General features: G+C 60.1%; 227 protein-coding genes, 5 tRNA genes, 1 pseudogene and 2 riboswitches (2 of these 235 only partly in view). Of the genes and pseudogenes, 118 read left to right on the top strand and 115 right to left on the bottom strand.

Annotation, left to right across the window (positions count from 1 at the left end; all coding sequences use genetic code 11):
* The 4 genes from ABD653_RS05840 to ABD653_RS05855 all read right to left on the bottom strand — a co-directional run.
* Window positions 1-2,032, bottom strand: partial view of a xanthine dehydrogenase family protein molybdopterin-binding subunit gene (locus ABD653_RS05840; RefSeq protein WP_160777818.1) — the 5' portion only. The gene continues 230 nt to the left of window position 1, outside the view; only the first 2,032 of its 2,262 coding nucleotides appear in the window; the start codon lies at window positions 2,030-2,032; its stop codon lies off the left edge, out of view.
* Entirely contained in the window at window positions 2,029-2,514 is a 486-nt protein-coding gene (locus ABD653_RS05845; protein WP_160777819.1) for a (2Fe-2S)-binding protein, read from the bottom strand. The genes ABD653_RS05840 and ABD653_RS05845 overlap by 4 nt, the downstream gene beginning before the upstream one ends.
* A gap of 96 nt (window positions 2,515-2,610) precedes the next feature.
* The gene (locus ABD653_RS05850; RefSeq protein ID WP_325065344.1) at window positions 2,611-3,747 is read right to left on the bottom strand and encodes an acyl-CoA dehydrogenase family protein; all 1,137 of its coding nucleotides are present in this window, start codon (window positions 3,745-3,747) and stop codon (window positions 2,611-2,613) included.
* Between the two features lie 25 nt (window positions 3,748-3,772).
* The gene (locus tag ABD653_RS05855; RefSeq protein ID WP_160777820.1) at window positions 3,773-4,969 is read right to left on the bottom strand and encodes an acyl-CoA dehydrogenase family protein; all 1,197 of its coding nucleotides are present in this window, start codon (window positions 4,967-4,969) and stop codon (window positions 3,773-3,775) included.
* 421 nt (window positions 4,970-5,390) lie between these two features.
* Here ABD653_RS05855 and ABD653_RS05860 point away from each other — a divergent pair, with 421 nt between their 5' ends.
* The gene (locus ABD653_RS05860) at window positions 5,391-6,695 is read left to right on the top strand and encodes a long-chain-fatty-acid--protein ligase (protein WP_160777821.1); all 1,305 of its coding nucleotides are present in this window, start codon (window positions 5,391-5,393) and stop codon (window positions 6,693-6,695) included.
* A gap of 63 nt (window positions 6,696-6,758) precedes the next feature.
* On the opposite strand, the gene ABD653_RS05865 is transcribed toward ABD653_RS05860, so the two are convergent.
* The 3 genes from ABD653_RS05865 to ABD653_RS05875 form a co-directional block, all read right to left on the bottom strand.
* Window positions 6,759-7,118 (bottom strand): hypothetical protein, encoded by a 360-nt coding sequence (locus tag ABD653_RS05865; RefSeq protein ID WP_160777822.1) that lies wholly within the window; start codon window positions 7,116-7,118, stop codon window positions 6,759-6,761.
* A complete protein-coding gene (locus ABD653_RS05870) occupies window positions 7,111-17,289 on the bottom strand; it encodes a LysM peptidoglycan-binding domain-containing protein (protein WP_160777823.1) in 10,179 nt (3,392 codons plus the stop codon). The genes ABD653_RS05865 and ABD653_RS05870 overlap by 8 nt, the downstream gene beginning before the upstream one ends.
* Window positions 17,290-17,592: 303 nt before the next feature.
* Window positions 17,593-17,682, bottom strand: a tRNA-Ser gene (locus ABD653_RS05875).
* Between the two features lie 114 nt (window positions 17,683-17,796).
* Here ABD653_RS05875 and ABD653_RS05880 point away from each other — a divergent pair.
* From ABD653_RS05880 to ABD653_RS05895, 4 genes are read left to right on the top strand one after another with little or no spacing between them, the layout of a single operon-like run.
* Complete coding sequence (locus tag ABD653_RS05880) at window positions 17,797-18,201, top strand: metallopeptidase family protein (RefSeq protein WP_160777824.1); 405 nt, start codon at window positions 17,797-17,799, stop codon at window positions 18,199-18,201.
* A 43-nt stretch (window positions 18,202-18,244) separates the two neighbouring features.
* Window positions 18,245-18,436, top strand: coding sequence for a hypothetical protein (locus ABD653_RS05885; RefSeq protein WP_160777825.1), 192 nt, complete (start codon window positions 18,245-18,247; stop codon window positions 18,434-18,436).
* A gap of 47 nt (window positions 18,437-18,483) precedes the next feature.
* On the top strand, window positions 18,484-19,518 hold the full coding sequence (locus ABD653_RS05890) for a peptidylprolyl isomerase (protein WP_160777826.1): 1,035 nt from the start codon (window positions 18,484-18,486) through the stop codon (window positions 19,516-19,518).
* Window positions 19,515-19,832 carry a DUF1905 domain-containing protein gene (locus tag ABD653_RS05895; protein WP_160777827.1) on the top strand — a complete coding sequence of 106 codons (318 nt, stop codon included), beginning with the start codon at window positions 19,515-19,517 and terminating at the stop codon, window positions 19,830-19,832. Before ABD653_RS05890 ends, ABD653_RS05895 begins: the two co-directional genes overlap by 4 nt.
* Here ABD653_RS05895 and ABD653_RS05900 read toward each other — a convergent pair.
* Together ABD653_RS05900 and ABD653_RS05905 are read right to left on the bottom strand one after the other, a co-directional pair.
* Window positions 19,829-20,188: a VOC family protein gene (locus ABD653_RS05900; protein ID WP_160777828.1), complete on the bottom strand. Its 360-nt coding sequence runs from the start codon at window positions 20,186-20,188 to the stop codon at window positions 19,829-19,831. The two genes, ABD653_RS05895 and ABD653_RS05900, sit on opposite strands and share 4 nt — an antisense overlap.
* Entirely contained in the window at window positions 20,188-22,281 is a 2,094-nt protein-coding gene (locus ABD653_RS05905) for a RelA/SpoT family protein (protein ID WP_160777829.1), read from the bottom strand. Before ABD653_RS05905 ends, ABD653_RS05900 begins: the two co-directional genes overlap by 1 nt.
* 125 nt (window positions 22,282-22,406) lie before the next feature.
* On the opposite strand from ABD653_RS05905, the gene ABD653_RS05910 reads away from it, so the two are divergent.
* Entirely contained in the window at window positions 22,407-23,762 is a 1,356-nt protein-coding gene (locus ABD653_RS05910; RefSeq protein WP_160777830.1) for a patatin-like phospholipase family protein, read from the top strand.
* A 6-nt stretch (window positions 23,763-23,768) separates the two neighbouring features.
* Here the strand turns inward: ABD653_RS05910 and ABD653_RS05915 are convergent, their stop codons facing one another.
* Window positions 23,769-24,644, bottom strand: a complete 876-nt coding sequence (locus ABD653_RS05915) for a Rieske (2Fe-2S) protein (RefSeq protein ID WP_199801057.1) — start codon at window positions 24,642-24,644, stop codon at window positions 23,769-23,771.
* A gap of 4 nt (window positions 24,645-24,648) precedes the next feature.
* Window positions 24,649-25,506: an oxygen-dependent coproporphyrinogen oxidase gene (gene hemF / locus ABD653_RS05920; protein WP_160777831.1), complete on the bottom strand. Its 858-nt coding sequence runs from the start codon at window positions 25,504-25,506 to the stop codon at window positions 24,649-24,651.
* 44 nt (window positions 25,507-25,550) lie between these two features.
* On the opposite strand from hemF, the gene pdeM reads away from it, so the two are divergent.
* The 7 genes from pdeM to ABD653_RS05955 all read left to right on the top strand — a co-directional run bounded on the left by pdeM (window position 25,551) and on the right by ABD653_RS05955 (window position 32,883).
* Window positions 25,551-26,252: a ligase-associated DNA damage response endonuclease PdeM gene (pdeM, locus tag ABD653_RS05925; protein WP_160780252.1), complete on the top strand. Its 702-nt coding sequence runs from the start codon at window positions 25,551-25,553 to the stop codon at window positions 26,250-26,252.
* 113 nt (window positions 26,253-26,365) lie between these two features.
* Window positions 26,366-26,884 (top strand): translation initiation factor IF-3, encoded by a 519-nt coding sequence (infC, locus tag ABD653_RS05930; RefSeq protein ID WP_160777832.1) that lies wholly within the window; start codon window positions 26,366-26,368, stop codon window positions 26,882-26,884.
* Between the two features lie 130 nt (window positions 26,885-27,014).
* Window positions 27,015-28,424: an SLC13 family permease gene (locus ABD653_RS05935; protein WP_160777833.1), complete on the top strand. Its 1,410-nt coding sequence runs from the start codon at window positions 27,015-27,017 to the stop codon at window positions 28,422-28,424.
* 169 nt (window positions 28,425-28,593) lie between these two features.
* Entirely contained in the window at window positions 28,594-29,913 is a 1,320-nt protein-coding gene (locus ABD653_RS05940) for a cystathionine gamma-synthase family protein (protein ID WP_160777834.1), read from the top strand.
* A gap of 4 nt (window positions 29,914-29,917) precedes the next feature.
* On the top strand, window positions 29,918-31,078 hold the full coding sequence (purT, locus tag ABD653_RS05945) for a formate-dependent phosphoribosylglycinamide formyltransferase (RefSeq protein ID WP_160777835.1): 1,161 nt from the start codon (window positions 29,918-29,920) through the stop codon (window positions 31,076-31,078).
* A 3-nt stretch (window positions 31,079-31,081) separates the two neighbouring features.
* A complete protein-coding gene (locus ABD653_RS05950) occupies window positions 31,082-31,894 on the top strand; it encodes an SDR family NAD(P)-dependent oxidoreductase (RefSeq protein ID WP_160777836.1) in 813 nt (270 codons plus the stop codon).
* A 77-nt stretch (window positions 31,895-31,971) separates the two neighbouring features.
* The gene (locus ABD653_RS05955) at window positions 31,972-32,883 is read left to right on the top strand and encodes an alpha/beta hydrolase (protein WP_160777837.1); all 912 of its coding nucleotides are present in this window, start codon (window positions 31,972-31,974) and stop codon (window positions 32,881-32,883) included.
* A gap of 77 nt (window positions 32,884-32,960) precedes the next feature.
* Here ABD653_RS05955 and ABD653_RS05960 read toward each other — a convergent pair whose 3' ends face one another.
* Window positions 32,961-33,494: a J domain-containing protein gene (locus tag ABD653_RS05960; RefSeq protein ID WP_160777838.1), complete on the bottom strand. Its 534-nt coding sequence runs from the start codon at window positions 33,492-33,494 to the stop codon at window positions 32,961-32,963.
* Window positions 33,495-33,673: 179 nt separating this feature from the next.
* On the opposite strand from ABD653_RS05960, the gene ABD653_RS05965 reads away from it, so the two are divergent.
* On the top strand, window positions 33,674-33,814 hold the full coding sequence (locus tag ABD653_RS05965) for a hypothetical protein (RefSeq protein ID WP_160777839.1): 141 nt from the start codon (window positions 33,674-33,676) through the stop codon (window positions 33,812-33,814).
* Window positions 33,815-33,873: 59 nt separating this feature from the next.
* On the opposite strand, the gene pal is transcribed toward ABD653_RS05965, so the two are convergent.
* The 14 genes from pal to hisB all read right to left on the bottom strand — a co-directional run bounded on the left by pal (window position 33,874) and on the right by hisB (window position 42,265).
* Entirely contained in the window at window positions 33,874-34,389 is a 516-nt protein-coding gene (pal, locus tag ABD653_RS05970; protein WP_199801058.1) for a peptidoglycan-associated lipoprotein Pal, read from the bottom strand.
* Between the two features lie 62 nt (window positions 34,390-34,451).
* Entirely contained in the window at window positions 34,452-35,870 is a 1,419-nt protein-coding gene (gene tolB, locus ABD653_RS05975; protein ID WP_160777840.1) for a Tol-Pal system beta propeller repeat protein TolB, read from the bottom strand.
* Window positions 35,867-36,682 (bottom strand): energy transducer TonB, encoded by an 816-nt coding sequence (locus ABD653_RS05980; protein WP_160777841.1) that lies wholly within the window; start codon window positions 36,680-36,682, stop codon window positions 35,867-35,869. Before ABD653_RS05980 ends, tolB begins: the two co-directional genes overlap by 4 nt.
* A 9-nt stretch (window positions 36,683-36,691) precedes the next feature.
* Window positions 36,692-37,135 (bottom strand): ExbD/TolR family protein, encoded by a 444-nt coding sequence (locus ABD653_RS05985; RefSeq protein ID WP_160777842.1) that lies wholly within the window; start codon window positions 37,133-37,135, stop codon window positions 36,692-36,694.
* Between the two features lies 1 nt (window position 37,136).
* Window positions 37,137-37,835 carry a protein TolQ gene (tolQ, locus tag ABD653_RS05990; protein ID WP_160777843.1) on the bottom strand — a complete coding sequence of 233 codons (699 nt, stop codon included), beginning with the start codon at window positions 37,833-37,835 and terminating at the stop codon, window positions 37,137-37,139.
* Window positions 37,832-38,305: a YbgC/FadM family acyl-CoA thioesterase gene (locus ABD653_RS05995; RefSeq protein ID WP_160777844.1), complete on the bottom strand. Its 474-nt coding sequence runs from the start codon at window positions 38,303-38,305 to the stop codon at window positions 37,832-37,834. The genes tolQ and ABD653_RS05995 overlap by 4 nt, the downstream gene beginning before the upstream one ends.
* Before the next feature lie 95 nt (window positions 38,306-38,400).
* Window positions 38,401-38,778 carry a histidine triad nucleotide-binding protein gene (locus ABD653_RS06000; protein ID WP_160777845.1) on the bottom strand — a complete coding sequence of 126 codons (378 nt, stop codon included), beginning with the start codon at window positions 38,776-38,778 and terminating at the stop codon, window positions 38,401-38,403.
* Complete coding sequence (locus ABD653_RS06005) at window positions 38,778-39,092, bottom strand: phosphoribosyl-ATP diphosphatase (protein WP_160777846.1); 315 nt, start codon at window positions 39,090-39,092, stop codon at window positions 38,778-38,780. Before ABD653_RS06005 ends, ABD653_RS06000 begins: the two co-directional genes overlap by 1 nt.
* 57 nt (window positions 39,093-39,149) lie before the next feature.
* Window positions 39,150-39,317, bottom strand: coding sequence for a PEP-CTERM sorting domain-containing protein (locus tag ABD653_RS06010; protein ID WP_160777847.1), 168 nt, complete (start codon window positions 39,315-39,317; stop codon window positions 39,150-39,152).
* A 118-nt stretch (window positions 39,318-39,435) separates the two neighbouring features.
* Window positions 39,436-40,197 carry an imidazole glycerol phosphate synthase subunit HisF gene (gene hisF / locus ABD653_RS06015; protein ID WP_160777848.1) on the bottom strand — a complete coding sequence of 254 codons (762 nt, stop codon included), beginning with the start codon at window positions 40,195-40,197 and terminating at the stop codon, window positions 39,436-39,438.
* The gene (gene hisA, locus ABD653_RS06020) at window positions 40,197-40,922 is read right to left on the bottom strand and encodes a 1-(5-phosphoribosyl)-5-[(5-phosphoribosylamino)methylideneamino]imidazole-4-carboxamide isomerase (RefSeq protein ID WP_160777849.1); all 726 of its coding nucleotides are present in this window, start codon (window positions 40,920-40,922) and stop codon (window positions 40,197-40,199) included. Before hisA ends, hisF begins: the two co-directional genes overlap by 1 nt.
* The gene (gene hisH / locus ABD653_RS06025; protein ID WP_160777850.1) at window positions 40,922-41,551 is read right to left on the bottom strand and encodes an imidazole glycerol phosphate synthase subunit HisH; all 630 of its coding nucleotides are present in this window, start codon (window positions 41,549-41,551) and stop codon (window positions 40,922-40,924) included. Before hisH ends, hisA begins: the two co-directional genes overlap by 1 nt.
* Before the next feature lie 2 nt (window positions 41,552-41,553).
* Entirely contained in the window at window positions 41,554-41,679 is a 126-nt protein-coding gene (locus ABD653_RS06030; RefSeq protein WP_267904668.1) for a hypothetical protein, read from the bottom strand.
* Entirely contained in the window at window positions 41,672-42,265 is a 594-nt protein-coding gene (gene hisB / locus ABD653_RS06035) for an imidazoleglycerol-phosphate dehydratase HisB (RefSeq protein WP_160777851.1), read from the bottom strand. The genes ABD653_RS06030 and hisB overlap by 8 nt, the downstream gene beginning before the upstream one ends.
* Before the next feature lie 81 nt (window positions 42,266-42,346).
* On the opposite strand from hisB, the gene ABD653_RS06040 reads away from it, so the two are divergent.
* From ABD653_RS06040 to ABD653_RS06060, 5 genes are all read left to right on the top strand, one after another.
* On the top strand, window positions 42,347-42,844 hold the full coding sequence (locus tag ABD653_RS06040; RefSeq protein WP_160777852.1) for an SspB family protein: 498 nt from the start codon (window positions 42,347-42,349) through the stop codon (window positions 42,842-42,844).
* A 44-nt stretch (window positions 42,845-42,888) separates the two neighbouring features.
* The gene (locus tag ABD653_RS06045) at window positions 42,889-43,293 is read left to right on the top strand and encodes a hypothetical protein (RefSeq protein ID WP_160777853.1); all 405 of its coding nucleotides are present in this window, start codon (window positions 42,889-42,891) and stop codon (window positions 43,291-43,293) included.
* 48 nt (window positions 43,294-43,341) lie between these two features.
* On the top strand, window positions 43,342-43,983 hold the full coding sequence (gene gmk, locus ABD653_RS06050) for a guanylate kinase (RefSeq protein WP_160777854.1): 642 nt from the start codon (window positions 43,342-43,344) through the stop codon (window positions 43,981-43,983).
* 111 nt (window positions 43,984-44,094) lie between these two features.
* Window positions 44,095-45,150 (top strand): fatty acid desaturase, encoded by a 1,056-nt coding sequence (locus ABD653_RS06055; RefSeq protein ID WP_160777855.1) that lies wholly within the window; start codon window positions 44,095-44,097, stop codon window positions 45,148-45,150.
* A gap of 416 nt (window positions 45,151-45,566) precedes the next feature.
* Complete coding sequence (locus ABD653_RS06060; protein WP_160777856.1) at window positions 45,567-46,100, top strand: SET domain-containing protein-lysine N-methyltransferase; 534 nt, start codon at window positions 45,567-45,569, stop codon at window positions 46,098-46,100.
* A 194-nt stretch (window positions 46,101-46,294) separates the two neighbouring features.
* On the opposite strand, the gene ABD653_RS06065 is transcribed toward ABD653_RS06060, so the two are convergent.
* From ABD653_RS06065 to ABD653_RS06080, 4 genes are all read right to left on the bottom strand, one after another.
* On the bottom strand, window positions 46,295-46,549 hold the full coding sequence (locus ABD653_RS06065) for a hypothetical protein (RefSeq protein WP_344705312.1): 255 nt from the start codon (window positions 46,547-46,549) through the stop codon (window positions 46,295-46,297).
* A 743-nt stretch (window positions 46,550-47,292) separates the two neighbouring features.
* Window positions 47,293-48,099, bottom strand: a complete 807-nt coding sequence (locus ABD653_RS06070) for an SDR family NAD(P)-dependent oxidoreductase (RefSeq protein ID WP_160780254.1) — start codon at window positions 48,097-48,099, stop codon at window positions 47,293-47,295.
* An 18-nt stretch (window positions 48,100-48,117) separates the two neighbouring features.
* On the bottom strand, window positions 48,118-49,257 hold the full coding sequence (locus ABD653_RS06075) for an acyl-CoA dehydrogenase family protein (protein WP_160777858.1): 1,140 nt from the start codon (window positions 49,255-49,257) through the stop codon (window positions 48,118-48,120).
* Between the two features lie 110 nt (window positions 49,258-49,367).
* Complete coding sequence (locus tag ABD653_RS06080) at window positions 49,368-50,546, bottom strand: acyl-CoA dehydrogenase family protein (RefSeq protein ID WP_160777859.1); 1,179 nt, start codon at window positions 50,544-50,546, stop codon at window positions 49,368-49,370.
* A 191-nt stretch (window positions 50,547-50,737) separates the two neighbouring features.
* Here ABD653_RS06080 and ABD653_RS06085 point away from each other — a divergent pair, with 191 nt between their 5' ends.
* From ABD653_RS06085 to ABD653_RS06105, 5 genes are all read left to right on the top strand, one after another.
* Window positions 50,738-51,592, top strand: a complete 855-nt coding sequence (locus tag ABD653_RS06085; protein WP_160777860.1) for an SDR family NAD(P)-dependent oxidoreductase — start codon at window positions 50,738-50,740, stop codon at window positions 51,590-51,592.
* Entirely contained in the window at window positions 51,593-53,065 is a 1,473-nt protein-coding gene (locus tag ABD653_RS06090; protein ID WP_160777861.1) for an MFS transporter, read from the top strand.
* A gap of 89 nt (window positions 53,066-53,154) precedes the next feature.
* Window positions 53,155-54,489, top strand: coding sequence for an acyl-CoA dehydrogenase family protein (locus ABD653_RS06095; protein WP_160777862.1), 1,335 nt, complete (start codon window positions 53,155-53,157; stop codon window positions 54,487-54,489).
* Between the two features lie 12 nt (window positions 54,490-54,501).
* Entirely contained in the window at window positions 54,502-55,590 is a 1,089-nt protein-coding gene (locus ABD653_RS06100) for a Zn-dependent alcohol dehydrogenase (RefSeq protein ID WP_160777863.1), read from the top strand.
* Window positions 55,590-56,678 (top strand): phosphotransferase family protein, encoded by a 1,089-nt coding sequence (locus tag ABD653_RS06105; protein ID WP_160777864.1) that lies wholly within the window; start codon window positions 55,590-55,592, stop codon window positions 56,676-56,678. The genes ABD653_RS06100 and ABD653_RS06105 overlap by 1 nt, the downstream gene beginning before the upstream one ends.
* On the opposite strand, the gene ABD653_RS06110 is transcribed toward ABD653_RS06105, so the two are convergent.
* The gene (locus ABD653_RS06110) at window positions 56,675-58,795 is read right to left on the bottom strand and encodes a S8 family peptidase (protein ID WP_325065345.1); all 2,121 of its coding nucleotides are present in this window, start codon (window positions 58,793-58,795) and stop codon (window positions 56,675-56,677) included. The two genes, ABD653_RS06105 and ABD653_RS06110, sit on opposite strands and share 4 nt — an antisense overlap.
* A 457-nt stretch (window positions 58,796-59,252) precedes the next feature.
* Here ABD653_RS06110 and dapD point away from each other — a divergent pair, with 457 nt between their 5' ends.
* The 4 genes from dapD to ABD653_RS06130 all read left to right on the top strand — a co-directional run bounded on the left by dapD (window position 59,253) and on the right by ABD653_RS06130 (window position 60,885).
* Window positions 59,253-60,074, top strand: a complete 822-nt coding sequence (dapD, locus tag ABD653_RS06115; protein ID WP_160777866.1) for a 2,3,4,5-tetrahydropyridine-2,6-dicarboxylate N-succinyltransferase — start codon at window positions 59,253-59,255, stop codon at window positions 60,072-60,074.
* Window positions 60,075-60,135: 61 nt separating this feature from the next.
* On the top strand, window positions 60,136-60,390 hold the full coding sequence (locus tag ABD653_RS06120; RefSeq protein WP_199801059.1) for a hypothetical protein: 255 nt from the start codon (window positions 60,136-60,138) through the stop codon (window positions 60,388-60,390).
* Window positions 60,391-60,463: 73 nt separating this feature from the next.
* Entirely contained in the window at window positions 60,464-60,694 is a 231-nt protein-coding gene (locus tag ABD653_RS06125; protein WP_160777867.1) for a hypervirulence associated TUDOR domain-containing protein, read from the top strand.
* Window positions 60,694-60,885 (top strand): DUF3008 family protein, encoded by a 192-nt coding sequence (locus ABD653_RS06130; protein WP_160777868.1) that lies wholly within the window; start codon window positions 60,694-60,696, stop codon window positions 60,883-60,885. The genes ABD653_RS06125 and ABD653_RS06130 overlap by 1 nt, the downstream gene beginning before the upstream one ends.
* On the opposite strand, the gene ABD653_RS06135 is transcribed toward ABD653_RS06130, so the two are convergent.
* A complete protein-coding gene (locus ABD653_RS06135) occupies window positions 60,882-62,141 on the bottom strand; it encodes a dipeptidase (RefSeq protein ID WP_160777869.1) in 1,260 nt (419 codons plus the stop codon). The two genes, ABD653_RS06130 and ABD653_RS06135, sit on opposite strands and share 4 nt — an antisense overlap.
* Window positions 62,142-62,343: 202 nt before the next feature.
* Here ABD653_RS06135 and ABD653_RS06140 point away from each other — a divergent pair, with 202 nt between their 5' ends.
* Entirely contained in the window at window positions 62,344-62,748 is a 405-nt protein-coding gene (locus ABD653_RS06140; RefSeq protein ID WP_160777870.1) for a DoxX family protein, read from the top strand.
* A gap of 1 nt (window position 62,749) precedes the next feature.
* Here the strand turns inward: ABD653_RS06140 and ABD653_RS06145 are convergent, their stop codons facing one another.
* Both ABD653_RS06145 and ABD653_RS06150 read right to left on the bottom strand, forming a co-directional pair.
* Window positions 62,750-62,998 carry an SWIB/MDM2 domain-containing protein gene (locus ABD653_RS06145; RefSeq protein WP_160777871.1) on the bottom strand — a complete coding sequence of 83 codons (249 nt, stop codon included), beginning with the start codon at window positions 62,996-62,998 and terminating at the stop codon, window positions 62,750-62,752.
* A 20-nt stretch (window positions 62,999-63,018) separates the two neighbouring features.
* Window positions 63,019-63,603, bottom strand: coding sequence for a YbhB/YbcL family Raf kinase inhibitor-like protein (locus ABD653_RS06150; protein WP_160777872.1), 585 nt, complete (start codon window positions 63,601-63,603; stop codon window positions 63,019-63,021).
* Between the two features lie 209 nt (window positions 63,604-63,812).
* Between ABD653_RS06150 and ABD653_RS06155 the strand changes: the two genes are divergently transcribed.
* A complete protein-coding gene (locus ABD653_RS06155) occupies window positions 63,813-65,246 on the top strand; it encodes a S41 family peptidase (RefSeq protein WP_160777873.1) in 1,434 nt (477 codons plus the stop codon).
* A gap of 18 nt (window positions 65,247-65,264) precedes the next feature.
* Here ABD653_RS06155 and ABD653_RS06160 read toward each other — a convergent pair whose 3' ends face one another.
* Together ABD653_RS06160 and ABD653_RS06165 are read right to left on the bottom strand one after the other, a co-directional pair.
* Entirely contained in the window at window positions 65,265-65,678 is a 414-nt protein-coding gene (locus tag ABD653_RS06160) for a response regulator (RefSeq protein ID WP_199801060.1), read from the bottom strand.
* Entirely contained in the window at window positions 65,624-66,697 is a 1,074-nt protein-coding gene (locus ABD653_RS06165) for a PAS domain-containing protein (protein ID WP_160777874.1), read from the bottom strand. The genes ABD653_RS06160 and ABD653_RS06165 overlap by 55 nt, the downstream gene beginning before the upstream one ends.
* Before the next feature lie 179 nt (window positions 66,698-66,876).
* Between ABD653_RS06165 and ABD653_RS06170 the strand changes: the two genes are divergently transcribed.
* The gene (locus tag ABD653_RS06170) at window positions 66,877-67,221 is read left to right on the top strand and encodes an Mpo1-like protein (protein ID WP_160777875.1); all 345 of its coding nucleotides are present in this window, start codon (window positions 66,877-66,879) and stop codon (window positions 67,219-67,221) included.
* Between the two features lie 53 nt (window positions 67,222-67,274).
* On the opposite strand, the gene ABD653_RS06175 is transcribed toward ABD653_RS06170, so the two are convergent.
* The 8 genes from ABD653_RS06175 to ABD653_RS06210 all read right to left on the bottom strand — a co-directional run bounded on the left by ABD653_RS06175 (window position 67,275) and on the right by ABD653_RS06210 (window position 71,377).
* Window positions 67,275-67,859, bottom strand: a complete 585-nt coding sequence (locus ABD653_RS06175; protein WP_160777876.1) for a fasciclin domain-containing protein — start codon at window positions 67,857-67,859, stop codon at window positions 67,275-67,277.
* Between the two features lie 146 nt (window positions 67,860-68,005).
* Window positions 68,006-68,587, bottom strand: coding sequence for a DUF427 domain-containing protein (locus ABD653_RS06180; protein WP_160777877.1), 582 nt, complete (start codon window positions 68,585-68,587; stop codon window positions 68,006-68,008).
* Window positions 68,584-69,015, bottom strand: coding sequence for a COG3650 family protein (locus ABD653_RS06185; protein WP_160777878.1), 432 nt, complete (start codon window positions 69,013-69,015; stop codon window positions 68,584-68,586). The genes ABD653_RS06180 and ABD653_RS06185 overlap by 4 nt, the downstream gene beginning before the upstream one ends.
* Window positions 69,012-69,419 (bottom strand): GFA family protein, encoded by a 408-nt coding sequence (locus ABD653_RS06190; protein ID WP_160777879.1) that lies wholly within the window; start codon window positions 69,417-69,419, stop codon window positions 69,012-69,014. Before ABD653_RS06190 ends, ABD653_RS06185 begins: the two co-directional genes overlap by 4 nt.
* Before the next feature lie 40 nt (window positions 69,420-69,459).
* Entirely contained in the window at window positions 69,460-70,377 is a 918-nt protein-coding gene (locus ABD653_RS06195; protein ID WP_160777880.1) for an alpha/beta hydrolase, read from the bottom strand.
* 11 nt (window positions 70,378-70,388) lie between these two features.
* A complete protein-coding gene (locus tag ABD653_RS06200) occupies window positions 70,389-70,808 on the bottom strand; it encodes a GFA family protein (RefSeq protein ID WP_160777881.1) in 420 nt (139 codons plus the stop codon).
* A gap of 35 nt (window positions 70,809-70,843) precedes the next feature.
* A complete protein-coding gene (locus ABD653_RS06205; RefSeq protein WP_160777882.1) occupies window positions 70,844-71,080 on the bottom strand; it encodes a hypothetical protein in 237 nt (78 codons plus the stop codon).
* 84 nt (window positions 71,081-71,164) lie between these two features.
* On the bottom strand, window positions 71,165-71,377 hold the full coding sequence (locus tag ABD653_RS06210) for a cold-shock protein (RefSeq protein ID WP_160777883.1): 213 nt from the start codon (window positions 71,375-71,377) through the stop codon (window positions 71,165-71,167).
* Between the two features lie 249 nt (window positions 71,378-71,626).
* Here ABD653_RS06210 and ABD653_RS06215 point away from each other — a divergent pair, with 249 nt between their 5' ends.
* The 3 genes from ABD653_RS06215 to ABD653_RS06225 all read left to right on the top strand — a co-directional run bounded on the left by ABD653_RS06215 (window position 71,627) and on the right by ABD653_RS06225 (window position 73,209).
* Window positions 71,627-72,076, top strand: coding sequence for a GFA family protein (locus tag ABD653_RS06215; protein ID WP_160777884.1), 450 nt, complete (start codon window positions 71,627-71,629; stop codon window positions 72,074-72,076).
* 78 nt (window positions 72,077-72,154) lie between these two features.
* Window positions 72,155-72,736, top strand: coding sequence for a lipocalin family protein (locus ABD653_RS06220; protein WP_160777885.1), 582 nt, complete (start codon window positions 72,155-72,157; stop codon window positions 72,734-72,736).
* An 11-nt stretch (window positions 72,737-72,747) separates the two neighbouring features.
* Window positions 72,748-73,209 carry a YaiI/YqxD family protein gene (locus ABD653_RS06225; protein WP_160777886.1) on the top strand — a complete coding sequence of 154 codons (462 nt, stop codon included), beginning with the start codon at window positions 72,748-72,750 and terminating at the stop codon, window positions 73,207-73,209.
* A 3-nt stretch (window positions 73,210-73,212) separates the two neighbouring features.
* Here ABD653_RS06225 and ABD653_RS06230 read toward each other — a convergent pair whose 3' ends face one another.
* The gene (locus ABD653_RS06230) at window positions 73,213-73,470 is read right to left on the bottom strand and encodes a DUF2442 domain-containing protein (protein ID WP_160777887.1); all 258 of its coding nucleotides are present in this window, start codon (window positions 73,468-73,470) and stop codon (window positions 73,213-73,215) included.
* A gap of 58 nt (window positions 73,471-73,528) precedes the next feature.
* Window positions 73,529-73,741, bottom strand: a pseudogene (locus ABD653_RS14170) (DUF4160 domain-containing protein); the annotation flags it as partial.
* A 256-nt stretch (window positions 73,742-73,997) separates the two neighbouring features.
* Here ABD653_RS14170 and ABD653_RS06240 point away from each other — a divergent pair.
* Entirely contained in the window at window positions 73,998-74,714 is a 717-nt protein-coding gene (locus ABD653_RS06240) for an NlpC/P60 family protein (RefSeq protein ID WP_160777888.1), read from the top strand.
* A gap of 9 nt (window positions 74,715-74,723) precedes the next feature.
* Here ABD653_RS06240 and ABD653_RS06245 read toward each other — a convergent pair whose 3' ends face one another.
* Complete coding sequence (locus ABD653_RS06245; RefSeq protein WP_160777889.1) at window positions 74,724-75,161, bottom strand: hotdog family protein; 438 nt, start codon at window positions 75,159-75,161, stop codon at window positions 74,724-74,726.
* 17 nt (window positions 75,162-75,178) lie between these two features.
* Window positions 75,179-75,658 carry a nuclear transport factor 2 family protein gene (locus ABD653_RS06250; protein WP_160777890.1) on the bottom strand — a complete coding sequence of 160 codons (480 nt, stop codon included), beginning with the start codon at window positions 75,656-75,658 and terminating at the stop codon, window positions 75,179-75,181.
* 188 nt (window positions 75,659-75,846) lie between these two features.
* On the opposite strand from ABD653_RS06250, the gene ABD653_RS06255 reads away from it, so the two are divergent.
* Window positions 75,847-76,197: a hypothetical protein gene (locus ABD653_RS06255; RefSeq protein ID WP_160777891.1), complete on the top strand. Its 351-nt coding sequence runs from the start codon at window positions 75,847-75,849 to the stop codon at window positions 76,195-76,197.
* A 254-nt stretch (window positions 76,198-76,451) separates the two neighbouring features.
* Here the strand turns inward: ABD653_RS06255 and ABD653_RS06260 are convergent, their stop codons facing one another.
* Window positions 76,452-76,715 (bottom strand): hypothetical protein, encoded by a 264-nt coding sequence (locus tag ABD653_RS06260; RefSeq protein WP_160777892.1) that lies wholly within the window; start codon window positions 76,713-76,715, stop codon window positions 76,452-76,454.
* Between the two features lie 741 nt (window positions 76,716-77,456).
* On the opposite strand from ABD653_RS06260, the gene ABD653_RS06265 reads away from it, so the two are divergent.
* Window positions 77,457-77,999, top strand: coding sequence for a helix-turn-helix domain-containing protein (locus tag ABD653_RS06265; protein WP_160777893.1), 543 nt, complete (start codon window positions 77,457-77,459; stop codon window positions 77,997-77,999).
* Between the two features lie 143 nt (window positions 78,000-78,142).
* Here the strand turns inward: ABD653_RS06265 and ABD653_RS06270 are convergent, their stop codons facing one another.
* The 3 genes from ABD653_RS06270 to ABD653_RS06280 form a co-directional block, all read right to left on the bottom strand.
* Window positions 78,143-78,376 (bottom strand): DUF2442 domain-containing protein, encoded by a 234-nt coding sequence (locus tag ABD653_RS06270; RefSeq protein WP_160777894.1) that lies wholly within the window; start codon window positions 78,374-78,376, stop codon window positions 78,143-78,145.
* 380 nt (window positions 78,377-78,756) lie between these two features.
* Window positions 78,757-80,667, bottom strand: a complete 1,911-nt coding sequence (gene thiC, locus ABD653_RS06275; protein WP_160777895.1) for a phosphomethylpyrimidine synthase ThiC — start codon at window positions 80,665-80,667, stop codon at window positions 78,757-78,759.
* Between the two features lie 32 nt (window positions 80,668-80,699).
* Window positions 80,700-81,107, bottom strand: coding sequence for a hypothetical protein (locus ABD653_RS06280; RefSeq protein WP_160777896.1), 408 nt, complete (start codon window positions 81,105-81,107; stop codon window positions 80,700-80,702).
* A gap of 42 nt (window positions 81,108-81,149) precedes the next feature.
* Window positions 81,150-81,258, bottom strand: a riboswitch (TPP riboswitch).
* A gap of 109 nt (window positions 81,259-81,367) precedes the next feature.
* Here ABD653_RS06280 and ABD653_RS06285 point away from each other — a divergent pair.
* Together ABD653_RS06285 and ABD653_RS06290 are read left to right on the top strand one after the other, a co-directional pair.
* Entirely contained in the window at window positions 81,368-82,051 is a 684-nt protein-coding gene (locus ABD653_RS06285; protein ID WP_234032223.1) for a DUF6445 family protein, read from the top strand.
* Window positions 82,052-82,147: 96 nt separating this feature from the next.
* Window positions 82,148-83,794, top strand: a complete 1,647-nt coding sequence (locus ABD653_RS06290; RefSeq protein ID WP_160777898.1) for a hypothetical protein — start codon at window positions 82,148-82,150, stop codon at window positions 83,792-83,794.
* 35 nt (window positions 83,795-83,829) lie between these two features.
* Here ABD653_RS06290 and ABD653_RS06295 read toward each other — a convergent pair whose 3' ends face one another.
* The gene (locus ABD653_RS06295; protein WP_160777899.1) at window positions 83,830-85,635 is read right to left on the bottom strand and encodes a flavin-containing monooxygenase; all 1,806 of its coding nucleotides are present in this window, start codon (window positions 85,633-85,635) and stop codon (window positions 83,830-83,832) included.
* Between the two features lie 214 nt (window positions 85,636-85,849).
* Between ABD653_RS06295 and ABD653_RS06300 the strand changes: the two genes are divergently transcribed.
* Window positions 85,850-87,505, top strand: a complete 1,656-nt coding sequence (locus tag ABD653_RS06300) for a hypothetical protein (RefSeq protein ID WP_199801061.1) — start codon at window positions 85,850-85,852, stop codon at window positions 87,503-87,505.
* A 77-nt stretch (window positions 87,506-87,582) separates the two neighbouring features.
* The gene (locus tag ABD653_RS06305) at window positions 87,583-88,821 is read left to right on the top strand and encodes a cytochrome P450 (protein ID WP_160777900.1); all 1,239 of its coding nucleotides are present in this window, start codon (window positions 87,583-87,585) and stop codon (window positions 88,819-88,821) included.
* Window positions 88,822-88,829: 8 nt separating this feature from the next.
* On the opposite strand, the gene ABD653_RS06310 is transcribed toward ABD653_RS06305, so the two are convergent.
* The 4 genes from ABD653_RS06310 to ABD653_RS06325 all read right to left on the bottom strand — a co-directional run bounded on the left by ABD653_RS06310 (window position 88,830) and on the right by ABD653_RS06325 (window position 91,505).
* Window positions 88,830-89,690: a metal-dependent hydrolase gene (locus tag ABD653_RS06310; RefSeq protein WP_160777901.1), complete on the bottom strand. Its 861-nt coding sequence runs from the start codon at window positions 89,688-89,690 to the stop codon at window positions 88,830-88,832.
* The gene (locus ABD653_RS06315) at window positions 89,687-90,184 is read right to left on the bottom strand and encodes a styrene oxide isomerase (protein WP_160777902.1); all 498 of its coding nucleotides are present in this window, start codon (window positions 90,182-90,184) and stop codon (window positions 89,687-89,689) included. Before ABD653_RS06315 ends, ABD653_RS06310 begins: the two co-directional genes overlap by 4 nt.
* Window positions 90,184-90,765: a PadR family transcriptional regulator gene (locus tag ABD653_RS06320; RefSeq protein WP_160777903.1), complete on the bottom strand. Its 582-nt coding sequence runs from the start codon at window positions 90,763-90,765 to the stop codon at window positions 90,184-90,186. The genes ABD653_RS06315 and ABD653_RS06320 overlap by 1 nt, the downstream gene beginning before the upstream one ends.
* Before the next feature lie 83 nt (window positions 90,766-90,848).
* The gene (locus ABD653_RS06325; RefSeq protein ID WP_160777904.1) at window positions 90,849-91,505 is read right to left on the bottom strand and encodes a hypothetical protein; all 657 of its coding nucleotides are present in this window, start codon (window positions 91,503-91,505) and stop codon (window positions 90,849-90,851) included.
* 186 nt (window positions 91,506-91,691) lie between these two features.
* On the opposite strand from ABD653_RS06325, the gene ABD653_RS06330 reads away from it, so the two are divergent.
* The 3 genes from ABD653_RS06330 to ABD653_RS06340 all read left to right on the top strand — a co-directional run bounded on the left by ABD653_RS06330 (window position 91,692) and on the right by ABD653_RS06340 (window position 95,391).
* Complete coding sequence (locus ABD653_RS06330) at window positions 91,692-92,810, top strand: NAD(P)H-dependent flavin oxidoreductase (protein ID WP_160777905.1); 1,119 nt, start codon at window positions 91,692-91,694, stop codon at window positions 92,808-92,810.
* Between the two features lie 113 nt (window positions 92,811-92,923).
* A complete protein-coding gene (locus ABD653_RS06335) occupies window positions 92,924-93,913 on the top strand; it encodes a CsgG/HfaB family protein (protein ID WP_160777906.1) in 990 nt (329 codons plus the stop codon).
* Between the two features lie 107 nt (window positions 93,914-94,020).
* Window positions 94,021-95,391 (top strand): flavin-containing monooxygenase, encoded by a 1,371-nt coding sequence (locus ABD653_RS06340; RefSeq protein WP_160777907.1) that lies wholly within the window; start codon window positions 94,021-94,023, stop codon window positions 95,389-95,391.
* Window positions 95,392-95,394: 3 nt separating this feature from the next.
* On the opposite strand, the gene ABD653_RS06345 is transcribed toward ABD653_RS06340, so the two are convergent.
* Window positions 95,395-95,946: a hotdog fold thioesterase gene (locus tag ABD653_RS06345; RefSeq protein WP_234032101.1), complete on the bottom strand. Its 552-nt coding sequence runs from the start codon at window positions 95,944-95,946 to the stop codon at window positions 95,395-95,397.
* Window positions 95,947-96,020: 74 nt separating this feature from the next.
* On the opposite strand from ABD653_RS06345, the gene ABD653_RS06350 reads away from it, so the two are divergent.
* A complete protein-coding gene (locus tag ABD653_RS06350; protein ID WP_160777908.1) occupies window positions 96,021-97,886 on the top strand; it encodes a CshA/CshB family fibrillar adhesin-related protein in 1,866 nt (621 codons plus the stop codon).
* 3 nt (window positions 97,887-97,889) lie between these two features.
* Here ABD653_RS06350 and ABD653_RS06355 read toward each other — a convergent pair whose 3' ends face one another.
* From ABD653_RS06355 to ABD653_RS06385, 7 genes are all read right to left on the bottom strand, one after another.
* Complete coding sequence (locus tag ABD653_RS06355) at window positions 97,890-98,300, bottom strand: hypothetical protein (RefSeq protein WP_160777909.1); 411 nt, start codon at window positions 98,298-98,300, stop codon at window positions 97,890-97,892.
* Entirely contained in the window at window positions 98,297-99,826 is a 1,530-nt protein-coding gene (locus ABD653_RS06360; RefSeq protein ID WP_160777910.1) for a flavin-containing monooxygenase, read from the bottom strand. The genes ABD653_RS06355 and ABD653_RS06360 overlap by 4 nt, the downstream gene beginning before the upstream one ends.
* 140 nt (window positions 99,827-99,966) lie before the next feature.
* The gene (locus ABD653_RS06365) at window positions 99,967-101,790 is read right to left on the bottom strand and encodes a DUF885 domain-containing protein (protein WP_160777911.1); all 1,824 of its coding nucleotides are present in this window, start codon (window positions 101,788-101,790) and stop codon (window positions 99,967-99,969) included.
* 146 nt (window positions 101,791-101,936) lie between these two features.
* Window positions 101,937-102,878 (bottom strand): MBL fold metallo-hydrolase, encoded by a 942-nt coding sequence (locus tag ABD653_RS06370; protein ID WP_199801062.1) that lies wholly within the window; start codon window positions 102,876-102,878, stop codon window positions 101,937-101,939.
* Window positions 102,875-103,432 (bottom strand): pyridoxamine 5'-phosphate oxidase family protein, encoded by a 558-nt coding sequence (locus tag ABD653_RS06375; protein WP_160777912.1) that lies wholly within the window; start codon window positions 103,430-103,432, stop codon window positions 102,875-102,877. The genes ABD653_RS06370 and ABD653_RS06375 overlap by 4 nt, the downstream gene beginning before the upstream one ends.
* A 22-nt stretch (window positions 103,433-103,454) precedes the next feature.
* The gene (locus ABD653_RS06380) at window positions 103,455-104,753 is read right to left on the bottom strand and encodes a S41 family peptidase (RefSeq protein WP_344705313.1); all 1,299 of its coding nucleotides are present in this window, start codon (window positions 104,751-104,753) and stop codon (window positions 103,455-103,457) included.
* Between the two features lies 1 nt (window position 104,754).
* Entirely contained in the window at window positions 104,755-106,041 is a 1,287-nt protein-coding gene (locus tag ABD653_RS06385; protein WP_160777914.1) for a metal-dependent hydrolase family protein, read from the bottom strand.
* Between the two features lie 95 nt (window positions 106,042-106,136).
* Between ABD653_RS06385 and ABD653_RS06390 the strand changes: the two genes are divergently transcribed.
* Window positions 106,137-108,176: a S9 family peptidase gene (locus ABD653_RS06390; protein ID WP_160777915.1), complete on the top strand. Its 2,040-nt coding sequence runs from the start codon at window positions 106,137-106,139 to the stop codon at window positions 108,174-108,176.
* Window positions 108,177-108,248: 72 nt separating this feature from the next.
* Here the strand turns inward: ABD653_RS06390 and ABD653_RS06395 are convergent, their stop codons facing one another.
* Window positions 108,249-109,124 carry a MipA/OmpV family protein gene (locus ABD653_RS06395; RefSeq protein ID WP_160777916.1) on the bottom strand — a complete coding sequence of 292 codons (876 nt, stop codon included), beginning with the start codon at window positions 109,122-109,124 and terminating at the stop codon, window positions 108,249-108,251.
* A gap of 115 nt (window positions 109,125-109,239) precedes the next feature.
* Between ABD653_RS06395 and crtY the strand changes: the two genes are divergently transcribed.
* The 8 genes from crtY (at window position 109,240) to ABD653_RS06435 (ending at window position 118,014) form a co-directional block, all read left to right on the top strand.
* Window positions 109,240-110,421, top strand: coding sequence for a lycopene beta-cyclase CrtY (gene crtY / locus ABD653_RS06400; protein WP_160777917.1), 1,182 nt, complete (start codon window positions 109,240-109,242; stop codon window positions 110,419-110,421).
* Window positions 110,422-110,439: 18 nt separating this feature from the next.
* Entirely contained in the window at window positions 110,440-111,942 is a 1,503-nt protein-coding gene (locus ABD653_RS06405) for a phytoene desaturase (RefSeq protein ID WP_160777918.1), read from the top strand.
* Window positions 111,942-112,358, top strand: a complete 417-nt coding sequence (locus ABD653_RS06410) for a hypothetical protein (protein ID WP_160777919.1) — start codon at window positions 111,942-111,944, stop codon at window positions 112,356-112,358. The genes ABD653_RS06405 and ABD653_RS06410 overlap by 1 nt, the downstream gene beginning before the upstream one ends.
* Complete coding sequence (locus tag ABD653_RS06415; protein WP_160777920.1) at window positions 112,355-112,936, top strand: LOG family protein; 582 nt, start codon at window positions 112,355-112,357, stop codon at window positions 112,934-112,936. The genes ABD653_RS06410 and ABD653_RS06415 overlap by 4 nt, the downstream gene beginning before the upstream one ends.
* Window positions 112,933-113,946: a phytoene/squalene synthase family protein gene (locus ABD653_RS06420; RefSeq protein ID WP_160777921.1), complete on the top strand. Its 1,014-nt coding sequence runs from the start codon at window positions 112,933-112,935 to the stop codon at window positions 113,944-113,946. Before ABD653_RS06415 ends, ABD653_RS06420 begins: the two co-directional genes overlap by 4 nt.
* A gap of 9 nt (window positions 113,947-113,955) precedes the next feature.
* On the top strand, window positions 113,956-114,474 hold the full coding sequence (locus ABD653_RS06425; protein ID WP_160777922.1) for a hypothetical protein: 519 nt from the start codon (window positions 113,956-113,958) through the stop codon (window positions 114,472-114,474).
* Window positions 114,471-116,336 (top strand): acetyl/propionyl/methylcrotonyl-CoA carboxylase subunit alpha, encoded by a 1,866-nt coding sequence (locus ABD653_RS06430; RefSeq protein WP_160777923.1) that lies wholly within the window; start codon window positions 114,471-114,473, stop codon window positions 116,334-116,336. Before ABD653_RS06425 ends, ABD653_RS06430 begins: the two co-directional genes overlap by 4 nt.
* A 127-nt stretch (window positions 116,337-116,463) precedes the next feature.
* Complete coding sequence (locus ABD653_RS06435) at window positions 116,464-118,014, top strand: acyl-CoA carboxylase subunit beta (RefSeq protein ID WP_160777924.1); 1,551 nt, start codon at window positions 116,464-116,466, stop codon at window positions 118,012-118,014.
* Here ABD653_RS06435 and ABD653_RS06440 read toward each other — a convergent pair.
* Window positions 118,011-119,249 (bottom strand): multidrug effflux MFS transporter, encoded by a 1,239-nt coding sequence (locus ABD653_RS06440; protein ID WP_160777925.1) that lies wholly within the window; start codon window positions 119,247-119,249, stop codon window positions 118,011-118,013. The genes ABD653_RS06435 and ABD653_RS06440 overlap by 4 nt on opposite strands.
* 115 nt (window positions 119,250-119,364) lie before the next feature.
* Here ABD653_RS06440 and dinB point away from each other — a divergent pair, with 115 nt between their 5' ends.
* Window positions 119,365-120,507, top strand: coding sequence for a DNA polymerase IV (gene dinB / locus ABD653_RS06445; RefSeq protein ID WP_160780260.1), 1,143 nt, complete (start codon window positions 119,365-119,367; stop codon window positions 120,505-120,507).
* Here dinB and ABD653_RS06450 read toward each other — a convergent pair.
* The 5 genes from ABD653_RS06450 to ABD653_RS06470 form a co-directional block, all read right to left on the bottom strand.
* Window positions 120,504-120,968 carry an NUDIX hydrolase gene (locus tag ABD653_RS06450; protein WP_160777926.1) on the bottom strand — a complete coding sequence of 155 codons (465 nt, stop codon included), beginning with the start codon at window positions 120,966-120,968 and terminating at the stop codon, window positions 120,504-120,506. The two genes, dinB and ABD653_RS06450, sit on opposite strands and share 4 nt — an antisense overlap.
* Entirely contained in the window at window positions 120,956-121,579 is a 624-nt protein-coding gene (locus ABD653_RS06455) for a 6-phosphogluconolactonase (protein ID WP_160777927.1), read from the bottom strand. Before ABD653_RS06455 ends, ABD653_RS06450 begins: the two co-directional genes overlap by 13 nt.
* A gap of 77 nt (window positions 121,580-121,656) precedes the next feature.
* Window positions 121,657-122,118 carry a Dps family protein gene (locus ABD653_RS06460; protein ID WP_160777928.1) on the bottom strand — a complete coding sequence of 154 codons (462 nt, stop codon included), beginning with the start codon at window positions 122,116-122,118 and terminating at the stop codon, window positions 121,657-121,659.
* A 108-nt stretch (window positions 122,119-122,226) separates the two neighbouring features.
* Window positions 122,227-122,781, bottom strand: a complete 555-nt coding sequence (locus tag ABD653_RS06465; RefSeq protein ID WP_160777929.1) for a TMEM165/GDT1 family protein — start codon at window positions 122,779-122,781, stop codon at window positions 122,227-122,229.
* Between the two features lie 18 nt (window positions 122,782-122,799).
* Window positions 122,800-124,125 (bottom strand): alkaline phosphatase PhoX, encoded by a 1,326-nt coding sequence (locus ABD653_RS06470; protein WP_234032102.1) that lies wholly within the window; start codon window positions 124,123-124,125, stop codon window positions 122,800-122,802.
* A gap of 77 nt (window positions 124,126-124,202) precedes the next feature.
* Here ABD653_RS06470 and ABD653_RS06475 point away from each other — a divergent pair, with 77 nt between their 5' ends.
* Window positions 124,203-124,997, top strand: a complete 795-nt coding sequence (locus ABD653_RS06475; RefSeq protein WP_160777930.1) for an SDR family oxidoreductase — start codon at window positions 124,203-124,205, stop codon at window positions 124,995-124,997.
* A 52-nt stretch (window positions 124,998-125,049) separates the two neighbouring features.
* Window positions 125,050-126,117 carry an NAD(P)-dependent alcohol dehydrogenase gene (locus ABD653_RS06480; protein WP_160777931.1) on the top strand — a complete coding sequence of 356 codons (1,068 nt, stop codon included), beginning with the start codon at window positions 125,050-125,052 and terminating at the stop codon, window positions 126,115-126,117.
* A 9-nt stretch (window positions 126,118-126,126) separates the two neighbouring features.
* Here ABD653_RS06480 and ABD653_RS06485 read toward each other — a convergent pair whose 3' ends face one another.
* The 6 genes from ABD653_RS06485 to ABD653_RS06510 all read right to left on the bottom strand — a co-directional run bounded on the left by ABD653_RS06485 (window position 126,127) and on the right by ABD653_RS06510 (window position 130,672).
* Window positions 126,127-126,375: a DUF6356 family protein gene (locus ABD653_RS06485; RefSeq protein WP_160777932.1), complete on the bottom strand. Its 249-nt coding sequence runs from the start codon at window positions 126,373-126,375 to the stop codon at window positions 126,127-126,129.
* 22 nt (window positions 126,376-126,397) lie between these two features.
* Window positions 126,398-127,471, bottom strand: a complete 1,074-nt coding sequence (locus ABD653_RS06490) for a YeiH family protein (protein WP_160777933.1) — start codon at window positions 127,469-127,471, stop codon at window positions 126,398-126,400.
* A gap of 66 nt (window positions 127,472-127,537) precedes the next feature.
* Window positions 127,538-128,251, bottom strand: coding sequence for an FkbM family methyltransferase (locus tag ABD653_RS06495; RefSeq protein WP_344705314.1), 714 nt, complete (start codon window positions 128,249-128,251; stop codon window positions 127,538-127,540).
* Window positions 128,248-129,777, bottom strand: coding sequence for a GMC oxidoreductase (locus ABD653_RS06500; protein WP_160777935.1), 1,530 nt, complete (start codon window positions 129,775-129,777; stop codon window positions 128,248-128,250). The genes ABD653_RS06495 and ABD653_RS06500 overlap by 4 nt, the downstream gene beginning before the upstream one ends.
* On the bottom strand, window positions 129,774-130,580 hold the full coding sequence (locus tag ABD653_RS06505) for an aldo/keto reductase family protein (protein WP_160777936.1): 807 nt from the start codon (window positions 130,578-130,580) through the stop codon (window positions 129,774-129,776). Before ABD653_RS06505 ends, ABD653_RS06500 begins: the two co-directional genes overlap by 4 nt.
* Window positions 130,581-130,598: 18 nt before the next feature.
* Window positions 130,599-130,672, bottom strand: a tRNA-Gly gene (locus ABD653_RS06510).
* Between the two features lie 249 nt (window positions 130,673-130,921).
* On the opposite strand from ABD653_RS06510, the gene ABD653_RS06515 reads away from it, so the two are divergent.
* From ABD653_RS06515 to mmsB, 8 genes are all read left to right on the top strand, one after another.
* Complete coding sequence (locus ABD653_RS06515; RefSeq protein WP_160777937.1) at window positions 130,922-132,418, top strand: CoA-acylating methylmalonate-semialdehyde dehydrogenase; 1,497 nt, start codon at window positions 130,922-130,924, stop codon at window positions 132,416-132,418.
* Between the two features lie 105 nt (window positions 132,419-132,523).
* On the top strand, window positions 132,524-132,946 hold the full coding sequence (locus ABD653_RS06520) for a hypothetical protein (protein WP_160777938.1): 423 nt from the start codon (window positions 132,524-132,526) through the stop codon (window positions 132,944-132,946).
* A 99-nt stretch (window positions 132,947-133,045) separates the two neighbouring features.
* A complete protein-coding gene (locus tag ABD653_RS06525; protein ID WP_160777939.1) occupies window positions 133,046-134,191 on the top strand; it encodes an acyl-CoA dehydrogenase family protein in 1,146 nt (381 codons plus the stop codon).
* Window positions 134,188-134,595, top strand: a complete 408-nt coding sequence (locus tag ABD653_RS06530; RefSeq protein WP_160777940.1) for a VOC family protein — start codon at window positions 134,188-134,190, stop codon at window positions 134,593-134,595. Before ABD653_RS06525 ends, ABD653_RS06530 begins: the two co-directional genes overlap by 4 nt.
* Window positions 134,592-135,647 (top strand): enoyl-CoA hydratase/isomerase family protein, encoded by a 1,056-nt coding sequence (locus ABD653_RS06535; RefSeq protein WP_160777941.1) that lies wholly within the window; start codon window positions 134,592-134,594, stop codon window positions 135,645-135,647. The genes ABD653_RS06530 and ABD653_RS06535 overlap by 4 nt, the downstream gene beginning before the upstream one ends.
* A gap of 90 nt (window positions 135,648-135,737) precedes the next feature.
* On the top strand, window positions 135,738-136,520 hold the full coding sequence (locus ABD653_RS06540; RefSeq protein WP_160777942.1) for an enoyl-CoA hydratase-related protein: 783 nt from the start codon (window positions 135,738-135,740) through the stop codon (window positions 136,518-136,520).
* A 2-nt stretch (window positions 136,521-136,522) separates the two neighbouring features.
* Window positions 136,523-136,867, top strand: coding sequence for a hypothetical protein (locus ABD653_RS06545; RefSeq protein WP_325065347.1), 345 nt, complete (start codon window positions 136,523-136,525; stop codon window positions 136,865-136,867).
* Window position 136,868: 1 nt separating this feature from the next.
* Complete coding sequence (gene mmsB / locus ABD653_RS06550; RefSeq protein WP_160777943.1) at window positions 136,869-137,738, top strand: 3-hydroxyisobutyrate dehydrogenase; 870 nt, start codon at window positions 136,869-136,871, stop codon at window positions 137,736-137,738.
* Between the two features lie 141 nt (window positions 137,739-137,879).
* Here mmsB and ABD653_RS06555 read toward each other — a convergent pair whose 3' ends face one another.
* Window positions 137,880-138,611 carry an Nmad3 family putative nucleotide modification protein gene (locus tag ABD653_RS06555; protein WP_160777944.1) on the bottom strand — a complete coding sequence of 244 codons (732 nt, stop codon included), beginning with the start codon at window positions 138,609-138,611 and terminating at the stop codon, window positions 137,880-137,882.
* A gap of 74 nt (window positions 138,612-138,685) precedes the next feature.
* On the opposite strand from ABD653_RS06555, the gene ABD653_RS06560 reads away from it, so the two are divergent.
* Both ABD653_RS06560 and ABD653_RS06565 read left to right on the top strand, forming a co-directional pair.
* Entirely contained in the window at window positions 138,686-139,486 is an 801-nt protein-coding gene (locus ABD653_RS06560; RefSeq protein ID WP_160777945.1) for an NTP transferase domain-containing protein, read from the top strand.
* Window positions 139,487-139,498: 12 nt separating this feature from the next.
* Window positions 139,499-140,779 carry a lipopolysaccharide biosynthesis protein gene (locus ABD653_RS06565; RefSeq protein WP_160777946.1) on the top strand — a complete coding sequence of 427 codons (1,281 nt, stop codon included), beginning with the start codon at window positions 139,499-139,501 and terminating at the stop codon, window positions 140,777-140,779.
* A 16-nt stretch (window positions 140,780-140,795) separates the two neighbouring features.
* Here ABD653_RS06565 and gcvPB read toward each other — a convergent pair whose 3' ends face one another.
* The 10 genes from gcvPB to ABD653_RS06615 form a co-directional block, all read right to left on the bottom strand.
* Window positions 140,796-142,331, bottom strand: a complete 1,536-nt coding sequence (gene gcvPB / locus ABD653_RS06570) for an aminomethyl-transferring glycine dehydrogenase subunit GcvPB (protein WP_407672786.1) — start codon at window positions 142,329-142,331, stop codon at window positions 140,796-140,798.
* Window positions 142,332-142,363: 32 nt separating this feature from the next.
* Complete coding sequence (gene gcvPA, locus ABD653_RS06575; RefSeq protein WP_160777948.1) at window positions 142,364-143,725, bottom strand: aminomethyl-transferring glycine dehydrogenase subunit GcvPA; 1,362 nt, start codon at window positions 143,723-143,725, stop codon at window positions 142,364-142,366.
* Window positions 143,726-143,772: 47 nt separating this feature from the next.
* Window positions 143,773-144,144, bottom strand: coding sequence for a glycine cleavage system protein GcvH (gene gcvH, locus ABD653_RS06580; protein ID WP_160777949.1), 372 nt, complete (start codon window positions 144,142-144,144; stop codon window positions 143,773-143,775).
* Between the two features lie 5 nt (window positions 144,145-144,149).
* Window positions 144,150-145,268 (bottom strand): glycine cleavage system aminomethyltransferase GcvT, encoded by a 1,119-nt coding sequence (gene gcvT, locus ABD653_RS06585; protein ID WP_160777950.1) that lies wholly within the window; start codon window positions 145,266-145,268, stop codon window positions 144,150-144,152.
* A 151-nt stretch (window positions 145,269-145,419) separates the two neighbouring features.
* Window positions 145,420-145,515, bottom strand: a riboswitch (glycine riboswitch).
* Window positions 145,516-145,630: 115 nt separating this feature from the next.
* On the bottom strand, window positions 145,631-146,749 hold the full coding sequence (locus ABD653_RS06590; protein ID WP_160777951.1) for a serine hydrolase domain-containing protein: 1,119 nt from the start codon (window positions 146,747-146,749) through the stop codon (window positions 145,631-145,633).
* 109 nt (window positions 146,750-146,858) lie between these two features.
* Window positions 146,859-147,851 carry a phytanoyl-CoA dioxygenase family protein gene (locus ABD653_RS06595; protein ID WP_160777952.1) on the bottom strand — a complete coding sequence of 331 codons (993 nt, stop codon included), beginning with the start codon at window positions 147,849-147,851 and terminating at the stop codon, window positions 146,859-146,861.
* Entirely contained in the window at window positions 147,851-150,466 is a 2,616-nt protein-coding gene (gene metH, locus ABD653_RS06600; protein ID WP_160777953.1) for a methionine synthase, read from the bottom strand. Before metH ends, ABD653_RS06595 begins: the two co-directional genes overlap by 1 nt.
* Window positions 150,466-151,512: a homocysteine S-methyltransferase family protein gene (locus ABD653_RS06605; protein ID WP_160777954.1), complete on the bottom strand. Its 1,047-nt coding sequence runs from the start codon at window positions 151,510-151,512 to the stop codon at window positions 150,466-150,468. Before ABD653_RS06605 ends, metH begins: the two co-directional genes overlap by 1 nt.
* Window positions 151,509-152,438, bottom strand: a complete 930-nt coding sequence (metF, locus tag ABD653_RS06610) for a methylenetetrahydrofolate reductase [NAD(P)H] (RefSeq protein WP_160777955.1) — start codon at window positions 152,436-152,438, stop codon at window positions 151,509-151,511. The genes ABD653_RS06605 and metF overlap by 4 nt, the downstream gene beginning before the upstream one ends.
* A complete protein-coding gene (locus tag ABD653_RS06615) occupies window positions 152,438-153,424 on the bottom strand; it encodes an ArsR/SmtB family transcription factor (RefSeq protein WP_160777956.1) in 987 nt (328 codons plus the stop codon). Before ABD653_RS06615 ends, metF begins: the two co-directional genes overlap by 1 nt.
* A gap of 105 nt (window positions 153,425-153,529) precedes the next feature.
* Between ABD653_RS06615 and ABD653_RS06620 the strand changes: the two genes are divergently transcribed.
* Window positions 153,530-154,552 carry an aldo/keto reductase gene (locus ABD653_RS06620; RefSeq protein ID WP_160777957.1) on the top strand — a complete coding sequence of 341 codons (1,023 nt, stop codon included), beginning with the start codon at window positions 153,530-153,532 and terminating at the stop codon, window positions 154,550-154,552.
* A 27-nt stretch (window positions 154,553-154,579) separates the two neighbouring features.
* On the opposite strand, the gene ABD653_RS06625 is transcribed toward ABD653_RS06620, so the two are convergent.
* From ABD653_RS06625 to ABD653_RS06635, 3 genes are all read right to left on the bottom strand, one after another.
* Window positions 154,580-156,550, bottom strand: a complete 1,971-nt coding sequence (locus ABD653_RS06625) for a DEAD/DEAH box helicase (RefSeq protein WP_160777958.1) — start codon at window positions 156,548-156,550, stop codon at window positions 154,580-154,582.
* A gap of 168 nt (window positions 156,551-156,718) precedes the next feature.
* A tRNA-Thr gene (locus ABD653_RS06630) sits at window positions 156,719-156,794 on the bottom strand.
* A 58-nt stretch (window positions 156,795-156,852) separates the two neighbouring features.
* A tRNA-Cys gene (locus tag ABD653_RS06635) sits at window positions 156,853-156,926 on the bottom strand.
* Between the two features lie 143 nt (window positions 156,927-157,069).
* Between ABD653_RS06635 and ABD653_RS06640 the strand changes: the two genes are divergently transcribed.
* The gene (locus ABD653_RS06640; protein ID WP_160777959.1) at window positions 157,070-157,846 is read left to right on the top strand and encodes an acyl-CoA thioesterase; all 777 of its coding nucleotides are present in this window, start codon (window positions 157,070-157,072) and stop codon (window positions 157,844-157,846) included.
* Between the two features lie 18 nt (window positions 157,847-157,864).
* Here the strand turns inward: ABD653_RS06640 and ABD653_RS06645 are convergent, their stop codons facing one another.
* From ABD653_RS06645 to ABD653_RS06675, 7 genes are all read right to left on the bottom strand, one after another.
* Window positions 157,865-158,671 (bottom strand): crotonase/enoyl-CoA hydratase family protein, encoded by an 807-nt coding sequence (locus ABD653_RS06645; RefSeq protein ID WP_160777960.1) that lies wholly within the window; start codon window positions 158,669-158,671, stop codon window positions 157,865-157,867.
* Complete coding sequence (locus ABD653_RS06650; protein WP_325065348.1) at window positions 158,625-159,101, bottom strand: winged helix-turn-helix domain-containing protein; 477 nt, start codon at window positions 159,099-159,101, stop codon at window positions 158,625-158,627. The genes ABD653_RS06645 and ABD653_RS06650 overlap by 47 nt, the downstream gene beginning before the upstream one ends.
* Complete coding sequence (locus tag ABD653_RS06655) at window positions 159,098-159,541, bottom strand: JAB domain-containing protein (RefSeq protein WP_160777961.1); 444 nt, start codon at window positions 159,539-159,541, stop codon at window positions 159,098-159,100. The genes ABD653_RS06650 and ABD653_RS06655 overlap by 4 nt, the downstream gene beginning before the upstream one ends.
* Window positions 159,541-160,062 (bottom strand): hypothetical protein, encoded by a 522-nt coding sequence (locus ABD653_RS06660; RefSeq protein WP_160777962.1) that lies wholly within the window; start codon window positions 160,060-160,062, stop codon window positions 159,541-159,543. The genes ABD653_RS06655 and ABD653_RS06660 overlap by 1 nt, the downstream gene beginning before the upstream one ends.
* 1 nt (window position 160,063) lies before the next feature.
* A complete protein-coding gene (locus ABD653_RS06665) occupies window positions 160,064-160,402 on the bottom strand; it encodes a hypothetical protein (protein WP_160777963.1) in 339 nt (112 codons plus the stop codon).
* Window positions 160,403-160,418: 16 nt separating this feature from the next.
* Window positions 160,419-160,922 (bottom strand): hypothetical protein, encoded by a 504-nt coding sequence (locus ABD653_RS06670; RefSeq protein WP_234032103.1) that lies wholly within the window; start codon window positions 160,920-160,922, stop codon window positions 160,419-160,421.
* Window positions 160,923-161,096: 174 nt separating this feature from the next.
* Window positions 161,097-162,296, bottom strand: coding sequence for an LL-diaminopimelate aminotransferase (locus ABD653_RS06675; protein ID WP_160777965.1), 1,200 nt, complete (start codon window positions 162,294-162,296; stop codon window positions 161,097-161,099).
* A gap of 172 nt (window positions 162,297-162,468) precedes the next feature.
* Between ABD653_RS06675 and ABD653_RS06680 the strand changes: the two genes are divergently transcribed.
* The 6 genes from ABD653_RS06680 (at window position 162,469) to ABD653_RS06705 (ending at window position 168,900) form a co-directional block, all read left to right on the top strand.
* On the top strand, window positions 162,469-164,337 hold the full coding sequence (locus ABD653_RS06680) for a PHA/PHB synthase family protein (RefSeq protein ID WP_160777966.1): 1,869 nt from the start codon (window positions 162,469-162,471) through the stop codon (window positions 164,335-164,337).
* A gap of 166 nt (window positions 164,338-164,503) precedes the next feature.
* A complete protein-coding gene (locus ABD653_RS06685; RefSeq protein ID WP_160777967.1) occupies window positions 164,504-165,301 on the top strand; it encodes a phasin family protein in 798 nt (265 codons plus the stop codon).
* A gap of 226 nt (window positions 165,302-165,527) precedes the next feature.
* Entirely contained in the window at window positions 165,528-165,911 is a 384-nt protein-coding gene (gene clpS / locus ABD653_RS06690) for an ATP-dependent Clp protease adapter ClpS (protein ID WP_234032104.1), read from the top strand.
* 128 nt (window positions 165,912-166,039) lie between these two features.
* Window positions 166,040-167,278: an LPS export ABC transporter permease LptF gene (gene lptF / locus ABD653_RS06695; protein WP_160777968.1), complete on the top strand. Its 1,239-nt coding sequence runs from the start codon at window positions 166,040-166,042 to the stop codon at window positions 167,276-167,278.
* Window positions 167,279-167,287: 9 nt separating this feature from the next.
* A complete protein-coding gene (gene lptG / locus ABD653_RS06700; protein WP_160777969.1) occupies window positions 167,288-168,385 on the top strand; it encodes an LPS export ABC transporter permease LptG in 1,098 nt (365 codons plus the stop codon).
* A complete protein-coding gene (locus tag ABD653_RS06705; protein WP_160777970.1) occupies window positions 168,382-168,900 on the top strand; it encodes a GNAT family N-acetyltransferase in 519 nt (172 codons plus the stop codon). Before lptG ends, ABD653_RS06705 begins: the two co-directional genes overlap by 4 nt.
* A 6-nt stretch (window positions 168,901-168,906) precedes the next feature.
* On the opposite strand, the gene ABD653_RS06710 is transcribed toward ABD653_RS06705, so the two are convergent.
* Entirely contained in the window at window positions 168,907-170,007 is a 1,101-nt protein-coding gene (locus ABD653_RS06710) for a fatty acid desaturase family protein (RefSeq protein WP_407672725.1), read from the bottom strand.
* A 142-nt stretch (window positions 170,008-170,149) separates the two neighbouring features.
* Between ABD653_RS06710 and ABD653_RS06715 the strand changes: the two genes are divergently transcribed.
* The 3 genes from ABD653_RS06715 (at window position 170,150) to ABD653_RS06725 (ending at window position 173,004) form a co-directional block, all read left to right on the top strand.
* Window positions 170,150-171,307, top strand: a complete 1,158-nt coding sequence (locus ABD653_RS06715; protein ID WP_160777971.1) for a GNAT family protein — start codon at window positions 170,150-170,152, stop codon at window positions 171,305-171,307.
* 81 nt (window positions 171,308-171,388) lie between these two features.
* A complete protein-coding gene (locus tag ABD653_RS06720; RefSeq protein WP_160777972.1) occupies window positions 171,389-171,802 on the top strand; it encodes a response regulator in 414 nt (137 codons plus the stop codon).
* 404 nt (window positions 171,803-172,206) lie between these two features.
* Window positions 172,207-173,004 (top strand): response regulator, encoded by a 798-nt coding sequence (locus ABD653_RS06725; RefSeq protein ID WP_160777973.1) that lies wholly within the window; start codon window positions 172,207-172,209, stop codon window positions 173,002-173,004.
* A 44-nt stretch (window positions 173,005-173,048) separates the two neighbouring features.
* On the opposite strand, the gene ABD653_RS06730 is transcribed toward ABD653_RS06725, so the two are convergent.
* The gene (locus tag ABD653_RS06730) at window positions 173,049-174,713 is read right to left on the bottom strand and encodes a CHASE domain-containing protein (RefSeq protein WP_234032105.1); all 1,665 of its coding nucleotides are present in this window, start codon (window positions 174,711-174,713) and stop codon (window positions 173,049-173,051) included.
* A 160-nt stretch (window positions 174,714-174,873) separates the two neighbouring features.
* On the opposite strand from ABD653_RS06730, the gene ABD653_RS06735 reads away from it, so the two are divergent.
* The 3 genes from ABD653_RS06735 to ABD653_RS06745 are packed head-to-tail and all read left to right on the top strand — an operon-like array spanning window position 174,874 to window position 176,952.
* Entirely contained in the window at window positions 174,874-175,080 is a 207-nt protein-coding gene (locus tag ABD653_RS06735) for a NepR family anti-sigma factor (RefSeq protein WP_160777974.1), read from the top strand.
* The gene (locus ABD653_RS06740; RefSeq protein WP_160777975.1) at window positions 175,077-175,691 is read left to right on the top strand and encodes a sigma-70 family RNA polymerase sigma factor; all 615 of its coding nucleotides are present in this window, start codon (window positions 175,077-175,079) and stop codon (window positions 175,689-175,691) included. Before ABD653_RS06735 ends, ABD653_RS06740 begins: the two co-directional genes overlap by 4 nt.
* 49 nt (window positions 175,692-175,740) lie before the next feature.
* Window positions 175,741-176,952 (top strand): AI-2E family transporter, encoded by a 1,212-nt coding sequence (locus ABD653_RS06745; protein WP_160777976.1) that lies wholly within the window; start codon window positions 175,741-175,743, stop codon window positions 176,950-176,952.
* Window positions 176,953-177,015: 63 nt separating this feature from the next.
* Here the strand turns inward: ABD653_RS06745 and ABD653_RS06750 are convergent, their stop codons facing one another.
* Window positions 177,016-177,630, bottom strand: coding sequence for a superoxide dismutase (locus ABD653_RS06750; protein ID WP_160777977.1), 615 nt, complete (start codon window positions 177,628-177,630; stop codon window positions 177,016-177,018).
* A 63-nt stretch (window positions 177,631-177,693) separates the two neighbouring features.
* Window positions 177,694-178,986: a dicarboxylate/amino acid:cation symporter gene (locus ABD653_RS06755; protein ID WP_160777978.1), complete on the bottom strand. Its 1,293-nt coding sequence runs from the start codon at window positions 178,984-178,986 to the stop codon at window positions 177,694-177,696.
* A 110-nt stretch (window positions 178,987-179,096) separates the two neighbouring features.
* Between ABD653_RS06755 and glmM the strand changes: the two genes are divergently transcribed.
* From glmM to thiD, 3 genes are read left to right on the top strand one after another with little or no spacing between them, the layout of a single operon-like run.
* Window positions 179,097-180,434: a phosphoglucosamine mutase gene (gene glmM / locus ABD653_RS06760; protein WP_160777979.1), complete on the top strand. Its 1,338-nt coding sequence runs from the start codon at window positions 179,097-179,099 to the stop codon at window positions 180,432-180,434.
* The gene (locus tag ABD653_RS06765) at window positions 180,434-180,661 is read left to right on the top strand and encodes a DUF1272 domain-containing protein (RefSeq protein ID WP_160777980.1); all 228 of its coding nucleotides are present in this window, start codon (window positions 180,434-180,436) and stop codon (window positions 180,659-180,661) included. Before glmM ends, ABD653_RS06765 begins: the two co-directional genes overlap by 1 nt.
* On the top strand, window positions 180,658-181,464 hold the full coding sequence (gene thiD, locus ABD653_RS06770) for a bifunctional hydroxymethylpyrimidine kinase/phosphomethylpyrimidine kinase (RefSeq protein ID WP_160777981.1): 807 nt from the start codon (window positions 180,658-180,660) through the stop codon (window positions 181,462-181,464). Before ABD653_RS06765 ends, thiD begins: the two co-directional genes overlap by 4 nt.
* Here the strand turns inward: thiD and ABD653_RS06775 are convergent.
* The 3 genes from ABD653_RS06775 to ABD653_RS06785 all read right to left on the bottom strand — a co-directional run bounded on the left by ABD653_RS06775 (window position 181,461) and on the right by ABD653_RS06785 (window position 183,160).
* On the bottom strand, window positions 181,461-182,354 hold the full coding sequence (locus tag ABD653_RS06775) for an LOG family protein (protein ID WP_160777982.1): 894 nt from the start codon (window positions 182,352-182,354) through the stop codon (window positions 181,461-181,463). The genes thiD and ABD653_RS06775 overlap by 4 nt on opposite strands.
* Before the next feature lie 39 nt (window positions 182,355-182,393).
* Window positions 182,394-182,948 carry a PepSY domain-containing protein gene (locus ABD653_RS06780; RefSeq protein WP_160777983.1) on the bottom strand — a complete coding sequence of 185 codons (555 nt, stop codon included), beginning with the start codon at window positions 182,946-182,948 and terminating at the stop codon, window positions 182,394-182,396.
* Between the two features lie 138 nt (window positions 182,949-183,086).
* Window positions 183,087-183,160, bottom strand: a tRNA-Gln gene (locus ABD653_RS06785).
* A 196-nt stretch (window positions 183,161-183,356) separates the two neighbouring features.
* On the opposite strand from ABD653_RS06785, the gene ABD653_RS06790 reads away from it, so the two are divergent.
* Both ABD653_RS06790 and ABD653_RS06795 read left to right on the top strand, forming a co-directional pair.
* Window positions 183,357-184,562, top strand: a complete 1,206-nt coding sequence (locus tag ABD653_RS06790) for a Ppx/GppA phosphatase family protein (protein WP_160777984.1) — start codon at window positions 183,357-183,359, stop codon at window positions 184,560-184,562.
* Window positions 184,559-185,224: an RlmE family RNA methyltransferase gene (locus ABD653_RS06795; protein ID WP_160777985.1), complete on the top strand. Its 666-nt coding sequence runs from the start codon at window positions 184,559-184,561 to the stop codon at window positions 185,222-185,224. Before ABD653_RS06790 ends, ABD653_RS06795 begins: the two co-directional genes overlap by 4 nt.
* 18 nt (window positions 185,225-185,242) lie before the next feature.
* Here ABD653_RS06795 and ABD653_RS06800 read toward each other — a convergent pair whose 3' ends face one another.
* Window positions 185,243-185,923, bottom strand: coding sequence for a c-type cytochrome (locus tag ABD653_RS06800; RefSeq protein ID WP_160777986.1), 681 nt, complete (start codon window positions 185,921-185,923; stop codon window positions 185,243-185,245).
* A 152-nt stretch (window positions 185,924-186,075) separates the two neighbouring features.
* Between ABD653_RS06800 and ABD653_RS06805 the strand changes: the two genes are divergently transcribed.
* The 9 genes from ABD653_RS06805 to ABD653_RS06845 all read left to right on the top strand — a co-directional run bounded on the left by ABD653_RS06805 (window position 186,076) and on the right by ABD653_RS06845 (window position 195,141).
* Window positions 186,076-186,969, top strand: coding sequence for a prephenate dehydratase (locus ABD653_RS06805; protein WP_160777987.1), 894 nt, complete (start codon window positions 186,076-186,078; stop codon window positions 186,967-186,969).
* Window positions 186,970-187,020: 51 nt separating this feature from the next.
* Window positions 187,021-187,701, top strand: coding sequence for a hypothetical protein (locus tag ABD653_RS06810; protein WP_199801063.1), 681 nt, complete (start codon window positions 187,021-187,023; stop codon window positions 187,699-187,701).
* Between the two features lies 1 nt (window position 187,702).
* Entirely contained in the window at window positions 187,703-189,022 is a 1,320-nt protein-coding gene (locus ABD653_RS06815) for a DUF4350 domain-containing protein (RefSeq protein WP_160777988.1), read from the top strand.
* Window positions 189,019-189,984 (top strand): AAA family ATPase, encoded by a 966-nt coding sequence (locus ABD653_RS06820; RefSeq protein WP_160777989.1) that lies wholly within the window; start codon window positions 189,019-189,021, stop codon window positions 189,982-189,984. Before ABD653_RS06815 ends, ABD653_RS06820 begins: the two co-directional genes overlap by 4 nt.
* Window positions 189,985-191,319 carry a DUF58 domain-containing protein gene (locus tag ABD653_RS06825; RefSeq protein WP_160777990.1) on the top strand — a complete coding sequence of 445 codons (1,335 nt, stop codon included), beginning with the start codon at window positions 189,985-189,987 and terminating at the stop codon, window positions 191,317-191,319. It abuts the gene before it with no gap.
* A complete protein-coding gene (locus ABD653_RS06830) occupies window positions 191,316-192,380 on the top strand; it encodes a stage II sporulation protein M (protein WP_160777991.1) in 1,065 nt (354 codons plus the stop codon). The genes ABD653_RS06825 and ABD653_RS06830 overlap by 4 nt, the downstream gene beginning before the upstream one ends.
* On the top strand, window positions 192,377-193,282 hold the full coding sequence (locus ABD653_RS06835) for an RDD family protein (protein WP_160777992.1): 906 nt from the start codon (window positions 192,377-192,379) through the stop codon (window positions 193,280-193,282). The genes ABD653_RS06830 and ABD653_RS06835 overlap by 4 nt, the downstream gene beginning before the upstream one ends.
* A gap of 63 nt (window positions 193,283-193,345) precedes the next feature.
* Window positions 193,346-194,260, top strand: a complete 915-nt coding sequence (locus ABD653_RS06840; protein WP_160777993.1) for a fatty acid desaturase family protein — start codon at window positions 193,346-193,348, stop codon at window positions 194,258-194,260.
* Window positions 194,257-195,141 carry a fatty acid desaturase gene (locus tag ABD653_RS06845; protein ID WP_160777994.1) on the top strand — a complete coding sequence of 295 codons (885 nt, stop codon included), beginning with the start codon at window positions 194,257-194,259 and terminating at the stop codon, window positions 195,139-195,141. Before ABD653_RS06840 ends, ABD653_RS06845 begins: the two co-directional genes overlap by 4 nt.
* Window positions 195,142-195,151: 10 nt before the next feature.
* On the opposite strand, the gene ABD653_RS06850 is transcribed toward ABD653_RS06845, so the two are convergent.
* A complete protein-coding gene (locus ABD653_RS06850) occupies window positions 195,152-196,261 on the bottom strand; it encodes an isoaspartyl peptidase/L-asparaginase family protein (RefSeq protein WP_160777995.1) in 1,110 nt (369 codons plus the stop codon).
* A 139-nt stretch (window positions 196,262-196,400) separates the two neighbouring features.
* On the opposite strand from ABD653_RS06850, the gene ABD653_RS06855 reads away from it, so the two are divergent.
* From ABD653_RS06855 to ABD653_RS06880, 6 genes are all read left to right on the top strand, one after another.
* Complete coding sequence (locus tag ABD653_RS06855; RefSeq protein ID WP_160777996.1) at window positions 196,401-197,564, top strand: mechanosensitive ion channel; 1,164 nt, start codon at window positions 196,401-196,403, stop codon at window positions 197,562-197,564.
* A 67-nt stretch (window positions 197,565-197,631) separates the two neighbouring features.
* A complete protein-coding gene (locus tag ABD653_RS06860) occupies window positions 197,632-198,153 on the top strand; it encodes a GNAT family N-acetyltransferase (RefSeq protein ID WP_160777997.1) in 522 nt (173 codons plus the stop codon).
* Window positions 198,154-198,194: 41 nt separating this feature from the next.
* On the top strand, window positions 198,195-199,151 hold the full coding sequence (locus ABD653_RS06865) for an SDR family NAD(P)-dependent oxidoreductase (RefSeq protein ID WP_160777998.1): 957 nt from the start codon (window positions 198,195-198,197) through the stop codon (window positions 199,149-199,151).
* An 83-nt stretch (window positions 199,152-199,234) separates the two neighbouring features.
* Window positions 199,235-199,765, top strand: a complete 531-nt coding sequence (locus ABD653_RS06870; protein WP_160777999.1) for a sigma-70 family RNA polymerase sigma factor — start codon at window positions 199,235-199,237, stop codon at window positions 199,763-199,765.
* A gap of 2 nt (window positions 199,766-199,767) precedes the next feature.
* On the top strand, window positions 199,768-200,409 hold the full coding sequence (locus ABD653_RS06875) for an NrsF family protein (RefSeq protein WP_199801064.1): 642 nt from the start codon (window positions 199,768-199,770) through the stop codon (window positions 200,407-200,409).
* A 48-nt stretch (window positions 200,410-200,457) separates the two neighbouring features.
* Complete coding sequence (locus ABD653_RS06880) at window positions 200,458-201,354, top strand: fatty acid desaturase (RefSeq protein WP_160778000.1); 897 nt, start codon at window positions 200,458-200,460, stop codon at window positions 201,352-201,354.
* Between the two features lie 118 nt (window positions 201,355-201,472).
* Here ABD653_RS06880 and ABD653_RS06885 read toward each other — a convergent pair whose 3' ends face one another.
* The gene (locus ABD653_RS06885; RefSeq protein ID WP_160778001.1) at window positions 201,473-202,150 is read right to left on the bottom strand and encodes an OmpW/AlkL family protein; all 678 of its coding nucleotides are present in this window, start codon (window positions 202,148-202,150) and stop codon (window positions 201,473-201,475) included.
* 293 nt (window positions 202,151-202,443) lie between these two features.
* Between ABD653_RS06885 and ispG the strand changes: the two genes are divergently transcribed.
* From ispG to ABD653_RS06915, 6 genes are all read left to right on the top strand, one after another.
* Complete coding sequence (gene ispG, locus ABD653_RS06890; RefSeq protein ID WP_160780269.1) at window positions 202,444-203,583, top strand: flavodoxin-dependent (E)-4-hydroxy-3-methylbut-2-enyl-diphosphate synthase; 1,140 nt, start codon at window positions 202,444-202,446, stop codon at window positions 203,581-203,583.
* A 4-nt stretch (window positions 203,584-203,587) separates the two neighbouring features.
* Window positions 203,588-203,842 (top strand): hypothetical protein, encoded by a 255-nt coding sequence (locus tag ABD653_RS06895; RefSeq protein ID WP_234032107.1) that lies wholly within the window; start codon window positions 203,588-203,590, stop codon window positions 203,840-203,842.
* Window positions 203,843-203,846: 4 nt separating this feature from the next.
* The gene (locus tag ABD653_RS06900) at window positions 203,847-204,365 is read left to right on the top strand and encodes a thioredoxin family protein (protein WP_160778002.1); all 519 of its coding nucleotides are present in this window, start codon (window positions 203,847-203,849) and stop codon (window positions 204,363-204,365) included.
* A gap of 119 nt (window positions 204,366-204,484) precedes the next feature.
* Window positions 204,485-204,961 carry a hypothetical protein gene (locus tag ABD653_RS06905; protein WP_160778003.1) on the top strand — a complete coding sequence of 159 codons (477 nt, stop codon included), beginning with the start codon at window positions 204,485-204,487 and terminating at the stop codon, window positions 204,959-204,961.
* 48 nt (window positions 204,962-205,009) lie between these two features.
* Window positions 205,010-205,900 (top strand): histone deacetylase family protein, encoded by an 891-nt coding sequence (locus tag ABD653_RS06910; RefSeq protein ID WP_160778004.1) that lies wholly within the window; start codon window positions 205,010-205,012, stop codon window positions 205,898-205,900.
* Window positions 205,901-205,923: 23 nt separating this feature from the next.
* On the top strand, window positions 205,924-206,457 hold the full coding sequence (locus tag ABD653_RS06915; protein WP_234032227.1) for a retropepsin-like aspartic protease family protein: 534 nt from the start codon (window positions 205,924-205,926) through the stop codon (window positions 206,455-206,457).
* A gap of 30 nt (window positions 206,458-206,487) precedes the next feature.
* Here ABD653_RS06915 and ABD653_RS06920 read toward each other — a convergent pair whose 3' ends face one another.
* Complete coding sequence (locus ABD653_RS06920) at window positions 206,488-207,096, bottom strand: hypothetical protein (protein ID WP_234032108.1); 609 nt, start codon at window positions 207,094-207,096, stop codon at window positions 206,488-206,490.
* A gap of 38 nt (window positions 207,097-207,134) precedes the next feature.
* Between ABD653_RS06920 and ABD653_RS06925 the strand changes: the two genes are divergently transcribed.
* Together ABD653_RS06925 and ABD653_RS06930 are read left to right on the top strand one after the other, a co-directional pair.
* On the top strand, window positions 207,135-208,547 hold the full coding sequence (locus ABD653_RS06925) for an NAD(P)-binding protein (protein WP_160778006.1): 1,413 nt from the start codon (window positions 207,135-207,137) through the stop codon (window positions 208,545-208,547).
* A gap of 62 nt (window positions 208,548-208,609) precedes the next feature.
* Entirely contained in the window at window positions 208,610-209,320 is a 711-nt protein-coding gene (locus ABD653_RS06930; RefSeq protein WP_160778007.1) for a murein L,D-transpeptidase catalytic domain-containing protein, read from the top strand.
* 9 nt (window positions 209,321-209,329) lie between these two features.
* On the opposite strand, the gene ABD653_RS06935 is transcribed toward ABD653_RS06930, so the two are convergent.
* Window positions 209,330-210,736 carry a L,D-transpeptidase family protein gene (locus ABD653_RS06935; RefSeq protein WP_160780272.1) on the bottom strand — a complete coding sequence of 469 codons (1,407 nt, stop codon included), beginning with the start codon at window positions 210,734-210,736 and terminating at the stop codon, window positions 209,330-209,332.
* A gap of 155 nt (window positions 210,737-210,891) precedes the next feature.
* Here ABD653_RS06935 and ABD653_RS06940 point away from each other — a divergent pair, with 155 nt between their 5' ends.
* The 3 genes from ABD653_RS06940 (at window position 210,892) to ABD653_RS06950 (ending at window position 215,227) form a co-directional block, all read left to right on the top strand.
* Entirely contained in the window at window positions 210,892-211,773 is an 882-nt protein-coding gene (locus ABD653_RS06940) for a DMT family transporter (protein ID WP_160778008.1), read from the top strand.
* Window positions 211,774-211,909: 136 nt separating this feature from the next.
* Window positions 211,910-214,582, top strand: coding sequence for an aconitate hydratase AcnA (gene acnA, locus ABD653_RS06945; RefSeq protein WP_160778009.1), 2,673 nt, complete (start codon window positions 211,910-211,912; stop codon window positions 214,580-214,582).
* Between the two features lie 114 nt (window positions 214,583-214,696).
* The gene (locus ABD653_RS06950) at window positions 214,697-215,227 is read left to right on the top strand and encodes a rhodanese-like domain-containing protein (protein ID WP_344705315.1); all 531 of its coding nucleotides are present in this window, start codon (window positions 214,697-214,699) and stop codon (window positions 215,225-215,227) included.
* 57 nt (window positions 215,228-215,284) lie between these two features.
* On the opposite strand, the gene ABD653_RS06955 is transcribed toward ABD653_RS06950, so the two are convergent.
* On the bottom strand, window positions 215,285-215,413 hold the full coding sequence (locus tag ABD653_RS06955; RefSeq protein ID WP_160778011.1) for a PEP-CTERM sorting domain-containing protein: 129 nt from the start codon (window positions 215,411-215,413) through the stop codon (window positions 215,285-215,287).
* Here ABD653_RS06955 and ABD653_RS06960 point away from each other — a divergent pair.
* The gene (locus ABD653_RS06960) at window positions 215,412-215,723 is read left to right on the top strand and encodes a hypothetical protein (RefSeq protein ID WP_160778012.1); all 312 of its coding nucleotides are present in this window, start codon (window positions 215,412-215,414) and stop codon (window positions 215,721-215,723) included. The genes ABD653_RS06955 and ABD653_RS06960 overlap by 2 nt on opposite strands.
* 3 nt (window positions 215,724-215,726) lie before the next feature.
* A complete protein-coding gene (locus ABD653_RS06965; protein ID WP_199801065.1) occupies window positions 215,727-216,659 on the top strand; it encodes a hypothetical protein in 933 nt (310 codons plus the stop codon).
* 779 nt (window positions 216,660-217,438) lie between these two features.
* Here ABD653_RS06965 and ruvB read toward each other — a convergent pair.
* The 3 genes from ruvB to ruvA are packed head-to-tail and all read right to left on the bottom strand — an operon-like array spanning window position 217,439 to window position 219,635.
* Window positions 217,439-218,482 (bottom strand): Holliday junction branch migration DNA helicase RuvB, encoded by a 1,044-nt coding sequence (gene ruvB / locus ABD653_RS06970; protein ID WP_160778013.1) that lies wholly within the window; start codon window positions 218,480-218,482, stop codon window positions 217,439-217,441.
* Window positions 218,479-219,027 (bottom strand): DsrE family protein, encoded by a 549-nt coding sequence (locus ABD653_RS06975; protein WP_325065350.1) that lies wholly within the window; start codon window positions 219,025-219,027, stop codon window positions 218,479-218,481. Before ABD653_RS06975 ends, ruvB begins: the two co-directional genes overlap by 4 nt.
* 5 nt (window positions 219,028-219,032) lie before the next feature.
* Window positions 219,033-219,635, bottom strand: a complete 603-nt coding sequence (ruvA, locus tag ABD653_RS06980; RefSeq protein ID WP_160778015.1) for a Holliday junction branch migration protein RuvA — start codon at window positions 219,633-219,635, stop codon at window positions 219,033-219,035.
* Between the two features lie 302 nt (window positions 219,636-219,937).
* Between ruvA and aroC the strand changes: the two genes are divergently transcribed.
* The 4 genes from aroC to ahpF all read left to right on the top strand — a co-directional run.
* Window positions 219,938-221,026, top strand: coding sequence for a chorismate synthase (aroC, locus tag ABD653_RS06985; protein ID WP_160778016.1), 1,089 nt, complete (start codon window positions 219,938-219,940; stop codon window positions 221,024-221,026).
* Between the two features lie 93 nt (window positions 221,027-221,119).
* Window positions 221,120-221,257, top strand: coding sequence for a hypothetical protein (locus ABD653_RS06990; RefSeq protein WP_344705316.1), 138 nt, complete (start codon window positions 221,120-221,122; stop codon window positions 221,255-221,257).
* A gap of 189 nt (window positions 221,258-221,446) precedes the next feature.
* Window positions 221,447-222,013 (top strand): alkyl hydroperoxide reductase subunit C, encoded by a 567-nt coding sequence (ahpC, locus tag ABD653_RS06995; protein WP_160778017.1) that lies wholly within the window; start codon window positions 221,447-221,449, stop codon window positions 222,011-222,013.
* Between the two features lie 140 nt (window positions 222,014-222,153).
* On the top strand, window positions 222,154-223,135 hold the 5' portion of the coding sequence (gene ahpF, locus ABD653_RS07000) for an alkyl hydroperoxide reductase subunit F (RefSeq protein WP_160778018.1). Its footprint extends 608 nt past the window's final position; the window shows 982 of its 1,590 coding nt (coding positions 1-982); it begins with the start codon at window positions 222,154-222,156; its stop codon lies off the right edge, out of view.

Genomic DNA, 223,135 nt, shown 5'->3' on the forward strand with positions numbered 1-223,135 from the left:
GCTCGCCATAAAGGGCTGCTGTCAGGGCAAACACGATGCCGCCTTCGATCTGGTTGCGGAAGCCATCCGGGTTCATTGCAAAGCCCGGATCGGTAACTGCCCACACCTTGGTCATCCGCGGCTTGCCGCTGTTCATATCCACTTCGATAACCTGCGCGGCGATGGTGCCGAAGGATTCGACAATGGCGACACCCTTTGCCGTGCCGTCCGCTCCGGCACTGTCCCAATCACTCAGCTCGGCGACTTTCTCCAGCACAGCTTTGTGACGCGGGGCATTGTCCAGCATCGCCAGGCGAAACGCGACCGGGTCCTTACCGGCCGCATGCGCTGCTTCGTCAATGAAGCTCTCGATGAAGAAGCCGTGCTGCGAGTGGTCGACCGAGCGCCAGGCTGAAAATGGCAGATGCAAATCCGCCTCTGCCACGCGCACAGATGTGTTGGCGATGTCGTAAAATGCGGGGACACAGGCCTCTGCCGGATCATGGCGCTGCGTGAACACATTGTTGTAGCTGACGAGGCGCCCGTCAGCGTCCAACCCGCCCTTGAAACGGCTGATATCGGCCGGCCGGTACATCGCCTTTTGCGTGTCCTCTTCGCGCGACCAGATCATCTTGACCGGATACCCAGTCGCCTTCGCGATACGCACGGCCATCGTGACATAGTCACTCTCCAGCCGGCGGCCGAATGCCCCGCCCAGGAAGGGGTGGTGCACGGTGATGTCACCGGCATCGAGGCCGATTGCACCGGCAGCTGCACTGCGCGCCATCAGTGGCACTTGTGTGCTGGTCCAGACATCGCATTTATCGCCTGAATCGGTCTCCCGCACCCAGGCCGTGCAGTTGACTGGCTCCATCGGTGCGTGGGCCAGAAACGGCACTTTGTATTCCGCTTCCAGCGTGGTTGTGGCTTTGCCGAAGGCAGCGACGGCATCGCCCTTGTTGGCAGCCTTGTCGCCCCCTTCATCGCCCGCGCCGTCCAGAGCAGCTGTGAAGGCGGCAAACTGGTCTGCGTTGGAGCGCACCGGGCTTTCAGGCTCGCTATACTCGGTCGTGATCGTGCCGAGCGCCTGCTGCGCCTGCCAATAGCTATCCGCCACCACGGCCACGAAATCGCCCATGTTGAGGATTTGCAGGACGCCTGGCATGCTCTTCGCTTGCCCCGCATCCATCGCCGTGATCATGGTTCCCGGCACCGGGCGACGCCGCACGGCGGCATAGGTCAGTTCGCCTTCAGGCAATTTGGCATCGATGCCGAAATTGGCGGTGCCGTTGACCTTGGGAGGAATATCCGTGCGGGCCTTGCTCTTGCCCATCAGGCGGAAGTCCTTGGGATCCTTCAACGCTGGCGTTTGCGGCATGGCCTGGTCCGCCGCTGCAGCTGCGAACTTGGCATAAGGTGCCCTTTTGCCGGAAGCAGTATGGATCAACATGCTGTCTTCGGTGGCAATCTCGCTCGGCGGAACGCCCCAGGAATCTGCTGCGGCGCCCACCAGCATTTCGCGTGCGGCAGCGCCGGCAACCCGCATCTGGTATTGACCGGTGGAGCGGATCGACGAACTGCCCCCGGTGATCATCACATCGGCGAAACGCGCAATCTGGGTGAACAGCCCGTCATAAGTCGGCTCGATCCAGTCCGCCGCGTTCATCGTGAACGGGGCGACGAACATGCGGGCCGTGTCGGTAACGACATAATTGCCGTCTGTCGGGGCCTGCATCACCTTGACCTTGTCCCAATCAGCATCAAGCTCGTCCGCCAGCATCTGGGCCAGCACTGAGTGCGCGCCCTGCCCCATTTCGCAATGCGGCACGATGGCGGTGATCGTGTTGTCGGTGTCGATCTTGACCCAGCTGTTGACCAGCTCTTCCCCGTCACCAGCGACAAGCGGCTTGAGCTTGCCGACCGGGTTGCCGGAACGCACGCCGACACCAATGAGCAGCGCGCCGCCCGCCAATACGCCAGCGCCAATAAAGCCGCGGCGAGTCCATTTCGCAGTCCGACTACGTTCTGGCTTGGTGGTTTCTGTCTCGCTCATGCCGAGGTCTCCTCGGTCCGGGCCGGTTGCATGCCGGCTGCCACTTTGATCGCGCGGCGGATGCGGGTGTAGGTCCCGCAGCGGCAGATATTGCCCGCCATCGCGGCGTCGATCTGGGCATCGGTCGGCTGCGGATTGTCACGCAGCAGGGCCGTCGCACTCATGATCTGGCCCGATTGGCAGTATCCGCATTGCGGGACTTGCTCGCTCACCCACGCCTGCTGGATCTTGGTCAGCTCACCCTCGGGCCCGGCAATCCCCTCGATTGTCGTGACAGAACGGCCCTCGGCCTCGACGATAGGGGTCGAGCAACTGCGCACCGGCTTGCCATCAAGATGCACTGTGCAGGCGCCGCATTGCGCGATGCCGCAGCCGAATTTGGTGCCAGTCATGCCGAGCTTTTCGCGCACGACCCACAAAATCGGCATCGCCGGATCGACATCCGCCGACACCTGCTCACCATTCAGAGTAAAATCGGCCATCGTCACCCTCTTGATCGTCACGCTCTCGGTTTCGAGATGCAACTTACCCCAATCGGGTGAGAGTTCAAATGGCCGATGTACCTAGCTCGCGCAGTTCTATCCGCTTGCAAGCGCCACGTGGCGCTTCATGTGATGATCGACATTGCCAAACTCGGCGTCGAAGACCGTCAGTCGTTTGAAATAGTGGCCGATGGCAAGTTCATCGGTCATGCCCATCCCGCCATGGATCTGGATCGCTTCCTGACCGATGTGATGCGCGGCCTGCCCGATGCGGACCTTGGCAGCCGAAACAGCCAGCTTGCGCTCGACTTCGCTCTCACCCAGCTTCAGCGTCGCGAGATAGGTCATCGAGACCGACTGCTCATACTCGGTGTACATATCGACCATGCGGTGCTGAAGCACCTGGAATGATCCGATCGGAACGCCAAACTGCTTGCGCTGGCGCGAATAATCGACCGTCATGGCGTGGGCGACCTTCATCGCGCCGCAAACCTCCGCACACTGCGCCGCGATGGCTTCATCCGTCACCACCTCAATCAGCGGCAGGGCCTTGCCTTCTTCGCCGATCAGCGCCTCTGCCGGCACCGCAACATTTTCGAAGTAAACTTCCGAAGCTCGGCGACCATCCACAGTGGGATAATCACGCGTCACAACGCCGGCGGAACTCTTGTCGACCACGAAGACGGAAATGCCATCGCTGTCGCGCTGCCCGCCCGAGGTGCGCGCCGTCACCACCAGATGCGTTGCCCACGGAGCGCCAATCACCACGGCCTTGTGCCCGTTTAGCACGTAGCCGCCGCCATCTTTCTTGGCTGTCGTTTCCAGGTCAGCGTAGTCAAAACGGCCACGCGGTTCGGCATAAGCGAAGGCGAAAATCCGGCTGCCATCGACGATGCCGCCGATATGCTCTTCTTTCTGTGCCGCGGTGCCGGCATGTTTCAGGAAGCCGCCGGCACAGACCACGGTGGGCACGAATGGCTCCACCACCAGGCCTTTGCCGAACTCTTCCATCACGATCATGGAATCGACCGCGCCGCCGCCAAAACCGCCATCTTCTTCGCTGAAGGGCATGCCCAGCAAGCCCAGCTCGGCCAATTGCGCCCAAACTTCGGGGCGCCAGCCGCTGTCGCTGCCAATGGCCGCGCGCCGTGTGTCGGTATCGTAATTCTCGCGCACCATGCGGGTCAGGCTGTCACGCACCATGGTTTGTTCGTCGGTGAAATTGAAATCCACTGTGTCTCTCCGCGAAAGCCCGGCCTTACAGGCCCAGGATCATCTTTGTGATGATATTGCGCTGGATCTCGTTCGATCCGCCGTAAATCGATGTTTTGCGCATGTTGAAATAGGTCGCTGCCGAATGCTGGGCATAGTCGGGGCCGATTGGATACTCGTTCGAACCCATATCGGACATCCCGGCATAATACGGCGTACCGTAATGGCCAACCGCCTCCAGCGTCAGCTCGGTCAGCCGCTGCTGGATCTCGGTCCCCTTGATCTTCAGGATCGAGCTTTCAGGGCCCGGGCCCTTGCCTGCCTGTTCCCCGGCCAGCGTGCGCAGTTCGGTGATTTCCAGGGCGGACAAATCGATTTCAAGCTGGCTGACTTTGCGGGCGAAATCGAAATCGCTCATCAATGGCTTGCCATCCAGCTGTTCGGACTTGGCGATGTCGCGCAGTTGCTCGACACCGCGCTTCGAACGGGCGACGCCGGCAATGCCGCTGCGTTCGTGGGCGAGCAGGAACTTGGCATAGGTCCAGCCCTTGTTCTCCTCGCCAACCAGATTTTCGACCGGCACCCGCACGTCGGTCAACCAGGTCTCGTTGACCTCGTAGCCGCCATCGATCAGCTTGATCGGCTTCACTTCGATACCTGGCGTGTTCATGTCGATCAGGATGAAGCTGATGCCTTCCTGCGGTTTGGCTGCGTCGGGATCGGTGCGGCACAGGAAGAAGCCCCAATCGGCATGCTGCGCCAGCGTGGTCCAAGTTTTCTGGCCGTTGATAACGTAGTGATCGCCATCGCGAACGGCCGTCGTGGTCAAAGACGCCAGATCAGACCCGGCGCCCGGCTCGCTATAGCCCTGGCACCACCATACATCGCCGCTGCGGATGCCCGGCAAGTGCTGCTGCTTCTGTTCTTCGCTGCCGAACGTATAAATCACTGGACCCACCATCGAAACCCCGAATGGCAGCGGCATGATAGCATTTACACGGGCGTTCTCTTCGGACCAGATATAGCGCTGCGTCGGCGTCCAGCCGGTGCCGCCATATTGCTCAGGCCAGGCCGGGGTCGACCAGCCCTTCTTGCCCAGGATCTTGTGCCAAGCGGTCAGTTCTTCGGGTGACATGTCATCACGCATGCCGCCGGAAGACAGGTCCTTCGGGTAATTCTCTGCGATAAAGCTGCGCACTTCGTCGCGGAATGCCAGCTCTTCGGGAGTGAACTCCAGATTCATCGAACGCTCTCCTGTGATGTGTTGCGGCCCTAAATACACGCCTGCCAGCAACAAAAAAGAGCGATCTTTGGCGGTATTGCGTGGATTCTGGCAGTCGGCACGGCCAACACGAGCATACCGTAGGGGAAATGGCGCGGTACGCTTTTGGCCGGGATTTGGGCCTGCATCCTGGATTGTGCATCGTCTGAACGCCGTATCGATTTTGGTGTGACGAAATTTTCGGCCTGCAATCCGGCTGGAAAAGCTGGTCCGGTATACCCCGTTCAGGCCACTTCCTTGCTTGCTTCGCCCCACTGGCGGAGAGTACAACTAAACCCGACAATTCAACCTGCGTGGTGACCTTCTATTGCTTGGCGAAGGCCACCGGTTGACCAGCGTTGCTTTTGTCGCGGCAGTACATGAGTACGACAGGTGCGCAGTTATGAAATTCGCAGATGATCCAACCGAGTATTTCAATTTCGATCTTGGCAAAGCGCACCATCTTTCGCGCCGCGAGTTCGAACCGATGCAGCTCGAAGCGGTCGGCGCCCGATTTGCACATTTGGCAGAGAAACTGCCTCCCCTGAGGGCGCTTGCCGACCAGCGCGGCATTGGCGAAATTGCAAACCTCGACCAGCTGCCTGCGACCTTCTTCCATCACTCGATTTACAAGAGCTATCCGGGCGATGCCCTGATCGCCGGTGATTTCGCCACGATGACCGCATGGCTGGAAAACTTCACCACCAATGACCTCTCGGCCCTGGACGGGCGCGAATTCTTCACCATCGATGCTTGGCTGGAAGCCGTCAATACGGATACCGCCATGCATGTGCTGCACAGCTCCGGCACAACCGGCAGCCTGTCTTTCATTCCTCGCGGCAAGCTGGAACAGCAATTTTCGATCCGCCACGCGCAAATGTGCATGGTCGAGATCGCCAAGCCGCATGCCTTCTACCCGAACAAGCCTGACTACAAGGTCATCTGGCCGTCTTACGCTGCTGGCTGGTCCGGCGTGCTGACCCTGGGCGAGATGTTTCGCGATGCCTATTGCGCGACACCGGAGGATTACCACCCGCTGGTACCCGATCGCCTGAGCGCGGATCACCAACTCTACCTGATGCAGATCGAGAACGCGCGCGCCGCCGGGCAGGAATTTGTCGGTGCCGCCAACGACTACATCCAGGCCTCAATTGACCGCTCCTTCGCGCTGCTCGGCAACGAGAAGGAGCGTAATGCCGAATTGCTGCGCTGCATCGCCGAAGACTGGCGCGAGCGCAAAGTGGTGTATGCTGGCGGCCCGGTGGTGTTGTACAATCTCGCCAAGGCAGGTTTGGCCCAAGGCCTCGAAAACGTGCTCGCCGAGGGTAGCCGCATTATCACCTTCGGCGGATTCAAAGGCGTCTCACCCGTGGGTGATGAGGAAGCGGTGATCAAACGCTTCAGCGGCGTGCCACGGATCCAGTTCCTCTATGGTATGACCGAGCTGCCAACCGGCTTCCTGATGTGCGAAAACGGGCGCTATCACATCCCGCCCTGGATCATCCCTTATGTGCTGGACCCGGAAGCCGGAGAACCCGCCCCCCGCCAAGACGCGCAGTGCGGCATCGCCGCGTTTATGGACCTGACCGCCCAGACCTACTGGGGCGGCCTGATCTCCGCCGATCATGTGGAGATGAGCTGGAACACCTGCAGTTGCGGACGAACCACGCCGCATATGGGGACGGAGATCGAGCGGGTTGAGGGGTGAATCGGTTAGCGCTGTTGCAGCCTAGTCCATTCGAGCAGCAAAACTGGTGCGCCCTTGGGGCAGTCAGTTATCAACATACCACCTGTCGTAATCGCCACCATAGCGGTTCTTAACGATCAAATCATTCGAAAATTCTACTTGGCTGCCATCCAGTCCGAGAGTGTCTTGATATTCCATGAGAGTGGGACTGGTCAGCTCGCCAATTGCCGATTTTCGGGTATCTGAATATGGCAGAACGCTTGAGAAAAAGATCAGAACGGCAAGCTTGTCGTCATATGTCGCCGAACAAAAAATCCGCTCAAATGGTATCTCGTGAGCTTCGAGAAGCTTGCCGATCTCAACACTCAGCCTGTTGAGCACCTCCTCGCGCGCACGCGCGCGGTCCAAAATGGCACGAGCCTCGCAAGAAAGACCGTCAATCACCCCGGAAAGCCTCCCAATAATTTCCGCTGCGCCTGAAGCTATAGCCTTCAGCTCTCAACATTCCAACTTCCATACCAAACATGCCTCGCGCATTCGTTGGATTCGACACTAGGGTAAACGACTTACGCTGGGCAATCTGATTGGCCATGAAAATCTGGTTGGCCTCTCGCATGCCATCGCGATCAAATTGATCCGTGAATGCGTCCCATTGCTCATCACTGGTGCCGAAGAACGTTGCCCCCCTGTTGCGCGCAACATCCTGGTAGGCATCATCCACCTTGCCCAAGACAACTTCACTTGCTCTCGGGTTGTTAGTGAGTGCATTCGCCAGCTCTGCCGTGTTGGTTGGTCCACGTCCTCGCCTGCCTCTCAGGTAGCGAGTAGCCAAGACTGCCAAACTGGTAAGCGAGATCCCCAAGAGCTCCTCGGCACCCCAAGCAACCGCAGATCTATCCCGTCGGACAACAGTCTCATGGGACGTATCAAGCAGTACTCCACCCCCGCGACCGCCGACAAAGTCCTCAGTTGCCTGGCCAGCCCGCGCAATCGGTTCAAGGATTGCTGGAGGCAGGTGCGGAATCGCCTGCTCGGCGCCCTTCTCGACCGCATAACCTAGGACCGGACCTGCTCCTCCCGTAATCGCGGTCTTGCCAACTACCCACGCACCTCGCGCGAGAGGACCCCAGTTTTCGACCTTCTCCTGAGTGTAAGCCAGTCCGTTGACAACAGTCCTGCCGAGGGAAGACTCGGGATTGACGTTCAGGTTTGGATCAATCTGGCCGACAACGACGATGACGTCCATGACACGACCTTGTTCGTCTACTTCGGCAACTTCATCTCCCCCGCTCAATTGAGAAGAAGAGTTGTCATCATCGAGGAAGCGGACAAACCTACTGCCCTCTGGAATGATGTCAGCCATGCGCATGTTGATGGCTCGCTCCATACCGTAGCGGTTCACGGCAAGCTCTTGATATCTGTTGGAAACACTTTGACTGCGTGCCGTGTACTGAACCTCAATTTCTGCATCCAAGCGATTTGCTGTTGCCTCATCCCCTTGGGCAAGTGCTTCCTCGCGGCGCTGCTCGAGATTGACGATCTTCTCTTCGAATTGGTTGTAGACGCTCCCGATTTCACGTTCGAATGTGCGAAGCGGAATAGGCCCCGTGCTCCTGGAAACGCCGTTGAAGATGAGATCGGTAACGGTTTGGGCAATCACGTCGGGGAGACCTGCTATTACGTTGTCTCCGAAGTTCGTGCCCGTTACGAGGCTCCGTGTTGCCGCACTTGAAATCAACCTTGCCGCACTAGTCCCGAAGTGAGCGGCGTAATTGCCAAATGAGTTGTTGGTCCCAATCGACGGCAAATCGCCGCCAACCAGGTGTCCGACGCCTGCACCAACACCGGCAGCGGCAACGCCAGCCCAATCAAACTTGTTCTGCAAGCCGGTCGCGACGCCAACACCTTGCGTGATGGCACTGCTTGCCGCCCCTCGACCGGCAGCCGCTAGCCAGCCACCTCCGCCGAAGGCTTCACCAATGCCGGCGGATACGAACGAACCCAGAGCAGCCATGCCGACTGCTTTCCAGCTGAATTTTTGCTGGATACCGGTTGCAACGCCGATCCCTTGGCTGACTATCGAGCCAGCCGCTGCAGCACCTGCGCCAATGGCAAGGCCGCCAGCCACCCCAAAGGTGCCGATCAACCCTCCAGATACCGTAGTTGAAACTGCGGCGGCGCCTACGCCAACGGTTGCGGTCGCCGTCCCACCAAGCGCAGCGGTAATCCCGCCGCCCAAGGAAAGCCCTGGTGTCGCGGCAGCGATGGCTGCGCCCGCTGTAACCACGGTTACCGCAATCGCCACCACGGCAAGGAGAACAAGGCCAAAGACACCGCACTTGTTACCCTTCTTGGGCGGTGCAGACGTCGTTGGCGTCAAATCGCCGATTGCCTCGGCAGGGTTGTAAGGTGTGATCGTGCCGGAGTTATGGCTTGAGCGGACCACGCCAGTTGGCAGGTTGATCCTTTGCCCCTCGATCAGCGGAACGCTGCCGCTGATCCCGTTAAGCTGGGCGATCTTGTACCACAGGTTCGCATCGCCATAGACGGACTGGGCGATGCTTTGCAGCGTATCGCCTTTGTTGACCGTGTAGCTGCCGCCGCCTGCGCCCTGGTTGTAGCTGTTGAGCGGATCATAGCTGCTGGCGAAATCGGCATAGCTGCTGCCGATGGTGGCGCCATTGCGGAACACACCTGGCGTAGTCGGCGGCGTGATCTGGCGTTCCTGGATCGATTTGGAAGTCGACACGTCGGAAGTGCCATTGTTGCCGGTGTAGCCAAGCTGGCGCCCGCCATAGCGGTACCAGACTTCGTGCGGCGCCCCGGTCGAGTTGCTGGTCGTCGTCTCGTCCCGGCGGATGATCTGGCCGTATTCGTCGTTGGTGAAGGTCACATTCTGCGAGTAATAATCACCCACATAGGCACGCGTCAGGCGGCCCATGCCATCATAGTAGAATGTGGTTGTGTACTGGGTCGATTGTGATGTGTTGGGCTTGTGCTTGATAGTCGCCTGCACTGCGCCATCACGCCAGTAGAACGTGTTGGTGGTCGAGCTGTTGGGCGCCTGGCTGCTGTTGTTGTTCTTGTAATTGATGCTGCTCTGGCTGACCACACTGCCCAGCGCATAGCTGGCACCTGCACCATAATTATAGGTGGTGGTTGAGCGGAAGATATCGCTGCCGCGCTTGGTATTGGTCGTATCGCTGGTGAGCTGGTTCTTGCTGTTATACGTCGCACTGCGGCTGAAGGCGATCGTGGTGCCGTTGGCTTCGTAATCGGTTTGTGCCGTCTGGCGGCCCATCAGGTCATAGGCAAAGACCGAACGACGTGTGCCATTGATGGGCGCTGCCGGAATGGTTCCAGCCGGCACGCCGCTGCCTGCTGCTGACTCGGCGACTGTAGTGCCGAACGAAACATTGATCTGTTTCAGGCGGCCACCAAGATCGTAGGTATAGCTCTCGCGGCTTTCACGGAAGGTTCCGGGCAGGAAGCCGGTATAGGTATTGAAAGTCCCCGGCGTGTAATCGGTGGTCAGGACAGCAATCCGCTCACCCGCCTTGTTGTAGAGAATATCCTTGCCAGCCTGGGCCCCGTATACGCTGTTACCACGGATGATTTGTCCGCCGGACAACGTGCCGCGATCGGTGACGAGGCGGTTCATGCTGTCGAAGCGGAACCAGTAATCTTTCGTCACATTGGTCGAGGACGCAGCGCCATTGGCATCAAGCGATTTGTAGGTCGCCGTGGTGCGACGGATATTGCCGCTCGCATCATATTTGTAAGCGGTTGTCGCCGCAGGTGACGTCGCCGATCCGGCTTCGGACCAGTTCGTGACCCGGCCCAGATTGTCGTACACCGCGGTCGCGTTCTTCACGACCTTGTTGGTGACATTGTAGGTCGCGGGAATGAAGTCCGGCTCGTACGGATTATACCAAATCGTCTGGCCCGGCGTGTAGACGGCTGTCTCGTGGCGCAGATGTTCGGTCAGGCGTTGGCCCAGCTTGTCATAGGTATAGCTGGCTGTCTCACGCGTCCAATTAGTGTTGGCGGTACCGGCATTGGCAGTACCAGTGACAACGCTGCTTTGCTGGCCGGTGTTGAAATAGTTGAAGGTGCTGGTGAGACCGCCAACAGAGCTGGTCCGGATCCGGCCTGCGACATCATAGACATAGGTTGTCGTATTGTTGCCCAGATCGTTCTTCGACAGCATCCGGCCAAACAGGTCGGAGTTCTCCGTCATCGTCTTGCCGTTGGCGTAGGTCGTGACTTCGGTCCAACCGCCAAAGGTGCCGATATTGGTCGTCGACAGTCCTGCATTCCAGGTGAAGCTGTGGGTGGTGACATCGCCGCCAAAGTCTTTTTGCGAGATGATCCGGCCCTGGGTGTCATAGTCAGTCGTCGCGACTTCCGGCGATCCGGCGCTGCTGGCCCCGGTGTACGGGTCGTAGAATGCTCCAACGACCAGCAAATTGTTCCATTTCTTGATCTGCTGGCCAAGGCCGTCATAGGCGAAATGTTCGACCAGCCCGGCGGCATGGTTGACCTGCGTTACCCGCCCCATCTTGTCGAAAGACTGCGTAGTGGTGCGATTGATCTGGTCGATCATGGTGCGGGCATCGCCGTGGATATCAAACTTGGTTTGCTTGATTCCGCCATCGGCGAAGGTCTCGCGCGTCACCAGCGCTTGCGAGCCGCCATAGCCGGTGCCGGCCAGCAAAGTCAGCTTGGTCAGATTACCGGTGTTGGCTGTCTTCGCGCCGCCATTGCTGGAAGATCCGTTCGCATAGGTGCCGTTGGCATCGCGCGATGCGACAAGGCGCCCGGAGGCATCGTAATAGTAATCTTCTGTCGGCTTGATCCACTGGGTCGACCCGTTTTCGTTGGTCACCTGAACCGTCGGGTTCACGCTCTTAATCAGGCGGCCCATATTGTTGTAAGTGTAGGCAATGACCGAGCCGTTGGCGTTAGTTTCCGTCAGCGTTTCGCCGAATGCGTTGTAAGTCCGGGAAGTATTGAGCGTCTGGGTTGATCCGCCGAGCTGGCGCCCCTCCTCGACAACTTTGATCGCCTGGTTGCGCTTGTCATATTGTGTGTAGGTGGCGTTGACATCGCTCCGGCTAATCCGGTCGTATGCGTATTGAAATGTCGTACCGCTGCCAAAAGCAAGTCCGGCACTCGTAATAGCGATGGTCTGGTTGCCATTCTTGTCGTAACCCAAGAACTTCCAGACACCGTCGCCACTCGTGGTCGCCCAGACCCGTCCCGCATCATCGAATTTGTTCTGCGTTTGCGTGCGGCCGCCGACGGCAACCGAGGCAGTTTCGCCAAAGGCATTGTAGGTAGTGACAGCCCTTGGTCCGGAATCAACCCAGGTCGATCCGTTATGCGTGCTTTGCCATTTCTGGGTCGCGCGGCCCAGTGCATCATAGCTCGTCAGGACACCATCGTAATTGGCCGCATAGGTGCCATCCGATTTGATGCGCTTGTAATAATCATGCGTTTGCCGACCGGCATTGTCGTAGAGGAAATAGCGTGTGAAGCCCTCGGCATCGGTCAGCGAACGCAGCTTGCCGCCATCATATCCGTAAGTGGTAACGCGGGCCGAAACGCCGCTTTGACCAGCAGCAACGGTGCGCGCAAGATCGCCGACGCCGTTGTAATAGTAGTCTACCTCTGGCGTGACCGTCCCGCTGTGGGAGGCAAAGGACGCCCGCTTCTCTTCGATCAGGCGACCGCCAGCATCATATTTGTAATTGGTCTGTTCAGCAGTGGCTTCAGTCTTGCGCGTAACCTGGCCCAGCCCGTTATAGAGATACGAAATCTGGGAATGTGTGTTGACGTGCGCCCCGCTGCCATTGTGCTTAAGGACGTTGAGCCGTTTTTCTGTCTCGCGGTTGCCGACTTTGTCGTAGGTGAAATCGGTAATCCGATCGAGGCTACCATTCGAACTTACGGAAGGTGGCGTTGTCACACTGTTCGGCGTCGCTGCGCGGTTTACGAACCGCCGCTCGCGAGTCACATTGCCTTCGCTGTCATAGGTCCAGTCTGTGCGATAGCGCTCGCCATCGACCTGCGACGTCTTGCGCCCGGCCTTGTCATAATAGCTCCACGTCGTCCGACCGTTGGGGTCGGTCATTTTCACGACGTTGCCATTGGCATCGTATTGATAGCTGCTCTGAATTGCAGAGGCGGTCGCGACCCAGCTTGATCCGTTGAAATATCCCGTCTGGACACCAGCAGCTATTGCGCTGGTGAGCATGCGGTTCAAATTGTCATACGTGTAGTTGGTTGTCCGAGATCCTCCAGACGGTGCTCCTGGAGCTTCCGAAAGCGATCCCCCACCCGAAGGCAGACTAACGGCATTGGCATAAACCCTGGTCTGGGTAACGTTACCATTCTTGTCGTAGGTATATTTGCTGTAAGTTCCGGCCGCATTGATTTCCACCACCTTGCGGTTGAGATCGTCATAGAAATAAATCGTGCGACCGCCACCGGCATCCTTGGTTTCGGTGATATTCCCGCGGGCATCGTAGTAGATGTATTCACGCGGAGTTTTGCCGATAAAGGTCTGGCCGATCGTCTCCTTCAGCCGGTTGGCCTTGTCATAGACATATTGGGTCGTGCGCTGCTCACTTAGCCCCTGCGCCTCGACCATCGTGATCCGGTTGCCCCGCGCATCATAGGCAAACGTGTTTGTCACCGTCGAAGCGGCGACAGCACCGGAAGCCGCATAGGACTTGACCGGCAGGGTCTCAGCCACAAGCAGTCCGCGCTTGTCATAGGCGTAGGTCGTCGTACCGCCCGCCACTTTGGAGGTCGTGGCAGATTTGGCCCGGGCCGTGATCCGGTTGCCATAGGCATCGTAGGTGTAAGTCTCGAAATGCCCCTCGGCATCAGTGCTGCGCGTCACCAGCCCACGCTTGTCGTATTGGAACGAGGTCGTGGCGTCCTTGCTATGCGCAGAAACGCTCGGCGGCGTCGTGGTGCTGACGGCACTCGTGGTGCGGTTGTGGCGGCGCGTCACGCTCGCCACCTCACTGAAGACTGTATAGTTCGTCTCGGTGACGTAGTTTTCGGCATCACGGGTCTTGGTCAGCCGGCCCAGATTGTCGTAATAGCTGTAGGTACTGTTGCCACGCGGATCGGTGGTCTTCACGACATCGCCGAAAGCATTGTATTCGAACCGGGTAATTCCGCCGGCAGCGTTGGTTGATGTTAGTACGCGGCCGGTCTCGTCATGAGTGAAGCTGGTCGTCTTCCCGTTCGGATCGCGGGTCGAGGTGAGATTGCCGAGCCCATCGTAGTAGTAATATGTGTCCGCTCTTTCGGGCGTGCCATATGCTTCATACTTGCGGATGAGCTGGCCAGCGCCGTCGTAGACGTGGTGCGTCCGGCTGCGGTCGGTGGTCGCGTTGTTCTTGTCAGTATAGCCTGTGTATTCGTCAGCCAGCAGTCCGGTACGGTGCCAGCCCCAGACCGTACGATTGCCCTCACCATCATACATGGAGTTACGGCGGCCGGCGGCGTCATAGGTGTAACGCACATCAGTCCAGGAGCCGGCGCCGTTGGCCAGGCTGTTGATTTGTGAAATCGTCGTAGAATCTGTGGCTGTGACCTTGTTCGACCAGGTCACCTCGCGGGTCAGCCGGTCTTCCTTGTCATAGTCATAGCGCCGGACGTAGCCCTCGGCATCAACCATGAAGCGCAAGCTGCCCTGGGCGGTATACCAGCTCCGCGTGGTGCGCGCCGTGCTGCCTGTTCCGACGACGGTCTTGGTGACCTGCCCGCGATTGTCATAGGTGAACGTGGTCCGCAGTCCGGACACATCTGTGCTGTAGGCGACTTGCCCGCGGGAATTGTAATTGATTGTGGCAGTACGATCATTGGTACCATTCGCGATCGCGGCAACTTTTGCCTTCACATTGTCATAGGTGAAGTCGCTGGTGCTGATCGTGGCGGCATGAACAACCGTCTTGGTCAGCTTGCCGGCAATATTGTAGCTCAGGCTGGATACTACCCCTTGCGCACTGACCGAATAGCGCAGCTGGCCCTGGCCATCATAGACATGATGCACGCGGCGGTTAGCCGCAGATGTCGGTGCCGCACTGGACCGCAACTGGCTGAAAGTGCCCGCAGCCCAATAGGAAGAGCTGGTCTTCTTGGCATAGGCGATTTCCTGCACCTTCTGCCCGGCGCGATCGTAAACGATCTCGCTCAGATAGCCTTCACCATCCAGATTGCCGATCAGTTGGCCGCTGCGGCTGTAGAAACTCCGGGCAATGCTGTCCTTGGAATTGGCCGACGGCAAGACCATCGCGGTGGGCGCAGCATTCTTGAACCCGCTCAATTGCGAGGAGCTCAGCTTGTTGAAGTAGTTGGTTGTTTTGACCAGGCGATCGGCCTTGTCGTATTCGAACTTCGATGTTCCTCCAGCCCCGTCGATCGTCTGGATGACCCGGCCCTTGGCATCGTAAACATGCCATTGCCAGACATCGTAAGAATGCCCGGCCGGCCTGATATTGGACATTTGCAGCGTGTTGTTGGGGTTCGCAAGCGTCGTCAGGTTGGCGGAACTGACCCCGTAAGCAAAGCTGACGCTGGCATTGACGCGCCCGGCCTTGTCATACCGGTATTCGGTGATGTGGCCGTAATGGTTGATATCGGCGACTTTGCGACCGAGCTTGTCGTAGAGATAATAGGTCTTGAATCCGGTCTCGTCGGTTTCCATCCGGACGCGACCCATCTTGTCATACTTGTAACTCGATGTGCCGGTGGTGTCGTAGCTTCCACTGTTGAGCTGGCTGATCAGTTCGCCAGCCTTGTTGAACGTGCTGGTCGAAACATGGCCCGACGCCGTTGTCACCACCGTTTTCGAATTGGCGTCCTGGAACACGATATTGGTCGTGCCCCCGGCCAGATCGGTCGAGGTCTTGAGCCGCCCCATGCCATCATAGACATAGGTTTGGGCGATCTGGCTGCCGTCATAGGTCGAGAGCAGCTTGCCGGCCTGGTCATAGGTGAAATAGGTCCGGCTATAGCCTTCAGCATTCGACGCGCCGCCGGTTGAGGTGGCATAGCCATAATTCCAGATCCGCGCCTTGTTCCCGCGCGCATCGTAGGTGTGGTAGGCAATCTTGGTCGAGGATTTGTCCCCCAACCCGTCACGCCAGCTGTTCATCTGGCTCTCGGACACAGTGCCCGAACCGACGGGATATCCGTGCTCGGGATACTCGATCTCGTATTGCAGCAGGCCATGCGTGGTATAGCGAAACTCGGTCACATCCCCGGTCGCGCTGATGCGATAGCGCAGGTGGTTTTCGCCATCATAGGCAAAGCGGGTGTAGTGGGTCGCGTTGCCACTCGTGTCGGACGACGACGCGAAACCTTCTTTCACGAGATTGTTGTTGGCATCGTACCAGCGATCGACCTGGTTGTTATTCGCGTCGATGATCCGCGTCGCATTGCCGCGATGGCCGGATCCCGTGACGCGGCTGGAATGGTATTGATAGGTGGTCACCTTGCCATTCTGGTCCGTAACCGTCGTCACGTTCCCCTTGGAATCATAGGTGAACTTCACAAAGGTGACAGGCTGGCCCGACGCCGCGCCGACATAGTTGATCTGGGTCAGCTGCTTCTTGCTGTCATAATACAGATTGTTGGTGGTGCCATCGGCATGCGTCACCGTGGTCACGCCCGATCCATAGGCCAGCTGGGTGACCCGCGTATCGCCGCTGGCAACGGTCTGCGTCAGCGATGTGATCCGGCCCGACCCGTCATACGACATGGCCAGGCTGGAGCCATCGGTCTGGCTGATCGTCGCAACCCGTTTGGTGTTGCCGTGATAGGTGTAATTGACGACATATTTGTCGCTGCCGAGCGAGTTGTTCTTCTCCGAAAGATCGGTCGAGACCGAGGTCAGCCGGTTCTGGCCGTCATAGCCGTAATAGGTCCGCGTAAGCGTGCTGCCATAGCTGGTAACGATCTTGGAGATGTTATTGCCGGACCAGTGATATTGCGTGAACTCGCCATTGGCCGTGGTCACCTTGCTCAGCTTGGCGCCCGAATAGGTGAAGCTCAGGCCATAGCCGTCGCTGTCCTTCTGGTTGACGATCCGCCAGCTGTTGCTGCCATAGGCGGAATAGGTTTCGCTGACCTGGGTTGCGCCATCGGTCCATACCCATTGGCTGCCGACTTTCTTGAGCTGGTCGTAGGCCCCCGCTCCGTCGCTGGAGACATAGGCTGCCAGCCCGCTGTCCCAGGTATAGGTGATAGAGGCGCCATCGCCGCCCTGGCGTTTGATCGTGCTGCCGGCACCATTCTGGCTGCCCGACAATCCGAACACGCGCCGCGTGGTGCTCTGCTGCCATTGGTCGCCATTGTCGCCATCGCTCAGTTCGGCGAGGCTGTTATAGGTCCGCGAAATTCCGATATCGAGCCCGCGCCCGGTCAGGAACTCGTCCTGCCGGTTGATGACCAGATTGCCCGTCGCCGCGTTGACCGAGACTTTCTCGCCAGCCCGCCCGAGCGACGCGCCGCCGATCTGGCCCGCAGCGCCAAGGACATTGGCCGAACTGCGCTCAAGTCCAGATCCCAAGCCGGTAAAGATCGCGGTCATTCATGCTCTCCGAAACAACACTTCGGGAGCTTCGAGAATTCCGCTCCCGACTATTGGTCCGAAGAATGCGCGAAGAGTTTAGGAGAATTTTGCAGGCGAGGATTGCTGGGTGTTTGCGGCAGGCGCGTTACTAGCTCTGGCATCTGGACCACGTGACGCATTGAACCCGAGACGGGCATCCTGCTCGCTTGCTTTCGGCTAGTCGACCGGCGCGACGCAACCCTTGCCGTCGCTCGCGCCCGTGCTCTGTTGCTGGACATCCACGGCATGCCGCCACTTACCCGTCAACCGGCAAGTGAAGGGTGGCGGAGACGGTGGGATTCGAACCCACGAAAGAGTTGCCCCTTTACACACTTTCCAGGCGTGCGCCTTCGACCACTCGGCCACGTCTCCGCATTCTTGACCGCGCCATCGCTTCGCTACCTGAGCGCAAGGAAGCCCTGCAAGAGCGGGCGCGTCTAGCCGCCCCGTCTTGCCGTTGCAAGCCGCTCTGACTACCTCGCAGACATGACCCGCATTTTTGGCACCCCGATCACTCTGGCGGAAATGGAGGCGCTGGGCCGCGCCGCGCTGGCGCGCCTGCCTGCCGCCTTCCGCGCACAGATGGGAGATGTGGTATTCCAAGTGCAGGATTTCGCCGACAGCGAGACGTTGCAATCGCTCGGGATGGAGAACCCGTTCCAGCTGACCGGATTGTATGAAGGCCATGCCCTGACTGAGCGCAGCATCGAGATGTCGGGCACCCTGCCCACCCGCATCCGCCTGTTCCGCCGCCCGATCCTAGACGAATGGGCCGAGCGGGGAAACGAGACGCTTGAACACCTGGTGGCCCATGTGGTGATCCACGAGGTCGGCCATCATTTCGGATTGAGCGATGCAGATATGCACGCCCTGGAGGATATGACCGAATAGGGAACGCTTTGCCGCAATCGGCCGTTGCCCCGGCATGGAACACATGCGCACCCCCGTTCACACACCCAGCCCGGACATTGCCGGAGACGAGCAATTCCACCGGAGCCCGCGCAATATGGCATCACGGGTCAAGGCCGGGCTGCGCTTCTTCACCCGCCGCGGCAAGCTCGACCTGACACGCGACAGCTCACAGCACCGTCGCTACGCCTTCCTTTACGAAGACATGATGAACTAACCCGCCCGGGGCTTGCCATTGCCCGCACGCATGGCAGTGTGTGCGGCATGAAGAGACTCCTAGCCGCGACGTGTGCACTCGCCCTTCCCCTGGCTCTTGGCGTGCCTTTGGCTGCGCAAGAGGCGAACGAGGGCGCGCCTTCCCCCAACCAGATCGTAGATAGCGCCCAGCAAGCGGAATGGATCAGAATCGCTGCGGAGGACCTGCTGGTGATGACGCTTGCGCCGGATGCTGAGGGCAATGCGCGCGGAGTCGTGATCCAGCTGATGCCCGCGCCGTTCAGCCAGGGCTGGGTCAGCAACATCCGCACCCTCGCCCGAGCCGGGTGGTATGACGGGATCAGCGTCAACCGGGTGCAGGACAATTACGTCGTCCAGTGGGGCGATCCCAATTATGACAATCCGGAGGCTAGCGGCGAGGCGAAGGCGTTGCCCGACGGGCTCAAGGTGATGAGGGAAAGCGACTACGTCCAATCAGAAATTGCATGGGACCTAGATGCGTTCGCGGAGCGTCTGGCAAAGGATTTGCCTAATCTTGCGGCCTCGACTTTTACATCCAATGTAAGACGTTCGACCCGCTCCGATCCATACGCGGAAGGTAACTTCCTCGATAAAGGCTGGCCGATCGCTGGCAATAGTAAAGAGGGGCAAAGCTGGCCCGTCCACTGCTACGGGATGGTCGGTGTCGGGCGGGGCTACTCACCGGATACCGGCTCAGGCGCAGAACTCTACACCGTGATTGGCCACGCGCCGCGGCATCTGGATCGCAATATCGCGCTGGTGGGGCGAATCATTGCCGGGATGGAGCACCTCTCTTCGCTGCCGCGCGGCAAGGGCGCGCTGGGCTTTTATGCCGAGGATGAGCTGGAGAAGCGCACGCCGATCCTTTCAATCCGCGTCGCCAGCGATTTGCCCGACGAGGATCAACCCGCGTTCGAATATCTCTCCACCGAGAGCGATACTCTCGCGAAATATACCGAAGCCCGTGCCAATCGCCGCGATCCGTTCTTCATCACCCCGGCTGGTGGCGCAGATATTTGCAACATTCCCGTGCCGATCCGCCCGGTTGCCGCCGCTGAATGAGTGACATCCTTACCCATGCCGGCCCGCTGTGGCGCTGGACGGCAACCAACGGGGTCAGCTGGCACTTCATCAGTATCGATGGCGATGCGGGCGAGGAAATGAGCGGGATCGAGGCGATGCGGCGGCTGGAACTGGGCCGCAAGCGCGGCTTTCGCTCGGTCAAGGTGAAGGCGCGGATCGGGGAAACAGAATGGTCCACTTCCTGCTTCCCGAGCGACGATGGCGGCTGGCTGCTGCCGATCAAGGCGCCGGTGCGCAAGGCTGAGAGCATTGCCGAGGGCGACGAAGTATCGGTGCGGTTGGAGCTGGTCTAGAGCTTCTGCATCAGCTCGATACGATTGCCGAACGGATCACTGGTGAAGAAACGGTCATAGCCCTCCACCGGCATATCATCATTCGTTGCGTACCCTGCGTCGTTTAGCCGTTTCCTCAGATCCGCGAGATCATCCACCAGCAGGGCTGGATGCGCCTTCGTTGCCGGGCGAAAGTCGGGATCGATACCGATATGCAAGTTGAGCGATCCGCTTTCAAACCAGCACCCCTTGGGCGAAAGGTTTGCCGGCTTGGCCACTTCCTGCATCCCCAACACACCCACGAAGAAGGCACGCGCCTCGTCTTCGCCACCCTTGGGAACGGAAAGCTGGACATGATCGAGACCGAGTACTGCCATTACATGCGCTCCGCCTGCGCAACCGCATCGCTCGCCCTCAGCGCGCTCAGCATACGGGTAAGATGTGCCAGATCCTGCACCTCCAGATCGATCTCGTAGCTGGTGAAGGGATGGTCGAGATGCGTTTGCAGCAGGCTTTTCACATTGACGTGGTTCTTGGCAAAAATGCCGGCCATTTCTGCCAGCGTTCCGGGCCGGTCATACAGGGTAACGCGCAGGCGACCGATCGCGCCATGACTGCGCTTGCCCCATTGCAAATCGATCCAGTCACTGTCGATCCCGCTTGCCAGCGTAAGGCAATCGATCGTGTGAACCTCGACCCCCTCCTTGGGCTTGCGGGTTCCGACGATCCTGTCGCCCGGTACGGGGTGGCAGCATTCGGCAAGCTGGAAGCCCACGCCTGGCGTCAGGCCACGGATAGAGATGGCGCGATCACGCTTGGACCAGTCAGGTTCCTCCAGCGCGAACTCCGCAGTGCAACCCGGCACCAGCGCTTCCATCACTTCGAGATCATCGAGGTCCGCTGACCCGATCGCATACATCAGCGCTTCTTCATCATCGAGGTCCAGCCGCTTCACCGCTTCGCGAACCGCTTTCTTGCCGATCTTGGCAGGCACCCTGTCGGCGATTTCTTCGAACAGCTTCTTGCCCAGCGCGGCCACTTCGCCGCGCTCCTTCTGGCGCACAGCCCGGCGGATAGAGGCCCTTGCCTTGCCCGTCACGACAAAGCCCAGCCAGCTCATCTGCGGCTCGGCCTCCTTGCCTTTGATAATTTCGACGACATCGCCATTGTCGAGCACGGTGCGCAGCGGAACATGACGATTGTTGACCTTCGCCCCGACTGTCTGTGCGCCCAGATCGGTATGCACTGCAAACGCGAAATCGACTGGCGTCGCGCCCTTGGGAAGCTGGAACAGTGCTCCTTTTGGAGTGAAGGCAAAGATGCGATCCTGGTACACCGCCATGCGGGTATGTTCGAGCAACTCTTCGGCATCATGGCTGGCATCGACGATTTCGATCAGATCGCGCAACCAACCGACCTGCCCGTCGGCATGATCGGCCTGCTTGTAAGCCCAATGCGCCGCGAGCCCGAATTCATTGCGGCGATGCATGTCCTGATCGCGGATTTGCACTTCGACCCGCATCGAGTTTTCGTAAATCAGCGATGTGTGCAGGCTGCGATAGCCGTTATTCTTGGGCGTGGAGACATAATCCTTGAAGCGCCCGGGCAGGAATTGCCACACGGTGTGCAGAACGCCCAGCGCGCGGTAACAATCCTCGACATTCTCGGTCAGCACGCGGAATGCGAAGATGTCTGTGATCTGTTCGAAATTGACGTGGCGCTCGGCCATCTTTTTCCAGATCGAATAGGGGTGTTTCTCGCGCCCGGTGACTTCGACCTGCAAGCCTGCTTCGGCCAGCGCCTGTTTGATCTTGAGAGCGATGGCATCGACTTGCTGGCCATCCTGTTTGCGGATCTGCTCGAGCCGCCCGGTAATGGTCGCGAAGGCATCCGGCTCGAGTTGTTCAAACGCCAGCGCCTGCATCTCGCGCATATATTCATACATGCCGACACGCTCTGCCAGCGGGGCATAGATGTCCATCGTCTCGCGCGCGATCCGCTGGCGCTTTTCGGGCTTCTTGATGTGATGCAGCGTGCGCATATTGTGCAGCCGGTCGCCCAGCTTGACCAGCAGCACGCGAATGTCCTCGCTCATTGCGAGCAAGAACTTGCGCAAATTCTCGGCCGCCCGTTCGTTCTCGGGCATCTGCTCGATCTTCGAAAGCTTGGTCACGCCATCAACCAGCCGCGCGACATCCTTGCCGAAATTGTGTTCGATATCCTCGATCGTAGCGAGCGTATCTTCGACCGTATCGTGGAGCAGCGCGGTGATGATCGAAGTCTGGTCCAGCCGCAAATCGGTCATCAAACCAGCGACTTCGACCGGGTGGCTGAAATACGGGTCACCGCTGGCCCGCTTCTGGCTGCCATGCTTTTGCACGGTATAAACATAGGCGCGATTCAGCAGCGCCTCGTCGACGTCTGGGTCGTATTCCTTGACCCGTTCGATAAGTTCATACTGTCGCAGCATCTTCCCACCAATGAATGTGGCTGGATTGACTGATATTGCAATGCAAAATGCGTTTTGGTCCTATCGCTTCGAATGCACAGCGCTATGGTTGCAACCAATCGCACGACGATTGACGGGGGGTTGCCATGGGTTCGATGTTGAAATTGCTGACGCTTGCAGTGGGTGGAGCATTGTTGGCCGGGTGCGGTCAGGTGGCGCAGATCACGCCGGAAAACCGGATGTGCAATTTCGTACAATACCCGCTCAAGGTCGATGCGCCGCCCGGGCATAGTGTCGATGACGGCGAGCTTTCACCCTTTGCCACAGCGATCGAACAAAGCCTGGCGGCACATGATGTGAAGTTTGGCCGCGGTGACCATCCCAAGGTGCTGTCATTTTCCGGCGGCAGCGAACACGGAGCCTTTGGCGCTGGCATCCTGAAGGGCTGGGGCGGCGACGGCGATGTGCCCGATCTTCAGGTCGTTACAGGCATCAGCACCGGCTCGATCCTCTCCACCTTTGCCTTTGTAGACCGGGCAGACCTGGCGGTTGACGGTTATACGATCGAGCGCGAGAGCCAGTTGATCAATGTCTATGCCAAGCCCACCGATGGGAAACCCGGCCCGGCCAACTTCCTCAGCCTGATCCGTAAGGGAGCGTTCGGCGATCTTGACCCTCTGCGGACCCGGATCGGCAGCTATCTGACCGAAGATATCATGCGCGAAGTCGTCTGGCGCCACGAAGAAGGTCGCCGACTGTTCGTGGGTGTCGTCGACGCTGACAGCGGACAAGGCGCCGCGTTCGATATGGGCGATATGGCCAAGCGCTATACCACCAACCACCAAGGCAAGGCCGAGCAATGGAAGGATTGCTATATCAGCGCGATCATTGCCTCGTCTTCGACCCCTATGGCCGCGCCGCCCGTATTCATCGACAATATCATGTATGTCGATGGCGGCGTGCGTTTCGGTTTATTTGGCGACGATGTGATCAAGGTTTTCAAGCGGCGCAATGCCGCACGCGAGGAAGATGCCAACGCGCCTGATGCGCCAGTCGTTTATGCTGTCGTCAACGGAACGCTGACCCTCCCGCCCCCGGCTTGCCCGAAAGAAGACCCCTCGCTGTGCACCGAGGACAGGCCACTTGGCCCGCCTGAAGGGCAGCACAAGAATTGGAACATCATGGAACTGGCGCTGCGATCCGAACGGATCCTGGTCAACCAGGTGTTCCGGTTCAGTGCGGACTCGGTGGAGGCAGAGGCCTGCGAAGGGTCAGGCTGTTTCAATTTCCTGCGCATCGATCCCGATGTCGAGGAATTCCGGATCGCCCTGCCCAACCCGCTCAATGGCGGTGATGTCGAGAATCTGACCTGTCCGCAATGGAAAGCCATCGATATCAAGGCCGACAATCCGATCGAATTCCACAAACGCTACATGCGTTGCCTGATTGCCTATGGGGACTCGAAAGTCGGCCAAAGCCGGTGGGGATTTCCAGACAGCTAGACCAAGTCAGGGCTGCGGCAGCGCAACCACCAGATTGCCGTTCGAGGTGATTGTGCAAGGATAGGTCGCCAAGGCGCCGCAACGCTTTGCCTGCTCTTGGCCCGTAGCAAGATCGAAGCGATAGCCATGCCATGGACAGGCTATGGTTCCGTCCTCTGCGGGTGAGGTTTCGTCCAGCGGGCCAAGCGCATGTGGGCACCGCGCGGCATGCGCCATCCAGCCGCCGTTCCAGTATCGCACCAGGACCTGCAGCTCACCCAGATGCCCGCGATGCAAGGCGCTCCGGTCGAGACCGGCTTCGGGGCCAAGCACCCATTCGGCGGTTGGCTCGGTCGGGCTTTCGCGCTGCGCCTTACGTTCATCAAGCGCTTCCTGCCGGCCCAGCATCAGCGCCTCATCCTCGTTGTAAAGAGTGGCGTATTGTGCCTGCAGATAGGCGAGGATCATACCGCCCTGTTGTTCGGTTTCTGGCGCTTGCGGTGCGTAGAAGCGTACATCGACGGTGATTCCGCCGTCTTCGCGTTCGGTCGCTTGCGTGTGGATCTGGGTGCCCTGCCCCGGCCCCTCGACAACTGTCGTCGCCCAATAATGGCGGGCGTTATCGACCAGCAATTCGATCAGTTGCCCACCGCCATTGTTCGGAAGCGATGTCTTGCAGCGCCAGCCCCACGTCCCTGCTTCCACCAGCTCGATCGCGGCAAAGGAGGAAGGATGCACAAACGGCAAATGCTCCCAATCATGCGCGTTTTCCATCATCCGCGTCAGGTTGGAAGGAATATCGCGGACATAGTTGCCGAGGTAGTGAAGCGTTTCGACGCAATCGTAGTTCACCGCATCGGAACGACCTGCGAACGCGGCCCGGTCGCTCTCCGCAACTCCCACCCGCCTAGCTCCACACCGCTTCGGGCGGCAGGCTCATCAGGATCGCGTCGATATTGCCGCCGGTCTTGAGGCCAAACAGAGTTCCACGGTCATAGACCAGGTTGAACTCGGCATAGCGGCCGCGCCATTCGAGCTGGGTCTGCTTTTCTTCCGGTGTGAAGTCTGCCCCCATCCGGCGGCGCACCAGTTGCGGGAAGACATCCAGAAAGGCCTCGCCCACATCACGGGTGAAGGCGAGATTGCGCTCGAACGCGGCTTCATCGTCGCATTCCAGGTGATCATAGAAAATCCCGCCGACGCCGCGATGGCACTGACGGTGGGGAATGTAGAAATACTCGTCCGCCCATTTCTTGAAACGGTCATAGTAGGTCGGGTTGTGCCCGGCACAGGCTGCACGGAAGCGGGCGTGGAAATCCTGCGTGTCTTGCTCGTAGGGGATTGGCGGATTGAGATCCGCCCCGCCGCCAAACCATGCCGCCTGCGTTGTCAGGAAACGGGTGTTCATATGCACTGCCGGCACATGCGGATTGGCCATATGTGCCACCAGGCTGATGCCGGTGGCGGTGAAGCCCGGATTTTCGGGGCTGGCCCCGTTGATCGTCGCGGCAAACTCCGGCGCGAAGCTGCCCCGAACGGTCGAGATATTGACGCCGACTTTCTCGAACACCTTGCCCTTCATCAGGCCCTGGACCCCTCCGCCAGGATCCGCATTGCCCTCTTCCTCGCGCTGCCACGGCGTGTATGCGAACGCAGCGTCGGAGCCTGCCTCGCGTTCGATCTCTTCAAAAGCGGCGCAAATCCGGTCGCGCAGGCTTTCGAACCAGGCGCGGGCTTCGTCGGTCTGAGTTGTCCAGTCGGTCATCCCTTCCTCTTGCCAAACCGCATGAGTCGCGGCAAGTGAAGCGCATGGTTCCCGTTTCGTTCGCAGGCCAGGAAATGTTCCTGACGCAATCCAACGCGCTTTACTGGCCCGCTGAACAAGCGCTGCTGGTGGCGGACCTGCATCTTGAGAAAGCCAGTTTTTATGCCCGGCACGGGCAGATGCTGCCCCCCTATGATAGCCGCGAGACGCTGGAGCGAGTGGCCGATGCGGTCAAGTTGACGGGCGCGCGGCGGGTCATCACGCTGGGTGACAATTTCCACGACGTCGAAGGGACCGCAAGCCTTGAGCCCCATGCCGCCGGAGTGCTCGAAGCGCTGACCCGCTCGCTCGACTGGATTTGGATCACTGGCAACCATGACGAGACCATGCACCGCACCTATGGTGGCGACATGGCCGAAGAGCTGGAAGTTAGCGGGATCGTGCTGCGCCACCAGGCCCGGCGCGGAGAGACACGACCCGAGCTGTCCGGCCATTACCACCCAAAGATGCGCGTCCGCGTGCGCCAACGGCATATCAGCAGGCCCTGTGCGGTGCGCGCAATCAGCGATGGCGCGGATCGCATGATCCTCCCTGCGTTCGGGACGCTGACCGGAGGAATGGACGCAGGCGATCCGGAAATTCTGAAAGTGCTGCAACCTGCACGTGCAATTGACGCTCTCGTGCCCGTTCGCACGCGCCTCTCCAGCTTCCCGCTCTGGCGCGCCGAAGACACACGCGTGGCCTAATTCGGAGAGAATTCCGCAAGCCCTTTGCGAATCCTTCACTCTCGCCCTACATAGCCCCCAGATTCACAGGCAATTCAGGAGAAAGCCCCATAGCCCGTCCACCACGTCGTTCCATGCAGCCGCCGGTCAAGAGCGGTCCGCGATACGACAATCTCATCCAGTCACCCAAGGTGCGCGTGATCGATCACGAAGGCGAAAACCTTGGCGTAATGTACACCCGCGAAGCAACCGAGCAGGCCAACGAGCTAGGCCTCAACCTGGTCGAAGTGTCTCCCAATGCAGACCCGCCCGTGTGCAAATTCCTTGATGTCGGCAAACACCGTTACGAGGCGCAGAAGAAGGCAAACCTCGCACGCAAGACGCAGAAAACGCAAGATATCAAGGAAGTGAAGATGCGTCCGAACATCGACACCCATGATTATGACGTGAAGATGCGGAACGTGAACAAGTTCATCGACAATGGTGACAAGGTGAAGGTGACGCTGCGCTTTCGCGGGCGTGAAATGGCGCACCAGAATCTGGGTATGGACCTGCTCAAGCGGGTTCAGGACGATATGGCAGAGACCGCCAAGGTCGAGGCGTTTCCGCGCCTCGAGGGGCGCCAGATGCTGATGGTGCTGGCCCCGAAATAGCGGCGCTAGGCATTTCCGAAATTTAAAGGGCGTCCGGAAACGGGCGCCCTTTTTGTACGATCAAGCGGCGGGCCGTTGCTAGGCCGAAGCCCGGTTGTTAGAGCCTCTCTATCGGGAGGGATTGCATCACATGACTGCACAACGGATCGGCCTGCTGACAGGCGCGATTGCCCTGCTCTTGGGCATTTTCGCTCCGACGCCCGATGGATTGAGCCGCGAAGGTCTGATCGTTGCGGGGCTGGTTGTGCTGATGGCCAGCTGGTGGATGACAGAGGCCCTGCCACTGACAGCCACGGCATTGATGCCATTTCTGGTGCTTCCTTTCGCAGGGATATCCAACGCCAGGGAGACCGCCTCGACGTACTACTCGCCGATCCTCTTCCTGTTGCTGGGCGGCGCATTTATCGCCCTCGCGATCGAGCGGACGGGCCTGCACAAACGGCTCAGCCTCGCGATCCTGCGAACGATCGGCACCAGCGGTGGCCAATCGCGGCTGCTGCTGGCCTTCATGATCAGCGCCGCGCTGCTTTCCATGATGATCTCCAACACCTCGACCAGCCTGATCATGATGCCGATGGCTCTGGCTGTGCTGGCGGGCGGCGGAATTGCGGCAGAAGATCGTGACGGGCTTGCGGGCGCTCTCCCTATGGGTATCGCCTTTGCCGCCAGCATCGGCGGGCTGGGCACGCTGGTCGGCTCACCTACCAATGCCATCGCTGTCGGCTTGCTGGACGAAACCATCGGGATGGAAATCACCTTCGCCGAATGGACACTCTATGGCCTGCCGGTGGTGATTGTTGGTGTGCCCTTGGCCGCGTGGATTATCTCGTATTTCCAGAAAGTCGATGATCACCCGTTTGACGTGGCCAGCGCCCGCAATGCGATCGAGGTCGGCACCGGGTGGTCGACTGCGGAACGCCGCCTTGTACCGGTGGTGGCGCTCACCTTCGTGTTGTGGATGACCTTGCCGATCGTGCGCGATTACCTGCCTGCGGGCTCGTGGACCAACGGCACAATCGCCATCGCGGCCAGCCTCGCCTTGTTCCTGCTGCCGGATGGCACAGGGCGACCACTGCTGGTATGGAAAGAAGCCGACCGTGCCCCGTGGGGGGTCATCATGATGTTTGGCGGCGGGTTGGCCCTCGCTGCCGGCATGACCAAAAGCGGGTTGGCCGAATGGCTGGGGCAAGCCTTGCTGCCGCTCTCTGCCGTGCCGCTGCTGGTTGTCGCGCTGGCGCTGGTGGCGATGGTCATCCTCATCACCGAATTCGCCAGCAATGTTGCAACCGCGACCGGTATCATTCCGATTATCGGCAGCCTGGTGGTTGCGCTGGGCGCAGACCCGATACTGCTCGCGATGCCTGCGGCGCTTGCTGCCAGCTGGGGATTCATGCTGCCTGCCGGCACCGGTCCGAATGCCATCGCCTGGTCCACCGGTCACATCAAAATCGGCAATATGGTCAAGGCCGGTTTTGTGCTCGACCTGATCGGGATTGGCTTGATCGTCGGCCTGGTCTGGGCTGTTGCCGCACTGGTCTGACACACGCCTCACTGTAGTTGAAAAGGCGCAGTGGAAGCGATAATCGCCGCACATCATATTCGCCATCCGGTGCAGATGCGTTCCTGCGGAGGTTAGGAACGGGCGGCCCGGTTGCAAACTCAGCTCCTGCCTTCCTGGGGGCGCCGTTACTAGGAAGGAGTCATCCCCGATGACCGACGCCGTTGATTCAACCGACACACCGACCCCGCGCCGCAATCCGAAACCGAAGGTTACCCAGATCAACGGTCGCGACATGAAGCCCAGCACACTGATGATGGGCCACGGCTTTGACCCGGCCCTCTCCGAAGGGTCGCTGAAATCGCCGATCTTCCTCACCAGCACTTTCGCCTTCGAAAACGCGGCCGCCGGTAAACGCCATTTCGAAGGCATCACGGGCCAGCGCCCCGGTGGTGCCGACGGGCTGGTCTATTCACGCTTCAATGCGCCCAACCAGGAAATCCTCGAAGATCGCCTCGCGATTTGGGACGGCGCAGAAGAAGCGCTGAGTTTCTCCAGCGGGATGACGGCCATTGCGATCCTGATGCTGGCCGCGTGCAAGGCCGGTGACGTGATCGTCCATTCCGGCCCGCTCTATGCTGCCAGCGAAGGCTTTGTTGCCAAGACCATGGCCAAGTATGGCGTCACCTATATCGATTTCCCGGCAGGCGCGAGCCGCGAAGAGCTTGATGCCGTGATGACAAAAGCCAAGACCCAAGCCGAAGCGCAGGGCGGCGAAGTGCCGCTGATTTATCTCGAAAGCCCGGCCAACCCGACAAATGCCCTGGTCGATATCGAAGCCGTCCGCGACGTACGCGATGCGCATTTCGATGCGGATCGCTGCCCGATTGCGATCGACAACACATTCCTTGGCCCCCTGTGGCAGCGTCCGCTGGAGCATGGCGCGGATTTGGTCGTGTACTCGCTGACCAAATATGTCGGCGGCCATTCGGACCTCGTGGCCGGGAGCGTTGCAGGGCCCAAGCGCTTCATCGATGCTATCCGTGCCCTGCGCAACACGATGGGCGGCATCGCCGATCCCAACACGGCCTGGATGCTGTGCCGCAGCCTCGAAACCGTGGAGCTGCGGATGCAGCGCGCGGGCGAGAATGCAGAGAAGGTATGCGCCTTCCTCAAGAGCCATCCCAAGGTCACCGGCCTGGGTTATCTCGGCATGATCGAAGATGCGCGCCAGCAGGACATTTATGATCGCCATTGCCTTGGTGCGGGGTCGACCTTCTCGGTCTTCATCAAGGGCGGCGAGGCGGAGTGTTTCCGGTTCCTCGACCATCTCAAGATTGCGAAGCTCGCCGTCAGCCTGGGCGGGACTGAAACGCTCGCCAGCCACCCGGCCAGCATGACGCACCTTTCCGTGCCCCCTGCCCGCAAGGAAGCCCTTGGCATTACCGATAGCCTGGTACGCATTTCCATCGGGATCGAGGATGCGGACGATCTGATCGCCGACTTCGAGCAAGCGCTGGAGCACGTCTGAGCCTATGGCGCATACCGCGAAGATCCTTCTCCTTGGCTCGGGTGAACTGGGCCGCGAATTCGTCATCTCGGCCAAGCGGCTGGGGGCGTATGTGGTGGCCTGCGATGCCTATGCCGATGCGCCTGCCATGCAGATGGCGGATGCGGCAGAGGTTTTCTCGATGCTCGACCCGGAGGCGCTGCGGGCCGCGATTGCCAAGCATGCGCCAGATTTCGTAGTGCCGGAAGTGGAAGCGATCCGGACTGAAGTGCTGGCCGAGATAGAAGCAGAGGGTACGCGTGTAGTTCCCTCTGCCCGCGCCACCCAGATGACCATGAACCGCGACGCGATCCGCGATCTCGCCGCGCAGGATCTGGGCGTCACAACCTCACGCTATCGCTATGCCAAGAACCTGGAAGAAGTGGTGGCAGCAGCAGAGTTCACCGGTTTTCCCTGTGTGATCAAGCCGGTCATGTCCTCAAGTGGCAAGGGTCAGAGCACGATACGCGATTCTGGCGAACTGGAGGAAGCATGGGACTATGCCGTCGCCAATATGCGTGGTGATCGCAAACGGGTGATCGTCGAACAGTTCATCGATTTCGACTACGAAATCACCTTGTTGACGGTGCGCCATAACAATGGCGTGACCTTCTGCCCGCCCATCGGCCACCGGCAGGAACGCGGCGATTACCGTGAGAGCTGGCAACCCACTCCCATGTCCGATGCCGCTATTGCCGCTGCGCAGGATATGGCCCGCAAAGTCGTCGATGATCTGGGCGGCTTCGGCTTGTTCGGAGTCGAGTTCTTTGTGAAGGGCGAAGAGGTGATCTTCTCTGAATTGTCCCCCCGCCCGCATGACACCGGGATGGTCACCTCCATCAGCCAGAACCTGTCCGAATTTGACCTGCATGCCCGCGCCATCCTGGGCCTTGCGATCCCGGAGATGATCCGCGCCCGCCCCTCCGCCAGTGCGGTAATCCTGGCCGATCAGGACAGCGAGGCTGTATCCTATTCCGGCCTTGCAGACGCGATGGCAGATGGCGCGGATGTCCGCATTTTTGGAAAACCCACGACACGTCCCTATCGCCGGATGGGCGTTGCCCTGGCCACTGGCTCGACAACGGACGAAGCGCGCGCAGCTGCCGTCGCTACCGCTAGCAAGGTGCATATTCACTACGGAGATTAAGCCATGGCAGATCGCAAACCCGTTTTTCTGGTCATTGGCGCTGGCGCCGGGATCGGTGGCCATGCGGCAAAGCGGTTTGCTGCCGGGGGCTATCATGCTGTCCTTGCGCGCCGTTCGGATGAAAAGGGGCTCCAGCGGCTTGTTGGACAAATCGAGGACGCGGGAGGGTCGGCGAGCGGCCTCCTGCTGAACGCCTCCGAAGATGGAGCGATCGAGGATCTGGTTGCGCAGGTGGAACAGGACATTGGCCCTATTGAAAGCGCGCTCTACAATTTGGGTGCCCAGATCGGAAACCGGAAACTGCACGACACGCCGCATCGCACCTTCGAACTGGGATGGCGGCTTGGGTGCTATGGCGTTTTCCGTCTCGCCCACGCAATGTTCCCCGCGATGGTCGAGCGCGCCAATAACGGGCGTAACGGCTCGCTCCTGGTCACGTCCGCGACATCCGCGGTGCGCGGCAATGCCGGGCAGCACAGCCATGCCGCGGCAATGGGAGGGCGCAGGATGCTATGCCAGACTCTCAACGCAGAATTCGGTCCGCAAGGCATTCACGTCGCCCATATCGTGGTCGACGGCGCGGTCGATGCTCCGGATACGCTGGGGAAACTGCTGGGCGACAAATTCGAGGCGTTCAAACAGTCCAAAGGCGAAGAAGGCGTTATCGATCCGGCAGCCCTGGCGGAAACCTATTGGCATCTGGCACAACAGCCCAAGAACTGCTGGACCCACGAAGTCGATGCCCGCCCCTGGACCGATGTTGCGTGGTGGAATGACAATCCGAATTCGGCGATTGATACGCAAGCCAAGCGGTAATTAAGGCCATTGCCCGCTCAGCGATGACACCAGTCTCTTTCTGCCTTAGGTTTATCGCCGAGAGGGAGAACAGAGGCATGATCGTTCATCGCCGCACAATTCTGGCATTTACTGCACTGGTCCTCGCATCTCCAGCGCTTGCGATCGGCGGCAAGGGTAGTGGACGTATCGAGACCCTAACTGCGTTCTCCGAGGCGCGTGATGTGGTTCCTCGCGTGAGGGTTTTCCTCCCGCCTGGCTACGGTTCGACAGAGCAATTGTATAAGACACTATACATGCTGGACGGTCAGTATGCTTTCGAGGGCGATAGCGACGGCGTGAGTTTCGAAGCCGATCGCCGCGTCACTCGATTGATGGCTGCCGGGACCATACAACCCACGATTGTCGTCGCAATCGACAATCTCGGAGAGGAACGCTTCCTCCAATACATGCCGGAAACCATCTACGATCGAGCCTCTCCGGAGGTTCGCAACACAGTCGAGCGAGAAATCAAACGAGTGGGAGCTACCTCGCTATCGTCGAAGTCTTTTGTCGCGTTTATCCAGGAACAACTAAAGCCGTTTATCGACACAAACTACCAAACATCTCCTGATCGCTTGGACACCGCAATCTTCGGTGCGAGCATGGCAGGCGTTATGTCCGGCGCGATTTTTGTCGAAGCGCAAGAGACGTTCGGCCTCGGTGCCTCAATGTCGCCGAATTGGGCAATATACGATGAGCGATTCATCGACCATCCATCACTGCCTTCGCTTTGGCAGGACTATTTCTTGTCCTTAGGCGCACCGGAAGGACGCAGGTTTTGGCTAGATCACGGGACACAGATGATGGACGCTGGCATGGTGCCCCATCAATTGGCGATCGCAGAAGGCATGACGAACCTCGGGTGGCAAAGAGGCTGTAATTTGCAAACTCGCGTTTACGATGCTGGCCATGCCTTTGCGCAAACCGCCACCCAGATGGATGAGGTGCTCGCGTGGCTGCTGGCATGATTCAGACGCCCGTTGTCTAGGCGAGACCTGCCTGGAACGAATGTTTCGAACTGGTTCGAGAGCCGACGTAGGTTCTCCTACCCCTTCCACTCGCGCCGTTCTTCGGCAGCTTTGAGCACTTCGTAGGAAACCTGCAGCTTCTGGAATTCCTCGGCCGCCTCGGCATCGCCCGGTTTCACATCCGGGTGCACCGCCTTGGCCTTGACCCGATACGCCTTCTTGATCGCGGCGAAGTCGGCGTCAGCTTCGAGTTCCAGCACATCGAGCGCGCGCATTTCATCCGCGCTGCGTGATCCGTCACCTGATCCGGCCCAGCCAAAATGAGACGCTTCCGCGTAACCAGCGTTTTCGGTCTGCTCGGATTTGGTGCGCGCGGCCTTCTCGGCCTTGTCCAGACCTTCGAAGTAGTCCCAGCCCTTATTGTATTCGGCGGCATGTTTTTGGCAAAACATCCAGCGATCCGGGCTGTTCGGAGCTTTGGGGGCCGGACAATCTCCGGGCTCCTCGCACAAATGCCGGTCACACAACCGCACGGTCGTGGTTTCACGCGAGCTGTCATAGCTGCGCCAGCGAGGAAAACCCCAATCATTGGAACGCCGCGCCTTAGGCATGGCCGCTCATCCGTGTTGTTGGTCGAGAAAACATTGTCGTCAATCTAGGCGATCTTGCGCCGTCTGAAAAGTTCGGGAACAAAGTTGCATTGTGAAATGTTGCATCGCAATACAAACTTCACAATCCGGCGCTATCAGGTGCCGGATCGACCCATTCGAGAACCGGCATGAACACGTCCATGAGCAAGCAACTTACCTTCTCCGCCACGATCTGCGCGCTTACCATGGCTGTGTTCGCGATCAGCATGGCGCCGGGGATGCCCGGTGGCGGCAAGTCGCATGACACGGTCGCTCTGACGATCGCTGCCATCCAGCGCTGATAGCGCAAAAAGATGCCCCCGCCGAAGCGGGGGCAATGTATCGCACTTGATAGTCCAGACTAGTTGATCACTACGGTAACCGCACGGCGGTTCTGTGCCCATGCCTGCGCGGTCGATGCCGTTGCAACCGGGCGTTCTTCACCATAGCTCACCGTCGCGATGCGGTTGGCCGGAACACCCAGGCTGACCAGATAGTTCTTGGCCGCATTAGCGCGGCGTTCACCCAGCGCCAGGTTGTAGTCACGCGTGCCGCGCTCGTCGGCATGCCCTTCGATTGTCACCGACACGTTCTGATACTGGCCCAGATATTGCGCCTGCGATTGCAGAGCTGCAGCGTCAGCGCTGTCGATATTGAACCGGTCGGTATCGAAATAGATCACGTTTTGCCCGTTCACAGCATTCACAAAGTGCTGCTGCGATCCGACAGCGGGGCCAGCCGGAGTCGTGGGACCGGTATCGATCGGTGGTGCGACCGGGCCCGGCTCAGGCGGCAGATCTTCGGGTGCCTTGGTCTGGCAGGCGGCAAGGCTGGCAGTCCCGGCCAGCAGCATCAAAGAAGCAAAACGTGTTTTCATGGCAATTTCCTCACCTAAATTGGCCCCCAATTCAGCGCGACTCGCTCTGTTGTCTAACCACCCTAGGGCAAAATCGGTCCCCATGCAGGGTCTGATGCATCAACCGGTGTCGGCAGGCGGCGCAGATTGTCTCCTGTAAGATCAACCTGATACAATGCGGTGCTACCAGTATTTCTCTCTGTGCGGAAGAACTGGATGATCCGGCCGTTAGGCGCCCAGGTCGGCGCCTCATCCTGCCAGCCGCTGCTCAATTTGCGGAAGTTGCGGCCATTGGGGCTCATCACCGCGACATTGAAGTCTCCCGGAATGTAGGTGAAAGCAATCTGGTCGCCACGCGGACTCCATTCCGGGGTCGCGGCACGCCCGCCAAAGAAGCTGATCCGGCGTTGGTCTGACCCGTCTGCATCCATGATGTAGACTTGCTGGCTGCCCGAGCGATCACTTTCGAACACAATCCGGCTTCCGTCGGGAGAGTAAGACCCGCCCACATCGATGCCTGGCTCGTTGGTCAGGCGCACGCTCGGACCGCCTTCCGCCGACACGCGATAGATATCGGTATTGCCGTTGACCGCCATCGAATAAAGGATCCAGTTTCCATCCGGGCTCCAGCGCGGTGCGAAGGTCGGATTGGTGCTCTGAGTGACAAGCTGTTGCCGCCCGGTGCCGATATCGTAGATGTAGATGCGCGGATTGCCATCGACATAGCTGAGATAGAGCAACCGGCGATAATCGGGTGAATAACGCGGCGTCAGTGCGGTCGCTCGCCCGGTCGTGATAAAGCGGTGATTGGCCCCGTCACTGTCCATGATCGCGAGCCGTTTCGTCCGGTTATCCTTAGGCCCGGTCTCGGCGATATAGGCGATCCGGCTATCGAAGAACGGGCTTTCCCCGGTCAGGCGCGCATAGACCATGTCGGAGCATTTATGCGCAGCACGGCGCCAGTCGGCCGGGGGCACAATCCAGCCGCCCCGGTCCAGCTCATCCCTCAGCGCCATGTCATAGAGATAGCAGCCAACAATCAGGTTGCCGTCGCCACGTTTGCGGACATAGCCATGGACCAGCATTTCGGCACCACGGTTTGACCAGGTCGGCCATTGCGGATCGGTGATCTGCGGGAATGTCGGCTTGGGCAAGGCATCGGGGCCGGTGGGCTCGAACAGGCCGTTATTCTTCAGATTGTTGGTGATGATCCGCGCAAGCTCTGCCCCCAGAGCAGCGGTACCACTGGCATTGGCAGGGGTGGGTGCATCGCGGTCGGCTGCAAAGGCAGGGATGGCAATGCCCAAATCATCGAGATTTCCTTCGAACGAGACCGAACCTGTGAGGCCACCCTCCCCTTCATCGTCCTGTACCGACGTATCGTCGACCGTCTCGACCGGGCCATCGGGTGGAGGCGGCGCGCCCAGATCCTGCGCCGCCAATGGAGCAGCGATCAGGGCAAAAGGTGCCAGGGCAAGGGGTACGGGGGCAAAAATCTTCATTGCGAGAGTTTCCAGTCGAAGCTGAAGGCCGACACATTCTTCCAAGCGTTGTAATATTCGGGCGGCAAGTCGAACGGGGCAGCCAGTTGCACAGCGCGGATGGCCTGTTCTGCATGGCGGCCGGCCTGGGCACGGTTCACATCATTGATACCGCGCTGGCGCACCACGCGCGGACGACCGGCGAGCGAGCCGTCTTCATTGAGACGGAACTGCAGCACGGTCACGATGTCTTCCACCTCCGGTCCACTCGGTGGCTGCCATTCCGGTTTGATCTTGCGGGCGATGGCCTGGACCAGCGAGGCCTTGGCACTCGCCCCGATCTGCGACGCCGGTATCCGTGTTTCTTGTGTGCGCGTGCTCGAACCCGCACCATCCAGGAAATTGTCGCCCAGATTGGAGGCCCGGGGCGGAGCAGGCGCGCGTGTTGGCCGGGGACGCGGCGCGCTGGTCTGGCGAGGTCGCGGCGCAGTGGTGGCGCGCGGGCGCGGTGTTGCGCGGGTGGTCGGGCGCGGGCGCGGCGCCGTGGTGGCGCGCGGTTGCGGGGGTTGCGGTGCGACCTGCGGCTCTGGCGGTGGAGGCGAAGGCTGGTCCGACAGTTCCGGCGCCGTAGCAGCACGGCTTTCCGGCACAATCTGGGGCGCCTGCGCTTTCAGGCCGACATCCTCGGCCAGATTGACCGTTACCCGCTCAGGCATTTCGACCGCTTCGCGCGATTCAGGTTGAAGCAGCAGGACCGCGACCAGCGCGACATGCAGCGCAACTGCCACCCCGAGACCGAGGCCTTCTTCGCGGCTGAGGGCGATGGCTGCCATAGTCAGGAGCTATGGCTGATCGGATGAACCGCTGGTGACCAGCGATATCGAGTTGAAACCGGCGCGATTGAGTTCGCCCATCACAGCCATCACGCGCCCGTAATCAAGCGTCCGGTCGGCACGCAGCGTAATATCGGGCCTGCCACCGTCAGCTTGCGCCGGCAGGGCAGCGAGCCCTTCTGCGAAACGACCCGGGATCTGCGGCTCGTCATTGATGTAGATCGTGCCGTCATTGCCCACCGAGACGGTTACCGTCTCGACCTCTTGCGGCAGCGCGTTGGCGCGGCTTTCCGGCAAATCGACCGGGACGCCTGAGTTCAATAGCGGCGCAGTGACCATGAAGATGATCAGCAACACCAGCATCACGTCCACAAATGGCGTGACGTTGATCTCCGCCATCGGTGCGCGCCGGGAATTGCGCCCGCGCTTCGACGAGAGGACTCCCATCGCCATGCTAGAGCCGCTCCAGCTCGCGGCTGAGATTGGCGTGAAACTTGTCGGCGAAGCGCTGCAGCTTGGCCTCGAACATGTTCACGCCATTGCTGAACCGGTTGTAGGCGATCACCGCCGGGATGGCCGCAAACAGGCCGATGGCGGTGGCAAAAAGTGCCTCCGAAATACCCGGTGCCACGACAGCGAGTGAGGAGCTTTCTTGCGCGCCGATCTGGAAGAAGCTGTTCATGATGCCCCAGACGGTGCCGAACAGGCCGACAAAGGGCGCGACAGAGCCAACCGTGGCCAGGAAATTGAGCCGCGCGGCCAGTTCGTCTGCCTCCTGCGCGATCTGCCCGGCCATGGCATTGGCGATCCGCCCACTTGCCGCTTCGCGATCTTTCAGCCCCTTTGCGGTCGAGCGTTTCCATTCATTCATGGCGCTGCCAGCGATCCTGACGGAGGGGACATCCTTCTTGCGATACAGCCCCATGACGGACTCGAAATCGTCGGCCTGCCAGAAATCGCTTTCGAACTTGGCGGAGCGCCGCTTCGCCCCGTTTAGCCGCAGGCCGAAACTGACGATAATCATCCAGCTCCAGATGGAGGCGAGGATCAGGCCCAGCATGACGGCCTGGACCACGATGTCGGCATCCAGAAACAGCTCCAGCGGATCGAGCCGGGTAGAGGCGCCACCAGTGGCAGCAGCGGGCAAGGTCATTGCGGGATTTCCTCGGATAGTACGGGTTTGAAAGCTTCGCGCCACGCGTCGGGTTGGCGTTTTGGGCGACCTTCGGGCGAGACAAAGCCGACCCGGAAGAGTGCTTCAGTCAGCAATTCGTCGCCGCGAAAGGCGCGCTGGTGCATCTTGACCGACGCCGACCGCAGATCGGTGCACAACGTCTTGATCACCACATCATCATCCAGCTTGGCCGGCCGCAAATATTTCATTGCCAGATCGACCACCGCATAGGCACCCTCGCCGGCTTCAATCGCTTCGCGCTGGTCAATATCGAGCAAACGCAAAATGTCGGACCGGGCGCGTTCGAACCAGCGTAAATAATTGGCGTGGTAAGTGATGCCGGAAAGATCGGTATCTTCGTAATAGACCCGCACAGCATAGAGATGGACAGGGCCATCGAATATGCCGCCCGGTGGATTGGGGCCAGAAGTGGTCGGAGAAACGCTCATAGGTTGGCGAGCACTTTAGCGGAGCCGCGAGTCGCCCGGCAAGCGCCATCGACGAAGCGACTCAAGCCTGCGACCAATCGCGCATTTCGCCCCAGCTAGTTGCAGATCATCCTACCGAGCGGCTGCCCGCCAAAGATATGGACATGCAAATGCGGGACTTCCTGCCCGCCATGCGCACCGATATTGGCGAGCAGACGATAGCCGGGTTCGACCAGCCCCTTGGCGCGCGCGACATGGCCGACGGCCCGCACGAAACCGCCGATCTCTGCGTCTGACGCGCGGGCGGAAAAATCATCCCAGCTGACATAGGCCCCCTTGGGAATAACCAGCGTGTGGATTTCCGCCTGCGGATTGATATCGTCGAATGCGTAAGCCCAATCGTCTTCGTAGACCTTGCTCGATGGAATCTCCCCGCGCAAAATCTTCGCAAAGATGTTCTCATCATCATAGGACTGGGTCGCATCGATCGGCATTATTCGCTCCTGCTCGCTTTTTCCTCGAGGCCCGACAGCCCTTCACGCCGATCCAGTTCTTCCATCACTTCGCGCAGCGGTATTCCTTTTGCGGCGAGCAAGACCATCAGGTGGAAAATCACATCGGCGGCCTCTCCGACCAGATCCTCTCGCGTGCCGGACAGGGCAGCCACTGCGGTTTCAACGGCTTCCTCGCCAACTTTGCGCGCCATCACGGGCACACCACGCGATGTGAGCTGCGCGACATAACTGCTGCCGGGATCTGCACTGCGGCGTTCGGCGATAGTGTGTTCGAGACGAGTGAGCGTATCCATGGACCACGCCATGAAGGTGCCCCCGTTGACCGTCAAGATGCCGGATGGCGCTCGCGGTCAGTCGTCGTCGCGGCGTCGCGAGCGAATGCCGAAGCGCCCGATCAGCACGCCCAGCACACCCAAGCCGAACAAGGCCCAATTGGACGGCTCAGGAATCGCGATGCCGCTCTGGGCGGATGCCGGTGCAGCCAGGACAAGCAAGGTAAGGGCAAGGATGCGATCCATTGGGATGGTTAAGCAATGTTCACGCCAAATATCGTGGAACCGCGTAGGCCCCCGATTACAATGGTTAACGCGCCCGTCCGGCAAAGGCCGAGTGTAAAGCAGGCCGACAGCTGGAGATTTATTGCCGCGCGGGCAGGCCTGCGGCTCTCAATGCAGCATGCGCCTCACCGATCGTATATGTTCCGAAGTGGAAAATTGATGCGGCCAGTACCGCGCTCGCATGCCCTTGGGTCACGCCTTCGACCAGATGCTCAAGCGTGCCGACGCCGCCGCTGGCGACAACCGGTACGGCCACACTGTCGGCAATGGTGCGCGTCAGCATCAAATCGTACCCCGCTTTGGTCCCGTCGCCATCCATGGAGGTTACCAGCAATTCACCTGCCCCCAGATCGGAAACGAGCTCTGCATATTCGATCGCATCAATCCCGGTCGGTTTGCGCCCGCCATGCGTGAAGATTTCCCACTTGCCCTCACCCACGCGCCGGGCATCGACCGAGGCCACCACGCATTGGCTGCCGAATTTCTCGGCGATTTCGCGCACCAGTTCGGGCCGCGCGACTGCAGCGCTGTTGATGGCAACCTTGTCCGCGCCTGCCAGCAGCAGCGCCCGCGCATCTTCGACCGAGCGGACCCCGCCACCGACGGTAAGGGGCATGAAGCACACTTCAGCCGTGCGCCGGACCACATCAAGCAATGTCCCGCGCCCTTCATGGCTGGCAGAGATATCGAGGAAGCACAGTTCGTCCGCACCTGCCGCGTCATAGGCTTTGGCCTGCTCGACCGGATCGCCCGCATCGACCAGGTCTACAAAATTGACGCCCTTGACCACGCGCCCATCGGCTACGTCGAGACAGGGAATAACGCGGACGCGGACTGTCATCAGCGCTTGGCCATCGCGAGTGCCGTGGCCAGATCGAGACGCCCATCATAGATCGCGCGACCTGTAATCACCCCTTCAATGCCCTGCTCTGCCTGCAGCGCCAGCATATGGATGTCATCCAGCCCTTTGACTCCGCCACTGGCTATCACCGGCAGATCGGTCTGCTGGGCGAGGTCAACCGTCGCCTCGATATTGCAGCCCTTCAGCATTCCGTCGCGCCCGATATCGGTGAACAACAGGCTGGCTACGCCTGCATCTTCAAATCGGTGGGCCATGTCGACAATGGAGACATCGGAAGTTTCAGCCCAACCGTCGGTCGCGACCATCCCCTCACGCGCATCAACCGCCACCACGATACCGCCCTCGTAAGCGCGCGCCATGTCCTTGACGAATTGCGGGTTCTTGAGGGCCGCCGTGCCGATCACGATCCGCGCGACGCCGGCGTCAAACCAACCCTCGACATCTTCCGGCGTACGGATCCCCCCGCCAAGTTGCACATATCCGGGAAACGCTTCTACAATAGCCTGCACCGCTTCGCGATTTTGCGCGCTGCCGGCGAACGAGCCATCGAGATCGACGACGTGGACGTGCTCCGCACCGGCTTCCGAAAAGACCATCGCCTGCGCGGCGGGATCGTCACCGTAGACAGTCGCGCGATCCATATCGCCTTCGGCAAGGCGGACAACTTCGCCATTCTTCAGATCGATAGCCGGAAAAACAATCATCAGGGCCTCCAGTCGAGGAAACGGGAAAGCAGGCCAAGACCATAGGCCTGGCTCTTTTCCGGGTGGAATTGCACGCCGGTAATATTGTCGCGCGATACTGCTGCGACCAGGCCACCGCCATGATCGGTCATGGCCAGGATACTGCGCCCGTCATCGGCATGAAAATGGTAGGAATGGAGGAAATAGGCCTCGCCTTCCTCGATCAGGGAATGCCCGCGCGCATGCGGCGTCAGCGCGACATCGTTCCAGCCCATATGGGGCACTTTGACGCTCGGATCGATCGGCGCGATCAGCCGCACTTCCCCCGGCACCCAGTCCAGGCCGGGCGTCTCGCAATGCTCCAGCCCGCGCGTCGCCAGCAGTTGCATGCCGACGCAAATGCCCAGAAACGGCACTCCGCCAAGCAGCACCCGCTCTTCCAGCGCATCGACCATACCCGGAATGGCACGCAGGCCATCGGCACAGGCTTTGTACGATCCGACACCGGGCAGAACGACCCGGTCGGCCCGGCGGACAAGATCGGGATTGTGCGTCACCTTCACGCCATGCGCACCCGCCGCCTTGAGCGCGTTGTGCACAGAGTGAAGATTGCCCGCGCCGTAATCGATGAGAGCGATGACCTCTGCCAAGGCTAAGCCAGTCGGGCGCGAAGCGACCGCAAGGGCGACTGCCCGTCCGCAGCGACGCGATCTTTGATCGCATGGGCGAGGAAATCGCGCGCCCGGATGGGTGTGCGGTAAAAAGAAACGTCAGCCACCTAACTGGCCCTTGGTGCTGGGGATGGCGCCGCCCTTGCGCGGGTCCAGCTCCACCGCCTGCCGCATGGCGCGGGCGAAACCCTTGTAAATCGCTTCGCAGATGTGGTGGTTGTTGGTTCCGTAGAGCAATTCGATATGCAGCGTGATCCCGGCGGCCTGCGCGACCGACTGGAACCAGTGCTCGATCAGTTCGGTATCCCACTCGCCCAGTTTTTCCTGGCTGAATCCGGCACGGAACACGGTGTGCGGACGGCCCGAAATATCAAGAGCGACCCGCGCCAGGGTTTCGTCCATCGGTGAATAAGCCTGGCCATACCGCCCGATCCCGGCCTTGTCGCCCAGCGCATCGGACAGCGCCTGGCCCAGCGCGATGGCGCTATCTTCGGTGGTGTGGTGCTGGTCGACATGCAGGTCACCATCGATCTTCATCGTCACATCGATCAACGAGTGCTTGGAGAACTGTTCCACCATATGGTCAAGGAAGCCGATCCCGGTCGAAACATCATAACTGCCGCTGCCATCGAGATTGACCTCGATAGCGATTTTGGTTTCCGCGGTGTTCCGCTCGATCTGGCCGGTACGCATGGCCGCGCGCTATACCCACAAGGCGCGGATAGGCAAGCTTTCCGGCTTGACCGGACGCCATCTCGGGGCCACCTAGTGCGCATGACCGAGGATACCCCCGACAGCCTCATCCCCTATGATGAGATCGTGCAGGAAGCGCTCCGCGCCGTAGTTGGCCGTGTGCTGGGCGAAATCCAGGAATCCGGCAGTGAATTGCCCGGTAATCACCATTTCTACATCACATTCAAAACCGCTGCACCGGGGGTCAATATCCCGCCGCATCTGAGCGAGCGGTTTCCGGACGAGATGACCATTGTGCTGCAGAACAAATTCTGGGGTCTCGAAGTGACCGAAGCGGGATTTTCGGTCGGCCTGAGCTTCAACCAGGTCCCGGCCGAGCTCGAGATCCCCTTCGCCGCGATCACGGCTTTCGTCGATCCGGCAGTCGATTTCGGTCTGCAATTCCAGGCTACCGTCGCAGACATGGCCCCTGAAGCGCATGATGACCCGGAAAATGACGAGGCAGGCGCTGGTCCTGCCATTGCCGAGGCCGATGACGGTTCGAATGTCGTAACCGTCGATTTCGGGCGCAAGAAATAGGGTGACCGGGCGACTGGGCGACCGGACATGGTAACGAGATAATTATGGCGCAGCGCCGCAAGAAAAACCAGGCAGATACTTCGCGGCACAAAGGTGGTGTGCCGGCCAAAGGCACAGTGCCGGGTGTCAGCCCCAATCCGGCAACCAATCTGATTATGGCAGATATCGCGATACGCGCCGGATCCTACCTGGTCCGCAATTCGGTCGAGAAAACAATGCTCCGCGGTCGATACGGGAAAGACGCGACGCGCAACATCCTGGAAAACCGTAGCATCAAACAGAATCTCGCTGCATTCGCTGCAGCCAAGATGGCGACCCGTTCCGTGCCCGGCGCGGTCGCAGTCGGAGGTGGCATCCTGCTGAAAACACTCTTCGACATGAGCCAGAAACGGCGCGCCCGACGCAAGGGCCGCGAGCAGCTTCGAGAGAGCGCCGAGAGCGAGGATTGATCCAGGCCGGGGGTTGATTTTCCGCCGGACCACGGTCCAAAGACGCCCATGGCTCACGACACTTCCGACGCGCTCCATCGCCGGGGCTTGCTGTTTATCCTGTCTTCCCCCTCCGGTGCAGGAAAAACCACCATCTCGCGCATGTTGCTGACCGCCGATGATGAAATCCGGCTGTCCGTCTCTGCCACCACCCGTCCGCGCCGGCCCGGCGAAGTCGAAGGGGTCGACTATCATTTCGTGAGCGACGAGGCTTTCGATGCGATGGTCGAGAAAGACGATTTCTACGAGTGGGCCGAAGTCTTCGGCAATCGGTACGGCACGCCCAAGGGGTATATCCGCAAACGCCTGAAAGAGGGCGATGATTTCCTGTTTGACATCGATTGGCAGGGCACCCAGCAACTTTACCAGAAGGACCAGCAAGACGTCGTCAGCGTCTTCATCCTTCCGCCTACCCTCGATGAATTGCGTCGCCGTTTGGAATCGCGCGCGACTGACAGCGAAGACGTGATCGACCGGCGGATGGATCGGGCGCGCGGCGAGATCAGCCATTGGGCCGAATATGACTACGTGGTCGTCAACGACGATGTCGATGAATGCTTCGTCAAAGTCCGCGAAATCCTCCATGCGGAGCGGATGAAACGCACCCGCCAGACCGGGCTGATCCCGTTTGTCCGGGGCCTGATGGACTAAACGCGAGTCCTGCCCAATCCCTATTCTCACATTGACCGTCGGCAGAAGGTGACAAGGCCGCAACGGCTCTCTAGCATCCAATCTGTGACAACCGAAAGTGACCCTGCCCGAATGCAAGACCCCCTCCCCGCCGCAGCTGTTCGTGACAGCGACGGAGCCCCGATGGCCGAGATCGATGCCAAGGAACTGGGCCGTGCACTCAAGGTGTTTCATGCCCCCAAGGCCGTGCGCAGCTGGTACGAGCTGGGCATCACACTGCTGCCTTTTGTAGCCCTTTTTGCGGCCATGCTCTTCGCGCTCGATGCTGGCTACTGGCTGGCATTGGCCCTCGCCCCGGCGGCCGGCCTGCTCCTGCTGCGACTGTTTATTATCCAGCACGATTGCGGGCATGGCGCGTTTCTAAAGAGCCGTTCGGGCAATGACTGGATCGGGCGCGCTCTCGGCGTACTAACGCTCACACCCTATGATTGCTGGCGCCGCAGCCACGCGCTGCATCACGCCGCAACGGGCAATCTGGATGCGCGCGGGTTTGGCGATGTCGACCTGATGACCGTGCGCGAATATCGTGAAAGCTCCCGCCTCCAACGGCTGGGTTATCGTGTCTATCGCCATCCTGCCGTTCTGCTCGGCCTGGGCCCGGCCTACCTTTTCCTGCTGCGCCACCGCCTGCCGATCGGCCTGATGAAGGAAGGCATGCGCTATTGGGTCAGCGCGATGGCAACCAATGTCGGGCTTATTGCCCTGCTCGCGGCGCTGGCCTGGGTCTTCGGCCTTGCTACCGTTGCGCTGGTGTTTTTTCCGGTTTTGCTGACTGCCGCCAGCATGGGCGTGTGGCTGTTCTACATCCAGCACCAGTTCGAAAACGCCCATTGGGACCGCAAGGAAGACTGGTCATTCCACGAGGCGGCACTGGCGGGCAGCTCCTACCTCAAACTGCCAGCCGTGCTGCAATGGTTCACGGGCAATATCGGCATCCACCACGTCCACCATCTGGCCAGCCGGATCCCGTTCTACCGCCTGCCCGAAGTGCTACGCGAATTCCCGGCACTGACGGAGGTCAATCGCTTCACAACAAGGCAGACAATCAAGCCCCTGGTCCTCGCATTGTGGGACGAAGAGCAGCGCCGGATGGTGACATTTCGCGAGGCGAAGAGTTCGCTGCGTTAGAGACTTTCCAAAGCAAGGACGGTTGGCCGGCATCGGCCGATATTGCGGTGGGAAGCCTTCATTCCCGAATGGGCCGACCCGAAACCGGTCGTAACGACCTTGTAACTGGCACCTGCCAGACCATGTTGTGTCTATCGAGGCGCCATCTAGATGCTCATCCTCGACTGAGAGACCATTGCGCTCCCGCATCCGGGAGATTGCTAATTGGACCTCAACAAACTTCTCTATGATCATCAAATTGCATTGATGGAAATTGCCTTTGCCAGACCTGCGATGGGCGCAAGTGGCGGTATCGGGCACTGTGAAAAGCTCATCCGGACGGCTCGGAAAAGGTTAGGCGTAGCGCAATATCCTTTGTTCGACATGTGGATCGGCGACGCTCGAACTTCACTTCAGACGTGCAAGAGGAATGTCTCATGACTGCGGTGATCGAACGTCGTTCGACACCTGGCCGGGGTGAAGGAATCTTTGCCCTCAAGCCATTCAAAAGAGGCGACATACTTTATACGGGTGTGCTCGAAAATGCTTCAGTCACGAACCATTCTCATGCCTCGCAAGTGAGCAAGACGAGGTTTGGTTTTCACATCGGACTGAGTTCGATATTCAATCATTCCTGTAGTCCGAATTGCGGCATCATGATCAATGAATCCGGTGCTCATAATATTGTCGCGATGGAGAGTATCCTGGCAGGGGACGAAGCGACGTATGATTATGCCATGCGCAATTATCGCATCGAGCATTTCCCTGGTTCGTGCTCTTGCGGCAAGACAAATTGTCGCAACACGATCACTGGATGGATCGGCTTACCACAGCAGCGCAAGGATGATTACGCTGGCTTCATAGCACCCTATTTGCTCGAAATTGATCTGAAGCAAGGCGCAGCTAGACATTCCGCGATGGCATCAAGTCGCGTCTTGTCAGATTTCAAGGCCGCCACGGACAACTTGTAGGAAACGGGGCAGCTTCCATTGCTGCCGTTTTCGTAACGGTGTGATATACAAGGATTTGCTATCCGATCAGCGCGCCTTCATCCCGCTATCCGCCATGTCATTTGGGCCTTGATTTGCGGTAACAAAAATACGCAATTGCCAGGCCGATGAACAGGATCGCAAGCAACGACGCCAAGCCAAGAATCACCAAGTCTCTAATGAGCATCTTTGGCCCTTCGAGCATTCGCCTCGTCAACGAATTCTCGGGCGATGTCGGCATCTTCCTTACTCAGAGGTATCGACACTTTGGCTTCACGCTCTTCGGCACGGTCGGCTTCTGCTTCCCAGGCTCTGGCTGCTGTCGCAGCAATATTGCGGCGATTGCGCAGCGGCTCCGTCAACGATAACATGCGCTGGCGCGCTTCTTCTGCACGACACAGCGCTACTGTTGGGCGCGACTGGACGGTCACTTCCCGCGTCCGCTCTTCATGTGTTCCAGCCCTGGAACGGTGCCAGCTTTTTGCGAGGGTTGGGAGGCGTTGGTCTTGACCTTTTCCGCTTTTGGTTTGCGGATTTCGCGCTTGGATTTTCTTTGTGATTTGGCCATCTCGGCATCCCTTCGGGCGTGCTTTCAGGAAGCCATATCAGGCAGTCCTGCGGGATCGCCCGTTTCGGTCTGTCGAACACCCGAACATTGCGATTGCTAATCCTGTCTCAGGAAAGCCAATCAAAAAAATTCTGATCTTGAAGAGACACCGTCAGACAGTGCTCCGGCCAACATACCGGAATGACGTACCATCAATATGGGGACGTGAGGCAGTGATTGTAAGGCCGGATCCGAATTGGCTCTGTCGTTCCTGTTCTTGATGGCCACGATTCGGGTCAAAAGCAGACATGTCAGATTTCCCTCAGCCGAGCGACGAACGCGGTTTTTCCTACAACCCTGCCCTACGCTATTGCGGGGCTTGCTCTTTGAAATCGTTGCGCAGGATTCCGACCGATCCCGGATGCATCATCCTCTTCGCCGAAAGTCACACCCTCGCGACGGGACCGGCCATCATAGCATTGCAATCAAACAATTTTTACGGAAGGTCACGGTCTTGCAACCTTCGTTTGGTGTTCCACAAGCGTCTCTGCTCCGGGCACAAGAAAGGGGCCGTCAGATTGCTCCAACGGCCCCTGCACTATCCGGATGTGGTTGGAGGGCTTGCCCCTATTCGCCCGACGGGTCGACGAAATTCCCCGCCCCGATATTGGCATTCACTACGCCGCCATCGATCGGGATCGTCGTGCCGACCACATAGTCTCCGGCACGGCTAAGCAGATAGATGGCACCTGCTGCCATGTCCTCGGTCACGCCGACCCGCTTGCTCGGGATGCCCTTGGCAACGAGCGCCTCGTTGTCGCGTGCGGCGCGGTTCATGGCGCTCGGGAAAGCGCCCGGGCCGATGCCGTTGACGATGATGTTGTCGCGCACCAGCTCTGCTGCCATGCGCCGGGTAAGGTGGATCAGACCGGCCTTCGATGCCTGATAGGGGTAGGTTTCCCACGGATTGGTCTTCATCCCGTCGATCGATGCGATCATCAGGACCTTGGCCGGACGTTCGACGGTGCCTGCCGCCTTGAGCAGCTTGTGTAGCTGCTGCGTCAGGAAAAACGGGCCCTTCACGTTCAAATCCATCGTGCGGTCCCAGCCCGCTTCGCTGAATTCGGCAAATGGTTCGCCCCATGCGGCGCCGGCATTGTTGACCAGCAGATCGAGCTTGTCCTCGCGGCTCGCGATCTCTCCGGCCAATTGCTTGATACCGTCCAACTGCGACAGGTCGGCAGTGAGGCCGATAACCTTGTCACCCAGTTCGGCGCAGGTGGCGTCGACCTGCTCCTGCTTGCGTGCCGCGATGTAGACTTTTGCACAGCCCGCTTCCAGCAAGCCTTCGACAATCATCTTGCCAATGCCCCGGCTCCCGCCGGTTACCAGTGCGATTTTGCCGTCGAGGCCGAACAAGTCTTTCAGGTTCATCATGTGTATCTCTCCCGATCAGTAACCGCTGAGCTCGGCCACGCGATTGGCGTGGAAATAGGCGTCGCCCAGGAATTCCTGCAGCGCACGATCGCGCTTCATATACAGGCCGATATCATATTCGTCTGTCATCCCGATGCCGCCATGCATCTGCACGCCCTCGCGCACTGCCAGACCGGCAGTCTTGGCAACTTTCGCTTTGGCGACCGACGCCATCAGGCTCGCTTTATCGCTGTCTCCATCAAGCAGTTGCTGCGCCTTGATCACAGCAGCGCGCGCAATCTCGACTTCAGAATAGAGATGCGCAGCCCGATGCTGCAGAGCCTGGAATTCACCGATCAATGTACCGAACTGCTTGCGCTGCTTGAGGTAGTCGACCGTCAGGTCCATCGCACCGCGCGCTACTCCGACACCTTCGGCGGCACTCCCAACGCGGCCGGCATCGAGCATTGCGTCGAGGATTGCGCGGCCATTGTCGACCTCGCCGATCACTGCATCGCCGTCCAGTTCCACAGCATCGAATGTGGTGTGCGTTGCCATCGAACTGTCGACCAGGCGGACAGCATCATGGCTCATATTCGTTGCGTCTTTGGGCACGGCAAACAACGTAATGCCGTTCTCGTCGCCATCCGATCCTGATGTTCGCGCCGCGACAACCAGCATGTCGGCACTGGCGCCCTGGATAACGAAATCCTTCTTACCTGAAAGCTTGAAACCGTTGCCCGATTTTTCAGCACGCGTAGCGATGCGCGATGGGTTGTGCTTGGCCCCTTCATCGACGGCGACAGCAAACACGCTGTCTCCTGCAACCAGCCCGGGCAGGTAGCGACCACGCATGTCGTCACTGCCGTGCTTGAGTGCAGTCGCGGCCAATACGGACGAGGTGAGGAAAGGTGATGGTGTGAGGTTTCGGCCTACTTCTTCCAGCACAATCCCGGCCTCGACATGGCCCATGCCAAGCCCGCCATTATCCTCGTCTACAAGGATGCCAGTGAAGCCCATCTCGCCAAATTGCTTCCACAAGTCGTGGCCGAAGCCGTCTTTGCAATCGCGATCGCGCCAATGGCGCAATTGTCTTGCGATGGCTCCCTCTTCGCCCATGAACTGGCCGGCGCTTTCGGCCAGCATCGCCTGATCGTCATTGTGATAAAGTGGCATAAGTCCTGTCCCTATTCCGTCACCCCGACGCAAAGCCGGGAGATGGTCGCTCTCGGCCCGACCTGGCCTTGCAACACCCCGGCCCTAGACCGGGAGTGGCATGTTGATGGTTAGCCGCCGGGTAGCTCGAGAATGCGCTTGGAAATCACGTTCAGCATGACTTCGCTAGTGCCGCCTTCGATCGAATTCGCTTTGGTCCGCAGCCAGTTGCGCGAAGGTTTGCCGCCTTCGGTTTCTTCGCTGTCCCATTCCAACGCGGTCGAACCGCCGGCGCTCATGATCAATTCGTGGCGGCGCTTGTTGAGCTCGGTACCGGCATATTTCATCATGTTCGGTTGCGCCGGATGCGCCTTGCCGACCTTGATCTCGTCGAGGAATTTCTCACCCATCGCGGCATAAGCCAGCGCATCGACATCGAACATGGCCAGTTCGGCACGCAGCAAAGGATCCATATCTACCGAGTTACGGCTGAGTGCGCCGCCAATCGTGCCGGTATTGCCGCCATCGGCACCCGAAATCATCTCTCGCTCGTGACCCAAGAGATATTTGGCGACGTCCCAACCGCGATTGATTTCGCCAACTTGCGCAGGAACATCTTCACCGTAGCTCTTCGGGACTTTGACATCATCGAAAAAGGTCTCGCAGAACGGGCTGTTGCCGCTGATCAGCAGGATAGGTTTCGTCGAGGCTCCTGCGGTTGCCATATCAAACAGCATGAATGTGATACCGCGATACTTGTCATTCTTGTCAGTGCGGACGAGACAGAAAATCCAGTCCGCCTTGTCAGCGTAAGAGGTCCATACCTTTTGGCCATTAACGACCCAGTGATCACCCTTGTCTTCACCATAGGTTTGAAGTGAAACGAGATCCGAACCGCTGCCAGGTTCCGAATAGCCCTGGCACCAGCGGATTTCGCCACGGGCGATTTCATTGAGGAAACGCTGCTTCTGGCCTTCGGTGCCGAAATGCAGAAGCGCCGGGCCCAGCATCCAGATACCAAAGCTGGAGAGCGGCGGGCGTGCGTTGATCGACGCCATTACCTCACGCAGGACCTTGGCCTCCGCCGGAGACAGGCCGGCGCCGCCATATTCTTTCGGCCAGGCAGGAACGGTGTAGCCTTTGTCGCGGCAAGCTTCGAACCAGGCCTTCTGTGCGTCGCTCTTGAAGGTTGCGTTGCGGCCACCCCAATAGACATCCCCGTCATCGCGTACCGGTTCGCGCATCTCGGCCGGGCAATTCGCCTCAAGCCACGCTCTTGTTTCGCTGCGGAAGGTTTCCAGATCAGACATGGCGTCAAGTTCCTCTCATGACTTTGTCAGCGGCTCTGGGCCGCTTGGATTGACGTTCACGTTAAGGGGATTCGCGCCAATCCTGCAAGGCGCACTTTTGGCGGTGGCCTTTCCGTAGCGTCCGCGAGAGTTCCGTTGACGCAGTCCTTCGTGCGCCTAAGCTAGTTTCAAAATGAAATGGGAGAGAGAGAATGCGATTCTCCGGCAAAACAGTTGTCATTACCGGTGCAGCTTCGGGAATAGGGCTTGAGAGTGCCAGACTGTTCGCCCGAGAGGGTGCGACGGTGTATGCCTCCGATATCAACGACGCAGCAGGGGCAGAGCTGGAGGCGTCCTCGGAAGGTGTAATCCGGTATCAGCATTGCGACGTTTCGAGCACAGACGATATCAAGGCGCTTATGGATCGGGCGGGGTCCGAAACCGGCGGGATAGACGTCGTATTCAACAATGCCGGTGCTGGTGGAGCACGTGAAAAGATCCACGAAATCGAGCCTGCCGATTGGGATCGCACGATGGATCTGTTGCTCCGCGCTGTCGCATTCGGGATCCGCTATGCGGTACCTCATATGAAGGGGCGCCCCGGCGCATCATTCGTCAATGTGTCCAGCGTTGCTGCTGTGGGTCCGGGATATTCGCCGACCGCTTATGCTGTCGCCAAGGCAGGCGTCTTGCACTTGACCAAGATGGCTGCCGCAGACCTGGCCCAATTCGGCATTCGCGTAAACGCGATCCAGCCCGGCTTCATCAACACCAATATCTTCACGTCATCGCTGGAGATTCCGGAAGAGCAAAAGGCAATGGCCAAGGGCGTCATCGCCCAGATGAGCTCCAACGCGCAGCCGGTCAAACGTGGCGGGCAACCAGCAGATATCGCAGAAGCCTGCGCCTATCTGGCCAGCGAGGCAGCTGGCTTCGTGACTGGCACCAGCCTGATTGTCGATGGCGGCATAACGATCGGCCCCCGCGAAAGCTGGGACGAGGACTCGCCACGTATGTTCGATGCCCTTGAAAAAATGGAAGAAGCGGCAAAGCAGGCCGATAGCTAGATGGGCTTCGTCCAGGGGAAGATTCCCCAGAAGCTGAAGTTCATTCACGGATCGGGTGCGATTGCATTCGGGGTGAAGGATCTGGGGTTCAGCTTCTTCTTGCTACCCTATTACAATCTGGTGTTGGGTGTAGAGGCGTGGCTGGTCGGGGCGGCCCTTGCAACTGCACTGATTGTCGATGCCTTCATCGATCCCCTGATCGGGCATCTGTCCGACCGGACTTACACCAGATGGGGTCGCCGCCTGCCGTGGCTCTACATCGCGCCAATCCCGCTGGCCTTCATGTGGACCATGCTATGGTCGCCGCCCTTCGTTGGCGTGCCGAGTTTTTGGGAGATCGTTGCACTGGCTGTGGGCGTCCGGTTGCTGCTGTCCGCTTGCGAAGTCCCATCGGTCAGCCTCGTGCCAGAAATCACGGATGACTATGACGAGCGTACAACGCTTTTCCGCTATCGGTTCCTATCGGGTTGGCTTGGAGGGATGCTGATGATGGTCCTGGCGTTCACCATCTTCCTGCCCACTCCCGAAGCGCAATTGGAAGCGGATGGTTACGCATTGATGGGCATGTTCGGTGCCGGCTTGATGGTTCTTTCCGTGCTTGGATCGGCAACCGGACAGCACAAGATCGTGGCCAAGCGTCCGCCGAGACGCCCCCCGCCCTTCTCCTTCGGCGGGGCATTCAGCGAAATCTTCGACGCATTCCGGGAGAAAGCATTCCTGATTTTCGCAGCGGGCGGTCTCGCCGCTTATGTCGGACAGGGAATGAACTTTTCCATCACCCAATACGTCAACAACTACGTCTGGAAATTCGATGAGCTGGCATTCCAGCTCTATCCGGGGATGTTGGCCATATCGGTCCTGATCATGTTCACCATTGTAGGTCCGCTGCACCGCAGGTTCGGGAAGCCTGCCTCAGCAGCTGCAGGCGCCTTAGTCGCTTTGATTTTCTATTTCACGCCCTACATGCTTTTACTGCTCGGCCTTTGGCCGGAACCGGGGTCAGCGGTTTCGACCTATTCGGTGCTGCTTCTACTGATCTTTGCAAACACCGGCTCGGTAGTCTCAATCATATCGGCCACGTCGATGGTGGCGGAAATCGTGGAGGCATTTGAGGAACGGACCGGCAAACGCGCTGAAGGCACGTTTTATTCTGGCAACTGGCTGGTGCAGAAATGTGCCACCGGTGTCGGCATCCTGACCACCAGCCTTATCATCCAGTCGCTCGGCATTGAGCAAGGTACTCCGCAGGATCAGGTTTCGCAGGATGTCATTACCCAATTGACTGTGTTTTACCTCGCCGCGGGAGCTGCGCTGGCGTTGATTGCTGCTTTCTGGCTCAGCCGGTTCCCCATCACGCGTGAGCAGCATGAGACCCGGATTGCCGCACGCGCAGCAAGCGGGAAAGCGACCCACGACGATCCAATCGAAGATGCGCTGCGCGCAGATCCGGATGCACATTCGATCACGCCCTGACATCATCAAAAACAACCCTTGGCGCGCCGTGCGCCCTCTGCCACGGTCACGCCAAATAGAATCACGATACCATAAAGAGAGGCACGATCATGGATTTCGAACCTACCGAACGACAGCAATATTGGCGCGACCGGGTCAAAGGCTTCATCGATAGCGACATTCGCCCGGCGGTGGACACTTACAAGGCGCAGGATGCCGAAGGTGATCGCTGGAAGGTGATCCAGGTCGTTGAGGATTTGAAGGCGAAGGCGAGAGGCCAAGGCATCTGGAACCTGTTCATGCCTCCGCGCAATGACGGGCATCATCATGTCGAGGAAAGCTTCGAATTCGAAGGCCCCGGCCTGACCAACCTCGAATATGCACTGTGCGCCGAGGAAATGGGCCGGATCGGCTTCGCTTCCGAAGTCTTTAACTGCTCCGCGCCGGACACTGGCAATATGGAAGTGTTCCACCGCTACGGTACCCTCGCTCAGAAGGAAGAGTGGCTAACCCCGCTGATGAACGGCGAGGTCCGTTCGGCCTTCCTGATGACAGAGCCGAACACTGCATCATCCGATGCGACCAACATCGAAACCAAGATGGTTCGTGATGGCGATCATTATGTAATCAACGGCCGCAAGTGGTGGTCGTCCGGCCTTGGCGATCCGCGCTGCAAGGTCGCGATCGTGATGGGCAAGACCAATACCGAAGCGCAGCGCCACGCGCAGCAATCGCAGGTTCTGGTGCCGATCGACACGCCCGGCGTGAATATCATCCGGCACCTTCCGGTGTTCGGTTATGACGATGCGCCGCACGGGCACATGGAAGTGGAACTGAAAGACGTCCGCGTACCGGTTGAGAACGTGCTCCTCGGTGAAGGGCGCGGGTTCGAGATTGCCCAGGGCCGCCTAGGCCCAGGCCGCATCCACCACTGCATGCGCACCATCGGCGTGGCAGAAGAAGCGCTCGAAAAAATGTGCAAGCGGCTTCAGGAACGCGAAGCCTTCGGCAAGCCGATCTACAAGCACTCGGTATGGGAAGAACGCATCGCTCGCGCCCGTATCGATATCGACATGACCCGCCTGCTCTGCCTCAAGGCGGCAGACATGATGGACAAGGTCGGCAACAAGAGCGCCAAGCAGGAAATCGCCATGATCAAAGTACAGGCGCCCAATATGGCCCTGCGCATTATCGACGATGCGATCCAAGCTCATGGCGGCGGCGGCGTGTCCGAAGACTACGGTCTCGCGTCAGCCTATGCCCATCAGCGTACGTTGCGCCTGGCGGACGGTCCGGATGAGGTACACGCGCGCTCCATTGCCCGCATGGAACTTGGCAAGCACCCGCCGCAGGCAGGTCCAACCGCCAACGCCCTGCGCGATGGTGCCGGCTCGGCGCCTGACACTTCGAGTATCAGCTCGGGCGATATGGCCGTAACGCGGTAAGAAAGGGCACCCATGGCAAAGGCAGCAATTCTCGAACAGCCCGGTCAAGGGCTGGTGATCGGCGATGTCGAAGTCGCCGATCCCGCCCCGCATGAAGTGTTGATCGACACCAAGGCTTGCGGCCTGTGTCATTCCGATCTGCACTTTATCGATGGGTCCTATCCGCATGCCTTGCCGGCCATTCCGGGCCATGAGGCAGCGGGTGTGGTCCGGGCTGTGGGAAGCGAAGTCCGCTCGGTCAAACCCGGCGATCACGTCGTGTCCTGCCTTAGTGCCTTTTGTGGCCAATGCGAATTCTGCGTCACGGGCCGGATGGCCTTGTGCATGGGTGCCAACACGCGTCGTGGGCCCGAGGGTGCACCGCGAATCACGCGCAATGGCGGCGAACTGGTGAACCAGATGCTCAATCTGTCTGCATTTAGCGAACAGATGCTGATCCATGAAAACGCCTGCGTCTCCATCGACAAGGACATGCCTCTCGATCGCGCGGCGGTGATTGGCTGTGCCGTGACGACAGGTGCCGGTACGATCTTCAATGCTGCCAATGTCACCCCGGGCGAAACTGTTCTTGTGGTTGGTTGCGGCGGTGTTGGCCTTGCGGCAATCAATGCGGCCAAGATCGCTGGAGCGGGGAAGGTGATCGCTGCCGATCCGCTTCAGGAAAAGCGCGATTTGGCGAAGGTTCTCGGGGCAACGCACACCGTTGATGCACTGGCCGATGATGCGACCAAGCAAATCCTGGAAATTTCGGGTGGCGGTGTACATTACGGGATCGAGGCAGTGGGTAGGCAGGCTTCGGCCGATCTCGCTGTGGCATCGCTGCGGCGCGGCGGAACCGCGATCATTCTCGGTATGATGCCGCTTGATTGTAAAGTCGGGCTTGGCGCGATGGACCTGCTCAGCGGCAAGAAACTGCAAGGCGCGATCATGGGGGAGAACCACTTCCCGGTCGATTTGCCGCGACTGGTCGACTTCTACATGCGCGGTTTGCTGGATCTCGACACCATCATCGCAGAACGGATTGCATTGGACGACATCAACAAGGGGTTCGACAAGATGCGTGACGGGCACTCCGCACGCAGCGTGATCGTTTTCGACTAATGGCAGACACGACAGAACAACCGATCGATTTCGACAAGGAAATGGTCGGCACGATTGATGTGCCGGAGCAGGACCAGCTCGATCTGGACAAGCTAACGGCTTGGTTCGAAGCCAATGTGGAAGGCTATTCAGGGCCGATCACCTACAGCAAGTTCAAGGGCGGCCAATCGAACCCGACCTATCGGGTCGACACCCCTGGCACTTCCTACGTCCTGAGGCGTCAGCCCTTTGGCAAGCTTCTACCAAGTGCCCATGCGGTCGATCGGGAATACAAGGCGATGACCGGCCTGTTCCCGACCGGCTTTCCCGTGCCGCGGACCTATGGCCTGTGCGAAGATCCTGAAGTGCTCGGTTCGAAATTCTTCGTAATGAGCATGGCCGATGGGCGATCTTTGTGGAACGGCTCCCTTCCCGGGGTCAGCGCGGCAGACCGGCGCGAGATCTACAATGACATGATCGACACCATGGCCGACATGCATACCAAGAAACCCGACGAGATCGGACTTGGGAATTTTGGCAAGCCGGTTGACTATTGTGCGCGCCAGATCAGTCGCTGGACCAAGCAATACAAGCTGTCGGAAACCGAACATCAGCCCAAAATGGAGCGGTTGATCGAATGGCTGCCCGAAACGATCCCGCCGCAGCATGAAAGCAGTGTCGTTCACGGTGACTATCGTCTCGACAACATGATCTTCCACAAGACCGAGAACCGCGTGATCGCTGTCCTCGACTGGGAATTGTCGACGCTGGGCGACCCGATTGCCGACTTCAGTTACCTGATGCTCAACTGGTTCCAGCCTGCCGACGGGCGTGCCGGATTGCTCGGCCTTGATTTGGCCGAACTGGGCATTCCGACAGTCCAGGAGGCTGTTGATCGTTACGTTGATCGAACGGGCTATCCCGTACCCCCGATGGATTGGTACTTTGCCTACAACCTGTTCAGGCTCGCCGGTATTATGCAGGGGATCAAGAAGCGGGTGATTGATGGCACGGCATCGTCAGCCCATGCAAAACAAATGAGTGACCGGGTAACCCCTCTGATCGAGCGCGCTTACGGGTTTGCGATCGATGCAGGAATGCCTGCCTAGAAACCACGGTTCCAGCGTAGCACCAGCCCTTTGTCGTCCGGCGATCCTGCGTAATGCCCCGGGTCCCGGCGATAAAACGCGCTGATCGCCAGATTGCCGCCGAATCCGTATCCCCGCCAGGCGATCTCAGCCAGAAGCTCGCGCCCCTCGGGCGATAGCGATATGCTGCGCGTGTCGAATACGGCCGCTTCGGTTGCGTAGTCGTAACTGACGGGCAAACTCAGATTGAGGCCTCCGCTTCCCACCCGCAATGGCTGCGATATTCGGAAGCCCAACGTGTCGCTCGTTTGGAAAGTGTTGCCTTTCACAAAATCGATCGACCAGGCACTGCTGCGGAATGTTGATCCAGTACCAACAAGGCCTGCCTGTCGCGCCCTGGTGATCCCTTGACGCACATTGGCCCCCACCCAAACGTCCGAAGCCAGATCGAAGCCGAGGGATGCATCAAGAAAGTAGCTGTCGGCACCATTCGCGCCGAACGCATCGTGGAGGAACGCTCCGAGGACTGTGCGATCCTCGCGCAGCCAGTCCGCTCCGATGCTCGCGTTCAGGCGTCCGAACTGGCGATCGAGAGCCACTCCGAATTGGGCAAGACCATAGCGTTCTCGCCCTCTTCCGGTGCTATCAACGCCATCACGTAATGCACCCAGCCAAGCCTCTCCGTTCGAAGCTTTCATCGTGACCCCGAACGGGCCGACCTGTTGACGGATAGCGAGGGCTGCATCCTCGCTGCGGGCGAACCCCGTATCGCCAGCTGCATCGCCGGCGATCAAGAAGGCCGGGCGCTTTTTGCCCTGCAAGTGTGCCGCAATGCCGTCAGCACTTTGAGAGAAGGCAAATCCCAATTTCGTCTTGCCCGAGACTTTGAGAGCAACCTGTCCTGCAAGAACCCGGGCCTGCTCTGCATCGACTGCGTTCAGTCGCAATGGATTGGCACCAGAGGCTGCTCCATCTCGGTCGACTGTGAATGCCAGCGCAACCTGATCGTTGCCCGCCACAACACGTTGTCCACGTCGCTCGACCGCCCCGCGCACACGCGGCAAGACTGACGCACCGCGCAAGCGCGAACCAAAATTGTAAGAGTAGGCACGGTCATACTTGTCGAGGATGACAATTTCTATCGGCACATTGACCAGGGCATCACCCATCGGCCCCGAGCCCGTGCCGGTGTCATCTGCCAACGCGAGAACGCTGCTGGTTCCTGCGACTCTGGTGGTTCCCTGCGGCTGAAGCGCACGGGCAATATCCAGGATACCACGGCCAAAGATCGAATCGACCCCCGCCGTGCCGACATCACTGGCGCTATCGAGGAGGATTTCGACAATTTCTGTTCCGGTAAGGTTGGGAAAGGCCTGAGCAAGCAGCGCCACCGCACCAGCGACCTGCGGGGCCGCAAAGCTGGTGCCGGAAAAAAGAGTCACGAACCTGTCGCCGTTAGCCTCAGTCGTGATCTGCAAAGTGCCGTCTTCATAGACGCAGCAGATTCGTTCGCCCCGGGCGCTCAGAAACGAACTGGCTCCGTTGCCTGCCCGATTGCTGAAATCGGAGATCTCGCGCGCATCATTGACCGAACCCACAATAATCACATTGCTTCCGCCAGCGGCAAGGATGCCGGATGCGAATGGATCGGGATTGTCGGGATCAATGCCTGCCTCGGTGCTATCACCGTCATTTCCAGCTGCCACCACGATCACAATGCCAGCCGCGGCAGCGCGCGCGATCGCATCGTTCAGGCGCTGGGTCGGAGCACTGCCCCCGAGGCTGAGATTGATAACGGTTGCCCCCGAAGCAACCGCTTGGTCGACGCCGCGCGCAATATCCCGGTCGAAAAACACGCACCCATCGAGGTCAGCGTCATCCTCGCTTGCGGTACAACTATCAGGTTCGTCCGCGCGTAACGCCAGGATGCTCGCATCGAAGGCGATCCCAACGACGCCGTTTCCGTCAAAAGCCGCCCCTGCCACCAACGCAACATTCGTTCCGTGATCATCCACTGCCTCAAAGGTGGAATTGCCCGCTACGTCAGTAGAATCCGGATGGATGCGGCCCGCAAATTCGGGGCTGTCAGAATCAATCCCGGTGTCGATGATCGCTATGGTTGATCCCGCACCAGTCACTCCGTCGGTCCAAGCCGAGATTGCGTTGTGGAATTCCGGCCCCTCCGAACGCCGTGTCTCAGGGGTATTGAAATTCGACGTTGGGGAAGGTGTGGGAGTTGGGGTCGGAGTCGGAGTAGGTGTCGGGGTGGGAGTAGGCGTCGGCGTTGGTGTGGGTGACGGGCTTGGCGCTGGGGTCGAAACTGGAGGTGGGGAACTGGAAACACCGCCGCCGCCGCCGCCGCAAGCGACAAGCGCGAGACATGCGCCCATTGCGGTTCCGCTGCGCAAGGCAGCCAACAAACTCGGATTGTTCATGCAGAGACCCTTTCCGTACGCCCAATCGCTGATCTAACTTAAAGATCACATGAACGACCACCCCTAGAGTACACTTTACACCTCTCCATTCTTGCCGAGCCACCATCGCCCAGCTAGCAGCCATCCCGAACAAAGAAGTTTGACCGGAACTGGAGCCAGCATGACCGCCGCATTGCAAACAACCATCGAGAAGGCATGGGACGAACGCGCCTCTGTGACGCCAGACAGCACCGATGTGAGCGAGGCAGTAGAGCAAGCCATTGCCATGCTCGATGATGGCAGCGCCCGCGTTGCCCAGCCGGACGGAAACGGTGGCTGGACCGTCAATCAATGGCTCAAGAAAGCCGTGCTCTTGTCGTTCCGCTTACGCGAAAACGCAGTAATCGAAGGCGCAGTGGGCGCCCCGGCTTTCGACAAGGTTCCAAGCAAGTTTGAGGGATGGGATGACGCCAAGTTCCGGCAGGCCGGATTCCGCGTAGTTCCAGGAGCCATCGCACGACGGGGCAGCTACATCGGGCGGGACACTGTATTGATGCCCAGCTTTACCAATATCGGGGCCTATGTTGGTGACGGCACCATGATCGACACATGGGCGAGCGTGGGCAGCTGTGCCCAGGTCGGTACCAATTGCCACATTTCTGCCGGCGCAGGAATTGGCGGCGTCTTGGAGCCTCTCCAGGCAAACCCGACAATTATCGGCGACAATTGTTTTATCGGCGCCAGATCGGAAATCGTCGAGGGGGTCATTGTCGGCGAAGGCAGTGTGGTCGCCATGGGCGTCTTCGTTACTCAATCAACCAAGATCGTGCATCGCACTACCGGCGAAGTCATCCGTGGCCATATTCCACCCTATTCTGTGGTCGTTCCGGGCACGCTTCCCGATCCGGATGGCGGCCCCTCTCTGGCTTGTGCGGTTATCGTCAAGACAGTTGATGCCCAGACACGCGAGAAAACCGGAATTAACGAGTTGCTGCGCGATTGAGGAACATGTTGTCCCGCAATCCGTAGAGTCTGGCATCAGACATTACGGATCGGAGGAAATCATGGAAAACCGAAACGGCGAGATTCACGTCGACGAAACAGAAGCAAGTGGCGGCACCAAGACGGGCGCGATGCGCTGGGTCCTCGGAATCGGAACGCTGCTGGCAATCATTTTGCTGTCGATCATCTGGATCAGCGGTGCGTTGTCGCAAGGCGATGTCGAAGAAGAAATGACGGCGACCGGCATCATCCAGTCGCAAGCGGAAGAGGGCGATGACACTGACGGCATCGTGAGTGAGGACGCCGACGAGTTCTAGTTCCTCCAGAAATCGCCAGCGCGAAATTTTCGGTGCCAACACCTCACCCACAATCAAGCGTAAGGGAACTTTTATGAGCAATTCCAACAGCTTTCAAACTAATCAGTATGTGAAATGGAACTGGGGCAATGGCGAAGGGAAAGGCCAGATCCAGGAACGTTTCGAGCGTGAAGTCACGCGGACGCTTCAGGGCTCCGAAGTGACGAAGGATGGTGATGCCGACAATCCTGCTTACCTTATCAAGCAGGAAGACGGTGACGAAGTGCTGAAACGCGGTTCGGAGCTGGAGGCACAAGACACCTGATGCCCGATGCGAAGTCCAAGGCGCAGCAACAAGCAGCAGGAGCGGCTCTTTCGGCCAAACGCGGCGAGACTGACAAAGCGGATCTCCGCGGCGCGTCCGAGCGAATGTTTGAGAGCATGTCCGAGGAAGAGCTTGAGGAGATGGCGTCGACCGATCCCAGCGAGCTTCCGGACACCGCCGACGATAGCTAGCGCGCCTCGCCAGCAGGGTATTCGTAGGGAGGCAGCTGTGCCAATTCTGCCTTGGCGGCTTCGGCTGCGCGCATGACCCGCATCATATTACGGAAGCTGATCTTCTCCAGATCGCTCTGTGTATACCCGCGCCGCGCAAGTTCGGTGAACAGAGCCGGGTAGCCGGAAACGTCTTCCAATCCAGGTGGCGCAAACGGAATGCCATCAAAGTCGCCACCAATGCCGATGGCATCTATGCCCGCAATCTTGCGAACATGGTCGATATGGTCAGCCGTTTCCGCGATCGATGATTGGGGCAATGGATTGGTAGCGTCCCATTCCGCCAAAAGGCGCGTCACTTCATCGGGCTGTCCCCGCCAAAGCGCTTCAAGCCGCGCTTTTTCGCCGGCGCGATTGGCGTTCCATTGCCGCGCTGGCTCGCTCAAAAACCCAGGCACGAAGGTGACCATTATGATCCCTCCATTGGCCGGAAGCCGCGCCAGCACGCTGTCCGGAACGTTGCGTGCATGACCGTTGATTGCCCGCGCATTTGAATGGCTGAAGATCACCGGGGCACGCGCAATGTCGAGAGCGTCCATCATAACGGCTTCGCTAACATGGCTGAGGTCCACCAGCATTCCAATGCGATTCATCTCGCGAACCAGGTCCTTACCAAAACTGGTCAGACCGCCATGTTTGGGCGTGTCGGTCGAACTGTCGGCCCAGCTCAACGTTTTGGAATGCGTCAATGTCATGTAGCGGGCGCCCAAGGCATAGGTCTGGCGCAAGACCGCTAAGCTCGATCCGATGGAATGCCCTCCCTCCATACCCAAAAGGGAAGCGATGCGTCCTGCTGCCATCTCACGCTCAACATCATCGGCAGTGAGCGCAAGACCGAGATCGTTCGGATACCGTGCGATCAAACGCTTCGTAACGTCGATCTGCTCGATTGTGGCCTGGACGGCTTCCGGCTCGTCCAGCGACGCGCTGACATAGACCGACCACCATTGGGCACCAACCTTCCCCGCGCGCAGTCGTGCGAGGTCGGTATGCATCGCTCTGATATCGTTGGCTTCATCGCCTGTATCGGTCGTATCCTGAAAATCTAGGTCACCGATCACATTTCCATATCGCGCGCGCAGCTGGATCGGGACATCGTTGTGGCCATCCCAGACCGGAGCCGCCTCAAGCGCGGCGTCGGCAACCTCTTCGGGAGACTGCGCAAGCCCGGGCGATGCAACGCATAGTCCCGCAGCAATCAGTGGCCAATATTTCATCCGATATCTCCATCTGGAACGATTGCTCGCACCCTACCCTCAGGCATAGGAGGTGCAAGCGGGAAGGCTATGTTCAGATTCCGCTGCTGAGGGCCGTGGGATAACGCCAGTGTCTTGCATGGTGCCCCTTCGCAACTGGAGCCGAACCGTCAGGACGGGTAATCGAATTGACCGTCGGGGATCGGAGCTTACGGTCAGAAGCATGATCCGCACAGCATTCCGCTGGCTGCTGGCCTTTTTCTATGGCTATGCAGGTTGGCAACACCTCGCCAATCCTGACTTCTTCATGGCAATCATGCCGCCATGGGTTCCCCAGCCGGACTTTGTTGTCTGGCTTACCGGGATTGCTGAATTGCTCGGTGCGGCAGCTCTGGTGCAGCCAGTCTCGAAGCCGCTCATGCGGGCCGCAGGGGTCGGGCTGGCATTATACGCGCTGTGCGTATGGCCTGCCAACATCCATCACTTCGCAATGGATATGGCGCGGGATGATGGAGGCCTGGGCCTTGGCTATCATATTCCGCGCATGATCGCGCAGCCGATTATCATCTGGCTGGCGTTGTGGGCGAGCGAAGCAACCAATTGGCCCTTCGCCCGCCACACGAACTGAATCAGCTAAGGTGCTTGGACACCGCAGCAGTCATCTTGAACATGGAGATCTGGTCTTTGCCAATCACGGCGCCAAGCTTGGCATCCGGATTGATCTGACGCTTGTCCTTGCTGTCCTGAAGGCTGTTTGCCTTGATGTATTCCCAGACCTTCGAGGTCACCTGGGCACGCGTCATTGGGCCTTTGCCCACGACATTCTCCAGATCCGATGTAAGTGTCACAGGCTTTTGCAGTGCGTTGTTGCCAGCCATGGTCCTATCCTTTCCTTAGTCTATGCGAAATCGTTTTCGCCTTCTTCAACCCAGTCTTCCTCGTCGGAAGCCTGGTAGGTGGCGGTAAGTACCGCCGCGGCCATGACATGGCCTTCCATCGCTTTAAACAGCTGTTCGCGCGTCGCACCGGGCATCAATGTCATCGGCAGATCGAGCGCGTAAAGCTGAAATACAAATGTGTGGGGGTCATCATCCTTTGGCAGAGCAGGCAAAAGCCATTCGGAATTGCCCATACTGTTCTTACCGACCCTAGGCGGCGTTTCGCCCTCCAACAGCTTACCCCGCTGCGGAGCAAGGCCCCAGACCAGCCAATGGCAGGTTGGCCCTTCGCTACTGGCGTCTTCTACAATTACGACCAGCTCTTGCGCACCAGGAGGCGGCGCGGACCATTCCAGTGGAGGCGCAACCGCGTCCTCCTCGTCAGCAGTAAAACACGGATCGAGTTCTTCGCCACCCTCAAAGGCAGGGCTGGTCAATTTCAGACCGCCGCGCGCCATCGCTTTCTCTTGAGCCAGATGCACCAGGGCCAGCCCGGCATGGGCCGGTGTTCCGGTTGGTAAAGCATTGGCAAGCCAGTCAGCCATAGGTGCGATCTTCTCCTTCGTTCCCTCCCTGCTAGGCCCAATACGGGAGCTTGGCGAGAGAGCCTCCGGGCGCTTTTCCCCAGATTGCCACCTATTTGCGGCAAGAAGAGGGGTCCAAGGCCGGGGTTGCTCATAACATATTCAGCGATATGGGTGTTTCTGTCGCCTTTGGGAAAACTTGCTGGACAACGGCTCGGGAGCAGAGAATCATGGATATTGGTCGCACTTCACTCGCAATCGCACTGGCAGGCGCACTCGTTGCCTGTGGCGGAGGCGGAAGCAGTGGAGGTGGCGGTGGAGCAACCGCAGGCGGTGGCGGAGGAGGCGGTACGTCTACGCCTGCCCAGTGCTCGCTTCGTGACCGGCAGGATTGGGCATTCGGCCAGATCGACGAATTCTACCTTTTCCCGAACCTGATCGACCGCACGCCCAACCCGGCCAGCTTCAACGATCTGCAAGAATACATCAACGCGATCGTTGCCCCGGCCCGCGCGCAATCACGCGATCGCTTCTTCACTTTCATCACTTCAATCACCGAAGAAAACGCATTGATCAACTCGGGGTCGAGTGCCGGCTTCGGCATACGATTGGCCTACGATACATCTGCCGATCGCGTTTTCCTGTTGGAAGCTTTTGAAAATGGCCCGGCCTTCGCCCAAGGCTTCGATCGCGGCACGGAACTGCTGACCGTCAATGGACAGAGCGTCGCAAACCTGATGGCATCGGGCGGACCGCAGGCTGTTATCGACCAGCTTGGCCCCAGCGACCCGGGTGTGACCAGGACATTCCGCATCCGCGATACAGCCGGGGTCGAACGTGACGTGTCTGTCACCAAAGCGGATTTCTCGCTCGATCCAATCTCGGATCGCTACGGGGTCGAAATCCTCAACGATGGCGGCAAGCAGGTCGGCTACATTAACCTGCGCACCTTCATTGTCGATTCCGCCGGCCCGCAGCTGCGCGAAGCTGTCCGGCAATTCCGTGATCAGGGCATCACTGAAGTCATACTCGATTTCCGGTACAATGGCGGAGGCTTGGTATCTGTGGCCGAATTGCTGGGTGATCTGATGGCGGCTGACAAGGTCGGTGATGTGTTCAGCCGCACAACGTTCCGCGATTCCTTAGCCAACAATAATGAAACGGATCTGTTCCGCGCCCAGTCCGAAGCTATCGCGGCTACCAAGATTGCCTTTATCGGACGCGGTGGCACAGCCTCGGCAAGCGAACTCGTCGCCAACAGCTTCATTCCTTATCTCGGCAACAACACCGCCCTGATCGGAGCCAATACTTTCGGCAAGCCAGTGGGTCAGATCGCACGAGACCGCGATGTTTGCGACGATCGCCTTCGCGTAGTCGCATTCCAGACTCAGAACCGGGACAATCAGGGCGAATACTTCACCGGCCTTGCCAGCGTATTCCCCCGCACCTGCCAGGCGGGTGACGACATCTTCACGCCCCTTGGCGATCCGAGCGAGGCCTCGATCAGCACTGCGCTTGATTTTCTCGCGGGGCGTCCTTGCAACGCCATTTCCGGGAGCGGCCAACAAGGTACGCAAAGCGTTCGTGTAACTGGCCCGCGGCAGGAGCTCCTGCAACCGGAACAGCCGAGCGCAGCGCAATACCGGATCCCGGGGCTGTTCTGACGGTAACGCCTTCGGGTCTCAGGGGCAGGACAACGTCATTGCGGTGTCGATGACCATGTCGGAATTGGCCGGTTTTGCAATGAGAGTGGCATCGAGCTGGCGGACCATCTCGTTCTGGCGGTCGAGATCGCCGGAATGAAGGATGTAGGGGATACCGCGCTGTTGAAGCTCGTTTGCGATCGGAATGCAGGTCTCCCCATCCTTTAGAGTTACGTCGAGCACCGCACAGCTCAATTCATGAGTCTCAAGGTGGCCGAAAGCTTGCGCCAAGCTCATCGCACCCAGCGCCGTGCATCCACGCTCTTCTGATGCGAATTCCAGATCCATCAGGATCAGCGGTTCGTCATCCAGTAAGAGAATCGTGCAGGAAATCAGAATTATCCGTCTTGCAGAGGTATGGTGATCAGCGAGTGCAGCCCGCTCGGGTTCCATTCCCGGTTGATTGTTCCGGACGATGTGCGCAGCAAACGGTCCAGAATGGAAGAGCCGGCACCAAGTTCCTGGGGAGGCCCGTCTAGCTGCGGGCCGCCTGTCTCTTTCCATTCGACCAGCAGATCACCCTTGTCCGACGCATACCAGTCAACGAGGACCTGCCCGCTCACATCGCCAGACCATGCCCCATGCTTGCTAGCATTGGCGGCCAGCTCATGGAGGATCAAACCGACCATGGAGATGATGGAGAAAGGAACTTTGAGATCACTGCCTTTCATCAGGATGCGGGCATCCTGCTTGTAAGGCTCTAGGATTGCATGGATTGCAGGCCCGATCTCGATCGAGCCCGATGATGCTTCGTCGAGAGTGGTTTCGTAGGCGCGGCCCAGAGCCTGAATGCGCGCATTGATCTCCGCCGCTTCTTCCTGAACGCCCCGGACACGGCCGGTCACATTCACAATCCCGGAGATGACGGCAAACATGTTCTTCATCCGGTGCGACAGCTCGCGCGCCATTTCGCGGGCATGTCGCTCCTCTTCTCGCGCAGCACGAACATCGGAGACATCCCACTGGCTGCCGAAGAAATAGATCAGCTTGTCGTTGTCATCATAGATCGGGCCCAGGTGCAGCGCATTCCAGAATGTGCTGCCGTCCTTGCGATAGTTGAGGAGTTCGACCACGACGACATCTTCATTCGCGATGGCCTCGCGCATGCGGTCAACGGGTTCCTTCTTGGTCCGGGGGCCTTGCAGGAAACGACAATTGCGGCCGACAATTTCCTCTTCATCGTAACCGGTAAGTTCGCGGAACGCGCGGTTGGCAAAGACAATCGGCAAGTCCGGCTGATTGGGGTCGCACAGGCAGATCGCCATTCGCGTTTGTGCCATTGCCTGTTCGAACAGAACACCGGATGCGCCTGTGAAATGCTTGTCAGGATGGCCTTCGCGGAAACGCTCCGGGCTATCATCATATCTCAACGAAGCGCTCTGCGAAGAGCGATCACGGTTATTCTCGTCCATCTCTGTTTTCTGTTCTCTGGCGCGGCCCCGCTCGAGTGCGCACAAAATCTGTCTGCTATAAATATAAGTGGCACGAAAGCGTTCCGGTATACCTCCGAAAGACTGTAGTGTGGGACAGATTGGCAGCGGCATTGACGGGCGGCGATCCGAGGCTAGTCTCTCTAAGAAGGAGTTTCCGAATGGACCAAAAGCGCTATCGGACCTTTGCTGATTTCTGGCCGTTCTATTTGCGTGAGCATAGCATGCCGGAAACACGGGCGCTCCACTATCTGGGCACGTCGATTGTCGTCGCTATCGCTGTTCTCGCTTTACTGTCGCAATCTTGGTGGCTGCTACTCGCACTGCCTTTGGCGGGATATTTCTTCGCCTGGGTGGCCCATTTCGGAGTGGAGAAAAACCGGCCGGCAACCTTCAGTTACCCTCTCTGGAGCCTGGCAGCAGATTTCAAGATGTGGGGCCTGTGGTTGATGGGGAAACTGGGGCCGGAACTGGACAAGGCCGGGGTCATCAAACCCCCAGATTGAAGAAGGGGCGCCCGCAAAGGCGCCCCTTTCCAATTCACATGTGATATGGCCGCTTAGCCCGGCATAACAACCGTATCGATCGCGTGAATGATACCATTGGAGGCCTTCACGTCGGTTGCCGTCACCGTCGAAGTGCCGCCCGCAGCATCCGTCAAAACGACATTGCCATCAACGATGGAAGCAGTAAGCGCACCACCATTTACGGTCGTGATTTCGAAGCTACCGTTATTGCTTTCGATCGCACTGGTGAGCGTCGCAGCATCAGTTGCGCCTGACACCACGTGGTACGTAAGGATGCCGGTCAGCTGTTCCTTGCCTTCCGGCGCGGTCAGGCTTTCCAAAGTGCCTTCCGGCAGTTTGGCAAAGGCAGCGTTGGTCGGCGCGAAAACGGTGAACGGCCCTTCGCCAGACAGTGTCTCACCCAGCTCGGCAGCTGTCACTGCGGTAACAAGGGTCGAGAAATCGTCGTTACCCTGGGCAACGGCGACAATTGTGCCGGGCTCTTCAGCAGCTGCGGTTGTGCCATCAGCCATGGCGTCTTCGGTGTCGCCGTCGGCAGGTGCACCACAAGCGACAAGCGCAAGCGCGCTGGCGGTGGCGACGAAGGAGGCTTTGACGGAATTGAACGAGAGTTTCATAAGTCTGGGTATCCTTGGATTGAACGATAACGGGTTGGGGGACCCGCCAGAGCAGATTTCATTCCGCTCCTCGCGCCACCAACGGACGCAACCGGACAGCGTTCCAAAATTTTTGCCCCTGCACCGGAAACGCAGCACCGGGCAGCTTACCAGTGACCTGTGCCAGGTGATCCCTTGAGAGGTCCCTTGATCCGATCCGTGACCCAGCCACCATAGAGCCCGCCGGGCTGCGGTCGCACCCGCTCTTCCCCAGCGAAGCACGCAACCTTGGCCGGATAAAAGGCAATCCACCCAGCGATTTCGGCGTACCCTTCCGGTAAGTCGTCAAATGGATCGGGATACATCCATGCCGCCCCATGGAGTGTCGGGCCGTCGGGCACAGCCAGATCAAATTCGACCGCGACGCCTTTCCATTCACACACCGAAAGTCGTCCGTTGGGTATCAGCCAATCGCGCTGCACATCATCAGGCGGGAAATACGGGCATGGAGCACCCGCAGTTTCCTTCAATTCGAGCGCTCGGCTACTCCGCGCGATGAAAGTCTCTTCAAACCGTACCGTGAGCTCTATGGGTGCGAGTTGAAGAATAGGCGGACGCGGGTAGTCCCAAACGGATTCTTCCCCTTGCCCCACAGGTTCAAGATCCGAAGGCCGGAAACCGGCATCCCAACTTTCCCGATGCGGCTTAACCTGCTCCAGCAATTGCCGCTTGTCAGGCAGGCCCTTCATGGGTTTTGCGGACCGGAGAATGGCTGGCGATCAGTGTGCGCGCAGCCTTCCCGCGTTTCCTCACCGACCTGCAATGTCGCGGTGTACGGATAGGTACGATCGCTCATCCCGTCCGAACATTCTCCCGGTGTGATCGCCAGATCGAAGCGCGCTTCGCCATAGGTTCCGGCGAATGAGATGCCGCCTTGGCCAATGAAACGCTCCACAGCTATGGTGTCGCCATCGATGTTCTCAGGCGTCGTATAAATCAGAGTATCGCCTGTGACCTCACCACCCCAGAATGGCTCCGTTCCACCGAATATGATCACTTCGTCATCGGCAATGCCAGTAAACCCGTCAGGCGATGTTCCCGGGCTGCCATCCCCATCGACACCGGCTTGGCACGCCGCAAGGAATAGTGAGCCCGCCGGGAGGAACAGCCACTTCATGACGGATTGGTCTCGAATGCTGTCGCTCCGGCCAGATCGACCCAATGCTGTTTGCTCCTGGTCCACAAGTGCATGGCGGGGTTGAAATCGTCGGTATCATCCAGCGTACCAACTTTGACGAAGATCAGGCCGGGCGCCACAGCAACGCGGCTGAACAGTGGTGAACCGCAAACCCCGCAGAAATCGCGCAAGACAGCTTCCCCGCTTTCACCCTTGTCGTCGAATGTCTTGAATTCGCCTTCGATCGACAACGCAGCTTCGGGAATTCCGATAATGGTCGAGAATGCCGAGCCGGATTGGCGTTGGCAATTCTTGCAATGGCAATTGACCGCCATGGCTGGGTCGGCGCTTATCGCATAGCGCACCGCCCCGCACAGGCAGCCGCCAGTCTTTGGTTCACTCATGACGCCTCTCCTTCAATCAGTCTTGCTTGCCACTTCGCGATCACGCCCGGATCGCGCCCGATGAAATGAATTCCGCTGTCTGGGCGAGCGCCTTCTTTCCTTCCGGCACAGGCAGCAGCATCCAGACATGAAACATGCCGTCATATTCATGATATTCGAAATCGGTCTTGCCCAATTCGCCCAGCTTCGCAGCGAGCCGTCGTCCATCGACCAAAAGAATATCGCTGCTTCCGGAGAAAATGGCGATGGGTGGAAGGTCACTAAGATCGCCAAACAACGGGCTCAACCGGGGATCATCAGGGGCCATGTCTCCGCCGTACAAACGGGCGCAGGTTTTGAGGCCGATCTGAGCCAGCATGCGGTCTTTGGGCTCGATTTGCGCCTGCCCGTCGGCGGTGGCCGTTGCATCCAGCCAGGGTGACCACAGCACTAGGCGACCAGGCATCGCGCCTCCGTCAGCCTTCAACATCTGGGCCAGAACGAGGCTCATTCCGCCTCCGGCACTATCTCCCATCACAGTGATGTTTTGCGCGCCGTGCTGCTCAGCAAGTTCGCCATAAAGGGCCCGCATCGAAGCCAGGATTTCCGGCGCCTTGTGCTCAGGTGCCAAGGGATAAACCGGCACTGTTGCCGAAGCACCCAGCATTTCACAGAGCCGACATACCGTGTCCCAGTGGACGCCAGCCACGTCGAGCACATATCCGCCTCCATGGAGGTAGAACAAGTGCGGAGCGTCAGCCCTGCCCGCTTGAGGAGACCTGATCGTCACCACATCATAGCCAAGCGAATCGTTTTCTGAGATTTCCAGCCGGTTGCGCCATTTGGCCTTTGGTCGCTCGGGTTTTTTGCGACGCGCCTTGGCCAGGCGCTGGTCGACCAATTCCGGTTCAGAGAAAAAGCTCTTGATACCAAGCAGTGGCAAAGCAAGATTGACCAAACGCGCTTGCAAACTGGGCACCGTTCTTCTCCCTAATCAGAACCTTCGGCAGGCATCGTCGCGAAGCTTGGCACGGAACCGGTGTCGAGCCAATGCTGTTGGCTCTTGGTGAAAAGGTGCATCGTGGGCGAGAAGCGCTCTGCATCGTCGAACGTGCCTGCTTTCACAAAGATCATGCCGGATGCGGAATCGGCCCGGGTGAAGACCGGTGAACCACACTTTCCGCAGAACTCGCGATAGACAGCAGATCCGCTTTCGCCGTGGTCCTTGTAAACCTTCACTTCCCCATCGATTTCGAGCATCTCAGGGGGCATGCCAACGACGCAGGAAAACGCTGTCCCGGCCTGGCGCTGGCAATTCTTGCAATGGCACGTCACCTGCATCGGCGGATCGCCCGCAATGGCGTAGCGGATCGAGCCGCACAGGCAGCCGCCTGTTATTGGTCGCGTCATCGGAAGCCTCCCATCACGCGGTATTCTCGGCCGGGTCAGGCCTCGGCGTCAACCTTCGCAGCGGCGGCAGCAAGTTCTGCTTCGCGGCGCGCGATACGGGCCGCATCGGCCTTCGCCCGCTCGTCGGCGACGCGACGGGCCTGATCCGCGAGCGAGCGCCAGGTCGCTTCGGAGCGCAAGGCGCGTTCGCGCACATTGTCCAGCTTGGCCTTACCGGCCTCTGCCGCGGCTTCTTTTGCGCGGGCATCATAAAATTCAAACGTCTGGCTCATGGATTCTCCAGGGTTGGAGGAATGGGACGGGCGGCAGGAAAACCCCGGATGTGGCCCATCGCCACACCCGGAGCCCTCGAAAGATCAGTCAGCGGCTGACAGGTTGACAGCGCTTTCCTTACCGTTGCGGCCTTCTTCTACGTCGTAGTTGAGGCGCTGTTCCTTATCGAGCGAGGTCATACCAGCAGCCTGCACGGCTGTGATGTGAACGAAGCTGTCGGCAGAGCCATCGTCAGGCTGGATGAAGCCATAACCCTTGTCGGTGTTGAAGAATTTTACGGTGCCAGTCTTGGCCATGTGAGTTTCCTTTCAAGAAACGAAGTGTTGCCCGACCGCGCAAATGCAGACGGGTGATCGCGTCAAATCGTCATCTTAAAGGAAGTCGTCGTCCGGTTTACGCCGGGGGCCAATCCTGATGAGGGCGGCCAAGCGGCGGAGCGCAAATTTCGAAGTCCGTCGCAAATTTCGACGTCAGCTGCGCAAACCGTAGCATGGGGCGGCCAAATCACCTAACCCAATGTAATTCTTAAACTCGGGAGAGCCGCGATGACACCATCAGAAACCTCCACTCCTGCAGTCACAGGACACTGCCTGTGCGGTGCCGTTTCGATAATAGCGCAGCCGGCAAAACCTCACCTGGAAGCTTGCCATTGCGCAATGTGTCGCCGCTGGTGCGGGAGCGCGTATCTCGCGGTCCAGAGCGACGGGAGGGCGGAGTTTACCGGTGAGGAGCATATAGGGCGGTTCCAAAGTTCTGACTGGGCCGAGCGGGGTTTTTGCACTCGCTGTGGTTCCAATCTGTACTATCGCTTCTTGCCGACTGGGGCCTATTCGTTCCTGGCCGGACTTTTCGACGATCTTGGCTCAATGGAACTGGGTGACCAGATCTTCATCGACGAAAAGCCACATTATTACGATTTCGCACAGGACACTCCTAAGAAGACAGGCGCGGAGGTCATCGCCGAAGCAAAAGCGGCAGGCTTTTCATTTGACTGATTCCGCACTGGCGCGTCCATTTCCAAACTCTCCGCCATGCCCTTGGTCGATTGCCAGCCGCCATGATAGGATTGCCCAATGAAATGGTTTCTACCTCCACATGCGCGCTGGCAGGTGCTTGCCCCCCTTTTCCTGCTTGGGGCACTCGGATTGGGTGGCTGTGTCGGATCGCCGGGGCCGGTGGGCAACGCCTCTGTTCCGCAACCGGTCGCGCCAGTAGCCTTGGAGTCCTATTTGGGCACCTGGTACGAAATGGCCCGCTACGAAGCGCCCTTCCAGAAGGGTTGCGAGGCAGTCACAGCAGAATACTCCACTCGGCCAGACGGCAAAATCGAAGTCGTGAACACCTGCCGCGAGGGAAGCGTCGACGGCAAGTTTCGGCGATCCACGGGCAAAGCCAAGATTGTTGAAGGAAGCGACGGGGCCAAACTCAAAGTCAGCTTCTTCGGACCTTTCTACGGGGATTATTGGATACTCGATCGCGGTGAACCTGATCGTAGCGGGCAATACTCTTGGTCAATCGTTGGCGAGCCTAGCGGACGCTTTCTGTGGATTCTCACGCGTCAGCCGAAGCCCGGCGCAGCCTTGCGCGCCCGGCTCGAGACCCGTGTGAAGGAAATGGGTTATGACTGGTCACTGGTCAGGCCCACTCAGCACTGAAACGGCTCTGGATGACCAACGCAATCACGATTCTTGTCGATGCTGACGCTTGTCCCGTGAAAGATGAAATCTACAAAGTGGCGGCCCGTCACGAAGTTGCCGTCAGCATTGTCAGCAATGCGCCGTTTCGCATCCCCGATAGTCCGCTCGTTCGACGCATATTGGTCGATGACAGCTTCGATGCCGCTGATGATTGGATCGCAGATAATGCGGACAGGAGCTGCATCGTAATCACCGCAGATATATTGTTGGCCGAACGATGCCTGAAGGAGGGTGCAAGTGTACTCGCCCACAATGGTAAACCTTTCGATGCAGCCAGCATCGGCAGTGCTATCGCCACCCGTGCCATCATGGCGGACCTGCGCGCCGGCATGGACGGTATCGGTGGCGGCCCACCCCCCTTTAGCAAAGCGGATCGCAGCCGTTTCCTGCAGGAATTGGACAAGGAATTGGTCTGCCGGAAGCGCCGCTAGGGCTTAGGTCTCTGGAGAAGGCGCGCCGCGTCGCATGCCATCCAAGCTTAGATCTTCATCGATGTCCGGCCAACGGATACCGCCTCCGCCCGGATGAAGGCGCCAGTTGTTCAGCGCCTCGACCTCAGCCCGGGCGAGACGGGGATACCAAGCGATGGGCACAGAAACGAGCCCTCCGTCCGTCAGTTCGGCCTCGATACAACCGTCGACCAGGCGCAGGTTGCGGATTGTTGTGCCGGCATTGTTTTCCGAAGAAGTCATTCCATGCCTCTAAGAGCACCACCCGATTCTTCTCCGTCAATCGTACGATGCGCCTAAACTCTTTCGGCGCAAACCCGGTGCAACTCGCCAGGCATGGCGGCTCCAACCAGATCTTGGCGCTCCCCATATCCCTCTCGACATGGATGTGCGGAGGCTCATTCGTTTCGTGACTGTAGAAGAAGAAGCGATACGGCCCCTTTCGTAAGATCGTCGGCATCTGCTGGTGCACCCCCTGGGTGACAGCTGACGCGACGTGTTTCTTTTCGGCCATCGACGATAGAACCAGTTTGGGGCAATGAAAACCGCAGGCTTGGGTCAAAATGGATCAAGTCATGAACATACGAAGGCAAGAATAGTGACAAAGATCGAACAAAAAGCGATTTTTCGAGCCAGCCAATTGCATCCACCACCGATCAATCGCTGCAGTCAATAATTCGCAAGTATCATTTATCCCTCGCGATCCCGATTTCGATTGACGGCGAAAACTATGCTATCAGTTTCTCCTAGTTATATGGGGAGAGTTATTCATGGCGAGTCGTTCAAGAGAAAACATCCAGAAAATTCAACATGCTCTTGCGAGAAAGGGGTACAATCCCGGGCCCATTGACGGAGTTTGGGGCCCGATGACTGCCAATGCCGTACGCCAATTCCAGGTCGATCACGGGCTAGAGGTCGATGGTATTGTCGGGCCGATAACATCACAGGCTTTGATGGCGATCGAGTTCGAAGATGACCCCCTCAACGCACCGGCCATTCCCTGGTTTCAGGAGGCTCGCCGGTTGATCGGGGTGAAAGAGAAGGTGGGCCCCGGCAACCAACCGATCATCATGCAATGGGCCAGCGCAGCCGGCATCCCTTACAAGTCCGATGATGTGGCCTGGTGCGGGCTGTTCGTGGCGCATTGCGTATCCTCTACTCTTGCCAACGAGCCGCTGCCGGGCAACCCGCTGGGTGCACGCCAGTGGCTCAAATTCGGGACGCCGTGCGAACCGGAGCTGGGCTCGATCCTGGTCTTCTGGCGGGTCTCCCGGTCCAGCTGGAAGGGGCATGTCGGCATGTATGCAGGCGAAGACAATTCTGCCTATCACGTGCTGGGCGGCAACCAGAAGAACCAGGTCTGCGTTGCCCGGATCAAGAAGGACCGGCTGCTCCAGGCCCGCTGGCCCGCGACAGCCCCGCTGGCCAATCTGGGTGAGGTCCGGCTCGCGGCATCGGACACGATGTTCTCCACCAACGAGGCCTGAACTGGCTGCCTATCCGCCCCAATTGTGGGAGAGGAGCTTCACCGTCACGCGTCCGGTGGCGACATGCGCGCCGCCGGCATCGTGCATCGGGAATTCGGCGAGGTAACCGGCGCTTCCCTTACGCTCCAGATCGGCCAGCAAGCCCGCCATTGCGTCGTCGTCCAGCCCGAATTCGCCCGTCACATCGCTGGCAGCGGGCTTGTGGAAGTCGACATAGATGTCCTTGATGATCGGGAAGAAGCGCGCCGTATCGAGGATGGAGATTCCGGGGATCGCCGCCACCGCCTCCGCCAGCACGGTGAAGGCGCCCATATACATCACATCGACATGGTTCTCGTTTCCGGCCAGCGGCATCAGCAGCCTGGCATAGCCGCGGCGCTCCTCCAGCCGCTGCATTCCGGTGCGCTCGACGAATGCGACGCGATATCCCGGCTTGGCTTCACTCATGTATCGTCTCCTTCCCCTTAGAACCGGAATGGCCGCGCGGGTTCGACCGGCGGCTTCGCGGTCGGATTGTCGTTGAGCACCCGCTCCACCAGCGCGGTGTCGTAGAATTCGTGCAATTCGGTGATCCTGGGCTCGCCTTCACGGTCTGCGATGGTGAAGACCTGGCAATAGGTCTGGTCATAGGCTTCGCCGTTCAGGCCCGGCCCGCCGCCCTGCATCAGCCCGACCACGCAGGCGTCGTCCGCGCTCATGATCCGCCACTTCTTCGCAAAGGCGAATTCGCCCGGCACCAGCTTGCCCAGCACGGCGTCGGCAACCAGTGGCCCGAAACACTCTGCCTTGCCTTCCCACCGGCCCGAAACCGGAGTGGAGCCGAGCATGTTGAAGGCGACATCATCGGCATGGCAATCCGCCAGCGCTTCGAAATCGCCCGCCCCTAGTGCGGCGTAGTAGCGTTCGATCAAGGCGATGTTCTGTTGACGTCGATCCTGGTTCATCGGGTCCTCGTACGGTGATGCTGTGCGGCGATGCTGTGCGACAAGAACTGCCACAGATCGCGCGCCGCGCCGCCTGTCGTTTTTGACCTATCCGGCGTGAACGTCCCCATGACACAGTTCGGCCATGCCGGGCGGGAATGCGCCCCGGCGGTCATATGAACCAACAACGGATTATGGGAGAAACCACTATGTCTCACTGGGTATTGGGCAGCGAAGAGCACCCCGATGGCACACGCGATGTCACCATCAACTTCAACAATGACGATTCCAACGGCCAGATGCAGGGCGTGCTGACGCTTGAGGGCAAGGACTACGCGATCAACGGCAGCTGGGCCGCCTCCGGCTCCCTGCCCGGCCGCAATGCCTCCGCCTTCGGCCTGTGGGGCAGCAACCAGTCTGATGCCACAGTCTACATCTCCGCCGTCGGCACGATGCAGGGCCCGGGCCGCGCTCCGGAGAGCGTGACCATCAACGTCAATCGTGCCTCGAGCGCCGATGACCTGCAATTTGCGTGGGACGGCGTGCTGAAGCCGATGTAACACCTGCCTCTGCCGGGTTTCCTTGAAGGGGAGCCCGGCGGCGGCAAACCCTACACGATGGAACACATGGAACAGTGTCCTGGGGCAAAAACACGCGTTGCGTGGCTGTACGGCGCGAGAGCGTAACTGTCCGCCCCTTTGTGTAACGCTGCGCCGCGCGGGTGTGACTTTGCGCCAACCGCGCGTCACTTTGCGCGCGCACTGGGCGTCAATGTCCAAGCGCGCCCTTGTCACCCGCCATGGCTCGCCGGTAGTCACTCTTTCGGTCCCTTGGCCAGCAGCGGGTGGACCGGCTTGCGCCCGCGCCGCGACGTGGCCCGCCGTGACCGGGCCAGCTCCATCGCATCCTCCCAGAACGCCGCAAATTTCGGCGCCCGCGCGCGCAAGCGATAGGCCGACTGTCGGCTCATCCCCACCGCCCGCGCACACGGCGCCACCTTGCCGGAACGGGCCAGCAGCTTGAGAAACGCCGAAGCCTTTTCGCCGGTCCAGCGGGTGTTGTCGGGTGGTGGGGTCATAGGTGCCCTAAGGCACAGGGTGGGGTGTGTAGGAAAGCCATTCCGCCCCATCTCAATCCGGTATCGCCGCGTCGCCCGCATCCCCGCGCAGTCGGGGATCTAAAGTTCCAATGCACAGACCAAGCCACCCTGGGCTCCCGCCTTCGCGGGAGTGACGACAAGGCTTAGAGGTTGCCGCACCCAAAACCTTGACCCAGGAATTCACTTCGAAGAACCACATCCATTTTGGATGTGGTTTCTAGATATAGCCGTCTATTCTCCGACAATTGCGTCGATTGCGTGAGACACTCTCGCTGCTGCAAGAGAGTGGCCAAGCTCATCAAGTCGCGCCGCTATTCTGCTCAATTCCTCTATGATTTCAGAGTTGGTGTTGATCGAACTTACCGGTCGACTACTCGTCTGTTTCATTTCTTGGATACTCACCCTGTCCCTCTGAATCCCTTAAGCGGAGCAGGGTTAATGTCAAATTGACGAGCCACTAGATCGCTGCGGCTAGGCCGACGTTGCCGGCAAGGAACAATTCTCAATAGTGCCCGTGGCACAAAAATGAGGGAGCCAGTTCGTGACAATGTCTGACCTTTAGAGATTTAAAGTATGGCGATTAATCAATCAATCGCGCGTTTGTATCACCCGAAAGTATGTCCCAATGTGAAACTTTCTTGTCTGGTATCAGATAGTAAGTATACCTAGAAAAGGTAGGGACAGCATGCTTCGCCGATTCGTGAAAACTGAGGTTAACGCATGAATGAAAATACTGGGGGCGCTTCGGCCGCAATGCGCGAGATTGCAGGCCAACTAATAGAACTTGCTGAGAACGCAGAGAAAAGGGATCAAACTCCTTCTTCAACACGGCGCCATTCTGTTGCGCTATTTCGTGAATCCCGAATGCCAAAATTGGCAAATCTAGCAAAAGAAATCTACGACAGACGGGCAGCGCGAGTTAAATACTTTGGCAGTGACTTCTCGAGTGAACCTGCTTGGGACATACTTCTTGATCTATTCTTCCATAGGGGGGCAGGGGTACGCGTCTGTGTTACGAGTGCCGCAATCGCGTCGAATGCAGCACCGACGACCGCGTTGCGATATATTGCTCATTTAGAGAGCATTGGACTAATTGAGCGGGTCCCTAGCGAAACTGACCGGCGGACATACTGGCTGGAATTAACACCGCTTGGGCAAGAGAAGATGACAGGCTATTTGAGCGATCTCTCGAAGCGCCAAAGTGAGCCACAGCGACTCTCTGCCAACGATGAACCTCATATCGCTCGCGAAGCGACCAGCTAAGTCAATGTCGAAGAACCCCGATGAGAAATTGCGTCAATCCCGCATGCTTTGGAGCGCACTATTTTTAGGCCTCTTTTTCCTGTTTGCAGGCTCACTCCTGCTCCTAGCGTTTGCCAGATAGGTATTTGCAAAGAGGCAAGCCCTTACGGTGCTGCTGACCCCTTAAGCAGCCCTTCAACGCTAATGTCTTCGTCGAGATCAGGCCAGTGGATGCCATAGCCGCTACCGGAGATTGTCCAATTTTTGCGCTTTATCGCACTACCATCGAACAGGCGTGGGTACCAAGACAGCGGCGCAGTAATTGTTCTGCCGTCAGCTAGTTCGACCCTCAAATTCACGTCAGTGCACTGCACATTTACGACACGTTCGTCTCTCATACGACATTTCTTCCATTTTCGATCCCTTTTTATAAAAGGTAATGCGCTCGACTTCAAAGGAAAAAATATTGTAAGAGCGCTATTCAATAGTCTGAAGGTTGTGGGTCATCTCCTTACTTTACTGTAGTATAATAAAGTTCCCCACCATCGCGGCACTTCTCTGCCATGTCGCGCACCCCTTTTTGAGAAGTCGTAAGGCCTGCCCCAGCGCCGCCCGCAAAACATTCGCGATCCGATACCCCGCCATTGCCACCCGCCGCTGGGGCAGGGCGAAGATGAAGCGGTTCTCCTACGCCGTCATCACCGGGGGGCTTCCTTGCCGTCCGGCGTAGCGTCCAGCGTGTAGTAACGGCATTCGCGGCACGCGCGGCGGTTGGCGCTCATCCCACTTCGTCTTCGGGCAGGTAGAGTTGCTCGCCCTTCTCTTTGTAGAGCTTACTCATCTCCTCCATCCCCTTGAGCGCAGCCTGCTTGCTTGCCTCTGCTGTATCCGCGCCCAGTTTCTCGCTGGCGATGAAACCTTCAGGGCTCTGGTTCTGCTTGCTCGCGAAATCGCGCACTTCCTGGCTGATCTTCATGCTGCAGAATTTCGGGCCGCACATGGAGCAGAAATGGGCGGTCTTCGCGCCTTCTGCCGGCAGGGTCTGGTCGTGAAATTCCTCGGCCGTGTCGGGATCGAGGCTGAGGTTGAACTGGTCGCGCCAGCGGAATTCGAAGCGGGCTTTTGACAGGGCGTCGTCGCGCACTTGCGCGGCGGGGTGTCCCTTGGCCAGGTCGGCGGCGTGGGCGGCGAGTTTGTAGGTCACCACGCCCACTTTCACATCGTCACGGTCGGGCAGGCCGAGGTGTTCTTTCGGCGTGACGTAGCAAAGCATCGCAGTGCCATACCAGCCAATCTGCGCGGCGCCGATGCCGCTGGTGATGTGGTCATAGCCGGGCGCAATGTCGGTGACGAGCGGGCCGAGGGTGTAGAACGGCGCTTCGCCGCACACTTCCAGCTGCTTGGTCATGTTCTCCTTGATCTTGTGCATCGGCACATGGCCGGGGCCTTCGATCATCACCTGCACATCGTCTTTCCACGCGCGGTGGGTCAGTTCGCCCAGCGTGTAGAGCTCGCTGAACTGCGCCTCGTCATTGGCGTCCGCGATGGAACCGGGGCGCAGACCGTCACCCAGCGAATAGGCGATATCATACGTTTTCATGATCTCGGTGATGTCGTCGAAATGCTCGTAGAGGAACGACTCTTTGTGATGCGCGAGGCACCATTTCGCCATGATCGATCCGCCGCGGCTGACAATGCCGGTGACGCGTTTGGCCGCCATCGGGACATAGGGCAGACGCACGCCGGCATGGATGGTGAAGTAATCCACGCCCTGCTCGGCCTGCTCGATCAGTGTATCGCGGAACACCTCCCAGGTGAGGTCTTCGGCTACGCCGCCGACCTTCTCCAGCGCCTGGTAGATCGGCACGGTGCCGATCGGCACGGGACTGTTGCGGATGATCCATTCGCGGGTGTCGTGGATGTTGCGGCCGGTGGAAAGGTCCATCACCGTGTCCGCGCCCCAGCGGATCGACCACACCATCTTGTCCACTTCGCTGGCAACGTCGGATGCCACCGCGCTGTTGCCGATATTGGCGTTGATCTTGACCAGGAAATTGCGCCCGATGGCCATCGGTTCGCTTTCGGGGTGGTTGATATTGTTGGGAATGATCGCGCGGCCCCGGGCGAGCTCGTCGCGCACGAATTCCGGCGTTACATATTCGGGGATCTCCGCGCCCCAGCTTTCGCCTTCCACGATCTTGCCGCGAATGTAATCGCGCCCGAGATTCTCCCGCTCCGCCACATATTCCATTTCCGGCGTGATAATCCCCTGGCGGGCATAGTGCATCTGGCTGACATTCTTGCCCGGTTTGGCGCGCAAAGGCCGCTTCACGACATTCTGGAACGCGGGCACGCCGCCACTGCGATCCGGGCCCGATCCACCTTGGGGCTGGCCGTTATCTTCCGGCTTCACTTCGCGGGCGTCATATTCCTCCACATCGCCACGCGCCATGATCCACTCGCGCCGCAGTTGCGGCAGGCCGGCCTGAATATCGATGGTCGCTTCGGGGTCGGTATAGGGGCCGGACGTGTCATAGACCCGCACCGGATCTTCCCCGCCCTCCAACTGGATCTCGCGCATGGCGACCTGGATGCCGCTGCCCGATTTCGCGCCGACATGCACTTTCTTCGAGCCGCGAATGGGCCCGGTGGTGACGCCGATTTCCAGTGGGGAGTTGATATCTGCCATGGGAAAGAATGCCTTTGGTTGGAAGTGTCAGATCAGGTGTATTGCAGCCGCGACATCGCGACGAAAACGAGGGCGGCGCCGAGGACCGCATCGATCCCGGCGATCAGGCCGGTGCGTCCTTTGAAGAAGCGGTTATACAGCGCGACCGTGCGATCCCCCGCAGCGATCAGCACCAGCCCCTTGGCCACCGCCAGCCCGCCGATCACGGAGATCAGGATGCTGAGCCAGTCATCGGGGTTCCACGGGGTGACGAGATAGATCGTCGCCCCCAGCGTGAGCGCGAAAGCGCCCGAAATAAGCCGCGCAAGAAAGCTCTTGTCGAGTTCCGCGATCATGGAATCCCAACCGCCCGGCGTGCGCAATTCCGCGACACAGGCAGCGAGCGTGTACAGCCCCAGGAACAGGGCGATCCAGGCGGGCAATGTCGCAGCAGTGGCCATGTTCGCTCTCCTCGCGTTGCGAGCGGAGCAAGAGCGGGTCCTGGAAACCTGGCCGCCCCTTCCCTCCGCCGGTGTTAACCGCAACAGGTTCAACGGGTCGGGCGCTGCGAAACGCCCCTCTCAGGTCACGCGACCTCCCCGGGGATGGCCATGGCATAGACCTGCAACGCCACGAGGTAAAGCGCCCCTGCCAACGTGGCGACGCGGGGCCCGGTGCAAGGGATTGACTTGGCACGGTGCAGCCCGCCATCTGCACCGGCATGGCGCAGCAGCAACCCTCCGTCCAAGTCCACCACCTCGGCACCGAGAAGGAGCCGCTGGTTGTCATTGACGGTTTCAGCGGCCGCGCCGAGGCGTTGCTGGAGGCGGGCTACCGGGCGGACTACCGGCCTGGCGGCGCGTCCTATCCGGGCATCCGCGCCCTTGCCGATCCGGGCTATCTCGACTTGCGACGCGAACTGATGATGCAAGTGATGGCGCAGATTTTCGGCGTGAAGCGGGGCATCAGATGCGAAGCCAGCACCTATTCACTTGTTACGCTGGCCGAACGCGAACTGTCCCCGCTCCAACGCATCCCGCATTACGATCACAGCGGAGAGGACCTGATTGCGGTGATGCATTACCTGCTCCCGCCGGACAGCGGCGGAACGGCATTTTACCGCCATCGCCGGACGGGTTTCGAAGCCATCACTCCGGAACGCGAAGATGCCTACGGAGCTGCCACAACCGAGGATCTGCGCGAATTTGGCGAGCCACCCGCGCGATATCATTTCGGCGATGACGAACGCTACGAAATGATCGGCGCAGTGGAGGCGCGGGTAGACCGCCTGATCCTCTATCGCGGACGCCAGCTTCATTCCGGCATCATCCCTGCGCCCGATCAGTTGTCGGACAATCCCCGCGATGGTCGGCTGACGATCAACATGTTCCTGTTCGGGACGTGATCTTCTAATCTTGACGTTGCCCTTATCTGCGATCTGCATCCTAGTAAAACTGCACGCACGACTTGCGCCGAAACCTCCATCTGATACTCCAATTACATGGGTGGGGACCGGGCACAGCACGACAAAGATCAAGGTGTCATTGCATCCGCACTGGTCCAGGCTGCAATTGCTGCCAACCTCGCGATCGGATTCGGTGCGTTCTGGCAAGCGATAGCGCCGCATCCCACGCTAACTGAATGGTTCGGGCCAGTCGTTATTCGCCTGATCATGGTCGGCGTCTTCGCTGGTTCCGCTCGTTTTTTCTATATGATGGCTCGCCTAGGCGGCGCAGCACGCGATAGCGAGCATCGCGACTGGTACATGCAGTATCGCGACGAGGTAACTACCCATCGTGCGAGAGGCTTCTATGCGAGCGGGGTCAAGCGATCACTCGACTGGCTCGACGGGTTTCTTGGTGATCGCGGGAAGGCCGACAAGAGCCTGTTCCCGAGGGCATTCGGGCTCGAGAAGCCAGCGCCCCTTTGGACGAGCGAGAGCCTGGAAAAGGTTACCTTTCTCGCAATGATCTATCCCATTCTGGCCCTCATAGGAGTTTGGGTCCTGACAGGTGTTGTGGGCGACCTGGAAGCGGCATTGAATATGGAGGTTAGCCCATGGCCCTACAGGATCGGAGGCGGAGTTCTTTTCGCCCTCTCGGTTCTGATGCTCAAACGGATTGACCGCATCGACCTCGAACAGGAATCGTGGAACCGTGGAGAAGTATTATCCCTATTACTATATGGAGCAGGAGTCTTAATCGCCAACCTCCTTTCGAATATTTCAGGGCTTGGATTTTCAATAATGATTATCCTTCTTGTATTCGTACTTACTAAGGCATCTTCATCATATATTACACTTTTCTCTCTCATACTATTTTTCAATATTGATGTTATTTTACTTAGTGATCCATACAAAATGTCTATACTATTTGTCCTAGTTTGGGCAATTTTAACTATTGATTTCCGAAAATTTGGGAACCCGAAATCTCTTGCGTTCATTCTCGTATTTTTGATTTCGGCTACATTGTTTGGCCCCCTCCTGACAGCCAAGTTCTTCGATATTCGCCCTTCCCATATTCCGTATATTGGTCTCTATTTCACCAGTGTTCTCGTGATCATCAATGCACCTGTCGACTGGCTGGCCATTGGATTCACGCGCGCGCTGATACGACGCGGACAAGAATTGGGCGGAGCCGCTCCGCTCCTTCTGGCTTTGGTTGACTTTCTGACATCACTGGTCCTGATGGCAATCCTGGCTGTATTGACATTGTGGGCGACCGAGCTCTGCAACGCACTGATGCCTACCCCGGGTGGCAAGCCGGTTATCAATATCTCCGAATACCTGACTGCCATGGGCACAGCGGAAGGCCGCGCCGATCCACGCAACTATTGGATCTATGTGCTGCTATTCTCAAGCCAGATCCCGGCTGTCGTCAATTTCGGGTTCGGGGCCTTTTGTCTGATGCGCGGTATACCGGCCATCAATCGCTGGGTCGGCAAACGGCTGCCCGCCGCAGGAGGCATTCGCACCTGGGACCGGCTGGGCGTGGCCGCTGCATCCTCGACCCAATTCGGGTTGGGCATGGCGGTGGGCTGTCTCGCCTATTTCTTCCTCGCCTACATCCTGATCGGTCTGGTCAATCCAATCTTTGGGGCGAATGTTCTAGAGCTCTTGGCGATGGCTTCGATCAGCCATCTCCTTTAGTCACACAGCAGAAGTATCAAGGTGGTCACACGGCCTTATTCGAACTCCAGCCCCTCGAATGCGCCGGAGCTGCGCCATGCGGCGATGTGGTGGAAGAAGGCGAGTGCGCCGCCGGGGTGGCCGAGATTGTATTTGTCGCGCTCGCGCAGGCCCTTGCCTTCATTGTTGTAATATCCCGGCGTGCATTCGGTATTGCTCAGCGCATTTCCCCGGCCGGTCAGCAGGAAATCGAGCCACTTCTGCTCCGCCTCTGCGCTCGGCTCCGTCGTGCTCAGCCCCTTGCCCTCCATATGCGTGACAATGGCAGCGATGGTGTCGGCGTGGTCGACCAGATTGTGCGGATAATTGGCGATAAAGGCCGCGCCCTGCGTTGCCTGGACCAGGAAGGCGTTGGGAAAACCGTGCATCTGGAGGCCGTGCAGCGTGCGCATCTCGGTTCCCCAATGCTCTGACAGTTTCTGGCCATCGCGCCCGACCGGATCGAAGCCGGTGCGGCTTTCGAAATCGGTCCAGACTTCGAAGCCGGACGCATAGATGATGCAATCGACTTCATACTCCACCCCGCCCGCGACAACGCCCTTCTCGGTGATGCGCTCCACGCCCTGCCCGTCCGTATGGATCAGCTTGGTCGAGGGCCGATTGAAAGCTTGCAAATATTCATCGTGGAAACATGGCCGCTTGCACAGCTGGCGGTACCAGGCCTGCAGGTCTTGCGCCGTGGCCTCATCCTCCACCAACGTTTCAGCGCGGCGGCGAATTTCCTCCATCTTGGCATTGTCCGCATCCTCGAACAGGGCGAGCATTTTTTCCGGCGTCCACTCGGCTGGCGGCACTTCCTTGAGCGCAGCCCGGAGCCGCTTGGAGATATCGGTCCAGCCGTCATTGACCAGATCCTCGGTCGGGAAGCCCATCCCGAAATGCGAGGTGAAGTTTTCCTGCCACGCCTTTTGCCAGCCTTCTACCGCGACATCGGCAAACCAGTCGGCATCGATCGGTTCATTATTGCGAGCATCGACCGAAGAAGGCGTGCGCTGGAACACCAGCAATTCCTGCGCCGTTCGCGCGACTTTAGGCACGCATTGGACTGCCGTTGCGCCGGTGCCGATGATCGCCACCCGCTTGTCCACCAGCTTGTCCATCGGCGCGCCTTCGGGCGTGCCGCCGGTATAGGCATAGTCCCACCGGCTCGTGTGAAAGCTCTTGCCTGCGAATGTCTCGATCCCGGGCAGGCCGGGCAGTTTGGCGACATGCAGCGGCCCTGTACCCATGCCGACATACTTGGCCGTGAAACGATCGCCGCGATTGGTCTCTACCACCCACACCTGCGCATCCTGGTCCCATTCCAGGCCGGTGACCTGGGTGTGGAACAGCGCATGTTCATAGAGCCCGAATTGGGTGCCGATGCGGGCACAGTGTTCGCGGATTTCCGGGGCATGAGCGTATTTCTCGCTCGGCATGTGGCCTGTTTCTTCGAGCAAAGGCATGTAGATCATGCTGGCGGTATCGCACTGTGCGCCGGGATAGCGGTTCCAGTACCACGTGCCGCCAAAATCGCCGCCCTTGTCGATCAGCCGGACACTGTCGAACCCGGCCTGTTTCAGGCGTGCACCCACGCACAGCCCGGCAAAACCACCGCCGACAAAGGCGAAGGTGACATGATCGGTTACGGGCGCGCGCTCTTGCACCGGCAAATAGGGATCAGCGGCCAGATCCTCGAATTCGCTTTCGAGCCGGATATATTGCTCCGACGCATCATTGCGCAGACGCTTGTCGCGCTCTTCGGCGTATTTCGCCCGCAGCGCGTCCTTGTCGATCTCCGGCTTGAATGTGACGGCTGACATCTCTCGGTTTCCCCTGCTCTCGGCGGCTTTAGACACGTCTGGCATATCCTTGTCATGCAGACCGCTAGCATGATTGCCAGTCCTCGGGAATTCGGGGGAGTGAACACCAAAGGCGCTGGCACTCCTTGATCGCAACCGGCAGGTGCCAGCCAAGTTGCGTTATAGTAATTCCACCCGACATTATGCTATATCGCCAGGCGGAGGGCATGTTTCTATGGCTAGCCAAGGTACTGACGAAAAGATCCAAACGCAGAAAAAGAAACAGGCGGTCGTGATTATTCACGGGATTGGCGAGCAGGTCCCGATGGAGACACTGCGGTCATTTGTTGACGCAGTTTGGGTGAGCAATCCCGATGCAATTTCAAGAAACCTGGCCGACGGAGACAATGGGGTCGCACCACGCCGTCGTAACCCTGTCTGGACCAAGCCTGACAAACGCAATCGCAGTTTTGAATTGCGGCGCATCACGACCGAGCATGATCGCAAAGGCAAGCGCACCGATTTCTATGAATTCTACTGGGCCCATCTGATGCATGGGTCGCGGTTCGAGCAGATCCGCGCCTGGATCTTCGAACTCCTGCTGCGGTCACCCAGCCGGGTTCCTCACGATGTTCGCTCGACCTGGTACTTCGCCTGGGCCTGTATTGTTGCGATCGGGGTTGGTGCTGCCATTCTGGCGTGGAAATTCCCGCTGCTGTTTGCATCGGTGACTTCGGCAATCGCTGCCATCGGGGTGGCCATTGCTTGGGTAAAGTCGAAGATGGTCGGCTATCTCGGCGACATTGTTCGTTATGTTAAGGCAGACCCGGTCAATGTCGCACGGCGACAGGAAATTCGCGAGAACGGGGTCCAGCTGCTGGAAACCCTGATGGGCGTAAACCCGCAATCGGTTGCAGCAAACCTGGCCCGGAAAAGGGCAGGGGAGGCTCTGGAGTGGGAGACCCAGTATGACCGGGTTATCATGGTCGGGCATTCGCTCGGCTCGATTGTCGGATATGATATCCTGAAACATGCCTATGCCCGTGTGCATGGATTGATGGATGGCGGGAAAAAGGATCAGCCGAACAGATACGCGCTCGAAGAATATTGTCGCCAAGGGCTGAAGACCGACGGCAGCAGCTTTCAGACAGATGATTACCGCGAGTACCAGCGTCTCGCCTTCGAGGAGCAGCGCAGCCATGGCAGCCCTTGGATCGTAAGCGACTTCGTGACCCTGGGTGCAGCGCTGACCCATTCGGAATTCCTGCTCGCGGAAACCGAACAGGACGCGTTTGACCAGCAGCACAAACGTATCCTGCCGACATGCCCGCCTATCCTGGAATGGGATCGCCATACGGGGCTGGAATATTTCAGCTATCGCCAGCCAGATGACAAAATCGGCACAACTGAAATTGCGGCCAAACGCGGCAAGATTGCCAACCCCGATCATTTTCGCACGCCCCACCATGCAGCCCATTTCGCCTTTACCCGCTGGACCAACCTGCATTCCCCCAAAAAGTGGATCATTTGGGGGGATATCGTTTCAGGCCCGATCGGTGACCTGTTCGGCCTGCGCCAGCGCAAACGCCCGAGCAAAAATCTGACCTCTCTGCACGGGGCGCTGGACATTCCGGTTCTTGAACACGGAAAAACAGCCAAGGAGCACATGCCAGGCGCCTTCACTCACCTGGCCTATTGGTCGATCCCCAAGGCGCTCAAGGATAAAGACGGTCAGGTGGTGCGGATGGACCCGCCCGTCCAGACACCGGATCACTTGAAACAGTTGCGTGACGCGCTCGATCTGCAGTTCGAGATCGACCATCCCAAACCCCCACCCGAAACCGCGCCCGAAACCGCGCCCGAAACCGCGCCCGCTGAAGCCGGCGACTAGTCCAGGACAACTGTCACGGTTGTTGTCCTAGACAAGGCAAGGCGTGCCCCATAAGCCTGCTGCCAGAGGAGAGCCCCATGGCCAGTGTTGCCGCCGATGATCGCGCGATTGCCCCTGTCGATATCAGCCGCGAGGCCTTGTATGTCGAAGACCGGTGGCATGAACCGTTTGCCCGGATGCGGAAGGATATGCCGGTCAGCTGGTGCCCGGATAGCCCCTATGGCCCCTATTGGTCGGTCGTGACGCATGATCTCGTGGGCAAGGTTGAGCTCGATCACGAAACCTATTCGTCGAGTTGGCAGAACGGCAACATCACCATCACCACGCCGCCGCCCGAGAGCAATCTGCCCAATTTCATCGCTGCCGATCCGCCTGTCCACACCGCGCAGCGCAAGGTCATCCAGCCCGCCTTCGCTCCCAGCCAGATGAAAACCCGCGAACAACAGGTGCGCGAGCGGTGCGCTTATCTGCTCGATAGACTGCCAGTCGGCGAAACCTTCGACTGGGTGACTCAGGTATCAATCCCTCAGACCATGGGCATGCTGTGCATCATCTTCGACATGGATCCCGATGCGGAGACCGACGATCTGAAAAGATGGTCGGACTTTGCCAGCGGCGTGGGCGAGAACAATCAGACCGATGAGTATCGCGCGGAGTGGATGGCCCAGATGCAAGCCATGCTGGCGCGGTTCGACCAATTGCTGGACGAACGCCGTGCAGCACCGCCGAGCGACGATCTGCTGAGCCGGATGGTCCATTCCGAAGCGATGGGGAGCCTGAGCCCGATGGAACGACTGGCCAATATCGCCCTGCTGATTGTGGGCGGCAACGACACCACGCGCAATTCGATCAGCGGGCTGGTGGAGGCGCTTGATCTGTTTCCCGACCAGCTCGACGCGCTACATGAGGATCCTGCTCTGATCCCCAATGCGGCACAGGAAATCATCCGCTGGCAATCGCCCGTCACCCATATGCGCCGCACCACCACTTGCGATACGCAGCTCAACGGGCAGCAGATCCCGGCGGGCGAGAAAGTGGTGCTCTGGTATATTTCCGCCAATCGCGACGATACGGTATTCCCCGATGCCGATCGCTTCGACGTGGCGCGCGGCAATGCGCGGCGACATCTTGCTTTCGGCCATGGCATCCACCGCTGCGTGGGTGCGCGTCTGGCCGAGATCCAGATTGCAACCGTGATCGAAGAAATCGTTGCGCGCGGCTGGCGCATCGCACCGCAAGGCAAGCCGACGCGGCTCGCCAGCCCGTTTCTCCACGGGTTCACTGAAATGCCGGTAAAGCTGGAGAAACGCGGATAGCGGTTAGTTCAAGTCGCGAACCGCGCCGGAATATCTTCGTCCCTTGTATCGAGCAGCGGAATCACCCCATCAGGCAGACTGGCATAAGCGCCTGACCATTCTTCTACCCATTGCGGATCCTCCACCTTGGAGGGATGGTACCACGGCACGAGCGAGCGCAGCATAGCTGGCGCCCCATGGAAAAAGAACCGTGCGATCATGCGGTAAAGTCGTAAGCGGCTGCGCAAAGATCTCCATTGTCCGTCGCGTTGCAACATCCGCTTGTACCCTTTGCGGCTGCACCAACCGACATGGAAGGACCCGACGATCAAACCCCAGGTCTTGGGCCAATAGTCGCCATAAAGATGCTGATAGAGATCGTAGGCGACATTCTTGTGTTCAGTCTCCTCCACCATATGCCAGAGGACAAGGGATGCGACAGATGCATCGCCTCTGTGAAACAGGCTGGTGCGGTGGCCAATGAGCCATTCCGTCACGCCCATGGTCATGGTTTCGAACCCGGCCGAATAGGCAAGCCTCCAGCGTAGGCTGCGTTTCTGGAACTTGGCGTAATCAGCGGCCATTTCTTCTTCGACTTCGGCAAGCTCGGGATAGCTGCGCTTGAGGATTTCATTGTATCGACGGTGGTTATTGTAATGCGCACCCTCCTGCCCGCAGAAAGCCTGCACGTCGGCCTCCAATTGTGGATCGCTTACATGGCTCAGAGCTTCACGTACTGTCTTGATCAGAAATGGTTCGAGATAGGGCATTGTCAGAGAGGCCCCATTGATCATGTGGCTCCATTCGCGCTGCTTTGGGTGCCACACCGGGTCGATGCCCTCGTCAAACGCGAAGGGGATACGCCGCACGATTATGTCGGGATTGTTCACGCGCCGTCTCCCAGGGATCGATAACGCTGCCACACACCCCACAGCAGCAGGGGAATGGCGATGTGAACGCCAATCATGGCGGGCCATCCGGTTATGAAAATGATGTTGTTGATCGTCACGTCGCCGGGGAAAGGGCCGCCGCCATATTCCAGGCCACGGGTTCCGAAAACAGCATTTGCGATCGCTGGCAACGTGAACAACCACCCGAAAGCCAGCGTCGCCCAGAACAGCACCTTTTGGGCGCGTTCGCTCAACATTATGTGAGCCCCGGCAGCCCCAATTGCGATGAGCATGGTGCCATTGGTGATGCCTTCCATATGCGCCATGTTCCAAGCGCGCCGGTCGCCGCCAATGTCGGCAGGAATATCCGTGAAGAACGGCCAGAGGTCATAGGAGCCAAGCAGGAAGAAGAAGTAGAACCACCCAGACAGGATGGCTGATACGATCAGACCTGCGCCGTTGAGCACCAGCAATATTCGATACTTCTCGTGCATCAACGCTCTCCATTTTTCTGATTGATGGCGACGACATTTCCCACTGTTGCGGCGGTAGCTCCTGCAAGTTGATCGAGTGCACGCCCGCACCATTCAGACCACTCACGCTCCCAGATCACCGCCACTTCCAGCGCAAGGCGACGCCCGACATCGACCAGTTCCGTGCTGCCCTCGAGCACACGGTATTTGGCCTGATACTGCGCGAGATGATCCCGATGCCGCTCTTGCCGGGAAAGAATGTTGGCTCGCAAACCATCCAGATCGACATGATCCAGCGCGTATAACTGAACCAGAAAATCGTCTTTCAATTCCTGGACTTCACTAGGCTGGCGCGACCATTCGAGGAGCGCTTCACGGCCAGCCGGGGCAATCTCGAACACGATGCGGTTCGGCTTGCCTGTCTGCTCGATCTCTTCGCTGGTTGCCCAACCCTTGCCCTTCAACTTGCCAAGTTCGCGATAGATTTGCGAGTGCCTGGCACGCCAGAAAAACCCCACGCTTTCGTCGAACTGTTTTGCAATGTCGTAGCCCGACATTGGCCCGTCAGACAGAGCGACAAGTATGGCAAATTGAAGCGACACGCCGCCCTCCCCATATGACACTAAGCATATATTATGCCTATTGTGTCATATGAGTCAATGCGGAGCGATATCGGGCGACCCAGCTAGTCGGAAACCGAACGCTTCACTGCCATCACCCCGGCAATCGCGACGAACATCGTTGCCAGCGTTCCGCTGGCTCCCGCGATCAGGACCCAGCCCATCCCTTGCGCGATGCCAGCAATATTCGCACCGAGTGCGATCACGCCAAGCAGCGCGGTAATACCCGAAACGATCTTGGCCGGAGTGGCAGTGCTGCTTTTGAAAAGCACAGTGCCCAAGGCAATCGCCGCAACGCCGATCAGGGCTTTTGCAAGGAAGTAGAAATAGAACGCCCCGGCCACCACGGTTCCGAAAAGCCCGAATACCGGCTGCTCGGCGAGCGCAATCGGCCGGAAAACGGCCAGGCCGAGGCCGAGCTGGATCAGATTGACCAGAGCGGCCAGTGCAATAGCCGCCCACGCCAGCTGGCTGCCACCGCCGCGTGCCATGACAACCAGCGCCGTCATGGCCACGCCAGCAAAGGCCAACACTTCAACAGTCCAGATCGTTGCGACCTCGGCCCAGCGATCGGTGAAATAGGCGACCACATCGGCCTGGGTGGTGCCTTGCGCCGGATCAGATGGCTGCGGGCCGCCCAGAAATGCCATATAGAGTATCTGCGTAACGACTGTCGCAATCAGCAAGATCGCGGCAATCTGTGCCGCCTTCAATGTAGACATGCTGCTCTTTGACATTGGATTCCCCTCCCGAATTATTGTGCGCAGCCGATGCTCAGAACCGTGCGGTGTGCACCAGTGCCAAGCGGCCAACCCAAAAGCCTTATCGACCAACGACGGGACATTTGCCAAGGTGGAAGCCAAGTAGCCGTCAAGATCCCCATCGCGGCTCGACCAGGAGAGACCAGAATGCCCTTCCGCATGACCGAGATGGTGGGATGCGAGTTCCCGCTTTTCGCTTTTTCGCACTGCCGTGATGTTGTCGCCGCTGTCAGCCGCGCAGGCGGCTTCGGAGTGGTTGGTGCGGTCAGCTCCACACCCGAACAGTTGAAGCAGGAACTGAGCTGGATCGACGATCATGTCGAAGGCAAACCCTATGGCGTCGATGTCCTGATCCCGGAAGTGCAAGCGGTCAAGATGGATATCACCGCCGACCAGATCATCGCCCAGATCCCGACCCAATATCGCGATTTCACCCGCGCCATTCTGCGAGAGGCAGGCGTATCTGAAGAAGGGGCTGATCTGCATGGCGGCTCCCAGCGGCCCAATACCTCGCTCGGGCAAGAGCTGCTGGAGGTAAGCTTCAACCACCCGGTCCGCCTGATTGCCAATGCGTTGGGCACGGCACCGCCGGAAATGATCGCCGCGGGCAAGAAACACGGCATCCCGGTGGCCGCACTGGTCGGCGCGAAAGAACACGCGATGAAGCAAATCGACGCCGGGGTGGACATCATTGTGGCGCAGGGCGGCGAAGGCGGCGGCCATTGCGGCGACGTCTCCACCGTTGTGTTGATCCCTGATGTACTGCAAGCGATCGAGGATGCAGGCGCGGATATTCCCGTGCTGGCCGCAGGCGGCATCATGAATGGCAAACAGATGGCGGGCATGATGGCCATGGGTGCCGAAGGCGCCTGGTGCGGCAGCGTATGGCTGGCCACAGCCGAGGCCGAGACGACCGAAGTGTTCCGCGAAAAAATGGTCGCCGCGTCCAGTCGCGATACCATTCGCAGCAAGCACCGCACCGGCAAATTCAGCCGCCAGCTGCGCAGCGAGTGGCACCAGAAATGGGAAGAGGCGGAGATCCCCGCCCTGCCCATGCCGCTGATGATGCTATTGTCCGAACCGACCCTGCGCGCCATCGACAAGGCCAGCGTGAACGGCAACCGTGCGGCACAGGAACTGGCGACCTATTTCGTGGGCCAGGGCGTCGGGCTGGTCAAAGAACAGCGCAGCGCAGGCGCGGTGGTGCAGAGTTTCAAGGAAGACTTCGCCGCCAGCTACGAGCGTATGATGGGGCTGCTTGAATAAGCCTAGTAATCGAGAACTGGCCTGTCAGAACTGGAACCATCGGCCAGCCTGTGTTGCTATGGCGCAAGGCATATGTAATTGTCTGGATGAAGATTTCGGGGAGACTTTTCACCATGCCGTTTACCAAGACGTTTCTGAGCCTGGCCTGCGTGGCCGCTATATTCACCAGCGTCCCGGCCGATGCGCAGAGCCGATCATCCGGGCGCAAGGCCCAGGATCAGGGTGTGCAGGAAATTCCCCGCTGCCAGCAATCGCTCGGCACGCTCGCCATTGACGAGGCACAGAGCCGCTGGTGGGTTCGTTACAATCTGCCCAACCCCGAAGCCCTGATCAAAGTTCTGGTGAACGAGTCGGGCTGTTTCAATCTCGTCGATCGCGGCCGCGCGTTGCGGATGCGACGGGGCGAGCGGGATCTCGCCGACAGTGGCGAATTGCAGCGCGGGTCCAATTTCGGTCGCGGCCAGGTGAAGGCTGCTGACTATTACATGATCCCCGACCTGGTCGGTCGCAACAATCGCTCGGGCGGCGGCGGCATTGGCGGCGCGCTGGCCGGCGCGCTGGGCAGCCGTGTCTTGGGCGGGGTCCTTGGCCGGGTGAAGGTCAACAAGAAGGAAGCCAATGTCACGCTTTCGCTGGTCAATGCACGGACCACCGAAATCTCGCGCGTGACCGAAGGCTATGCCCGCAAATCGGACGTCTCGTTCCGTGGTGGCGGCGGTGGCCTGTTCGGCGGCACATTGGCCGCGATCGGCGGGTCCGGCTATGAAAACACCCAGATCGGGCAAGTGATCGTGCTGGCCTATCTGCAGGCCTATTCCGACATGGTGACGCAACTGGGCGGATTGCCGCAGAATCCTTCAGCCACTTCCAGCGCCACAGTTCAGGCAACCGGCTATGGCATCACCCGCGACGGCTTCTCGCGCATCAAGCGCGGAATGACGGTGGAGCAGGTCAATGCCATCATCGGTTTCCAGGGCGATGAAGAGGGATTTGCCGGCAGTGTGAGCACCTATATGTGGCGCGAAGGCCAAGGGGCCAATTCCCATATTATGGGCGTTTTCAATGACGGCAAACTGACCGGTAAGAGCAAGGCCGGCTTCTAGGGCTCTCCGCCGCGCACTGACCGAGCAGAACCCTTGGCCGCATCGCCTGCTGACCCCGCTTTGTGGGCGAAGCACAATGTGGCAAAGGCAGGCAAAAGGCTGACCGGATGACAGATCAACCCCTGCCACATGTGTGCATCATTGGCGCAGGCTGTTCCGGGTTCACCACGGCCAAGCGGTTGAAGGATTATGGTATCCCGTTCGATATCATCGAAGCATCGGATGATATTGGCGGCAATTGGTATTTCAACAATCCCAACGGCATGTCGGCATGCTATCAAAGCCTGCATATCGACACCTCTAAATGGCGGCTCGCCTTCGAAGACCTGCCCGTCCCGGCGGAGTGGCCGGACTATCCAAGCCATGCCCAGTTGCTCGACTATTTCCACGACTATGTCGATACCTTCGCTCTGCGCCAGCATATCGAGTTCAACACAAGGGTAGAGTCTGCCGAGCGCCGCGCAGAGGGTGGGTGGGACATCACGCTCTCCAACGGCGAGACCCGTTTCTATGATGCGCTGGTGGTGGCCAATGGACACCATTGGGCCGCGCGGATCCCGGACTATCCCGGCGCCTTTTCCGGCGAGCAGATCCACAGCCACAGCTATATGACGCCAACCGAACCGGTCGATTGCATGGGCAAGCGCGTGCTGGTGGTGGGGATGGGCAACAGTTCGATGGATATCTCGTCCGAACTGGCCCATCGCACTGTGGCCAGCAAATTGTTCGTCTCTGCCCGGCGCGGAGTATGGGTTTTCCCGAAATATATCGGCGGCAAGCCGAGTGACAAGAACCCGGCCCCCGCCTGGATGCCGCGCTGGATGCGCCACAAGATCGGCGAGCGGATCATGAAGCGCCTGCTGGGCACGATGGGCGACTATGGTCTGCCCGAACCCACCCACGGCATGTTCGAAAACCATCCGAGCGTATCAGGGGAATTCCTGCTGCGGGCAGGATCGGGCGATCTGACCATGAAGCCAGCGATCGAAAGACTGGACGGGGATGGCGTGGTGTTCACCGATGGCAGCCGCGAGCCGATCGATGTGATCATCTGGGCCACCGGCTATGACATAAGCTTCCCGTTCTTCAACGATCCGGCCCTTACAGCCGACAGCGACAATACACCTCCACCCCTGTTCAAACGGATCATGAAGCCGGAAACCCCGGACCTGTTTTATATGGGCCTTGCCCAACCCCTGCCGACGCTGGTTAATTTTGCCGAGCAGCAGAGCAAGCTGGTAGGTGCCTATCTGGCCGGGCAATATGCGCCGCCGCCAGCCGAGGAGATGCACGCGATCATCACCAAGGATGAAGATTTCAACGTCGGGCAATTCTACAAGTCGCGCAGGCACACGATCCAGCTCGAATTCGATCCCTATGTGCGCGATCTGGCCAAGGAGTTGGAAGCCGGGGCCAAACGCGCGGCAGCCAGCGGCAATGCCCTGCCCGTTCCCGCCAGAACAACCGAACCGGCTTGATCCCTATTTCTGTTCGATAGCGATCACCGCCATTGTCAGGCGCGAGATACACACCAGTTTGCCGAGCTCGTTGACGATCCGGATCGACCAGATCTGGGTCGTACGCCCCAGATTGACCGGTGTCGCCGTGGCATAGACATAGTCATCATAGGCCGGGCGCACATGGTTCGCGTTGATCTCCATGCCGACGGTGGCGAAGCGCTCGCGATCGACGGTCAGTGATGCCGCCACCGATCCGACCGTTTCTGCCAATGCCACCGATGCCCCGCCATGCAGCCTGCCATATGGTTGCCTGGTCCGCTCATCCACCGGCATGCGTGCAGTGATCATATCGCTGCTGACTTCGACAAATTCGATGCCGAGATGGCCAGGCATACATTCATCGCCCCCGGAACCAAGGTCGGCCAATCGCGGCAATGTGCCGCCCCACCAGATGATCTCATCGCTCATGGCGAACAGCTCTGCCGCCCCCGCGTGCCGCTGTCCAGCGCCGGCATCGGATTTCAGGATCAGGATCAGGATCATGGTTACCGGATGGTTACCATTCCCTGTCATGGCGACGGTGTAGAATTACGTATTGGCCTGTTCGGGGATGGCCAGTTCGAGGAAAGGAAGCCGATTTCGCAGCCATGCGGTGGATTTGTGCCCTGCTGTCAGTTTTTCTGGCGATGGTCCTGGCCAGCAGCCCGGCCCATGCTGCTGGCTGTTCGGCTGCGTCCAGCGCGGGTACGGCGCCGCCATCGTGGCAGACCTATTGCTGGCTCGATCTGACCGATTACAATGATGTGCAGGCGCGTAGTGCCAGTGGCCAGAACTTCGCCTTCACCCTCAGCGACGGCTCGACCCTTACCTTCAATTTGCGCACCACCAGCACAGCAGCCACCGGCGCGGATGCCCGGCCCGCACCCAGCTGGTCCGGAGCGGCCGTTGGCAATTCGGCATTCCTTGGCATCCCGGGTGAGCCGATCCTGTATATGCTCAATAGCGGTTCGACGGTGGAATTCACATTCTCGTCCATCGCCGTCACGCCCCCGCCGGGTGTCTCGACCATCACGAGCTACGCTTTCGTGGTGGCGGACGGGGAATCGACCGACAATGCAGAATATCTCGAATACACCACCAATGGCGGATCATGGGAGCTGCTCGATTCCGTCCCGCCCATCAGCGGCAGCCAGATGCCGGGTTTCACCGGCGTTGGCACCGGGACATTCCGCGAAACCGGCGACGGCCTGACCGGACGGGTCGGCGCCTACATCGTCGGCACGGACACGCCAACCACGGTCACGGCCGAGATGGACGGAGCTGGCCTGCAGGGCCTGATGTTTGCCGTACGCTTTGCCTCGATCACGCTGGAGAAACAGATTGGCGGCGCGCGGGTTTCCGCAGCCGACCAGTTTACCTTCGAAATCCAGTCGTCGTCTTCAGGTGCGGCGCTGGCGAGTGGAACCACCACAGGCACCGGCCTTGGCCCCTTCGATGCGGTTGTCCTCTCGACTGCATCGGGAATTCCCCTGACACTGACCGAACAAATGGCCCCGGGCAGTGTCAGCGCTTTGTCGCAATACCAGTCGCTGCTGACATGCGTGAACGGCAACGCATCGTCGTCCACCGCGCTACCAACCAATGTGGTCACCACCAATTATGCGTTCGGATCGCTGCAATTCGGGGATGAAGTGAGCTGCACCTTCACCAACACCCCCTTCCCGCATGTGACCTATACCAAGGCGCTTGGCGCCGGTGGCCGGATATTCGACACCGACCAGTTCCGGTTGCGGATCAGGGACCGGACGACCAACACCAATCTGAACCAGACCACCACCACCGGGACCGGGTCGAGCTTTGTCATCGATAGCACCGGGCCCGTGCCGGTGACGGCCGGCAACACGATCCGGGTGATCGAGTTCGCGGAAGGCTCCACCGTGCTGGGCGACTATGCCATGTCGACCGTATGCACCAATGCCAACACCAGCTCGACCACCACGCTTGGCACGGGGACCCGGCGGGTCGACATGGTCTTGCAGATTGGCGATGTCGTGACCTGCATCGTCACCAACACCCGCAATAGTGCCAATGCGCGTATTGTCCTGACCAAGAGCTCAACCGTAATTTCCGACGGGATCAGTGCCAGCGATCCCAAGGCCATTCCCGGTGCGATCATCGAATATGCAATCTCTGTGCGCAATGAAGGCGACGCGCCGGTCGATGCCGACACGCTGGCGATGCTCGATATCGTTCCGCTGGATATGGCCTTCGATGCCGGCTTCGGGATCGTGTTTACCGAAGGCACGACTGTAAGCGGGCTGGACCCCTTCGATGCGGTGACAATGGTGGACTATTCCACCGCAGCGGGTGGCACTGCGCCTTACGACCATACGCCGTCAGGGTTCGACAGCAGCGTAACAGGCATCAGGGTCCTGCCGACGGGCACACTGGCCGCCTCGGATGGTACCAATCATCCCGGCTTTACGATCACGTATCGCATGCAGGTGGAATAGCGGCTAGCTCGCCGCCCGCCAGAACGCGACAAGAGTCAGCGCGAGGCCGCACAGGAATGTCACCGCCACCCATGGCCGGTGAAGATGCGACAGATTGCGCAGCCAGAAATGGAAATAGACATCTGAAAACCCGATCACCATGAGCGCTTCGAAAACCATCAGCGCGCCCAGCGTCTTCATGACGCAGGTCAGTATGTCGGCGGGTATCCATGGGTTGAGCAGGTAAACCGTGGTCCCGGCGACCAGCTCCAGCATGCCGCTGATCAGCTGCAGTGCAGGCGAGCTCTCGATCTCCTTCACCACCTTTTGCCACACGCCGGGATTGCGGAATGCTCCGATCGCAGCGAACACGGTGAAAGCCCCCAACACCAGCGCCGACCAACCGGTCGAATCGAGCGTCGTGTCGATCATCATGCGGACTCCACCAATTCGCGCACGCGGGCGGTGAAATAGGAGAAGTCTTCGCTTTCGAGGTCGATCATCGGGAAGTCGTCCTTCTCGCGCCAGTAATCCTGGGTGTGTTTCCAATCATCACCTTTGCCGGCCTTGGGCAACTGGTTCATCCCGCGCTTGAGATAGCCCGGATTGAAATTGTCGGCATCGATCCACGGGCCCGGCTCCATCGCATCGATCCCGGCTTTCGGGGCAACTTCCACCCGGGTCGCGCCGCGATCCTGCATATGGTTGAGCAGGCGGCAGACAAAATCACCCAGCATATCGACCCGCAAGGTCCAGCTGGCGCGGAAATAGCCCATGACCCACGCCATGTTGGGCACGCCGGTGAACATCATGCCGCGATAGGTCAGCGTGTCATGCCAATCGATCGCCTCGCCATCTACCGAGAAAGGAATGTCGCCCATCACGGAAAGCCGGAAGCCGGTCGCCGCCACGATGATATCGGCTTCGATCGTCTCACCCGATGACGTCACCACGCCGGTCTCGGTGAAGTGATCGATTGTATCGGTCACCACACTGGCTTTGCCTGCGCCCACGGCCTGGAAGACATCGCCATCAGGGCAGAACGCGAGCCGTTGCTGCCATGGCCGGTATTTCGGCGTGAAATGCGGTTCGAACTCGAAATCTTCGCCCGCATATTCGCGGATCAGCGCCTTCAATTCCTCGAACACCGCGTCCGGCTCTTCCTGACAGCGCTTGGTCATCACATCCTGGTCGAACAGGATTTGCTGGCGCACGACGCGATGGATCGTCGGCTCGTCCACGCCCACTTCGCGCAGGCGGTCGGCCAGTTCATTCTGGTTGGGATGGCAGAAGAAATAGGTCGGGCTGCGTTGCAGCATGGTGACATGGGCGGCAGTCTTGGCGAATTCGGGGATCACGGTAGCGGCAGTCGCACCGGATCCAATCACGAGCACGCGTTTGCCGGCATAGTCTGTGGCCGGATCCCACAGCTGGGCATGTACGAAATGCCCGGTGTAGTCGTTCAGCCCCTTCCAATCGGGAATGTAGGGGTTCTCGTGATCGTAATAGCCCGAGCACATCCACAGGAAGTTGCAAGTGAAGGTAAGGATTGCGCCATCTTCCAGCCGCTCTGCCTCGACAGTCCACAAATCGGTTGCGCGCGCGAAGGAGCAGGAGACGATGCGGTGACCATAGCGGATGTGCTCACCGATCCCGTTATCGTCGATCACTTCGCCCATATAGGTCAGGATCTCGTCTGCGGTGGCGATGGGCGGGCCGACCCACGGTTTAAAGCGATAGCCGAAGGTATAGAGGTCGGAATCCGAACGGACGCCGGGATATTTGTGGGTTTCCCACGTACCCCCGAACGTGTCCTTCATCTCCAGGATCGCATAGCTGAGCTCGGGCGATTGCTCCTGCAGGTGATAGGCCGAACCGATACCGGAAATCCCGGCCCCAACGATCAGGACATCGACATGGGAAGCCGCAGCCTCCGGGCGAATTTGTACCGACGCATTCATGGCTGTCGCTCCTCTCCTCTTTGATCCCACCGTTCCATCGCATGACCGGTTACGCATTGACATGGATCAAAATGAGGACAGGGCGACGCCCCCGGTGAGGAGCGCCGCCCTGTTCGATCAGCAGGCCGCAGGGGCCGAAGCTATTTCAGGCTGGCAATCCAGCGATCGATCTTCGCTTCCAGTACTGGCAGTGGCAGGCCGCCAGTGCCCAGAACCTGCGCGTGGAAGCCCTTGATATCGAAGCTGTCGCCCAGCTCATCTTCGGCCTTCTTGCGCAGCTCCTGGATCTTCAAGGCACCGACCTTGTAGGCCAGCGCCTGGCTCGGGATCGCGATATAGCGCTCGACTTCCGACACCACTTCGGTCCGGGTCATACCGGAATTCTCCAGCATGAATTCAATCGCTTGCTCGCGGCTCCAGCCCTTGGAATGCAGACCGGTATCGACGACCAGGCGCATCGCGCGCAGCTGCTCGTCCTGCAGCGTGCCATAGCGGTTCCACGGGTCTTCATAGAAGCCCATCTCGAACCCGAGCGTTTCGGAATAAAGCGCCCAGCCTTCGATAAAGGCGGTGGTGCCGCCAAACCGCATGAATGCCGGCAGCGCCTCGTTTTCCTGCGCCAGGCTGATCTGGAAGTGGTGACCAGGGGCCCCCTCATGCAAGTAAAGCGTGACATTGCCCGTCGTCAGGCGGCTGGGCAGGTCATAGGCGTTGAAGAAGAACACGCCCGGGCGCGATCCGTCCGGCGCGCCCGACTGGTAGGAACCGCCCGCGCTGAACTGCTCGATGCTCGGATCGTAAGGCTTGATCTCCAGTTCGGACTTGGGAAGCAGCGAGAAATAGTCGCCGATCTTCCCGTCCACCTGCTTGCCGATATCGTAATAGCTCTGGGTCAGCGCTTCGCGGCTTTCCGGCTTGAACTGTGGATCGGTGCGGACGAAGTCGAAGAATTCGTTGAGCGAACCCTCGAACCCGACCTCTGCCTTGATCTCTTCCAGCCCGGTCTTGATCCGGGCCACTTCGCTCAAGCCAAGATTGTGCAGGTAGTCGGCGGTCAGCGGCAGCGTGGTCGTGCCTTCGATCAGCTGCTGGTAGAGCGCCTCGCCCCCCTTCATCTGGCTCAGGCCGACTTCTTCGCGCGCCACGGCAAGATATTCGTCGCGCAGGAAATCGCGCATCGCTTGGTGGGCCGCGTAGATTTCCCTGGTCTTCGCTTCGTAAGCGGCGGTCAGGCGCGCCTTGTCCTCGTCCGAGAAGCTCTCGGGGAATTGCTTCACCGGACCCATGAACTGCGAATCCGCAACCGGGATCGCCAGCTGCGTATCGAACTGCTTGATCACATTGCCGATCGTCAGCTTGGTTTCGACAACGCCGCTGGCCATGCCCTCGCGGAATTTGTCAATCGCGCGCTTGTTGATGGTGATATAGTCATCATGGCGCGACAGATTGTCTTCGTAATGGGCCAACGTCTTGAACGGGGCGGCACCCTTGCCGCTGGCGAAGTTGGGATAGAATGTGTGGAAGCCGCTGAAGTGGTTTACCGGACGCACTTCGGTCAGCGCGCGGATTTCCGGAGTGCTGCCTTTGAGCGATTGTTCCTGGTTATATTTGAACACATCGTAGGCGAGCTGGTCGGTCGGATCGAGCTTGCTGCGATCGATCTGCGCCAGCAGCGCAACATTGAGCTGCGTATCACGAAGGTCGGCATAGTATGACGCATCGGTCAGGAAATCACCAAGCCGGTCAGCGTTCTTGTCATCCCCGCGGAACAGGCGGCTGAGGGGGTTGAGTTCGAGGCTGCGCTTGTCGGAATCAGCGAACAGCGCCTTCAGCTTCTCACCCTCTGATTTGGCAGTCTCTTCTGCCGGGGCATTTGGCTTGTCGCCGTGGTGATCGGCCAAAGCCGGAGCGGCCGGCAGCGCCAGCGCGGCGGTGGCCAGAAGTGCGGTACGGATGAGTTTCATGAAGTCCCCCTGAGGATTGGCGTAAAGTCTCTTAATCGCGATGCGGTGTTAGTCCAACTGCGAGAAGCCGTTACAGGGATGTCACGCCCACGCATGGCTGCCTTCTACAAAGGGCAAGGGCGGTTCGATGAACGGCAGACGTAGACCTAATCGAGGCAGAAGCTGTCGCCCGCGCGGGCGACATTGAAGCCGAGGGCAGCAACCTGTTTCGATTGATCGGACTGCGGATCGCGGATCGGGTTGGTGTGATTGTAGTGAATGAAATGCACCTTGGCGCGATTGTCCGGCGCAAGCCGGGCCAGCCGTACCATCGTTGCCTTGACTCTGGGATGCGGGATCTTCGACATATCGCGCCCTGGCAGCTCGTTATCGTCATAGAAGGTCGCATCGATGAAGAGGTAATCGAACCCTTCGACAAGAGATTCCAGCGATTGTCCGCCCTTCTCCTCAAACTCGTCCCAACTGTCGAGATCAGGAAGATAGAGCGCCGTTTTGCCCGGCGTCATGATGAAGAAACCGACCGTCTCCGAAAACTCGTCACGATGCGGCACAAGGATAGGCATCACCCCGAACGTGTCACTAAGGGTAGTGAATTGGCTGGCAGCCATTTCGGTGATCGCGATATTGCCGAGTTCGACCAGCTGGCTCCACGGACCATTTTCGCGCAGGAACGCCGCCATCCGGGGCATTGCGAAGACCGGCACACCTCTCGCGCCGGCTGCCTCGCGCCCCAGATAGGCAAGGCCCAGATAGTGGCCGATATGGGCGTGGGTCAGGAAGATGCCATCGATGCCAAGGCCTTGCCCTGCAGGCTCTATCTCGTCCAGCATCGCCAACTGCTCGGTAATGGCGGGGGACGCATCGAACAGATAGCGCTGGCCATTCTCGCGATCGATCAGGCCGAGTGCGCTGGGCGTCAGCCGCGGCCCGCTCTCATGTGCGGTGCTCCATAATACCGTGCCGATCTGCGGCGCACCGGCATCCTGCCCTGCCCCCAGCACAACCAGCTCGCGCTCGCATTGCTCGGCATCCGCAACGGGCTGCGAAACAAGCGCAAGGGCGCCCAGAATCTCGATCGACCAGTTCATTGTTGCAACGCCTTCAATTCAGCCTGCGTGTAACGCGGCGTGATATGCTGCGGGCAGTTCCAGTCAAACCCCAGCACATCGATCAGGAAAAACCGCTGATTCTCGACCGGGTAGGCCGGGTCCACCAGATGATCCCACAAAGGGTCGCCCTGATCAGCTGTCTGCCAGTGCGCGGTGCCGACAATCTTGAGCCGGCGTTTCTCCGGATAATCCATCAGGAACAGCGCAATTCTCTGGCGATCGTCGATATTGGCGGCGCTGACAAATTGCCGGTTCCCGCCGTAATCGGAAAATCCGATCCTGTTGCCCTCGATATGCTTCAGAAAGCCGCGCGGTCCGCCGCGATGCTGGATATAAGGCCAGTCGTCGTCGGTAATGGTCGCCATATAGAAACTGTCACGCATCATCATGAAGGTCAGTTCGCGCGCGGTCAGGCGATCCACATCATCTTCGCGCCGCTCGATCATCTTGGCGTAGCTGCCGCGCGAACCATCTTCTTCCTGCAATGCCTCGGCCCGCTTGCCGAACAGGATGCGCATGAAATTTGCCGCCATCGATCTCTCCCTTCGGTGTCCGTCAGTCGCCGGCGACAGTGCTGTTGCCGGCAATGTACTGCATTGCGCGCGCCAAAGCGGGGTCACCTCCATCGGGGCCGGTATCGCCTGACGCCAGCAAATCGGCCGGTGTCCATTCTTCGCGGGGCAAGCCCTGAACAGAGTACAATTTGTCCCATGCGAAGCGTATCGCGATGCATCCGTTTCCCGTCCGGTTGGTGCGTAAGTCGCCAAGCAGGTCGGCCAGTGGCGTACCGACAGTATGCGCGCCGACTGCGGTTTCAAACGCCATGGCAACCGCCTCGCCCACACTTCCGGTCCAGCGTCCGGCCAGGATCACCACTGGCCGGTCAAAAACCTTGCCCCGCGGGAAGACATATTCGGCATATTGCCGCCTGACGCCGAAGCTCATCTCTTCAAACATGTTGCGGTGGATTTGGTACGGGACAGGCTTGCCGACAAAGTGCCCCAGAATCGCGCGCGCTACCGTTGTGTTGCCGCCGCCCGGCGTGTCGCGCAGATCGAGTATCAGACCCTTGGCATCGGCATTGTCACGCATGAGCTGATCGAAACGGGTAATCAGATCATTATTGCCGAGCGAATTGTTGAACCGCAGCCGGACGACCCCGTCCCTTTGGGAAACCTGCACCATCCCGTCGGGACGCGGCGCGAAGGATTGTTGGGCCGGGGGCAATTCCATATTCCGCTGCCCGCCCATCGTCGAGAAAACGAAGCTGCGCCGTGCACCCAGCCTGCCGGTGAGGACCACATTGGCGGCATATTCCAGCTGCGCTTCGCTCGGCGTTGTCGTCACAGCGGCCAATGCCTGGGCTGCGAGCTCTGCGATGGGTATGCCGTCCATAGTGAGGATTTCCCAGCCGGGCCGAACGCCTGTTTCGCGCGCACGACTGCCCTGTTTCACATCGGATACCAGCCAGCGCCCCTTGTCGCGCACAATCCAGAAATCGGAGGATGAAGGGATCCACGCACGTTCGGGCCCGACGGTCGGCCGCGCATGGAAATGCCCGTCGCGAAAGGCATAGCCGAGCGTTTCTGCAATCGTGCCCAACTCTTCGACCGAAGCTGCGCTCTGCGCGCTCGCCCGCGCTGCTTTGAACAGTGCATCGACGTCCTCGACCCGGTCGAGATAGGCGTAGTTCCTGCGGATGACCGCCTCGATATCGTCCCAGCCTGCGGGCGATGCGGCCCAAGCATTGCACGTCTGCGCAGTGTTCTGCGCGCTATCCTGTGCCGAAGCCGCGCCCGACGCGAGGCCCAGCAGGGCAGCGACCGCAACTGCGCGCCGGAAACGAGCCATCATCCTATTCGACCACGCGGCCGCGCACCATGACCCAGTCGACACTCTCCATCACCGCAACATCGTCCAGCGGGTTGCCCGTCACTGCGACAATATCGGCCGAAAAGCCGGGTGCGAGACGGCCGATCTCGTCTTCCAGGCCCAGCACTTCTGCCGCCACGGTGGTCGCGCTGGCCAACGCTTCACGGTTGCTCATCCCGCCTTTGCGCATCAGCGCCAGTTCGCGCGCATTCTGGCTGTGCGGGAACACGCCAGCATCGGTACCGAAGGCAAGCTTCACGCCCAATTGGCGGGCCCGCTCGACAATGCTCTCGGCAAAGGGGCCGACGGCGCGAACCTTCTCCTCCACAACCGGCGTGTAGAAGCCTTTGCCCAGGTTCTCCTTGATACCCTGGAACGCCATCAGGGTCGGCACCAGGATCGTGCCGTTTTCCCGCATCACCTTGGCGGCTTGCTCATCAATATAGGTGCCGTGTTCGATGGTTTGCACGCCAGCGCGCGCGGCGGCTTCAATCCCGCGTGCGCCATGCGCATGGGCGGCGACTTTCAGGCCGAGCGAACGCGCCGTATCGACAATCGCTTTCATTTCCGCATCGGAGAAGTGGGCCTCCAGCCCTCTGCCCTGCTGGCTCAACACGCCGCCGGTGGCGGTAATCTTGATCAGGTCCGCCCCGAACTTGGAGGCCGTGCGTACCATTTCTGCGCAGGCGACCGGCCCGGTGCAAGTGAAGTCACTGCCCAGAATTTCTCCCACGCCCCGGCGAAAACCGTTGGTATCGCCATGCCCGCCGACAATCGCGATCGTGCGGGCGGATGTGACCACACGCGGCCCGGGAACCATGCCCTCTGCGGTTGCGCGGCGCAGCATCTGGGTGACCTGGTCGGTCCGCGAACCCAGGTCGCGCACAGTGGTAAAACCGGCGAGCGCGGTAATGCGCGCATTCTTGGCTGCGACCAGTACGCTATATTCGGGCGGGGTCGTTGCCGCGCGCCAGAATTCTCCGCTCGGATCGCCCGAAAGATGGGTGTGCAGATCAATCAGGCCCGGGACGAGCGTATGGTCGGGCAGGTGCACCATGGTCGCGCCATCCGGCGTCGGCAGGAAGCCTTCATCAATGCTCACGATCTTGCCATCGGTCACGGTAATCGTGGCCGGGCCGGTCGGTGTCGCGTCGGCGTCGGTGACGACCGAGCCAGCATGGATGATCACCGTCTGGGCGACAGTTGGCAATGCGATCATCGCTGCCAATGCGACAATGACGGAACGGGTGAAGGCGATAGCGCGTTTCATGAATTCTCCCTCGAATGGCGCATGCATTTGCGCTCTGTTCGAGTCTCGCTATAGCCCCACGCAACAAAACCACAAACGAGAGGTATAATCCTGCCATGAAGACCTTGCGGACTGCACTGCTCACCGCCACCCTGATGTTCCCCGCCGCCGCCCTTGCCCGCCCGATGACGGCGGAAGACGTGGCGAAGCTGGAAAGCGTTGGCGCGATCGCCGTTTCGCCGGATGGTAGCCGGGTCGCCTATACGACGGCTGGCCTGCCTGATGTCACTGAAGGCGAGAAAGACGGCACCACCAAGCAGGAACTGAAAGTTGCCTGGGGCCCCGACAGCTGGCGCACTTACCTGCCCAAAGATGTGAGTGCGAGCGGGATCACCTTTTCGCCCGATGGCGGTATGATCAGCTATGTCTGGGCCGACGAAGACGAAAAGCGCGCGGTCTGGGGCATCCCGATTGATGGCGGGGCCCCAAAGAAGCTGGCCGAAGTGGAAGAATCCAACGTCCGCTCACATGATTGGTCGCCCGATGGTGGCACGATTTACATGCTGGTCAGCGCGGCTGAAGACAAGCAGCGCAAGGGTGAAAACAAGGCGGGCTTCAACGCGATTGTCTATGAAGAAGAAGCTCAGCTGAACCGCCTCTTTGCCGCATCGGTCGGCAGCAGCGTCGATACCGATCCACGCGAAATCAGTGTGCCCGGTTATGTCAGCAGCTTCGACATCGCACCCGACGGTGCAACCGGGATCATCGAAACGGCACCGACGCCCAATGTCGATGACAGCTACACGTCCAAGCGGGTCAACATCATCGATGTCGCCAGTGGCAATGTGAAGGCTGTGGTCGAAACGCCCGGCAAGATCGGTGATGTCGAGATCGCGCCCGATGGCAGCAAGCTGTCGCTGATTGCGGGCGTCGACATGAACGATCCCGCTGCAACCACGCTGCACTTTGTTGATATGGCAACAGGCGCGATCACGCCGGTGAATGCCGGTGCCGCAGAAGCCGCAGTGGATACCGAGTTCCTGAGCGATGGTCGCCTTGCGGCTGTGATCCACAAGGGCGCCAGCAGCTTCGTGCGCTTCTACAACGCCGATGGCAGCGCTGCGGGCGAGCAGGCCGCCGGCGATCTGGCGATTTCCGGCATCGACGCCGGGGGTGACCGGATCGTGGTCCGCGCCAGTACTGCTACCAACCCGAGCGAGTTGTACGTTTGGGAAAACGACAGCTTTACCCGCTGGACCAACCACAACACCTGGCTCGCCGATATCGATTTCGGCAAGCAGAGCGTGATCACCTACACCGCGCGTGACGGGCAGGAAGTGGAAGGCGTCTTGATCGAGCCGGTCGGCGGTGCTCCGGCGGGCGGCGCTCCGCTGATCATGAATGTCCATGGCGGGCCCGAAGCGCATGAAAGCAATGGCTGGGTGACGGCCTACAGCAAGCCGGGCCAGGTCGCGGCAGGGCAGGGCTATGCCGTGTTCCTTCCCAACTATCGCGGCTCCACCGGCTATGGCGTGGCTTTCGCCAAGCAGCATCAGGCTGACTATGCCGGCAAGGAATTCAACGACATCGTGGATGCCAAGCGTTTCCTGGTTTCTGAAGGCATTGCCGATCCGGACCGCACCGGCATCACCGGCGGTTCCTATGGCGGCTATGCCAGTGCCTGGGGCGCGACTGCGCTGAGCGCGGAATATGCCGCAGCCGTGATGTTCGTGGGTATCTCCAACCAGATCAGCAAGTTCGGCACCACCGACATTCCTTACGAGATGTACAATGTGCACAGCCGCAAATGGCCGTGGGAAGACTGGCAGGGCATGCTCGAAGTGTCGCCGATCTTCCATGTCGACAAGGCGACCACGCCGATTCTGATCATGCATGGTGAGGAAGACACACGGGTCGACCCGAGCCAGAGCTACGAACTCTATCGCGCGATCAAGGTACGCAAGCCTGATACCCGCACCCGCATGGTGCTGTATCCGGGTGAGCCGCATGGCAACCGCCGCGCCGCCAGTCGCTATGATTATAACCTGCGGATGATGCGCTGGTTCGATACCTATCTGAAAACAGGTGATCGCAGCGCGCCGCTGCCTCCGAGCCGGCCCGATCTGGGGCTGGAGGACGACAGCAGCGAGGATTGATACGGAAAGGGCCCCGGAAAACCGGGGCCCTTCTTCGTTGCGGCGTCCGCAAACGCGAGAACCTATCCAGCGTCAGAACGTATAAGCGATCCCGCCGCCGATCAGGAACTGGTTGGCACTGCCACGGATGCTGGTGAACGGCGTGTTCTTGGCATCGCCGAACAACCGTGAATAGCCGCCGATCGCCACCAGCGAGACGCCGCCATTCATCGCATTGCCATCGAGGTCGAAGGCGAGGAACAGGTTGGCACCCGCGCTCTGGATACCTCCGTCGGCGGTGAAGGCCGGCAGGCCGCTCGACAGGCTCTGGGCGGGGCTGACAGTATAGTAATAGTCGGCAAAATCATCATCGACATAGGTGGTGCTCAGCGAGAAAGAGGCTGCTGCGCCCCGGCTCAGTGGGGTGAAATAGGTCACCGACGGGTTCACCGTCATGCCACCATGCGCCCCGGCAACATCCCATAGGGTGTCGACCGTGAAACTGACGCTGTCGAAAGGATTGAGCACGCCGGGAAAGCTGACGCCGACGGTCGGCCCGACTTCAACGGCGCGATCCAGCTCGCCCAGCGCCTTGACCACCGGATCCTCGATCTGGTCGACCCGGTCGCTGCGCAGTCGCGCGGCAATGCCCAGCGTGATCCCGGTCTTGCCGCGTTCATCCGGGATGAAATCCACTGCCAATCCGGCCGGACGCGGACTGAAATCCACTCCGCCGAAACTCCCGGTGACGACAGGGAGCGGAAAGACGACATAGTCGTCCGAACCGGAATAGCTCGGCGACAGGCCTGCGCCGATCCCGATTGTGACCCAGTCACCATTGAAGACACTGTCTTCCATGTCGATCGGAGGACCCGCAGGAGGCCCTTGCTGATCGTCGCTTTCCTGCGCCAGAGCAGGTTGCGCGAAAATTGCGCAGGCCACCGCGGCGAGCATCCATTGTTTACGCATTGATTTGATTTCCCATCTATTCGCCTATCAACGGGCGATGATCGGCGCGGTTCCGCGCGCCAAGCCCCTTTTGAAGATTGCCCCCGCCTCTCTGCCCCCCTAGGGCTGCGGCATAATGAATGGGCGCAGGGCAGATGTGGCGATTGTGGGCGGCGGCCTGTCGGGCGGGCTAATCGCGCTCGCCTTGCGCAAGCTGCGGCCCGAACTCGACGTGATCTTGCTAGAAGCGGGAGAGCGACTGGGCGGCAACCACCGCTGGAGCTGGTTCGGCAGCGACGTTTCCGAAGCCGGGGCGAACCTGCTGGCACCGTTCCGCAAAGCCGAATGGCTCGGCTATGATGTTGCTTTCCCGCGCCTGCGACGGACACTGTCGTCGCGCTATTTCTCGCTTGCCTCGCCCGACTATGATGCCGGGCTGCGGCGCGAGCTCGCCCAAGACACGATCCACACCAAGATGGCTGTGGCCCAATGCAGCAACAACAGCGTCACCCTGGCGAGCGGCGATACTGTGCAGGCGCGGACCGTGATCGATTGCCGCGGCTTCGAGCCCTCCCCTCACATGCAGGGCGGTTGGCAAATCTTCATGGGCCGTCACATGCGCACCAAAACTCCGCATCTGGTGGAACGGCCGGTCATCATGGATGCCTCGGTCGAACAGCATGACGGCTTTCGCTTTGTCTATGTCCTGCCACTGGGCGCCAACGACATTTTCATCGAAGATACCTATTACAATGACAGCCCGACACTTGATCGCGGCGCGCTGTCTTCGCGGCTGGACCGTTATTGCAACGAGCAGGGTTGGGATGGTGACATCTTGGGAAGCGAAACCGGGGTCTTGCCGGTCATCACCAGTGGGCAATTCGGCAAATACCGCCAGGAACGCCAGCTCGACCAGGTGGCGCAGGCCGGCGCGCGCGCGCTGCTCGCCCATCCCCTGACCAGCTATACCATGCCGCAAGCAGTGGAAACCGCGTTGCTGGTCGCCGAGAACGCCGATTTGCCAGGTGACCAGATGGCCGCCATCGTGGCCAATCATGCCGCGCACCACTGGAAACGCACCGGCTATTACCGCCTTTTGGGCACGATGCTTTTCGGGGCGGCAGAACCTACGGAACGATATCGTGTGTTCGAGCGCTTCTACGGCTTGAACGAAGGCTTGGTCGAACGCTTCTATGCCGCTCGATCCAGTTTTGCAGACAAAGCCCGCATCCTGTCGGGCAAACCACCGGTGGCTATCCATCGCGCTATCGGCGCCATCGCCAGCCAGCGCAATCCGCTGGTGCGCAACAATGACTGAGAAAGGTCGCAACGCAACATGAGTGCAGAAGGCAAGACAGCCTGCGTTATCGGTTCCGGCTTTGGCGGCATGGCTCTGGCCATCCGCCTGCAAAGCGCTGGGATCGCCACGACCGTTATCGAAGGGCGTGACAAGCCCGGCGGCCGGGCCTATTTTTGGGAGAAAGACGGCTTTACCTTCGATGGTGGCCCGACAGTCGTCACCGATCCCGATTGCCTGACCCAGCTGTGGGAATTGTCCGGCCATGATATGGCACAGGATGTGGAGCTGATGCCGGTCAGCCCGTTCTACCGCCTCAATTGGCCCGACGGGCACAATTTCAACTATTCGAACGATCACGACGCGCTTTTTGCCGAGATCGAGAAACTCAATCCCAAGGATGTGGCCGGCTATCAGCGGTTCCTGGAATACAGCGCAGGCGTGTATGAGGAAGGCTATGTAAAGCTGGGCACGGTGCCCTTCCTCGATTTCAAATCGATGCTGAAGGCCGCCCCGGCCCTGGCCAAGAAACAGGCTTACCGCAGCGTCTATTCCATGGTTTCCAGCTTCGTCGAAAGCGAGAAACTGCGCGAGGCGCTCAGCTTCCATACCCTGCTGGTGGGCGGCAATCCGATGAAAACCAGCTCCATCTATGCGCTGATCCACAAACTGGAGATGGATGGCGGCGTGTGGTGGACCCGTGGCGGCACCAACCGCCTGATTGCCGGCATGATCCGCCATTTCGAACGGCTTGGCGGCAAAATGATGGTCGGCGACCCGGTGGTGCAGGTGCATACCGAGGACAAGAAAGCGACCGAAGTCGAAACGCAAAACGGTTTTCGCCAGCGTTTCGATGCCGTCGCCAGCAATGCCGACATCATGCATTCCTATCGCGATTTGCTGGGCCGCAGCCAGCGCGGCTGGAAGATGGGCAAGAAACTGGCGAAGAAGAGCTACAGCCCCGGCCTGTTCGTGGTCCATTTCGGGCTCGAGGGCACATGGCCGGGCATTGCCCATCACATGATCCTGTTCGGCCCGCGCTATAAGGGTCTGCTCGACGACATTTACGACAATGGCGTGCTGCCGCAGGATTTCAGCATCTATCTGCACCACCCGACCGTGACCGATCCGAGCATGGCGCCCCCGGGCAAGAGCACTTTCTATGCCCTGGTACCTGTCGCCCATATGGGCAAGCTGAAGGTCGACTGGGACGAAATCGGCCCGATTCTGGAGAAGCGCATTCTCGACGAGATCGGGCGCCGCCTGATCCCCGACATCCATGACCGGATCGTGACCAAGTTCAGCTACGCACCCAAAGACTTTGCGCAGGATCTCAACGCCCATCTCGGCAGCGCTTTCAGCCTCGAGCCGCTGCTGACCCAGAGCGCGTTTTTCCGCGGCCATAACCGTGACGATGTGATCGACAATTTCTATCTCGTCGGTGCCGGAACGCATCCGGGCGCCGGGATCCCGGGTGTGGTCGGCAGCGCCAAGGCGACAGCGGGCCTGATGATAGAGGATCTGGTCGGAACGGCCGCCTGATGAAATTCCTGCTCCTGCTCGCACTGGCACTGTCGGTACCCGAAATCGGCACCTCCAGGCTGGTCGAACCCGATCACAGCCATGCGTGGCGACAGCTTGTCGAAGATACAGAAGGCAGCCTGTGGGTTGATGACAATTGGCGCGACACGGCAACGGTCGACGACCAAAAAATGCCAGTCGTGCTGCTGCGGATGCAGATCAAACTCCCGGAATATGAGTCCGTCGTGGATATTGCGATGGCGGCGGATTGCGTGCGCCAGAAGCTTGGGATGGCCGGTATCTGGCAACCCGGCGAGAGCCCCGATCTCGATCGACTCAAGAGAATTGAGGAGGTCGCGCTCGATTTCGCGCAAGAGCCGCCGCACAAGAACGACCTTGCGATCCTCGACGCGGCATGCTCTGCGCAGCGGCCATGAAACGCCTCGCTGTTTATTGCGGCTCAGCCACTCCGGAAGATCCGCGCTATATCGAACTTGCCCGCACTGTCGGTGCTGACCTTGCCGAACGTGGTATCGGCGTCGTTTATGGTGGCGGGCGGCTTGGTCTGATGGGGGCGGTCGCCAATGGCGCGCGCGACGCAGGCGGTGAAGTCATCGGGGTCATCCCCGAGGCGCTGGTCAATTCCGAAGTTGCCAATCACGATTGTGACGAGCTGATCACGGTTTCCGGCATGCATGAGCGCAAGCAGCGCTTCACTGATCTGTCTGACGGGTTTGTCTCGCTGCCTGGCGGTGTGGGCACCATGGATGAATTGTGGGAAGCGATGAGCTGGGCCCAGCTGGGATACCATTCCGATCCGGTCGGCTTGCTCAACGCATTCGGCTTCTATGACGATTTGATCGCGTTCAATCGCAAGATGGCGGATGTCGGCTTTGTGCGCGAGGCGCACCAGAACATCCTTATCGCTGCCGACACACTGCCCGACCTGCTCGGCAAGATGGCTGCCTATGAACCGCACACGCCGATCTTCCGGATGAAAGCCGACGATTTGTGAGCAGCGAGCGCCCCCTCGCCCCCGACTATGTGCGCAGCACGCCAGTGCAGGCAGGGGGTGGGCGCCACCGGGCAGCCCTGGTCGAGAAGGCCCGCCTTTCGATCAAACGCGGCTCGAAAAGTTTCTCCGCCGCCAGCCGCTTGTTTGACAAGACCACGCGCGAGCGGGTGTGGCTGCTTTATGCCTGGTGCCGCCGTTGCGACGATATCGCAGATGCACAAGAGCATGGCGGGCAATTGGGCGACCAATCGAACGCACAGGATCGCATTGAAGCGATCCGTGTTCTCACCCGCCGCGCGCTGGAGGGGCAACCGACCGCGGACGTGGCATTCGACGCCTTTGGCCTCGTCGCCAAGGAATGCGGGATCACGCAGAAAATGGCGGATGATGTCATCGCCGGGTTCGAACTGGATGCCGACGACTGGCGGCCGCGCAGTGAGGGCGACTTGCTGCGCTATTGTTTTCACGTGGCCGGCGCAGTTGGCGTGATGATGGCCGTGGTAATGGGCATTGCGCCGGATGACGAGGATACATTGGACCGTGCCTGCGATCTCGGCCTAGCCTTCCAGCTTGCCAATATCGCCCGCGACCTGACCGAGGATGATGCTGCCGGGCGCTGCTACCTGCCGGTCGAATGGCTGGTGGAAGAGGATATCGAGCCGGGCCAGCACACCAAGCCGCATCACCGGCAGGAGCTGGCGGATATGGCGGAGCGGCTGGTGGCCCTGATGGAAAGCCACGAGGCGGCATCGCGCATCGGGGCTGCGCGGCTGCCCTTCCGAAGCCGCTGGGCGGTGCTCTCTGCCGCGCGCATTTACGGCGAGATCGGGCGCGAAGTGCGCCGGCGCGGAACCGAGGCCTGGGATACCCGTGTGATAACGACCAAGCTCGACAAGATCCGCCATGCAGCGGCGGCGTTCTTCGAAGCGGTATGGAACCGCCCACCGCAGCCTGCCGAAATGCCGCACTGGACACGCTCGCAACTTGCGGAGCGTGCCGCCAGCGACTAGCCAGCGGACATGAGAGGATTTGACTTGTTGGCCGGGCTGTCACTCGCGCTCGCTGCGCCCGCTTCGGCTGGTGAACCAATGTCCGATGAGAAATTGGCCGTAGCCGAGGCGGTGACCGCATTCATGGGCGCCATCGGCAGTGACACCAAGACCGATCTTGCCGATCACATGGTCCCCGAAGCGGTGATCTTCGTGCATAGCCGGATGGACCCGGCCAATCCGCGTATCGATGTCATCCCTGTCGCCGACCATCTTGATCGCTGGGCAACGCGGACAGCGCGCTACCTGGAGGAAATGACTATCTCCACAATACTGGTGGATGGCGACATGGCGGTTGCTTGGGGCCCCTATGCCTTTTGGGCCGACTACAAACTCTCGCATTGCGGCATAAACTCTCTCAGCCTTGTTCGTAGGGACAGCGGCTGGAAAATCGCCAATACGAGCTTTACGATGGAGCTGCCGAGCAAATGTGAAGAGCTTGGAGTTCCGGGCTTTCCCGCTGAATCTGTTCGGGACGAAACACCATGATCTCCAAACTCCTCATCGCCAATCGCGGCGAGATTGCCTGCCGCATAATCCGCACTGCGCGCGACATGGGCGTGGCAACAGTCGCAGTGTATTCCGATGCCGATGCCAAAGCGTTGCATGTGCGCTCCGCCGACGAGGCCGTGCATATCGGCCCCTCGCCTGCCGCCGAAAGCTATCTGGTTGGCGCAAAGATCATTGCCGCCGCCAAGCAGACCGGCGCGGAGGCGATCCACCCGGGCTACGGCTTCCTGTCAGAGAATGCAGGCTTTGCGCAGGCCGTGATCGATGCCGGGCTGATATGGGTCGGACCCAAGCCGCAAAGCATTGAGGCAATGGGCCTGAAGGATGCCGCCAAGGAGCGGATGATTGCAGCCGGTGTGCCCGTCACCCCCGGCTATCTCGGCGAAGACCAGTCGGTCGAGCGCCTCTCCAAGGAAGCCGATGCGATCGGCTATCCGGTGCTGATCAAAGCCGTCGCTGGTGGCGGCGGCAAAGGTATGCGCAAGGTCGATGCGCCGGAGAACTTCGGAGCCGATCTGGAAAGCTGCCAGCGCGAAGCCAAGGCCAGCTTCTCCAACGACGAAGTGCTGCTGGAAAAGTGGATCACCTCCCCCCGCCATATCGAGGTACAGGTGTTCGGCGACAGCCACGGCAATGTCGTCCACCTGTTCGAACGCGACTGCTCGCTGCAACGCCGCCACCAGAAAGTGATCGAGGAAGCCCCCGCCCCCGGCATGGACGAGGCCACCCGCGAAGAAATCTGCGCCGCCGCCGTGCGTGCCGCCAAAGCGGTCGATTACGAGGGCGCGGGCACGATCGAATTCATTGCCGATGCCAGCGAAGGCCTGCGCGCCGACCGCATCTTCTTCATGGAAATGAACACGCGCCTTCAGGTCGAGCATCCGGTGACCGAAGAGATCACCGGTGTGGACCTGGTCGAGTGGCAGCTGCGAGTCGCGAGCGGAGAAGCGATCCCGCTGAAGCAGGACCAGCTGGGCATTGATGGCCACGCGATTGAGGCGCGGCTCTATGCCGAGGATCCGGCGACGGACTTCCTGCCATCGACCGGCAGGCTCGATCATTTCGATCTCGGGGAAGAAGGCCGGATCGAGACAGGCGTCGAAGAAGGCGACCCGATCTCGCCCTTCTACGACCCGATGGTAGCCAAGCTTGTCGCTTGGGGCGAAGATCGCGACGAAGCGATCGACCTGCTCGCCGATATTGCCGAGAATGTAGAGGTTTGGCCGGTCCGCACCAATGCGGCCTTTATCGCCCGCGCGTTGCTCGACGAAGATTTCGGCGCAGCCCATCTCGACACCGGATTTATCGCGCGCAAAATGGACGATCTTGTCCCTGCGCCGGAGCCGGATGAGAATATCTGGCAGGCTGCTGCAGATTTCACCTTGATGGCGGCGATGGAAGAGCATCCCGATATCCCGACCGGCCTGCGACTGAACGCCCCTGCCAGGTTGCAGACGACGCTCTCCTTCAAAGGCGAGAGCCGCACCATAGCCGCCGGCGGCTCCGACGAAATCGATGCGAGCGGCGTTGTGGATGGCGACAATGTGCTGGTCTTTGCAGAGGGCCAGGCATTCCATTTTGCCACGGCAAGCCGGGGATCGGGCGCGGCGGCGGCAGGCGACGGCGCGATCCTCGCCCCCATGCCGGGCAAGGTCATTGCGGTCGATGTGAGCGATGGTGAAACCGTGACTGCTGGCCAGCGGCTGATGGTGCTTGAAGCGATGAAGATGGAACACGCCCTGACAGCTCCGTTTGACGGGACCGTGGCCGATCTTGCTGCCTCGGTAGGCGGCCAGGTGCAGGTCGAAGCCGTACTGTGCGTGGTGGAGCCAGCGGAGTGAGGCATGATAGCTCGCATCAAACGGTTGCGCAGCAACCGAAAGGGCGACCGCCCGCCCGCAGCGGCGCGATCTTTGATCGCATGAGCGAGGAAATCGCGTGCCGGATGGCGTGCGGAAAACAACACGCATGACTTGGGCAAAGGAACTCGAAGAACTGCGCCACCGCGAGGCGCTGGCCGAGCAGATGGGCGGAGAGGCGAAGGTCGCCCGCCAACACGGTCGCGGCAAGATGGATGCCCGTGCACGATTGGCCGCATTGGTCGATGAAGGCTCATTCCGCGAAATCGGCAAGATCGCGGGCACGGCAAGCTACGACTCTAACGGAAATCTGACCGGTGTCCTGCCTGCCCCGTTCCTGTTTGGCAAAGCGCTGATCGAAGGGCGACCGGTGGTTGCGACAGCCGATGATTTCACTATTCGCGGCGGCGCGGCAGATGCCGGAATCAAGCGCAAGATGGTTCAGGCCGAGCGGATGGCGCATGAGCTGAAACTGCCGATGATCCGCATGATTGATGGCACCGGCGGCGGCGGCAGCGTCAAAACGCTCGAACAGATCGGTGCGACCTACATTCCCGCCGTGCCCGGCTGGGGCGACGTGGTCACCAACCTCGACACTGTGCCGGTGGTGGCACTGGCGCTGGGGCCGACAGCAGGCTTGGGCGCGGCACGGATTGTCGCAAGCCACTATTCGATCATGGTGCGGGGCCTAAGCCAGATTTTCGCCGCCGGTCCCGCGGTGGTCGATGGCTTGGGCGAAAATTACAAGGGTTCAGACGACCACCAGCAGGCCAAGGAAGAGCTGGGCGGCAGCGACATCCACACCCGCAACGGCGTGGTCGATGACGAGGTGGCGAGCGAGGCCGAGGCCTTTGCCCGTGCGCGCCATTTCCTCAGCTTCATGCCCGAACATGTCGGCCAGTTGGCGAGGCGTTCGCATTGCACCGATCCGGCAGGCCGGCGCGAGGAAGCGCTGCTCAGCCTCGTGCCCCGGGAAGATAAGGCCGTCTATTCCATGCGCCGCTGCATGAATATGGTATTCGATCAGGGCACCGTGTTCGAAATCGGCAAGAACTGGGGCCGCACCGCGATCACAGCGTTGGCGCGGCTCGATGGCTGGCCTGTCTGCGTGGTGGCAAGCGACCCAAGCTATCTGGGCGGATCATGGGATGCCAAGACCAGCGAGAAGGTGGAGCGGTTCGTCAAGTTGGCAGACCAGTTCCGCCTGCCTATCGTCCACCTGGTCGACAATCCGGGCTTCATGATCGGGCGCGAAGCCGAAATGGCGGGCACGATCCGTTACGGCGTGCAGGCAATGAATGCGATCTATCGCGCAACCGTCCCCCTCGCCAGCATCGTCATGCGCCGGGCATATGGCATCGCCGGCAGCGCCATGAGCAATGCCGAGAGGTTCCAGTATCGCTATTGCTGGCCATCGGGCGATTGGGGCAGCCTGCCTATCGCAGGCGGTCTGGAAGTCGCTTATAAATCGGAACTGGAAGCTGCCGACGATCCTGCCGCCGAACTGGAAGCTATCAAGGCAAGGCTGGACAAGGTTACGTCCCCCTTCCGCAGCGCCGAACGCTTCAATGTAGAGGATATCATCGATCCGCGCGACACGCGGCCCTTGCTGTGCGAGTTTGCGCAGTTGGCGTGGCGCAAGCTGGCGAGCGAACGTTAGTCGTTGGGGCCCGGCGCATTGGGGCGGCTGAACAGTTTGCCCCGTTCGCTAAACAAGATCGCTGCCAAGGCCAGCAGGCCGCAGCTCAGCATGGCGCTGGCCAGAGGAACGGCGGTACCATCGAAGAGATAGCCAATCGTGCTTCCTAGAATCGCGCCAGTGCTCATGCGCAAGGCGGTTTGCCCGCTGCTGGCGGCTCCTGCGATGTGGAAGAAAGGCTGCATCGCGATCGAGCTGAAATTGGCCCCGATAAAACCGAGCATCGCCATCGACAGGCTCATCAGGATGATGAATTCGGGCAGGCTCTGCGGGGCCTGGCTTGCACTCCACAATTGCGCAGTGCTGATCACGATAAATGCGAGCAATGCCGTGTGGCTGACGCGCCTCGCGCCAAACCGCTCCACAATGCGCGAATTGGTGAAGTTGGCCGCCACCATGCCGACAACCGCGCCGCCAAAGATGAGCGCGAAATAATTGCCGGCGCCGAATGTCTCACCAATAAGCTGCTGGCTGGAATTGAGGAAACCGAACAGCGATCCGAACACCAGCGCACTGCCGATGACATAGCCGATCGCAGTCCGCTCGCTGAGCGCTCTGCCCATATTGCGCAGAATCGTGGCAGGATCGATTTCCTGGACATTTTCAGCCGCCAGAGTTTCGGGCAGGCGCAGCCATACCCAGAAGCCGACACCCAGCGCCATCACCGCCATGGCACCGAAAATCGCCCGCCAGCCGGCGACCATCATGATGCCCTGTCCCACTGCAGGCGCAAGGATCGGGACGAGCAGGAAGATCATCATGATCAGGCTCATCATCTTGGCCATGCGATCTCCGCCGACCCGGTCGCGCACGATTGCGGCGGGCACCACGCTCAATCCGGCACAAGTGATGCCCTGGATCACCCGCAAGGCGACCAGGACCCAGAAATCGGTTGCCAATGCACAGGCAAGCGACAGAACAATGTAAGAAACCAGCCCCAATGCGAGCACGGGGCGACGCCCGAACCGGTCGGCAAAGGCACCAGGGAAGAAAGCGCCGACACCGGCACCCAGGAAATAGGCCCCGATCACCAATTGCCGATCATTCCCGCCGGCCGACAATTCGGTGGAGATGACCCCCAGTGCCGGCAGCATGGCGTCGATGCCAAAGGCTTGCAGGCTCATCAACAGCGCCATCAGGACGATCAGCTCGCGCTCTCCCAAAACCCGTTCAGTTGCAGTTCGAGACGAAGCCATCGCGATCCCTTGGGCGTGCCACCCCGGCTTGGCCAGAGAAATTTCATCGCTGTCCCCCGTGGCAAACAGGGGTTGGCCGGTTTCGGGGCATGGCAATTGGCCCTATCGTGCAGCCATGGCCGAGGACGAATTTGATCAGGCAGGTGAAGATAATGCGCCCGACGAGGAAATCGGCCTGCGCAAAATCATCCATGTCGATATGGACGCCTTTTTCGCCAGTGTAGAACAGCGCGACGATCCGAGCCTAAGGGGCAAGCCTGTGGCAGTGGGTGGTGCAGGCGGACGCGGCGTGGTTGCCGCCGCCAGCTATGAAGCGCGCAAGTTTGGCGTGAAGAGCGCTATGCCCAGCGTCACAGCCAAGCGGCAATGCCCGGACCTGATTTTTGTGAAGCACCGGTTCGATGCTTACAAAGAGGCCTCCGCAACGATCCGCGAAATCTTCCGGCATTTCACACCCCATGTAGAGCCGCTCAGCCTGGATGAAGCCTATCTGGATGTGACCGATGATCTGCAGGGGGTCGGCTCTGCCACCCGCACAGCAGAGCTGATCCGGGAGCGCATTCGCGAGGAGACGCAGCTCACTGCCAGTGCCGGCATCAGCTACAACAAATTCATCGCCAAGCTCGCCAGCGACCAGAACAAGCCCGATGGCATGTGCGTCATCAAACCCGGCGAAGGGGCCGCCTTTGTGCAGGCGCTGCCGATCCGTCGCTTTCACGGCGTGGGGCCGAAAGGCGCAGAAAAAATGGCGCGGCTAGGCATCGAAACCGGTGCCGATCTCGCGACCAAGGATCTCGCCTGGCTCCGCGCCAATTTTGGATCGTTTGGTGACTACCTGTTCAGGGCTGCGCGTGGGATCGACTTGCGGCCGGTACGCGCCAACCGGATCCGCAAATCGGTCGGCGGGGAAAGAACCTTCGGGCAAGACCAGCATGAGCCGGACGAATTGCGCGAAACGCTCGAACGGATCATCGAGATCGTGTGGGAGCGGATCGAGCGGGCCGAAGCCAGGGGGCGCACAGTGACTCTCAAGATGAAGTACAACGATTTCCGCACCATGACCCGCGCCCACTCGCTGACCCGCAATGTTAAAGGCAAGGAAGAGTTTGCCACCATTTCGCGCGATCTGCTGGAGGCACAATTACCCCTGCCGCTGCCGATCCGTTTGATGGGCCTGACGCTTTCGAATCTGGAGGGCGAGGAGGAGAAAGATGCGGAGCGCAAGGCCCGCAAGAGCGGTCAGCTCGCGCTGTTTTAGAAACCGGGCACGAGGGCGAGATGCTTGCGCGTTAGTCTGCCGAGATCGGTGGGTATATGTGCCGGGGCAAAAAACGCCCAATCCACCACTTCGCGCCCGTCCTGCCGGGGCTCCGATCCGGCCCGGGCGGAGAATATATATGAGGTATGCGGACAGCCCGAGATCGTTTCCTCCATCGTTCCGCATTCCTGCAAGTCGAGCAACTCGATCGCCAATTCCTCACGCGCTTCGCGGCGGGCGGCACCAGCTGGATCCTCGCCACGCGACAACCCGCCACCGGGCAGCATCCATACCGCTGGGCCATAAGCATGACGGACCAGGAGAACTTGACCGTTCGCATCGCGAATGATGATAGAAACGCCAGCCAAATGCGTCTTGCGCAGCATACGCCAGCGATGGCGGACCGCATATGCCAGACGCAGCAGCGTGCGTGCCAAGGGGCGCGGGATCAGGTGAAGCATGTGACCGGCTGGCTGGTTGCCGCCAAAAGACGCGCAACCGGCAGGTCATGGTCCCCATGTGATGCCGCCATAAACACCGCGCGCTTTTCAGCCGAACCGCCGAGCGTGAACAGAATTGTGCCGCTTGCCAGCAGACTCGGCAGCGTCAGGGTGATCCGGTCAAACGGAGCTTCGGGCGGAAGGGGATCAGGCGTTATGCGCCGGATTGGTTCCGGGTCACTTACTTTCGGATCGGTATTGGGGAACAACGAGGCGATATGTCCGTCAGCGCCCATGCCCAGCCATGTCAGCGCGAAAGGCGGTACTCGCTCCATCACGGTAAGGGTAACGACCTCGGCGCCCGCCGGCTCGAACAGTTTGCGCATCTTGCCGGTGTTTGAGGCCGGATGATCCTCTGGCACGATCCGGTCATCATTGGGCCAGACTGCAATGCGTGACCAATCGAGATCGCGCGCCACCAAGTCTTCCAGGATCGGGAATGGTGTCGATCCTCCCGGAATGGTGATCGCAATCGAACCCTCAGTATGGGTCAGAGAGTCTGCCAGCTGCGTGTGCAGCCAATCGGCAATGCGGCGTGCATCAGCATTTTCGTACAGGGTCAGATCGTCCATCACTTCCCTCTAACGGAAAGGCCGCCGCGAGGCATCCCCGCAGCGGCCCGAATTCGTATCCGCGCGCGGATCTGATGTTAGCCGAGCGTGCTCTTGAGAAACCAGACACGCTGTTCTGTCTGGTCGGTCAGGTCGTCAAGATATCCGTCAGTGGCATTGTCGCCAGCCGCTTCGGCCAGGCCCTTCAGCTTCCGGATCCGTTCAAGCAGGATCACATTGTCGTCGTGAAGCTCCTGCACCATCTGCTCGGCAGACAAGTCCGCCCGATCCTGATCCGCGATATTGGTGTGCTTGGCGATTGACGCGATGGACGTCAGCGTCTCGGCGCCATTCTTGCGCACACGTTCCCCGATGAGGTCGATCTGGTCGCGGATTTCGATGGCGTGCTCGTCAAACAGGAGGTGCAAGTCGCGGAAGCGAGCACCCTTCACATGCCAGTGAAAGTTCTTCGCCTTGGTGAAGAGCGCGAAGTGGTCTGCCAACAGGCCGTTAAGCTCGGTAACAAGTGCCTTTTTCGAATTGTCTCCGGTGGTTGCCATGTCGATATTTCCCGTAAATATAATGGTTTATGGTTACAGGTCATATACGGCTGAGCAGGCGCGATGTTCCGGAGACTTCCCTATCGTAGTGATCGGAAAAATCGATCTCTAAATGATTCCACGAATTGATAATCCGATCACTATAGCGGCTCCGAACACAATCACGGCCAAGACGATCCGGATAGGCCGAAGTGGAAGGCTGGCCTGGAGCCGGTCGCCCAGGAGCCAGCCGAGCGTCAGGGCTGCGACACCGCCGAGGGCTCCACCCATGGCAGTCAGAACCGGCAATCCCGTCCACGCCGCCAAGGCGAAAATCAGGAATCGACCGGCATCGCCGATCTGGCGCGCCAACAAAACGATGAAGGCAGCGAAGATAGAATGGGTCGGCTCTTTCGGGTCCGCCTGCTTCGCGGGCCACGCCAGCTCTATGGCGGCGGCAACCAGCGCGAATGCCACCAGCATCAAGGCAGCGGCAGGCGGCAGGATCGCCGCAATCCGGTCACCTGCCCACGCCATGATGACAGCCGATACCACCGCTGCAATCGCCCCCGCAACCAGGATACCCGGCCCCGTCCGCCCTGCCAAACGCGCCACCAGAACCTGGTCACGCGCTCCGAGCGAGACCAGCAGCACAAGGGCAAACCCGAACAGGAAAGATGACATCGCGCGCTATGCCATGGATCAGGTGATCCAGGGGCCCTTGATCGCGAGCGTTATGGTCGGGCTGTAGGCATTGACGAACATGGTCTGGCCATCGGGCGAGAAGCATGCGCCGGCCAATTCGGTCTGACGCCGCAGCCGCCCGAGAGGGTAGGCGCGCCCGGCGAGATCGATCCCGCGCAGATAATTGTCGACCACCTCGGTGTACTGGTCCTCGCAGATCACCAAGTGTCCATTGGGTGCAACGCACAGATTGTCGCCGTAATTGAACTGATCAGGATCGGTACTTTCGAAGAAGAGGTCGAGTGTATCCGGTTCGGACCCGCGTGATGGCGTGATCCGGAATATCTGACCAAGCTTGGCAGCGCCCCCGCCCGAGCAACAGAAATAGAGCTCGCCATCACCCATATGCATGCCCTCGCCGCGATAAAAGGTGACCCCGCCAGCGGCCGCCCCGCGTATGCGCAGATCATTGTCAGGTGCTTCCACATTGTCGAGATCGCGCCAGACTATGGCGTGCTTGGCGCCAATCCGGACAGTGACGGCGTCACGATTGCGGGCATCGCTTATGCCGTTCTCGAGAGCCAGAGCCTGCAGCTTCCCACCCTTGGCCAAATCTCCCGGCACGGCAGGAAGGAAGCGATAGAGCAGCCCGTCGCTCGCATCTTCGGTCATGTAGACAATACCGGTTGCCGGATCGACACAGGCCGCTTCGTGATTGAAGCGGCCCATTGCCTTGAGCGGGACGGGATCGACCAGCCCGGTCGCCGTAGCTGGCACTTCGAAAGCATAGCCATGCTGCTTGGCCATCGACAGGCCTCGTCCGCCCGGCTCCTCGCACGTAATCCAGGTGCCCCACGGTGTAATCCCGCCCGAGCAATTGCGGATGGTGCCTGCCAACGTACGCGCCTGCCGCTCGACGGTAAGAGTTGCAGCATCCAGCAAAATATTGGTGGTGCCCCCCGGAAACACCCGCCCGTCGGGCCAGCGGCCATACCCCTCGGTAAGGTCAGCACCAGCCTCCTGCATCGGGTTCAGTTCGTGATTGCGGACCAGGGCAATCTTGCCATTGCCGATATCGAAACAGCCCATCCCGTCCGCCGCATCGGGCACGGTACCGCCATCATCCATCGGGTCACCCAGTTTTGACAGGACGCGATAGGAAAACCCCGCAGGCAGATCGAGCAATCCGGCCGGATCCTCGACCAGCGGCCCATAAGTTGCGCTGGGCAATGTGCCTGCCGCACCGATAGCGCGCGGGGTGCAACCGCTGGCAGCGAGCGCGGCAAAGGCGCTCCCCGTGGCGGCGAGAAACATGCGGCGATCACTCTCAAACGGTGCGGACAAGGTACTACCCTCCTGTTATTGCTAATGGTCATAGCAGGCCTGCCGCCACATGGCAGGGCGGATTTGAGGAGAGAGCAATGAAACTGGAACAGGGCACAGCGGCAATCGTCACCGGGGGCGCATCAGGGTTGGGCCATGCCAGCGCGGTTGCCCTGGCAGAACAAGGCTTCAAAGTTGCGATCTTCGATGTGAACACCGACGAGGGCCCCGCCAAGGCCGAGGAGATCGGCGGCCTGTTCTGCCATGTCGACATCACTGACGAACAATCGGTGGTCGACGGTTTCGAAGCCGCCCGGGCCGCCCACGGGCAAGAACGCCTGACGGTGCATTGCGCCATGACCAGCAAGCGCGGCAAGACCATCGGCTGGGACAAGGCGAATGGTTGCTACAAGCGCCTCTCGACCGAGGATTACGCTTTCGGTGCGGAGGGCATCCTGGTCTCCAGCTATCGCATCGCCAGCCACTCCGCGCTTGGCATGGCAAACAGCGATCCGGTGACCGAAGATGGCGAGCGCGGGGCCATCATCCTGACCGCCAGCGTTGCCGCGCAAGACGGGCAGATCGGGCAGACCATCTATGGCAGCTGCAAGAGCGGGGTGAACGGCCTGGTGCTGCCGATGGCGCGCGATTTGATGGAGCTCGGCATCCGGGTCAATTCGATCATGCCGGGCATCTTCGCGACTCCGTTGATGCTGGGGATGAAGGATCGCAATCCGCAAATGTGGGATCAGCTCAACGCCAGCGTGCCCTTCCCCAAGCGGCTCGGCCATCCGGAGGAATTCGCTTCGCTGGTGCTGGAAATCGCCCGCAACGGATACATCAACGGCCACCAGTTCCGGCTCGACGGTGCGATCCGGATGCCCCCGAAATAGGGCCACGCATCCGAACAGGCATTCCGGACCCATCCCATTGAAAGGCCAAGCCATGGCGACCCAGACCAACGAATATCCGACCAAAGCATACGGCGCGACGGCGCCGGATAGCGGCCTTGCGCCAATGGACATCACGCGGCGGGGCTTGCGTGATGACGATGTGTTGATCGACATCAGCCATTGCGGGATCTGCCATTCCGATCTGCACACTGCGCGCAATGATTGGGGCCGCACAACCTACCCTGTTGTCCCTGGGCACGAGATTGTCGGAACGGTCGCTGCGGTCGGCGACGCGGTATCACGTCACAAGGTGGGGGACCGGGTCGCGATCGGCTGCATGGTCGATAGCTGCAAACAGTGCGCCCACTGCGAAATGGACCTGGAGCAATATTGCAAGCAGGGCATGGTCGGCACTTATGGCGGTCGAGACCGGCACGACGGGTCGACAACCCATGGCGGCTATTCGGAACGGATTGTGTGCCGCGACGAATTCGTCCTGAAAGTCCCCGACGCGTTGAGCAGCGAACATGCCGCGCCGCTGCTATGCGCGGGCATCACTACCTACTCCCCGCTGCGCCAATGGAACGTTGGTCCGGGCAGCAAGGTGGCCGTCGCAGGGCTCGGCGGACTGGGACATATGGGCGTCAAATTTGCCGTCGCGATGGGGGCAGAAGTAACCGTGCTCAGCCGCAGTGAAAGCAAGCGTCAGGATGCGATGGACCTCGGGGCGCATGATTTCCTGATCACCACCGACCGGGAAGCGATGAAGGCGAAGACCGGTTATTTCGATCTGGTCCTCAACACTGTTCCTGTCCGCCATGATGTCACGCCCTATCTCCATCTGCTGCGGATCGACGGCGCGCAAGTGCTGGTCGGTGTGATCGACAAGCTACCCGAATTGCATTCGGGCATCCTGCTCGGCCGCAAGATCCTCTCCGGAAGTGGCATTGGCGGGATCGCAGAGACGCAGGATATGCTCGATCTGTGTGCCGAAAAAGCGATTGTGCCCGAGATCGAGATGATCCGGATGGAGGAGGTCAATACCGCCTACGACCGGATGGAAGCCAGCGACGTCAAATATCGTTTCGTAATCGACATGGGCGCGTTCCGGGGCGCCTGATCCGGGCTGTCAGATACACCAGTCGAGCTGCTGGCCCTTCTGGCTGGAGCGTTCCGGGCGGACCCGGTTGGCGACCATGCGCGCATGCAATTTGCGCACGATGGTGCTGCCGGTGTTCCTGAACAGGAATGGAAACGCGCCGTGCAGCAGGCAGGCAATCCCGCCTCCGATCATCGGTATCCCGAAGCTGGAGGCGACACGGAAATGCTCCGTATAGGTTTCGCCCACGCTACGCGGATGATCGGTGAAGATATTCATACGGCTCGATCCTTGTGCTTGTTCACAGCATTTGCGTGGCCAACAACGCCAGAAGAAACGCTGTCAGGGTTGTTATAATCACCGGCCCGAAACTGCGCAAACTATGTGCCAGCAATCCGCCCAGGTTGGACTTGATGGCCGCCGCAGTCACGGCGAAGAGCAGGAATAGGCTGGCCGCCTCTGCCCCGGTCTTCGTTACCACATCAGGCAAAGCAACCAGACTGTTGATCGCCACCAGCAAGATAAATCCGACGATGAACCACGGCAGCGCGCGCGCAAGTGTGAGCTTTTCGGCCACATCGCCGTCAGCGTCCTTGTCAGAACGCGCGATCACGAAGGACACCAGCAACAGGATTGGCACCAGCATCGCCACGCGTGAGAGCTTGACCACCGCCGCGACTTCTCCCGCAGGATCGGAATAGGCAAAGCCGCCGCCGATGGCTTGTGCAACATCGTGGATCGATGCCCCGATCAGGAATCCTGCTTGCTGGTCACTCAGTCCCAGGAATCCCGCTATGGCCGGATAGAAGGTCATCGCTGCTGCGCTGGCGATCGTGGTCCCCAGCAGCACGATGGTGAAACGCTCGGAGGAGACCCGCTTCTCCCCCAGCAGGCTCCACAAGGCGAGCGCTGCCGAGGCGCCGCAAATGGCAGTGGCACCGCCGGCCAGCAGACCGAAAGCCAGATCCTGCCGCAGCAATCGAGCGGCCAGCAAACCTGCCGCAATCACGCCCGCCATGATCATCACGAGATAGAGGAAGGGTTGCACCCCCAGCCCCGCAATCTCCGCCCAGGTAATCCTGAGCCCGATCAGCACGATGCCGATCCGCAGCAAGGTCTGCGAGGCAAAATCGAGACCGGGTGATAGGCGGGTATCGGAATTGGTGAAGTTGAGAGCGAGGCCGATCAACAGGCCCATCAAGACGGCAGGCGGACCATAATGCTCGCTTAGCCAAAGCGCAGCCAGCGAAGCCACCAGGACCAGACCAAGGCCCGGCAAATAGGAAACCAGGCTGCGCCGTGGTGCCGGCTCGGCAAGCTGAAGCTCCCCGTAGAGGTCAGCCATCCAGTAGGTTTCGGGTCCCGTTTTAGCCATGACACTGGCACCTTTAGGCCGGATTTGCAGGCTGGCAATATTTGCAAGGCCGCGTGGCCCCCGAATTCAGCGGGTCGCCACCAGATGCGACGGATCTGTCCAGCGCACGTCAAACCCAGCTGCGTCCAGCATCTCGACCAAGCGGGCGGGCGCACCCGCTTGCCCTCGCCTTGCCAGTGTCTGGAAATGTACTTCGACCGCAATTGTGTGCAGGCGCGGATCATCCAATGAGGTACCCAGCCCCTCGATAACTTCGAATTCGAAACCCTCGACATCGATCTTGATAACATGTGGCGAATGCGTGACGGCCAGCTGCTCCCCGCGCATAACGGTGACCGTGTGGCCCACCATGCCGGTATCGGATCCGACCTTGCTCAGCCCTTCATTGGCGCTTGCCCCTTCGGTGCTGAGGAAAAACTCTGTTGTCCCATTCTCGTCGGAGAGCGCCACTTCCTTGATCGTCACATTGGCCAATCCGGCCACGGCAGCGCGCAATTCCGGCAGGCTGGAAGGCGACGGCTCGATCGCGATGACGTTACCGTCCGGGCCTGTCCAATCGGCGAATTGCGGCGCGTAATGGCCGATATTTGCCCCGACATCCCAAACGGTATCGCCCGCCTGAACGCGGTTCTTCAGGGCGCTATCGAACGCCTGCTCGTAATCGATCCGGAAGACCCGTCGATAGAGCCTCTGCATCGGGCGCAGGATACCCATCCGCTGCCCGATGCGGCGTAAGGCCATGATCCACCCGCTCGAATAATCCATTGCCCTACCCTTCACTCAGGCCGAGCATGCTGCGCAACAAGACGCATGGCAAGCAAGAGTGCTGTCATCGTTGGATTGGCACCGCCTCCTGACGGCAAGACCGACGTGCTGCACAACTGGATACGCGGCTCGGCAAACAGGCGCAGATCGGCATCCACCACCCCATCGGCGGCACTCGTACCCATCCGCGTCGAGCCGGTCGGGTGATAGATCCCGCCAGAATGGCGCACAGCATCCTCGATTTGCGCGGGTTCGAAACGCGCGAATGTTCCCGCCTGGTGCAGTGGACTTGCTTTCCATTCCCGTTCGAACAGTTCGGCGAGAATATTCATGTTGGCGATGTCGCGCTGCCCGACTTGCCACCGGATCGCTGGCAAAGGCGTGCCGAATGCATCTGTCGCTTGCTCGCTCAAAGTGATCCGGTTTGCGGCGTCGGGGATTTGCTCGATCACGCCATGGGCCACCAGATCAGCGCGGTCGGGAAACAGCTGCCGCTTGTGGCGATAGCGCCACGCAATGGCCCGGACGAGCCACGGCGCATGGCGCGCAAGGCCCGCTATGGTGCGCAAACCCGGCACTTTGCGGCGCTGGATCGATTGCATGGCGTCGCGCAAATGATCAAAGCCGCCGGTTCCATCCGTTTCGTAGCCAATATGGACAAATCCCGGTGGCACCACACCGCGCGCTCCGGACCCGTCCGCAAGTTCGAACCGCAGGTTGCGCATCATACCCGATGGCGCAAAGCGGAAGCCGAACTGGTGGTTAAGCGCTGCACGATCGGCCGGATCAATCTGCCCGATTGCGATCGAAAGATGGTCGGAAAAGTACTGTCCCAAAGACGGCGAAACACGCCGCACAGCCCCGTCCATAGTGCGGTCAAGCAACAGCGCCAGCCGGGTGGTTTCGATGGCACCGGCCGCGATAATCACGCGCCTGGCCACAAGCGTTGATCGCATCCTGTCCGGTGTCGCCACAGTCAGAATGACCCCGTCATCACCTGGCTCGATCCCGGTCACGGTCGTGTTGAGCGCAACCCTGCAATTCTCGCTGCGGTCCAGATCATCACGCAAGAGCGAGGCGACATTGCGCTTGGCGAAGGGCGGCCATTTGGCCAGACGCGCGGACAAGTCCGGCCCCAGATCGGCCTCACTGCCCGGCGGCGCGTACTCCCCCGCATCCAGCCCGAACATCGTTTCCACTTGGGATAGAAACGGCGCCAGATCCTCTGACGCGACCGGCCATCTTGCCATATCGGCAGGCTGAAACGGGATCAGCGCTCCACCCCAGCGTGCGGACGTTCCGCCCAGGCCTCTGAACCGGCCCGCCTGGGCACCGGCATACTCGCTGGCTTCATGCTCGACAGTATGGAGAGGGTGGGTATCAGCCTCCTGCGCCGCCTCCCCGGATTCGAGGCACAGTACAGGTGCTTTGGTGGCCCGGCTCAGTTCCAGCGCGATAGGAAGCCCGATCGTGCCGCCACCGATTACGCAGAAATCGACCTGCGCCGGCAAAGTATCCCCTTTCCCGGGATCGAGGATCATGCCTCGTCCCGGTCGGCGATTGGCGCATATTGGGCCAGCCGCTCCGGCCTGGTCGTGCTCACGATCACAGCTCCGGAACGATTGCGTTGCAAGGCTTTGGTCAGGACCCCTGTTACATTGAGCGAGCGCGCCCGTGTGGCGGCAGCGGACACATACCCGTAGGTAATCTGCATTGGCTGCGTCGTGAACACCGCGTCGGCCTCATGCTGGTCGAGGCTGTCGGCCAGTTGCAAGACTTCGCCCAGAGCCGGAGCTTGCTCCACAAGAGGCGCGACGTCGAGCGGCATACCGGCCATCCCGAAGTAACGCACTTTCCCTTCGGTCCGACAGTCCTCGAGCCAGCGCAGCCACTCGTCCGTCTGAACCAGATCCGCCTGCGGCTCGTGCAGCAAGAGCAAATCGATATGTTCGCGCCCCAACCGCTCCAGGCTATCGAGCAGTGACATCTTGGCCCGCTGCAATCCGAAGTCGAGCGCGGGCTTGCTGATCGGGTGAAGCACACGCCCTGCCGCCTTGCGGGCAAAGACCTGCCAGGCCGGCTGTGCCTCCCCGCCCGGTGAATAGAGCCCGACCTTGGTCGTCACGGTCACATCGGGATGGCGTCGCAATACGGGCGCCAGATCACGTTCTGCATGGCCGAAGCCGTAATAGGGGGCCGTATCGAAATGGGTAAACCCCTGCGCCACTGCCTCTTCCAGCAAGGCCTCGCGCCGATCGCTCCCGCGGACATTGAACAGGCCCGACGTGCCGAAAACAAACCGCGAAATCTTGAGATCGGTGGCAGGAAGCTGGATCGCGCGCATGAGCCGAGCCCTAACCTATGGAGCGGGTGAAGGGAATCGAACCCTCGTCTTAAGCTTGGGAAGCTTCTGCTCTACCATTGAGCTACACCCGCATGTCTGACCGGAGCGGGCGATTGCCGCAAAAGGGCCATGTGGTCAATCTTTCCGCATCGGAGACACTTTTCAATGTGCATTCCGTTTCGCTCCCCGTTGGCTATCAAAGCTGGACGAAATCCGTGCTGCGATGGTCAATCAGATAGGTGCGGCGCTGCTTAGCGGCTAATATGGGCGGGACAGTTGGATTCGCGCGCTCTGGCGGATAGAGAGGCTGCGACAGATTCGAATAATCGAGAGGAATAATCATGCGTCAGGTTGATCACTTCATTGTCGGCGATGCCGGTAGCGGAAGCGGCCGCACGCATCAGATCTGGAACCCCTCCACAGGGGAAATCCAGGCTGAAGTTCCCTTGGGCAATGCCGACACGCTCCAGCGCGCGGTCGATGCCGCCAACAAGATCCAGCCCGAGTGGGCAGCCACCAACCCGCAAAAGCGCGCCCGCGTGATGTTCGAATTCAAACGCCTTGTCGAAGCAAACAAGCAGGAACTGGCCGAGCTGCTGTCGAGCGAGCACGGCAAGGTGGTCGAAGACGCCCATGGCGATGTGCAGCGCGGATTGGAAGTGATCGAATTTGCCTGCGGCATCCCGCAGGCGCTGAAGGGTGAATATACGCAGGGCGCCGGCCCGGGCATCGATGTCTATTCGATGCGCCAGCCGCTTGGCATTGGTGCCGGTATCACGCCGTTCAATTTCCCGGCCATGATCCCGATGTGGATGTTCGGCATGGCTGTTGCCGCGGGCAATGCCTTCATCCTGAAGCCGAGCGAGCGCGACCCGAGCGTGCCGGTGCGGCTCGCCGAACTGTTCGTGGAAGCAGGCGCGCCAGAGGGGCTGTTGCAGGTCGTCCACGGCGACAAGGAAATGGTCGACGCGATCCTCGATCACGCCGATATTCCGGCGATCAGCTTCGTCGGATCGAGCGATATCGCGCAATATATCTACTCGCGCGGAACCGCGAATGCCAAGCGTGTGCAGGCCTTTGGCGGCGCGAAAAACCACGGCATCGTGATGCCGGATGCAGATCTCGACCAGGTCGTGAACGATCTCGCCGGGGCCGCATTCGGCTCTGCCGGGGAACGCTGCATGGCGCTGCCGGTGGTAGTGCCGGTGGGCGAAGATACCGCCGACAAGCTGCGCGAAAAGCTGATCCCGGCGATCAACGCCCTGCGTGTGGGCGTCTCCAACGATCCCGATGCGCATTACGGCCCGGTCGTCACGCCCGAGCACAAGGCCCGGGTCGAAGGCTGGATCGACACAGCCGAGAAGGAAGGCGCCGAAGTCGTGATCGATGGTCGTGGCTTCAGCCTGCAAGGGCACGAGAAGGGGTTCTTCGTCGGGCCAACCTTGCTCGACCGGGTCACGGCGGACATGGAAAGCTATCAGGAAGAGATCTTCGGCCCGGTACTGCAAATCGTGCGCGCGAATGATTTCGAAGACGCCGTGCGCCTGCCCAGCGACCACCAATATGGCAACGGGGTCGCCATCTTCACCCGCAACGGCCACGCCGCACGCGAGTTTGCCAGCCGCGTGAATGTCGGGATGGTGGGCGTCAATGTCCCGATCCCGGTGCCGGTGAGCTATCACAGCTTCGGCGGGTGGAAACGCTCGGGCTTCGGCGACATCGACCAGTATGGCATGGAAGGCTTGCGGTTCTGGACCAAGAGCAAGAAAGTGACCCAGCGCTGGCCGGATGGATCACCTGATGGCGGCAACGCCTTCGTCATCCCGACGATGGGCTGACGTGAGAAATCTTGGCGAGAGACGCAAAGATGCCGATTGGCTGCGCTGTTGACAGGCCGCGTGTAGAACGCAATTGAAAAGCCTCGCCAAATTGCGGAGGTCTGGATGAAACTGAGATATGCAGCGCCCCTGGGCCTTGCCTTGGCCATGCCTGCTGCTGCGCAGGGCGATAGTGCCGCTGCCGACAGCGAGACCCAGGCTGCTCCCGATCAGGACCTGTCTGCCTTTCCGACCAAGCTGGAAGGCGTCTTCGGACGCACCCAGTCGGCTTGTCGCGCGCGCGGATTTGCGGTGGCTGGCAAGATCGGGATCCGGGGCGACAAGGTGATCGTGGAAGGCCAACCGTTCGAAATCGACGAAGTACACCACGCTTCCAACATCGCGCTCAATGCCGAGTTTGTCGCGCCAGGCGGCTGGGGCAAGCCGGTCCGGATGAGCTTCACCATCCGCAACGATTACAAATTGATGCATCGGACATTCGGGGGAAGAACTGCCCCGCGCGCCTACGCCTATTGGCGCTGCGACTGATTGCATTGCGGGCAGGCTGGCTTCGCAACGGCTGAACCGTCAAATTTGAGCGTGCTTGTGCCTTCCAATGGACTGGCCCAGCCGCTAGGGCATCGACCCATGAGCAACCAATTCCAACTGACCGAAGACCAGCTTGCCATCCAGGAGATGGCGCAGCGTTTCACCGCCGACAATATCACGCCATTCGCAAGCGAGTGGGACGAGAAGCACCACTTCCCGCGCGATGTGATCAAGAGCACTGCCGAACTCGGCTTTGGCGCAATCTACGTATCCGAGGAATCGGGCGGCATCGGCCTGGGTCGGCTTGAAGCGGCACTGATCATGGAAGCGATGGCCTATGGCTGCCCGACCACCAGCGCCTTCATCTCCATCCACAATATGGCGGCCTGGATGATTGACCAGTTCGGCGGGCAGGAGGTGAAGGACAAATACCTTCCCGACCTCGTCACAATGGAGAAAATCGCCAGCTATGCCCTGACCGAACCGGGCAGCGGATCGGACGCAGCAGGGCTCAAGACCTCTGCCAAGCTTGATGGCGACGCTTACGTGCTCAACGGCACGAAACAGTTCATTTCCGGCGGCGGGTTCAACGATGTCTATGTCTGCATGGTCCGCACCAGCGACCACAAGACCAAGGGCATTACCTGCCTGGTGGTCGACAAAGACACCCCCGGTGTCAGCTTTGGCGCACCGGAGAAGAAGCTGGGCTGGAATGCCTCCCCGACCGCGCAAGTCAACTTTGAGGATGCCCGTGTGCCGGTCGAAAATCGCGTTGGCGATGAGGGCGAAGGTTTCCGCTTTGCCATGATGGGCCTGGATGGCGGACGCCTCAATATCGGTGCCTGCTCGCTCGGTGGGGCGCAGCGCTGCCTTGATGAAGCCGTATCCTACACCAAGGATCGCAAGCAATTCGACACGCCGGTGGCCGATTTCCAGAACACCCAGTTCATGCTCGCCGACATGGCGACCGATCTGGAGGCGTCGCGCGCTCTGCTCTATCTCGCTGCAGCCAAGGTCACCGATGGCGCACCGGACAAGAGCCGTTTTTCCGCTATGGCCAAACGGCTGGCGACCGACAACGGATCGAAGATCGTCAATGATGCGCTGCAGCTGTTCGGTGGCTATGGCTACCTTAAGGACTACCCGATCGAGCGCTTCTGGCGTGATCTGCGGGTTCATTCGATCCTGGAGGGTACCAACCAGGTCATGCGCATGATCGTGGGCCGGGATTTACTGCGCCAGTGAGCTCGCTCACGCTCGCCACGGTCACCTTGGTGGTGCCGGATTATGATCAGGGCATCGCATTCTATGCCGGTGCACTCGGATTCGACTTGGTCGAGGACGCCGATCTGGGTGGCGGCAAACGCTGGGTCGTTGTCAGCCCTTCAGACGGCGCGAATTTGTTGCTGGCCCGGGCCGACAATGATGACCAGCGCGCCGCAATCGGCAACCAGACCGGCGGGCGGGTCAGTTTTTTCCTGCATACCGACGATTTTGAGGCCACCTATGCCGATTTTGCCGCAAAAGGTGTGACCTTTCACGAACAACCCCGCCACGAAGCCTATGGCAGCGTGGCGGTCTTCAGCGATCCGTTCGGCAATCGCTGGGACCTTATCCAACCCTCTAGCGAAAGCGGGAAAGCAGCATGACGGACGATGTCCTGATCCACAAACACGGCCGGGTTGGCCATATTTCGCTCAACCGGCCCAAGGCGCTGCATGCGCTGACGCTGGACATGTGCCACGCGATGAGCGCGGCGTTGAGCGATTGGGCTGATGATGACAGCGTCGAGGCCATCGTCCTCGACCATGCGGAAGGTCGCGGGTTCTGCGCGGGCGGCGATATCGCCTTTCTGCGCAATTCGGCGCTCAATGATGGCGGAGTGTCAGGACGCAAGTTCTTCCACGATGAGTACCAGCTCAACCACCAGATGATGACCTACGCCAAGCCGATCGTGGCCTTCATGGATGGCATCACCATGGGCGGCGGCGTGGGCATTGCCCTGCCCGCCAAATTCCGCGTCGCGACCGAGAATACGCGCTTCGCCATGCCGGAAACGGGCATCGGCCTGTTCCCCGATGTGGGCGGCGGCTGGCATTTGTCGCGCCTTGGCGGACGGGTCGGGCAGTTCCTGGCCCTGACAGGTGCGCGGATGGACGGGGCGGAATGCCTGTGGGCCGGCATTGCCACCCATTATGTTCCGAGCGAGATGCTCGCAGAGCTAAAAGCGCGCATCGTCGAAAAGCCCGACCGCATTGCCGGCATCCTGTCCGAACCCGTTGGCACACCGCCCAAGGCACGGATCGAAAGCAATGCCGACAAGATCGCCAAGCACTTCGCCAGCGACCGATACGAAGACATACTCGCCAGCCTCGAAGCGGTAATGGAGGACGACGACTGGGCCGCCAAGGAGCGCGACACGCTCGGCACCAAGAGCCCGCAGACCTGCAAGGTGGCCCTGCGGCAGCTTGCAGACTCTAGCAAACTCGACAGTTTCGCCGACAACATGGTGATGGAATACCGCATTGCATCGCGGGTCCTCACACGGCCCGACTTTGCCGAGGGCGTGCGTGCAGTGATTGTCGACAAGACCAACGATCCGCAATGGGATCCGGCCACCCCTGAAGAGGTGAGCGAAGACCTGATCGACAGCATCTTCGCAGCCCTGCCTGAAGGTGAGGAGTGGGTGCCGCTGAAATAGTCGTCATCCCAGCGAAAGCTGGGATCTCTGTCCGCGTGATTGGACCAAACTGAGAATGATCCCGGCTTTCGCTGGGATGACGGAGTTGTAATGAGCTACGAAACGATCCTGACCGAAACCGATGGTGCAGTCACAATCATCACCATCAACCGGCCCAAGGCACTGAACGCGCTTTCCAGTGTGGTGCTGGCCGAATTGATCGAGGCCTTCGCCGCCTATCAGGCCGATGACAGCCAGCTTTGCGCAATCCTGACCGGCAGTGGCGACAAGGCCTTTGCCGCAGGTGCAGACATCAAGGAAATGTCGGACAAGGCTGCCGCCGATTTCTACCTCGAGGATTTTTTCGGCGACTGGACCAGCAAGATCGTCAAAACCACCCGCAAGCCCTGGATTGCGGCGGTGAACGGGTTTGCGCTAGGCGGTGGTTGCGAGCTCGCCATGATGGCCGACTTCATCATCGCCAGCGACAATGCCAAATTCGGCCAGCCGGAAATCAAGCTGGGCGTGGCACCCGGCATGGGCGGCAGCCAGCGCCTGACTCGCGCCATCGGCAAATCAAAGTCGATGGAAATGTGCCTTACCGGCCGGATGATGGGCGCTGAAGAGGCAGAGCGCAGCAATCTGGTGGCGAAAGTCGTGCCCCATGATGACCTGATCGCAGAGGCCAAGAAGACCGCCGCTACTATCGCTGGCATGCCGCCCATGGCGACCATCGCGAACAAGGAAATGGTCAATTCAGCCTTCGAAATGACGCTCGATCAGGGCCTGATCGTCGAACGCCGCATCTTCCAGATCCTGACCGCGAGTGAGGACAAGAAGGAAGGCATGGAAGCCTTCATCGAGAAGCGTGAAGGCAATTGGAAAGGGCGCTAGGCGTGAAACCCTTTTCATTCTTCTTGATGGCTCTTTGGGGCGCACTGGCATTCTATACCGCGAAAGTGATCAGCACCCACGGCCTCAATCTCTTCCCGTATTTTTTCGGTGATATGGCCAGCTGGAATTGGCCTGGCCAGTTCAATCTCGATTTTATCATGATGCTGTTTCTCTCTGCCAGCTGGACTGCTTGGCGGAATGGCTTTTCAATTCGAGGGTGGGGGCTAGCCCTGGTCGCATTCTTCGGCGGGGCCGGTTTTCTCCTCCCTTATCTGACGTATCTCGGTTGGAAGAATAATGGCGACACCACAGCCATCCTGCTCGGCAGCAATGTGAAGGTGAACTGACATGAAAATCGCATTTATCGGCCTCGGCAATATGGGCGGCGGAATGGCCGCCAACCTTGTGAAGGCGGGACACGATGTGCGCGCCTTCGATTTGAGCGAAGATGCACTGGCGGCGGCCAAGAATAATGGCTGCACCACCTTCACCGCCGCATCCGAAGCCTGTGACGGCGCAGAGGCGGTCGTTTCGATGTTGCCCAATGGAGAGATCGTGAAATCGGTCTATTCCAATGATGTGATTGGCACCGCGCCTGAAGGAGCCGTCTTCCTCGATTGCTCGACTATCGACGTGGCGACAGCGCGCGAGGTGATCGAAGCTGCGAGTGGAGCTGGCTATGAAATGGTCGATGCGCCGGTCTCTGGCGGGATCGCTGCCGCCAATGGCGGTACGCTGACCTTCATGGTTGGCGGCACCACGAGCGCGTTTGCCCGCGCCAAACAGATCCTGGAAGCGATGGGCAAGGCAGTGATCCATGCCGGTGACGCGGGTAACGGACAGGCCGCCAAGATCTGCAACAATATGCTGCTGGCGATCCATATGATCGGGACCTGCGAAGCCTTTGCGATGGCCGAGAAGCTGGGTCTCGATGCCCAGACCTTCTTCGACATTTCATCGGTCAGCTCGGGCCAGAACTGGTCGATGACCAGCTATTGCCCGGTACCCGGCGTGGGCCCGCAAAGCCCAAGCGACAATGACTATCAGGGCGGCTTTGCAACCGCGCTGATGCTGAAGGACTTGCGCCTCGCGATGGAGGCCGCCGAAACATCGGATGCTGCAACCCCGATGGGCGCGCGCGCAGCCTCAATCTACGAAGATTTCGCGGGCGCGGGGAACGGCTCGCTCGATTTCTCGGCGATCATCAAAATGCTCTGATTGCTGGGAATTGGTGCACCGCGACTGCAACTGCGCTTGTTGTTTTGGACCCGAAGGGCACGAGGCAGCCGCGATGCACGTTCAGTGCTAGCAGCAACACAATCGGTGCACCAGCGTGGCGCGAGCAGCGGTGGAAAACCGCTATTTCGTCAATTCATCCAAGATCTTGGCAAGCCATTCGCGCGGCCCCTTGCGGCGCCCGATATTGGCGACAAATTCTTGCCCCCGGGCCACACTGCGCAGCCGCCCGTCGCGTAACCAGCGATCCTCCCGATCATGATAGGACAGCCCGCCGCGCTTGAGCCAGTCCGGGCGGTTCCACAGCGAGGGCGGCCCCTCCGGCACTGTCAGCCGTAGCATCGGACTGGCAGACGACGCCGTCCGGCCTTCGCCAGCATAGATGACATCATTCTTCGCATGCATGCCCAGCGCATGGGGATGCCCCAAAGCGGCCAGTTCGTGTTTCCGCCCCTCAGGGCACGTGGCGAGATCGATGATCTCTTCAATGCGTTGGTATCCGAACAGCCGATGATGGGGATCCCGGCCGGCCTGGTCGCGAAACAGGCCGAAGAAGAGGAAGATGTCTCCCTTCCCCACGCCCTGGTTACGCAGATGAGTCTGCGCGGCGCTACATTGCCCGAACAGGCAGGTGTCGTCAGCACCAAACATGGGATCATGGTGGCAGTAGTCGCTCGAACGGATTTTACCCCTGCTCGCCTCCTCTGCAAGGTCCCCTAGCCCCAGGTCGGCATAGGTTGTCTGTGACCATCCACCGCTCGGGATAGGCAAGCTGACGGGCCTGCCATTGACTATCGGCGATGCGCCCCCACCTGCGGCGCTGTCGAACCCCTTGCGGCTGAAAATGATGCGCATGTGCGACGCATCGTGGCTTGGGCAAAAGATTGCAAGCCTTGCCAAACCTGCCCCAAAGTCTAGGACCCGCCGCCATGGATACCAAGGTTACTGCCCTCGTTCTTGCCGGTCGTCGCTCCGGTGTTCTCGATCCGCTCGCAGCCCGGGCCGGCGTCAACCAGAAGGCCGTGGTACCGATCAATGGCAAACCCTTGATCGAACACACGCTTTCTGCCGTCGCCGCCTGTGACCGGATCGGAGCCATCAGGGTGGTCGCTCATGAATCTGCCGAGATCGAGGCCATTCCTCTGGTCGCCAGCCTCAAAGCGGAAGGGCGCCTGACCTTTACCGAAGCCAAATTCAACCTTGTCGATAGCGTGGCGAGTGGAACCGAAGGCGCGGATTTCCCCGTGTTAATCACCACCGCAGACAACACGCTGGTCACGCCCGAAGGCTATGCCGAGTTCATTGACAAGGCGCTGGCCGTCAAGGCCGACGCCGCAGCGGCCCTCGCCCGCAAGGAAGATGTGCAGGCCGCCGATCCGCGCGGCCAGGCGAAGTTTTACGAATTCAAGGATGGCGGTTTTTCCAACTGCAACATGTACTGGATCGGCAATGCGGGCGCGCTCGATGCAGCCGAAATCTTCCGCAATGGCGGGCAGTTTGTGAAATTCCCCAGCCGCATCGCCAAGGCATTCGGCCTGATCAATCTGGCCCGGTTCTATTTCGGGATTGGTGACCGCGACGCGATTTTCGCAAAGGTATCGAAGCGGTTTGGCTATTCGATCCATGGCATCACCATGTCCAACGGCGAATATGCCATCGATGTCGATAATGAACGGACGTATGAAGTGTCCGAAAAACTGCTCGCCAAGCGCGACGCAGCTTCGCTCTAAGAACGCGCTGCCATGCGGCGGATTTTCCGGAATATGGGCTGGTTGCTCGGTGGACGGGGCTTCAACGCTGTCCTGAGCCTGGTCTATCTGGCGCTCGCCACCCGGACGCTGGGCCTCGACGGGTTCGGCTATTTCGCCATTATCGTTGCCCTGGGGCAGACCGTGACCGGTCTGGTCAATTTCCAGACCTGGCAATTCGTGGTCCGCTGGGGCGCAGGTGAAGACGGCGCCGCACGGGCTGCAGGATTTGCCGTGGGCCTCGATATCATTTCGGCAATTGTCGGTACGCTCATTTCGGCAATCCTGGTGGCAACCGCACAGCTGTGGCTGCCACTGCCGGACGAATTGCTGTGGGTCGCCTTTGGCTACTGCATCGTCTCGCTGCTTTCGATCCGGTCGACGCCAACAGGTTTGCTGCGACTGCGGTTCGAATATGCCCGGGCGACAGCGGCTGAAGCCGTGCAACCCGCTATCCGCGCAATCGGCGCAGGCCTGGCCGTGGTGTTCATGCCCACAGTCGCAGGCTTTATCCTCGCCTGGGCCGCGGCTGAGGTCGCAGTCGCTGCAGCGCTGTGGTTTGCTGCGCTTCAAAAGGAAAGGCTCGACCTGCGTGAAGTGAGCCTGACAGCGATCCCCCGGGCCCATCCAGGCGCATGGCGTTTCGTCTTGTCGACCAATGCGCTTGGCAGCCTGCAAGTTGCAGGCAAGCAAGTGATGATCCTGCTGGTCGGGGCTGTCGGCGGCGAAGCATTTGCCGGTGGCTTCCGCGTCGCCAGCCAATTGGGGCAGGCGCTGGTGCAGCTCGCCCAGACAGTGTCCAAGGCAATCTTCCCCGAGCTTGTCCATGCCAAGGAACGCGCCGCCGATATCGCCCGGCGCATGGCCAATATGGCGCTGGTGGGCGGTGCCTTGGCCGTGCTGGTGGCGCTATTCGCAGGGCGCGAGGCGCTGGTGCTGATTGCCGGGCAGGAATTCCGCGTCGTCTATTGGGCGATGGTCATTCTTGCCATCGGCGGCGCAGTAGAGCTGGTCGGGGCGAGCCTGGAATCGCTGCTCGTCAGTGCCGGGCGCGCGGGCACCGCCTTTCTGGTGCGCGCCGTGCCAATGGCGATTGCATTCGCCTGTCTCGATGTCGCGATGGGCTGGCAAGGCCTGAAGGGCGCGGCCTTGTGCATGCTGGGCGCGAGCTCGCTCGCCGTGATCGGCTATTGGGTCGCGATCCTCAGCCAACAAGGCATCCGCATCGAACTCGACAATGAAGAAGAGGAAGCGGAGAAACGGCCCGCCGAATAGCGGGCCGCTCTCGGCTCTAGTCCCTGTCCGGCTCCGTCCACGCCAATACCGGCTTGCGCGCGGCCAAAGTCTCGTCAAGGCGGCGGCGCGGCGCGTAATAGGGCGCCTGTTTCAGCCCTTCATCACCCGCCTTGGCGCGCTCGGCCACCGACCGGAAGGCAGTGATGAACTGATCCAGCGCGGCCTTGCTCTCGGTCTCGGTTGGTTCGACCAGCATCGCTCCGTGCACGACCAACGGGAAATAGACCGTCATCGGGTGATAGCCTTCGTCAATCAGTCCCTTGGCCAGGTCGAGCGTTGAAAGACCGTTTTCGAATCCGGCATCCCCGAACAGTGCCTCGTGCATGCAGGGCCCGCTATCGGCATAGGGCGCATGCAGCAGGTCTTCGAGGCTCCGCAGCACGTAATTGGCATTGAGAACCGCATCTTCCGATACCTGTTTGAGCCCATCTGCCCCGTGGCTGAGCATATAGGTGAGCGCGCGGGTGAACATGCCCATCTGGCCGTGAAACGCTGTCATCCGGCCAAAGCTTGGCCCGCGATGTTCGCGGCTTTCTTCCTCGACCAGATAGTAGGTGCCATCATCCTCTTGTTTGACGAAGGGGAGCGGCGCGAACGGGGCCAGCGCATCGGAAAAGACCACCGGGCCACTGCCCGGGCCACCGCCTCCATGCGGGGTGGAGAAGGTCTTGTGCAAGTTGATATGCATGGCATCGACGCCCAGATCACCCGGGCGCACCCGGCCGACAATCGCGTTGAAATTGGCCCCGTCGCAATAGACGAAGCCACCGGCCTCATGCACCGCATCGGCGATCTTCTTGAAGTCACGTTCAAACAGGCCGCATGTGTTGGGATTGGTGATCATCACCGCCGCAATGTCAGGGCCCAGACGCGCCTTGAGCGCTTCGAAATCCACCCGCCCCTCGTCGGTCGCCGGGATGTCTTCCACTTCGTAGCCGGCAAAGGCGGCGGTGGCCGGATTGGTCCCATGCGCGCTTTCCGGGCACAGCACGACCTTGCGCGCATCGCCGCGCGCTTCCAACGCGGCACGAATGGCCAGGATGCCGCACAGTTCCCCATGCGCGCCGGCCTTGGGGCTCATCGCGACACCGGGCATCCCGGTGAGCGTCTTGAGCCATTCGCCCAATTCGTGGATCACCTGCAATGCGCCTTGCGCCGTGCTTTGCGGAGCCATCGGGTGCAGGTCAGCAAAGCCGGGCATCCGCGCGACCTTCTCGTTCAGCCGCGGGTTGTGCTTCATCGTGCAGCTGCCGAGCGGGAACAGGCCCAGATCGATGCCGTAGTTCTGGCGGCTGAGGCGGGTGTAATGGCGCACGGCCTCCGGCTCATGCAGCCCCTTCAGGCCGATACTGGTGTCACGGTCAAACCCGCCGAGACGGTTGGCCGCGTCGGCCGCAGGCTCGGGCAAGTCGACCCCGGTCTCGTCCGCATGGCCAATCTCGAACAAGAGCGGTTCTTCCAGCATCAGGGCGCGATTGCCGGTGGTGGTGGCCGGGCCGTTGTGCAGACCGTCTTCGCTGGTTGCCGCCATTTCGGGTTTCCAGCCGGATTTGTTCGGAGCGTTCATGACAGCGCCTCCTCTAGGGCAGCGCCGAGGGCTTCGATATCCTCTTCACTAGTTGTCTCTGTGGTAGCCACAACCAATGCGTCAGACAGGCTATCGACATCGGGATAGAGACGGCCAAGCGAAACGCCTGCGAGCACGCCCTTGGCTGCCAGATCGCGCACCACCTGCCGCGCATCCTGGCCCAGCGTCACAGCGAATTCATTAAAGAAGTTGTCGTTGAGTACTGTGACGCCCGGCACTTGGGCCAACCGGTCAGCGGTCAGACACGCAAGCCGATGGTTCTCTGCCGCCAATTGCCGCAGGCCCTTTTCGCCCAGCAGCGACATATGGACGCTGAAGGCCAAGGCGCACAGGCCGCTATTGGTGCAGATGTTCGACGTCGCCTTTTCGCGCCGGATATGCTGCTCGCGCGTCGACAGCGTCAGCACAAAGCCGCGCTTCCCCTCCGCATCGACGGTTTCACCGCACAACCTGCCCGGCATCTGGCGCACCAGTTTCTTGTCGCGGACCGCGAACAGGCCCAGATAGGGCCCGCCAAATTGCAGGCCGACACCGATGGACTGGCCTTCACCCACGACAATATCCGCGCCCAGCTCACCCGGTGACTTGATCGCACCCAAGGCCACCGGTTCGGTGTTCACGGCGATCAGCAAGGCGCCCTTGGCATGGGCTGCCTCGGCGATTTCAGCCAGATCCGGGATGCGCCCTAGAATGTCGGGATATTGCACCACTACGCAGCTCGTTTCGTCATCGATCCGCGCAATCAGGCCGGAATTGTCCGGCTGCGGCTGGATCGACGGCTGCGCATCGGCAATCTCGTAGCCGATGAATTTGGCCATGGTCTTGGCGACTTCGGTGTAATGCGGATGCAGCGCGCCCGAGAGGACCGCCTTGTTCCGCTTCTTGACCCGCCCCGCCATCAGGATTGCTTCCCAACACGCGGTGGAGCCATCATACATCGACGCATTGGCGACCTCGCAGCCATAGAGCCGCGCTACTTGCGTCTGGAATTCAAACAGCATCTGCAGCGTGCCCTGCGCAATTTCGGGCTGGTAGGGCGTATAGGCGGTCAGGAATTCACCGCGCTGGATGATGTGATCAACCGACGCCGGCACATGGTGGCGATAGGCCCCAGCCCCCAGGAAAAACGGCGCATCTGCTGCGGCCAGGTTTTTCTTCGACCGGCGGCGCATATGCGCCTCCACCGCCATCTCGCTGGCATGCATCGGCAAGCCGTGGATGGGGCCGTCCAGCCGCGCCTCTTGCGGCACATCGACGAAAAGATCATCGATCGAGGACGCACCGATTTTGGCCAGCATGTCGCCGCGATCGGTATCGGTCAGGGGTAGGTAACGCATTGCAGTCTCTTTCCATGCCTCCCGTATGTCGTGGAGGTCAGACGGTGTTAAAGCTCGTCGCAGAACGCCTTGTAGGCTTTGGCGTCCATCAGCCCTTCAAGTTCGGTCTTGTCGCCGACTGTCATGCGGAAGAACCAGCCTTCTTCTTCGGGCGAGGTGTTCACTAGCGCGGGATCTTCTTCCAGAGCCGCATTGGCTTCCATTACTTCGCCGGTAATCGGGGCGTAGACATCGCTGGCCGCCTTCACACTTTCGACCACGGCTGCTTCGCCACCCTTGTCCACGTTGGAGCCCACTTCGGGCAGTTCGACAAAGACGATATCGCCCAGCTGTTCCTGAGCGTAATCGGTGATCCCGACAGTGGCGAGATCACCTTCCAGGTCGATCCATTCATGTTCATCGGTAAAGTAACGGGCCATGCTCTCTATTTCCCTCGATAGTAGCGGTGGGGTACGAACGGCATCGGCACGACAGTGGCCGGCAGACGCTTCTTGCGAACTTCAATTTCCATGGTGGTGCCTTCGGCGGCATGTTCCACGGCGACATAGGCCATGGCAATCGGATAGCCGAGCGTGGGGGAAAATCCGCCGCTGGTCAGGCGCCCGATCTCGGTATCGCCAGCAAAGACGAGCGCGCCTTCGCGGGCTGGCATGCGGCCTTCGATCTTGAGCCCGACCCGACGGATCGTGCCGCCATCAGCGAGCCGCGCTGCAACCGCGCCATGGCCCATATAGCCGCCGAGCTCGCGGCGTTTCTTAGTAAGCGCAAAACTCAAGTCGGCACTGACAGGATCGATATTCTGGTCGAGATCGTGGCCATAAAGCGGAAGCCCGGCTTCCAGCCGCAGGCTGTCACGTGCGCCAAGCCCGGCTGGCTTCACCCTGTCATCGGCGACCAGCGCATCGGCGAGCTTTTCGACCTGCGCCGCGTGAACTGAAATCTCGAAGCCATCTTCGCCTGTGTAGCCCGCGCGACTGACCCACAATGGAACGCCGTCCCAGTCGAAAAAGGCGGCATTCATAAAGGTCAGTTCGCCGGTGCCGGGGACCAACGCTTCCAGCACTTCACCCGCCTTCGGCCCCTGCAATGCCAACAAGGCCTGATCATCATAGTGGTTCAATGTGATCGCATCGGGCAAATGCTCGCGCAAATGGGCAATATCGTCCCACTTGCAGGCACCATTGACGACCAGCGCGATATGCGGGCCGGCATTGGTGACCATCAAATCATCAATGATCCCGCCGGCTTCGGTCAGCAGCAGTGAATAACGCATCTTGCCCGGCTTAAGGCTCTCGATCGCGCCAGGCAGCAGCTTTTCCAGCTCATGCGCGGCCCCATCACCGCTGACGGAAAGCTGGCCCATATGGCTGACATCGAACAGGCTGGCAGAGGTTCGCGTCCACTCGTGCTCGGCCACGATCCCTTCATACTGGATCGGCATTTCATAGCCCGCAAACGGGACCATCCGCCCGCCCTGCGTACGATGCCAGGCATCCAGGGGCAGCGTGCCCAGTTCGTCTACTTCGGGTGTTTCTTCGCTCATACCGTCCATCCTGACAGGCGTGCAGCGCTTCGCCACGAAGCTCTGTCCACACGCCCCCTCTGTCAGGAAACCTGAGAGCTTGGCCTGCAAATGGGCAGGCTTACCCCTTCGGTGGCGCCGGGCTGCCCCAAGCGCGCTTTCCAGAGTGTCAGCCAGGCAAGCGGTCCGGTGGCCTGAGAGTTTCCGGGGCGGTTGCTCCTTCGGCGCCGCAGGCCCGATGACCCGCGATCTCTCCCGCTTGTCCGCCCGGCAGAATCACTCCTGCCGAAAGACATTCTCCGAATGCGCGAAACAGTTTGTGGGGTCAATCACGACTAAGGTCTTGGGTGGTGAAGAATTCGGTCACATGCGGTTTTGCGCAACTAATTGGCCAGCGCCGCCACGATCAGGGGCTGCAATTGCTGCTCCAGTTCCACTGCCACCCGTGCAGTATTCCGCTCTCCGCGGCGCGCGATCAGGCCCCAATAGCCATTCTCCAAATCGATCCACGGGGTCCATCCGAAGGAGCCGGGACTGGAATAGATGCGATCATCTGCGCAATCGGCATCGAAACTGGGATTGTCGCACTCAACAAAAGCACCCAGTGCATAGTGCCAATCGCCAAATTCCGATGCGCCTTGCGGGCGAAATTCAATTGCCACGGAATTGGTCCGGTCAGCCAAAAGGGTCGCGCGGTCGGCCACGATTTCATCGGCGAGCAGTTTGGTAAGAAACAGCGCGTAGTCTTCAGCAGTGGAGGCCGCACCGCCAGAGGCGAGCGGATTGGTCAGGCTGGGCGAGACGAACCGTGACGCATTGCTGAGCCCGAGCGGAATGGAAATTTGCTCCACGAAGATATCGCCATAGGCCTTGCCCGTCGCCACTTCTGCCATCGCCGCTGCAATTTGCATATGCTCGGGTCCGTAAGAATAGGTGTCCCCTGGCACAGCATCCAGCCCATCGTCATAAATCGAACGCACGCAGTTTTGCAGCGCCGATGCTCCGGTATTCACGCAGCCCAGACTGCCGGGGCGGGCATTGAACCCGCTGGTGAAAGACAACAATTGTTCGAGGGTAACCCTGGAACGATCATCCATCGCATCGCTGGTCCAGTATGTCAGATAGGTCTGGGGATTATCGGCCAAAGATAGAAGGCCCTGATCCACCAGACGCATGATCGTTGTCGCTGTCAGCCATTTGCTGGCAGACGCAATGGCGCGCTGCTGATCGAGCTGGAATACGCCCTTGGTGTAGGTGAAGATTGTCCCACTCCCGTCTCCGACCAGCACCGCGAAATCATTATCCTGATAGGCCTCGATCGCACCGATGACCGGCTCGAAACGCACGCTGGTGGTGGGCGTTGGTGTGGGCGTGGGCGTCGGGGACGGATTGGGGGTCGGCCCCTGAACAGGTGGAGGTGCCGGAGAATCATCGCCGCCGCAACCGCTCGCAATCAGTGCGATCGGGGCGAGCACCGTGGGAAAGATCGCTTGAAATCTCATAGTGAAGACAAGGCGTAACCCCCGATTGCCGGCGCGCACAGTATCGGAGTGTCACAAATTGTCGCAGCCGCTGGGCTTCGGAATCTGTCCTCCGGCAGGTGCGGAAAACCTACCGCCAGTCTTTCTGCACATGCAGGCTCGGTGAATAGTAATTGAGGTATTGGACCAACCGCGGCTGTGCGGACCTGTTGGGGCTCGCACCGTGCGGCAAATCCTGCCGCCAGATCACCATATCCCCGGCCTGGCCCGGCACGGTGCGGGCCTGATCAGACCAGTCCGCGGCGCGCGGATCGGTATTTGCTGGATCGTCCAGCCATGTTTCGATGCGCTTGTGAAACCCCGGCACACATTGGAAGGCCCCCTGATCATGCGCTGTATCGGTCAGATAAAGAACCGCCTGTGTCGCAAAGGGGATTGGGGTTACAAGGCTGACATCCCAGTGCATTGGCGACCCATTGAAGGCATACCCTTCGTCTTCAGGCGGATTGAAACCGGCCTGGTCAGTCGTGACCCACAGATCGGCATCTCCCCACAATTGCGCAAAGGCCTTGTGAATCCGCCTGGACTGGCGCGCCGCATCCAGTGCGCGATGCTGGTAGAGTGGGACCATGATGCCCTGTGTGTGGGCACGATACCAGCTCGCAGGATCATCAGGAGACGCATTGATGGCTTCCCACAAAGCGGCTGACGCCTGGCCCGCTTCTTGCGCTGAAATCGCTTCCGGCAAGACCACATATCCCTCGCTATCCCAATGGGATAGCTGGGAGGTATCGAGGACATCCGGCATGGCTTCAATCTCATGCAAGAATGACTCTGCTTGGGCCGGCAGAGGGTCGCCACGAGCAATGGCATGATATCGCGCCAGCAAGACCGGGTCGGGTGTGCCCGCTATCGAGAATACCCAGTCAAGGAAGGTTGCCCTATCGGGGCGTTGGCTGCTCAGGAATTCGAACGCCTGCTTGTTGCCCAGGCCCAGCGTGTCGAGCAGCAATCGAACTTGCATTTCGCCCAAGGCAGGCCCGTTATCAACGAGCGACGCGCGAAACTCTTCCAGCAAGGCAATTTCGGGCAGTCGCCCGGGCTGCGCGTCGTGCCCTGCCATCAATCGAGATTGGGCCGCAGCCAGCGTTCTGCTGTTGCCAGATCGACCCCGCGCCGCTTGGCATAATCCTCGAGCTGGTCACGCCCGATCCGCGCCACACCGAAATAGGCGGCCTCCGGGTGGCCGAAATAGAACCCGCTGACAGCCGCAGTCGGCCACATGGCGAAGTTTTCCGTCAGGCTCAGCCCCGTATTCTGTTCGGCATCCAGCAGGTCGAACAGGATCGGCTTGAGGGAATGATCGGGGCAAGCCGGATAGCCGGGCGCAGGACGGATCCCGCGATACTGCTCCTTGATCAGCGCTTCATTGGTCAGTTGCTCACCAGGAGCATAACCCCAGAGATCGGTCCGGACATGTTGGTGCAGACGTTCGGCAAAGGCTTCGGCAAAGCGATCGGCAAGCGCTTTGAGCAGGATGTCGGAATAGTCATCCTTGTCGTCCTGGAAGCGCGCAAGATGCGGCTCGATTCCGTGAATGCCCACGGCAAAACCGCCAATCCAGTCGCCTGCGGGATCGATGAAATCGGCCAGGCACATATTGGCCCGGTCACGGCTCTTTTTCACCTGCTGGCGCAGAAAAGGCAGCGTAACATGCTCTTCCCGATTGACGCGGTGGATGGTCACATCATCGCCGTCGCGTGCGCACGGCCAGAACCCGCACACACCGCGCGCCGTCAGCCATTTCTCGTCGACGATCCGGTCCAGCATCGCTTGCGCATCATCCCACAGGCTGCGGGCGCTTTCACCGACCACATCATCTTGCAGGATGGCCGGATAAGTGCCGTGCAATTCCCAGGCACGGAAGAACGGCGTCCAGTCGATCGTCTCGCGCAAATCGGCCAGCGACCAGTCATCGAATGTATGGACACCGGGCTGCAAAGGCGGCGCGGGCTTGTCGCTGAGATAGGCGTCGTAATAGTTCGCGCGGGCTTCTTCGAGGCTCAGCAGCGCGCTCTGCCCTTTGCCCGCGCGGACATCGCGCACCTTCTTGTATTCGCCCGCAGTGGTGTCGACGAATTCATCCTTTTGGGTGTCTGATAACAGCTTGCTAGCCACACCCACGGCCCGGCTGGCATCGAGCACATGGATCACGGGCCCGTCATAGGCGGGATCGATCCGTAAGGCCGTATGCACCTTGCTGGTCGTCGCTCCGCCGATCAGCAGCGGCAAGGTCATCTCTGCACCCTGCATTTCTTCGGCCACGGTCACCATCTCGTCGAGTGAAGGCGTGATCAGGCCGGACAAGCCAATAATGTCGGCATCGTTGTCATTCGCGGTCTTCAGGATTTCGGACCACGGCACCATCACGCCCAGATCGATCACTTCGTAGCCATTGCACTGCAACACCACGCCGACAATGTTCTTGCCGATATCGTGCACATCGCCCTTCACGGTCGCCATCACGATCTTGCCCTTGGCCTTGGCACCTTCCTCCTTCTCGTCCTCGATGAAGGGGATCAAATGGGCGACAGCCTTCTTCATCACGCGAGCCGATTTCACCACCTGGGGCAGGAACATCTTGCCGCTGCCGAACAAGTCGCCGACCACGTTCATGCCATCCATCAGCGGGCCTTCGATCACTTCGATCGGGCGACCGCCAGCTTTGGCCGTGGCGGCGCGCATTTCTTCGGTGTCGTCGACGACATGCGCGTCGATACCTTTGACCAAGGCGTGTTCGAGCCGTTTTTCGACCGCCCAGCCGCGCCATTCGGCGGCCTGCTTCTCGGCTTCCTTGGTCTTGCCCTTGAAGCTCTCTGCCAGCGCGATCAGCCGCTCGGTCGCATCGGCGCGGCGCATAAGCACGACATCCTCGCACGCATCGCGCAACTTGGGGTCAATCGTGTCATAGACATCCAGCTGCCCCGCATTGACGATCGCCATATCGAGCCCGGCCGGAATCGCGTGATAGAGGAAAACCGAATGCATCGCGCGGCGCACGGTCTCGTTGCCGCGAAAACTGAAAGAGAGGTTGGACAATCCGCCGCTGGTCTTGGCGTGCGGGCATGTCGCCTTGATCTCGGCTACCGCCTCAATGAAATCGAGGCCATAGCGGTCATGTTCCTCGATCCCTGTCGCGACGGCGAAGATGTTGGGATCGAAAATAATGTCTTCGGGCGGGAAGCCGATCCCGGTCAGCAGATCGTAAGCGCGGCGACAAATCTGGACCTTGCGATCCCTGGTGTCCGCCTGGCCGGTTTCGTCGAACGCCATCACCACCACTGCAGCGCCATAGGCCATGCATTTGCGCGCCTGCTCCAGGAACGGCTCTTCACCTTCCTTCATGCTGATCGAATTGACGATCGGTTTGCCCGAGACACATTTGATCCCGGCCTCGATCACATCCCACTTCGAACTGTCGACCATCACCGGCACGCGCGCGATATCGGGCTCGGCAGCAATCAGCTTGAGGAAGGTTGTCATGGCATGCTCGGCATCGAGCAGCCCCTCGTCCATGTTGACGTCGATCAACTGCGCGCCGTTTTCGACTTGCTGACGCGCGACCTCGACTGCAGCGGCATAATCATCCGCCATGATCAGCTTCTTGAACCGGGCCGAGCCGGTCACATTAGTGCGTTCGCCGATATTGACGAAAAGGGCAGTAGAGGTGTCAGACATCAGGCCGCAATCGTGAAGGGTTCAAGGCCCGCCAGCCGCATTTCGGTGGCTTGCTGAGGAGGAATGCGGGGGGTCAGTCCGTCAACCGCTTTGCCTATGGCAGCGATGTGATCGGGGGTAGAGCCGCAGCAGCCGCCCAGAATATTCACCCGCCCGCTCTCGGCCCACAATCTGACCAACGCTGCGGTCGTTTCCGGCTCTTCGTCATACTCGCCCAAATCATTGGGCAAGCCCGCATTGGGGTAGGCCATCAGCAACGTATCGGCGATGCCCGACAGCAATTGAACATGCGGGCGCAACTGGTCGGCACCGAAACTGCAATTGAGGCCGATGGTCACCGGTTTGGCATGGCGCACAGCATACCAGAATGCCTCCACCGTGTGGCCAGACAGGTTGCGGCCCGAAAGATCGGTGAGCGTCAGCGAGATCATCAGCGGAATATCGCGGCCCTGTTCCGCCTCCAATTCCTTCACCGCCATGATCGCGGCCTTGCAATTGAGCGTGTCAAACACCGTTTCGACGAGAATGAAATCCGCGCCGCCTTCCACCAGCGCAGCGGCCTGCTCGCGGTAGACATCTTTCACTTCATCGAAGGTCACTTCGCGAAAGCCGGGGTCTTCGACATCAGGGCTGAGCGATAGGGTCTTGTTGGTCGGCCCCATCGCACCACAAACGAAACGCGGGATGCCGTCTTTGGCCGTGGCATCATCGCAGGCTTGCCGGATGATCCGGGCTGCACTGGCATTGATGTCATGTACCAGTGCCTCGGCCCCGTAATCGGCCTGGCTGATCCGGTTGGCATTGAAAGTGTTGGTCGCCAGCAGCGTCGCGCCTGCGGCAATATAGCTATCGCAGATGGCGCGGATAACGTTTGGTTGGCTCAGATTGACCAGATCATTATTGCCTTTCTGGTCCTGCGTCAGCCCAGTCTCCCCCGCGTAATCCGCGTCACTCAACTTGGCGCGCTGGATTTCGGTACCATAAGGGCCATCCTTGATCAGGACAGACTTTGCCGCAGCAGCCTGCAATGCCTCGCGCGCGCTCATGCTGCGATCCCTTTCGGGCGACGACCCAACATGTGGCAGATCGCATAGGCAAGGTCGGCCCGGTTGAGAGTGTAGAAATGAAAATCACGCACGCCGCCCGCATAGAGCCTGCGGCACAATTCGGCGGCCACGGTGGCTGCAACGAGCTGCCGCGACGCAGGACGTTCATCGAGCCCTTCGAACAATCCGTCCATCCATTCCGGGATCAGCGCGCCGCATTGTCCGGCAAATTTGCGCGCCTGAGCAACATTGGTGACTGGCAGAATGCCGGGTACGACCGGCGCATCGATTCCATGCGCAGCCACCGCCTCGCGGAAATCGAAGAAAGTCTCTGCCGAGAAAAAGAACTGAGTGATGGCGCGGGACGCGCCGGCATCAATCTTGCGCTTCAGATTGTCGAGATCGGCCTGCGGGCAGTCAGCGTCGGGATGGGTCTCGGGATAGGCTGCGACCGAGATTTCGAAATCCGCCACCTCCTTCAGGCCCGCAACCAGTTCGGCGGCATTGGCGTAGCCTTGCGGATGCGGAGTGAAGGCTGCGCCTGGTTCGCCTGCATCACCGCGCAACGCGACAATGTGACGCACCCCTGCTTCCCAGTACTGCTCGGCAATCGCCTGCGTGTCGGCCTTGCTGGCATCGACGCAGGTCAAATGCGCCGCCGCCGGGATCTGCGCCTCGGAAATGATCCGGGCCACTGTCTTATGGGTCCGCTCGCGCGTCGAGCCGCCTGCTCCATAGGTTACCGACACAAAGCTGGGATCGAGCGGTTTCAGCTCCTGCACGGCATCCCACAATTTCGCTTCCATTGTCTCGCTCTTGGGCGGGAAGAATTCGAAGCTCACGGCGATATCGCCTGGCAGACCGGAAAAGAGCGGCGTGTCATGCGCGGTTAGCTCTTCATGCTGGGGATCAAGCGGGGGAACCATCAGGCGGTCTCTCGTGCAGGGGATGTGGATTCGATTGCGGGGCTGCGGTGGCCCAGCCAGACCTTCACGACCAGCTCGCCACCTTCAAGCGCGATTGGCTTGGCCGGGGTAAAGCCAGCCTCTTCCAGCAAACCCTGCATCTGGGTGTCGGAATAGCCCAGCCTGGTGTGCTGGAACCGGTCACGCAGTTCCTCATGCGTATGCGCGGCAAAATCGACGATTGCGATACGGCCCCCCGGTTTCAGCACCCGTGCCGCTTCGGCGACGGCCCGTGCCGGATCGAGCGCGAAGTGCAGCACCTGGTGAAGGAGCACGGTATCGAAGCGGCCATCGCCAAATGGCAAAGCGGCAAAATCGCCCTGGACCAGCTCGATCCGTTCAGCCGGCAGATGCTGGAGTTTGGCCCGCGCGACACGCAGCATCTCCAGATTCTTGTCGAGCGCAACGATATGGTCGGCACCCTCGGCGAACAATTCCGCCATCCGGCCAGTGCCCGTTCCGATATCGAGCAGATGCCCCAATGGCTCTGTGCCGAACGCCCGGCTCAAGGCGGCTTCAACGGCGTCATCGGGGCTGTGCAGCTTGCGCAGCTCGTCCCATTCTTCGGCATGACGGGCAAACCACTCAGCCGCCCCGTTTTCGCGCGCGGTGCGGATCGCATTCAATTGGCGCCGGTCATCCGCACAAAGCTGCGCAAATTCCGGATCCTCGCTCTCTGCAATGGCCAGCAAATGTGCTGCGGCCTCACCAATCGGGCTGGCCCCGCTATTGCCGGCAGTCGAGCGCAAGAAGACCCAACTGCCTTCGCGCCGCCGTTCGGCCAGGCCGGCATCGCACAAAATGGCCAGATGCCGCGATACGCGTGGCTGGCTTTGCCCCAGCACCTGCGCGAGCTCACCCACTGCCAGTTCCATGCTGGCGAGTAACCGCATGACCCGCAAACGGGTCGGGTCTGCCAAAGCCCGGATGATGCCCTCGATGCGCATTCGCAGGGCATATAAAGATATTTTTATATGTGCAAGTTGGTTTCACGGCTCGCGCTGTAATCGAACCAATGTTACGTGTTGCGCCCCGAAGAGGAGCTTTTCGCGATGCAATACACCCAGTTCGGCCGCACCGGCCTCACCGTTTCACGCTTATGCCTCGGCTGTATGAGCTTCGGCGATGCTGCTGCGGAAGGGCACGACTGGACGATGGGGGAGGAAGCCTCGCGACCGTTTTTCCGGCAGGCGCTGGAAGCCGGGATCAATTTCTTTGATACCGCAAATGCCTATTCAGGCGGTACCAGCGAAGAGATTACCGGCAAGCTGCTGAACGAAATGGCCCGGCGCGACGAAATCGTCATCGCGACCAAAGGGTTCTTCCGCTGGCGACAGGCCCCCAATACTGGCGGCCTATCCGCCAAAGCGCTGATGCATGCTGTCGATGATAGCCTGCGTCGCCTCGGCACTGACTATATCGACCTGTACCAAATCCACCGGCTCGACCCGCGCACGCCGATGGAGGAAATCGTCGAGACGCTCGATGCCATCGTGCGCAGCGGCAAGGTGCGATATCTCGGGGCCTCCAGCATGTATGCGTGGCAGTTCCAGAAGCTGCTGCATTTGGCCGATCAGGCGGGGCTCAAGAAGTTCATCTCGATGCAGAATTACGTCAATCTGCTCTACCGCGAGGAAGAGCGCGAGATGCTGCCCCTGTGCGCCGATGCTGGGGTCGCCGTGATGCCGTGGAGCCCGCTGGCGCGCGGCAAATTGGCGCGCCCTGCTGACGCCGAAAGCACAACCCGGTCCGAAACCGACCGCCTTCAAAGCGTGCTCTATGATCGCACAGCTGAGGCAGACCGGAAAGTGATCGATGCCGTGGAACAAATCGCCGCTGCACGCGGTGTGCCGATGGCCCAGATTGCGCTGGCCTGGGTCCTGCACAAGCCGGAAGTCACAAGCCCGATCATCGGGGCAACCAAGCAGAAGCATATCGAGGATGCGGTGGCAGCTCTCGAAGTGGAACTGACCGCGGAGGAAATCAGCGCGCTCGAAGCGCCCTATATCCCGCACCAAGTCACCGGCATGTTCGATATGCCGGTGCCGGACCTGAAGGTCAGCCTCAAAAGCTAGGCTGGCCGCAGGGCCGGTTTCACAGTCCTAGTCCTGCCGCGCCTTGGTGAAGCGCTTGGGCTTACCTTTGTTCTTGCCCGGTCCCTTGCTGGGTCCCTTCCCCATTGGCTTGCCAGCCGCACTGCCAAACTTGCCAGGCGCAGCCTTGTCTGAGGCTCCACCGAATTTCTGCGGTTTGCCCTTGAAGCCCGTTCCCCTGCTTTTCGGTGCGTCGCTGCGGTCTTCGCGTTTCTCGAACCGCTTGCCACCCTTGTGGGCAGGGCGATCCTTGCCCCAGCTCCGCTCAGGGCCGCGTGCCGGGCCAGCCCCGCGATTGCCGGGATGGCGTGGGCGCACATGTGCAGTACCCGGTTTGCCACCACGGCGATTCTGACGAGCTGCTTCACGAGGGCCCTCAGCCGAAGGCTCGATCAGGACGGCGTCGCGCTCGGTCGCCTGCGCGCCCGTACGTTCAGCCGCATCGGCAAAACGATCGGCCAAGCCACGCGGGATCTGGAAGTAGGTTTCCCCCTGCCCGATCCGGATCGCACCAATTTCGTTCTTGGTGATGTCGCCGCGACGGCAAATCAGCGGCAGGATCCAGCGGGGGTCGGCATTGTCACGGCGACCAATCGGCATCCGGAACCAGACGATGTCTTCAAACCCGGCGCGGTGGCCCTTTTGCTGGGCAGCCTTGCGCGCTTCGGGTGTGTCAGGCGTGACTTCTTCAGGGGCAGGCATCTTGGCGCGATGGGCACGGACCAGCGCGGCTGCAATGTCCTCGGGCGACTTCTCGGCCATCAGCTCTTGCGCCAGCGCACGATCTTCGTCTTCAAACTCGACCGGCTGTTTCAGCGCCTCCAACAGACGCGCGTGGTCGTTCTTGCGGATCTGCTCGGGCGTTGGCGCTTCGATCCAGTCGGCTTTGACCTTGGCCCCGCGCAGCATCGATTCCACCCGTTTGCGGCGACGATGCGGCACGACAATGACGGCCGTACCCTTCTTGCCCGCGCGGCCAGTCCGCCCAGAGCGGTGCTGCAGCACTTCGGCGTTTTGCGGAATCTCGACATGGATCACCAGCGTCAGCGTCGGCAAGTCGATACCGCGTGCGGCGACGTCGGTCGCCACGCACACGCGCACGCGCCGGTCACGCAGGGCCTGCAGGGCCTGGTTGCGCTCGGTCTGCGAATGCTCACCCGACAGCGCGACAGCAGTAAACCCGCGCTCCTGCAGCGTGGCATGTAGATGCCGGACATTGTCCCGCGTCGCGCAGAACAGGATTGCTGTCTCCGCCTCATGAAAACGCAGCAGGTTGACCACCGCATGTTCGATCTCGTTCTGTTGCACAGTCACGGCCTGGTACTGGATGTCACCATGGCCACGATCCTGCCCGGCCAACGACAGGCGCAGGGCATCGTTCTGGTACCGTTTGGCCATCGCCTCGATCGGGCGTGGCATAGTGGCAGAGAACAACAAGGTACGGCGCGTTTCGGGCGCCGCTTCGAGCAGGGTCTCGAGATCTTCGCGGAAGCCCATGTCGAGCATTTCGTCCGCTTCATCGAGGACGATACCGGTCAGGCATGACAGATCGAGCGCACCGCGCGACAAATGGTCACACAGACGGCCCGGAGTGCCGACAACAATTCCCGGGGCCGAGCGCAGCGCGCGGCGTTCCTTGGAAGCATCCATTCCGCCCACACAGGTCGCAATCGAAATGCCCACCTTGGCATAGAGCCAGCGCAATTCGCGGCTGACCTGCAGGGCCAGTTCACGCGTTGGTGCAATCACCAGCGCCTGTGGTGCATCGGCATAGCGTGCCAGGCCCTGGTCGGTCACCAACAGGTCAGCTAATGCCAGGCCGAAAGCGACCGTCTTGCCCGACCCGGTCTGGGCCGAAACGATCAGGTCACGGCCCATCGCCTTCGGCTCTGTCACGGCGGACTGGACAGCGGTCAACTCGGTATAGCCGCGCTCGGCAAGGGCATCGCCAAGCACTGGCGGAACATTCTGGAAAGTCATCGGGGCTCACAATCGGTGCGGATGAAAAAGGCCCGCAATTCCGGGAGCAATCATCTCTAAAACGGGGACGGCGCGACGCTCGGGTGCGCGCGAATGTGGGACCCTTAGCCGGTTTCGCCAGGGAAAGCGAGTTTATTGTGCGCTGCAGCAAAAATGCTTTCGAGAGTGTGGTGCCGCTTAGAGGATTCGAACCTCTGACCCCATCATTACGAATGATGTGCTCTACCAACTGAGCTAAAGCGGCACGCGCGGGTGGACGGTTGGTTCACCCTGAATTCCTGGGCTTCCCCGCAAGGAGAAGATGGAGGCCCGAGCCGGAATCGAACCGGCGTGCAAGGATTTGCAGTCCTCTGCGTCACCACTCCGCCATCGGGCCTCGTCCCCTCGCGCTGTGGTGTTGAGCGAGCGGAAGCGGCCATCTAGCGATTCCGTGCCTGCAATTCAATCGCAGAATGCGCCTGATGCGGTGAGACGGCGAAAGGGTGGCGCTTTGCAATCTATCGGCTAAGAGCGGTGCCCATGTCTGTTGCTGATTTGCTCGCTCCGATCACGGCCCGGTCCGGTGCCGTCACCCTCCCCGCAGATGACTGGCTCCAGGGCCGTACCCTTTATGGCGGGGCCAGCGCGCTGGTCGCCTATACCGCCGCCATCCGGGCCTTCCCCGAGCTGCCTCCGCTTCGCAGCGCCCAGGTCGGCTTTGTCGCGCCGGTCGGAGCGCAGGTCGAGACCCGGGTCGAAATGGTGCGCCAGGGGCGCAATGTGGCGCAGGTCCGCAGTGAGTTGCTGGTCGATGGCGGCGTTGCCCTGACAGCCTTCTTCCTGTTCGGGACCGAGCGTGAGCCCAATGCCCTGCACCCGGCCCCGAAAGTCGAGCCGTGGCCTGGCGCGCCCGAGGAGAACGATCTGGCGATGTCGGACAAAGGCCCGAACTTCATCCGCAGCAATTTCGAAATCCGCCGTGCACAAGACATGCAAGGGGCCGGAGACCCGGTGGTCCGGCGCTGGATCCGGCTGAAGGATGAAGCCGGGCTCGATCCCACATCCCGGCTCGTCTTGCTCGGAGACACGCTGCCGCCCGGCGCCATGCGCGCCATGCAACGCCAAGGGCCGATCAGTTCGATCAACTGGTCTTTCAATGTGCTGACGCCGCGCGCGGAAACCGACGATGGCTGGTGGCTGGCCGAGACCGCTAGTGACCATGCCGATCATGGCTATTCCAGCGAGCGATTGCGTCTGTGGAACTCGCAGGGCGAATTGGTGATGGTGGGGCAGCAAGCGGTCGCCGTGTTTGGCTGACCGCTTGCTGGTTTTCCCTCACACCTCTTCGTAATTCGCTGCCCTTTTGGCCATACCGGCCATCACAGCCTCGACCTGGTTTGGGGTGCGCATGATGGCCGCCTGTTCGACGCTTTCTTCCACCAGCATTTCCTGGCCGGTTACGTCCAGCATCGCATTGTGCAGTCGTTTGGCCGCCTGGATCGCATGCGGGTTGCGGTCTGCAATAGTGCTTGCGATCTCGGTCGCCTTGGCCAGAGGGTCAGCTTCGACATGGGTCGCGAGGCCATATTCCTTGGCCTCCTCACCGCTGAACTGGCGATTGGTGTAAACGAGTTCACGCAGGACATCATCACGCACCAGCCCGCGCCACAATTGGTAGCCGCCCATATCGGGGACGAGGCCCCATTTCAGTTCCATAATCGCCATGCGTGCATCGGGGGTCACCACGCGAATATCGGCACCACTGGCGATTTGCATGCCGCCACCGAAGCACACGCCATGGATCGCCGCCACGACTGGCACCGGCATCTTGCGCCATTGGGTCGCAACCTGCTGGAACTTGTTAGAATCGCCGAACACGCGGTCGGTCAGGCCAGGCTCGTTCGGATCTGGCTCACGGCCGAAGCTGGACGTATCCAGGCCGGCACAGAAGGATGGCCCTTCCCCGGCCAACACGATCGCACGCACGCCTTTGGCCCCGTGGAGCGCCTTGCCGGCAGCGATAATCGCGTCGAACATGTCCGGATCCAGAGCGTTCATCTTGTCTGGCCGGGTTAGCCGGACCTGCGCAACGCCATTATCTTCGAGGGTGATTGATACCCGCTCGCTGGTGGGGAATGTCATCTGTTCCGTCTCCTGAGTCTGCTTTGGCCGGATCGTTACCGATGCGAAGATAGCTGTCCAGCCCCTCATCTTGGAAGGATGTAGTCGAATGGCCGGGCCAGGTCACTTCGGACTCAAGGCGGTATCCGCCTGCAGGGTCCGTCACAATGATGCCAGCGAGGCGGTAGTCGTGCAGCTTGGCGCGCAATCGCGCCACATGGACTTCTAGCCGATTTGTTTCCGGATCGTGATCCAGCCGCCAGACATCGGCCAGCAAGGTCATCCGGTCGAGCCTTTGGCCCGGCGATTCTGCAAGCCGCCAGAGAAGAGCAAATTCGCGCGGGAAAAGCCCAAGCCAGCGGGTGCCGATTTGCGCATCCCGGTGAAAGAGGTCGAGGGTCAGCGGGCCAACGCCTATCTGTCGAGGCAGCACATCGCCTGTGCCAGTCACAATAGGCCGCCCGCCATCATGCTGAACACCCGTTGGCGGGTGAAGATGAGGTGATCGATCAGTCTAAGCTCCAGCGCGCTTCCCAATTCCTGTAAACGTCGCGTCGCGACGATGTCCTGCTCGCTGGGGCGGCACACGCCCGAAAGATGATTATGCGCCATGATCAAGCCGGCCGCACCCACATCGAGCGCACGCTCTACCAGAGGCCTGGCACGCAAGGTCAATGAATGCGGACCGCCAATGACATGGGTTTCGTCGTAGAGATAGCGTTGCGATTGATCGCAATAGACGACATGCAACCGCTCCTCTCCTGCGTTTTCAAACCGGCCATGGAGATAGCGCAGGAAAATCGGATTGGACGGATCGGCGATTGCGCCTCCTGTCGGAGTTCGCCCGCGCGGCGGAAGATGGTCCCGCAAGATGGTCGTGTGGGCTCCCATCAGGCGGCCCCCAGCCCATGGTCCGACCCGCCGTTCAGAGGGCGCCAATCCCGATAGGGCCCAAACCGGCTCGTCCGATATGCATGCCGCGCGATCCCAATCGTCATAACCAGAAGCTGGAACCAGAAGGGCATAGTGTAGAGCAGATAGTATGAGAGGCTGGTGACCGGTTCCACCGTCATGCGGACCAAGTGAGCGGAAAAGGCCACCAGCTGCGCTGCAGCCAGAATCATGGGGAAGAACCGGTTGGCTCTCAAGGCAATGAGAACCAACGCGACCAGCCCGCCAGTATCAAGCAACAAATGCCAAGGATCGATCAGATCATATGTCGGCGAAGGCCCGAAAAGCGCGTGATAGCTGCGGTCGACGACTACCATGCCAAACAGTGTCGCGGCACAGGCCCGTTCAGGGCCGCCACCTTTCCAGACAGCGGCAAGAAGCAGCAATAGGGTAGCGACATTGAGGATTTCCGCCTCATTATGGACGAGTATCTGTACCATCGCTTCGCCACCCTCACCCATCTCAGCCGACCTTGGCTACCTGATGGGTTTCGATCGCGCTTGGGGAAATGTAGGTTTCGCCATCGCCATCGCCGGGTCCCATATATTCCCGGCTGACCTTGTTCAGCTCTTCGTGGACCCTGAGCAGGTTGCTCGACATTTCCAGTGCCTGTTGTTCGGCGTGGGCAAGGCGGATCATGGCTTTCTGTGCCGCATCGACCCCGACTTCCGGATTTTGGCGCGCCCGCAAGATCACTTGCTTGAGCTTAGAGCAGGCGATCATCGCCTCGTCAGTTACCGCTTCCGCTTCGCGGATGTGCTTGCGGATAAGTAGGGCGTCTTCTTGGATACGGGTCGGCATAGTCTCGGCACTCCGATCAAACAGCCGGAATGCTCACTTCCGACTCCGATTGCGTTTGCGGGGGTTGGATCTGCTTGCCGCCTGTCGCCTCGTTCATGGAGAGTGCTGCCGTCATCACCAGAATAACCAGCACGATAAACGCAAAGGCAAGACCAACGATGACGGCAAGGCGATAGAGGACAGCATGATCGCCGTCGAGCACCCCGGGGACGACCCGGGGCTCGCTTTTCACCGTCCATGGCGCCTCGATCGCAAGTGGCGCCACATCAGCTAAAACGAACTCCCCGGGTGCGACCCGGTCTTCTGTTTCGCCCTGTTTTGCCGATTGCGGGACCTGCGACTTTGTCGATGCAGTTTTTCTGTAGGGTGCAGATTCGCCTGAATCCTGCACTTCAGCCCTGTAGGATTCGCAAAGATCCTTCAGGTTTCCGACACCGTAGATATCCTTAAGTGCCCGAATATGCTGGTTTATCCTGCTTTCGGATACCTCCAGCTCGGCCGCGACCAGCTTGATCGGCATGCGCCGGTCAATCCGCACCAAAACGTCTTTCTGCCTGTCCGTCAAAGAACGGAACTTGGGCGATTCCATGTTCGAACTGCTCCTGTTGCGGCCACAGGATTAGGGCAATCGATCCGATTCATCAATCGAATCACCTAACCGACTCCTCGAATTCGGATTCGATCCCGTCGGCGCTCAGGTGGATTCGGGCTGCACGCCGTTCGATGACAGGTAGCGTTTGATATTGCGGGCAGCCTGTCGGAGCCTCTGCTCGTTCTCGACCATGGCTATTCTCACAAAGCCCTCGCCCTCTTCACCGTAGCCCACGCCGGGCGCCACGGCGACTTTGGCTTCGGTCAGCAATTGCTTGGAGAATTCGAGGCTGCCCAGATGAGCGAGCTCAGGCGGGACGGGTGCCCAGGCAAACATCGATGCCGGCGGCGCTGGGATAGCCCAGCCGGCCCGCGCAAACGCTTCGACCATCACGTCGCGCCGCTTGTGATAAATCTGCCGGTTCTCTTCAACCACATCTTGCGGACCATTGAGGGCCGCGCAGGCAGCCGCCTGGATCGGGGTGAAGGCACCATAGTCGATATAGCTTTTTACCCGCGTCATGGCCGCGATCAGCTGCTTGTTGCCGACTGCAAAACCCATCCGCCAGCCGGCCATGGAGTAGGTTTTTGACAAGGTCGTAAACTCGACCGCGACATCCTTGGCACCAGGCACCTGCAAGATCGACGGGGTTGGATTGCCGTCAAAATACAGCTCGGAATAAGCAAGGTCGGACAGGATCCAGACCTGGTTCTCCTTCGCCCAAGCAACCAGGCGTTCATAGAATGCGAGGTCGACAACTTCTGCGGTCGGATTGGACGGATAATTGACCACCAGCACGCTGGGCCGCGGCACAGTGAAGGCCATCGCGCTTTCCAACGCCTTCCAATAGGCTTCGTCGGGTGTGGTCGGCACGGCCCGGATCGTAGCGCCCGCCAGGATGAAGCCGAATGTATGGATCGGATAGGATGGGTTGGGTGCCAGGATCACGTCACCAGGCGCAGTGATTGCAGTGGCAAGGCTGGCCAGTCCTTCTTTCGATCCAAGAGTAACGACGACCTCGCTTTCAGGGTCGATGTCCACTCCGAATCGATTGCCGTAATAATTGGCCTGGGCCTTGCGCAGGCCGGGAATGCCGCGCGATTGCGAATATCCATGCGCATCGGGCTTCATCGCCACTTCGCATAATTTGTCGATCACATGCTGCGGAGGCGGACGATCGGGATTGCCCATACCCAGATCGATAATGTCTTCACCCGCCTGGCGCGCCGCATGTCGCATCGCGTTCACTTCGGCGATCACGTATGGCGGCAGGCGCTTCATGCGGTAGAAATCGGTATCCATATCGTCCTGACTTGTAACAATCCTGTAAGTCTGAAGGTCTCTAGCATTCCTTTAGTGGCGCAAAGCTCTAGCCCCTGCAATCGGGCGCGCAATCGAATGCGTGCCTATTCCACCAAAGGAGGCCTTGCAGGTGTGCGCGACTAAGCGCAGAAACTGGGCTAGAGGACCCGATATGACCGACCCCAAAGACCCCACCGGCGCGTTTTCCAAACTGTTCGAGCTGCAGGAAGAAGCCTCCAAGGCAGTATTCGGGCAATTGATGCCGGGCACGCCGCCGGTCCTTCCCAATGTTGCCGACGCGGGCGAATGGGCCCAAAATAGTGCCAAACTTCAGGCCATGTGGCTGAAGTTCCAGGCCGAGCAGGCAGCCAAGATCCCTTCGCAATTGCCCGATCCGGCCAAATGGATGTCGTTCCTCGACAGCTTTCACAAACGGATGCCGATGGTGAAGCCCGAGGCGCAGATGCAGTTCTGGGGCGATGCGATGAACCTGTGGAAGGGCGTGCTGGGCCAGTTCGGCGGATCCGGCTTTGACCTGTCTGCGACCGACAGCGCCACTCTGCCCCGATCGGACAAGAGGTTTCGTGACGAGCGCTGGCAGAACAATCCGGTCTTCGCGCTGATCCACCAGACCTATCTGCTGATGGCAGAACAGCTGGAAGGGGTGGTCGAGAGCCTCGATGGTGTTGACGCGGAAAAGCGTGAGCAATTGCAGTTCGCGGTGAAGGCCGTGGTCGATGCACTGAGCCCGTCCAACTTTGCGGCGACCAATCCCATCGTTCTGGAACGGACGATAGAGACCAAGGGCGCCAATCTGGTCAAGGGCATGGAGCATATGCTGACCGATATGCGCCGCGGCCAGCTGACTCACACCGATCCTGACGCTTTCAAGCTGGGCGAGAACATCGCCGTTTCCCCCGGCAAGGTCGTCCATGAAACCAAGATGTACCAGCTGATCCAGTATGCGCCCTCGACCGGCGACGTGCTGAAAGTGCCGCTGGTGATCTTCCCGCCGTGGATTAACCGGTTCTATATCCTCGACCTCAATCCAAAGAAGAGCTTCATCCGCTGGGCGGTCGAGCAGGGGCTGACCGTGTTCGTGGTCAGCTGGAAGTCAGCCGACAGTTCAATGAAGAATGTGGTCTGGGACGATTACATTCGCAGCCAGATCGAGGCGATCGATCATATCCGTTCGCGTTTGAAAGTGCCCGACGTCCATACGATCGGCTATTGCGTGGCCGGCACCACACTCGCCGCCACCCTGGCGATCCTTGCCAAGCGCGGGGAGCAGGGCAAGGTAATGAGTGCGACATTCTTCACCGCACAGGTGGATTTCGAGAAAGCAGGCGAGTTGCTGCACTTCATCGATGACAACCAGATCAAGGCGATCGAGGCGATGTCGGGCGAAGGATATCTCGACGGTCGCTATATGGCGGCAGCCTTCAATCTGCTGCGCGGCACCGACCTGATCTGGAACTATGTCGTCAACAACTACCTGCTGGGCGAAGATTACCCGGCCTTTGACCTGCTGCATTGGAATGGCGACGTCACCAATCTGCCTGCCAAGTGGCACAAGGATTACTTGCAGCAGCTTTATCGCGACAACTTGCTAGTGAAGCCGGGCGCATTGACGGCGGACAATACGCCCATCGACCTCGGCGAAGTCTCCGTCCCTACGTATGTCCAGGCCGGCAAGGAAGACCATATTGCCCCGGCCGAAAGCGTCTGGAAGATCCGCGACCATTTCACCGGGCCCCTCAAATTCGTGCTGGCCGGATCGGGCCATATTGCCGGCGTGGTCAATCCGCCCGAAAGCGGCAAGTACCAATACTGGCTCAACGATGATCCCGGCGTTGAGTCGCTCGAGGCGTTTCGGGAAGGGGCCGAAGAGCATCCGGGTAGCTGGTGGCCGGACTGGATCGACTGGATCCGCCAGCAAAGCAGCGACACAGTGAAAGCAAATGGGAAGCGCAATCCGGGTGCGACCAAGGCAGATCCGGTGATCGAAGATGCCCCCGGCCGCTATGTTGCAGCGCGATAGGCCGGGCTTTCAACACCGAGGCCTTCAAATTCCTTGATTAAAAACAATGATCTAATGTGCATTTGATCAATCTATGTTGCAGTGCACAAAAACTGCTTGACTTCGCAGTCGCAATGTCTATTTTGTGCACTGCAACATAGAACTGATGTGAAGCAAGGAATTCATCATGGCAGACAACGCCACGAGCAAAATCGATGCTGCTGCTGAAAAGGCCTACGCCGAAGCAGCTGCCAAGAAGGTAGAAACCGCCACGGTCGCAAAGGCTGTCGCCGCGGACCCGAAGCCTGCTGCCAAGGTCGCTGAAGTGGCCAAGGCTGTGAAGGCTCCTGCCAAGAAGAAGACTGCGACCAAAAAGAAGGCCGCCAAGAAAGCTGCTCCGAAAAAGGTTGCAGCCAAAAAGACCGCTGCCCGCAAGCCTGCCGTCAAGAAGGTAGCTGCGAAGAAGGCCGCGCCGAAGAAAACTGCTGCAGCCAGGAAGGCTGCTCCCGCAACATCCACTGTTACCAAGCTTAAGGACACTATCATGGCCAAAGCCGACACCACCAAGATGACCGAAACCGCCAAGACCATGGCTGCCGACGCACAGACCCGCATCAAGGGTGCGTACACCAAGGGTACCGAAGTTGTTGGCGACGTGGTCGAATTCAACAAGCACAACCTCGAAGCCGTCGTTGAATCGGGCAAGGTCCTCGCCAATGGCATGCAGGGCATGGCACGCGAAGGCCTCGAAGACACGAAGAAGGCTGCCGAGCAGGTTACCGAAGACGTGAAGCTGATGGCTGCCGTCAAGTCGCCGACCGAACTGATGAAGCTGCAGGGTGACCTCGCCCGTCGCAACTTCGACGCTGCCATGGCTTACAGCTCCAAGAGCACCGAAGCATGGCTGAAGCTTGCCAACGAAGCTTTCGCGCCGATTTCGAGCCGCGTCAGCGAAGCTCGCGAAGTGCTGTCGAAAGCTGCCTAAGCTGACGAAGCAGATCGCAAACGCGATTGTTTGAAGGCCGGTTACTCTCCTCTCCCAACCGGCTGGATCCTAAAAGGGTCGGGTTGCTGCAAAGCCGCCCGGCCCTTTTTCTTGTCTGATTGCAGGAAGAATATGCGGGCCGTGCGGGATCGAACGCCTTTGCGTTTCGTTAAACCCCCCGCGCCATCTTGCATCCCGCCAATCGAATACGATATTGCCGAGCACAATGATTGATCATTCCCTCCTTTCCGATCCCGCGCTGCACCCGGCTGGCGCTGGCGATGATGATGCCCAGGGGGGCGACGGTGATTCCGATACCGAGATCGGCATCGCAACCAAGACGCGGGCCAAGCCAAAGAAGCCGAGCCAGTACAAGGTGCTGATGCTGAATGACGATTACACCCCGATGGAATTCGTGGTGCTGGTACTCAAACGGTTCTTCCGGATGGATATGGACCAAGCGACGCAAGTGATGCTGCATGTCCACCAAAAGGGCGTCGGTGTTTGCGGTATCTTCCCCTATGAAGTGGCCGAAACGAAGGTGAATCAGGTCATGGATTTCGCCAAGCAGAACCAGCATCCGCTCCAGTGCACCCTGGAAAAAGCGTAAAGCTCTGCGACAGGCTGTTGCAGGCACTATCCACTACGTACCATGTCAGGACATGACCTCACCGCGATTTACCGCTAGAGCGCATGGACCTGCAGTGAGAGGATAGCCGCCCGGCAAGACTGGCCAGAGTGTTCAAATTCATCCCCTCCATTGATCGCTATATCCTGCGGCTCGTCATCGTCCCGATGATGGGTGTGTTTGTGCTGGCGGCCTCGTTGCTGCTGCTCGACAAGATGTTGCGGCTGTTCGATTTCGTCGCGGTCGAAGGCGGACCCATCGGTGTCGTTTTCAAGATGCTCGGCGCATTGATCCCTGAATATGCGAGCCTGGCGATCCCGCTTGGCCTGTTGCTCGGCATCCTCCTCGCCTTCCGCAAGCTGGCGACATCAAGCGAACTGGACGTCTTCCGCGCCGTTGGCCTCGGATATATGAGGCTCTTGCGCGTGCCCTATATCATCACCGGCGTTTTGGTGGCGGTGAATGTGGCGCTGGTCTTTTATGTCCAGCCGGTCAGCCGGTATTACTACGAGCAGCTCGAATATGAATTGCGCTCGGGCGCGCTGGGAGCCTCGATCAAGGTCGGCGAATTCACCACACTGGCCGACCGGATGGCGCTGCGGATCGAGGAAAGCGAAGACAATGGCCGACAATTGAAAGGCATCTTTGCCCGCGTCGCGAATGAGCAGGGGCAGGTACTCTCGATCAGCGCGCGCGAAGGATCCTTCCTCGCCACCAGCGACAGCCCCGATACGATCATCCTGCGCCTGTCAGACGGCACAATCGTCCAGGATACCGGCAGCCGTTCACCGCGGGTGCTCAGTTTCACCCGCCACGATTTGCCGATCGACTTGCCCGCCATCGAGGAATTCCGCGATCGCGGCGATGCGGAGCGTGAATATATCCTGCCCGAATTGTTGCGGATCGGCTGGGACCGGAACGAGACTGTCGAGAAACAGAATGCCAGCCAGGCCAGCTTCAACTTCAGGCTGGTCGAAGTGGTGATGATGCTGCTGATGCCCTTGCTCGCAGTGGCCCTGGCGATCCCGCCCAAACGATCGACCAGCGCGCTCGGCGTGTTTGTCTCGATCATCATGGTGGTGAGCTATCACAAGATAAACCAGTATGGAGAGGACGTGGCCGCGCTGGGCCGGGTCGATCCGATCATCGCCCTGTGGGGGCCCTTCGTGTTGTTCGCAGCGCTGATCCTGTGGATGTATTGGACCGTCGCCCACAAGCCGGGCGGCCAGCCCATCGGTGCTCTGGAAACCGCATCGGCGAAACTGGGCAAGAGGATCGGCAAGCTGTTCAAACGCAAGCGTGGCCGGGCCGATGCCTTTGTTGCACCCGATGCCGAACCGGCCGAGTAAAGCACAGCCATGCATCTCGACTTTTTCCCTTCGCGGACTCTGACGCTCTATCTGGCGAAGATGTTCATTGTCCGCATCCTTGCGGTGCTGGTGATGCTTGTCCTGGTCCTCCTGATGCTGGACCTGCTGTCGACCAGCGGTGAAATCCTGGCGGTGGAGGGCAACGGGCAAAGCGAGCTGATGACCTATGCCGGTTTGCGCATCCCGCAGCTGATGCAGCGGTTCCTGCCCTACTCTGTGCTGTTGGCGACGATTATCGCGCTCATCACACTCAACCAGAACAGCGAAGTGATCGCGATGAAAGCAGCGGGCCTGTCTGCGCATCAGGTCCTTGCCCCGCTGCTCCTGACCGCGGGCCTTGTCGCCCTGGTCAGCTTTGGTTTCAACGAGCGTATCGTGACCCGCTCGACCGCCACGCTCAAAGCATGGGAGGCGACCGAGTTCGGCAAGGTGCCCGAGGAATCGGATGTCAAAGCCAACGTCTATCTGACCGACGGCACCAATATCCTCACCGCCCGCACAGTGACCGGACGCGGGGCCGACATCAGGCTGGGCGATGTCACCTGGTACCGGCGCGCGCCCAACGGCCAGATTGTCGAGCAAGTCAGAGCAAGCAATGCGCGTTTCGTCGCGCCGGGATGGCAGCTGGAGAACCCGCAAAGCTTCGATGTCGGCACCGCCAGTTCCTCCACCGCAAGCGAGCGTGTCGTCGGCGAAGGCCTCACACCGGCCCAGATAGAGCTCGAAGCGATCGACCCGGACGCGACCCCGTTTTGGATTCTCACCGCATCGATTGATGCCTACGAAGCCGTCGGCAAAAGGACAGCAGAACTGCGCGCCAAATGGTGGCACAAGATTTCCGGTCCGCTTTCCGCCTTCCTGATGCCGCTGCTTGGCGCAGTCGCTGCGTTCGGCCTTGCCCGTTCTGGCCAGCTATTCGTGCGTGCCATTATCGGGATGGCCTTGGGCTTTGCCTATTTCGTGGTCGACAATGCAGCGCTCGCCATGGGCAGTTTTGGCGGATACCCGCCATTCCTAGCGGCGTGGGCACCCTTCTTCCTGTTCCTGCTGGTGGGCGAAACTGTTTTGGTCCGGACCGAGGAATGAGCGACTGGTCCATCCGCCTTGCGCGGCCCGGGGATGCAGACGCTTTGCCCGCCGTGGAAATGGCTGCAGGGACATTGTTTGCCACTCTGCCCGATCTCGCGGAATTTGCTGGAAACCACGCCATCTCGGCTGAGCGGCATCGCAAGCTGATCGCCAGGGGTCACTGCCTGGTGGCGCTGGCGCAAGACGCGCCGATCGGCTTTGTGGCGACCCAGCCTTTCCAGCGAGAGCTGCATGTTTGGGAAGTATCGGTCCATCCCGATTTCCAGCAACGCGGGATCGGCGCCACCTTGATGCGCGCGTGCATGATCGACGCGCGCAATGCCGGGTTTGTCGCGCTGACCCTGACGACATTTCGCGATGTGCCCTGGAACGGCCCGTTTTACGAACAGATCGGGTTCGAGGAAGTCACCGCGCTGGATGCCCATCCACGCCTTGCCGCAGAACTGGCGGAGGAGGCGGATAACGGCATGCCTGCCGACCGCCGGATCGCAATGATCAAGTTTCTCGACTGAGGACGGTCAGGCGCGGGCGCGGCCGCGCGTCATCGTGCTCTTGGCGATCCGGGCTACCAGCGGAAACATGCCCGGATGGTTTGCGCCCTGATAGGTCGATCCATCGCCGAGTTCGGCATTCAAGCGCCGATGCGCTTCGGGCAGGTCGTGATACGGCATGGAGGGCATCAGGTGATGTAGCGCGTGATAGCGCAGGCCTACCGGAGCCCAGATTTCCGCAACCGGCCCTGGCGGAGGGACATTGACGCTGTCGAGGAACTGCGCCGTCACTGTCATCGCCTCGCCCTCATTCTCCCACAAATGCGCCACCAAGGTCCGCAACTGGTTGAGTAGCGCCGTTACGGACAGGATCACGAAAGCAGTCAGGAGTGGAGCCCAGCCGAAGACGAAGGTGCTTCCGATCAGGGCCCACGACCACACGAAAACGCCCAGCTCCTGCCAGAACACGCGGCGTTTCATTGCGCCTTCGGGCGGCTTGCGACGGAAGTCGGGATTGATCGAAAGCGACGAGAAACGCTGCCATACAAAGCGCCTGACGGGCGGCAGGACGGCCCCCAGGGGCACCAGGATCGCCGAGCGAATGACCAGCGCGAGCGGCGCCAGCAAGGCCACGAGAACAAAGGCCGGAAGGCTCCACGGCTTCATCAGCGCAAGCGGCAGATATTCGGGATCCTCGATCGTACCATATTGCGTGCGCTTGTGATGCAGCGTGTGCACCCCTTCATACATGAAAGATGGCGTCAGCAGGGGAATGCCCACCAACAGGTTCCATCCCAAGCGGAAGCCGGGCAGCGATGATTTGTGGATATGGGTCAGTTCGTGAATGAACATCAGGGCGCGGTAGAGTGCCAGCGACGCGACAATTCCCAAGGCGATTTTCACTCCGATGCCGGATACCAGAATGGCCCCTGCAATGGCGGCATAGCCGATCCCGGCCGAGACCAGCATGTCAGGCCAGTATATGGCTCCCCGCGCCTCGCCCAGATCCTTGGTCAGATCGCGCGCGGCGCGCAGCATCGCCTTGTCATCGGGCAATTGCGCATGCCAGCCACCCTGGGCTTGCAAGCGTGCCGTCTCTGCGGCGTCGAGGGTGTGTTGCATCGTCATAAGCGTTGTTCCGATTGACCTCTTACCGCAGAAAAAGCAGCAGGGCCAAATGCGTCTTGTTGGCAAGAGTGATCGACTGGGTTGCTTGACTTGGGCCTATAAGGCCACACAGGGCTAATCCAAGCTGAACCAAAGGACGCCTGTGACCGACGCCGAGATAGTGATCACACCCGTTTCCGACAAGGCTGGACGCAAGGCCTTTGTCGATCTGGGCCGCGCCTTTGCCCACCAGGTCCCCAACCATGTTCCGCAATTGCGTTCCGAACAGCTTGAGTTGGTCGATCCGGACCGGAACCCGTTTTTTGGCCATGCGACGGTCCAGCTGTTCATTGCCTATCGTCACGGGAAACCGGTGGGGCGTATTTCGGCCCATATCGATCATTTGGCGCTGGAAATACCGCCCGAGCAAGGGATGGGGCCAGGCACGGGCATGTTCGGGTACTACGATGCCGAGGATGTCGAGGTCTCGACTGCCTTGCTTGCCCGGGCCGAACAATGGCTCCGAGAAAAGGGCATGAGAAAGGTCCTCGGACCGATCTCCATGTCTGTTTGGGAAGAGCCCGGCTTGCTCGTACGGGGAGAAGATCATTCGCCCATGATCATGATGGGTCACCATCCCGAGGTGTATAAGGAATGGATCCAGGCCAGCGGCTATGTGAAGGCCAAATCCCTGCTGACCTACGATCTTGATGTGCGCCCGGAGTTCCCGCCTATCGTGCAACGGATTGTGAAATCAGGCGAGCGCAATGATCGCATTCGTGTTCGATCGGTCGACATGAAGAATCTGGAGAGCGAGATCGCCATCGTGCTTCGGATTCTCAACGATGCGTGGTCGAAGAATTGGGGCTTCATTCCATTCACCCCTGAAGAAGTTGCCTATGCTGGCAAGAAACTGAAACAGATCATCCACCCGCCGATCAACCGGATTGCAGAGCTGGACGGCAAGCCGGTCGCCTTCATGCTGACCTTTCCTGATGTGAATGATGTGCTGGCAAAGATCGACGGCAAGCTGTTCCCGTTCGGATGGTTCCATATGCTGCGCTGGCTGCACCGGCCGATGGGATCGGGCATGCGCGTTCCGCTGATGGGCGTGGTCAAGGAATTGCACAATTCGCGCCTCGCCAGCCAGTTGGCCTTCATGATGATCAGCGAAATCCGTGAGAACGCGATGACCGAATATGGTACCGAGCGGGCCGAGATTGGTTGGATACTCGATGATAACCAGGGAATGGTTGCCATTGCCGACGCGATCAACAGCAAGGTCAATCGCGAGTACTGGATCTTCGAAAAGCCGCTGTAACGCATTCACTTTCGGAACGAAGGTGCCATGTCGATGCTTCCAATAGCATCGACCAGAATGACAGCACGACAGGGATCGGGAATGGCAAAAGGTAGACCACAAGGACTTGGCCACATTCTTGTGGTCGAAGACGATGCCGTCCTCGCACTGTCGCTCGAAGCTGCGCTGCTCGATGCCGGCGCCAATCAGGTCGACATAGTCAGCAATACCGCCGCCGCGCTCAAAGCATTGTGCAAGGGCCGCCCCGATACGCTGGTACTCGACGTCCATCTCGCGGACCGTGACGATGGCTGGGCGATCGCCGAACTGGTCGAGACAGTGGGCACCAATCAGCCCCGGATCATTTTCCAGACGGGTAGCCCGCAAGACATTCCCGATGCCATCGCCCGCCTGGGCAAAGTGCTGGTCAAACCGTACGATCCGCAGGAGCTCATTGCGCTGGCGGAAGCTCCTGCAAAGCCGGGATTTCTCGCGCGCTTGCGTCGGCGCAGTTAGCGCGCCGCCCGGTTGGAACCTCTTCGTGAAAGGGTCGGAGAATTAGAAAGGCCCTCGCTCTTGTGCAGAGGGAGGGCCTTTCGGGATCGTGTCACTGCCGCTTGGACGGGAGGGGGGTCTCGGCGGTGACATCTAGATAATGCAGCGATGAAACAGGGGTTCCCACCCGCCGTCGATTTTTTCGAGATTTTTCCTGAAATCTCAAATTACCCCTATTTCTTAGCCGCTTAAGAGATGTTCGGAAAAACGGCTATCGTTGAAAAAGGCGTAAGACGTGCCATGCCCGACAGGTTGCTTGCCGCGATACGGGGACACGCCTAAGCGGAGCTTTCCATGTTTTCTGCGTGGACTCGGAACCGCCCGTGACCAGGGTCGTTCTTTTCGCCGAGTACGGAAGGGAATATATGTCGCTCGCTGACCAAGTCGCCACTAACCTGCCCTATTTGCGCCGCTATGCGCGCGCTTTGACAGGATCGCAAACCACCGGCGACAACTTTGTCCGCGCCACGTTGGAAGCGGCCCTGGCGGACGAAACGCTCAAAGCCGAACTCGGGCAAGGCCGTGTCCCGCTTTACCGCGCTTTCAATTCCCTTTGGTCGAGCGCTTATCTCGAAGTCGAGGCCGAAGGCAGCGACACGATCGAAGGCCATGAAGCGGCGGCCAGCGATAGGCTCCGCGCGGTCACCCCGCTCAATCGCCAGGCGCTGCTCCTGACCACGCTGGAAGATTTCTCGGTCGAGGAAGCCGGCCAGATCATGGACATGCCGGCATCTGATATCGAAACAATGGTCCGCGAGGCAGTGGACGAGATTGACCGGGAATCGGCAACCAGCGTGCTGATTATCGAAGACGAGCCCCTGATCTCCATGCAATTGGAAGATCTCGTGCGTAGCCTCGGCCATGACATTTGCGGCACCGCCGCGACCCGCAGCCAAGCGCTGGACGTCGTCGCCGAGAAAGCACCCGGTCTGGTCCTTGCTGACATCCAGTTGGCCGACGGATCATCCGGAATTGATGCGGTCGAGGACATTCTCAAAGTCAGCGATGTGCCGGTGATCTTCATCACTGCTTATCCCGAACGCTTGCTGACGGGTGATCGTCCGGAGCCGACTTACCTGGTGACCAAGCCGTTCCAGGAAGCAACCGTGCAGGCGGCTATCAGCCAGGCATTGTTCTTTAATTCCAGCAAAGCGCTCGGCTAGTTCCACGAAGTCCTAGCGCGGACGGTCACAACTTTCGGACAGCCCTAGTTCTCGTTGCTCCGCGCGCGGATTGCGAACTCGCTCGGCTTGCGGATGGGTACTTGCAGCACGCAACGTACACCCTCGGGCGCGAAATCCAGTTCCACCGTACTGCGCAATTCATGTGCGACGATTTTTTCGATCAGTTCGGTGCCAAAGCCGCGCTTGCGATCGGTAGCGACGGGTGGACCGCCGGTCTCGACCCATTCGACCCGCGCGAGCTTGTCGCCCAGCTTGGTCCAGTTGATCGAGACCTTGCCGCCCGATGTACTCAGCGCGCCATATTTGGATGCGTTGGTCGCAAGCTCGTGGATCGCCAGGCCGAATGACAGCGCATCATTAGGGGCGAGCTCGACGTTGGGCCCCGCAATATCGAGAGCCTTTTCCTCCTCGCCGGCGTAAGGGGCCAACTCGGTCGTGATCACATCCCTGATCGGGGTCGTATCCCATTCTGACTGGGTCAGCAGGTCGTGCGTCGCCGACAAGGCCCGGATGCGCCCGTCCAGGCCAGTCGCGAAATCCTCGAGATTTTCTGCACGCCTGCGGGTAAGGGAAACGATCGACAGCACGTTGGCCAATGTGTTCTTCACACGATGGTTCAATTCCCGGGTAAGGGAGTCCCGGATCGAGTTCTGCTCGGCGAAATACGCCAGGGCCACCTCGTCTTCCATCGCCTGTTGGGTCAGCAACCGCGCAACCAGCATGGAAAGGCTTGCGACTGCGAGACCGAACAGCAGCGTCAGCATCGACAGGATCGACAAGGTCCCACCGCGCGCAGACTGGACTTCAACCGTCATGGTCCGGTCGGCAACGCGCACTTCAGTCGACGTTTTTGCGCCGATGCCGTTGGCATCCTGGTGCGCCGCCAGCCGGTTCTCGGGTGAGATCGCACCGTCATAGAGCCTTACGGCACGTTCCCCTACCAATCCGCTGTGAATGACGGAGTCGAGGAAACTCTGGGCGTTGAAGGGGCTATAAAGAAACCCTTTCAATCGGCGGCCATCTTCGCTGGACGTGGATACCGGCATGTAGACGAGAAAACCCGGGGCCTCTTCACCGCCTTCCTGCGCCAGCACAATTTTGCCGGACGCTGTCGGACTGTTGGTCTGCAACGCCGTGTCCATTGCTGCCCTTCGCTTGGGCTCGGAATACATATCGTATCCCAATGCGCGGCGGGCCCTGATGGTATCAGGATAAAGGAATGTCACCGGGGCAAGCCGGTTTTGCGTGGCATCGGGTTGCGGAGTGACTGTGAAGGGCGCGAGCAATTGCTGCTCTATGCGATCTTCGAAGTCTCCGATTTGCCACGGAGCGATACTTTCAGCCCAGCCGATGCCTTCCGCCCCGCGGTTGTCGTCGTTCAGCCTCAGCTCTTCGACGAAACGGCGAAACAAAGCCGCTGGTACTGCCTCGACGGTGGCAAACAGAGCGGCACCTGCGCGCAACGATGATCCTGTTGTATTGCCCCGCCGGTCGAGCGCTGATGCAATGGCCTGCGCTGTCTGTTCGATCTCCGCCGCTTCACGGCCGTCCTCGCCTGTTTCGATGGCAAAGACGCTCAAGGCGGCAATGCCAGCCACGAGCAAGAAGATCGCGACCGGCACAGCGCGCGGGAATCGCACCAGCCACCGGCTCGTCCGCCGGACAGTAATGTCTGGTTGTGAAACCAAGAAGTTCCGCTCCCTTATGTCCCTCGATCACCAAACGGCGCTCGCGTCTCCAGTGGTGGGAACCAAAGCATCGCGGTTTCGTTCCTTTCCCCACGATGGAAATTCGCAATTGGTCCGCGTAAGGGACATTGCGAAGGGTGAGGGAACAGGCGGAAGCCATATGACAACGAAACCAACTGGCGAGGCCGGTACCGGCAAGGCGGGCGCCACCAACGACGCGTCCCCGGCGGGAAGCAAGAACCCCGAATGGGCAGACGGCTTGCGGCAACTCTACGATTCCGTCGTCGAGGAGCCCCTGCCTGACAGCTTCAAGGATCTGCTCGCCAAACTTGACGACGGCAGCGATACCGACGGCAAGAGCGCATGAACAAACCGGCGCGCACTGCCGCAGAAAAAGCAGATTTCAAACATGAGCTCACCGAGGTCGTCCCGCATCTGCGTGCCTTTGCGCGCGGCCTGTGCGGTCGACCCGATATGGCCGACGATCTGGTGCAAGAGGCCTTGATGAAAGCCTGGGCCGCGCAAGAGCGGTTTGAGCCGGGAACTTCGATGCGTGCCTGGACCTTCGTGATCCTGCGCAATGCCTATCTGACCGACATGCGCCGCAATCGCTTCCGCGGCGAATATGATGAAGGCGTGGCCGAACGGATCCTTACGGCTCCGGCAGGACAGGAGGAACCGATCCACTTGTCCGACATGCATCGCGCCTTGTTGACCCTGCCCCCAGAAAGGCGCGAAGCCCTGCTGCTCGTCGGTGCGGGCGGTTTTTCCTACGAAGAGGCGGCCGAAATTTGTGGTTGTGCCATCGGCACGATCAAGAGCCGGGTCGGACGGGCACGGTCTGCTCTCAATGAAATGCTGGCCGAAGGCAAAATTCCGCAGCGCGCGATAGGTGACGACGCTGCGCACCGGGCAATCCTGGAGGAGCTCGACATGGTCGCAGCCGGAGATGGCTTGTCGGAGCCTACCCAGACTTGAACGGCCTGCATTTGACGCTGGCCACACCTATCGCCCAGAGAGAGGCGACATGAGTAACGAACCGACACCCGCAGATCCGGCGCCCCAGGAACCGGCCCAAACGTCGGCGCGAACGTCGACCCAGCCCAGTGCAAGGCCAAGCAAGCGGACAGCCTTCGCCGAACAGGAATTGCGCCTGATCAGCACATTGGTCCTCCTGATCGGACTTGGCCTCTTCCTCGCGCTGCCATTTGTCTTGTCGATCGGTTCGGTCGTATTCCTGCCGCTCACGACAGCCATCGTCTTGACGATCCTGCTTTCACCGCTGGCAGACCAATTGGCCCGGATCGGATTACCCAATGTCGTCTCGTCGATGCTGGCCCTGCTGATCTTCTGTGCCATCGTGCTGGTGGCCTTTGCCGTTATTCTCCAACCGGCCATTTCGCTGTTCGACGAGTTTCCGGACATGGTCGACCAAGTCGGAGCACGGTTTACCGAATTGCAGCAGGACTTCGCCTGGCTGGCGCGCGCCAATGCCGAATTCATGGAAGTGATGGGACGCTCTGGCGCAAACGAAGTGGTGCTGGCAACGCCATCGGTGTTCGAACAATTGGCAGTGGGCGCTCCCAGCCTGGTGCTAGAAATCCTGCTGACCTTCCTGATGGCCTTTTTCCTGATCGAGTCACGCATTCGCCTGCGCAGGAACCTGCTGTTCGGGCGGACCAATTTCGGCACCAGCATCAAGGCCGCGCGGGTCATGCGCGAAGTTCAGGATCGGGTTGCCGCCTATATCCTGACAGTTGCCTGGATCAATCTGGGCGTCGGGGTCGTGGTCGGGTGCGGTGCATGGCTGCTTGGTGTCGATGCGCCATTGATGTGGGGCGGCCTGGCGGCCCTGCTGAACTTCATTCCCTATATCGGCCCGTTGGCAATGACGGGCATCCTGACCTTGTTCGGGATTGCAACGGCAGACACATTGTTTCTAGGCCTGGTCCCGGCGGCAGCCTACCTGGCCCTGCATACGGTCGAGGCCAACGTGGTCACTCCGTCGATCCTCGGGGCCCGGTTCACTATGAACCCGGTGATGATCCTGATCGCCTTTTCCTATTTCACCTGGGTATGGGGCGCGTTCGGGGCGTTGTTATCCGTGCCGATCCTGCTGATGCTGACTGCATTCTTCGATCATGTCGGCAGGCCGAACCTGATCGGGTTTATCTTTGGCGAGCCCCTATTTGCAACGCCGTTGATGGAAATCCCTACAAGCGATGAAACGCAGGCCTGACAGCAGAAGGCCCGCCCCGCATGTGCGGGACGGGCCTTCTGCTGCTTGGTGCTAGGACCGTGATCAGGCCGGATAGGACCAGGTCGTTCCGCGCGCCAGATTCTCGGACGCAAAGCTCCAGTTCAGCTTGTCGCCGGTCACAGCCTTCAGATAGGCCGGACGGGCATTCTGGTGGTCGAGATAATAAGCGTGTTCCCACAGGTCGATCACCAACAGCGGATTGACGCCGTCCTGGTCGGCCAGCGTGTCCCCATCATGGGTTTCCTCGATCGAGAGCTTGCCGCCCTTTTCAGCGAGCCAGACCCAGCCGCTGGCAAAATGGCCGGCGCCACGATCCTGCAACTGCTGCTTGAGCTCGTCAATCGAACCGAAGGCATCGTTGATCATGCTGGTCAATTCATCCGACGGGCTGTTGGTGTCGCCGGTCATGGAATGCCAGTAAAAGCCGTGGTTCCAGCTTTGCGCGGCGTTGTTGAACAGACCCTGGTTCGATCCGCGTGCAGCGGCGATCACATCTTCCAGCGTGCCATTGGCATGGTCAGTGCCTTCAATCGCGGCGTTCATCTTGTCGATATACGCCTGGTGGTGCTTGCCGTGATGGAACGACAAAGTCTCGGCAGAGACGGCCGGCGCCAGCGCGTCATCGGCGTAGGGAAGTGGAGTTACTGCAAAAGCCATCGAATGATCTCCCGTTTGAGATGGTATGAATTTCTGTGTCGGCTTACCAACGCACAGAACGCGCTAGGGTTGCAAGCCGGTATCTTTTTCCCTGTCGACCGCTGCGGTCAGGCCGACATTCATGGTCACATTGGCCAGAGTCCGCATGATATCGGGCAGCATTTCAACCGCAACCAGCAGGGCTAGCGGCTCGATCGGGACCCCCATCGCCAGCGCAATCGGGCCGATCGAAATGACGAAGCTGATCGATCCGGGCAGGCTGACCGAGCCGACGCTGATCACAAAAGCAACCGCGATACCGGCGATCAGCAGCATCGGGGTCAATTCAACACCGGCAAGATGCGCGACATAGATCGCGACGGCCATATTCATGGCCGGGCTGGTGGCCCTGAATATCGCGACTGCGAGAGGCAGGACAAAATCCGCCACTTCCTCCCGGATACCAAGCCGGCGAGCACTCGCGAGCATTGCGGGCAAGCTGGCAAGCGAGCTCTGGGTCGAGACTGCAACCGCTTGTGAAGGCAAGACAGCGCGGGCGAATTGTGCAGGCGATCTTCGCCCTCCGACGATCCCGACGATATAGCCCGCGACCAGCACGATCGCCCCCATCGCCGACACAGTAATGATGTAATGCGCCAGGGTTGCAAAGGCCCCGCCCCCGGCCCGCGCTGCGACCCCGACAGCCAGTGCGAATACCCCCACCGGTGCAACCCATAGCACCCAGCCGATGATCGTCAGCATGGCATTCGCCAGGGCTTCGAAGAATCTCAGCATTGTCAGGCGCTGCCCCTCGGGCAGGCGCGATACGGCGACTGCGAACAGCGCGAAGAAGATCGTCAGCGGCAAGGTAGAGGTTTCGGCTGCCGCCTGGATAATATTGGGCGCGATCAGCGAGGAAATGAAATCTCCGATCGTCGGCACTTGCTGCGCTTCACCCGCCGGGGCGTCAAGAATGCTGGCCGCGCCCGCTGGCGGCGGGAACGCTTGAAGCAACAGCGGCATGCAAATGGCAGCCGCGACCCCACTGAAAACAAGCAAGGCGAACACCATCAGCAGCATTCGCCGCGCCGTCGCGCCGGCCCGGGCCGCCTGCGCCATCTTCGTAATGCCCAGCACCAGCAGCGCCGCGACCAGTGGAATGATCGTCATCTGCAAAGCCCGGAGCCACAGCGAGCCGACTGGCCGTGTCACTTCCAGCACAGGCTCGATCACGCTCGATCCTGCCAACAGCAACCCGGTCAGCAATCCGGCCACCAGGCCGCCAAATGTCCACCAGACCGGCAGCCTGATCGTGACCAATCCGTCGCCTTCGCCAGCGGCTACGGATGCGCCTTGCTGTGTGTCAGTATCGGCCAAGCCGGTATTCTCCCCCAATCGGCCCTTTTCTTTGTGGCCGCTTCACGCCAGAAGCGCGTGGCAAATCGCGGGAAGCCCCGCAACACCAAATCGCGAAACAGGGACAGGCAATGGCGCGCAAATTTTTCGGCACGGACGGAATCCGGGGCGAGACCAACAAGGGGAACATGACCGCCGATATGGCCATGCGTGTGGCGCAGGCAGCTGGCGAATACTTCCTGCGCGGGGACCACCGCCATAGGGTGGTGATCGGCAAGGACACCCGGCTTTCCGGCTATATGATGGAAGCTGCGATGGTGGCCGGGTTCACCAGTGTCGGCATGGATGTGATCCAGACCGGCCCGATCCCGACCCCGGGCGTCGCGCTGCTCGCACGCGAAATGCGGGCCGATCTGGGCGTGATGATATCAGCCAGCCACAATGCCTATCTCGACAATGGCATCAAATTGTTCGGCCCTGACGGGTTCAAACTGTCAGACGACGCGGAAATGGCCATCGAAGCGGCGCTGGACCGCGAGCCGGCCCTGGTTCAGGCTGCGCAGATCGGCCGCACCCGCAAGATCGAGGATCTGCGTGGGCGCTACATCCATGCCGTAAAGCAAACCGTTTCGTCCGAAACCCGGTTCGACGGCCTGAAAGTGGTTATCGATTGCGCCAATGGCGCAGGATACATGGTCGCCCCCTCCGCAATTTGGGAACTGGGTGCTGAGGTGATCAGCATCGGGGTCACTCCCAACGGGACCAATATCAATGACGGGGTCGGCTCGACATCGCTCGGCCTGCTCAAGAAAACCGTGGTCGAAGAAGGCGCAGATATCGGCATCGCGCTCGACGGGGACGCCGATCGGTTGATCGTGATCGACGAAAAGGGGCAAGAGGTTGATGGCGACCAGATCATGGCGCTGATTGCCACGCGCATGGCCGAGAAGCAGGTTTTGCGCGGCGGCGGCGTGGTTGCAACGGTAATGAGCAATCTGGGCCTTGAGCGCTATCTGCACAGCAAGAAACTGACGCTCGAGCGGACCAAAGTGGGCGACCGTTATGTCCTGAGCAGAATGAAGACTGGTGGCTTCAATATCGGCGGGGAGCAATCGGGCCATATGATCATGCTCGACCATTCGACCACGGGCGACGGCACCGTGGCTGCGCTGCGGGTGCTGGCGAGCCTGGTCAATTCGGGCAAGCGCGCCAGCGAAATGCTGCATGTTTTCGAACCGGTCCCGCAATTGCTCAAGAATGTCCGCTACGAAGGTGGTCGCCCGCTGGAGAAAGACAGCGTGCAGGCTGCCATCGCCGAAGCAGAAAAAGCGTTGGACGGCACGGGCCGGCTGGTCATTCGCCCATCGGGAACCGAGCCAGTGATCCGCGTGATGGCGGAAGGCGACGATGCCGCTCAGGTCGAAGCGATCGTCGACCAAGTGTGCGATGCAGTGAAAGCAGCAGGATAATGCCCTTGGAGATGCGCCCGGATTGCGAACGCTGTGGCACCGATCTGCCGGCCTCGGCTTCGGGCGCTTTCATTTGCAGCTTCGAATGCACTTTCTGCGCGGATTGCGCCGACGAGATGGATGATCGGTGCCCCAATTGCGGTGGCGAGCTGATGGATCGCCCGACCCGTTCGAAGCAATTGCTGGAAAAGTACCCGGCCAGCACCGAGCGGAAGTACGCCCCGTGACCGCGCCGCCCCGCATCCTGATCATAGCCGGGTCCGACAGTTCGGGCGGCGCGGGCATTCAGGCCGATATCAAGACGGTGACGATGCTGGGCGGCTACGCGATGACCGCGATCACGGCCGTCACCGCCCAGAACAGCGTCGGGGTCCAGGGTATCACCCCGCTGGAAGGGCAGTTTGTCGGCCAGCAGATTGCCTCGTGCCTCGACGATATCGGCGTCGATGCGATCAAGATCGGAATGCTGCAGAACGAGGATATCGTGCGGCACGTAGTGCGCGCGCTTGGCGAGATTGACGGGGACATTCCCATTGTCCTCGATCCGGTGATGGTCGCCACATCAGGCGCACCGCTGGTGGTGCAAGACGCCATTGACGTGATCCGTGACCAGCTGTTCCCGCTCGCCAACCTCCTTACGCCCAATCTGCCCGAGCTCGAATTGCTGGCTGGCCTCGAACTGCGCGACACGGGTCAAGTTGGCGAAGCCGCGCAGTCCCTCGCCGAAGAATACGGCTTCAGTGTGCTCGCAAAAGGCGGGCACACTGACGATCAACGGATCATCGATATCCTGGTCCCGCCCGACGAGCGCATGGTCCATTTTGACGGCGCCCGGATCGACACGCGCCACACCCATGGCACGGGCTGCACACTCGCGAGCGCCATTGCCACGCTGCTGGGTCATGGCCAGTCGATGGAGCACGCCGTGCGCCTTGCGCGCCGGTTCGTGCGCGAAGCGATCGAGAAAGCACCCGGATTCGGCGCCGGTGGCGGCCCGCTGGGCCACCAGGCGGTGCGCCTCAAGGATTAGCTGTCGAGGTCGTAGAATTCCGCGATATGCGCCCAGGCATCATCGGCAGTTTCGCACCAGGTAATCAGGTCCAGATCTTTCTTCGAAATCGTGCCTTCTTCGGCAATCGCTTCAAAATTGACGACCCGGTTCCAGAAACCTTTGCCGAACAGCAGGATCGGCATCGGCTTCATCTTGCCGGTCTGGATCAGCGTGAGCAGCTCGAAGAACTCGTCAAAGGTGCCGAAACCGCCCGGGAACACCGCCACGGCCTTGGCACGCAGCAGGAAGTGCATCTTGCGTAGCGCAAAATAGTGGAACTGGAAGCTGAGATAGGGCGTCACATATGTGTTGGGCGCCTGCTCATGCGGCAACACGATATTGAGCCCGATGGACTCAGCGCCGGCATCGCTTGCACCGCGATTGGCCGCTTCCATAATCGATGGGCCACCGCCGCTGGTGACCACGAATTGGCGCTTGCCGTCTTCGACAATAGCCTTTTCGCTCACCATCCGGGCAAGCTTGTAGGCCTCTTCGTAATACTTGGCCTTGGCGACAAGATTGGCCGCCACCCGCTGCTCGTATTCGGAATCGCCCTTGGCAGCTTCCAGCCGGGCTTCCGCTTCTTCCGGAGAAGGAATGCGGGCCGATCCATACATCACCAGGGTTGATCCAACCCTTGCCTCGTCCAGCAGCATCTCCGGCTTGAGCAATTCCAGCTGGAAGCGGACCGGGCGCAGTTCCTCGCGCAGCAGGAAATCGTCGTCCTGGAAGGCCAGCTTGTAAGCCGGGTGCTGCGTTTGCGGCGTCTCATGCGGCGCGGTCTCACAGAAACCGGCCTCCTGCTCGGCCGGATAGAACCGGCGGTCGGACAGGTCGTGGTCGGGAATCTTGTCTGCTTTGTCAGTCATTGCATCGCCCCTAGGCCTAGCAACACCTGCGGGCAAGCATCACAGGACAAACGCAAGCAATACGAACACGATAGTGCCAAAGGCGAGCGACCCGATCGTCTTGTTGCGATAGCCCGGGGCCATGAAGCCCACGATCAGCCCGCCGAACACCACCAGGAACAGGCTGATGGCGGCAAAGATCTGGTACCATTTGAACATTTGCGGGCCGTGCCCCTTGTGCAATTCCATCATCCGGTATTGCAGGTTGGGCTGGTGCAAGGCGGCGGACCACTGGCCGTCCTCATCGGTCAGCACCACAAAGTCACGCGAGGTCGGGCGGGTCGTAATCGAGCCGGGGCGCATCCGAAGATATTCGAAGTCTGTCGGGAGATCATTGGCTGCGAGCACCGCCCGCACGCTATCTTCCACATCAGGCGCGTCTTGCTGGATTGCGATCTCCGCGGGAACAGACAGCGCCGTTTCGACAGTCTCGCCCTTGTTGCCCCACAAATAGAGCCCCCCAGTCACCGCGACCAGGAAGAACAGCGGCGCCAGCAGGCCCGCCAGCAACAGGTGGCACACGACCAGGAAATTGCGCGTTTTGGCACGGCTCATTTACAACGCTCCAGTGGCAGACAGAGGAAATCAGGATAATGATAATCAATTGCAACAAGCGATTGGCGGCATGAGAATGGATTGTCAAACCCTGTTCGCGTCCGAAAGGCGAAAAAGTGCCGGATTGAGAAGGAGTGCTGGATGCCCCGTGAGGATTCGAACCTCAATTGACGGAGTCAGAGTCCGTAGTCTTACCATTAGACGACGGGGCAACAGCGAGGGCTCGGCAGCGCTCGGGAATCATTTCCACGGCGCCGAGGAGGCCGCGCATCTAGGTTCCGCGTGCCGCTGCGTCAAGGCTCGCGAGCAGGCCGCGCGACATCCTCTTGCCGATCAGCGGTCGAGCGTCTAACTTCTTTGTCAGGTCCCCGTACGATCAATGCGTGCGGGAGGAGAAAGAGAAGTACTATGGCGGATATGAATCCGCCGGACACGAACAGGAGGGCTGGCCGCAAGGGGAGCAAAAAGTCCGGCAAAGTAGCCGATTTTCGCTACAAGAGTTCCCCGCCGCCCGACAATGCCAAGGATCGCCGCCCGGCCCGCAATGGTGCCGGTCGTGGTGCCTCTCCGCATCATTCACGCAATAACAAGCGACCGTTTCACCGGCCCCACCCCCGCCAGGCCTATGCCGCGCTGGACCTTGGCACGAACAATTGCCGGTTGCTGATTGCCCGCCCGTCGGGCGAGAATTTCACTGTCATTGATGCTTTCAGCCGGGTCGTGAAACTGGGCGAAGGGCTCGCCAATTCCGGGCGACTGTCGGACGAGGCCATGGATCGCGCCCTCGGCGCGTTGAAGGTCTGTTCCGAAAAGCTGCGGCGGCGCAATGTCCACCTGGCCCGATCTGTCGCCACCGAAGCGTGTCGCCGGGCCGAAAACGGCGCGCATTTCATAAATCGCGTGCGCGACGAAACGGGCATCATGCTCGATATCATCTCCGCCCAGGAAGAAGCACGCCTTGCTGTTCTGGGATGTCATGTGCTGCTTGAACAGGGGCACGGCCCGGCGGTGATTTTTGACATTGGCGGTGGCTCGACCGAGCTCGTCCTGATCGAACCGGGCGAAGGCGCAGTGCCGCGTATTCTCGACTGGCAGAGCGTACCGTGGGGTGTTGTCTCATTGACCGATACAGTGTCCCGCTCCGGATCAGGACCGGAGCAACGCCTGGCCCGCTACACCGAAATGCGGCGCGTGGTGAGCGAGAGTTTTGCTCCGTTTGCCCAGCGCGTGGCCAGCGCATCACAATCCGAAGACATCCGGTTGCTCGGCACCAGTGGCACGGTCACCACCCTCGCCAGCCTTCACCTCGAGCTGCCGCAATATGACCGGCGCGCCGTTGACGGCCTGATTGTGCCGTCCGAATCCATGCGCGACATCTCGACCCGCCTGTCCGGCATGAGCGTCGAGGAGCGTTGCACCCTGCCCTGTATCGGGCATGATCGCGCGGAACTGGTTGTCGCCGGCTGCGCCATCCTGGAAGCAATCCTGGACTTGTGGCCGGCGCCGCAGCTGGGTGTCGCAGACCGTGGCATCCGCGAGGGGATCCTGCGAAGTCTGATGGCGGCAGACTTCGAAGCCGCACAGGCAAATCCCGTCAAAAGGAAACCGGCATGACCCGCTCGGGCCGCAATCCCGACAAGCGGGTCCGCACCGCCAAGAAGCGCACAGCCTCGCAAACGCGGTGGCTGGAGCGGCAGCTGAATGATCCTTACGTCAAGCAGGCCAAGGCGGAGGGCTACCGCAGCCGCGCAGCCTACAAACTGATCGAACTGGACGAGAAATTCTCGATCCTGCGCCAGGCATCGCGGGTGGTCGATCTGGGCATCGCCCCAGGCGGGTGGGCCCAAGTGGTACGCAAGAAAAAGCCCAGGGCCGGAATTGTCGGGATCGACCTTCTGGAAACAGACCCGATCGAAGGCGTCACCATCCTGCAAATGGATTTCATGGCCGACGAAGCACCTCCCGCACTTGAGGCGGCACTGGATGGCCCGCCCGATCTGGTGATGTCGGATATGGCAGCCAACACCGTAGGCCACAAACAAACCGATCATCTGCGCACGATGGGGCTGGTCGAAGCGGCTGCGTGGTTTGCGGTCGAAACTCTGGAAAAGGGCGGCACCTTCGTAGCGAAAGTTCTGGCCGGCGGAACCGACAAGGACCTGCTCGACCTGCTCAAGAAGCATTTCAAGACGGTCAAACACGCCAAACCACCGGCGAGCCGCAAGGGCTCGTCAGAATGGTACGTTGTTGCTCAGGGTTTCAAAGGGCGCGACTAGGCACGCCGACCGTCCAGCTTATTCCGGCGGGCCTTCGGCGACAGGCTGTTCATCACCCATCGCGCCAGCCGCCTCGACAGCATCAACTGCGCCGCCTTCGACGCCGCCTGGGCCTTCGGCCGCGCCGTCGATCTCGCCTTCAGCAGCCCCGGCAACCGCCTCGACATATTCGGGAACAGCGAGATTGGAGCCATTCTCGTTCATGAAGAGCGCGACTGCGGCGCGATCTTCGATCTTGGACAGGCCGGCAAAGCTCATCTTGGTGCCATTGGCGAAGGCCCGCGGGCTCTTGAGCCATGCGCTCATGGTTTCCCAATCCCAGGTGCCGCCCTTGCTGGCCAGCGCATCGGAATAGGCAAAGCCCGGGACACCGCCGCCAACAGGCTTGCCCATGATGCCGTACAGATTGGGCCCGATACCGTTGGCACCGCCCTGGTTGATCGTGTGACATGCCGTGCATTTGGCGAAAACCTTTTCGCCTGCCGAAACATCGATGCCGTCCATGTTCAGGGCAGCAGCCATGGTCATCTCCGCTGCCGCACCGCCACCTTCTTCAGCGCCTTCGATGAAGTAACCCGGGGTTTCGGGAGCTTCGGGGCTGTTGGCATGGAAATATTTGCCGCTCAGGCTGGTCAGCCCGAGTGCAACGATCCCGGAAAAGAGGACCCAGCCAAAAGTGGTGTTGTTGATGTCTGACATGCGTTGAGAATCCGCAGATGTTTAAGCGTTGAATGTGTGCCGCGCTCTAGTCAGCCAGACGCCGTTGCGCAAGGGCTATGCGCACAGCTTGAGCGGGGCGAAACCTGAATTGCTTGCGACGCAACACTCGGCCCGCTACCGGCGACAATTCTATGATGAGCTTTCCTGCCCCGGCCCAAGCGATGGTCCAGCAAATGCAGGCAGCTGCCGCCGCCGATCCCCGGCGCGCTATCGCCTTGCAAGGCGCCCCTGGCGCCAATTCGCACCGCGCCGCGCGCGAATATGCCCCCGACCTGCTGCCCTTGCCCTGCTTCAGTTTCGAGGACGCCATCGAAACCGTAAAACGCGGCGAAGCCGGATGCGCGATCATCCCGATCGAGAACAGCCAGCATGGCAGGGTCGCCGATATCCATTTCCTCTTGCCGGGCAGCGGCCTGAAGATTGTTGGCGAGCATTTCATGCGGATTGAGCACGCGTTGATGGGGCTGGGCCAGGGGCCGTTCGAAGTCGCCTATTCGCATCCGCAAGCCCTGGGCCAGTCGGCCGTTTTCCTGCGCGAACGCAATCTCGTGCCGCTCAGCTATGCCGATACGGCCGGCGCTGCCGCATTTGTTGCCGAGAAGCAGGACCCCAAGCTGGCCGCCATCGCTCCGGCCCTCGCTGCCGATCTCTACGGTCTCGATATCGTCGAGGAGAATGTCGAGGATTCGCCAGACAACACGACTCGCTTCGTTATCCTGGCCGAGGAAGGGCTTGATCCGGCCAGCCTCGACGGAGAGCAGGCGATCACGACTTTTGTCTTCACCGTGAAGAACATTCCGGCAGCGCTGTACAAGGCCATGGGCGGCTTTGCGACGAACGGGGTCAACATGACCAAGCTGGAAAGCTACCAGCAGGGGGCGAGCTTTTCTGCCACCACCTTCTATGCCGACATCGTGGGTGCGCCCGGCGATCCGGCGGTTGATCGCGCGCTGGAAGAAGTGGCATTCCACTGCCGCGAACTGACAATGCTCGGCACATATCGCATGGCGCGCGAGCGCGGATAACGCATAAGTCGCGTGCTGCGCCTTGCGCGCGGCGTCGGGCCATGTCACCACATGGATGTGACTACGGGTCGGGGCACAATTCCGGATTCCAGCGAGAATTCAGGCACCAGCGTTGCGGGCAGTGATGCCGGCAACAACGCCGATGCTTGGGATAGCGTGCGCGCTGACAGTGACATCCAGTTCGAACCCCTGCCCCCACGAGAAATCGAGCCTCCGCCTGCATGGCTGCAAGCGATCGGTGAGTTCTTCGAAGCCGTTTTCGCGCCGTTAGCGCGATTTCTGGCCGGATCGTGGCCGGTCTTGAAATGGGTGCTGTTGGCACTGCTGGTGGCCATGATAGCGGCGATAGTCTGGCGCCTGGTCGAGCCCTATTTCGGACGGCCCAAAGCCGAACCGGTAGAAGAATACTGGCAGCCGGAGCGCGAGCAAGCCCGGGCCTTGCTGGAGGATGCCGATCAGCTTGCCGCAGCCGGAGACTATGACGCAGCAGTGCGTCTCTTGCTCGCACGGAGCGTCGGACAGATCGCCGAGGCACAACCCGGTCTGGTCGAACCGAGCAGCACGGCGCGTGAATTGGCCAACCAACCCAGCCTGCCCGACAAGGCCCGCACAGCCTTCGGCGTGATTGCTTCAGGCGTGGAACGCAGCCTGTTCGCCTTGCAGGATCTGGGCCAGCAAGACTGGCAGGCAGCCCGCACGGCCTATGCCGATTTCGCGCTGGAGAAGCTCTGACATGGCCAGCGCGCCCGCCATTGCTTCGGCCCCGGCAGCCAATCCGCAAGCCTTCGGCAAGCGCGGTGTGCTGGCGCTGGTTGTGTTCGGCACGCTCGCCTTTGTTGCATTGCTTTACCTGATCGGGGCCGGCCAGATGACCGGGCCTGCCAATAACGGCCAGGCCCATGCCGGATCGAAGGGGCTGACGGGATACGCAGCGCTGGTTCAGTTGCTGGAGGGCGAAGGGCACGATGTGACCGTGTCGCGCAGCGAGGCGCAGCTGGATGACGAAGGGCTGTTGGTCCTGACCCCGCCACCCTTCACCGATGTCGAGGAATTGCGCGACCTGATCAACCGACGGCGCTATGTCGGCCCAACCTTGGTCATCCTGCCGAAATGGCAAACCACACAAGCCAGTGACAGCGATAATGCGAAATCGGGCTGGGTCCGCTTGTTCGGCGCTTTCGGCCTGCAGGAAAGCTTACAAGTCCATGTTGCCACCCTCACTTTCGAAGTCACGGTATCGGAAGACGAGACGCCCACCCTTCCCCGCTGGTCAGGTCCGGGCTCTCGCCAAGGCCGATTGCCAACAGCAGAAGCGGTCCAGACCTTCAGCGACGACAGCTCCTCTCTCGTCATTCCGCTGGTTACCGCACCCCAGGGTGTCCTCGCCGGATACTACGACGACAATGGCTATTATGACGCGCTGGCCGAAGCTGGCGGCGTGCAGCCCAATGATGCCGATACTACCGACATGGAACTGTGGAACGTCACCATCATTGCCGAACCTGACCTGGTTAACAATTGGGGACTGGCCGATCGCAGCCGGAGCGAGCTTGCCCATCTCATTGTCGACCTGGCCTCCGAAGGGGACGACCAGCAAGTCGTGTTTGACACCACGCTCAATGGCCTGGGCGGTTCGCGCAACCTGCTGACGCTGGCATTCGAGCCGCCATTCCTGGCCGCCACATTGTGCCTGATCATGGCGTTGTTGCTGGTGGGCTGGCGGGCTTTCAAGCGCTTCGGACCGGCAGCCGAAAACGGTCCGAATATCGCATTTGGCAAGGGGCAATTGGTCGAAAACGGCGCCAGCGTTATCCAGCGCACGCGCCGGGTACACTTGCTGACCCGCCCATATGCCGCCCTGATGGCCGCCCGCATTGCCCGCAGTCTGGGCCTGCGCGGGCACGACCGCGCGACCATCGATGATGCGCTGGTCCGGCGCGGGTTGGAGACTGTATCGCCCCGCCTTGCCACTTTGGAAAATGCCCGCCACCGGGCCGACATCATTCGCGCCGCACGCGCTCTCCATTCGCTTGAAAGGACACTCACCCGATGACCCAGTCTCTCGAGGCCCTGCGCCAGTTGGCCGATGCCGTTCGCGCCGAAGTTGGCAAGGCGATTGTCGGCCAGGATGCCCTTGTTGATCACCTGCTGATCGCGCTCGCCAGCGAAGGCCATGTGCTGATGGAAGGCCCGCCGGGAACGGCCAAGACCTTCCTTGCGCAATGTTTCGCCAAGGCAACCGGCCTTGATTTCGGGCGGATCCAGTTCACGCCGGATTTGTTGCCGGGCGATATCCTGGGTTCGAACCTGTTCAATTTCCAGACCAGCACCTTCACCATGACGCGCGGGCCCATTTTCACCGAGCTTCTGCTGGCCGATGAAATCAACCGCACCCCGCCAAAGACCCAGGCCGCCTTGCTTGAAGCCATGCAGGAACGGCGGGTCACTCTCGATGGCGAAACCCACCCGCTGCCCGACAGGTTTATGGTTGTCGCAACCCAGAACCCGATCGAAAACCAGGGGGTCTATCCCCTGCCCGAGGCGCAGCTCGACAGGTTCCTGTTCAAGTTGTTAGTTCCCTATCCAGACGAGGATGAAGAGGCGAAGATCGTTTCGCGGTTCTCGGTCGAACAGGGCCCGACCCGTCCGGAATCCTTCGGCATCAAGGCCGTCGCCGACCATGCCAAGCTGACCGATGCTGTTGGTGCAGTGAAAGGCGTGACGCTGGCCCAGGAGAATGTTGATTATGTTGTGCGGTTGGTGCGCGCAACGCGTGAACATGCCGACCTGCTAACCGGCGCATCGCCGCGTGCTGCCGTGCTGCTGGCCAATGCCGCGCGCGCGCGGGCTGCGCTGGAAGGTCGGGACTATGTGATCCCCGATGATATCAAGCAGCTTTCCACCAGCGTGCTGCGCCATCGCCTGACGCTAACCGCAGCTGCCGAAATTGAAGGTCGCGCTGTCGAGACGATTGTCGATGAGCTGGTCACCAATACGGAGGCGCCGCGGTCCTAGATGAGGGTCAAGTTTCCCCTCGTTCCTACCGGTAGGGCAGTCTGGCTCGCCGCCCTCGCGGCACCGGTCGCGCTGCTGGTGGCCTTGATAGCCCCGGCTGCATGGCTGGTCGCGCCGATTGCGGCGGTTGCCCTGATCCTGGCGGTGCTGGCGGACGGGTTGCTGGCCGGGAAACTGGCGGACTGGCGTTTCCATGCGCCCGACAATGCCGAGGTCGGCGAACCGTTTGCCCTGACCGTGCTGGCTGATATTGCCGGCGGTGCGCCGGGCAAGGTGGAGGCTGCGTGGCAATGCGACCCGCGCCTCGCTCCCGGAGGGCGTGCAACCGCGCGCTTGGCACGGAGCGGCGATGGCGCGAGCTGGAACGGCTCCACTGAATTAATCGCGTCGCGCCGTGGCACCGGCGAGCTTTCGCGCATCTGGCTTAATTGGTCAGGCCCGCTTGGCCTGGGTGCGCGGCAGATCAGCCAGCCGCTTGATCGTGAGGTTCGCATCTGGCCTGATCTTGCCCCGATCCGCTCTGCAACCTTGCAGGCCTTGCTGAGGGATGCCGAGATCGGCTTGATCGCGCGGCGTCAGCGCGGCGAGGGAACCCAGTTCGAAGCCCTGACCGAGTATGACGCCGGGATGGACCGGCGCCGCATCGACTGGAAAGCAAGCGCCCGTCATACCAAGCTCTACGCCCGCGAGAACGAGAGCGAGCGCAACAACCAGATCGTTTTTGCCTTCGATTGCGGGCAAGCCATGTGCGAACCAGTCGACGGCGTGCCGCGGATCGATCGTGCAGTCACGGCAGGTCTGACAGCGGCCTATGTCGCCTTGAAAGGAGGCGATCGCTCCATGCTGTTCGGGTTTGCCCGCCGCCCGATGGTCGCGACCCCGTTCATCGGCGAAACCCGCGCCTTCCCCAAGCTGCAGGAAGCGGCCGCCGCGCTCGAATACCAATCGGAAGAGCCCAACTTCACGCTAGGCCTGGCAACGCTCTCTGCGCGCCTGCGCCGCCGGTCCCTGATCGTCCTGTTTTCCGAATTCACCGATCCGACCAGCGCCGAACTGATGATTGAAAGCATCAGCCGCCTGATCGAGAAACATATCGTGCTGTTCGTCACTTTCGAAGACACCGAGCTGGAGGCACTGCGGCGCGCAGAGCCGGAAAGCATGGATGCCATTGCCGGTGCGGTGACCGCTGACTCGCTCGCCCGTCAGCGCCAGTTGGTGCACGAGCGCCTGCGTCATATGGGGGTCGACATCATCGAGGCTCCGCATGACCGGATGGGCTTTGCCGTGATCGACCGTTACCTGCGGATCCGGCGCAGCGAGGCAATCGCTGGATGAAGGCGCCAGTCCTCTCGAACCTGTTCGGCAGCAAGGAAGTGGCACCCCCGCCCGAGATCGAGGCGGCTGCCCTCAGGTCGGACCGTTTCCGCCTCGAGCGTGAGAGCGAATGGCGACGGCTCGACGATATCGTCACTCGGCTGGAGAAGGGCCGTCTGCGCGGGGTCGCTGACGACGACATTGCCGATTTGCCCGCCCTGTATCGGACAGCTGCCTCCAGCCTTGCGGTCGCCCGCGAGACATCGCTCGACGCAGCTACGCTTGCCTATCTGGAGGGGCTGGTCCAGCGCGCCTGGTACCAGGTCTATGGCCCGCGCCGGGGATTCATCGCATGGCTGCGCCAGTTCCTTACCGGCGACTGGGCCCGCTCGGTTCGCGAAATCTGGCTCGACATGTGTATTGCGCTGGCCGTGATGGTTGCCGGTACTGTCACCGGCTGGATGCTGGTGGCGCAGAACCAGGATTGGTTTTATGCGCTTGTCCCCGGCGACCTGAGTGACACCCGCGTCCCTGGCGCAAGCCGCGAAGTGCTGGCGGAAACACTGAAGGTCGAGAATGATGCCGGGGGGCTATCCGCCTTCGCTGCTTACCTGTTCTACAACAATGCGACGGTGTCGATCCTGGCTTTCGCTCTGGGGTTTGCCTTTGGCATCCCCAGCCTGATGCTGCTGGTTTACAACATGGCCATGCTGGGCGCGCTGATGTGGCTGTTCCATTCGGTTGGCTTGCTGCCTGAATTGCTGGCGTGGCTGGCGGTGCATGGCACGACCGAGCTGTTTGCCATCCTGCTGGCGGGCGCGGCAGGGGTACATGTCGGGCGCAAGATGGCGTTTCCGGGCACAGCGACAATCCTTGGCGCTGCCGCCAATGCCGGGCGCCGCTCTGCCAGCGTGATGGTCGGCGTGGTGCTGATGCTGGTCCTGGCAGCCCTGCTCGAAGCGTTTCCGCGCCAACTGGCCGGATCGGAAGCGCGGACCATAATCGGCCTCTTCATGCTCATCTTCTGGCTCGCCTATTTCACCCTTTCGGGCCGTGAACGCCGCAAGGGGGTTTCGACATGAACGCAGCCACCCAGCGTCGCACCCGTGTTTCGGACAAGCGCCAGCGCATCCTGACCACGCCGGAAGGGATCACCTTGCCAATCACGCTGGCCGCCCGCGGATCGCGACTGGTCGCGCTGATCCTCGATTACATGCTGATCATCGTTTCGATCCTTATCTTGCTTTTCAGTATCGCCTTCCTGGCCGGCAGCATGGATGCCCTGAACGAAAATGTGGCGGGCGCAGGTGAATTCCTGGTGGTGGTCTTTTTCGTCACGTTGTTCCTGCTGTGGAACGGCTATTTCATCCTGTTCGAAATGGGGCCGCGCGGCGCGACACTGGGCAAGCGCATCATGAAAATCCGGGTCGCTTCCCGCGATGGCGGGCGCTTGACACCCGAGGCTGTGATCGCCCGCAACCTGCTGCGCCAGATCGAGATTTTCCTGCCGATTTCCTTCGTCAGCAATGCCAGCACCAGTGGCGCAGGCGCGGCGTGGTTCGCCGGGGCTGCATGGTTCCTGATCTTCATGCTGTTCCCCTTTTTCAATCGCGATGCGATGCGGGCGGGCGATGTGATTGCAGGGACCTGGGTGCTCGAGGCGCCGCGAACCAAACTCGCCGGGGTCTTATCGGTCGAGGACGACGATGCGCCTCGCCAGCATCGCTATTCCTTCGGGCCGGAGGAATTGGCGGTCTATGGCGAGCACGAGCTCAAGACGCTGGAGGAGGTCTTGCGGCGGGGCGATCCGGAAGCGATGGCCGCCGTACAGGCCGCGATCTGCCGCAAGATTGGGTGGGACAGCGGCTCCGGCGATGAACAGGCCTTCCTCGAAACCTTCTACACCGCCCTGCGGGCCAAGCTTGAAGGCGGAATGCGTTTCGGCAAACGCAAGCTCGACAAATTTGACGAAAGCCCATCCTGATTGGCAACCTGTTTGCGGCCTATCAGCGGATCAGGTATGTCAGGGGCAAAAGGAGGGTCGGCGATGAAACAGGCGCCCGAGATTTTCGATTATCTCAGCCGCGAAGAGATTGCCACGTTTGGCGAGAAGTCGGACCTGCGCGCATCGCTGACGCTGGCGATACAGCTGGCCCTGTTTGCCGGCGCGTTCGCATTGGCAATCCTGTGGCCCAACCCGGTTACCATTGTGCTTGCCATCCTGCTGCTGGGCGGACGGATCCAGGCTTTTGGCGTGATGACCCATGATTGCGCGCACGGCGCGTTCTTCAAGTCCCCCTCGCTCAACCAGTTTGTAGGCAAGTGGATTGTCGGCGGGCCGGCCCATACGCCGCTGGAGGCGTATCGCCGCTATCACCTCGATCATCATCGCTATGCCGGCACGCCGGACGATCCCGACAAATGGATGGTCAAGAACTACCCGATCGCCAAGGCCAGCCTCAAGCGCAAGTTCATCCGTGACCTGACTGGCCAGACCGGCTTTCGTGACCTTGTCCGCGAGGTGAAGGGTTTCACCTGGTCTGGAAACGGCCCGACCCTGGTGTTTCATGTGACGCTGGCCCTGGTGCTGACAGCCTTGGGCGCTCCATGGGCTTACTTGCTGTTCTGGGCAGCGCGGCTGTTGGTCTATCCGGCAATCCATCGCCTGCGTCAGATCAGCGAACATGGCGTTGTGCCTGACCGCGACGTTCTAGATGCGCGCCTTAATACCGGCACCACTATCCCGCGCTGGTGGGAACGGCTGGTCGTATCGCCCTGCAACGTGAACTACCATCTGGAGCATCACATTTTCGCATCTGTGCCACCTTACCGGCTCCCCGCCCTTCACCGGCTGCTGGTCGAGCGGGGATATTACCGTGACCATGATTGCATCGCACATGGCTTTGCCGATGTGCTGCGGCGCGCGACCCGGCCTGACGAAACAACCCCGGTGGCAGCATGAACGTGCATTCGCCAATCCTGCCCGGCAACCTTGCCCAGCTATCGAGCGCGGAACTGACCCGCCTCGAACGTGAAATCGCGCAGAAATATGCCGGCAAGACGCCGTGGGAAACGGTGGCCTGGGGGGTCCTGATCCCGCTGGTCTGGATTGGCAACGGCGCCCTGGCACTGACCGGCACGATCCCGCTGTGGCTGGGATTTGTCATTTCTACACTCGCCCTGATGTTCACCTACGCGCCCAATCATGATGCCCAGCATCACATCATCGGGCGCAAGGGCACCAAGAGGCATCGCCTTAATGAATTTGTCGGGCACTGGACCAGCTGGCTGCTGGTTCTACCGTTCGAGACCTTGCGGGTGACGCATCTCGACCATCATCGCCACACCAATGATCCGCAACTGGATAGTGATATCACGACCCAGGCCCCTACTGCGGCGGCGGCGATCTGGGAATCGGTTCTGCAACGCCAGCCCAACGGGAAAAGGGCACAGGACTATCGCGCCAGTCTGGAGCGAGCCGGGCGAGAAGATTTGGTCAAGCTGACCGCGCTCTATAAGCTCGGCTTCTTTGCCAGCCTGTTCACGCTGGCCTGGAACGGGCTGGCGATCGAAGCTTTCGTGCTGTGGTGGCTGCCATACCAACTGGCAATGACATACATCATCTTTTTCCTGAGCTGGGCGCCGCACAGCCCCGACATGCCGCAAGGCAAATATCGCGACACCAAGAGCTGGAAATCAAAGTTGGGCGATCCGCTTTCAATGTGGATGGGATATCACGTGGTGCACCACCTGCACCCCTATATCCCCCTTCTGAAGACCAAGCCGGCCTATTGGGAAATGCGCCCGATATTGGAGGCGCGCGGGGTCAAGCTGGGGATGTGATCACCGGCCCTCACTCGCTGCCGTAAATCGCCACTTCCTTGACCCCCGCGCTGGTGGCGCGGGCCCGGTACATGCCGGCGGTGTTGAAACTGAACACTGCGGGCCCGAACGGCGAAACCACAATCACGCCGCCTGTGCCGCCAAGGTCTTTCACATCCGCCATAGCCGCGTCTGCTGCTGCCTGGATGTCGGCTTCTTCCAGCCACATCTCGCTTGCGTGGACGATGAAAGTCGGATTGCCATCGGCATCCTTGGGCACTGATGCCTGGGCATCATCGAGCATCTTGCGCCAACGGTATTTCAACGTTTGGCAGATCGAATGGCCAACCGCCGCACGGATGAAGTACTCGCCCTGTCCGGTTGCCGAAACGGCACAGTCGCGATTGTCGGCATAGGTCCCTGCGCCCAGCACAGGGACATCGCCGATCCGGCCCCAGCGTTTGCCGGTCAGCCCACCGGTTGATGTTCCCGCCGCGACATTGCCTTCCAGGTCCAGCGCGACAGCCCCGACAGTACCGAATTTGTGGTCGACATCGATGGCAGACAATTGCCGCGCCTTAAGACGTTCCAGCGCCTCGCGCCTTGCCTCGGTTGCGAACCAGTCCGGCGAAGCTGTCTCCAGCCCCCGCTCGCCCGCAAATTCCTCGGCCCCCGCACCGCTCAGGAAGACATGCCGGCCGTCTTTCATCACTTCGCGGGCAAGCAGGATAGGATTCTTGATCGACTTCACGCCGGTCACCGCGCCTGCGCTACGGTCGCGGCCATCCATGATCGCCGCATCCAGTTCGTTCTCGCCTTCCCAGGTGAACACCGCGCCGCGTCCGGCGTTGAATTTAGGGTCATCCTCCAGCAGCAGGATTGCCGCCACCACCGCGTCCATCGCGCTGCCGCCATTCTTCAGGATGTCAGTACCGGCCTCCAGCGCCTGATCCAGCGCGGCAAGATACTCCGCTTCCTGCTCCGCGTTCATATTCTCGCGCTTGATGGTTCCCGCTCCGCCATGGATCGCAAACGACCAGCGCGGCTCCATCGGATCATGATCGTCCTGTGCCTGGACTGGAAGACCGAGAGCCGCCAGCAACATAGCCGCTCCACCAAGAACCAAGTTTTTTGTGAACATCTCGATGTTCTCCCACATCCGCCAAGGCTTCATTCAGCTTCGCTACGAAAATTATTAACGATGCACTTTCGCAGAGGTGCACGGCTGTGGTATTCACCGTTCAAGCCGAAATTCCAATCGACTTTTTGGGGGACTCGCAATGAGAATAGGAAATTACGAATTTGACCAGGCTCTGGCGATGGAGCTGGCCGAGAAAGCCGGCCTCGCATTGCTGATCCTGGTTGTGACGTGGGCTTTGGCCAAAGCGGCCAAGTGGGCCTTCGCCCATCTGGTCGACCGGGTGTCCTTTCTGCAGAAGGGGACATCCAGTGGCGGTTCCGTGGGCGAGTCTCTGGGCAAGATCGTTTCGCTGCTGATCTGGCTCTTCGGCCTGCTCGGCATTTTGCAAGTGCTGGAACTGAACGCGGTCGCTGGCCCGATCAATTCCCTGCTTGAAAACATCATGGACTTCATCCCGAACCTGGTTGGTGCTGGCCTGCTGTTGTTCATCGGATTGATGATTGCCGGGATCGTGCGCGACATCGCGATAACCGCGATGCAGACAATCGATCTGGACAAATGGGCGAACAAGGGCGGTGTCGACAATGTCACCGGCAACAATGCCATCAGCACCACGCTGGGCACCATCATCTACGTCCTGATTGCGATCCCGGTCGCGATCGGCGCGCTGGGTGTGCTCAACATTGCGGCCATCTCCGGCCCTGCCAGCGACATGCTGCGGATGATCCTGGAAGCGATTCCGAATATTATCGCGGCGGCTATCCTGCTTGGCCTGGGCTATTTCATCAGCAAGTTCGTAGTCGACCTGCTGAAAGAATTGCTGGGCGGCCTGGGTGTTGACCGTGCTCTGGGTGAAACCGGCCTGTTGCCGGACGGCACCGCAGCATCATCGGTCATCGCGCGGATTGTACAGGTTGCCATCATCCTGTTCTTCGCCATTGCAGCCACGCGGATGCTCGGTTTCCCGGAACTGACGGCCATCCTCAACGAGGTGCTGGCTCTGGGCGGCAAGGTCGCATTCGGCGCTGTGGTTATCGGCGCTGGCTTCCTGATCGCCAACCTGCTGGCCAAGCTGATCGGCGGCGCCAGCGAGGGCTCGACTGCAGCCACCATCGTGCGCTGGGCGACCATCGTGCTGTTCACGGTGATGGGCCTACAATACACCGAAATCGGCGGAATGCTGCCGGGCAATGCCTTGCTCGTCTTCATCATCGGCGCATCGGTTGCAGGCGCTCTTGCCTTCGGCCTCGGTGGCCGCGAATGGGCCGCCAGGAAGCTGGAAGAGTGGGACAGCAAGAAATAGGCTGGCCACGGTTTGACCAGAGCGGGGCTTTACGCCCTGCCTGACTACAGGATAGGGGCGCGGGATCATGATCCTGCGCCCCGTTTCTTTGGACGATGTCTCAGCCCTTTCCCGTCTCGGCACGGAAAGCTTCATCGCCGCGTTCGGGCATCTTTACAAGAAAGCCGATCTCGACGCGTTTCTGGAGCAGGTATATTCGGAAAAATCGGTCGAGGAGGAAATCCGCGACGACCATTGCGTGCATTGCCTGGCCGATGATGGCGAGCGCCTGCTGGGCTTCGTAAAGCTTCGCCATCCCAGCTGGTACGAAGAAGACTCGCCCTCCGACGCCACCAACCCGGTCGCGCTGGGCCAGCTTTATACCCAGCCCGATGCCACCGGCCAGGGGATCGGTGCGGCACTGATGGAATGGGCCATTGCCGAAGCCCGCCAGCGTGGCCATGATGCGATCCAGCTATCGGTGTGGAGCGAGAATTTCGGCGGTCAGCGCTTCTATCAGCGCTATGGCTTTGAAAAGGTCGCCGATATCGACTTCTACGTCGGGGAGCACCGGGACGAAGAGTTCCTGTACGAGTTACGACTGGCATAGGCGCGCCGCATCAGGCTCGCCGGGATTGTGGAGAGACGAGCATGAGCGAATTTGGTTTCAGCAGCACTGCAGACGAGGTGCTTGAGGGCAAGGACCTGACCGGCAAGACAGCTTTCATCACAGGCGGCTATTCTGGCCTTGGCAAGGAAACGGCCCGGGCAATGGCAGCCAAGGGGGCCCATGTCATTGTCGCCGGGCGCGATATCGAGAAAGCCAATACCGCTGCCGAAGAGATCCGCAGCGAGGTAGAGGGCGCCCATATCGAGACGATCCTGTGCGATCTCGGTTCGCTCGAGGCGGTCAGGGCATGCGGGGAAGAGGCGCAGCAGCGCTTCGACAAGATTGACCTGCTGATCAACAATGCCGGGGTCATGGCGTGCCCGAAGGGCGAGACGAGTGACGGCTTCGAAATGCAATTCGGCACCAATCATCTCGGCCATTTCGTGCTCACCAAGCATCTGCTGCCACTGGTGGAGAAAGGCGAAGATGCGCGCATCATCAACCTTTCAAGCCGTGGCCATCACCTCGACACGGTTCATCTCGATGATCCGAACTACGAGCATCGCGAGTACGAGAAATGGCCCGCTTATGGCCAGTCCAAGACGGCCAACATCCTGTTCTCGGTCGGCCTTGCTAACCGGTTCGGCCACAAGGGTATCACCGCCCTCGCCCTGCATCCGGGCGGGATCATGACCAATCTCGGGCGTCATATGACGGAAGAGGACCTGACCTGGATGCGCAAGCGGATGGAGGACAATGCCAAGGATGGCGGCGAAGGTCTCAAGACCATTCCCCAGGGCGCAGCCACGACCTGCTTTGCCGCGACCGAGCCAAGCCTTCAGGGCCATGGCGGGCAATATCTGGAAGACTGCCACGTGGCCGAAGTTGATGACGAAAGCTCTTCCGGCGGCGTGCGTTCCTACGCGCTCGACCCCAAGACAGCCGACGATCTTTGGGCCTTGTCCGAGCGGCTGGTCGGCGAGACTTTTTCGAACTGAGGAAATTTTTCTTCCGCCTTGTGTAACCGGGCCAGCCCCCCTGCCGAACTGCCCGGTGTAACTTGCATCGGGGAGGTGCGCAGATGATTGCAGATGAAGCCACGCTGGCGCAGCTGATGCGCAAATCGCAAGAGGGCGACAAGCGCGCCTATGCGGTGCTGCTGGACGAAGCTGCAAACTGGCTGCAGCGCTATTTCCGGCGTCGCGTGCCGCCCCATCAGCTGGACGATCTGGTCCAGGAAGTGCTGATGGCGGTGCACAGAAAGCGCGACACCTGGGATAGCGAAAGGGCATTCCTGCCCTGGCTGGCTGCCATCGCGCGCTATCGCTGGGTCGACCATCTGCGCAAGGTCTATCGGACCGAAGCGGATCAGCTGGAAGACTGGGATGCAGCCGAAGAAAGCAGCGAAGAAGCGGTGCTGGCTCGCCTGAGTCTGGAACGTCTCTTCGTGAAGCTTCCGGAAAAGCAGGCCGAAGTGATCGAAATGGTCAAAATCGAGGGCCTGTCGATCAAGGAAGCATCGGACAAGACCGGCCAGAGCGAAAGCCTGGTCAAAGTGAATATCCATCGTGGGCTCAAGAAGCTGTCCACGCTTATCGAGAAGGCAGAATAGTCATGAACAGGGCGAACCAGGCATTGATTGCCGAGCTCACCGAAGACCTGCAGCCGGTCCGGGCCATGAAGGCGCGCGACGGGCTGATGCTGGCCGGATTGGCCGGCGCGATCACGGTGCTTGCGGTCTGGCTTGTGGCCGGATTGTGGGATGGCATCGTGACTGGCGAAGCCTCGGCCTTCTTCCTGATCACCAATGGCCTGTTGCTGGTTTTGGGCATTGCCGCGGTCACGGCGGTTGTTGCGCTGGCCAGCCCCTCGGTCGGAAATCGTCAGGACGGGCCGAAATGGGCGCTGTCGATGATTGCAATCCTGCCTGTTGCCGGGCTGTTTGCCGCCTTGCGGCTGGGTGAAGGGATCGGCGCGGCCGTAGACCCTTACGCCTTCCATTGCCTGGCCTCGGGCACCGCCGCATCGGCGCTGACCTTCGTGGCCCTGACCTATTGGCTCAAACGTGGTGCCCCGGTGTCGACCGAGACGGCAGGCTTGTTCGCCGGGATTGCCTCGGGCGCCATTGGCAGCTTTGCCTACGGCCTGTCCTGCCCGATCGATGGGGTCACCCACCTTGGCCTGTGGCACGTCTTCCCGATCGCCATCGCCGGTGCTCTTGGCCGGGCCATCCTGCCACGGATCATCCGGTGGTGATCAGCAAAGGATTTTGACCTCCCTCGCCCGTTGGTGCAAATTGCGCGAATGGGCGAGGCAGCAGCACAATTGACAGACAGGGCAGGCATCGATCTGTCGCAACTGAGCGACCGCGAGTTGCGCAAGCTCGAATTACAGATCGCCCGCAAACATAGCGGGATGTTCCCTTGGGGCATTGTGGTCTGGGCCTTCCTGAACCTGGCCGTCTGGCTCAGCCTGTGGCCGCTCGTATTGCTGGACATTATCCCGCTATGGCTGGGATTTGTTGTTGCCTCCGTCAATCTGTCATTGGTCTATCTGCCGACCCATGATGCCCAGCATCACATTATCGGGCGCCCGGGCACGCGGTGGTACTGGCTGAACGAACTGGTCGGCCACGCCACCAGCTGGATGATCCTGACCCCGTTTGAAGTGTGGCGGATCACCCATATGGACCATCATCGCCATACCAATGATCCGGAACTGGATGTCGACATTACCAGCCATGCAGACAATGGCTGGCAAGCGATCTGGCGGTCCATCCGGCAACGCCAGCCAGACTCCAAACGGCAAGAGGATTATGCTGCTTCGGTCCAGCGCGCCGGCCGGGAGGATCTCCTCGGCCAAGCCGCGCTGTTCAAGCTTGGCCATCTGGCATTTCTGTTCGCAATGGCGTGGAGCGGCTATGCGCTCGAGGTATTCCTGCTGTGGTGGCTGCCCTACCACATAGCGATCACCTATCTCGTGTTCTTCCTGAGCTGGGCACCGCACAGCCCGAATATGGGCCAGGGTTGCTATCGCGACACCAAGAACTGGCGATCACAGGTTGGCAATATCCTGTCGATGGGGATGCAATATCACATCGTCCATCACCTCCATCCCTACATTCCGTTGATGCAAACAGGTGCAGCCTATCGGGAAATGAAGCCGATCCTGGAAGCACGCGGCTGCAAGCTGGAAATGTAGGGCGCGGCAGGCAGGCGGGCACTACTGCTTCGGAAAGGCCAGTCGCCAGAGGCGCAACAGGTACGGGGCGGACGGCATCAGCCACCCGCCCCGGTCCGATGGATATGCATCCAGCATCCTAGAAACGAAAACCAAGACCGGCGCTGATCACCCATGGATCGAGCTTGTGATCCGTGTTGATGATGTTCACGCCGCCAGCATTGAAGTTGGCCGTCGTGTCGACGAAATAGCGCTTCACATCAACGCCCAGCACCATGCCGGTGTCATTGAGATCGATGTCGGCACCGGCTTGCAGGACGAAGCCGAACTCGTTCGACAGGTTCACATCATCAATACCAAGCGCGGCAGCATCGGGGCCGACGCCTTCGTCGAAGATGAAGAAATGCGTTACACCGCCGCCGATATAGGGCTTGAAGCCGGAATCATTGGTCAGGTGAAACTTGCCTGTCAGCGTGGCTGGCAAAACGATCGCATTGTTGATCAGGTTGGTTCCGGCAAGGCCGCCGATTCCGTCGACATCGGTCGTGGTGATGCAGCAAATCGTCTCGATCGAGAAATTGCTGGCGATGAAGTACTCTGCCGCGATGGTCGGAACGACACTGTCGGTGACATTGGTTTGTGCATCGGCCGGCAAGCCGAACAGATCCGCGTTCACATCGGTGATCTCGCCATCGGGCAAGACACCCGTGACAAAAGCGCGAACCTGGATGTCACCCGCTTCCTGCGCAGACGCAGCGGACACCGGCAGGGCCATGGCGGCAAAGGCGCTGGCTGCAAGCAATGATGTCTTCAACATTTCAAAACCTCTCAAAACTCTCCGTCCGAACACTAAATGAGACTGAGTTACATTGGTGTCATTGAAAGAGATGGGCCATATTGATAGTTTTCATCTATGACCGGGCTTTAAGGAGCGACCTAACCGTCATTTCCTACCGGGCCGTGCGCTGATAGGTGGCCTCCATGCGAATGCCCCTCCACAAAGCGCGCTCAACCCGCCATACGGGGCGCGAGACCGGCTGCGTGCCCCTGTATTTTGAGCATCAGGACTGTGTTCCATGTGTTCCATCCAGTAGGATTTGAGCTTTGAGTATGAATGCCATCCGCCCCTGGCGCACGATTGAACGGCGCACATCGCGGCAAATCATGGTCGGCAATGTCCCGGTTGGTGGTGATGCGCCAATCACGGTGCAAACGATGACCAACACGCCGACCGAGGATGCGGTGGCGACGTTGGACCAGATCCGGCGCTGCGAAGATGCCGGAGCTGATATCATCCGGGTTTCGTGCCCGACCGAGGAATCGACCAGGTCCTTTGCCAAGATCACCAAGGCGGCAGCCGTCCCGATCGTCGCCGACATCCACTTCCACTACAAACGGGCGCTGGAGGCGGCGGACGCCGGTGCGGCGTGCTTGCGGATCAATCCCGGCAATATCGGATCTTCCCAGCGCGTAGCCGAAGTCGTCCGCGCCGCCAAAGCCAATGGCTGCGCAATCCGGATCGGCGTCAATGCAGGCAGCCTCGAGAAAGACCTGCTGGAGAAGTATGGCGAACCCTGCCCCGAGGCACTGATCGAAAGTGCGCTTGACCATATCAAGCTGCTCCAGGATCACGACTTCCACGAATACAAGGTCGCTGTGAAAGCAAGCGACGTGTTCCTGGCCGTTGCGGCCTATCACGGGCTGGCCGAAGCGGTCGATTGCCCGCTTCACCTCGGCATTACCGAAGCCGGGGGCCTGATCGGCGGCACCGTGAAGAGCTCGATCGGAATGGGCAGCCTGTTGTGGGCGGGGATCGGCGATACGATCCGCGTGTCACTCTCTGCGGAACCCGAGCAGGAAGTGAAAGTCGGCTTCGAAATGCTCAAGGCCCTGGGCTTGCGCACTCGCGGCGTGCGGGTCGTGTCGTGCCCGAGTTGTTCACGCCAGGGCTTCGACGTGATCCGCACGGTAGAGGCACTTGAAACCCGGCTTGAGCACATCAAGACCCCGATGAGCCTCTCTGTCCTTGGCTGTGTCGTCAATGGCCCGGGCGAGGCGCGCGAAACCGATATTGGCCTGACCGGCGGCGGAAAGGGCAAACATATGGTATATCTCAGCGGCGTGACTGATCATCATGTCGAAGACCAGGACATGCTTGATCACATCGTCAAGCTGGTCGAGGAGAAAGCCGCCAAGATCGAAGCCGGCGAAGCCGAGGCTTTTGACCCGCATGCGGTGGCGGCCGAGTGAGAATATGCCGACGGATGAGCAAACCGGAATAGAAGCCGAACTGCAACAGGCGGTTCCGCAGGAACAGCTGCCTATCAAAGCCGAACGGGCACGGTCCGTAGGCGCGATTGCTGCTGGCGCTTTTGCACTGGGCGCGTTCGCGATGGGCGCGGTGGCTATTGGCGCCCTCGCCATCGGCAGAGTTGCGATTGGCCGACTACGGATCCGTGATGCGCAGATTGACCGGCTGCGAGTAGGACGCCTTGAAGTTGAGGACTAGGCCCTTGTTCCGGTCAGCCTTCGCCGCACCCCTAGCACTGGCGGTGGCTGCATGTGTACCCGCCAGCAATGCTCCGGTTGCCAGCGCGTCAAAGGCAGAGAAACATCCCGAAGCGCGGCTCTACGACGCCAGCCTCGATGCCAGCATGGCCGTCGACGCGGCCCTGGAACGCGCCGCCGGGCGGAACGTGAATGCTCTGGTCGTGATGGGTGCCAATTGGTGCCATGACAGCCGCGCCTTTGCTGGCTGGAGCGAGACTCCCCGCTTTGCGGCGATGCTGGCCCAGCGGTTTGAACTGGTGTTCATCAATGTCGGGATGCCGCAAACCGGCGACGGGCATAATCTTCATATTGCCAAGCGGTTCGGGATCGAAGAACTCGAAGGCACGCCCACAGTGCTGGTCATCGCGCCAGACGGGAACGTTCTGAATGGCGATACGGCGAAGACCTGGCGCGACACAGCCAGCCGCAGCGAAGACGCAGTTTTCGAAGAACTGGCCGCGTTCCCTCTACCTGCGCGATAGGCGCAATATTTGCCTTGTCTTGATTGGTCCAATACAGTCGGATCACCATCGGGTCAGACTATCTTGATCGGACCGGGCCAAGATCCGGCTGATCGCGATTCTTGCAAAGGGGATGCCCAATGGCAAAAGGAATGCTTGTAACAAATGCCGGACCTGCGGAGACCAGGGGGGCATCGATCTTCAAGTCCGATGGCGCGGCGGATGGTGCTGCTTCGGGAACGGCCAAAGGTGCCATTCCCGCCAACTACCTGACCAAGCTGCTGACATTGTTCCCGACCGAGATTGTCGGGATTTACACCGCGATGGTCGCCATCTGGGGTCAGTCGACCTGGTGGATCGCCACCGCATCCCTGCTTGCCTTGCTGATCCTGCGCTATGTCATGCTGAAAGCCGACGGCAAGAAACTGCTGTGGCAAGCCTATCTGGTCAGTATCGTGTCCTTCATTCTGTGGCTGTTCGTGCAGAAAGATGCCTTCGTGGTCGACATGTTGCAGGATTTCGGAACACCCGAAGAGATTCAGAAAGCAGCCTCTGCTCTCGCCGTATTCTGGGCCGGGATCATGCCAGCGATCACAAAGCTTGAGGCCAAGGAGTAGCCACCCTACCTCGGGCAGGTGCTGCACGTCGTCCACCATGCCGATTACATGGCTCCGCGCCCAGAGCGGGGGACATTTAAATTCGACAAGTACTTCCTGGTCATGGAGGCTTTGCGCGCGAGCGGCGAACCCGTCACCGAACACGCTCCGGAGCCGATGCCGCGCGAATGGCTCGAGGCGGTGCATTGCCCCGACTATGTTGATCAGGTTTTCACCGGCACGGTTCCGCGAGACAAGGAACGGCGGATCGGATTCCCGGTCACCTCGCATATTGCCAGCCGGGTACGCCATACCAATGGCGGGACCTGGCTCGCGGCGCAGCTAGCAAAGGCGCATGGTTATGCCGCCAACAGTGCTGCGGGCAGCCATCACGCGCTTTACGATGCCGGTGCAGGCTATTGTGTGTTCAATGATCTGGCGGTTGCTGCCAACCGGCTGATTGCAGAAGGCGATGCACGCCATATTCTGATCGTCGATCTCGATGTGCATCAGGGCGATGGCACCGCCAGCCTGACTGCCCTGCGTGACGACGTGGTTACCTTTTCCATGCATGCAGAGAAGAATTTCCCGGTGCGCAAGGCGCGCTCGAACCTGGATGTCCCGCTCGCGGACGGGATCGGCGACGAAGCCTATATGGCTACCCTCGCCCGGCACTTGCCGGCGCTGCTTGACGACGTTGAACCGGATCTTGTTCTCTATCAGGCCGGGGTCGACCCGCATGAAGGAGACAGGCTTGGACGGCTGGCGCTTTCCAGCGAGGGGCTGTGCACCCGTGATCGCTATGTGATTGCCGAAGTCCGTCGCCGGGGCTTGCCCGTCGCCAGCGCACTTGGCGGTGGCTATGGCGAAGACCAGCATGAGGTTGCTGCCCGGCACGCTCGATCAATGCTGGCAATGGCGGATGAAAACAGACTTCAGGGCGGCTTTACACCCGCTTAATCTACCTGCGGTAGTCTGTGGCAATGATTGGACGCTACCTCTTGCTGGCCTTTGGCTTGTGCGCCCTGGTGATTGCATTTGTGCCGAGTGACACCGGCACCGGCCCGGCGCCGGCATCTCCAGATGGAGAACAGCAAGGCGATCTCTCCCTGAATGCAAGCACTCCTGCCTCTGCCGATTGGTATGCGGGAACTCACACGCTAGCGCGCCAGCCGGACGGCCATTTTTACGCTGATGCGCGAGTTGGCGGCACACCTTTGCGAATGATGGTCGATACTGGTGCAAGCGTTATCGCTCTGACGGGACCGGATGCCCTGGCAGCAGGGTTGTCGTGGGATGATGCGCAAATCGCGCAAGTCGGATCGGGTGCCAGCGGCGCGGTGTTCGGGATCAATACGATGCTGGACGAGGTCGAAATTGGCGGCATGGTCCGGCGCAATGTGCGTGCTGTGATAATCCCGCAAGGCCTCGAAGTGTCATTACTTGGCCAATCCTACCTGTCGCAAATCAGCTCTGTCAAGATCGCTGCCGACAAGATGGTGATGGACGCGCAATAGTTCGCGCAACCGGCCCATGGCGCGACAATCCTAGAAGTAGATGTCGATGTAGTCGGTCAGCAAATCGCACCATTCGAACTCGCGCAAGCGCCAGTACTTCCGGTTCTGCGTCACGGCGAAGCGCCAATTTGTCCTGCGCTGACGGCACAGCCGCCCTTCGTCTGGCGTGTCCACTATCGAGACGAGTCCATCAAGTATGAAATAGTCAGGCCCGATCTCGGTGACCCTGCCTTCGACGAGCAATTTGCCGGGGCCGCCTTGCGCATTTTGCATGCCGCGCAGGATCATCACTCCACCATTTTGCCTAATGTCTACCGGCCCACGATCTTCCCAGCCGATCCATTGCAAAGTGATGCCACCATTGCCCCTCAGACGCAGAGCAGCATCCTGATCAAGAATTCTCGTCGGCGAAGGAGGTAACGGCGTTGTTTCCTGCGCCACTTCCGGAGATGGTGGGCGATCAGGCGACGCCCGCAGACCGGCCGGTGCTGCAGGAACGCTTGCCGCTAGATCCGGGACATTCGGCGCATCGGCAGGGATGGCGCATCCGGCAAGCAGTCCTGCCGCAACAACGATCAAAGCGCGTACCATTTCCCGATACCCCTTCCCCGGAATCCGTTTCTCTCTCACGGGTGCCATGCTAGGGCGAGCGCCTGACAAAGGAAAGAAATCCCCTCATGCCGACACTTGATACCGACTACCTCATTATTGGCGCCGGCGCGGTTGGCCTCTCCTTTGCCGATGTCGTCCTGCAAGAGGATCCCGACGCGCATCTGACCATCGTCGACAAACATTCCAAGCCGGGCGGACACTGGAACGATGCCTACAGCTTCGTCGCGCTGCACCAGCCGAGCGCATCTTACGGCATCAATTCAGTTGACCTGGGCAGCAACCGCATCGACGAGGCAGGGCCGAACAAGGGCTATTACGAGCTCGCCAGCGGGCCCGAAGTTGTTGCCTATTTCGATAATGTGATGCGCGATCACTTTCTCCCGACCGGCCGTGTCGATTATCATCCGTTGTCCGAGTACACTGGCGAACACACCTTCCGCGGCGTGCTGTCGGGGCAGGAAACGAAAGTGAAAGTGCGGCGCAAGGTCGTCGATGGCACATTCTACGACACATCTGTGCCTTCCACGCATACCCGCAAGTTCGAAGTCGCCAATGATGTCCGCATCGTTGTTCCCGGCGCGCTGCCCGATCTCTGGAAGAAGCCGGATGAAATCCCGGCACACTATTGTATTCTGGGCGCAGGGAAGACTGCGATGGATGCAGGCGTGTGGCTTGTCGAAGCAGGCATCGATCCGTCCAAGATCAGCTGGGTACGCCCCCGCGATAGCTGGATGCTCAACCGCCAGTATACCCAGCCGGGTGTCGAGTTTTTCGAAGGAGTCATCGCCAGCCAGATCCGCCAGATGGAAGCCTGTGCGCAGGCCAGTGACGCCAACGACCTGTTCCTGCGGCTGGAGGCCGGTGGCGATATGCTCCGGCTAGACAAGGACGTGGTGCCGACCATGTTCCACTATCCCACCATTTCAGTTGGCGAAGTCGAACGTTTGCAGACCATTACCGATGTCATCCGCAAGGGACGTGTCCGCAGTATCGAGCGGGGTGTCCTGCATCTCGAGCAGGGTGAACACGCCATGCCGGCAGACACGCTCTACATCGATTGCACAGCATCTGCGGTCCACAAGACCGAGACCAAGCCGCAATTTGAAGAAGGCCTGATTACACCCCAATTGATGCATGTGCCCCTGGTCACACTCAATGCTTCGATCACCGCCTTCCTCGAGGTGCATCTGGATACAGATGAGGAGAAGAACGCCCTCAGCGCGGTTTCCCCGTTCTGCCATTCTATCGAAGGTTTTCCGGCAACCGTGATGGGCACCGGAATGAGCCGGATGCGCTGGGCCCAATATCCCGAATTGATGGCGTGGCTGGAACGGTCACGGCTCAATCCGGCTTCCCGTGCCATTGCGCAGTTGAAGCAGGAAGATCCGTCAAAATTGGCCATCCTTGCGCCTATGCAAGCTGCCGTGATGGCTGCCGGGCCCAACCTCATGCGCCTTGCGGCGATGGCGGAAGACTAGGAACAATCTGGAAATTCTGCGCTTCACGGTGCAGACATGCAATTCCTGTTATGGTGAGGACTATGAAACGCCGTGATCTGATCAAGGGAGCCGTTGCCACCGGAGCGCTGGCCGCACTGCCAGCGCGTGCTTTCGCGCAACCTGCCAAGGGCAGCCAGAGAGACCGGAAGCTCTTCGCGCTTGCGAAGGAACAACTCGACAAGGCTGGCGACGTCATCTGGAAACGCGACATTGTCGGTATTTCGGACTTCGGACTGCGGTCCAGCGAGCCGAGATTCCATTTCGTGAATCTCGATCGCCAAGAAGTGAAGAGCTATTTGGTAAGCCACGGGACCGGATCGGATCCCGAACATGACGGGTGGCTCAATTCCTATTCCAATATCGAAGGGTCAAACGCCACCAGCAAAGGCGCCTATGTCACGTGGGAATGGTACAAGGGGCGTTATGGCACTTCAGTCCGCTTGGGAGGCCTTGATACGACCAACAACAATGCGTTGCGCCGCTATATCGTGATGCACCGTGCGCGTTATGCCGAACCCGAACATGTCGAACGCTGGGGCCGCCTTGGTCGCTCGAATGGTTGTTTCGCCATGGGCGAAGAACAGTTCCGCATTGCACTGCTCAACCTCTCCGGCGGACGGTTGCTCTATGCAGACAGCCTTGGCTGGAGTGAAGACGGATCGGTTGTCGAGCGGCCAGAGCCGCGCGATCTTGAATTGTTGGTGCCCGACAACGCGACCGGTGAAGACCGGCTCAATCCCGGCGTCTACTAATTTGCGCGATTAGATCGTGCGGGGATCATCCTCGATCACGATGATCTGTTCGTTCGTCACCCGCGAGCGGTTGGCCACACGCGGCTTTGCAAACGCATCGATTACGGCAGCATCGCGTCCGTAAAGATCGCGGAAGGTCGACAATTTGCCTTCGATGTCCGTCGCCATCGTGAAATAGGTGATATAGACCGGCATCTTCTTCTCGAAACGGACCCGGGTGTATTTGCCGGACGTCAGCTTCGCGACACCCTCGTCAGCCGTCAGACCCGCTTGCAGGATAGCGAGCGTGAGCGCGAGTTCGGTCGCGCGTTCGGTGCGGATACAGCCATGGCTGAGCGCCCGGCTCGCATTCTTGAACAGGCCACGGCTTGGCGTATCATGCAGGAAAATCGCATGCCGGTTGGGCATGTCGAGCTTCATCCGGCCTAGCGAATTCGTCGGCCCTGGTTGCTGTACAACGGTGACCCAGCCATTCGCACCGCGAGTGGCTTTGTAGCCTTTGGCGCGAGCCCAACCCGGATTCCCGAGAACGCGGGCGCCCAGTCCCTCACCCCTCACAATGCTTTGCGGCACCGTCCAGGTCGGGTTGAGGATCACCCCTTCGACCACTTCGGCCAGTTGCGGGGTCGCGGTGCGGCCTGGCTTGCCGACAATGGTTCGATAGGTGCGCACGATCTTGTCATTCACCGTCAGTCGCAGCTGGTATTCCGGCACATTGGTGATCAGATATTGCCCGCCGAGATCGCGTGGCAACCAGCGCCAGCGATCCATATTCGCCTGGATCTGCCTGAACTCGCTGCTTCCCGGTGTCGCTCCGGCCAGTGCTTCGCGCAGGACCGCATAATCGGGATGCAGTGGGGCAACGCTATCGAGGGCTGAGCCCAGATCGCCGCTCGTGAGTGCAGTCTTGAGGATTTTGCCGCTGCGATAGCGATCCGCGTCAGGATCCATCACGAACCATTGCTTGCGTCCGGCCATTGGCGTCCGGCCGTCACGCATATCCTCGACCAGCCAGACGAAACGCTCGCTGGCGGCAGCATCCAGCGCCGCACTGGCACCTTGGGCAATAATTCCTTGCAACCCGACAGCATCATAATCTTCCGGATCAAGTCCTTCGGAATCGATCCCTTCGATCAGGGATACCAAGGCGTTGGCCTGATCGATCGACCAGCTCTGGACCACCGGATCCACTTGCTGAACCGTCTCGAAGGTTCCGTCGAACGCCTTCTCGATCGAATCTTGGGTTGGCGCATCATAGTCCGCGTCACCAGCCTCGGCGGTCGACGTGGTTGGCAAAGCTTCGACAGGAGCAGGCGGAAGAAGATTCTCGGGCTCGGCCTGCTGGGCCAGTGCCGCGACCGGCAACACCAGGCCAACTCCGGCCAGAAACAAGGATTTGCGCATATTCGCCTTCATGAATGACAACCCACCAAAGTTGAGGAGCGTTTCGATTTGCCCCGTATTGCAGCCAATTTGCCGCATTCCTCGATTTCCATCAAGCATCGACGCTTTCCCCATGCTGAATTATTCCGCGACGTGACGCAGGCGTCCACTGGCCCTAGGAGGCGACCATGCATCGCGATCACCCTGTTTTGCCATTCCTGCTAACCTTCGCAGGGGTCGGGATGCTCTCATTGATGGATGCCTTCATGAAAGGCGCGTCGCTGGCCATCGGGGCGTATAGCGCGGCTGTTTGGAGGGCCGCCCTTGCCTGCTTGATCATAGCGCCTTTCTGGTTGTTGCTGGGCGGGAGATGGCCGGCGCGCAATGTGCTCAAGCTGCACTTGCTGCGGGGTACCGTATCGGCATTCATGGCGCTCAGCTTCTTCTATGCGCTGACCAAGCTACCGATTGCAGAGGCGATTGCGATTTCATTTATTGCGCCGCTCATCGCACTCTACCTTGCCGCCCTCTTGCTGGGCGAACAGATCCGCCGCGAAGCCATCTTTGCCTCGATCCTGGGTTTCGGCGGCACAATTGTGATTATCGGAGGGAAGATCGGGCGCGAGCCACCCAGCGAGGATGTCTGGCTGGGGCTGGGTGCGATCCTGTTCTCCGCGATGCTGTATGCGTATAATTTCGTCGTCATCCGGCAACAATCGCAAGTCGCCAAACCGGCCGAAATCGCCACCTTCCATGGCGGTGTCGCAGCCTTGGTGCTGGGACTTGGCGCACCATGGTTCCTGGAATGGCCCACAACTGCCGCCATGATTGATCTGGGATGGGCTGCATTGCTGACGGTTGGTGGCGCCATGGCGCTGGCCTGGGCCTATGCCAGGGCGGAAGCGCAGGCTCTGGTGCCAATCGAATATTCGGGCTTTCTCTGGGCTTCGCTGTTTGGCTGGCTGTTCTTCGCCGAGCAAGTGACCTTGCCTACCATCGCGGGAACTCTGCTGATTGTCGCCGGGTGCTGGATTGCGGCCCGCGCGCCGACCGAACAAAGCACCATCTAAGACCAATCTCCGATCAATCGACGGCCCGTCTCCTCTTGACCAAACCGCTGCTCTAGCGCAGGTGCGCAGCAGATAAATCGGGCGCAGCGCGAGGCATCGCGCCGCCCTTCCAGATTCGTGATGAAAGGACCCCCGGATGACCCAGGTCGGTAAAGACACGCTCGGCACCCGCAGCACTTTGACAGTCGATGGCAAGGACTATGCCTACTACTCTTTCGCCAAGGCGGCAGAGAAGATCGGCGATGTCTCGAAGCTCCCCTTCAGCATGAAAGTACTGCTGGAGAATATGCTGCGCTTCGAAGACGGCGGCTTCACCGTGTCGACCGACCATGTCCAGGCGATTGCCGACTGGCAGAAAGATCCCAAGACCGGCGGCGAAATCCAGTATCGTCCGGCGCGCGTTCTGCTGCAGGATTTCACCGGCGTTCCGTGCGTGGTCGACCTTGCTGCAATGCGTGACGCAATCAAGGATCTGGGCGGTGATACGGCCAAGATCAATCCGCAGGTTCCCGTGAACCTGGTCATCGATCACTCGGTAATGGTCGACGAGTTCGGCCACCCGAAAGCGTTCGAAAAGAACGTCGAGCTGGAATACCAGCGTAACGCCGAACGCTATGACTTCCTGAAATGGGGCTCCAAGAGCTTCCAGAACTTCTCCGCTGTACCTCCGGGCACCGGCATCTGCCACCAGGTAAATCTGGAACACATCGGCAAGGGCATCTGGTCCGGCGCCGATCAGAATGGCGACATGGTTGCCTATCCTGATACCTGTGTCGGTACAGACAGCCACACCACCATGATCAACGGGCTTGGCGTGTTGGGCTGGGGCGTTGGCGGGATCGAGGCAGAGGCCGCCATGCTTGGCCAGCCGATTTCCATGCTGATCCCCGAAGTCGTTGGCTTCAAGCTGACCGGCAAAATGGCTGAAGGAGTGACTGCTACCGATCTGGTCCTGACCTGTGTGCAAATGCTGCGCGAAGTCGGCGTCGTCGGCCGGTTCGTCGAGTTCTACGGCCCTGGTGTTGCCGAGCTCAGCCTGGCTGACCGTGCGACCATCGCCAATATGGCGCCGGAATATGGCGCAACCTGTGGCTTCTTTGGTATCGACGACAAGACGCTCGATTACATGCGTCTAACGGGTCGCGAAGAACATGCCATTGCGCTGGTCGAAGCTTATGCCAAAGAGCAGGGCATGTGGTTCACGCCAGACAACGAGCCAACTTTCACCAAGACACTCTCGCTCGACGTATCGGCAGTGGTCCCCTCGCTGGCTGGCCCGAAGCGTCCGCAAGACAAAGTCATTCTCCCCGAGGTTGACGAGCTGTTCAACGGCGATCTCAAGACGACGTACAAGAAGGACGCAGCCGTCCGTGTCGGCGTCGATGGCAAGGATCACGATATCGGCGATGGCGACGTAGTCATTGCGGCTATCACCAGCTGCACCAACACTTCCAATCCGGACGTGCTGATTGCTGCCGGCCTGGTGGCGAAGAAGGCCAATGAGAAAGGCCTCAAGCCCAAGCCATGGGTGAAGACCTCTCTCGCACCGGGCTCTCAGGTGGTCACCGACTATCTGATCAAGGCCGGTTTGCAGAGCGAGCTCGATAATATCGGTTTCGACCTTGTCGGCTATGGTTGCACCACATGTATCGGCAATTCCGGCCCGCTGGCTCCGCCGATCAGCAAGGCGATCAACGGCAATGATATCGTCGCTGCCTCGGTTCTTTCGGGCAACCGCAATTTCGAAGGACGGGTTAGCCCCGATGTCCGTGCAAACTTCCTCGCTTCGCCGCCGCTGGTCGTTGCCTACGCGCTAAAGGGCACGGTCACGGAAGACATCACCACGACACCGATCGGGCAGGACCAGGACGGGAATGATGTGATGTTGGCCGACATCTGGCCGAGCAATGCAGAGGTATCAGAAGTCCGGTCTGGCGCCATTGATCGTTCGATGTTCGAAAGCCGCTATGCCGACGTCTACAAGGGCGATGAGCACTGGCAAGCGATCAAGGTCGAAGCTTCGGACACTTATCGCTGGCAGCCGGGGAGCACCTACGTCGCCAGCCCGCCTTACTTCGAAGGCATGAGCATGACGCCGGACGTGGTGCAGGACATCACCGACGCCAAGCCGCTGGCAATCCTCGGCGATTCCGTCACGACCGACCACATTTCGCCAGCCGGTGCGATCAAGGAAGATTCGCCTGCCGGTGAGTACCTGAAGAGCCACCAGGTCGCGAAGGCAGACTTCAATTCCTACGGCTCGCGTCGCGGCAACCATGACGTGATGATGTGCGGCACTTTCGCCAATATCCGGATCAAGAACGAGATGGTTCCGGGCGTCGAAGGTGGCTTCACCACCTATAATGGTGAGCAGATGGCGATTTACGACGCCGCGATGAAGCACAAGGAAGACGGCACGCCACTGGTCGTCGTGGGCGGCAAGGAATATGGCACCGGGTCCAGCCGTGACTGGGCCGCCAAAGGCACGATCCTGCTGGGTGTACGGGCCGTAATCGTCGAAAGCTTCGAGCGCATCCACCGTTCCAACCTGGTCGGTATGGGTGTCTTGCCGATCCAGTTCACTGGTGGCGACACCCGCGAAACTCTGGGCCTGACGGCGACGGACACGTTCAGCATCAAGGGTCTCACCTCGATGAAACCAGGTCAGGAACTGGAAGTGGATGTGACCCGTGAAGACGGCACCACCTTCACCTTCACCGCGCAATCGCGGATCGATACCGAGAACGAAATGGAATATTACCGCAATGGCGGGATCCTCCAATATGTGATCCGTAAGCTCGCTTCCTGATCCGATCGCCTTCTAAAAGGCAACGAGGGGCTCCGCATATGCGGGGCCCCTTTCGTATTCAGCCTCCGTCAAGCCAAATGCGCGCAGCCTCCCCTGTGGAAATGGGAGATCATCATGCGCTTGCATCATCTTATCTTGCTCGGATCGGCTTGTTTGTCGGCACCCGCCTTCGCGCAAGGCCAGAACCCGCAAATCGATTACAGCGCTTTCACAGAGCTTGCTTCCCAGCTGGGTGAAACGCGCGAGCAGCACTTGCTGACGCTTCCCGAATTTGTGCTCAAAGCATCTCAAGATCAGGCGATCATTCTGGACACGCGATCGGCAGAGGCCTTTCGCCTCGGCCACATCGCTGGCGCAATCAACCTGCCCTTTTCCGACTTCACCGATGCCAAACTGGCCAAGGTCCTGGGCGAAGATCGCACACGCCCGATCCTGATCTATTGTAACAATAATTTCAGCGACAACCGGCGCCCTATCGCTCTGAAGCGGGCGCCGCTTGCGCTCAATATCCCGACATTCATCAACCTGCACGGCTATGGCTACACAAATGTCTGGGAATTGGCGGATGTCGTATCGACTGCGGATGTCGATTGGGTTGAAGAGCCGTTAATCCAACTTCCTATCAAGGCGGCAACCTCTCAATAGAAAAAGGGCGGCTCCCGTCTGGGGAACCGCCCTTTTCTAACGTCGGATCGCTGTCCGTCAGGCTGCGATGTTGTCTTTCTTCACCTTGAACTTGCGGCGTCCGAGGATCGCAGCTGCTGCTGCACCGAACAGGATCGTCATCGGCGGAGCTGGAACCGGAGTTCCGCTGCTGGTCGTCGTCGTCATGCCGCTGGTCGAGCCCGAAGAAGAGCCGGACGAGGAAGACGAGGACGAGCTGCTGCTCGAAGACGACGAGCTACTGGTCGAGCTGGTCATGTTACCCGAGCTGGAGCCCGAAGTCGAAATGCCGCCGCTCGAGGAGCTGGAACTGCTCGAAGAAGAAGACGAAGAGCTGCTGCTCGACGAACCACTGGAGGTTGCACCGCCTGTGGTCGAACCGCCCGAAGAGCTGCCCGAAGACGACGAGCTCGAAGAGCCTGAGCTGCTGCCCGAAGATCCGCCCGAAGTCGCGCCACCGGTCGTGGTGCCAGGGTGACCCGTGCTGGTCGAGGTGTTGCCACCCGACGAGCCGGAGCTCGAGGACGAACTGCTCGACGAGGAGGAGCTCGACGAAGAGCTGCCCGACGAACCGCCACTGGTGTTGCCCGAGCTACCGCCCGAGGACGAACTGCTGCCCGAAGACGAGCTGCTGCCCGACGAGGATGAGCTGCCACCGTTGGAACCGCCCGAGCTCGTCATGCCGCCATTGGACGTGTTGCCGCCGGAAGACGAAGAGCTGGAAGAACTCGAAGACGAGGAGCTGGAGCTGCTCGAGGACGAGGACGAGCTGGAGACGTTGCCGCTGCTCGACGAGACATTGCCCGAAGAGCTCGAGACGTTGCCGCTGCTCGAAGACACGTTACCCGAGGAACTGCTGACGCCGCCGGTGCTCGACGAAACATTGCCAGACGAACTGGTAACGCCGCCAGTGCTCGACGAAACATTGCCAGACGAGCTGGAGACATTGCCCGAGGAAGTCGAGGTCGAAACACCACCGGTCGAAGTGCTGACACCGCCGGTAGTCGTGGTGCTTCCGCCGCTCGTATTGTCAATATCGATATTGATATTGATACCGCTCGAGCTGCCGTCACCGCTGGTTCCGCCAGAAGTCCCGCCAGATGTCGATGTCGAGCTACCTCCGGTCGAAGTCGAGCCGCCAGATGTCGAGGTCGAAGTCGACCCGCCATTGGTGCCACCGTTGGTACCGCCGGAGGTCGTAGTGGTCGACGAAACAACCACGCTGCCGCCGCTGGAACCGCCGCCGCCGAAGAAGCCGCCGAAGAAGCCGCCACCAAAGCCGCCGCCGAAGCCGCCACTGCCGCCGATAACGGTCACGCCGCCATCACCGCCACCGCTGCCGCCGACGAAACCGCCGCCAACAGGGAATACTGCCGGAGCAACCGAGACAACGGTCGTGCCGCCGCCGCAGTAATTTGCGCCGCCACCAGTGTAGATCGTGCGCGATGCGCCTGCGATGCCGCCATAAGCGGGGCCGCCGACATAGCCACCTTGAGCATAGCCACCCTGGCCATAACCGCCTTGGGCGTAGCCACCGCCGGCATACCCGCCGCCAGCATAGGCTCCACCAGCACCGGCACCTGCGCCGCCACGATAGGCCGGGCCACCCGGATAAGCCGGACCACCTGGATAGCTGCGGCTTGCGCCCGCAGCACCGGCTGCTCCGGCACCTTGGGCCATGGCACCGCCGCTATGAACGACTGCCGGCATTGCACCGTTGCCCGCTGCACCTGCCGGGACACAGTCCACGACCTGCTTCACGACACGACGCTTCCGCTTGATCGTCTTGGGCACGCGACGCTTCTTAACGTAACGCTTCTCTTTGACGTAACGTACGGGCTGCGCCTTCACCGATTTGACGGACTTGTATCCGACATTCGCTGCCTGGGGTTCGGCGACATGCACCGCACCACCTGCAAGCAACGCACCGCCTGCTGCGGTTGCGGACAATTTCGCCAGGGCCATTTTTACCGACATGGGCAAACTCTTCTGTTCAACTGGGCTTTCCCAAGATCCGGCGGGTCCGGACTGGGCGTATCCCTGTGATGCCCTTGGAACAGATGCAGCCTTTAAGCGGCAATCGCGTTAACTATGAAAACGACATGGCGATTCGATTTTTTTCGCCCGTAAACGGGGTTAGCTGCCGACTTGTCCCGCTATGGGACCGAAATGGCTGAAATCCTTGCATTCATGTTAAGGATTTCCGTCGAACAAGCCCGTTTGCGATGATCCGGATTCGGGTTTCGGAGGCGTCTTTTCAAGATGCTCCCACGCCCGGTCATTGAGGCAACGCCCGCGTGCTGTGCGCGCCACCAGGCCGAGCTGGATCAGGAACGGCTCGACCACCTCCTCCACCGTATCGCGCGGCTCGGCCAGGCCTGCTGCCAGCGTCTCTACGCCCACAGGCCCGCCCTTGTAGATGTCCGCGATCATGGTGAGATAGCGGCGATCCATGGCATCAAGGCCCAACCGATCGACTTCGAGTCGGGTCAGCGCTTCGTCGGCAATCCGTGCATCGACAGTGCCCGACCCCGCAACCTCGGCAAAATCGCGCACCCGGCGCAGCAAGCGCCCGGCCACACGCGGCGTACCCCGGCTGCGACGCGCAATTTCCAGCGCACCGGCAGAATTGATCTCCAGCGCCATCAGCCCGGCACCACGGGTGACGACTTTTTCCAGCTCTTCTTCGGTGTAGAAGTTGAGCCGCACAGGAATGCCGAACCGGTCACGCAGCGGCGTGGTAAGAAGCCCCTGCCGCGTGGTCGCGCCGATCAGAGTAAAGGGTGGCAAGTCGATCCGCACGCTGCGAGCAGAGGGGCCCTCGCCGATGATGATATCGAGCGCACGGTCCTCCATCGCGGGATAGAGGACCTCCTCGACCACCGGATTGAGCCGGTGGATCTCGTCAATGAACAGCACATCATGCGGCTCGAGATTGGTCAGCAGCGCGGCCAGATCGCCTGCCTTGGCGATCACCGGGCCTGACGTGGCGCGGAAACCGACGCCCAGCTCCTTGGCGATAATTTGCGCCAGCGTGGTCTTGCCCAGCCCCGGCGGACCGAAGAACAGCGTATGGTCCATCGCCTCGCCGCGCGACTTCGCGGCCTCGATAAACACCGCGAGATTACCCTTCGCCGCCGCCTGCCCGACGAATTCGTCGAGCGACTTGGGCCGCAGCGCGGCATCCGGGTCTTCCGGCTGCCGGTCGGGTGTGTGAAGGGGGATTGGGTCGGTCAAAACGGGTTCACCGTATAGCCATTCTGCTGCAGCAATGCGTGGGCGGTCATGGCCGATAGCGCCGTCTCGACACCCGGGATCAGCTCATCGGCCTTAAGACCCCACGCCGCGCCGCTTTGGCCGCACAGGATGAAGCGCACGCCCTGATCCAGCATGGCGCGGATCATGGCAGCTGAGGGATTGGTGCCTTCTCTCCCCTTCGCTGCCCACGCGTCATTGGTCATCAAATCCATCGCAGCCTTGCCGTGAACCACCACAGCAATGCGGATATTCTCCTCCGGCACTCCTGCGGCCACATGCATGTTGATGAACCGTGCCGCGCTCTCAAATCCGCGATTGCGCGCGCCGTCCTCGGCCGGTTTGGCAACATCGAAAGCGATGGCGAATTCCGTTTCGGCGGGTACAGCTTCTACGCCATCCACCGGCGCATGGGGGCCGAATTCTGCGAACACGGGGCCGGTCTTGAAGGACGAGAGGTTTTGCGCGGCTGCTGGTGCGGCCAGTGCCAGGCACGCTAGCAATCCCGTCAAGTATTTCATCATCATCTCCATCATCCTGCCGCCATTTTCAGGGCCACGCGGATCAGGTCGCCTTCCGCAGCGCCCTCGCCCAGTTCGGCTTGAGCTGCCGCCACGGCCCGCGCCGCAAGCGCTGGCTTGAATCCCAGATTTTCCAGGGCGCTGACGGCATCGGCACCTGCTCCGCCTGCAGGGGTCAGCGCCGCTCCAGCCACCCCGCCACTTGCGGGTAGTGCACCTGCCTTGTCCTTCAACTCGTTGACGATCCGCCCGGCCAGTTTCGGCCCCACACCCTGTGCCCGGGCCACCATGGCCGCATCGCCATTCGCGCAGGCAGTCTGCACTTCCTGCGTCGACAATGCAGAGAGGATCGCGAGCGCGACTTTGCTGCCCACGCCTTGCACCTGGGTCAGCAGCCGGAACCAGTCCCGCTCTGCCCCGTCGGCAAAGCCGAGCAGGCGCATGTCGTTCTCGCTCACCTGCAAATCGGTATAGACGGTGCAGGCTTCGCCTACCTCGCCCAGTGCGGCCAATGTCTTGGTCGAGCAATGGACCAGATAGCCGACGCCGGAGACGTCAATCACCGCCCAGTCGGTACCGGCCTCGTCCAGCAGTCCCTTAAGCTTCGCAATCATGCGTTTCTCTCTACGCCAGCACAGCGCTGTTTGAGCGCGGTTTGTTCCTGCCCGATGTCCCCCGCTTTGGCCAGTGCGCAGCGACACTTTGTGCGCGGCAAATCCTACGCGATGGAACACATGGAACACAGTCCTGGCGCAAGAAAACATGCCACAAGCCTTGCCTCGTCTGGCGGGCAGAATGGGAAAAGGTCGGGGTCATACCCAGTGCGATGGCAGCTTTGGGCGAGGTAGGAAAATCTTGGGCGGGCTCGCCCCTGCCGCTGCTCGACATGCGCGTATTCCCCGCTAGAACGCATGGGATGAGCTTCAACACTTTCGGCCATCTATTTCGCTTCACCACCTGGGGCGAAAGTCACGGACCCGCGATTGGCGTGGTGATCGACGGGTGCCCACCGGGGATCGCGCTGGCGCAAGACGGCATCCAGCCCTTCCTCGATGCGCGTCGCCCGGGGCAAAACAAGTTCACCACCCAGCGGCAGGAACCTGACCAGGTGAAGATCCTCTCTGGCGTGTTCGAGGGGCCGGACGGCCAACAGCGCACAACCGGCACCCCGATCAGCCTGATGATCGAGAATGTCGACCAGCGCAGCAAGGATTACTCCGAAGTCGCCAAGGCCTACCGCCCCGGTCATGCCGATTACACCTATGACGCCAAATACGGTTTTCGCGACTATCGCGGGGGTGGCCGGTCCAGTGCACGTGAAACCGCGATGCGGGTCGCGGCGGGCGCTGTTGCGCGGCTGGTCATCCCTGATGTCACGATCACCGCCTATACCTGCGAAATCGGGGGTGACCGGATCGATCCGGTCAATTTCGATGCTGCTGAAATCCGCAACAACCCGTTCTGGTGTCCCGATGCGAAAGCAGCCGAACGCTGGGAAAAGCTGGTCGATGATGCGCGCAAGTCGGGCTCCTCGCTCGGCGCCGTGGTTGAATGTGTTGCGACCGGTGTGCCAGCGGGATGGGGCGCGCCGATCTATGCCAAGCTGGATGCCGAACTCGCGCTGGCGATGATGGGCATCAACGCGGTCAAAGGCGTCGAGATCGGAGACGGGTTTGATGCCGCGCGCCTTACGGGTGAACAGAATGCCGATCCGATGCGACCGGGCGACGATGGCACGGGACCGGACTTCACTGCCAACCATGCAGGCGGCGTTGCGGGAGGGATCAGCACCGGGCAGCCGGTGACGTGCAAAGTCGCTTTCAAACCGACCAGTTCGATCCTGACACCGGTCGAAACGATCACCCGAGATGGCACTGCGACCGAGATTCGCACCAAGGGGCGGCACGATCCCTGTGTGGGCATTCGGGGGGTGCCGGTGGTGGAGGCGATGATGGCCACGGTCCTGGCCGACCAGATGCTGCTCCACCGCGCGCAATGCGGTTGACTTCGAACTTCACACTACGCGTTCGGGACGGGCTTTACAAAACGAAGTCAGTTGGATAGCCAGAGGCTTCGGAATTACATAGAGGGTCGCACCTTGCAGAACAAATTTCATGTCCGGCGCGAACGCGCCGAGCGTCAGCGAACATTGCAAAACTTGGCGAGAAAGGCCGTGCTGGGTCTTATCGTGCTGACAGCGATACTGACTGTCTACGCGTTCCAGCAATTCTCCTGACCAGAGGGCGCCTGGGCCGCATCTGTTGCAACAAACGCAACGAAAAATGCTGCGTGTTGCACTTTGCGAAAGTTCCCGGATTTTGATTGATTCTTTCGATTTTCATTATTGAAAGAACCCGCTTTGCTGCGCTCCAGCAGTACCTATTTGCGTCTCCGAAAGTTCAACCCGAACCTAAACGGAGACATCATGGGTATCATCGGAACAAGCATCAAACCCTTCACCGCCACCGCATTCCAGGCGGGCAAAGACTTCTTCGACGTGACTGACGAAGACGTGAAGGGCAAGTGGGCCGTATTCTTCTTCTATCCGGCAGACTTCACATTCGTGTGCCCGACCGAACTGGAGGATCTGGGCGAGAAGTATGCGATGCTGCAGGACATGGATGTCGAAGTCTATGCCGTCAGCACCGACACCCATTTCAGCCACAAGGCATGGCACGATACCAGTGACAAGATCGCCAAGCTGAACTTCCCGTTCCTGGGCGATCAGAACCACGTTCTGGCGCGCAATTTCGACGTGCTGCGCGAGGGCGTCGGCCTGGCCGATCGTGCCACATTCGTTGTCGACCCGGACGGCGTGATCCAGATTATGGAACAGACTTGCGAAGGTGTGGGTCGCAATGCCAACGAACTGACGCGCAAGATCAAGGCAGCCCAGTATGTCCGCGCCAATCCCGGCCAGGTTTGCCCGGCGGCATGGGAAGAAGGCAGCGAAACGCTGGCGCCCTCGCTCGATCTTGTCGGCAAGATCTGACCGAAACCGAACCCGTCGCCCGCGCAAATGCTGCGCGGGCGGCCGGAAGACCCGGGGCGGTTTCTCCCTCCCCCTCCCACGCTCCGGGTCTTCCCCCACCCCTTTCCATTCATAGCCCCCGTCAGGAAGGTACCCGGACCATGCTCGATGCCTCAATGAAACAGCAGCTCACGACCTATTTCGGAAATTTGCGTGAGCCCATCGAGCTGATCGCTACGCTGGACGAGGGCGAGAAATCGCTCCAGACGCGAGAATTGCTGGAAGAAATCGCGGCGCTGCACAGTCTAGTCACAGCGCGCTTCGATGGCGATGGTCCGCGCAAACCGAGTTTCACGATCCAGCGTTCTGGCGACACATCGCGCGCCGTGACTTTCGCAGGTCTGCCAATGGGGCATGAATTCACGTCTCTGGTCCTCGCCTTGCTGTGGGCCGGCGGCCATCCGCCGAAAGTCGAGCAGGACACGCTGGACCAGATCCGCTCTCTTGAGGGCCCTTTCGATTTCGAGATGTTCTTTTCTCTCAGCTGTCACAACTGCCCCGATGTGGTGCAGGCGCTGACCCTGATGGCGCTGGAGAATCCCGCAATCTCCGCCACCCTTATCGAAGGCGGCACATTCCAGACCGAGGTCGATCGTCGTGATGTCATGGCGGTGCCAGCGACATTTCTGAATGGCGATCCCTTCTACAATGGCAAAATGAGCCTCGAGGAAGTGTTGGCCAAAATCGACCGCGATGCAGGAGACAAGGCTGCGGCGAAGCTAGACGCGAAAGAGCCGTTCGAAGTGCTGATCGTGGGTGGTGGCCCGGCAGGGGTGGCCGCAGGAATCTATACCGCTCGCAAGGGCTACAAGACCGGTATCGCTGCGGAGCGCTTTGGCGGGCAATTGCAAGATACACTTGGCATCGAGAACATGCCCGGCACGGCCTATACCGAAGGGCCAAAGCTTGCTGCCGAGCTGGAAAAACAAGTCCGGGAAAACACGATCGACCTTATGAACCTTGCCGAGGCGCGCACGCTGGTGCCGGCCGGGCAGGCGAGCGAACTCCACACCCTGGAACTGGACAATGGCGCGAAGTTGAAGGCCCGCAGCCTGATCCTGGCAACGGGCGCACGCTGGCGCG

Source organism: Parerythrobacter jejuensis, assembly GCF_039536765.1.
Classification (GTDB): Bacteria; Pseudomonadota; Alphaproteobacteria; order Sphingomonadales; family Sphingomonadaceae; genus Parerythrobacter; species Parerythrobacter jejuensis.

What these genes read in the sequence shown, in the direction of transcription:
- ABD653_RS05845 (WP_160777819.1), bottom strand. Translation starts at nt 2,514, where the DNA reads ATGGCCGATTTTACTCTGAATGGTGAGCAGGTGTCGGCGGATGTCGAT.
- ABD653_RS05855 (WP_160777820.1), bottom strand. Translation starts at nt 4,969, where the DNA reads ATGAATCTGGAGTTCACTCCCGAAGAGCTGGCATTCCGCGACGAAGTG.
- ABD653_RS05860 (WP_160777821.1), top strand. Translation starts at nt 5,391, where the DNA reads ATGAAATTCGCAGATGATCCAACCGAGTATTTCAATTTCGATCTTGGC.
- ABD653_RS05870 (WP_160777823.1), bottom strand. Translation starts at nt 17,289, where the DNA reads ATGACCGCGATCTTTACCGGCTTGGGATCTGGACTTGAGCGCAGTTCG.
- ABD653_RS05880 (WP_160777824.1), top strand. Translation starts at nt 17,797, where the DNA reads ATGACCCGCATTTTTGGCACCCCGATCACTCTGGCGGAAATGGAGGCG.
- ABD653_RS05885 (WP_160777825.1), top strand. Translation starts at nt 18,245, where the DNA reads ATGCGCACCCCCGTTCACACACCCAGCCCGGACATTGCCGGAGACGAG.
- ABD653_RS05890 (WP_160777826.1), top strand. Translation starts at nt 18,484, where the DNA reads ATGAAGAGACTCCTAGCCGCGACGTGTGCACTCGCCCTTCCCCTGGCT.
- ABD653_RS05895 (WP_160777827.1), top strand. Translation starts at nt 19,515, where the DNA reads ATGAGTGACATCCTTACCCATGCCGGCCCGCTGTGGCGCTGGACGGCA.
- ABD653_RS05900 (WP_160777828.1), bottom strand. Translation starts at nt 20,188, where the DNA reads ATGGCAGTACTCGGTCTCGATCATGTCCAGCTTTCCGTTCCCAAGGGT.
- ABD653_RS05905 (WP_160777829.1), bottom strand. Translation starts at nt 22,281, where the DNA reads ATGCTGCGACAGTATGAACTTATCGAACGGGTCAAGGAATACGACCCA.
- ABD653_RS05910 (WP_160777830.1), top strand. Translation starts at nt 22,407, where the DNA reads ATGGGTTCGATGTTGAAATTGCTGACGCTTGCAGTGGGTGGAGCATTG.
- hemF (WP_160777831.1), bottom strand. Translation starts at nt 25,506, where the DNA reads ATGACCGACTGGACAACTCAGACCGACGAAGCCCGCGCCTGGTTCGAA.
- pdeM (WP_160780252.1), top strand. Translation starts at nt 25,551, where the DNA reads ATGGTTCCCGTTTCGTTCGCAGGCCAGGAAATGTTCCTGACGCAATCC.
- infC (WP_160777832.1), top strand. Translation starts at nt 26,366, where the DNA reads ATGCAGCCGCCGGTCAAGAGCGGTCCGCGATACGACAATCTCATCCAG.
- ABD653_RS05935 (WP_160777833.1), top strand. Translation starts at nt 27,015, where the DNA reads ATGACTGCACAACGGATCGGCCTGCTGACAGGCGCGATTGCCCTGCTC.
- ABD653_RS05940 (WP_160777834.1), top strand. Translation starts at nt 28,594, where the DNA reads ATGACCGACGCCGTTGATTCAACCGACACACCGACCCCGCGCCGCAAT.
- purT (WP_160777835.1), top strand. Translation starts at nt 29,918, where the DNA reads ATGGCGCATACCGCGAAGATCCTTCTCCTTGGCTCGGGTGAACTGGGC.
- ABD653_RS05950 (WP_160777836.1), top strand. Translation starts at nt 31,082, where the DNA reads ATGGCAGATCGCAAACCCGTTTTTCTGGTCATTGGCGCTGGCGCCGGG.
- ABD653_RS05955 (WP_160777837.1), top strand. Translation starts at nt 31,972, where the DNA reads ATGATCGTTCATCGCCGCACAATTCTGGCATTTACTGCACTGGTCCTC.
- ABD653_RS05960 (WP_160777838.1), bottom strand. Translation starts at nt 33,494, where the DNA reads ATGCCTAAGGCGCGGCGTTCCAATGATTGGGGTTTTCCTCGCTGGCGC.
- ABD653_RS05965 (WP_160777839.1), top strand. Translation starts at nt 33,674, where the DNA reads ATGAGCAAGCAACTTACCTTCTCCGCCACGATCTGCGCGCTTACCATG.
- pal (WP_199801058.1), bottom strand. Translation starts at nt 34,389, where the DNA reads ATGAAAACACGTTTTGCTTCTTTGATGCTGCTGGCCGGGACTGCCAGC.
- tolB (WP_160777840.1), bottom strand. Translation starts at nt 35,870, where the DNA reads ATGAAGATTTTTGCCCCCGTACCCCTTGCCCTGGCACCTTTTGCCCTG.
- ABD653_RS05980 (WP_160777841.1), bottom strand. Translation starts at nt 36,682, where the DNA reads ATGGCAGCCATCGCCCTCAGCCGCGAAGAAGGCCTCGGTCTCGGGGTG.
- ABD653_RS05985 (WP_160777842.1), bottom strand. Translation starts at nt 37,135, where the DNA reads ATGGCGATGGGAGTCCTCTCGTCGAAGCGCGGGCGCAATTCCCGGCGC.
- tolQ (WP_160777843.1), bottom strand. Translation starts at nt 37,835, where the DNA reads ATGACCTTGCCCGCTGCTGCCACTGGTGGCGCCTCTACCCGGCTCGAT.
- ABD653_RS05995 (WP_160777844.1), bottom strand. Translation starts at nt 38,305, where the DNA reads ATGAGCGTTTCTCCGACCACTTCTGGCCCCAATCCACCGGGCGGCATA.
- ABD653_RS06000 (WP_160777845.1), bottom strand. Translation starts at nt 38,778, where the DNA reads ATGCCGATCGATGCGACCCAGTCCTATGATGATGAGAACATCTTTGCG.
- ABD653_RS06005 (WP_160777846.1), bottom strand. Translation starts at nt 39,092, where the DNA reads ATGGATACGCTCACTCGTCTCGAACACACTATCGCCGAACGCCGCAGT.
- ABD653_RS06010 (WP_160777847.1), bottom strand. Translation starts at nt 39,317, where the DNA reads ATGGATCGCATCCTTGCCCTTACCTTGCTTGTCCTGGCTGCACCGGCA.
- hisF (WP_160777848.1), bottom strand. Translation starts at nt 40,197, where the DNA reads ATGACAGTCCGCGTCCGCGTTATTCCCTGTCTCGACGTAGCCGATGGG.
- hisA (WP_160777849.1), bottom strand. Translation starts at nt 40,922, where the DNA reads ATGATTGTTTTTCCGGCTATCGATCTGAAGAATGGCGAAGTTGTCCGC.
- hisB (WP_160777851.1), bottom strand. Translation starts at nt 42,265, where the DNA reads ATGCGTACCGGCCAGATCGAGCGGAACACCGCGGAAACCAAAATCGCT.
- ABD653_RS06040 (WP_160777852.1), top strand. Translation starts at nt 42,347, where the DNA reads ATGACCGAGGATACCCCCGACAGCCTCATCCCCTATGATGAGATCGTG.
- ABD653_RS06045 (WP_160777853.1), top strand. Translation starts at nt 42,889, where the DNA reads ATGGCGCAGCGCCGCAAGAAAAACCAGGCAGATACTTCGCGGCACAAA.
- gmk (WP_160777854.1), top strand. Translation starts at nt 43,342, where the DNA reads ATGGCTCACGACACTTCCGACGCGCTCCATCGCCGGGGCTTGCTGTTT.
- ABD653_RS06055 (WP_160777855.1), top strand. Translation starts at nt 44,095, where the DNA reads ATGCAAGACCCCCTCCCCGCCGCAGCTGTTCGTGACAGCGACGGAGCC.
- ABD653_RS06060 (WP_160777856.1), top strand. Translation starts at nt 45,567, where the DNA reads ATGACTGCGGTGATCGAACGTCGTTCGACACCTGGCCGGGGTGAAGGA.
- ABD653_RS06070 (WP_160780254.1), bottom strand. Translation starts at nt 48,099, where the DNA reads ATGAACCTGAAAGACTTGTTCGGCCTCGACGGCAAAATCGCACTGGTA.
- ABD653_RS06075 (WP_160777858.1), bottom strand. Translation starts at nt 49,257, where the DNA reads ATGCCACTTTATCACAATGACGATCAGGCGATGCTGGCCGAAAGCGCC.
- ABD653_RS06080 (WP_160777859.1), bottom strand. Translation starts at nt 50,546, where the DNA reads ATGTCTGATCTGGAAACCTTCCGCAGCGAAACAAGAGCGTGGCTTGAG.
- ABD653_RS06085 (WP_160777860.1), top strand. Translation starts at nt 50,738, where the DNA reads ATGCGATTCTCCGGCAAAACAGTTGTCATTACCGGTGCAGCTTCGGGA.
- ABD653_RS06090 (WP_160777861.1), top strand. Translation starts at nt 51,593, where the DNA reads ATGGGCTTCGTCCAGGGGAAGATTCCCCAGAAGCTGAAGTTCATTCAC.
- ABD653_RS06095 (WP_160777862.1), top strand. Translation starts at nt 53,155, where the DNA reads ATGGATTTCGAACCTACCGAACGACAGCAATATTGGCGCGACCGGGTC.
- ABD653_RS06100 (WP_160777863.1), top strand. Translation starts at nt 54,502, where the DNA reads ATGGCAAAGGCAGCAATTCTCGAACAGCCCGGTCAAGGGCTGGTGATC.
- ABD653_RS06105 (WP_160777864.1), top strand. Translation starts at nt 55,590, where the DNA reads ATGGCAGACACGACAGAACAACCGATCGATTTCGACAAGGAAATGGTC.
- dapD (WP_160777866.1), top strand. Translation starts at nt 59,253, where the DNA reads ATGACCGCCGCATTGCAAACAACCATCGAGAAGGCATGGGACGAACGC.
- ABD653_RS06120 (WP_199801059.1), top strand. Translation starts at nt 60,136, where the DNA reads ATGGAAAACCGAAACGGCGAGATTCACGTCGACGAAACAGAAGCAAGT.
- ABD653_RS06125 (WP_160777867.1), top strand. Translation starts at nt 60,464, where the DNA reads ATGAGCAATTCCAACAGCTTTCAAACTAATCAGTATGTGAAATGGAAC.
- ABD653_RS06130 (WP_160777868.1), top strand. Translation starts at nt 60,694, where the DNA reads ATGCCCGATGCGAAGTCCAAGGCGCAGCAACAAGCAGCAGGAGCGGCT.
- ABD653_RS06135 (WP_160777869.1), bottom strand. Translation starts at nt 62,141, where the DNA reads ATGAAATATTGGCCACTGATTGCTGCGGGACTATGCGTTGCATCGCCC.
- ABD653_RS06140 (WP_160777870.1), top strand. Translation starts at nt 62,344, where the DNA reads ATGATCCGCACAGCATTCCGCTGGCTGCTGGCCTTTTTCTATGGCTAT.
- ABD653_RS06145 (WP_160777871.1), bottom strand. Translation starts at nt 62,998, where the DNA reads ATGGCTGGCAACAACGCACTGCAAAAGCCTGTGACACTTACATCGGAT.
- ABD653_RS06150 (WP_160777872.1), bottom strand. Translation starts at nt 63,603, where the DNA reads ATGGCTGACTGGCTTGCCAATGCTTTACCAACCGGAACACCGGCCCAT.
- ABD653_RS06155 (WP_160777873.1), top strand. Translation starts at nt 63,813, where the DNA reads ATGGATATTGGTCGCACTTCACTCGCAATCGCACTGGCAGGCGCACTC.
- ABD653_RS06160 (WP_199801060.1), bottom strand. Translation starts at nt 65,678, where the DNA reads ATGGAACCCGAGCGGGCTGCACTCGCTGATCACCATACCTCTGCAAGA.
- ABD653_RS06165 (WP_160777874.1), bottom strand. Translation starts at nt 66,697, where the DNA reads ATGGACGAGAATAACCGTGATCGCTCTTCGCAGAGCGCTTCGTTGAGA.
- ABD653_RS06170 (WP_160777875.1), top strand. Translation starts at nt 66,877, where the DNA reads ATGGACCAAAAGCGCTATCGGACCTTTGCTGATTTCTGGCCGTTCTAT.
- ABD653_RS06175 (WP_160777876.1), bottom strand. Translation starts at nt 67,859, where the DNA reads ATGAAACTCTCGTTCAATTCCGTCAAAGCCTCCTTCGTCGCCACCGCC.
- ABD653_RS06180 (WP_160777877.1), bottom strand. Translation starts at nt 68,587, where the DNA reads ATGAAGGGCCTGCCTGACAAGCGGCAATTGCTGGAGCAGGTTAAGCCG.
- ABD653_RS06185 (WP_160777878.1), bottom strand. Translation starts at nt 69,015, where the DNA reads ATGAAGTGGCTGTTCCTCCCGGCGGGCTCACTATTCCTTGCGGCGTGC.
- ABD653_RS06190 (WP_160777879.1), bottom strand. Translation starts at nt 69,419, where the DNA reads ATGAGTGAACCAAAGACTGGCGGCTGCCTGTGCGGGGCGGTGCGCTAT.
- ABD653_RS06200 (WP_160777881.1), bottom strand. Translation starts at nt 70,808, where the DNA reads ATGACGCGACCAATAACAGGCGGCTGCCTGTGCGGCTCGATCCGCTAC.
- ABD653_RS06205 (WP_160777882.1), bottom strand. Translation starts at nt 71,080, where the DNA reads ATGAGCCAGACGTTTGAATTTTATGATGCCCGCGCAAAAGAAGCCGCG.
- ABD653_RS06210 (WP_160777883.1), bottom strand. Translation starts at nt 71,377, where the DNA reads ATGGCCAAGACTGGCACCGTAAAATTCTTCAACACCGACAAGGGTTAT.
- ABD653_RS06215 (WP_160777884.1), top strand. Translation starts at nt 71,627, where the DNA reads ATGACACCATCAGAAACCTCCACTCCTGCAGTCACAGGACACTGCCTG.
- ABD653_RS06220 (WP_160777885.1), top strand. Translation starts at nt 72,155, where the DNA reads ATGAAATGGTTTCTACCTCCACATGCGCGCTGGCAGGTGCTTGCCCCC.
- ABD653_RS06225 (WP_160777886.1), top strand. Translation starts at nt 72,748, where the DNA reads ATGACCAACGCAATCACGATTCTTGTCGATGCTGACGCTTGTCCCGTG.
- ABD653_RS06230 (WP_160777887.1), bottom strand. Translation starts at nt 73,470, where the DNA reads ATGACTTCTTCGGAAAACAATGCCGGCACAACAATCCGCAACCTGCGC.
- ABD653_RS06240 (WP_160777888.1), top strand. Translation starts at nt 73,998, where the DNA reads ATGGCGAGTCGTTCAAGAGAAAACATCCAGAAAATTCAACATGCTCTT.
- ABD653_RS06245 (WP_160777889.1), bottom strand. Translation starts at nt 75,161, where the DNA reads ATGAGTGAAGCCAAGCCGGGATATCGCGTCGCATTCGTCGAGCGCACC.
- ABD653_RS06250 (WP_160777890.1), bottom strand. Translation starts at nt 75,658, where the DNA reads ATGAACCAGGATCGACGTCAACAGAACATCGCCTTGATCGAACGCTAC.
- ABD653_RS06255 (WP_160777891.1), top strand. Translation starts at nt 75,847, where the DNA reads ATGTCTCACTGGGTATTGGGCAGCGAAGAGCACCCCGATGGCACACGC.
- ABD653_RS06260 (WP_160777892.1), bottom strand. Translation starts at nt 76,715, where the DNA reads ATGACCCCACCACCCGACAACACCCGCTGGACCGGCGAAAAGGCTTCG.
- ABD653_RS06265 (WP_160777893.1), top strand. Translation starts at nt 77,457, where the DNA reads ATGAATGAAAATACTGGGGGCGCTTCGGCCGCAATGCGCGAGATTGCA.
- ABD653_RS06270 (WP_160777894.1), bottom strand. Translation starts at nt 78,376, where the DNA reads ATGAGAGACGAACGTGTCGTAAATGTGCAGTGCACTGACGTGAATTTG.
- thiC (WP_160777895.1), bottom strand. Translation starts at nt 80,667, where the DNA reads ATGGCAGATATCAACTCCCCACTGGAAATCGGCGTCACCACCGGGCCC.
- ABD653_RS06280 (WP_160777896.1), bottom strand. Translation starts at nt 81,107, where the DNA reads ATGGCCACTGCTGCGACATTGCCCGCCTGGATCGCCCTGTTCCTGGGG.
- ABD653_RS06285 (WP_234032223.1), top strand. Translation starts at nt 81,368, where the DNA reads ATGGCGCAGCAGCAACCCTCCGTCCAAGTCCACCACCTCGGCACCGAG.
- ABD653_RS06290 (WP_160777898.1), top strand. Translation starts at nt 82,148, where the DNA reads ATGGGTGGGGACCGGGCACAGCACGACAAAGATCAAGGTGTCATTGCA.
- ABD653_RS06295 (WP_160777899.1), bottom strand. Translation starts at nt 85,635, where the DNA reads ATGTCAGCCGTCACATTCAAGCCGGAGATCGACAAGGACGCGCTGCGG.
- ABD653_RS06300 (WP_199801061.1), top strand. Translation starts at nt 85,850, where the DNA reads ATGGCTAGCCAAGGTACTGACGAAAAGATCCAAACGCAGAAAAAGAAA.
- ABD653_RS06305 (WP_160777900.1), top strand. Translation starts at nt 87,583, where the DNA reads ATGGCCAGTGTTGCCGCCGATGATCGCGCGATTGCCCCTGTCGATATC.
- ABD653_RS06315 (WP_160777902.1), bottom strand. Translation starts at nt 90,184, where the DNA reads ATGCACGAGAAGTATCGAATATTGCTGGTGCTCAACGGCGCAGGTCTG.
- ABD653_RS06325 (WP_160777904.1), bottom strand. Translation starts at nt 91,505, where the DNA reads ATGTCTACATTGAAGGCGGCACAGATTGCCGCGATCTTGCTGATTGCG.
- ABD653_RS06330 (WP_160777905.1), top strand. Translation starts at nt 91,692, where the DNA reads ATGCCCTTCCGCATGACCGAGATGGTGGGATGCGAGTTCCCGCTTTTC.
- ABD653_RS06335 (WP_160777906.1), top strand. Translation starts at nt 92,924, where the DNA reads ATGCCGTTTACCAAGACGTTTCTGAGCCTGGCCTGCGTGGCCGCTATA.
- ABD653_RS06340 (WP_160777907.1), top strand. Translation starts at nt 94,021, where the DNA reads ATGACAGATCAACCCCTGCCACATGTGTGCATCATTGGCGCAGGCTGT.
- ABD653_RS06345 (WP_234032101.1), bottom strand. Translation starts at nt 95,946, where the DNA reads ATGACAGGGAATGGTAACCATCCGGTAACCATGATCCTGATCCTGATC.
- ABD653_RS06350 (WP_160777908.1), top strand. Translation starts at nt 96,021, where the DNA reads ATGCGGTGGATTTGTGCCCTGCTGTCAGTTTTTCTGGCGATGGTCCTG.
- ABD653_RS06355 (WP_160777909.1), bottom strand. Translation starts at nt 98,300, where the DNA reads ATGATGATCGACACGACGCTCGATTCGACCGGTTGGTCGGCGCTGGTG.
- ABD653_RS06360 (WP_160777910.1), bottom strand. Translation starts at nt 99,826, where the DNA reads ATGAATGCGTCGGTACAAATTCGCCCGGAGGCTGCGGCTTCCCATGTC.
- ABD653_RS06365 (WP_160777911.1), bottom strand. Translation starts at nt 101,790, where the DNA reads ATGAAACTCATCCGTACCGCACTTCTGGCCACCGCCGCGCTGGCGCTG.
- ABD653_RS06370 (WP_199801062.1), bottom strand. Translation starts at nt 102,878, where the DNA reads ATGAACTGGTCGATCGAGATTCTGGGCGCCCTTGCGCTTGTTTCGCAG.
- ABD653_RS06375 (WP_160777912.1), bottom strand. Translation starts at nt 103,432, where the DNA reads ATGGCGGCAAATTTCATGCGCATCCTGTTCGGCAAGCGGGCCGAGGCA.
- ABD653_RS06380 (WP_344705313.1), bottom strand. Translation starts at nt 104,753, where the DNA reads ATGATGGCTCGTTTCCGGCGCGCAGTTGCGGTCGCTGCCCTGCTGGGC.
- ABD653_RS06385 (WP_160777914.1), bottom strand. Translation starts at nt 106,041, where the DNA reads ATGAAACGCGCTATCGCCTTCACCCGTTCCGTCATTGTCGCATTGGCA.
- ABD653_RS06390 (WP_160777915.1), top strand. Translation starts at nt 106,137, where the DNA reads ATGAAGACCTTGCGGACTGCACTGCTCACCGCCACCCTGATGTTCCCC.
- ABD653_RS06395 (WP_160777916.1), bottom strand. Translation starts at nt 109,124, where the DNA reads ATGCGTAAACAATGGATGCTCGCCGCGGTGGCCTGCGCAATTTTCGCG.
- crtY (WP_160777917.1), top strand. Translation starts at nt 109,240, where the DNA reads ATGAATGGGCGCAGGGCAGATGTGGCGATTGTGGGCGGCGGCCTGTCG.
- ABD653_RS06405 (WP_160777918.1), top strand. Translation starts at nt 110,440, where the DNA reads ATGAGTGCAGAAGGCAAGACAGCCTGCGTTATCGGTTCCGGCTTTGGC.
- ABD653_RS06410 (WP_160777919.1), top strand. Translation starts at nt 111,942, where the DNA reads ATGAAATTCCTGCTCCTGCTCGCACTGGCACTGTCGGTACCCGAAATC.
- ABD653_RS06415 (WP_160777920.1), top strand. Translation starts at nt 112,355, where the DNA reads ATGAAACGCCTCGCTGTTTATTGCGGCTCAGCCACTCCGGAAGATCCG.
- ABD653_RS06425 (WP_160777922.1), top strand. Translation starts at nt 113,956, where the DNA reads ATGAGAGGATTTGACTTGTTGGCCGGGCTGTCACTCGCGCTCGCTGCG.
- ABD653_RS06430 (WP_160777923.1), top strand. Translation starts at nt 114,471, where the DNA reads ATGATCTCCAAACTCCTCATCGCCAATCGCGGCGAGATTGCCTGCCGC.
- ABD653_RS06435 (WP_160777924.1), top strand. Translation starts at nt 116,464, where the DNA reads ATGACTTGGGCAAAGGAACTCGAAGAACTGCGCCACCGCGAGGCGCTG.
- ABD653_RS06440 (WP_160777925.1), bottom strand. Translation starts at nt 119,249, where the DNA reads ATGGCTTCGTCTCGAACTGCAACTGAACGGGTTTTGGGAGAGCGCGAG.
- dinB (WP_160780260.1), top strand. Translation starts at nt 119,365, where the DNA reads ATGGCCGAGGACGAATTTGATCAGGCAGGTGAAGATAATGCGCCCGAC.
- ABD653_RS06450 (WP_160777926.1), bottom strand. Translation starts at nt 120,968, where the DNA reads ATGCTTCACCTGATCCCGCGCCCCTTGGCACGCACGCTGCTGCGTCTG.
- ABD653_RS06455 (WP_160777927.1), bottom strand. Translation starts at nt 121,579, where the DNA reads ATGGACGATCTGACCCTGTACGAAAATGCTGATGCACGCCGCATTGCC.
- ABD653_RS06460 (WP_160777928.1), bottom strand. Translation starts at nt 122,118, where the DNA reads ATGGCAACCACCGGAGACAATTCGAAAAAGGCACTTGTTACCGAGCTT.
- ABD653_RS06465 (WP_160777929.1), bottom strand. Translation starts at nt 122,781, where the DNA reads ATGTCATCTTTCCTGTTCGGGTTTGCCCTTGTGCTGCTGGTCTCGCTC.
- ABD653_RS06475 (WP_160777930.1), top strand. Translation starts at nt 124,203, where the DNA reads ATGAAACTGGAACAGGGCACAGCGGCAATCGTCACCGGGGGCGCATCA.
- ABD653_RS06480 (WP_160777931.1), top strand. Translation starts at nt 125,050, where the DNA reads ATGGCGACCCAGACCAACGAATATCCGACCAAAGCATACGGCGCGACG.
- ABD653_RS06485 (WP_160777932.1), bottom strand. Translation starts at nt 126,375, where the DNA reads ATGAATATCTTCACCGATCATCCGCGTAGCGTGGGCGAAACCTATACG.
- ABD653_RS06490 (WP_160777933.1), bottom strand. Translation starts at nt 127,471, where the DNA reads ATGGCTAAAACGGGACCCGAAACCTACTGGATGGCTGACCTCTACGGG.
- ABD653_RS06500 (WP_160777935.1), bottom strand. Translation starts at nt 129,777, where the DNA reads ATGATCCTCGATCCCGGGAAAGGGGATACTTTGCCGGCGCAGGTCGAT.
- ABD653_RS06505 (WP_160777936.1), bottom strand. Translation starts at nt 130,580, where the DNA reads ATGCGCGCGATCCAGCTTCCTGCCACCGATCTCAAGATTTCGCGGTTT.
- ABD653_RS06515 (WP_160777937.1), top strand. Translation starts at nt 130,922, where the DNA reads ATGCGTCAGGTTGATCACTTCATTGTCGGCGATGCCGGTAGCGGAAGC.
- ABD653_RS06520 (WP_160777938.1), top strand. Translation starts at nt 132,524, where the DNA reads ATGAAACTGAGATATGCAGCGCCCCTGGGCCTTGCCTTGGCCATGCCT.
- ABD653_RS06525 (WP_160777939.1), top strand. Translation starts at nt 133,046, where the DNA reads ATGAGCAACCAATTCCAACTGACCGAAGACCAGCTTGCCATCCAGGAG.
- ABD653_RS06535 (WP_160777941.1), top strand. Translation starts at nt 134,592, where the DNA reads ATGACGGACGATGTCCTGATCCACAAACACGGCCGGGTTGGCCATATT.
- ABD653_RS06540 (WP_160777942.1), top strand. Translation starts at nt 135,738, where the DNA reads ATGAGCTACGAAACGATCCTGACCGAAACCGATGGTGCAGTCACAATC.
- mmsB (WP_160777943.1), top strand. Translation starts at nt 136,869, where the DNA reads ATGAAAATCGCATTTATCGGCCTCGGCAATATGGGCGGCGGAATGGCC.
- ABD653_RS06555 (WP_160777944.1), bottom strand. Translation starts at nt 138,611, where the DNA reads ATGCGCATCATTTTCAGCCGCAAGGGGTTCGACAGCGCCGCAGGTGGG.
- ABD653_RS06560 (WP_160777945.1), top strand. Translation starts at nt 138,686, where the DNA reads ATGGATACCAAGGTTACTGCCCTCGTTCTTGCCGGTCGTCGCTCCGGT.
- ABD653_RS06565 (WP_160777946.1), top strand. Translation starts at nt 139,499, where the DNA reads ATGCGGCGGATTTTCCGGAATATGGGCTGGTTGCTCGGTGGACGGGGC.
- gcvPB (WP_407672786.1), bottom strand. Translation starts at nt 142,331, where the DNA reads ATGGCGGCAACCAGCGAAGACGGTCTGCACAACGGCCCGGCCACCACC.
- gcvPA (WP_160777948.1), bottom strand. Translation starts at nt 143,725, where the DNA reads ATGCGTTACCTACCCCTGACCGATACCGATCGCGGCGACATGCTGGCC.
- gcvH (WP_160777949.1), bottom strand. Translation starts at nt 144,144, where the DNA reads ATGGCCCGTTACTTTACCGATGAACATGAATGGATCGACCTGGAAGGT.
- gcvT (WP_160777950.1), bottom strand. Translation starts at nt 145,268, where the DNA reads ATGAGCGAAGAAACACCCGAAGTAGACGAACTGGGCACGCTGCCCCTG.
- ABD653_RS06590 (WP_160777951.1), bottom strand. Translation starts at nt 146,749, where the DNA reads ATGAGATTTCAAGCGATCTTTCCCACGGTGCTCGCCCCGATCGCACTG.
- ABD653_RS06595 (WP_160777952.1), bottom strand. Translation starts at nt 147,851, where the DNA reads ATGGCAGGGCACGACGCGCAGCCCGGGCGACTGCCCGAAATTGCCTTG.
- metH (WP_160777953.1), bottom strand. Translation starts at nt 150,466, where the DNA reads ATGTCTGACACCTCTACTGCCCTTTTCGTCAATATCGGCGAACGCACT.
- ABD653_RS06605 (WP_160777954.1), bottom strand. Translation starts at nt 151,512, where the DNA reads ATGAGCGCGCGCGAGGCATTGCAGGCTGCTGCGGCAAAGTCTGTCCTG.
- metF (WP_160777955.1), bottom strand. Translation starts at nt 152,438, where the DNA reads ATGGTTCCCCCGCTTGATCCCCAGCATGAAGAGCTAACCGCGCATGAC.
- ABD653_RS06615 (WP_160777956.1), bottom strand. Translation starts at nt 153,424, where the DNA reads ATGCGCATCGAGGGCATCATCCGGGCTTTGGCAGACCCGACCCGTTTG.
- ABD653_RS06620 (WP_160777957.1), top strand. Translation starts at nt 153,530, where the DNA reads ATGCAATACACCCAGTTCGGCCGCACCGGCCTCACCGTTTCACGCTTA.
- ABD653_RS06625 (WP_160777958.1), bottom strand. Translation starts at nt 156,550, where the DNA reads ATGACTTTCCAGAATGTTCCGCCAGTGCTTGGCGATGCCCTTGCCGAG.
- ABD653_RS06640 (WP_160777959.1), top strand. Translation starts at nt 157,070, where the DNA reads ATGTCTGTTGCTGATTTGCTCGCTCCGATCACGGCCCGGTCCGGTGCC.
- ABD653_RS06645 (WP_160777960.1), bottom strand. Translation starts at nt 158,671, where the DNA reads ATGACATTCCCCACCAGCGAGCGGGTATCAATCACCCTCGAAGATAAT.
- ABD653_RS06655 (WP_160777961.1), bottom strand. Translation starts at nt 159,541, where the DNA reads ATGGGAGCCCACACGACCATCTTGCGGGACCATCTTCCGCCGCGCGGG.
- ABD653_RS06660 (WP_160777962.1), bottom strand. Translation starts at nt 160,062, where the DNA reads ATGGGTGAGGGTGGCGAAGCGATGGTACAGATACTCGTCCATAATGAG.
- ABD653_RS06665 (WP_160777963.1), bottom strand. Translation starts at nt 160,402, where the DNA reads ATGCCGACCCGTATCCAAGAAGACGCCCTACTTATCCGCAAGCACATC.
- ABD653_RS06670 (WP_234032103.1), bottom strand. Translation starts at nt 160,922, where the DNA reads ATGCCGATCAAGCTGGTCGCGGCCGAGCTGGAGGTATCCGAAAGCAGG.
- ABD653_RS06675 (WP_160777965.1), bottom strand. Translation starts at nt 162,296, where the DNA reads ATGGATACCGATTTCTACCGCATGAAGCGCCTGCCGCCATACGTGATC.
- ABD653_RS06680 (WP_160777966.1), top strand. Translation starts at nt 162,469, where the DNA reads ATGACCGACCCCAAAGACCCCACCGGCGCGTTTTCCAAACTGTTCGAG.
- ABD653_RS06685 (WP_160777967.1), top strand. Translation starts at nt 164,504, where the DNA reads ATGGCAGACAACGCCACGAGCAAAATCGATGCTGCTGCTGAAAAGGCC.
- clpS (WP_234032104.1), top strand. Translation starts at nt 165,528, where the DNA reads ATGATTGATCATTCCCTCCTTTCCGATCCCGCGCTGCACCCGGCTGGC.
- lptG (WP_160777969.1), top strand. Translation starts at nt 167,288, where the DNA reads ATGCATCTCGACTTTTTCCCTTCGCGGACTCTGACGCTCTATCTGGCG.
- ABD653_RS06705 (WP_160777970.1), top strand. Translation starts at nt 168,382, where the DNA reads ATGAGCGACTGGTCCATCCGCCTTGCGCGGCCCGGGGATGCAGACGCT.
- ABD653_RS06710 (WP_407672725.1), bottom strand. Translation starts at nt 170,007, where the DNA reads ATGACGATGCAACACACCCTCGACGCCGCAGAGACGGCACGCTTGCAA.
- ABD653_RS06720 (WP_160777972.1), top strand. Translation starts at nt 171,389, where the DNA reads ATGGCAAAAGGTAGACCACAAGGACTTGGCCACATTCTTGTGGTCGAA.
- ABD653_RS06725 (WP_160777973.1), top strand. Translation starts at nt 172,207, where the DNA reads ATGTCGCTCGCTGACCAAGTCGCCACTAACCTGCCCTATTTGCGCCGC.
- ABD653_RS06735 (WP_160777974.1), top strand. Translation starts at nt 174,874, where the DNA reads ATGACAACGAAACCAACTGGCGAGGCCGGTACCGGCAAGGCGGGCGCC.
- ABD653_RS06740 (WP_160777975.1), top strand. Translation starts at nt 175,077, where the DNA reads ATGAACAAACCGGCGCGCACTGCCGCAGAAAAAGCAGATTTCAAACAT.
- ABD653_RS06745 (WP_160777976.1), top strand. Translation starts at nt 175,741, where the DNA reads ATGAGTAACGAACCGACACCCGCAGATCCGGCGCCCCAGGAACCGGCC.
- ABD653_RS06750 (WP_160777977.1), bottom strand. Translation starts at nt 177,630, where the DNA reads ATGGCTTTTGCAGTAACTCCACTTCCCTACGCCGATGACGCGCTGGCG.
- glmM (WP_160777979.1), top strand. Translation starts at nt 179,097, where the DNA reads ATGGCGCGCAAATTTTTCGGCACGGACGGAATCCGGGGCGAGACCAAC.
- ABD653_RS06765 (WP_160777980.1), top strand. Translation starts at nt 180,434, where the DNA reads ATGCCCTTGGAGATGCGCCCGGATTGCGAACGCTGTGGCACCGATCTG.
- ABD653_RS06775 (WP_160777982.1), bottom strand. Translation starts at nt 182,354, where the DNA reads ATGACTGACAAAGCAGACAAGATTCCCGACCACGACCTGTCCGACCGC.
- ABD653_RS06780 (WP_160777983.1), bottom strand. Translation starts at nt 182,948, where the DNA reads ATGAGCCGTGCCAAAACGCGCAATTTCCTGGTCGTGTGCCACCTGTTG.
- ABD653_RS06790 (WP_160777984.1), top strand. Translation starts at nt 183,357, where the DNA reads ATGGCGGATATGAATCCGCCGGACACGAACAGGAGGGCTGGCCGCAAG.
- ABD653_RS06795 (WP_160777985.1), top strand. Translation starts at nt 184,559, where the DNA reads ATGACCCGCTCGGGCCGCAATCCCGACAAGCGGGTCCGCACCGCCAAG.
- ABD653_RS06800 (WP_160777986.1), bottom strand. Translation starts at nt 185,923, where the DNA reads ATGTCAGACATCAACAACACCACTTTTGGCTGGGTCCTCTTTTCCGGG.
- ABD653_RS06805 (WP_160777987.1), top strand. Translation starts at nt 186,076, where the DNA reads ATGATGAGCTTTCCTGCCCCGGCCCAAGCGATGGTCCAGCAAATGCAG.
- ABD653_RS06810 (WP_199801063.1), top strand. Translation starts at nt 187,021, where the DNA reads ATGGATGTGACTACGGGTCGGGGCACAATTCCGGATTCCAGCGAGAAT.
- ABD653_RS06815 (WP_160777988.1), top strand. Translation starts at nt 187,703, where the DNA reads ATGGCCAGCGCGCCCGCCATTGCTTCGGCCCCGGCAGCCAATCCGCAA.
- ABD653_RS06820 (WP_160777989.1), top strand. Translation starts at nt 189,019, where the DNA reads ATGACCCAGTCTCTCGAGGCCCTGCGCCAGTTGGCCGATGCCGTTCGC.
- ABD653_RS06825 (WP_160777990.1), top strand. Translation starts at nt 189,985, where the DNA reads ATGAGGGTCAAGTTTCCCCTCGTTCCTACCGGTAGGGCAGTCTGGCTC.
- ABD653_RS06830 (WP_160777991.1), top strand. Translation starts at nt 191,316, where the DNA reads ATGAAGGCGCCAGTCCTCTCGAACCTGTTCGGCAGCAAGGAAGTGGCA.
- ABD653_RS06835 (WP_160777992.1), top strand. Translation starts at nt 192,377, where the DNA reads ATGAACGCAGCCACCCAGCGTCGCACCCGTGTTTCGGACAAGCGCCAG.
- ABD653_RS06840 (WP_160777993.1), top strand. Translation starts at nt 193,346, where the DNA reads ATGAAACAGGCGCCCGAGATTTTCGATTATCTCAGCCGCGAAGAGATT.
- ABD653_RS06845 (WP_160777994.1), top strand. Translation starts at nt 194,257, where the DNA reads ATGAACGTGCATTCGCCAATCCTGCCCGGCAACCTTGCCCAGCTATCG.
- ABD653_RS06850 (WP_160777995.1), bottom strand. Translation starts at nt 196,261, where the DNA reads ATGTTCACAAAAAACTTGGTTCTTGGTGGAGCGGCTATGTTGCTGGCG.
- ABD653_RS06855 (WP_160777996.1), top strand. Translation starts at nt 196,401, where the DNA reads ATGAGAATAGGAAATTACGAATTTGACCAGGCTCTGGCGATGGAGCTG.
- ABD653_RS06860 (WP_160777997.1), top strand. Translation starts at nt 197,632, where the DNA reads ATGATCCTGCGCCCCGTTTCTTTGGACGATGTCTCAGCCCTTTCCCGT.
- ABD653_RS06865 (WP_160777998.1), top strand. Translation starts at nt 198,195, where the DNA reads ATGAGCGAATTTGGTTTCAGCAGCACTGCAGACGAGGTGCTTGAGGGC.
- ABD653_RS06870 (WP_160777999.1), top strand. Translation starts at nt 199,235, where the DNA reads ATGATTGCAGATGAAGCCACGCTGGCGCAGCTGATGCGCAAATCGCAA.
- ABD653_RS06875 (WP_199801064.1), top strand. Translation starts at nt 199,768, where the DNA reads ATGAACAGGGCGAACCAGGCATTGATTGCCGAGCTCACCGAAGACCTG.
- ABD653_RS06880 (WP_160778000.1), top strand. Translation starts at nt 200,458, where the DNA reads ATGGGCGAGGCAGCAGCACAATTGACAGACAGGGCAGGCATCGATCTG.
- ABD653_RS06885 (WP_160778001.1), bottom strand. Translation starts at nt 202,150, where the DNA reads ATGTTGAAGACATCATTGCTTGCAGCCAGCGCCTTTGCCGCCATGGCC.
- ispG (WP_160780269.1), top strand. Translation starts at nt 202,444, where the DNA reads ATGAATGCCATCCGCCCCTGGCGCACGATTGAACGGCGCACATCGCGG.
- ABD653_RS06895 (WP_234032107.1), top strand. Translation starts at nt 203,588, where the DNA reads ATGCCGACGGATGAGCAAACCGGAATAGAAGCCGAACTGCAACAGGCG.
- ABD653_RS06905 (WP_160778003.1), top strand. Translation starts at nt 204,485, where the DNA reads ATGGCAAAAGGAATGCTTGTAACAAATGCCGGACCTGCGGAGACCAGG.
- ABD653_RS06910 (WP_160778004.1), top strand. Translation starts at nt 205,010, where the DNA reads ATGGCTCCGCGCCCAGAGCGGGGGACATTTAAATTCGACAAGTACTTC.
- ABD653_RS06915 (WP_234032227.1), top strand. Translation starts at nt 205,924, where the DNA reads ATGATTGGACGCTACCTCTTGCTGGCCTTTGGCTTGTGCGCCCTGGTG.
- ABD653_RS06920 (WP_234032108.1), bottom strand. Translation starts at nt 207,096, where the DNA reads ATGGCACCCGTGAGAGAGAAACGGATTCCGGGGAAGGGGTATCGGGAA.
- ABD653_RS06925 (WP_160778006.1), top strand. Translation starts at nt 207,135, where the DNA reads ATGCCGACACTTGATACCGACTACCTCATTATTGGCGCCGGCGCGGTT.
- ABD653_RS06930 (WP_160778007.1), top strand. Translation starts at nt 208,610, where the DNA reads ATGAAACGCCGTGATCTGATCAAGGGAGCCGTTGCCACCGGAGCGCTG.
- ABD653_RS06935 (WP_160780272.1), bottom strand. Translation starts at nt 210,736, where the DNA reads ATGAAGGCGAATATGCGCAAATCCTTGTTTCTGGCCGGAGTTGGCCTG.
- ABD653_RS06940 (WP_160778008.1), top strand. Translation starts at nt 210,892, where the DNA reads ATGCATCGCGATCACCCTGTTTTGCCATTCCTGCTAACCTTCGCAGGG.
- acnA (WP_160778009.1), top strand. Translation starts at nt 211,910, where the DNA reads ATGACCCAGGTCGGTAAAGACACGCTCGGCACCCGCAGCACTTTGACA.
- ABD653_RS06950 (WP_344705315.1), top strand. Translation starts at nt 214,697, where the DNA reads ATGCGCTTGCATCATCTTATCTTGCTCGGATCGGCTTGTTTGTCGGCA.
- ABD653_RS06960 (WP_160778012.1), top strand. Translation starts at nt 215,412, where the DNA reads ATGCCGCTGGTCGAGCCCGAAGAAGAGCCGGACGAGGAAGACGAGGAC.
- ABD653_RS06955 (WP_160778011.1), bottom strand. Translation starts at nt 215,413, where the DNA reads ATGACGACGACGACCAGCAGCGGAACTCCGGTTCCAGCTCCGCCGATG.
- ABD653_RS06975 (WP_325065350.1), bottom strand. Translation starts at nt 219,027, where the DNA reads ATGATGATGAAATACTTGACGGGATTGCTAGCGTGCCTGGCACTGGCC.
- ruvA (WP_160778015.1), bottom strand. Translation starts at nt 219,635, where the DNA reads ATGATTGCGAAGCTTAAGGGACTGCTGGACGAGGCCGGTACCGACTGG.
- aroC (WP_160778016.1), top strand. Translation starts at nt 219,938, where the DNA reads ATGAGCTTCAACACTTTCGGCCATCTATTTCGCTTCACCACCTGGGGC.
- ahpC (WP_160778017.1), top strand. Translation starts at nt 221,447, where the DNA reads ATGGGTATCATCGGAACAAGCATCAAACCCTTCACCGCCACCGCATTC.